Genomic DNA, 220569 nt, shown 5'->3' on the forward strand with positions numbered 1-220569 from the left:
TCGCCGCAACTTGTCGGGATTCAGCGTGATCCAGATGGCGGTGACCGCCGTGCCCGCGGTGCTCACGTTCGCCACCGCAACGGCGCGGCTCGTCCGGTGCAGGAGGAGTCCCGCGCGGCCGTTGACGGACCGGACCGTCACGACGGTGCGGGGCCGCCCGGCCAGCAGGGCCGTCATGAAGTCGGCGACGGCGTCCGCGCCGTGCGTCGGGTGCGCCGGGGCGCGTACCTTGCCGCCACCGTCACTGACCACCATCGCGTCGCCGGCCAGGACGGTCTTCAGCGCCGCGGTGTCGCCGGCGCCGCAGGCGGCGGCGAACCGGCGGACCACACGGTCGTGCCGCGCGAGCAGCGCCTCGTCGGAGCGGTCCCCCTGGGGGTGGCGCCGCAGCCAGGCGGCGACGGGATCGCTCGCGGTCCCCGGCTCGGGCCGGCGGGCCGCGTCCGCGCGCCCCGCCACACCACCGCGGTCGCCACGGCCACCGGCGAGGAGGTCCAAGCAGATGCCGCCCGCCACCCGTGTCAACCACGCCCGGGGCACCGCAATGGCCGCACGCTCGCCGTCGTCGAGCGCGTACCAGCGGCGGTACGTCTCGTGGACGATCCGGTCGGCGGTGTCCGGGCCGAACATCCACTCGGCGATGTCCAGCAGGTGCCGCCGCTCGTCGAGCATCTCCGCCAGCGACACGAAGCCGCCCGGACCGGTCATCCGCACGTTCGCCCCCACTTCGCTCGGGCGCCGGCGAGGACGTCGCCGGCCGAGCCGTCGCCAGTCAAGACAGGACGGCGGCTCCCGTTGTGACCGGCCGCCCGCGCGGCCGGTCAGACACCCCATGTCGTTTGATGTCAAGCGGCATGGAGGTGTGCGTGGTGCGACCAGGCGGTCGCTTCGTCGTAGAGGGTGCGGGTCTTGAGGCATCCGTGGAGGATGCCGACGAGGCGGTTGCCGAGCTGGCGCAGGGCGGGGTTGTAGCCGGTCTCGCGGGCGCGCTGTTTGTCGTAGTAGCGGCGGGCGCCGGGCGAGGCGCGCAGGGCTGAGAACGCCTGGGTCTGCAGCGCGTCGGCGAGGCGGTTGTTGCGGACGTAGCGGGCCTGGACGGTGTGGCTCTTGCCGGAGGCCCGGGTGATGGGGCTGGTGCCGGCGTAGTTCTTGCGGGCTTTGGCGGATGCGTAGCGGGTGGGGTCGTCTCCGAACTCGGCGAGCACCCGGGCGCCGGTGATCTCCGCGATGCCGGGCATCGAGAGGTAGATCTCAGCGTCCGGGTGCGTTCGAAAATGGGCCTTCACCTGCTCCTCCATTGCGGCTATCTGCTCGTTCAGCGCGATGATCAGATGGGCGTGGGCGGTGGCGGTGGCCGCGTAAGCGGCGGTGACCGGCTCGGGCAGGCCGAGCTGCCGTTGGCGCAGCGCGGTCTGGATCGTGGCCGCTTTGGCGTCCCGGTTGCGTCGGCGGGCGCGGGCCAGGACGGCCGTGATCTGGGTGCGGGTCAGCTTCGCCCCGGCTGCCGGGGCGGGCGCCTTGATCAGCAGTTCCAGTGCGTCCGTGCTGGTCAGGGCCAGGTCGGCGTAGGCGTTCAGGGCAGCGGGGAAGTACTCCCGCAGCGTGCTGCGCAGCCGCTGGAAGGCGCGGGTGCGTTCCCAGATCAGGGTCTGGTGGGCGCGGGCGACGACCTTGACGGCCTGGGCCTGGGCGCTGTCCCCGGCCACCGGCCGCAGTTGGGCCCGGTCGATGCGGACCATGTCGGCCAGCGCGTGTGCGTCGCCCTTGTCGCTTTTGGCGCCGGAGGAGGCGTACCGCTCCTTGAACCGGGCCACCTGCCGGGGATTGATCGCATAGACCTGGTAACCGGAGGCGATCAGGGCCTGCACCCATGAGCCGCGGTCGGTCTCGATCCCGACCACGACCTCGGCGGCATCAAGGTCCCCACCGCCGTGCTCGGCGACGAGCTCGTGCAGCTTGGCGATCCCCTCCACGCCCTCGGACAACCTCGCGGCGGCCAGTTTCCGGCCGGTCTCGTCCTGGACCTCGACATCGTGGTGGTCTTCGGCCCAGTCATCGCCGATCAGCAGCACTCGTCCTCCTGGTCAGGTACTTCGCTCCTTGCAGCCTGCGGAAAGCGCGGCACGCGGCCTAATGGATCCAGTGCTCACACCCCACTGGGCGGGCACGCCACCCCATCAGCGGTCTGGCCTCCCGGCCGACCAGCAGGGGCACGGTCTGACCTCAGAAGTCGGACGGCTTCCGGCGGCGGGAGTGCTCACCTGCTGGCGGCTACGGCTACCGAGTCTCTACGACCCGGCAGCTCCCATTAGGCGGCGGCGATCTTGTCCGGGTTCATCATCCACAGGACCCGGCCGATGCCGCGCTCGGAGGCATCGACGGTCAGGACGGCGAAGGTCTCGCCGTCGCGCCGCAGCAGCGCGGCCGCCTGCCCGTTGACGGTGGCCCATTCCACGTCGACGCCCTCCCAGAAGCGGTCCGCGAACGCCCTGACGTACTTGGCGACCCGGACCGCGCCCACCACCGGGAAGCGGGACGCCCGGACCGCGCCGCCGCCATCGGAGTAGCTGACCGCGTCCGCCGCGAGGATTTCCTCCAGGGCGGCGAGGTCGCCGGCGCGGGCGGCGGCGACGAAGGCGGTCAGCAGCCTGCGCTGCTCGGCCCCGGTCACCGGCGCCCGCCGCTCGGAACGCAGGTGCTTGCGGGCCCTGCTGACGAGCTGCCGGGCAGCCGCCTCGCCGACCTGCACGATGGCGGCGATCTGCGGATACGGGTAGTCGAACGCCTCCCGCAGGACGTAGGCGGCGCGCTCGGTGGGCGAGAGCCGCTCCAGCAGCATCAGAACCGCGAGGTTGAGCGCTTCGCCCCGTTCGGCGCCGAGGTGGGGGTCGGCGCCGGTGTCGACGGGTTCGGGCAGCCAGGGGCCGACGTAGGTCTCCCGGCGGACCCGGGCGGACTGCAGGACGTTGATCGCCAGCCGCGTGGTCGTCGTCGCCAGGAACGCCGCGGGGTCGGCCACGGCGGCGCGGTCGTAGGTCTGCCAGCGCAGCCAGACGTCCTGCACCAGATCCTCGGCCTCGGCGACGCTGCCCAGCATCCGGTACGCGATGCCGAACAGGCGCGGCCGCACCCCGGCGAAGACCGCGGCGGCACGGCCGAGATCGTCCGGAGGCTCGGCCCCCGACCCGCTCCCCGAGCCCGGACCGTGCGCCGCCCCCGAGTCGTCCGCCACCATGATCGCCCCCATTCCGGATCGCGGGCCGGTCCGGTCGCCCCCGCCCTCGCACAGCTCGGACAAGCGAGGCCCGTGTCCTGTGACAACCGGCGCCGAAGACCTCGTGCACGCGGTCGAGCGTACGCCGGGCCATGACGGTCCTTCCCGCAAATCCCGCGGCCATGAGGGCGGCCTCCTCGGCGTCGGGACCGGCGCAGAACTGGTGACGGCACTTCTCCTCGTCGCACCGGAACTCGTTGTCGCCGGACGTGACCGGGGAGGCGGCGTCACCCGCCAGGTCGCGCAGCGGGTTGTCGGGTGACGGCGCGGGGTCCGCGACCGTCCAGGCGCCGGATGATGCGGTTCCAGCTTGGGGATTCGGCGAACGCGCCGTGGACCAGGACGACGACGGGCTTCTCGGTGGTCATGTGCTGTGTGCCGCGGGCTCCGGGACATGCTTGCTCATGGCGTCCTTCCCTTTTCCGCCGTCGTGGTGGCACCGGCCGGGCGGGATGCCGGGCCGGCCGCTTCCTCGCGGAAGTCGATCTTGCGGTGGGTCCCGTCGCAGAGCGGCTTGCCGGAGGAGTGCCCGCAACGGCACAGGGTCATGCGGCTGCGGGTCTCCAGGGGCCGCCCGTCGGCGCGGTGGACCGGCACGCCGCCGGTGACCCACAGCGCGCTGGCCAGGCCGTCCTCCTCTTCGAGGACCGAGATGGCGGGCGGGAGGTCGGGCTCGACGGTCTCGCCGCCGCGCCGCAGGGCGTAGCTGTAGGAGCCGGACGGGCAGTGCTCGATCCGCCCCATGACGTTGGAGCGGACGTCGCTGTCGCCGGTCTCGGCGAGCATCTCCGCGATCGGCCGGGTGCGCCCGATGCAGAACGCGGCGTGGATGCACAGCTCGCCCACGCGCTGCGCCGAGATGTCCACCCCGTCGTGCACGTGCTGCAGTTCCTCGTACGGACGGACGTCGGCGTTCTCGGTGCCGTCGAACCCGACCCGGCCGTGCGTCCCGTCGCAGAACGGCTTGGACCCCGAACGGCCGCAGCGGCACAGCGCGTAGGCGGGTTCGGTCGGCAGGGCGTCGCCGGTCTGCCAGGTCAGCGCGTTGCCATCGGCAGAGACGATCTTGCGTTTGCGGCGGAGCGGGACGCCGCCGTGGACGAGGTAGGGGCCGTCGGGGAGCACGGTGATCCGCTGCGGCTCGTCGCCGGCGGTCCATCCGCGCTCCTCCGGCGGGACGTACTCGAACGTGGGGCCGGCCGTGGTGCCGTCGCCGTCGGGCGTCCGCATCAGCGTCTGGGCCTGCGCCCTGAGCTTGTACATCGTGGCGACGGCGACCGCGAGCAGCCGCGGGCTGCCGTTGAACGCCTGCTCCAGCAGGTGCAGGAGAGTGCAGTACGTCCGGTTGAACTCCTCCTGGGCGGTACGGATCGCGCTGCCCGGCGCGTGGTCGGCGATCTTCGGGTTGGGCCGCATCGGCAGGACGCCGGCGAAGTCCACCCCGATCGGCTCGCCGGTCGGCCCGGACCGCGGGGTGTCGCCGCGGCGGTAGCGGCGGCCGGTCCGCAGCTCGTGGAAGCGGTAGTAGTGGGCGACCTCGTCCCGGTCGGGGTGCTGGACGTCGGGGTCGCCGTCCCAGACCGCGCCGCGGGACGTGCCCTCCCCTTCCTCGACGATCTCCTCCAGCGCGGCCAGCGCCGAGGCCAGGTCGGTGACCGCGATCATCCGTCCGGCGGTGTGCCGGAAATGCCCGGCGTGGACCTGGCGAGCGGGATCGCCGGTGAAGACCTCCGCCTCGCCGAGCCGCTCGCACAGTCCGCGCAGCCCGGCCTCGATCGCCTCGTAGAACTGGCCGATCGTCTCGTAACCGTCGCCCTCGGCGGGGGCACCGGGCGGCGCCGGCTTCTCCAGGCGCAGGAACATGCCGAGCGCCTCGTCGCCGAACGGGAGCAGCGACAGCTCCAGCGACGGGTCGGCGTGCGGCAGCCGCCGGGGATGCGGCGGCAGCAGCTCCGGGGCGTCCAGCCGCGGGCTCCCGCCGACGGCGTTGAGCAGGTTCGCGGCCAGCGTCAGGTGCAGCATCTCCTCGACGAAAACGCCCGCCACCGCCTCGACGGCCTCGGGGTTGCGCTCCGGGTCGAGCGAGTAGAGCGCGCACAGGTACGGCGGCAGGGTCGCGTGCTCCAGCTCTATCGCCCACTGCAGGTGCTCGCGGAGATCGTCGATCGCGGCGATCCCGGTCGACGGGTCGGGAACGGGGGCATGCCGCCGCCCGGCCGGGTGGTTCATGGGTGTCTCGCTTCGGATGTCGTGGGGTGGGCAGGGATCAGGCACCTTCGCCGGGACGGTGCCCGCGGGACCGGGGGGCGGCCAGTTCCTCGGCCGCGCCGAGCAGGTTGCGGAGCCCGACCTCCTCGGCCTCGGCTTCGGCCGGGTCGAACAGCCACGCGGAGGCCGGCTGCGCCGCGACCCGCGCCGGGTCGCTCGCCTCGGCCAGGTCCAGTTCGGCCTCGACCTCCGCCTCGAACTCGATCTCGAACCCGTCGCCGGCCGGGATGCTCATCAGTCCTCCACACACGGATCGTTCGGATGGCCCGCCCGGCCGGACGCCTGGTCGCGTGGACCGGCTGCACGGAGATCTGCCCGGAAGCGACCAGGCGGGTGAGACTCTCGCTCTGGCGGACCGCCAGAGCAGGGGCGCGGTCGACCCGGGCCTCGGCTCGGCGGTGCGAACGGCGGTCACCTGACGGGGTTCGCGGCCAGCCAGGCGGCGTACGTGATCTCGCCCAGGGTCGCGGCGCCCTCGTCCGGGACGAGGTCGCGCTCGTGCATCTCGGCGCCGAAGTAGTGCGCGTGCGGGTCGGTGACCACCTCACGCGGGTCGCCCCACGCGGCCAGCGCCTTGCGGAAGAACACGTCCATCCGGGACGCCTCGGGGCCGGCGATCTGGATCCGGCCGTTCAGCGGCGCGCCCGCCGCGGTCCGCGCGACCGTCCGGGACACCTCCTCGCCCGCGATGGGCTGGAACAGCACCGGCGGCATCGGGACCGTGCCGCCGCCGGCGGCGGCCTCGTCGGCGATCCTGCGCCCGAACTCGAAGAACTGCGTCGCGTGCACGAGCGAGAACGGGATCGGCGATTCCCCGATCAGCTTCTCCTGCGCGAGCTTCGCCCGGAAGTAGCCGATGTCGGGCCGCCGGTCGGTGTTCACGATCGTCAGCGCGACGTGGTGGCCCACGCCGGCCTTCTTCTCCGCCTCCAGCAGGTTGCCGGTCGAGGTCGTGAAGAAGTCCAGCACCGCCTCGTCCTCGAAGGACGGGGAGTTGGACACGTCGACCACCGCGGAGGCGCCCTCCAGCACCTCGGCCAGCCCCTCGCCCGTGAGCGCGTTCACGCCCGTGTTCGGCGCGGCCGGCACCGCCTCGTGCCCGTGCTGCCGGAGCATCTCCACGGCCTTCGAACCGATCAGGCCGGTGCCGCCGATGACCACGATCTTCATGAGTACCCTTCCCGTCCGCCGGGCCGTCGGTCACCGCCCGGTCGCCAGCTAAGACAGGCCACCCGTCCGAGCTGTGACAGCCCGGGCGAAAGTTTCCGGGAAGCGGTCGGATCGGGCCCCGCCCGTCACAAACACGAGCGCTGTCCTGTCCTTGCAGCAGGACGAGCCCATGCGACGACGGGAGCGAGACCGTGCCGCCAGCAGACACCGGGTGCCGGATCCGGATCCGGATGACCGCGCGCGCGGTCGACGAGGCGCACCGCGCCTCGAGCCAGCTAGAACTCTTGTTCGACCTCGCCTTCGTGGTCGCGGTCGCCGCCGTCACCACCGAGTTCGCCCATCACATCGCCGACGGACGCGCCCTGTCCGGGCTCGTCCCGTTCCTCCAGGTCTTCTTCGCGGTCTGGTGGGCGTGGATGAACTTCACCTGGTTCGCGTCGTCGTACGACACCGATGACGTGCCCTACCGGCTGCTGACCATGGCGCAGATGGCGGGCGTCCTGGTCCTCGCCGCGGGCGTGCCCGCCGCGGCGGGCCACTCCGACTACCGCGCCGTCGCGATCGGCTACCTCGTCATGCGCGTCGCCCTCGTCGTGCAGTGGCTGCGGGCCGGCGCCGAGGACCCGGCGGGCCGCCGCACCGCGCTGCGCTACGCCCTCGGCATCTCCGTCGCACAAGCCGGCTGGATCCTCTGGCTCGTCGCGGCGGAGGCGGGCGCCCTGCCTTCACCGGCCCAGGTCCCGTGCTTCGTCGCCCTGGCCCTGCTGGAACTCGCGGTGCCGCGGTGGGCGGAGCGGGCCGGCCCCACGAACTGGCACCCGCACCACATCGCCGAACGCTACGGCCTGTTCACGATCATCCTCTTCGGGGAGAGCGTCCTCGCCGTGTCCAGGGCGGTGGCCGGGGCGCTCGACAAAGCCGAGGTCAGCGGCGGGCTCGTCGCCATCGCCGGTTCCGGCCTCGCCCTGCTGTTCGCGCTCTGGTGGCTCTACTTCCTCGTCCCCGTGGGCACGGGCCTCAGCGACCGCCGCCACCTGTCCTACCGGTGGGGCTACGGCCACTACGGCATCTACGCGAGCCTCACCGCGCTCGGCGCCGGCCTCGATGTCGCCGTCGAACAGACCGCACACGACCTCAGGGCGTCACCTCTCGCCGTCTGCTACGCCGTGGCGATCCCGGCCGCGCTGTTCGTCCTGCTGCTTTGGACGGTCCACATGCCCATCCTGGGCGCGCCCGTCCTGCGTCCCACGCTGGTGCTGGGCGGAGCCGCCGCCGTCCTCCTCCTGCCCCCGGCGGAGGCCCGGACCGGAGTGGTCACGGTCGTCGCGTCGATCACGGCCGTCTGCGTCGCGATGACCATCCTCACCCTCATCCAGAACAGGGACACCTCGCCAGAACGGAACACGCTGGTCCCGGATACGCCGTAGCCCCCGACCGCCCACTGCCCACGATGCGGACGGTCATCACGCCCCCTCCACTCGACAGTGGAATGAAGCGTTCCGTTCCGTTAGAGTGAGAGCAGAACGTTCCGTTCCACATAGTTAGGGGTTCGATCATGACCTTCCTCGTCGCAGGTGCCACCGGGACCGTCGGCCGTTTCGTCGTCGAGGAGCTCCGCGCGGCGGGGCAGCCGGTTCGCGCCCTGACCAGGAACCCCGCCAAGGCCGCCGTCCCCGAGGGTGTCGAGGTCGTCGCCGGCGACCTCGCCGACCTCGACTCACTGGCCGGCGTCTTCGACGGCGTCGAGGCCGCGCACCTGATCAACTTCGCGGGTGACGACTACACGCCGCTGCCCGACGGCGCCGGTCTGGTGAAGCTGGCCGCCGAGGCGGGCGTACGGCGGATCACGGTGCTCGGCGGGCGCGCGGACGGTGAGCTGGAGCAGGCTCTGGCCGCCACCGACATCGAGTGGACGCTGCTCGAACCGGTCGAGTTCATGTCCAACACGCTGCGCTGGTGGGCACAGACGATCAGGGCCGAGGGCGTCATCAAGGAGCCGTTCGGCGACCGGCTCAGCGCACTGGTGCACGAGCGCGACATCGCCGCCGTGGCCGCCGCGGTGCTGGTCGAGGGCGGGCATGACGGCGAGACCCTCACCATCACCGGCCCCGAGGTGATCACGCTCAGGGACAAGGTCGCGATCCTGAGCGCGGCCATCGGCGCGGACGTGGGTTTCGTGGAGCTGACCGTGGACCAGGCGCGCGCCAAGTGGCGCGGCGACGGCATGGGCGAGGAGACCATCGAGTTCCTCGTCAACGCGCTGGGGAACACGCCAGAGGTCGGCTACACCGTGGTCCCGACCGTCAAGGAGATCACCGGCCGCGACGCGCGCAGCTTCGCCCAGTGGTCCGCCGAGAACGCCGCCGCGTTCCGCTCCTGATCGGTGACCACCAGGGGAAGGCGGCGGGACGGGCGCGCAGCGTCCGTCCCGCCGCCTTTCGCCCCCCAAGGGCTGGCAGCCTCGGTGCTCACCTCCCGGGCCGCCGCCGGCACCTCGAATTCGTGGATGTCCCGGACACAGGACTCGACCTTGTTGGTCGCGGCCGTGACCCGGCCGCGAAGCTGCGGGTCCGCCGGATACCTCAGCAGGGCGACCGTCCGTACGGAGCGGCCGACCTCGCGGAACACCTTGTGGATGCGGTGAGGTTGTGTTGGGGGCGTTGATCCGTGCCGATCCGGTGGTTCCCGTTATGGTTCTTCGGTGATCGACGACGACGGTGAGTTCCCGGTCGCCCAGGCCGAGTTGGTTGCCGTGACCGCTGTGCCGGTGGTCGATCCGGTCGGCCGTTGGAGCGGCGGCGGCTGGATCGCGTCCGGCGTGGACGGCGAGGTCTTCGTGTTCGACCGCAGCTTGCAGGTGGTGGAGCGGTTTGCGGTGCCGGATGAGTTGCCGTGGCCGTCCCGGGGTGATCTGTTGGCGCCCAGCCGGTACCGCGTCGACGTGAGCCCGGACGCGCGGTGGGCGGTGTTCGCCGGGTTCGACCGCACGGTCGTCGTCGACCCCGCAGGGCGGGTTGCGTGGCGCAACGAACACCCCTCCTTCCGTGACGAGGATGGCGACGAGGTGCTGGCCGCGGCGGTGTTCCGGCCCGACGGGGGTGCGTTGTGGGGCTACGCCCGCTCCACGGAGCCCACGCCGGCCACCACAGACGGTAAGCCGGCCGCCGTGGTGCGGCACGTCGTCAGCACCGGTGACTGGCGGCTCACCGCGACCGTCGCGTCGATTTACCAGGGCCTGCCCACCAATGATCCCCTGGTGCATCCGGGCGGCAACGTTGTCGGGTTCAACAACGATGACGGATGTTGGGTGCACTGCGACGACGATTCCGAGACGGTCCTGCTAACCGGCTCCTGGTATCCACTGGGGTTCTCCCCCGATGCCACGCGGTGGGTGGGCGCCACCGACGGTAGGCCGGTCGTGGGCGACGTGGCCGGCGACTTCAACGGTGCGCTCACCGAGCCCGATTTCGCCCCCTTCCCACTCAGGGAGGACGAGGACGAGGATGACGAAGAGGAAATCGACGCGGCGCACTTCGTCACACCGCGACTCGTAGCGGTCTTAGGAGCCCGGTCCCTGAACCCGCATCATGTGCTCAGCAACGCCACCACACTGGAGCCGGTGGCATGCCTCGCCTTCCTCGACAATGAAGACAACGGGGATAACGGCGACCTGGGCAGCCTGGCCGGCAGCGACGGCGACGGCACGTGGGTCATGTCCAGCGTCGGCTTCGATAGCTCGTGGCGGGTTCGCCCCGGTCGGCTGCGCCGCTGGACTGCGGCACTTTCCTGAACCTGGCCGTAGTCAGCCGGGGCTGACCACGTACCAGGACGGCACCATCCGGCTTTGGGACCTGGACGTGGGCGTCGCCGAGCAGCGGCCCGATCCGCGCCGGGTACCGTCGTCGTCCTGCGCGGCGGCACCAGACGGCTCGTGGCTCGCACGAGGGCGACCGCCCACCGCGACGCCGTCCTGATCTGGGAGGTGGATACCGGCCGGATGCCGCGCTGCGTCGTCGCCCCGGACGCAAGCCGGCTCGCCTGCAGCGGCCTGGACGGCGCGGTCATCCACGATCTGCGCACCGGCACAAACCGGGAAGTCGACGGCTCCAGCCGCCTGCTCGTTGTTCCTCGCGCCCCGGTGTCCTCGTGGGTGAGTTCACCGGGGCGCGAGGAACACTGGAAAACCGGACGTGCCGATGACGAGGATGTGCGTCGTTCGCCGACCACCCATGGCAGCTGCGGTTCCATGGTGACCATGATGCGAAAGAGGTCATCGATCGCCGTCGTCGCCGTTGTTGTCGCTGTCATTTTCGCCGCTCTACCGTCGTGTTCCTCGGATTCTTCGAACGGGTCTCCCGCCACGGGCCGTCCCGCCAGGTCAGGCTCCGGGTCGCCGGCGCCCGAGCCCACGCCGACCGGGCCGTGCGCTGACGGGACGTGTGAAATCAAGGTCGCCGTGGGGGACGTCGTGCCAGTGCCGGGAAAGTACGGCCTCGGCCCGATCGAGGTGACGGCGATCACCGGCCGCTCCGTCGAGATGGTCGCGCCGCTGACGGGGTCGGGCTACAGCATTTCGGGCTGCTCCGGCGGCGGCAGCGTTTCGTCGCAGGGCGGCGGCATCCGGCTGAGCTGCGACAAAGGAACCGCCGCGACCATCAACAACACCATGAGCCTGGAAGTCGTCAAGATCCTCGACACCGCCGCCGTCCTCCGCATCCAACCCGCCCGGTGAACGCTAGAACCAGGTCTGGAACCAGTTCACACCCGATCGACGCAGCCAGATACAACCAGCCACCATGCCCGCACCTATCAGCAGAAACAGCCCCCCGAAACTGCGGACCACCATCGGATCGTTGAACAGGGCCATCCAACAGCCCAGGCCGATGAAGGTGAGGCCGAACGCCAAGCAGGAAAGCGGGCTCATCGGGACGAACATCAACTCAGTATCGCCCTGACGGCCCCGGCCGTCTGCCCGCCTGCTGATCACCCCCGGTTCGGGGAGGTGTTCGAGGTCGGCGAGGGCTGTGCGGAGCGGTGGGACTTGGCGGCGGGTCTCCTGGTCGGCTCGGTCCAGGGTCGAGCCGCGGGTGTTGACCACGGCCTGGATGAGGGCGGCGTTGCTGGCGGGTGGGCGCCGCGTGGGGACGGCGGCCGCGGCGAGGTCGTGCTCGGGGGTGATGCTCCGTGCGGTGAGCTCGTCGGCGAACGCCTCGGCGGGCTCGACGGCTCCGGCGCAGCCACAGACCGCTCATGTCCGAGGGCTCAAGGCCTCGCCCTCGGATGCGCCCTGACCTGCGGTGGCTCCGATTGGACGGCGGGCGGTTTCCCGGACGCCCGTCGACACCCGTGCGGCGGGCGTCCGGAAACGAACGTTTCTCGGACACGCCCACGCCGGACACGTCGCCACCGCCACCACCACCGTCCAGACCACCGACGGCGCCCAGGCTTCCCTAACTGCGGCCTGAACGCCGACCGAAAGAAGCGGCCTCGAGGAGACAGGGCCGCTCGCGTTTCGAAGCCCTGCCGGGCCGGGCAACTAGCCGTGCTGGCGTTCTTGGACCTCCTGGCGGTTAGCCGGGGAGGTAGTCGGCGTGGGAACGCCCGTCCGGGGTGCCCGAAGCTGCGTCGTTCGAGGTCCCGATCATGAGACCCCCTTCAAGGTCCGGGTCGTGTGTGCATGCAGCCAATTGAGAACTGGCCCTCCCCCGAGGGGAAGGGCCAGTGGTGCTAGCGGACCCTCGTCAACTAGCGAGGAGGGCCCGGTGATCAACCGGGAGTCAGCCCTGGGGCGGACGCGGCGGAATCGGATACGGCCGCCCCGGAGCGGGGCCTCGCGGATCCGGCGGTGTCGACTGAAGCATGTCGTCCTTCCTTGGATCTTCTCTGTGACGTCGTACGCAGCCTTGATGCGCACGGCACCAGGTCATCGACCTTGGCAAACCAGACAGTCCTGTCGTGCGTTCGAGACGCATGCCACCTGACCCGCTCCAACGCGAGCTTGGCACCCCGACCGCTCGCGTCCAGCTGCCCACCTGCTGACCGCGACGATCCCTACCTACCTTGCACCTCGCCGGAGCTTCGGGAGTCCTGGGCCGTGTACCGGGACGCCGGCACTGCCCGGCTCCTGCCCCGGATGCTGAAGGGCCGCATCCGCGGGCCGGTGTTCGTCCCCCACCGCCGACCGGGGCCGGGGAAGGTGGTCAGCCCCCGCGACGTGTGCCCGGACACCCATATCCGCGTACCGCGGCGCTCGGTCGGCACGCCTTGGTGGGCATCGCCGCCGCAAGGGCAAGCCCGATGACGAGGGGTATCGGCGTTTCCTCTGCCCGGCCTCGGCCGGCAAGGTCCAGTGCCCCCGCAAACCCACCAGCCTGGGTGCCGACCCAGCACTTCCGCTGATCTCGATCAAGCGCCGCCCCGTCCAGGACCCACCGATCTGCCAGCAGACCTCGATCACCATCGCCCCCGAGCGCGGCGCCAAGCACTGGCAGCCCCACCCCTACGGGAGCGCCGAGTGGCAGCGGATCTACGGACGCCTGAGAAGTTCAGTCGAGGGCATCAACGGCTACGCAAAGCAGGACACCTACGAGGCCATCGAACGAGCCTCAGGACGACGCATCCGCGGCATCGCCGCCCAGACGAGGCCCCTGCAACGAAGAAGACCCCGGAGCTTGCCGCTCCAGGGTCTGTTCCGTCACTGTGGGGATACGACTTCCGTCTGTACCCCGGAGTGGGCGAGGAGGGATTTGAACCCTCACATCCTTTCGGACACACGGACCTGAACCGTGCGCGTCTGCCGTTCCGCCACCCGCCCATGGGTGCCGTCCCGTTTCCGGGTGCCTGAAAAGGCTAGCACGGGGTCGAGGGTGGTTAGGTATCCAGATACGCCGAGCGAACCTTCGCACCGATACGATCGTCTACCAGTGGGGAAGGGAGGTGCCCGTGGGCGTCATTCAGCGCTTCGAGCGACGGCTTGAGGGCATGGTCGAAGGGGCCTTCGCCCGTGCCTTCAAGTCCGAGCTCCAGCCGGTCGAGGTGGCCAGTGCTGTGCAGCGCGAGATGGACGATCGGGCGGCGATCGTGGCACAGGGCCGGACGCTCGTGCCGAACGACTTCGTCGTGGAGATCTCTCAGCAGGACGGGCAGCGGCTGCAGGTGTACGCCGACAGCCTGAGCCAGGAGCTGGCGAACCTCGCGCGCGAGTACGCGAAGGAGCAGGGGTACTCCTTCGTGGGTCCGGTGCGCGTGCGGTTCGAGAACGCGGGGGACCTCGCCACGGGCATGTTCCGCATCAGGTCGGGCGTGATCCGGGGCTCGACGGTCGAGGGCGGGGAGATCCGCCGGCCGGTGAGCGACGTGCCGCAGGGCGGCCGGGGCGGGGTGTTCGGGGGACACCCGCGGCTACTGGTGACCACGGCGGTGGAGGGATCCGACACGACTCAGCGCACCTATGAGATCAACACTCCCGTGACCCTTCTGGGTCGCGGCACCGACTGCGACCTGCGTCTCGTCGATCCCGGGGTATCACGGCACCATGCCGAGATCCGCGTAGAAGGTCCCGAAATCGCTCTCGTGGATCTAGGGTCGACCAACGGCTCGTTCGTGAACGGGCAGCCGATCCGGCGGGTGACGCTGGTCGACGGCTCCCGGGTCACGATGGGCCGCACCACTCTTGTGTTCCGCCGCGATAGGGAGTAACCCCGACTCCGATGTCCCCATTCACCCTCACGCTGATCAAGCTGGCGTTCCTCGCGGTGCTGTGGCTGTTCGTCATCGCGGCCGTCGGCGTGATCAGGGCCGACCTGTTCGGCTCGAAGGCCGCGTCCAAGGCGGCCGCGCGCGCGTCCCAACCCCGTCCCCCCCGGGCGGCGAGGCAGCCGAAGCCGCCGCGGCCGCAGCGCAGCGCCCAGAACGGCGCCCCGACCAAGCTGGTGGTCGTCCAGGGCGAACGGGCCGGCACCGTCATCGACCTCACGGGGGTGCCCATCACCATCGGCCGGGCCAATGACGCCACGCTCGTCGTGACCGACGACTACGCTTCGAGCCGGCATGCCCGACTTTTCGCGCAGGACGGTCAGTGGATCGTGGAAGATCTCGGCTCGACCAATGGGACGTATCTCGGACGCACGAAGGTGAGCCGGCCGATGCCGGTTCCCCCCGGCGTTCCGGTCCGTATCGGCAAGACCGTGATCGAGCTGCGCAAATGACTCTGGGAATCCGCTACGCCGCGCGCTCCGACGTCGGCATGCTGCGCGAGGGCAACGAGGACTCGGCGTACGCGGGCGCGCACCTGCTCGCGGTGGCCGACGGGATGGGCGGGCACGTCGGCGGCGAGATCGCTAGCGCCGCGGCGATCGAGGCGCTCCGTGGGCTCGACAAGGACCTTCCCGCGACCGAGCTGCTGGCCGCGCTGGAGCACACGGTCAAGACGGCCAACGACAACCTGCACCGCATCGTGGAGTCCGACCCCGCCCTTCAGGGCATGGGGACGACGCTGACCGCGATGCTGTGGGCGGGCAACCAGGTCGCGCTGGTGCACATCGGCGACTCGCGCGCCTACCTGCTGCGCGACGGCAGCCTCTTCCAGATCACGCACGACCACACGCTGGTGCAGTCGCTGGTCGACGAGGGCCGGATCAGCCCGGACGAGGCGGCCTCGCACCCGCAGCGCTCGCTGCTGCTGCGGGCGCTGGACGGACGCGGCGAGGTCGACCCCGACCTGTCGCTGCGCGAGGCGAAGGCCGGCGACCGGTACCTGCTCTGCTCCGACGGGCTGTCGGGCGTCGTCACGGCGGAGACGATCTTCCAGGTGCTCACGGACGTCGACGATCCCGAGCAGGCCGTCCGGCAGCTGATCGACCTGGCGAACCGGGGCGGCGGCCCCGACAACATCACCTGCGTCGTCGCCGACGTGGTGGACCTGGAGCGCCAGCCGCCGACGGGCGGCCCGGGCCACGCGGTGGGCGCGGCGGCCAACGCGGCGCCGCCGGAGCCGCCGGGCGGGGGGACCGGACCGAACACGACCGTCGCCGACACCCCGGCGGGGCGGGCCGCGCAGCTGCGCGAGACCAGGCCGCAGCCGCCGGTGGCGGTGGACGAGATGCCGCCGCCTCAGGCTCCGATGCCGATGAGCGACGCGATGGGGCCCCCGCCGGCGCCGGGCGCGATGCCGCAGGCCGGGCAGATGCGGGGGCGGCGGGGCGGAACGCGGCGCTGGACGTGGCTGGTCGTCGTGGCGGGCGTGGTCGTCGTGGGCGTCGTGGCGGGCGGGTTCGTGCTGCTGCAGAACGTCCGGAACGGCTACTACATCGGCGCGAACAAGGCCGGCGAGGTCGTCCTCTACCGGGGGACGACGCAGAAGGTGCCGGGGCTCAGCCTGTCCCGCGAGGCCGCCAAGAAGGAGCAGCCGAAGCAGGCGATCCTGGTGGCCGACCTCCCGCAGGACCTCCAGCAGCAGGTCAAGGACACCTACACCGTCGACGGCCCGAAGGCGCTGAAGCAGCTGGAGAGCGCCGTCTGCAAGTACTCGCTCGTCGGGGAGGGCGGCAAGGTCGTCATGGTGAAGGGCCGGGAGCAGCAGAACTGCCGGCAGTCCTCCGTCAAGAGCAGCGACATCCGGATCGACGAGCTGCCCGCCTCGGACGTGACCGCGGTCGAGAAGGGCAGCCTCGTGTTCATCGGGCAGAAGGCGGCGCAGGCCAAGCTCGACCAGCTCGGCGCGCACCGGGAAGAGTGCAAGCAGCGCACCCCGTCCATCAAGGACTGCCCCTCCAGCGGAGGGAGCTCGTAGATGCAATCGATCGGGGAGCAGATCCGCGCCCACCTCCCGTACCAGCGGCGCAACGCCGCCTCGCTGGCGCTGCTGGCCTTCGCGATGATCCTGACGCTGTCGGCGTTCGCGGAGGTCGGTCTCGCCCGTGACGGGAACATCCCCGGCGGCCTGTTCGTGTACGGCGGCGGCCTGGCCGTGCTGGCGTTCATCGCCTACCTCATCCAGGCGAAGTTCACCCCCTACGCCGACCCGCTGCTGCTGCCGCTCGCCGTGGCGCTGAACGGCATCGGGCTGGCGATGATCTACCGCCTGGACCTCGACACCAGCCACGACCGCAAGGTCGCGGCGGCCGCGGGCAAGAAGCTGCTCCCCGACGCCGCCGACGCGCCCGGCCAGCTGATGTGGACGTTCATCGGCATCGCGCTGTTCGTCGGCGCCGTGATGATCATGCGCGACACCGACAAGCCCGACGCGCCGGTGTCGTTCACGCCGAAGACCGCGCAGCGCTACACGTACCTGATCGGGCTCACCGCGGTCGTCCTGCTGCTGCTGCCGATCGTCCCCGGCATCGGCGCGGAGATCAACGGCGCCCGGGTGTGGATCCATCTGGGCCCGTTCTCGGTGCAGCCGGGCGAGTTCGCGAAGCTGCTGCTGGTGGTCTTCTTCGCCGGGTACCTGGTGAACAAGCGGCAGGCGATGTCGCTGATCGGCAAGAAGGTCGGCCCGATCAGCCTGCCCCGGGCCCGCGACCTCGGCCCGATCATGGTGATCTGGTTCTTCTGCCTCGGCGTCCTGTTCATGCAGAAGGACCTCGGCACCGCGCTGCTGTTCTTCGGCCTGTTCGTCTCGATGCTGTACATCGCGACGCAGCGGGTGTCCTGGGTGGTGATCGGTGTCGGGCTGCTGTCGGTCGGCATCTTCATCGCGACGCTGCTGCCGTTCATGGGGCACGTGAACCAGCGCATCGACATCTGGCAGAACCCCAAGCCGTACTTCGACGGCGGCTGCCTGCTGGAGAGCGGCAAGGTCGTGCCGGTCAACCCCGACACCACCATCTACAAGAAGTACAAGGAGCAGGGCGACGGCTCGCCGGGCTTCTCGGCCTGCGCCGAGCTGGGCGGGGAGTACTCCGACAGCGCGCAGCTGATGAAGGGCCTGTTCGCGCTCGGCCAGGGCGGCGTCCTCGGCACCGGCCTCGGCCAGGGCGAGCCGTGGCGGACGCCGCTGTCCTTCAGCGACTTCATCTTCGACTCGCTCGGCGAGGAGCTCGGGCTGACCGGGTTGATGGTGCTGCTGCTGATATACGCGTTGATCGTGCAACGCGGGATGAAGACGGCCGTGGCGGCGCGGGACCCGTTCCTGAAGCTGTTCGCGGGCGGTGTGTCGTTCGTGCTGGCCCTCCAGGTCTTCGTGATCGTCGGGGGCGTCACGCGGCTCATCCCGCTCACCGGCCTGACGACGCCCTTCCTGTCCCAGGGCGGCTCGTCGCTGATGGCCAACTGGATCCTGATCGCGATCCTGGTGCGGATGAGCCACGACGCGCGCAAGCCGGCACCGCAGGCGATCCAGGACGAGGGCATGACCCAGATCGTGAGCACGAGGTGACTTCCCCCCTATGAACATGGACAAGCCGGTTCGGCGGGTGGCGATCTTCGCGTTGCTGCTGTTCTTCGGACTGATGGCGCAGGTCAACTACGTTCAGGGCAGCCAGGCGGAGGATCTGCGCACCGACGCGCGCAACAGCCGCCAGTACGCGGACGTCTTCAACTCGCCGCGCGGCCAGATCTCGGCGGGCGGCGAGGTGCTGGTCACCTCGAAGGAGACCGGCAAGGACAACCCCAAGTACGGCCGGACCTACAAGGACGGGGCGGTCTTCGCGCCGATCACCGGGTACTTCAACGGCAACGCCACCCAGGTCGAGCGGGCCTACAACTCGCTGCTCGGCGGCAAGGACACGCGGATCACGCAGCAGCGCTGGTTCGACACGTTCATCGGCAAGAAGGCCGAGGGCGCGAACGTCGAGCTGACGATCGACCCGCAGGCGCAGCGCACCGCGTACGAGACGCTGAAGGCGCGGACGGCCGCCGGCCGCCGCGGCGGCGCCGTGGTGATCGACGTGAAGACGGGCGCGGTGAAGGTGGCGGCGTCGTGGCCCTCGTTCGACCCGAACGAGGTCGCGCCGCAGACCGGTGAGAAGGGCGGCAAGCGCCTGGAGGAGCTCGACAAGGGCGACGGCGTCATCAAGCCGCTGGTCGACAACGCGCTCAGCCAGACGTTCCCGCCCGGTTCGTCGTTCAAGGCCGTGGTGTCGGCGATCGGGATGCAGAAGCTCGGCCTCAACAGCTCCTCGACGGTGAACACCGGGCAGCTGATCCTGCCGGAGTCCGGCCGTCCGCTGCCGAACTCGCACGACAGCGGCAGCTGCGCCGGGTCGGCCCCGCTGCGCGGCGCGTTCGCCGAGTCCTGCAACACCTCGTTCGCGAAGATGGCGCTGGACATGGGCATCCAGGAGCTGCACGACGGCTCCACGAAGTTCGGGTTCGGCAAGCACGTCCAGCTGGAGCCGGACATGTACGCGGCGGAGAGCGACGTCCCGGTGTCGATCAAGGACGCCGAGGGCAAGAGCATCGAGACCGGCAAGGACGGCACGGCCCGGTCCGGTATCGGCCAGGAGAACGTGCGCGCCACGCCGCTGCAGATGGCGATGGTCGCCTGCTCGATCGCCAACGGCGGCAAGATCATGAACCCGTACGTGGTGCAGAAAGTCCGCGCGAAGGACCAGAGCGAGCTCTACAACGTCTCCCCGAAGGAGTTCGGCGAGGCGATGACCGGCGACCAGGCCGGCCAGCTGGAGGACATGATGCGCGCGGTGGTCTCCGAGGGCACCGCGAAGAACCTGGCGGGCATGCGGATCGCCGGCAAGACCGGTACCGCCGAGCAGGGCCCCGGCAACCCGAACGCGAACTGGTTCGTCGGGTTCGGCCCGCCCCAGAACCCGCGCTACGCGTTCGCCGTGATGACCGAGGCCCCGGGCTCCGGCGCCGCCAACGCCGGCCCCATCGCCGGGGCGATCATGGCGAAGGTCCTGCAGAAGTGAGTGCGGGCCTCGTCCTGAACGACCGGTACCGGCTGCTGGAGCGGCTGGCGATCGGCGGGATGGGCGAGGTCTGGCGCGCGTCCGACGCGCTGTCGGGGCGGCTGGTGGCGGTGAAGCTGCTGCGCCTGGAACTGGGCTCGGACATGCGGGCCCGCGGCAGGTTCGAGTCGGAGGCGCGCTTCGCGGCGGAGCTGCGGCACCCGGGGATCGCGCGGGCGTTCGACTACGGCGAGCAGGCCGGCCGGACGTTCCTGGTGATGGAGCTGGTGCCGGGCGAGCCGCTGGACGAGATCCTGGCGCGCGACGGCGGGCTGCCGCTGGAGGCGGTGCTCGATCTGATCGTGCAGGCGGCGCGGGCGCTGGTGGTCGCGCACGCGGCCGGCATCGTGCACCGCGACGTCAAGCCGGCGAACCTCATGGTGGCCCCGGACGGCACCCTGAAGATCACCGACTTCGGGATCGCCCGGCGGCTGGCGGCGGCGTCGCAGACCCAGACCGGGATGGTCATGGGGACCGCGCACTACATCTCGCCGGAGCAGGCGCAGGGCCTGGAGCTGTCCCCGGCGGCGGACCTGTACTCGCTGGGCGCCGTGGCCTACGAGTGCCTGACGGGCGCGCCGCCCTTCGACGGGCCGACTCCGGTGGAGGTGGCGCTCAAGCACGTCCGGGACGCCCCGGCGGAGCTGCCGGGGCGGGTGCCCTACGCGGCCCGCGAGCTGGTCATGGAGATGCTCGCGAAGGAGCCGCGGGACCGTCCCGCGGACGCGGACACGGTCGCCGCGCGGGCCCTGGGGATCCGCGCGTCGCTCAGCACGGGCCGGGCGGGCGCGACCCGCGAGGCGGCCCGGCCGGACGCCGCCCGGCGGGGCCCGCGCGGGCCCGCCGCGACCGGCCCCGATCCTCTTCCTGTACGATCGTCTACTTTGTCGGGATTTGACGCTGAGGAGGGGGCGGATAACCTCTCCAGCGGACCTGTGGCCGGGCAACGGCGCTCGGCACTGGCGTACGCGTCCGTCGCGGCCGTCGTGCTGGTCTGCGTGATCGTCGTCGGCTCCCTGTGGAAGGGGCTGGCCTTCGCCGGGCCGGACGAGGACGAGCGGGAACCTCCCGCCGCACCGGCCACCCGGCCCGTCGGGGACGGCAGCGTCGACGATCCGGCGTCCACCGCCCCGGCTCCCCGCACCTCGCCGCGGCACACGGCCCGGAGCACTCCGAGGCCGGCTGTTCCGCCGCGGCGCCGGACGCATAGGATCCGTCCGTCAACGCAGGTGCCGCCCAAGGCGTCCCGCTCGCACAAGTCATCCATGATTCCGCCCCGGGCGACTCCCACCGCCCCTGAGCCCACACCCGCACCGACGGGGAGCACCACGACTCCGTCAACTCCGAGCCCGGATCCCCCGCCGACCCAGACGGGGAAGCTAGGTTCTGGAGACAAGGTGTAGACGTACGAGGGAAAGTGCACATATGAGTCAACCTCGGCTGCTCGGCGGCCGCTACGAGCTCGAAACGGTGATCGGGCGCGGCGGCATGGCCGAGGTCTACCGTGCCCGGGACCGCCGTCTCGATCGCATCGTCGCGGTCAAGACGCTGCGCTCCGACCTGGCCCGTGATCCCACGTTCCAGGCGCGGTTCCGGCGCGAGGCCCAGTCGGCCGCGTCGCTGAACCACCCCTCGGTCATCGCCGTGTACGACACCGGCGAGGACATGATCGGCGACACCCCGATCCCGTACATCGTCATGGAGCACGTCGACGGGAGCACGCTGCGCGACCTGCTGAGGGAGAACCGCGCGCTGCTGCCCGACAAGGCCCTGGAGATCACCGACGGGATCCTGCGGGCGCTGGACTACAGCCACCGCGGCGGCATCGTGCACCGCGACATCAAGCCGGCCAACGTGATGCTCACCCGGCAGCACGAGGTCAAGGTCATGGACTTCGGCATCGCCCGGGCCATGGCCGACACGGCGTCCACGATGACGCAGACCGCCCAGGTGATCGGTACCGCGCAGTACCTGTCGCCCGAGCAGGCGCGCGGCGAGCGGGTGGACGCCCGCAGCGACATCTACTCGACCGGCTGCGTGCTGTACGAGCTGCTCACCGGCAAGCCTCCGTTCACCGGCGACTCCCCGGTCGCGATCGCCTACCAGCACGTGCGGGAGGAGCCGGTGCCGCCGTCGCAGGTGGACCCGCAGATCCCGCAGTGGGCCGACGCGATCGTGCTGAAGGCGATGGCGAAGGAGGCCGACCACCGGTACCAGAACGCGACGGAGTTCCGGCAGGAGATCCAGCGCGTCCTGCAGGGCCAGCCCGTGTCGTCGACGGCCGCGTCCACGATGCTGATGGGCAACCAGCAGCCGCAGGGCACCCAGGTCATGGGCGCCTACGGCGCTCCGGCGCGCACGCAGGTGCGGCCGCAGGACGACGGCTACGGCCTGCCGCCCGCCCACTACGACGACGACGGCGGGCGCGGCGGCGCCGGCAAGAAGGCCGCGCTGTGGGTGGGGCTCGCGGTGCTGTTCATCGGCGGCGCCGCGCTCATCGGCCTGCTGATGAGCAGCGGCGACGACGGCGCCGACCAGGTCGCGGTTCCGAAGAGCATCGTCAACGTCTCGCAGAACGACGCGACGGCGGAGCTCACCAAGCTCGGCTTCAAGGTCGGCGAGCCGAAGACCGACTTCAGCGACGACGTCCGGAAGGGCTACGTGATCAGTTCCGATCCGCAGCCCGGCACGAACGCCGCCAAGGGCGCCACGGTGACGCTGCTGGTCTCCAAGGGCAAGAAGCCGCCCACGGAGATCGAGGTCCCGGACGTGACCGGCAAGCCGTACGCCACGGCGAAGAAGATGCTGGAGGGGCGCGGGTTCGAGGTCGACAAGAGGGTCGACTCCAACGACACCGTGCCGCGGGGCAACGTGATCTCGACCGACCCCTCGGGCGGCTCGAAGGCGGCCAGGAACTCGAACGTGACGGTGACGGTGTCGACCGGCCCGTCGAGCATGAAGGTGCCGAGCCTGTTCAACAACAGCCAGCGGGCCGCCTGCGGCAAGCTGGAGGGCCTCGGCCTGAAGTGCAACGTGCAGAAGGGCGCGCCGCCGCCCGACAAGCAGGTGGCGCCGGGGTTCGTGTACGACCAGCAGCCGGGTGAGGGCGCGACCGTCGCGCCGGGCGAGACGGTGACGATCTTCGTGGCGGAGCAGCCGCAGACGCCGCCGCCCGGACAGACGGGCTCGCCGACGCCGGGCCTGCCCGGGTTCCCCCCGGGCGACGGCCAGGGCTGACCGAATCGCGATCGAGGGCCCCGTCTCCGGCTGGAGGCGGGGCCCTCGGCGTCGCGCGGGCCGTGTCCTGGGGCGGACGGGCCCCGGGCACGAGAGAAGGGCCTCCGCCACTCGGGGGCAATGGCGGAAGCCCTTCGCTAGGTCTTCGTCATGACGTCGTCGGACGTTACGGATTTCAACCGAAATTTTTGGACTCGGGGTGAGATGGGGGCGGTCAGCCTCCGTCCGCGCGGTGGAGGCGCAGGTCATCGCAGGTGGCCAGCCAGTTCCGAAGCAGTCGATGGCCGAAGGTGGAGAGGATCGACTCGGGGTGGAACTGGATCCCCTCGACGGGCCGGCCGCGGCGGCGCAGGCCCATGACGACGCCGTCCTCTGTGCGGGCGGTCACCTCCAGGACGTCCGCCGGGACGGTCTCGGGCAGGACGGCCAGCGAGTGGTAGCGGGTCGCGGCGAACGGGTCCGGCAGGCCGCGCAGGACGCCGGCGCCGTCGTGGCGGATCTCGCTCGTGAAACCGTGGACGATCTCCGGGGCGCGGGCGACCGTCGCCCCGTGCACGTGGGCGATCACCTGGTGGCCGAGGCAGACGCCGAGCAGCGGGGCGCCGCGGCGCTCGGCGTCCCGGACGAGGTCCAGGCAGACCCCGGCGCCCGCCGGATGGCCCGGCCCGGGGCTGAGCAGGACGCCGTCGACGCCGGCGGCGTCCCGGACGGCGACGTCCGACCGGTCCCTGACAACGCACTCGGCGCCGAGTTCCAGCAGGTACTGGACGATGTTGTAGACGAAGCTGTCGTGGTTGTCGACGACGAGGACGCGCGCCATCGGTCAGCCCGGGGTGGCGGAGCCGGACGGCGCCGGGTCCTGGACGACGCCGTGGTCGAACTGGACCTTGGGTTCGACCCACGGGAACACCACGTACCAGAGCAGGACGGCGATCGCGACGAGCAGGCCCAGCGCGGTCGCGGTCTTGGTCTGCCAGGCGCCGGGCAGCCGGCGCCAGATCCAGGCGTACACGGGGCCTCCTACGTCCCGGCGGCCCGGGCCGAGGCCGCGCGCGGCACCGCCTCGGCCAGCTCGCCGAAGATGACCATTCGTTGGGCGGCGGAGTACTTCGGGTGGCAGGTGGTGAGCGTCAGGAGCCGCTCGGTCGGCCGCCGCTTCGGGTGGAACGGGACGGGCGCGGTCACCTCCACCGCCGACGGCTTCACGATCCGCCGGTCGGTGACCTTGTAGACGTACTGCTCGTCCCGGGTGTCGATGAGGATCCTGTCGCCGCGGTCGAGTTCGCCGAGCCGGTTGAACGGCGCGGAGTAGGTCGTCCGGTGCCCGGAGACCACGAAGTTCCCCACCTGGCCGGGCAGCGCGCTTCCCGGGTAGTGGCCGGGGCCCTTGCGCAGGTCGGCGCGGTCGACGCCCTCGATCACGACGAAGCGGTAGTGCTCGCCGAACCGCGGGATGCGGATCACGGCGAGGCCCTTGCCGAGCCTGACCCTCTCGGTGGTGACCTTGGTGGCCCGCCAGTTCTTCAGCATCTCGTCGCCGAGCCGGTTCTGGGCGCCCTTGGTGTACTGGCCGGTGCCCCACAGCTCGTACGTCACGAACAGCATGACGATCAGCCCGGCGGTGATGCACAGCTCGCCCATGCCACGGATCACCGTCCGCACCGCGTCCTCCTCTACCGGGGGGGTTCAGCCGCCTCTGGGCGGTCCAGCCGGCACCGTAGCGTGCTTCATGGTCACGTTGCCGGTGTAGGCCGGCAGCGTGGCGCGTTCCACCGTCCGCACCGCGTAGCCGAGCCCGTAGGCGCGGACGTACTTGCGGTAGATCGCGATCTCGCGGGACGCGCCGAGCGCCGCCCGCAGCCGGACCGGGTCGCCGACGGCGGTGATCCGGAACGGCGGGGAGTACACGACGCCCTGGAGGATCAGGGTATTGCCCACGCACCGCACCGCGCTGGTCGAGATCACCCGCTGGTCCATGATCTGCATGGCGCGGGCGCCGCCCGCCCAGAGCGCGTTGACGACGGACTGGACGTCGCTCTGGTGCACCACCAGGTCGTCCGGGCGGACGCCGTGGGGCAGCTCGCCCGACTCGGGCAACGGCGCGTCGTCCAGCGCGACCCGGACGGCGCGGCCGGCGACGGGGGTGAATCCGGCCTCGGCGGCCAGCCGGTCGGCCTCCGCCTGAGCGTTTTTCACCCGGGCGTCGTGACGTCCGGCCTCCCGGGAGATACCGTCGACCTGGCGGCGCAGCCGCCGGTACTCGGCGCGGTCCTGCCGGCCCCGGCGCTGCTCCGCGGTGATGAGCTCGGTGATCCTGGTCCGGCCCTGCTCGCGCAGGCTCGTGCCGCGGGCCGTGCTCGCGCTCGCCGCGAACAAGGTTCCCGCAAGGAGCGTGAGAACTGGGATGATGGTTCCCCACGCTGGACGCCGTACGCTGCTCACCAGCGACTACGCTAACCGACAAAACACCCATGCGCGGTCCGGCGCTCCGGCCGCCGGACGCCCGAGGAGATCGATCCCACCGTGGCCAAGTCCAAAGTGCGTAAGAAGGCCGTTTACACGCCCCCGCAGAAGTCCAAGGGGCCCGAGGTCAGCCCGCGCTGGCTCGTGCCGACGATGGTCGGTCTGTGGCTCGTCGGCCTGATCTGGATCGCCGTCTTCTACGTGACGGCCAGCACCGGTACGGATGTGCCGTACATGACCGACCTGCACAACTGGAACCTGGGAATCGGCTTCACCGCGATCATCCTGGGCGTGATCCTGTCCACCCGCTGGCGCTGATCGCGAGTTATCCACAGGTTGAGGTCCTCTCACCGCGCCTTTCCCCAGGTTTTCCACAGCGGGTGTCCACAGGCGCCGGAGCGCGGACGCCGCCGCGCGCGGGCCGCGCGGCCCTGCGCGTGCGCGGCGTCCGCGCGCACGGCTACCCCGCCGGGCTCAGCTCGGCGGTCCTGAGCACCACGAGCACCGCGAGCAGCGCCAGCACGGCCAGCGGCGCGCCGAGGTGGAACAACCGGCGCCGCGCGTCCGGCGCGTAGGCGTAGGCCGCGGCCAGCGCCGCGCCCACCGCCAGCCCGCCGACGTGGCCCTGCCAGGAGATCCCCGGCACCGAGAACGTGATCACCAGGTTGATCACCAGCAGCACCACGATGGGGCCGACCGGCCCGCCGAGCCTGCGGCCGATCACGAAGTACGCCCCGAACAGCCCGAAGATGGCCCCGGACGCGCCGACCGCCGAGTCCTGCGGGGAGCCGACCAGGTACAGCAGCACCGAGCCGCCGAGCCCCGACAGCACGTAGAGGGCCAGGTAGCGCCAGCGTCCGAGCACCTGCTCCAGCGCGGGGCCGACGGCCCACAGCGCCCACATGTTGAACAGGATGTGGGTGATGCCGAACGATCCGCCGCGCTGGTGCAGGAACATCGTGGTGAACAGCCGGTACCACTCGCCCTCGGCGACCCCGCCGACCTCGCCGCCGGGCAGCACGCCCCGGCCGAGCATCATGAAGTCCCAGACCACGCGCCAGGACGCCAGTTCGGCGAGGTAGGCCGCCACGCACAAGCCGATGAGCGTGTAGGTGACGACCGGAACCGCGGTCGCCGACCCCCGCGCCCCGAAGACCGTCCGGGGAACCGCCCTGCGGGCCCCCCGGTTGCCCTCGGCGACGCACTCCACGCACTGGTGCCCCACCGCCGCGTCGCGCATGCACTCGGGACAGATGAAGCGGTCGCAGCGGGTGCAGCGCACATACGTCTCGCGGCCCGGATGCCGGTAACAGGTCGGCACCGAGGTCTCGGGGGCGGGACTCTGGTCTGTGCTCATCAGTGGCTCCGTGGGCCGTGCGTACGGTGGGCGCACCCGTGGCGGGGTCTCACCGTGACAACGTCTAACGGCGTTCGATCGTCACCGACACGATGACGACGTCCTGCTTCGGGCGGTCCATCCGGCCAGTCTCGACCTTGCCGATGCGGTCGACGACGTCGGTGCCCTCGATGACCTTGCCGAAGATGGTGTGCCGGCCGGTCAGGTGCTGGGTGTGCGCGACGCTCAGCGTGATGAAGAACTGGGAGCCGTTGGTGCCGGGCCCGGCGTTCGCCATCGCCAGCAGGTACGGGCGGTTGAACTTCAGGTCCGGGTGGAACTCGTCCTTGAACTGGTAGCCGGGACCGCCGGTGCCGGTGCCGAGCGGGTCGCCGCCCTGGAGCATGAACTGGTCGATGACCCGGTGGAAGATCGTCCCGTTGTAGAGCGGCGCGTCCGACTGCTGGCCGGTGTTCGGGTCGGTCCAGGTGCGGGTGCCCTCCGCCAGCTCGACGAAGTTCGCCACCGTCTCGGGCGCGTGCTCCGGGTACAGCTGGATCACGATCTTGCCGAGCGACGTGTTGAGCGTCGCGAAGATCTCGTTGGCCACGCTGGCCGCCTCCTCGTGCGATGGGTTCTGTGACGTCCGGTGCGATGTCCCGGTCGGGCCCGAATCCGTCACCCTGGGTGAAAGGTTCGTCACTTCCGTGGTGTTTACCTTCCGTTCGCTGGGAAGGCTGCCTGACAGGACCTCGCAAACAGGGAGGTTAGCGTGTCCCTAATGATCAGTATCCGCCGGAAGCCGCAGGACGAGGTCGTCAATCGGCTCGGCCGCGTCCAGCAGGCGGCCCGCCAGGGCGCCGACGTGTGCCGGCAGAGCGCCGCCGACGCGGCCGAGCGGATCGGGCCCATCGCGAACGAACGCGTGATGGTCGCCCGTGGCTGGAGCGCACCGAGGCTGCGGCGGGCGGCCCGGTACGTGGAGACCGGGCTCGCCCCGCGGGTGAGCACGTTTCTGAGCGATGTCGCCGGACGGGTGGAACCGCCGAAGTCGGCGGCGAAGTCCGGGCGCGGCGCCCTCATGGCGATGATGGGGGTGGTCGCCGCCGTCGGGGTCGCCGGCGCCGTGGCGACACGGCGCGGCGCCGTCCGTGACATGGCCGCCGGGTCGAGCGAGCACGGCGGCAGCGCGACCTCGGCCGACTCCATGACGGTCAGCGGCGCCGACGCGGACGGTCAGGTGCGTTCACGGCACTGAGCCCCGCGATCGCGCTGAGCGCACAGGTGAAGGGCCCGGCCGCCTGTGGCCGGGCCCTTCGCCGTCCCCGTGCGGCCCCGGGTTACTACCACCCGGTACGGTGAACGCCATGTCGCCGAAACGCCCCCTGCGGCAGGTGCTGGCGGCCCGCGCTGGGCAGCGGGCGCGCCAGGGCGTGCACGCGGCCGTGCACCGCGCCTGGGAATGGATCCAGCGGCACGGGGAGATCACCCCGCACACGCCGGGCCGCCGCAGGTTCGCCTACCTGGGCCAGGGCGCGTGCATCGGCTTCCCGACCGGCGCGATCTACGGCGAGCCGTGGATCTCGATCGGCGACCACACGCTGGTCGGCACGCACGTCACCATCTCCGCCGGGTTCGTGCCCGGCCTCGACCTCGGGCCGGACGTCGTCGTCCGGATCGGCGGGAGCTGCTCGCTCGGCCGCGGCACCCACATCGTCGGCCACCAGTCGATCGACATCGGTGACGACGTCTTCACCGGCCCGAACGTCTACATCACCGACCAGAACCACACCTACGGCGACCTGCACACCCCGATCGGGCGGCAGTGGCCCGAGAACAACCCGGTCGTGATCGGGGACGGCTGCTGGATCGGCACCGGGGCGATCATCCTGCCCGGCACCCGTCTCGGCCGCAACGTCGCGGTGGCGGGGGGCGCCGTCGTCCGCGGCGAGTTCCCCGACCACTCGGTCATCGGCGGCGTCCCGGCCAAGGTCCTGCGCAGCCACGACAAGGAGAACGGCTGGCAGCCGCCCCTGCGCACCGACCCCCTCATGTCCCTGGACGAGCTCGCGGCCCTCTCGGTGGACGGCCTGGAGGGCCTGCAGATCCTCCAGGACAGGCTGCGCGCCGAGTCCGGGGCCCGCGGCGAGCCGGCCTCCCGTGACGAGTCCGCCTCCCGCGACGAGGCCCCCTCCCACGACGGAGACGTCCTCAGCGAGGAGGCGGGCTGACCACCGCCCTCCGTCGTCCGCCGGGCCCGGAACGCGAAGAGCCCCGCCGTCGCCGGCGGGGCTCTTCTGTCGTCGGTCAGCTGGTGCGGGCGGTCCGGCGGTCGCCCCCGTAGGGGGAGGCGCCCCGGCGGTTGCCGTGGGAGCCGCCGCCGGTCCGGGGGCCGCCGCGGCGCTCGCCGGACGAGTAGGACCGGTGCTCGCCGCGCCCGCCCTCGCCGTCGCGGCGGCGGTTGCCGCCCTCGCGGTCGAAGGTGCGGGGGCCGCGGCCACGACCGCGGCCGCCCTGACGGCCCCGGCCGCCCTCGCGGCGCGCCGGCCGCTCGGGGATGATCGGCTCCTCGATCGGGATGCCGGACGGCTGCCGGGCGCCGGTCAGCTTGACCAACTCAGAGTCGCCGGTGGACACCCGGGTCCGGGGCGCGTTGATGCCGGCGCGGCGCGTCATCGCGGACGTCGAGCGCACCTGGTGCGGCAGGACGAGCGTGACGACGGTGCCGCGCTCGCCGGCGCGGGCGGTGCGCCCGGCGCGGTGCATGTAGTCCTTGTGGTCGGCCGGCGGGTCGACGTGCATCACCAGGGAGACGTCGTCGACGTGGATGCCGCGGGCGGCGACGTCCGTGGCGACCAGCACGCTGATGGAGCCCTCGCGGAACTCGGCGAGGGTGCGGGTGCGCAGGCCCTGGCTCTTGCCGCCGTGCAGACCCGCGGCGCGGACCCCGGCCTGGGTGAGCTGCTTGGCGAGCCGGTCGACGCCGTGCTTGGTGCGGGCGAACAGGATCGTCCGGCCCTCGCGGTTGGCGATCTCGGCGGTGATGGCGCTCTTCTCCTTGGGCGCCACGAGCAGCAGGTGGTGGTCCATGGTGGCGACGGGCTCGTCCACCGGACCGATCGCGTGCGTGACCGGCTCGTCCAGGTACCGCCGGACCAGGACGTCGACGTCCTTGTCGAGGGTGGCGGAGAACAGCAGCCGCTGCCCGCCGGGCTTGGCGGCGTCCAGGATGTCGGTGACGTCGGGCAGGAAGCCCATGTCGGCCATGTGGTCGGCCTCGTCGAGCACGGCGATCTCGATGTCGGACAGGTCGCAGGCGCCCTGGCGCATCAGGTCCTTGAGGCGGCCCGGGGTGGCCACGAGCACCTCGACGCCGCGGCGCAGCGCGTCGATCTGCTTGAACATCGAGGTCTGGCCGATGACGGTCTTGAAGCGCAGGCCGAGCCCGCGGCCGAGCGGCTCCAGGTTGTTCTGGACCTGCTGGGCGAGCTCGCGGGTCGGGACGAGGATCAGCGCCAGGGGGCGCTTGGGGGCGGCCTTGCGGCCGGAGAGGCGGGCCAGGAGCGGCAGCCCGAACGCCAGGGTCTTGCCGGAGCCGGTCTTGCCGCGCCCGAGGACGTCGCGCCCCGCCATGACGTCGGGGATCGCGGCGGCCTGGATCGGGAACGGGGCCTCGATGCCCTGGCGGGCCAGGGCGCTCACCAGGACCGGCGGGAGGCCGAGCTCGGCGAAGGAGGGAACCTTCTCCTCGTCCGCGACGGCGGGCGTGGTCGGGTTCTGTGCAGCGGCAGCTGTGGTCACGCATTACCTTCCGAGAGGGGGGCACGTCTCGGGAGGCACCTCGGTGGGTGTGGCCTGCAAGGACGAGCCTGGCGCCGTCGTCGGCGCCGAAGAGTGATTCCTAGAGTCTAACGTCGTCGGGGGACGACCTTATGCCCCGTACCCGAAGGAACATGCGCCACATCGCGCTCAGCAAGCACAGGAAACACCCTGGACGGGGGCCGTGAGCGGGTCCGGTGAACGCCGCGTGACGGCGCCGGCACCGGTCTCCACCGGGTGGCCCTCCCGCGCCCAGTACTCGAACCCGCCGAGCATCTCCTTCACGGCGCGGCCGAGCTTCGCGAACTCCAGCGCCGCCTTCTGGGCGCCGTTGCAGCCCGGCCCCCAGCAGTAGACGACCACGGCCGCGTCCTCGGGGACGAGCGCGGCGGCGCGCTCGGCGATCTCGGCGGTGGGCAGGTGGAGGGCGCCCTGGACGTGGCCCCGCGCCCAACTCTCGGCGCTCCGGGTGTCGACGACCACGATGCCGGGCGTCCCCTCGGCGAGCCGGGCGGCGACGTCGGACGCGTCCGTCTCGAAGGCCAGCCGGGCGGCGAAGTGCCGGAGCGCCTCGTCGGCGGTGGTGGCGGGCATCGGGGGGACGGCGGGCATCGGGGGGACGGCGGGCATCGGGGGGACGGCGGGCATCGCGGGGGCGGGGTTCATCAGCGGGCTCCTTCGGATGGCGGCGGCCGTCTCGTGACCACCTCGATCCTCGACCGCCGGCAGGACGCGCGGAAGTGGCGTGAATGCCGCATATCGCTAAGATCCCGCCATGCGCGTCGCTCCGCCGTCCCGCCGGCACACGGTCTCGGTGCTGGTGTTCGACGGCATGGCGCCCTTCGAGCTCGGCACGGTCGTCGAGGTGTTCGGGCTGCCCCGGCCCGAACTGAACGTCCCCTGGTACGACCTGCGGGTCTGCTCACCGGAGCGCGGACCGATGCGGGCGGTGGGCGGTTTCACGATGACGGCCGAGCACGGGCTGGACGCGTTCGCGTCGGCGGACACCGTGCTGGTCGTCGCCGTCCCCGACGTCCGCCGGGACCCGCCGCCCGAGGTCGTCGCGGCACTCCGGGAGGCGCACGCGCGCGGCGCCCGCGTGGCGTCCATCTGCTCGGGCGCGTTCGCCCTGGCCGCCGCCGGGCTCCTGGACGGACGGGCCGCCACCACGCACTGGCGGTACGCCGACCTCCTGCGCCGCCGCCACCCGGACGTCCACGTGACGCCCGACGTCCTCTACGTGGACGGCGACGACGTCCTCACCGGGGCGGGCAGCGCCGCGGGGCTCGACATGTGCCTGCACCTCGTCCGCAAGGACCACGGCGCCCGGGTGGCCAACGCCGTGGCGCGGCGGCTGGTCGTCCCGCCGCACCGGGACGGCGGGCAGGCGCAGTTCGTGGAGGCGGCGGTGGTCCCGCCGGACGAGGACGACCCGGTCGCGCGGGCCATGGCGTGGGCGCTCGACCACCTCGCCGAGCCGATCACGGTGGCCCGGATGTCGCGGGAGGCGCGCCTCGCCCCCCGCACGTTCCTGCGGCGCTTCCAGCGGCGGACCGGGACGAGCCCCCTGCGCTGGGTGGTCGGCCAGCGGGTCCTGGCCGCGCTGCCGCTCCTGGAGGAGGGCGGCGCGCCGGTCGAGGAGGTCGGCGCGGCGGTCGGCTTCGAGAGCCCGGCGACGTTCCGCCACCACTTCGCCCGGACGATGCGGACCTCTCCGTCCGCCTACCGCCGCACCTTCCGCACCGACGGAACCTGACTCCCCGCGCGTGGCGGGGGCGCCTCAGGCGCGCTGGGGAATCGGCGCCTGGCGGTCGATCTCGCGGCCGAGGACCACCACCATCTCCTCGAACGGACCGGACCCGTAACGCGCGTGGAGCGCGGGGTAGACGTCCTTGCGGGCGGCCTCCCTGAGCATCCAGCTCAGGTCCGTGTGCGGCACCCGGCGGCCGCGGGCCAGTTCGTCGTGCACCTGCCGGGTCGTCCGGAGCAGCTCCGGGTGCCCCGCCGACTCGGAGAGGATCATGCGCGCCGCGTCCTTCAGTTCCATGCCCGGAGTCTAGAGGCGTCCCCCCGCGGAGGGGCGCGGAAGAGCGGGAGGCCGGTGGGGGACACCTCCGTGCGCGGGCGGCGAGCGGGGTCGGGCGTCCGGTTACGGACACAAGCGGAGGGTATCTCCGGAATTTCCTGACCAGCAGAAGTCACCGATGTCAGGGACGGGTTGCGCTTGCGCGGCAGACGGCGGGCGTCCGCCGTGACCGCGAGGGGTGACGAGGTCAGCGCGGTTGTCAGGAGCCGCAGGCCGGGCGCGGGCGCCGATCAGCCCGGACGGCCGCGAGATCACTTCAGACGGGACCGAAACATGCGGCGCCGGGCGGCGAAAGACGGTCGCCGGCACAAAGTTCCAGCTCAATCGTTGATCACCGCGTTAGGCCTTTGTTAATCTGCCCGGCAGCCGAGGGGAAGCGGTCTCTTACTGCCGGTGATAGATCACATCCACTCCGCGACATTTGTTCATCCCACCAACAAATGGAAGCCGTTCTCAGTGACCATGGCCGACACAATCGGCCGCGCACGCCTTCAGCTACACCCGACCCTTGAGTAGTCAGGTGAACGGTACAAGTTAATGACAGTCCAACCGCAGGCGGCTCCTGCCGCCACACACTCCGGCGGCCCCCTCGGAAAGCGGATCCTGGCGTTCGCCGGGCACCCGCTGTTCCGCGGCGACGCCCAGGTCGTCCACGGCCGCAACCCCTACCGCCGCATGCTCGTGCCCGGCTCGCTGGCCGAGTCCGACTTCGACCGTCCGCCGGGCCCCGGCGACTGGGCGGCCCATCGCTCCCTCGCGGCGCACCGGCTGCTCGGCACCTTCTACGAGGCCGAGACCGTACTGCTCCCCGAGCAGGGGCTCGACGGCCTGTACGAGGATTTCGACCTCTTCTACGGCCGTGACCTCAAGGAACTCCGCGAGAGCTCGGTCTCGGAACTGGAACGTTTCGCGTTCGGCTGCCTGGACGAGGCCGTGGACGTCAGCGGCTCCGCGACGCCCGACGTGCTGGAGGCCTACTTCCAGCACGTCGTGGAGGAGGCCGCCGCCGGGCCGTCGCCCGCGCTGACCGCCATCGCGAACGCCCGCGACCGCAAGAGCGCCGCCGACCTGTACCTGGTGCAGCTCGCGCTGGACGGGCTCACCGAGGCCTCCGCCATGTCGCGCAACCTCGCCGGCGCCTACGGCCCCGAGCAGTCCGCCCTGTTCAAGATTTTCATCGACGAATTCGGCTACGGGGTCTACGACGCCAAGCACACCACGATCTTCGCCAAAATGCTGCGCAGCCGCGCGATGGCGACCCACGTGCACGCGTACTGGAACTTCTACCTGGCCGGGCCGCTGGCGACGAACAACTACTATTACTACCTGTCCCGCGACCATGCGAAATTCTTCCGCTACGCGGGCGCGGTCACCTATGCGGAAGCTGTTTTCGCACCCGCCTTCGTAGAAATGATCAAAGTCTTCCGCGACATATTCGGCGAATCCGTCGATCTGCATTACTGCGACGAGCACGCGCACATCGACGAGCACCACGGGCGCATCACGCGCGACCAGGTGCTGCTGGCCCTGGCCGGGCGGCACGGCCCGCGGGTCGTCCCCGAGCTGCTGCGCGGCATCGCGGAGGCGCGCCTGGTCGGCGGCTGGTTCGAGGACGACACCGCGGCGCAGATCCGCTGGTCGGACGACCTCCCCCGGCACCGGGAACTCGCCGGTTCGGCGCGGACCGGGTCCGAGCCGCCGCTGCGGGTCGCGCTGACCGCCGGGAGCCCGTTCGGGACGCGCAGCCATGACGGCGACGTCGTCCTGGAGGTGGAGCGCGGCGAGGCCGACCTCGTCACGACCCCTACCGGACCGCCCGAGCGGCTGGCGCGCGGCGAGGCCGTGCTCATCCCCGGCGGGCGCCTCTACGGGATCCGGCCGGCCACGCCGGAGACCGCCTGCCTGCTCCACGCAGTGACTCCCGCCTGAGACTCCCCGCTCCCCGACGCTCCCGCCGAGACTCCCGTCTCTCCCGCCCCGCCTGACCGCGCCATGCCTTGTGCCGCCCCCGCCCGTCACCGGCCGCGCCCGAAAGACAAGAGGAGCCGATGGCCCGCGTCATCGTGATGGATCTGAGCCGGCACAACACCGTGATGGTCGGCCACGACCGCTACTTCGTCCTGCACGAGGGCGAGCGGTCGCTGCTGGTCCGCGACCACTGCCCGCACCGCGGCGGCCCGCTCAGCCTGGCCCGCCGCACCCCGGACGGGCGGCGGCTCAGCTGCCCGTGGCACGGCACGAAGGTCGGCGTCTCCGCCGTGAAGCGCTCCTGCCTGCCGATGGTGCGCAGCGGGGACGAGGCCGTCGTGGTCCTTCCGGACACCGGCGACCCCGTCTCGGTCATCCGCAAGGAGATCCTCGCCAACCTGCCGCCCGACCCGACCCACGACGAAGGGGCCGAGAGCCGATGAACAGCGCACAGCCGCAGGGCGCGGTCACCGTCATCCGCGACGCAATGGAGCTCGGCGAGTTCCTCAGGTGGGGGCGCGACCTGCACCACCAGGGCCGCTACGAGGACGCCGCCCGGGCCTTCGAACTGATCCTCGGCGTGGACGCCGACAACCAGGAGGCCCTGATCGGCCGGAACCGGGCCGTCCGGCGCTCCGTCCCGCGCTGGCACTGGGAGATGCTGCACGACGAGGAGCGCGCCGAGCTGTACGACCGGGCGATCCGGCAGGCGGTGGCGTCCGCCCCGGACGCGCTGGTGCTCGACATCGGCGCCGGGTCGGGCCTGCTGGCGATGATGGCGGCGCGGGCCGGGGCGCGGGAGGTCGTGGCCTGCGAGGGCCAGCCGTCGGTCGCCGAGACGGCGGCGCGGGTGGTCCGGGTGGCGGGCTACGACGACGCGGTCGGCGTGGTGCCGAAGATGTCCACCCGCATGACGGCGCCCGGGGACCTGCCGAGGCGGGCCGGCCTGCTGGTCACCGAGATCGTCGACTGCGGGCTGCTCGGCGAGGGCATCCTCGGCACGATCGCGCACGCCCGCGAGCACCTCCTCGCCCCGGACGCGACGATCATGCCGTCGCGCGGACGGATCATCGCGCAGCTGGTCGAGAGCGAGCCGCTGCACCGCAAGAACCACGTCGGCAAGCTCTACGGGTTCGACCTCGCGCCCTTCAACCGGCTGTCCACGCTGGAGTACTTCGACTCCCGGCTGCACCGGCACGAGCACCGGACGCTGTCGGAGCCGGTGACGGTGTTCGACTTCGACTTCTACACGGCGGACGCGCGCCCGCAGCGCACCGAGCTGACCGTCCGGCCGACGGCCGCGGGCAGGATGCACGCGATCGCGTTCTGGTTCGAGATGGAGCTGCTGCCGGGGATCGTGGTCGACAACGCGCCCGGCCACGACTCGCACTGGAAGCAGGCGATCCAGTGCCTGCCCGTCCCGCTGCACGTCCAGCCGGACCTGCCGGTGTCGCTGGTCGCCGCCCACGACGGCGAGTGCGTCCGCTTCGAGGTGGAGTCCGAGGAGGTGGTCGCGTGACGACCGCCACGGAGGCGATCGGCGCGGCGGCGCCGGGCGCCGGTAAGACGGGCACCAGAAAGACGGGCACCAGAAAGACGGGCATGGTGACGACGGGGACGGCGCCGACGGCCGCGTCGGCGAGCGCCCTCGCCGCGTACTGCTCGCAGCGGATCTTCCGGCCGGGGCCCGAGGTGCTCATCGAGGGCAACCCGTTCCGGCGGCCGATCGGCCCGCCCGGCGCGGGCGGCCGGGACTTCTCCGTCCCGGCGACGGAGGCGGAGTTCCTCGGCACCGGGCAGCTCGTCGCCGGCCGCGTGCTGTGCAACGCCTACGAGAGCGACATGATCCTGCTGCCCCCGGCCGGGCTGGCCTCGGCGAAGGACGACTTCGAGCTCTTCTACGGCGACGAGGTGCGGGCGCTGCGCGACGCCGTCCGGCCGGGCCTGGAGCGGTACGCGTTCTCCTTCCTGGACGACGCCGTCAGCGTCCCGCCGGTGCGGACGCTGGAGGAGCTCCAGGCGTACTTCCTCGCCGAGGTCGGCGGCGCCGGGGCGCCCGCCGACGCGTCCGGGAGCAACCCGGCGGTGGACCCGGCGGCCGGGGTGAACGGCACCATGAAGCTGATCACCGAGTGCCGGCGGCCGGAGGAGGCCGCGGCGCTGCACCTGGTCCAGCTGGCGCTGGACGCGCTGACCGAGGCGTCGGCGATGGCGCGCAACCTCGGCGGCTCCTACGGCGTCGAGCAGTCCGAGCTCTTCAAGATCTTCAATGACGAGTTCGGGTACGGGGTCTACGGCGCCAAGCACAGCACGATCTTCAAGGAGATGCTGGCCAGCGTCGGCCTGCGCACCGACGTGCACGCCTACTGGAACTTCTACCTGACCAGCTCCCTGGTCGGGGTGAACTACTTCAACTGGCTCACCGAGGACCACCGCGGCATGTTCCGCTACATGGCCGCGGTGACGTACCTGGAGTGGCTGTTCGCGCAGGGGTTCGCCGACACCGGCGCCATGCTCCGCGCCGTCTACGGCGACCGCGTGGACGCCAAGTACTGCGACGAGCACGCGCACATCGACGTCCACCACGGGCGGATGACCTACGAGAACCTGCTGCTCGGCCTGGCCCGCACGCACGGCGAGCTGGTCATCCCCGAGCTGGTGCGCGGCATCGAGGACACCAAGCTCCTGCTGCGCCTCGGCGACGCCGACTTCCGCGCCCAGATCGCCTGGGCCGGCGACCTCGACCGGCACACCGAGGCGGGCGCCGCGCTGGCGTCCCGCGCTGCGGACGACGCCGGGACGAGCACGCTCCGTCCGGACAGCCCGTTCTGTACCGGCGTGTACGACACCGACCGGCTCGTGGAGGTCACGAGCGGCGAGGCCGACGTGTACGCGTGGGCGACCGACCGCCCGCACCGGCTCGGCGCGGGCGACGTGCTGCTGGTGCCGCGCGGCCGCCTGCACGGCCTGAAGGCCGCATCGCCCGAGGCCCGGGTGACCGTTCGAACCGTCGAGAGGACGTCGCGATGACCGAGAACGCACCGCCGGCCGGGCCTCGGACCCCCGTCGGCTCGTACAACGAGTGGGACCCGCTGGAAGAGGTGATCGTCGGCGTCGTCGACGGCGCCGCCGTCCCGCCGTGGCATCCGGCGATCGAGGCGACCGTCCCGCCGGAGGCCTGGGACTTCTACCGGCGCAACGGCGGCGGCTTCCCGGCGGAGCAGGTCGACGCGGCCCGCGAGGAGCTCGACGGGTTCGCGTCGATCCTGGAGGGCGAGGGCGTCACGGTCCGGCGCCCGGACCCGGTCGACCAGTCCCGCCCGTTCGGGACCGCCGACTGGACGTCCACCGGCGGCTCGTCGCACACCTTCCCCCGCGACATCGCGCTGGTCGCGGGCGACCAGATCGTCGAGGCGACGATGGGCTGGCGGTCGTACTACTTCGCCACCCACCCGTTCCGGACGATCTTCAAGGACTACTTCCGGCGCGGCGCGCGCTGGGTCGCGGCGCCGAAGCCGCAGCTCACCGACGCGTCGTTCAACCCCGGCTACGCCGCGGCCAAGCCGGAGACCATGTCCCCGGGGGACCGTGCCTCCGCGGGGGGACGGCCCCCCGCACCCCCCGGCAACGACTGGTTCCCGGACGCCGCCTCGGTCATCACCGAGTTCGAGCCGATCGTGGACGCGGGCGACTTCATGCGGTTCGGCCGCGACATCCTCGTGCAGCGCAGCCACGTCACCAACCGGTTCGGCATCGAGTGGGTGCGGCGGCTGCTCGGCGGCGAGTTCCGGGTGCACGAGGTCGCGTTCGCCGACGACCACCCGATGCACATGAACGCCACGTTCGTCCCGCTGCGCCCCGGCCGGGTGCTGATCAACCCCGAGCGGGTGCCGGAGCTGCCGGAGATGTTCGCCGGCTGGGACGTGCTGGTCTGCCCCGAGCCGGCCATCCCCGCCGACCAGACGATGTACTTCTGCAGCCGGTGGATCGCGATGAACACCCTGATGCTCGACCAGGACCGGATCTTCGTCGAGGCGCAGGAGACCGAGCTGCTGCGGCTGCTGGAGAAGGAGGGGTTCACCCCCATCCCCGTCCCGTTCCGCACGGTCAACACCTTCGGCGGCGGCTTCCACTGCGCCACCCTCGACGTCCGCCGGCGCGGCGGGCCCGAGGACTACTTCTCCTGACTGCGATCGAGGTCCGTATGTCGTATGACCCGCCCGCGGGCGGCGAGCGTCCGCTCCTTCTCCTGGTCGCGAGCAGCTACTGGGTCTACCGGAAGTACATCCTGGAGTCGGTGTCGCGGCGGTACCGGCTCTGGCTGCTCAACCCGGCCCCGGCGAGCTGGGAGGAGCCCTACATCGCCGGGCACACCGTCGTCGACTGCCTCGACCTGGACAAGCTGACGGAGGCGGCCCGCGACGTGGCCCGCGACCACGAGGTCGCCGGGGTGTTCTGCTACGACGAGGTCTACATCGAGACGTCCGCGCACCTCAGCGCGGCGCTCGGGTTCCCCGTCCTCGACCCGGGCGCGGTGGCGCGGTGCCGGGACAAGTCCGCGACGCGGGAGGCGCTGCGGGACGCCGGGTTCCCGCAGCCCGCGTCCCGCGCCGTGGCGTCGCTGGAGGAGGCGCGCGCGTTCGCCGGCGAGATCGGCCACCCGCTCATCGTCAAGCCGCGCAACCTCGGCGGCAGCCTCGGCCTCAGCAAGGTCGAGAAGCCGGGGGACCTCGACGCCGCCTTCGCCCTCACCGACGGGACGCGGATGGGCGGCATCCGCCAGTTCGATGACTACGTGGTCGTGGAGGAGTTCCTCGACGGCCCGGAGATCTCCGTCGAGTGCGTCCTGTTCCAGGGGGAGTGCACGCCGCTGATCGTGGCGCGCAAGGTGCTCGGAGGCAGCGGCGACCTGGCGTTCGAGGAGATCGGTCACGACGTCGACGCGAACGACCCGCTGCTGTTCGACACCGGGTTCCACGACACGCTCACCCGCGTCCACGCCGCGGTCGGGTTCACCGACGGGGTCACGCACATCGAGTTCAAGCTGACCCCGGACGGCGCGAAGCACGTCATCGAGATCAACGTCCGGCTCGGCGGCGGGATGATCCCCTACCTCGGGCTGCTGACCTCCGGCGTCGACGGGCCGCTCGCGGCGGCGGACGTCGCGGTGGGACGCCGCCCCGCCCCCCGGTTCCCGGGGCCGCGCAGGGCCGCGTCCATCCGGTTCGCCTATCCCCCGTTCGACATGGAGGTGACCTCGGCGACGGCGCACCGGGAGCTGATGCGCCCGCCCGTCGCGGAGGTCGAGGTCGGGACGCAGCCCGGCGCACGGGTGCGGCTGCCACCGCACGGCCTGGCCCGCACCGGCTACGTCATCGCGATCGGGGAGACGCTGGAGGAGACCCGCGCCGCCGTCCCGGACGCCGGACGGTACTTCACGTTCGAGGGCGTCCCGCTGGAGCCGGCGCCATGAGCTCCTCCGAACCCGCGGACCCGCCCGAACCCGCGGACTCCCCCGAACACCCGAGCTCACCCGAACACCCGAGCTCACCCGAACACCCGACGATCCTCGCCACGCTGCGGGAGATGAGCGGGACCGTCCGGATCCTCGTCCTCGGCAACCTGATCATCAACCTGGCGGCGTTCCTCAACGCGTTCCTGGTGCTGTTCCTCACGGGCAAGGGCTTCACCGCGTGGGAGAGCGGCGTGGTGCTGACCGCGCTGATGATCGGGCGCATCTCCGGGTCGGCGGCGGGCGGCGCCGCCGCCGACCGGTTCGGCTACCGGCGCGCCATCATCGGCTCGATGGCCGCCACGGCGGTGCTGACCGCGGCGCTCGTGCACGTCCCGAACGTGTGGACCGGCGCGCTGGTCGCCGGGGGAGCGGGCCTGACCGCGCAGGCCTACCGGCCCGCCGCGCTCGCCTGGGTCGTGGAGCTGACGCCGAAGGACCGCCAGGTCATCGTGTTCTCGGTGCTGCGGCTGACGTTCAACGTCGGCACCACGGTCGGCCCGATCGGCGCGGCGCTGCTGCTGGCCTACTCCTCCTACGACGCGCTGTTCTACGTGGACGCGGCGACGTCGCTGGCGTTCGGCGTCCTCGCCTACGTGACGCTGCGCTCCCACCCCGAGCCCGCCGGCAAGGACGCCGCCGCCGGCGACGACGAGCACGCGGGATACGGGCGGGTGTTCGCCGACCGGCGCTTCATGCTGGTCGTCCTCGGCCTCTTCGTCACCGCCGTCGCCTACATCCAGAGCTCCGCCGCGCTGCCGCTGTTCGTCACCGGCTCGGGCCACACCGAGAAGGTGTACGCGGCGCTGCTCTCCGTGAACGGGTTCATGGTGATCGCGTTCGAGGTGCTGCTGTCGAAGTGGACGCAGCGGCTGCCGATCGGGGTGCCGATGGCGCTCGGCATGGCGATGCTCGGCGTCGGCCACCTCGTCTACACCGGGCCGTCCCCCGTCACGGTGCTCGTCCTCGCGACCGTGGTGTGGACGGCCGGAGAGATCATCGCGGCGCCGTCGATGATGGCCTACCCCGGCCTCGTCGCGCCGTCCGCGCTGCGCGCCCGCTACATCGCCGCGGCGACCGTCCCGCAGCAGGTGGGGTACGCGGTCGGCCCCATGATCGGTATCGCCGCCTGGCACGCGTGGGGTTCGGGCGTGTGGGTGCTCACCGGGGCGTGCGGGCTGCTCGCCGGCGTCCTGGTGATCGCGGGCGCGGGGGTGTCGCGGCGGCGCCCCGGCGAGGACGATCCCGCGAAGGACGCCGAGGAGCCGCCCGCCATGGCCGCGAGCCGGCCGGGCGCGCCGGACGAGGCGCGAACGCGGGAGCCGCAGGGCCAACCGACGGATCAACCGACTTGAAGGTGAAGAGCATGAGCAAACCCGTCGTCGCCGTCGTCCGGCCGTTCAGCTCGTCGGCGCTGCTCGCGCCCGCGCTGCGCGAGGCCGGCTTCAGCCCCGTCGCCGTCATGGACTACGACGGGCCGGCGCTGGCCCCGATGCGGGGGGCCTACGACCCCGCCGCCTACGACGCGGTGATCAACCATCACGGCGACGTCGAGGAGACGATCGCGCGGCTGGGCGCGCTCGAACCGGTGGCGATCTTCCACGGCGCGGAGGCCGCGCTGGAACTGGCGCAGCGGTGCACCGACGCGCTCGCGCCCGAGCTGTCCAACGACCCCGCGCTGATGGACGCCCGGCGCCACAAGTACGCGATGCACCAGGCCGTCGCCGTCGCGGGACTGCCCGTCCCCCGGCAGATCTGCGCGTCCGACCCGGCCGAGGTCGCCGCGTGGATCGAGCGGGAGAGGCTGGACGGCGTGGACCTGGTCATCAAGCCGCCGGCCAGCGCGGGCACGGTCGGGGTCGGCCGCGCGCCCGCCGGGCAGGGCTGGCGGGAGCTGTTCGACGCCATGATCGGCACGCACGACAAGCTCGGCGTGCTCGCCGAGGAGGTGCTCGTCCAGGAGCAGATGACCGGCACCGAGTACGCGATCGACACGATCAGCCACCGGGGCCGGCACTCGATCACCGACATGATCAAGTACCGGCGGGTCCCGTTCGGCGAGGGCATCGCGGTGTACGACAGCGTCGAGTGGCTGCCCTACGACCGGGACGCCTACGGCGAGCTGATCGACTACGGCCTCGCCTCCCTGGACGCGGTCGGGCTGCGCAACTGGGCCGCGCACACCGAGATCATGATGACCCCGGACGGGCCCCGGCTGCTGGAGGTCAACGCGCGGCTGTCCGGCGCGGGCAACCCGGCGGTCACCTTCATCGCGTCCGGGGAGAGCCAGGTCACCCGGACGATCGACCTGGTGCGCGGGCGCGGGCCGGAGCTGCCGCCCGGCTACACGCTGCGCCGGGGCGTCATGGCCGTGTTCCTGATGTCGCACTCGACCGGGATCGTGCGCAACGCCGAGATCTACGACCGGGCCCGCGACCTGCCGAGCTACCACTCGCCCGTCGCGGTGGTGCGCACCGGCGACCACGTGGACGCCAGCACCGACATCTTCGCCAGCATGACGATGGGCTACATCATCCTCGCCCACGAGGACCCGGAGCAGATCCACGCCGACCGCGAGGCCATCCGGAAGATCGAGAAAGACCTGGTCGTGGACGTGGAGGAGACCGCCTGATGGTCACCGCGAGGTACATGGAGGCGGCCGGCGAGGGACCCCTGCGCGACGTCGTGGCGAAGGCCGGGTACCCGCCCGTGTTCGCCGAGGCGTGGGGCGGATACCTGGCGACCAGGCCGCTGTTCTCGTCCGCGGCGCGGACCCGTCAGGCGGCGGACGATCTGGCCGGGCTGTTCCGGCTGATGGCGGCCCTCCCGGACCGGCTGTTCGACGGCGACCGCCGCAAGTTCTGCGCCGCGGTCGGCGCCGACGCGCGCCGGACCGACCTCATGACGCGGTTCGACGCGGAGCCGATCCTGTACGGGCGGGCCGATCTCTACGACGACGGCTCGCGGTTCCGGCTGCTGGAGTTCAACATCGGCAGCGAGCTGGGCGGCGTCGACATGAGCGAGGTCAACCGCTGCCTGCTGGCGGACGAGGAGTTCGCCGCGTTCGCCGACGAGAACGGCCTGTCCACCGTCGACACTCCGGCGGCCATCGCGCGGCAGTTCGTCCAGGCCACGCAGAAGGAGGCGCCCGTCGTCGCCACGCTTGAGGCCGTCGACGGGATGGCCGCGTACGCGTCGCTGCACCGCTCCTTCCAGGAGTCGATGAGGCGGTACGGCATCGAGCTGCTCATCGGCGAAGTGGACCAGGTGCGGGAGAAGGACGGGCGGCTGTATCTGCACGACCGTCCGCTCGACCTCGTCCTGCGGTACTTCTCCGCCCACCAGGTGGCGCGGGACCCGCGCAACGACGAGCCCGTCGAGGCCGTCATGCGCGCCCACGAGGAGGGGAGGGTCGTCCTGTGGACTCCCCTGACGGCGTCCATGCTCTCCTACAAGAGCTGCCTGCCCCTCGTCTCCGATCCCGACATGCGCGCGGAGCTGTCACCGGACGAGAACGCCCTGATCGACCGCATCCTGCCCTGGACGCGGACCCTCACCCCCGGCCTGGCCGACCGGGTCCGCGCCGAGCGGGAGGAGCTGATCCTCAAGCCGGTCGCGGGCCTGTCGGGGAGGGGCATCCGCGTGGGCTGGGACCAGACCGACCGCGAGTGGGCCGGAACGGTCGCCGAGTGCCTGAAGGAGGACTACATCGTCCAGCGCCGCGTCGTCCCCGCCGGGGAGCCGATGCTCAACGCGGAGACCGGCGCGGTCGAGGACTGGCTGGGCGTGTGGGGACTCTTCGTCTTCCCGGACGGGTACGGCGGCGCGTTCTGCCGGGCCGTCCCGTCCGGCGGGGCGTCCGTCGTCAACCTCGGCACGAAGGGCGCGAGGGTGACCTCCGCGTTCCATTACTGAGTCCGAGGAGGGACGCCGCGGGTCCGGCTTTGCAATGCCTGCCAGATCCGCGGCGTCCTCCGTTTTCGTCCACTTTCGCCCTTTCTGGACGGCGGTGCCGTGGTTAGCATCACGCTGCCACCCTCACCGGAGAGGACCCCCCGCCATGCACAGACGCATTCTCGGCATGCTCGCCGCGGCGGCCGTCGGCGCCGCGGCGCTGACCGCCTCCGCGGCCCCCGCCTCCGCCGCGCCCGCCCCCGCGCCCGCGCGCCCCGCCCAGGTCAAGGCCGTCGACTTCACCGGGATCGTCGCCCTGAGCAACTGCTCCGGCTCGCTCGTCCGCACCCCGACCGCCGCCGACAGCGACCCGGCGCTCGTGCTCACCAACGGCCACTGCTACGAGGGCGGCATGCCCGGCGCAGGACAGGTGATCACGAACCGGGCGTCCAGCCGCACGTTCAGCCTGCTCAACTCCAGCGGCTCGGGCACGCTCGGCACCCTGCGCGCCAACCGGGTCCTGTACGCCACCATGACCGACACCGACGTGACCCTGTACCGGCTCAGCCAGAGCTACGCGGCCATCCAGCAGGCGTACCGGACGCCGGCGCTCCAACTCTCGCTCGACCACCCCACCGCGGGCGCCGACGTGCGCGTGGTCTCCGGCTACTGGCGCAGGATCTACTCCTGCAACATCGACGGCTTCGCCTACCGCGTCCGGGAAGGGGACTGGACGTGGAAGGACTCGATCCGCTACACCCCCTCCTGCAACGTCATCGGCGGCACCTCGGGCTCCCCGCTGGTCGACGCCTCGACCGGCAAGGTCGTCGGGGCGAACAACACCATCAACGAGGACGGCGGCCGCTGCACGCTGAACAACCCGTGCGAGGTCGACCAGTCCGGCGCCGTCACGGTGCACCCGAACATCGGGTACGCCCAGCAGACCTACACCCTGGCCGCCTGCATCGCCCCCGGCAGCGTCCTCGACTTCAACCGCCCGGGCTGCCTCGTCCCGCGCGCCAGTAGCTGATCCGGCGCTGCGACGTCGCAGCGCGCCAGACCGAACGCAGACCTGCCCTGGACGGGGCGGCGCCCCCCTCGCGCCGCCCCGTCCAGCCGTGTCCGGGAGGGAGTGACCCAACTAACCACCCGGCGTAGTACTACAGCTCGTAGTATTTCTGACAGGATGTAGTACTACAGCTTGTAGTAGATGAGCCGGAGAGGCCTGCGCCCATGGACACCGTCGACATCGCCCGGTGGCAGTTCGGGATCACCACCGTCTACCACTTCCTCTTCGTCCCGCTGACGATCGGGCTCTCCGCGCTGGTCGCGGTGCTCCAGACGGCCTGGCTGCGGACGGGCAGGACGGCGTACCTGCGGGCCACCAAGTTCTGGGGCAAGCTCTTCCTGATCAACTTCGCGATGGGGATCGTCACCGGCATCGTGCAGGAGTTCCAGTTCGGCATGAACTGGAGTGACTACTCCCGGTTCGTCGGCGACATCTTCGGGGCGCCGCTCGCCATCGAGGGCCTGCTCGCCTTCTTCGTCGAGTCGACCTTCCTCGGCCTGTGGATCTTCGGCTGGGACCGGCTGCCCAGGCGGCTGCACCTCGGCTGCATCTGGCTCGTGCACATCGGGACGCTCCTGTCGGCGTACTTCATCCTCGCCGCGAACTCCTGGATGCAGCACCCCGTCGGCTACCGGATCGACCACGAGTCCGGACGGGCCGTCCTCACCGACTTCTGGGCCGTCCTGACCAACTCCACCCAGCTCGTCGCGTTCCCCCACACCATGACGGCGGCGTTCGCCACCGGCGGCATGTTCATGGCCGGCGTCAGCGCCTGGCACCTCGCCCGCCGCAGGAACGTCGAGGTGTTCCGGCCGTCGCTCAAGCTCGCGCTGGCCGTCACCGCGATCGCCTCCATCGGCGTCGCGATCACCGGCGACCTCCAGGGCAAGGTCATGACCGAGCAGCAGCCGATGAAGATGGCCGCCGCGGAGGCCCTGTACGAGACCGAGCGGCCCGCCTCCTTCTCGATCTTCACGGTCGGGACGCTGAACGGCGACGAGGAGGTCTTCGGGATCAAGGTGCCGCGCCTGCTGTCGTTCCTCGCCACCGGCACCCTCGACGGCGAGGTCGAGGGGATCAACGACGTCCAGGCCGCCGAGCAGGCGCGCTACGGGGCCGGCGACTACCGGCCGGCGGTCCCCGTCATCTACTGGAACTTCCGCGTCATGTCCGGCGCCGGGATCGCCATGACGCTGGTCTCGCTGGCCGGGCTGTGGCTGCTGCGCCGCGGCAGGCTCCCCTCCAGCCCCTGGGTGTACCGGATCGGCGTCCTGTCGCTGACCCTGCCGTTCATCGGCAACTCCGCCGGATGGATCTTCACCGAGATGGGGCGGCAGCCCTGGTCGGTGTTCGGCGTGCTGAAGACGTCGTCGAGCGTCTCGCCGGGGGTGTCGGCGTCGTCGATGCTCATCTCGGTCGTGTCGCTGACCGCGCTCTACGGCGTCCTCCTGGTCATCGAGACGGGGCTGATGCTCAAGTACGCCAAGGCCGGGCCGCCTTCGGAGGACGAGGTGCTGCCTCCGCCGTCCGACGGCCCCGGATCCGACTCCGACTCCGAGCGCTCGCTCGCGTTCGCCTACTGAGGGCCGGTCATGGAACTCACCACCGCCTGGTTCGTCATCATCGCCTTCCTGTGGACGAGCTACTTCTTCCTGGAGGGGTTCGACTTCGGCGTCGGCATGCTGCTGCCCGTCCTCGGCCGCGACGACGTCGAGCGGCGCGTCGTCATCAACACCATCGGCCCCGTCTGGGACGGCAACGAGGTGTGGTTCATCGTCGCGGGCGCCGCCACCTTCGCCGCGTTCCCCGAGTGGTACGCCACCCTGTTCAGCGGCTTCTACCTGCCGCTCCTCGCGATCCTGCTCGCTCTGATCATCCGCGGCGTCGCGTTCGAGTACCGCGGCAAGCGCGACGACGCCCGCTGGCGGTCCCGCTGGGACAAGTGCATCTTCTGGGGCAGCCTCGTGCCCGCGTTCATGTGGGGCGTCGCGTTCGCCAACATGGTCCGGGGCGTCCCCCTGGACGCCGACCACGAGTTCGCCGGCGACCTCGGCGACCTGCTCGGCCCCTACGCGCTGCTCGGCGGGCTCACCACCGTGACCCTGTTCCTCCTGCACGGCGCGGTGTTCCTCGCGCTCAAGACGTCCGGGGGCGTCCGGGCGCGGGCCCGCCGGATCGCGGGCCTCGCCGCGGTCGCCGCGATCGCCGCCGGGGGCGGCTTCCTGCTGATCACCCAGCTCCAGTACGGCAAGCCCGTCACCTGGTTCACCGCCGCGGGCGCCGCCGCCGGGCTCCTCGCCGCGGCGGCGGCCAACCGGCGCGGCCGCGAGGGCTGGGCGTTCGTCGGGACCGGCGCCGCCATCGTGCTCGCCGTCGCGACCCTGTTCCTGTCGCTGTTCCCGGACGTCCTGCCGTCCACCCTCGGCACCGGCGGCCTCACCACCGCGAACGCCGCCTCGTCCGGCTACACGCTGAAGATCATGACCTGGGTGGCGGCCGTGTTCACCCCGATCGTGATGATCTACCAGGGCTGGACGTACTGGGTCTTCCGCAAGCGGATCGGCACCTCCCACATCCCCGTGAAGAAGCCCGTCGCATGAAGCCCCTCGACCCCCGGCTGCTGCGCCACGCCCGCACGACGCGCCCGTTCCTCGCGGCGTCGGTGCTGCTCGGCGCCGCCACCGCCGGGCTGATCATCGCCCAGGCGACGCTCCTCGCCGGCATGCTCAGCCGCGCCTTCCTGCACGGCGCCTCGCTCGGCGACCTGCGCACCCCGCTCCTGCTGCTCCTCGCCGCCGTCCTCGGCCGGACGCTCGTCGCGTGGCTCCAGGAGGTCGCCGCGCACCGCTCGTCCGCCGCGGTGAAGTCGCAGCTGCGCGGCCGGCTCCTCGCCCGCGCCCTCGCGCTCGGGCCGGGCTGGCTGTCCGGCGAGCGCAGCGGCGAGCTCGCCACCCTCGCCACCCGCGGGATCGACGCGCTGGACGACTACTTCTCCCGCTACCTGCCGCAGCTCGTCCTCGCGGTGATCGTCCCGGTGGCGGTCGGCGCGCGGATCCTGCTGGGCGACTGGCTCTCCGCCGTGACGATCGCGGCGACGCTGCCGCTCATCCCCGTCTTCGCGATCCTGGTCGGCCTCACCACCCAGCGCAGGATGGACCGGCAGTGGCGGGCGCTCTCCCTGCTCTCCGCCCACTTCCTGGACGTCGTCGCCGGACTCCCCACGCTGAAGATCTTCGGCCGGGCCCGGGCGCAGGCGGACCGGATCCGCGAGATCACCGGCCGGCACCGGCGCGCGACCATGTCCACCCTGCGGATCGCGTTCCTGTCCGCCCTCGTCCTCGAACTGCTGTCCACCCTGTCCGTCGCGCTGGTCGCCGTGTCGATCGGGCTGCGGCTCGTGGAGGGCGGCCTCGGCCTGGAGACCGCGCTGCTCGTCCTGATCCTCGCGCCCGAGGCCTACCTCCCGCTCCGCCAGGTCGGCGCGCAGTACCACGCGAGCGTCGAGGGCCTCACCGCCGCCGCGAGGATCTTCGAGGTCCTCGAAACGCCGCCGCCGCCCGCCGGGACGCGACGGGACGTCCCGGGCCCGGACCGCGCGACGCTCCGGCTGGACGGCGTGACGGTGACATACCCCGGCCGCGGCGCCCCCGCCCTCGGCGACTTCTCGCTGACCGTGCACCCGGGCGAGACGGTCGCCCTGGTCGGCCCGAGCGGCGCGGGCAAGTCGACCGTGCTCGCCGTGCTGCTCGGCTTCGTCCGCCCCGACTCGGGCCGCGTCCTGGTCGACTGGGACGACCTCGCCGACCTCTCCCCTGACGCCTGGCGCGAGCGGATCGCCTGGGTCCCCCAGCGGCCGCACCTGTTCGCGGGCTCCGTCGCCGCCAACATCCGCCTCGGCCGCCCGGACGCGTCCGACGCCGAGGTCCGCAAGGCCGCCCGCGCCGCGAACGCCCTCGGGTTCGTCGACGCCCTCCCCTCGGGCTTCGACACGCCCCTCGGCGACCGCGGCGCGGGCCTGTCCGCCGGCCAGCGCCAGCGCATCGCCCTGGCCCGCGCCTTCCTCCGCGACGCCCCGCTCCTCCTCCTGGACGAACCGACCTCGAACCTGGACACCGAGAGCGAGGCCGCCGTGCTCGACGCCGTCCGCCGCCTGGCGGAGTCCCGCACGGTCGTCCTCGTGGCCCACCGCCCGGCCCTGGCCGCGATGGCCGACCGCACCGTCCCCCTGACCCCGGCCCTGGTGACGGCATGAGCACTTCCCCGCACGCGCCCACCGGTGCGAAGGATTCACGTGAAACCTCCGCGGCCTCGTGGCGCGCCGCGACGATGGAGGCGACGGCATGATCTTCCGGCTTCTCCGGTTCGCCCGTCCCGCGCGGGGACGGCTCGCCCTGGCGGTGCTCTTCGGGGTGCTGGCGCTCGGCAGCGGCGTCGGGCTGATGGCGACGTCGGCGTGGCTGATCTCGCGGGCGGCGCAGCATCCGCCGGTGCTCATGCTGATGGTCGCGATCGTGGCGGTCCGCGCGTTCGGGCTGGGGCGGGGCGTCTTCCGGTACGTCGAGCGCCTCGTCGGGCACGACGCGACGTTCCGGATCCTCGCCGGCCTGCGGGCACGGGTGTACGGGCGGCTGGAAAGGCTCGCGCCCGCCGGGCTCCCGGCCTTCCGCGGCGGCGACCTGCTGAACCGGCTGGTCGCTGACGTCGACGCCGTCCAGGACCTCTTCCTGCGGGTGCTGCTGCCCTGCACCGCGGCGGCGGTCGTCGGCGGCGCCTCCGTCGGGCTGGCCTGGCTCCTGCTTCCCTCGGCGGGCGTCGTCCTCCTGCTGGCCCTGCTGCTCGCCGGGGTCGTCGCCCCCTGGATGTCGGGCGTCCTCTCCCGCCGGGCCGAGCGCCGCACGACCGACCTGCGCGGCGAACTCACCTCCCACGTCGTCGACACCTTGCAGGGCGCGCCGGAGCTCATCGCGTACGGCGCCGCTCCCGAGCAGCTCGCCGAGGCCGCGCGACTCGACCGCGATTTCACGCGCGCCACCGCCCGTTCCGCCACGACCGCCGGGATCGGCGCCGCCGTCTCCGCCCTCGCCGGCGGTCTGGCCGTCTGGGGCAGTCTCGCCGTCGGCGTCCCGGCCGTCCGTTCAGGAGCGCTCGACGGCGTCCTGCTCGCGGTCGTCGTCCTCCTGCCGCTGGCCGCGTTCGAGGTCGTCGCCGGACTGCCCTCGGCCGCGCAGTACCTGGAGCGGGTCCGCCGTTCCGCCGCGCGCATCTTCGCCGTCCTGGACGGTCCGCCCCCGGTCCAGGAGCCCGACGCCCCCGCGGCCCTGCCTGGGGCGCCCTACACGCTTTCGGTCGAGAACCTCCGGGCCCGCTGGACGCCCAGCGCGCCCTACGCCCTCGACGGCGTCTCCCTGGATCTGGCGCCGGGCCGCCGTTGCGCGATCGTCGGCCCGAGCGGATCGGGCAAGACCACCCTGACGGCCGTGCTGCTCCGCTTCCTGGAGCCCGCCGGCGGCCGGACGTCCCTGAACGGCGTGGACCTGCGCGCGCTCTCCGGCGACGACGTCCGCCAGGTCATCGGCCTCTGCGCCCAGGACGCGCACCTGTTCGACTCGACGATCGGCGAGAACGTCCGCCTGGCCCGCCCGTCCGCCGCCGACGAGGAGATCCGCGACGCGCTGCGCCGCGCCCGCCTCCTCGACTGGGTCGAGTCCCTCCCCGACGGCCTCGGCACGCGCGTCGGCGAGCACGGCGCCCAGGTGTCCGGCGGCCAGCGCCAGCGCATCGCCCTGGCCCGCGCCCTGCTCGCCGACTTCCCGATCCTGCTCCTCGACGAGCCCGCCGAGCACCTCGACATCGCTACCGCCGACGAGCTGACCGCCGACCTCCTCACCGCCACCGAGGGCCGGACCACCCTGCTGGTCACCCACCGCCTCGCCGGCCTGGACGCCGTCGACGAGATCATCGTCATGGACGAGGGCCGCGTCGCCGACCGGGGCGCCCACGCCGACCTCGTGAGCCGTCCCGGCCCCTACCGCGCGCTCTGGCGACGCGAGCAGGCCATCGCCCCGGCTCCCCAGCTCACGTGAGCCGTCCACCGGACGGTGCGTTTCGCCCTTTCTGAGACGTTCGGAGAACACTTCCCGGTCCGTCCGCATCACACGGGGTACAGGATCCGTTCGACGGAACGGGGGTTCCACAGATGAAGATCTTGCGCATCACCCTCCGGATCGCGATGGTGCTCCTCGCCCTCGCCACCACGATCGGCGCCCTGAACGCCGCCCGGGCCGACGCGCTCTCCTCGCCGCGTCCCGCGTACTCACGGCCATGAGCTGAGGCCACGCGCCGGGCGGACGCCTCAGTGCGCCTTCACCGCGTCCGTGATGTGCTCGGCGAGCAGCCGGGGAGCGGAGGCATGGGCGAGGTGGCCCTCTCCGGGCAGGCGGACCACCCGTGCTCGCGGCATCGCCCGCTCGAACCGCGCGAACGCGGTCCCGTAAGGCGGCCGCCCCTCGTTGTCCGCGCCGAGGAGCAGGGTGACCGGCGCGACGAGGTCCGCGAAGGCGTCGAAGGCGGGCCGGTGGCCGTCGACGGCGCCGAGCTCGACCGCGAGAGGCTCCGCGAGCGGGCGGAGGACGTCCCACACCGGGCTCCGCCGGAGCTCGGCGACGTACTCGTCCGAGAAGCCGGACACGGCGGTGTTCACGAGCTCCACCGCACGGTCCAGGTCGTTCCGGCCGATCGCCTCGCGCAGCGGCTCCAGCGCCTCCGGCGCGAACGGGCGGGCCACCGGCTCGTACAGGGTGAGCGAGCGCAGGTCGGCGCGGCCGACCGCGGCCTCCAGCGCGATCAGGCCGCCGTAGCTCCAGCCGAACAGGTGCGTCCCGCCGGAGAGACCGAGACCGCCGAGGCCGTCGAGGACGTGGCGCAGATCGTCCACCTCGGTGCGGACCGAGTAGCCGGGCCCGAGCGGCCCGCTCGCGGCCCGCCCGCGGCGGTCGAGCACGAGCACCGGGTTGGGGAGGTCGATGTGCTCGACGACGGGACGCCAGGTCGCGGCGTCCGCCATGACGCCGGGGAGCAGCACCACCGGGGGGCCGTCGCCGTCGCGGACCTGCGCGCCGAGGACGGTTCCGTCACGGGTGAACTGGACGGTACGCAAGGCGAATCCTTCCTTGTGGCCGGTCAGAGGGGAGAAGTGAATCCCGGCAGCAGGCCGAGCAGAGGGACGGCGACGAGCGTGCACACGGCCATCGAGGCCACGTTGCCGATGAACGGATGGAAGTCGGCGGGCAGGCGCCTGGAGATCATCGCGGCCAGGGGCGGCCCGGCGACGGCGCCGCCCACCGCCCCGGCGACGACCGCCTGCACCGTCCCCCCGTAGGTGAGGACGGCCGCCGGCGCGAGCGAGACGACCGGCACGAACGTCGGGTACCAGCCGAGGGCGACCCAGCGCCGGTGGTAGAGCAGGACGCCCAGCGTCCCCGCCAGCACCTGGGCGGTCAGCAGCGCGGGCAGCAGGGTGCTGCCGTACACCGGGGTCAGCGGGTTGAGCAGGTACGCCGCGAGCGTCGCGCCGATCAGGCCCGCGGAGGCCAGCTCGTTGCCGTGGAACGGGGCCTCGGTGAAGTCGGCCAGCACGCGCCTGACCACCCAGCCCCCTCCGAACCCGCCGCGTTCCGTCACGATCGGGTCGGCGGGCTTCGCGGCGGGCAGGGGGCGGGGCATCCACGGCAGGCGGCGGCAGATCAGGAACGCCAGGACGGCGCCTGCCGACATGCCCGCGACGCAGCCGACGACGTTCGGCAGGTGAAGGGGCAGGCAGAAGAGGTTCGTCACGACCAGCGCCGCCGGGGTGGCCAGCGCCGCCCCGAGCACCGCCCCGGTGGCGGCGACGGACCAGCCCGCGCCGTAGACGAGCACGACCGCCGGAGAAACGGACACGAACGGCACGAAGGTGGGCTGCCACCGGCCCGTCGCCGGGATCGTCCATCCCCAGGCGAGGTCGGACAGCAGAAGCCCGAGCACGGCCGAGCCCAGCATCCACGGCCACAGGCCGGTGCCGCAGGCGAGCGGGAACCCGGCCCAGCGGCGGCCGCGCCGGGCGGCCGCGTGCGCGAGCCGGCCGCCCGCGATCATGCCGATACCGCCGGGCGCGGACTTGAAGAACTGCGCCTCGGTGGCGTCCCCGATCCACCAGCGCAGGAACTGCGGAACGCTCGCGTACGCCTCGTCCTGCCAGCGCGCGTACCCGGGCAGGACGTGGGGGAGCCCGTCCGTCACCCGTGTGAGGAGGACGGCGAGGCCGGCGGTCGCCGAGACGAGCGCGGCGCCGGCCAGCCATCGCGCGGCCGCCGGCGGCAGCGCCGGCGCGGGCGAGCCGGCCGCCCGCAGGGTCTGCGCGGTGTCGCTCATGGCGGCCCCCTCAGCGGGGGAACGCGTCGCCGCCGCGATAGCCGAGCAGCGGATCGTACAGATCGGTGCGCCGGTCCCGGACGAGGTCGTTGAGGTCGTTCCAGATCGGCGCCGACCGCGCCGCCGCGAGGTCGAGATCGGCGTAGACGGTCGCCTCGCCCTCGGCGGGGGCCACCGAGCCGATCGGCCAGCCGCCCGTGCCCGTGACGAGGGAGCATCCGAGGAACCGGCCCCCGCGCTCCTCCCCGACCCGGTTCGCCGCGACGATCGGGACGTTGTTGACGTGCGACGCGGTCATCGTCAGGTAGGCGGCCATGCACCGGCCCGCCTCGTCGAAGAGCGGCGGCGGCGTCCACACCCAGTTGTTCACGCTGCAGATCACGTCCGCGCCCTGGGCCGCGAGGAGCCGCGCCACCTCGGGGAACCAGATGTCCCAGCAGATCAGCAGGCCGATGCGGCCGATCCTCGTCCGGAAGACGGGGAAGCCGAGATCGCCGGGCTCGAAGTACAGCTTCTCCCGGTTCCACAGGTGGGTCTTCCGGTAGGTGCCGATCACCCCGTCCGGGCCGATGAGCACCGCCGTGTCGTACAGCCGCACGCCGTCGCGCTCGGCCACGCCGCCGACGATGTGCAGGCCGCGCTCCCGGGCGAGCGCCGCCCACGTCCGGGTCGTGGGCCCGTCCGGGACGGACTCCGCGTGCGCGTACGCCTCCCCGCGGTCGGCGAACCCGTAACCGGTGCCGGCCAGTTCCGGGAGCACGACCAGCGTCGCTCCCCGGTCGGCGGCCTCGTTGATCAGTTCGACGCTTCGCCGGACGTTCCCGTCCTTGTTCTCCAGGCCGACCTGCGGGTCGAACTGCACGGCGGCGGCGGTGACCGGGCTGACGGCGGTCATGGGCTGCTCCTTCACGGCTGCGATGGGGTGGTGGAGGTCGTCTTCGTCAGGCGGCGCGCGGCCGCGAGGAGCAGGCGCTCGGCGCCGGGCCGGGCGATCAGCTGCAGGCCGGCGGGCAACCCGTCGACGAGGCCGGCGGGAAGGCTGACGGCGGGAAGGCCGAGCACGCTCCAGGGGCTCGTGTACGCCAGGAGCGCCGCGCGGACGTCGGCGGGCGTCCCGTTCAGCACCAGGGTCCGGGCGCCCAGCGGCGGGGCGGCGACCGGAACGGTGGGCATGGCGAGGAGATCGAAGCGTCCGAAGAGGGCCGTCACCGCCCCGCGGACCCGTTCCCGCAGCTCGCGGGCCGTGGCGGTGTCCTGTTCGGTGACCCGCCCGGCCGCGCGCAGCCGCGCCAGGACCTCCTCGTCGTAGAGATCCGGCGCGGCGGCCATCCGTCCCGCGTGGAGCCGGTGGACCTCGCCGCTCTGGATCGCCGTGTACGCCCAGCGCAGCCGGGCGATGCCGGGGACGGCGACGTCGCGCGCGGGCAGCGGCTCCAGCATGGCTCTGGCCGCCGCCGCCACGCGCGGGTCGACCGGGTGGACCGCGTCCGGCGCCACCCAGCCGGCGCGGACGGCGGAGACGTCCGGGTCCGGGGCGTCCCCTCCGGCCAGGGCGTTCCACAGCAGCAGGCAGTCATCGGCGGTCCGCGCCATCGGGCCCACGGTGTCCAGCGAGGACGAGACCGGGAAGACCCCGTCGGACGGCACGGCGCCGAGGGTCGGCTTGAGCGCGACGATCCCGCAGCACGCGGCGGGGATGCGCAACGAGCCGCCGGTGTCGGTGCCCACCGCGAGCGGCACGATCCCGGCGGCCACCGCCGCGGCCGACCCGCCGCTGGACCCGCCGGCGAGACGCCCCTCCCCGTAGGGGTTGCGGGTCGCCCCGTTCAGCGAACGGTCGCCGGTCGGCCCGAAGGCGAACTCGTGGGTCGTGGTCTTCCCGACGATGACCGCGCCGGCCGCGCGCAACCGGCGCACGCACTCGGCATCGCGCTCCGGCACCCGGTCGGCGTGGTGGCGGGACCCCATCGTCGTGCGCAGCCCCGCGGTGTCGACGACGTCCTTGACCGCGACGGGGATGCCGTGGAGGGGACCGCGGTCCAGGCCGCCGGCCAGCTCCTGTCCGGCGCGCTCCGCCGCCGCGCGCGCCCCGGTTCCGTCGACGGTGACGAACGCGTTGAGCCCGTGGAGCCGGGACGCCTCGGCCAGCGTCCGCTCCACCAGCTCGGCGGGGGACGTCCGCCCGTCCCGGAGGGCGCCGGCCAGTCCCGCGACCGTGCGCCGGGCGAACCAGCCCGCCTCCGGCGGCAGGGCGATCACGCCGACCGCCTCGCATCGGCCCGTGGTGTCACGGCTTCGCCTCTTTCCCAATCGATTGGGGTGGATCTTCCGCTGACCCAAACGATTGGGTCAAACGTTTGGGTTGTATAAAAGACACCGGACGGTGGCCCTGTCAAGGGGCACGGCGGCAGGAAGGCGGACGCAGTGGCCCGCAACGACCGGCAGCGGCCCGCGACGCTGCGGACCATCGCGGAGGCGGCGGGCGTCGACGTCTCCACCGTCTCCCGGGTGCTCAACGGCTCCCCCGACGACGCCCAGCGCGCCGCGTCCCGCGAGACCGCCGACGAGATCCGGCGCTGGGCCGCCCGGCTGGACTACCGCCCCAACCCCCACGCCACCAGCCTGCGCACGCAGCGCAGCAACCTCGTCGGCGTCCTGGTCCCCCGGCTGTCCGACCTGGTGCTCGCCACCATCTACGAGGGCATCGAGGACGCCGCCGCCCGGCACGGCCTCACCACCTTCGTCATGAACAGCCACGACCGCCCGGAGCAGCAGCGGGCGCGCACCGAACTGGCGCTGTCCCGGCACGTCGACGGCCTGGTCTTCGGCGACGCGCACACCGACGCCGCGTTCCTCGACGGGATCGCCGAGCGGCGCGTCCCGTTCGTCCTGGTCAGCCGGCACGCCGGCGGGCACCCGTCCGTCACCTGCGACGACCGTCTCGGCGGGCGCCTGGTCGCCGACCACCTGCTCGCCCTCGGCCACCGGCGGGTCGGCGTCATCGCGGGCGAGCCCTTCGCCAGCACCGGCGCCGACCGCACCGCCGGCTTCGTCGACCGCTACCGGGAGGCGGGCCTCCCCGTGCCCGGCTCCCACGTCGTCCACTCCGGATTCGACGCCGCCGGCGGCCGCGCCGCCGCCGAGCGCCTCCTGCGCCGCGCCCCCCGGCCCACGGCCCTGTTCGCCGTCAACGACTTCGCGGCCATCGGCGCGCTCGGTGTCCTGCGCGACGAGGGCCTGCGCCCCGGCGAGGACGTCGCCGTCGCCGGCTACAACGACACTCCCCTCGCGGCGGAGCTGCCGATCCCGCTCACCAGCGTCCGCTCGCCCATGCGCGAGATGGGCGCACGGGCCCTCGACCTTCTCGTCGACCTGCTCGCCGGACGGACGCCGGCGTCCGAGCAACTCTCTCCCGCCCTCGTCGTCCGGACGTCCACCGGCCCCGCGAAACCGGCCCGAACGATCGAGAAGCCCTGACCGCTCCGACCGGGCGTCGCCGCGCTCGCTTCGGCGTGAGACTCGTCAACGGGGGCGGGCGCGCCCCCGGACCAGCGGCAGGAAGACCTCCTCCACGATCTCGACCAGAACGCCGTCCGGCACGGCCGGGACGCCCCGCGTCATGTACTCGTTGCGCAGCAGCGCCACCGGCGTGGACGCGACGCGCGGATGCAGCGCCTCGGCCGCGGCCTCGCCACGGGCCACCGCCCGTCCGACCACCGTCAGCCACGCCGCCTCGTAGGCGCCGCCGCCGCCGTCCCGCAGCTCGGCGAGCAGCTCCGGCGCGCCGCCGGCCGCCGCGACCAACCCGCGCAGGATCTCCCCGTACGGCGACGACCAGGTGCTGTTCGCGCGGCGCAGCAGGTCCAGGGCGTCGTCCCGCAGGGAACCGGTGTCCGGCACCGTGATCGCATCGTCGGCCAGCCTCCCGTACGCGGCGACGCCGAGCGCGACGCGGTTCGGCCACCGGCGGTAGATCGCGTTCTTGTTCGTGCCCGCCCGCCGCGCCACCTCGTCCATGGTCAGGCCACCGGCGCCGGACTCCCGCAGCACCTCGGCCGCCGCCCGCAGGATCGCCTCCTCCAGCGCGGCCCCCCGCCGCCGCGAAGCCCCGCCCTCAGCCATGCCGCCCCTTCATCCGTCAGGGTACGAAGCGTACCCCTGGCTCACGCCTGGCAAGCGCAGCCGAGAGGCGCATAAGGTACGGTGCGTACCGTAAATTCGACCACGAAGGAGCGGCCATGCGCGCCCTCGGCATCAACTTCGACACGGGCTTCACGAGCGCGGGCACCACCACCCGCGAACCCTTCGACCCGGCCGTCGTCCGCCGCGAGATGGAGATCATCCGCAGCGACCTGCGCTGCGACGCCGTCCGGATCACCGGCGGCGACCGCGACCGGCTGGAGACGGCCGCCCGCCTCGCCGCCGAGGCCGGACTCGAAGTCTGGTACTGCCCGTTCACCAACGGCCTCACCCAGGACGAGCTGCTCGACTTCGTGGCCGACGGCGCCGCCCGTGCGGAGCGGCTGCGCCGCGACGGCGCCGACGTCGTCTTCCTCACCGGATCGGAGATCTCCATCTGCACCGCCGGGTTCCTCCCCGGCGCCACCCTCCGGGAAAGAGCCGCCGCCCTCTCCGACCCGCGGCAGGCGCGCACCGCGCTGGCCTCCCTGCCCGCCGCGATCAACGCCTTCCTCGCCAAGGCCGTCGCGACCGCGCGGAACGAGTTCGGCGGCCGCATCGGCTACGCCTCGCTGCCCTTCGAGGGCGTCGACTGGACCCTGTTCGACGTGGTCGCCACCGACGCCGGCTATCGCGACACGCAGAACGCCGACCTGCTCCCCGCCGGGCTGCGGGCCCTCACCGCCCACGGCAGGCCCGCGGCGGTCACCGAGTTCGGCTGCGCCTCCTACCGCGGCGCCGCCGCCATCGCGAGCCGGGGAGACGAGGTCATCGAATGGAACGACCAGGCCCGCCCAGCCCACCTCACCCGTCCCGTCGTCCGCGACGAGCAGGAGCAGGCCGACTACCTGCGCGAACTCCTCGACATCTTCGAGAACTCGGGGATCGACGCCGCCTTCGTCTACACCTTCGCCCGCTACGACCTGCCCCACGCCGACACCGGCGCCCACGACTTCGACAGGGCATCCTTCGGCATCGTCAAGGTCCTCCCCGGCAAGGGCACCACCTACCCGGACATGCCCTGGGAGCCCAAGGCGGCCTTCCACGCCCTGGCCCACTACGGTCGCACCCGCACGCGCCCGGCATAGCGCGCCGAGCGCGGAGGATCATCTCTCCGGCCGCTCCGCCGCAAGGGCGAGTACCTCGGCATGCGCCTCCCGGTGCAGCCGATCCAGCTTGGTGACCATGCCGCGCCGTTGGTTCACCGAGAGGAATCTGCGCGTCGTGTACTGGTCGATCTGACGCATCGCACGCTTGTGCACACCGTCCAAGCGCCGCTGGACGTCCACCAGACGAGCTTCGGAAACCGCCTCGCCCAAGCCGGCGAACGCCCCGAGCACCTCCCGGTACTCGCGCTTGGCCTCACTGAGATTCATCGCCCTCACCAGTGCCGGATGGTCGGCGGTCACTCCTTTGATCACTGGAGCGCCTCCGATCATCCAGGTGTGCGACGAGCCTGGCCACTTGCAGATGACGTGCATGATCTGCCAGGTCTCGTGGTGCACAGTGCGTGACAGCCACAACTGCGGCTAGTTCCATCCGGCCCTGGTCCCTGCGCGGGCCGGGGCGGTTGAGCCGCTGATCAACACGCCGGTCCCTCCGCACTGCGCGGAGGGACCGGTTCCATGAACGGCCGGCGGCCGGCCACCTGCGCCTATCGGACGAGCCTGCCGGTGAAGCCCGCCTCGACCAGACGGCGGTAGGCCGCTTCCACCTCCGGCGGCACGTCCTGCGGGATGGCGAATCCTCGGGCCGGGTAGAGCATGATGCGCTGCGTGTCGCCCACGAGCATGGAGATGACCCGCCCCACGTCGCCGATGCTCACGACGTACTCGTCCAACGGGAGCGGTCGGGACGCGCAGTTCACCTCGATTTCCGGCCACAGCTTCTTGGCCGTGGAATAGGCACGGCGCTGCTGGTAGGGCCGAGAGATCAATGTCGCCGAGCGAACCTCGATCCCGTGGTCGGCGAGCAGCCGCCGGGTGAACTCGATGTTCTGGCCGGTATTGGCGGCTTCGGGCTCGACCAGGATCGCCTCATCGGTAACGCCGAGCGCGATGGCATGTTGGCGATAATGGACGGCTTCACCGCGCGGAAACCGCTCGACGGTCGTCGGCGCGTTGGCTCCCGTGAAGACGATGCGGGGAAACAAGCCCTCGCGATAGAGCTCCGCCGCGAAGGTGGCGACACCGAGATCATGGCTGCCGAGCCCGATGGCGACATCGGCGGGCCGAACCGCATGATGCATGTCGTGGTAGTCCCACAGGGTCTCCACGTCACCACGGTAGGCGTCGGGCAACACCGTCTCGGGCACGGAACCTTTCCCCCTCACCCATGCGCGGACGCGCATTCCCGCGCCGGAGGCGATGTCGCGTCACGAGACCCGAATCCAGAACACGCCGGGCGCGGCCGAAGGCGCCCCGGCGGCATCACCGCCGGACCGCCTCAGAAAGATCTCGTGGGCGCGCGCCCGGACCGCTGGTCCGTGGCCGAGCGGCCGGGATCGGCGCCGGTCAGCCGCAGTGAACCTTCTTGCCGGTCAGTTCGCCCTTGTGCGCGCCGTCGGTGTTGATGAAGGCCTTGACGTACAGGCACCGATGCTTGCCGTAGACGTAGAGCGGCCCGGAGTACCAGTGGTTCCTCTTGCTGTAACCGTCGTACTTGCAGTTGCCGTACTTGGTCCTGGCCGCGTTGTAGACGCAGAGCTTGAGCTTGATGCTGTACAGCGACGTCGAGCCCTTGCGGACGGCCAGCGCGCAGTTATAGCCGTTGGAGGAGTTGTAGTAGACCTTGAGATAGCCGCGGACTTTGGAGTTCACGTAAATCGAATGGCTGCTACGCAAGGCGTACCGGGACCCGCAGGACGGGCCCGCCGCACTCGCCGGGGTGCTGGAGGCCAGCACGGTGGTCAGCGTCAATGTGGGAAGCATGACAGCGGCCAGGCGCAGAGCGCGCCCTCCAATTTTGATCACGCGAGGTACCCTACGGCGACCAGGGGTGTTCCGCCAGTGCTGTTCACTTCCTCGTCCAGACGCATTCCCCGAGCGCCCGCCGCCAGAACACAGCGTGCCGGACCCGACACAGATCCTGACTGAAAACGCCTCCGCCGGACCCCGAAGGCAGTGTCCTAGCCGTACTGCCCAGGCAGGTTGCTTGAGGTTGTGACGACACGGTGTGAATGGTGAAGGCAAGGAGGGTGGCGCGGACCTCCTGTGGTGCGCTTCGCCTCGCGCGGCGAACGGTCCTACTAGGTGTGCGTCATGCATGCCAGACCGACAGACCAACGCCATTCGAGGTGATTGCCATGAGCAACCCGACCGTCCCGGCCGGCGACTGGAACGACCCGGCCGTGGACAGGACCCAGACGGCCGACGGGGTCGAGACCCAGACGCCCCCGCCGGCCAGCGACCAGCCCGAGGGGCCGCAGCTTCTCGGGCCCAGCAACTGACCCCAAGTGGTCAGCCACAGGCGGCCCCCGCCGGGGCCGCCATCTTGGGCAAGCCGAGAATCTCGTCCACTGAGCCCTGCCCTGGGCGCCCTCAACACATCACCCCGCAGATGACCGCGAGTCCCCGTCCAGCGCTTCCCACTGCTCTCGACAGCGGTTCAGTGCTCGGCGATGCGCCGTCGCCACCACGGCCGGTCTTCCGGCGCGGACGGATCATGCAGGGTGCGGTCCCGATATTGCTCCGCGAGCGGGGAAACGATCGCCAAGACCTGGCGTCGGGACGGCGGAGGAAGCACCGCGGCTATCTCCTGGAGCGTGTCCAGCGCCTCCCGCGGATCATGACACGGGCACGTGGGGTACACCTCCGCCGTCAGTCTCCGGCCTGGCTGCCGGAGGAACCACGTGAGCGCCGCGAGTGCCGTGGTCATCGACTCGACATCGGGACACCGCCCGGCCCGCGAGGCCTCCGTGATCTCCCGCAGAACCTTGGCGGGCACTCCGTCAGGGACACTCGGAGAGGCCCCGGCGCGCCTGCCGTACCGCGTCGCGCGCAAGCGGCCCGGCGATCGCCGACTCATGCATACCGTTGCGTGATGGCCATCCCAGCATGGTCGCATCAGCTCGAACAGTGCCACCACCCACTGCCCGTCGCGCCCTGCGCCACTCAGGCGATGTCGTCCAGTGCAAGACCAGCCTTCCCCAGGGCTATGCGAGCACGGTGCAAGCATTCCTCAGCACTACCGGCGTCCACCCGTACGGCTCCCTCGGTGAGCGGACCGCCACTGGTGCGAAAGAGCGTGACCACGTCCATGCCGCGCCCGTACTCGCGGGGCGTGCCCCGATGACCGCCGGCAACGGGCGGCTCCGCGGAGGCGTCGCGACACGCGAACCTGAAGGCCAGGGATTCGTATGACCCCACGCTGCCCCGGGCGTGGCGGGCAGAATGTGGTTCGTGAACGTTCTGGAGCGGTACCGATCCTCGTTGTGCGAAGACTTCGGCGAATCCCTCACCGCGCTCATCCTTGACGACCCCACGTTTCCCGGCTTCGTCAGCGAGGTGCACGAACTGGAGGGCGGCGAGTTGGACGGAGTCGCGTGCGAAGTAGCGTTCCACGCGGTGGAGCACGTGTACGACAACCCGGGTGATTCGGCGAACGACGCCTTCGCCGAGATCAGACGACGCATGCGGGAGTGAGTCCTGTACAGGGGGTGAAGGTGGAGCGCCCCACCGGACGAACGACCTTCACGGGTGCGGGATGGGCTTCCCGGAGTCGGAGTGCCCTCGCCGGAGGCGTTGCCTTTGACGGCTTGATCGTGGCAGCGGTGCGCGGTTCGTGGAGAAGCCGCCGCGAGCGTCGCGGATGGCTCTGAGGCGGCGCGGACCCCCGTGACCGCCGGCGGCTGGGCGACAGAGCGGCGGCGGCGCGATGCGCGGCCCGGCGCCAGGCCGCCCCCTCACGCCATCGCACATGCGCTGGTTCGGTGGTCCTGCCTCTGTCCAGCGTTGCAAACCCGTAGAGAAAAGAGTGCGGTCCTTCCGTGTTGGAAGGACCCGCTACTGCAGAAGGCCGCCACAGTGACGCGGCTGGTCTCAGGTGTGGGGTCTACCGGCTCACCGAGTGCGGCGGTCGACCAGCCCAGGTTCGCGGGAAGTAGAAGTAGTCCCAGGCCCGAACCATTTGCGGAGCGGGTCCCTCGGCGCACTTGCTCCCGCAGGTCGGGATGGTCAGGGAGAGTGCGGTCCCGTTCTTGAGCAGCCACGTGATCAGATCGTTCATCAGAACTCCACTGACTAGACGGGACGGCGCAGCAACTGGGCAGCACCGTCCAACTTGATTTGCATAATTCTCAAGCTGAACTGTCCGGCTGAGAGCTGGTGCAGCCACACCCGTCCACGCGCGATGCGCGGTCTCCGCGCTGGGCGACGCCAGCAGTCCGAGCGCCCCGCCCTTGAAACCAGAGACTGATGATCGGGCCTCCCATGTCTCGAGCGGGCAAGCGCATCGTGAGCTTTCCGGCGGGCATCGTCCCGTTGATCCGGGAACACCTGCGGGCACACGTCCCCGGTGATCCATCGGCGCTCGTCTTCGCGGGCCCAACGGCGGAGTACTGCGGCGGGGCAACTTCCGGCGGGCGTCCCGGTGGCCTCTGGCCGTGGAAACGCTCGGGCTCCCGAACCCGCACTTCCATGACCTTCGGCACACGGGCAACACCCTTGCGGCGCAGAGCGGGGCGAATCTGCGTGACCTCATGGACCGGATGGGGCACGACAGCGTCCGAGCAGCGATGATCTACCAGCACGCGACGTCTGAGGTGGGCCGCGCGATCGCCGATGCGCTCAACAACAAGATCAAGGCAGAGCAGGGCGGCGACGATGACGAGGATGACGGCGGCCTCGGTGGCGCGCCCGCCCCGATGACCTAATCGCACGAACGCCCCCGCCCGTGGTCTGGGCGGGGGCGTTTTCGCTGGTGGAGCCTAGGGGATTCGAACCCCTGACACCCGGCTTGCAAAGCCGATCATGAACCCTTCGCCCGACCTGGCGAACCGCTGACCTGGGCCGACTCGGCGATCTCCCCGTAAGTGACCGTGAGTCCCCCTTGATCACCGCCCCATCGGGCACGCAACGGGCCAGTCGTCCCTCGACCGGTGAGCCACATCTTTATCAGTTCGATCATGGCCAAGGTCACTGGCCGGCTTCGCGGTGGTGACCTCATGGTGAGGGTTGATCACGTGTGGCGACGTCTGCTGATGTTGCTGTCACGGCCGCCGCCTGGCCCATGCACGGGACGTTCTACGAACGAATGTGCTCCAACTACACGGCGTTCCCGTTGGGTTCTCAACCGGATAGGCGGACAATCCGGTCTAACATCGCACCATGATCAAATATGCGGCGGCGTGGCCCGGGATACGGCTCCAGGTGGCCTCGATCGTTGCGGGCTGGGCGACGATAACGGCGACGACGTGGTTGGCCAACGTCTGCAACACAGAGCCGGACGCAGATTACCGATACCGGCTCTGGTTTTGGGTAACGCTGGCCGAGGTGCTTGCGCTCGGGGCTCTGTGGGCTCTGGTGGTGATCGATGCTCGACGTACCCGTGGTGTGGACGCCAGGCCCAGCTCGGTTCGCGTTCTCGGCCTGATGCTCGGCACGGGTGCGTGGCTCTTGGGCGGACTCTGGTTCTTCCTGGGGGGTGTCCTGTTCGGTGGGGTCGCGCTCCCACACGGGATTCACTGCAGCTTGCCCGGAGTCCATGGTCAGTCTCACTGTCTTCCGGTGCCCTTGGGCGAAGCCTTAGGCTTGATCATCGGCCTCTCATCGACCCCCGCTCTGGCGGTCTTGATCGCCATTGGGCGCCGTTCGCCTGTAGCCGCATGGCTGTCGCCGGTCTTGATCGTGGGTCTGTTTGTGCTTGCTCGCTTGCTATGGGGCCCCCGGTACGGTTAGCACCTCGCCCGTGCCCTGCCTGGCATCAGGATCCAGCGGGTTGTCGCGTGGTGCCCGGTCCATGTGGTGCCAGGGGCATGCGGCGTAGCCGCTGTTCTTCCCCCACCTTCCTCCCGGCCCCGACGAGACCTGTACTCAGCGACGGGTTCTGGCCGTCGCCATCCTCGACAGATCGGGGTCGGGGGAGCCCCGCGGATTTCCACGCCAACTTGCAACGTCCCTATACCGGGGATGGCTTGTGCCTGCCTGATGCACCATGATCGGCGGCGGCGCGGCCCCCGTGGCGGCCGGACGGGGCGGGCCGGCGGGCGCGTCGCGATGCGCGGCCCGGCGCGGCCGCCCGGTGACCGGCGCCCACGCCGCACGCAACGGGCACGGAAGCGAAAGAAGCGATCGTGAGAGACGAGAGCCCAGGTCAGGACATGGCGTCCGACCTGGGCTTTTTCGTATGTGGAGCCTAGGGGATTCGAACCCCTGACACCCGGCTTGCAAAGCCGGTGCTCTACCAACTGAGCTAAGGCCCCAGGTCTTCGGTTGTTTGACCTGCGGTGACGCGCGGTCGGCGTGACCGGTGACGATGGTACACCGTGGGAGGAGCGCAAGCTTTCGGGCAGGGTGGCCGATGTCCGGCCTGTCTCGACGCTCAGCGGCCGGAGGCGTTGCTGTGGCCGAGGCGGAGGGAGGGACGCCCCCGGTTTCACTCCTGCCACGGGTGACGTCTTGTTGCAGCCGCCGCGTGTGTGAGTTCGTGTGCTGCCTTGGTGTCAGTGCAGTGATCTGGCGAGCGCTCCGGAGTGGTTGGAAAGGTCGCAGCGTGTGGGCGAACGAGTTGGCTGGGGGCTGCGCTGCGCGGGCGCAGCGTAGGGCCAGGGGAGCTTCGCCGTGCGGCGTCGGCTGGCGCTCATTCCTTCGAGGGAATTGTTGTTATCGGCGGCGCTGGAGCGTACCGGACGGCTCTACGACGGGTGGCTGCCCTACCCGCCGGACCCGGCCGACTACCGGACGGGCCTCGCGGCAGTGCGGTCGGCGGCTGCGGGACGCCCGGCGGGCTCGGTCACTCCGGCGCTGTTCGTCACGGTGTTGGTCAGCGATGACGCGGAAGGCGTGGAGCAGCAGCTCGACTCGTACTGCCGATCCACCTACGGCCTGCCGTACGAAGCGGTGCGAACCATTCAGGTGATCGTCGCGGGCCCGGCCGAGCAGGTGGCCGCCACGCTGTCCCGCTGCACGGAGGCCGGCGCGGAGCACCTCGCCTGCCGCATCGCCGTGCCGACCCTCGCTGCTCAGCTTGAGCAGATGGAGCTCATCGCCGAGGCCGTCCGCCCGGCGCTCCGACTCTGAAACTGTCGAAGGTCGTCGACACCCGGGGGGCTCCGATCACTACGGAGATCTCTCATGCGCCCATGGCCTCAGCAGCAACAGGACCGCCAGGCACAGCGCCGCCTGTGGTCCTGCACCACGCCGAGAGGGTGACGCGACGTCTCCCAGACCTGCCGGTGTCACGGCATCGGCCGCTCCTGCCCGCCGATACCCAGAAGAAAGGCACCGACGGCCTGCGCGACCGCTCTGGCCGACCACCCCAGAATCGGCCGAGCTGAATGAGGTACATCGGGGACTGGCCGGCCAAGTCGAATTGCAGCCGCCAGCGGACTCGGCTACCGGGGTTCGTCCTCACCTATATCTGGCCGGGCATGCCGGACGACCAGCGTCGACAGCAATGCGTCCGGCCAGATCAACCCTCTTATGCGGGAGCTTGCCGCCGTCCGAGGTGTCCTGTGACGAATCGGGCGGCGCGTCCTCCGTGGGCGGCGGTCAGCCGTGGTCGGCGTTGGCGGGGGTGCGGAGGAGGATGTCGGGGAGGTCGGCGATCGTGGGGAGGACGTGGGTGGCGCCCGCGGCCACGAGGCGGTCGTGGTCGTGGGCGCCGGTGAGGACGCCGGCGACGATGGACGCGCCGGAGCGGCGCCCGCAGAGCATGTCGCCTGCAGTGTCGCCGCAGACGGCGATGTTGCGGACGTCGTCCACACCGAGGCGCAGGGCCGCGGTCAGGACGAGGTCGGGCCACGGTCGGCCGCGCGGGACGTCCTCGGGGCAGAGCGTCAGGTCGGCGCGGTCCCACCAGCCGAGGGCGTCGAGGACGCGGGCCTGCGTGCCGCGGCCGAAGCCGGTGAGCAGGCACACGCGGACACCGGCGCCGCGCAGGCGCGCGAGGGCGTCGTCGGCACCGGGCACGGGTGCCAGGCCGCGCCGGTCGATGAGGTCGTGGTAGGACCGCTCGAACGCCAGGTGCGCGGCCTGGGCGCGGGGTTCGTCGAAGAGCGAGCGGAAAATGCCGATCTTCGATCCCCCGCGCGCGTCACGGAAGCGGGCGAGGGCACGGCCGTAGGCCGCCGTGCCGGAGACGATCCCCAGGGTGGCGATCGCCTCGGCGAAGGCGGACTCGACGGTGTCGCCGTCCGCGACGGTGGTCCCGGCGAGATCGAGGCAGGCGACGGTGATCGGCTCTGCTTCGTTCACGCCGGGGCCTGTCGCCGGCGGGTCAGTTGTCGGACGACGTGGCCTCGGTCCACAGGTCCAGCTCGGCGCGGTCCTGCTGGAGCTTGCGCCAGACGGCGAAGCCACCGAGTGCGACGACGGCGAGGACGAGCAGCTTCTTCACGGTGGGACCCCTTCACCTTCGACTATCAAGTCAGAACCGGGGAACGGCTCGATCGGTGTCTGCCTCCCCCAGGCTCTCCGCAGCCTAGCAACCGCGGCCGGGCGATCAGCACCGAAGGGCCCCTCATCGGACGGACATTCGAAGAAGCCTCGCATTTCCCCCTCTCGTCGGAACGCCGGAACGGCCGCATAATCCGGGGGGACGACCTTCGGGAGTGGCCGATGGCGGAAGACGACTTCCGGCGCTGGGAGCGCGAACTGGAGCCGGACGTGCCGGACGAACTGCCCTCCAGGGGCCGCGGGCTGGTGCTGGTCGCGGGGCTGACCGCCACGGCGTGCACGGGCGTGATCGCCCTCGGCGACGTGTCGCTCGGCACCGCCGGGCTCGTGCTCGCGTCGATCATCCTGCTGCTGTGGCGGATCGGAATGTGATCCGCCATCATCTCGGCATGGATCTGCGCGGAGCGAACGTCCTGCTGACCGGCGCGACCGGCGGGATCGGCCAGGCGCTGGCGAGGGCGCTGGCCGGCCGCGGAGCCCGGCTGGTGCTGACGGGGCGCCGCGGCGACGTCCTGGAACCGCTGGCCGAGCGGCTCGGCGCCCGCGCCGTCGTCGCCGACCTGGCGGACCGGGAGACGGCCGAGAGCCTCCTGGACGAGGCGGGCCGGGTGGACGTGCTGGTCGCGAACGCGGCGCTGCCGGCGTCCGGGCTGCTCGCGGAGTACTCGATCGGGGAGATCGACCGGGCGCTCGACGTGAACCTGCGGGCGCCGGTCGTGATGGCGAAGCTCGCCGCCGCGCAGATGGCCGATCGTGGCCGCGGCCATCTGGTCTTCGTCTCGTCGCTGTCCGGTAAGACGGCGTCCGGACACGCGTCCCTCTACAACGCGACGAAGTTCGGTATGCGGGGATTCGCCCTGGCCCTGCGCGAGGATCTGCGCCCGCACGGCGTCGGCGTCTCGACGGTCTTCCCCGGCTTCATCCGGGACGCGGGCATGTTCGCGGAGGCCGGCGTGGCCCTGCCGAAGGGGGTCGGGACGCGGTCGCCCCAGGACGTGGCGCGCGCGACCGTCCGGGCCGTCGAGCGCGACATCGCGGAGATCGACGTGGCGCCCCTCGGGCTGAGGATCGGCGCGCTGGTCGGCGGGGTCGCGCCCGTCCTGTCCGCGGCCGTGCAGCGGCGCGCGGGCGGGCGCCGGATCTCGCAGGGCCTCGCGGACGGGCAGCGCGGCAAGCGGTAGCGACAAACAGGATCTTCCGGCGATAATCCGGGCGGACCCGCTTGATCAGCGGGACGAGCCGGCGCAGCGGCCGGGCCTTCATCCCCCTGCCGCGCGCCCCCCGCGCGAGGAGGGTCTGCGCATGTGGACGGGTAGGAAGATCGTGATCGGGACGGCGGCCGCGGCCGTCCTGCCGCTGATGGCGGTGCCGGCGCGGGCGGCCGAACCCACGGGCGCGACCGTGGTCCCGGTGCAGGTCACCGGCGACCCCGCGAAGCGCTTCAACCTGGTGGTGCTGGGCGACGGGTACACGGCGGCGGACATGCCGAAGTTCCGCGCACACCTCGCCAAGCACCTCAACGACCTGTGGACGATCGAGCCGTTCAAGTCGTACCGCAGCTACATCAACGTGTACGCGGTGGAGACGCCGTCCAGCGAGTCCGGTGTGAGCTGCGACCCGGCGCTCTCCTCACCCCGCCGCAAGACGCCGTTGAGCATGGCCTTCTGGAGCGGCTGCAGAGAGGACGGCATTCAGCGTCTTCTCGTCATGGACTCTGCGGCCGCCAAGACGTACGCGGACCTCGTCCAAGGCACGACTGTAGGGAATCGTCAGATCCTCGCTCTGGCCAACAGCGACACGTACGGCGGTGCGGGCGGCGCCTATGCGACGGCGTCCGGCGGGAACGCGATGTCGGCTCTCATCGCTCCGCATGAGCTCGGCCACTCTCTGGGTGGGCTGGACGACGAGTACGACTACTACCAGCGGGGCGTCCCTGGCGGGACGTACTCCGGTCCTGAGCCCGGCTCCATCCACCACACGCTTCTGACCGAGATGGAGATGAAGGCGCAGAAGAAGAAGTGGTGGCGATGGCTCGGCGAACGCAGCGAGGCCGGGGGCATCATTGGACGGTACGAGGGCGGCCTCTACTCGAGTAAGGGCGTGTGGAGGCCGAGCCAGCACTCGATGATGAAAACGCTCGGCTACTACTACGACCAGGTCGCGCGTGAGCGGATGACGCAGCGGATCTCCGGCAAGGTCAACCTCGTCCAGGCGAACACGCCCACGGAATCTCCGGTGGGCGACGACCGTGTGCTGTGGGTCGAAACGATGCATCCGACCGGCCACCCGTTGTCCGTCGCATGGACGGTCGATGGGAAGACCGTCGGACGGGGCTCGAACCTCGACCTGTCCAGGCTGCACCTTAGGAAGGGCACGCACACGGTCAAGGCGACGGTCACCGACCCCACCGGTTTCATCCGGGACCCCGCCATCCGGTCGTCCACCGCACTCACGCAGGTGCGTGCATGGACGGTCGACACCAGCGCGACCACCCCGTCCGAGAACGTGCCCGTCGGCTTCAGTTCTTCCACGCCGAACGACCAGCCCGTGGGAGGGGATTCCGTCGTCTATGTGGAGACGACACACCCCGCACAGAGCGTGCCCAAGGTGAGCTGGGTGCTGGACGGGCGCCGTGTAAGCGGCGGCGACCGGGACATCGACCTCGGACGGTTCCGTTTGGCGAAGGGCACGCACACCCTCGTCGCACGGGTCGGATCCGACACCCGCACATGGACGGTCGACGCGCAGGCGCCGACAGTGACGTTCGAGTTGTCCAAGGCAGCACAGAGCCAGGTTCGGCCTGGGCGTACGCCTGAATACGTCTTCGACGGTCCCTTCACTATGCGGCTCACCGGCGCGGACGACCGTCCAGGCGTGGTCGTCTCCGAGTTCCGCGTGGACGGCGACGGCTGGTTCAACTACTTCGGCTGGCCGACCGACTCGTCCGCCCCCTGGCTGTTCACCGAGAACGGCACGGTCATCGACAGCCTCACCTACGGCAAGCTCGGCAAGGGCCGCCACACCATCGAGTACCGCGCGATCGACCCGGCGGGCAACGTCGGCAAGCCCGGCAAGTTCATCGCCACCCTCCGCTGACCCCAACACCCGGCACCCCCACCCCCATCACCAACCGCGCCGCCCAGCCCCCCTTCCACCCACCCCACCAGCGTCCACTCCGGTGCGCCCCCACTCCGAGACCGATCCCACCGGGCCCGCTCCACCGCGGGCCCGGTCCACTGCGGGCCCACCCTGCTCCAGTCCGATCCGCTTTGAGCCCACCCCCACTGCGGACCCGATTCGTTTGGAGCCTGATTCGCTGCGGGCTGGGTCCGCTGGGGGCCGCGGCCCAATCTGCGTGAAGGCTGTTGGGCCTGTCCTTCTGCGGAGCCCGACCGACCTGCTGCGTGGGCGGAGGGCCGGCCGTCAGCGGTCGGGCGAGGTGACGACAAAGGCAGGGCCCGTCCAGGCGCGGTCTCAGGACGAGGGTGGGCTCAGTGGTCGGGGGCGGGTTCCGGGGCGGGTTTCGCGGCCGGCTCGGGGGCGTGGGCGGTGGCGCCGCCGTCAGGCAGGGGCGCCGGGCCGCCCGCCCGGGACCTGCGCGCGGTGGCGAGGACGGATCCGCCGAGGATCAGCACGAAGGACGCGATGATCGTCCCGGTGAGGGGCTCGCCGAGGAACGCGACGCCGGCCACGACCGCCACGGCCGGGTTCACGTAGGTGAACACCATGCCGCGGGACGTGCCGACCTCCCGGATGAGCTCGAAGAACACGATGAACGCCAATGCGGTGCAGACCAGGCCGAGGGCGATGAGCGCGGCGAGGACGCGTCCGCCGGGCAGGGCGCTCGGCCAGGTCGCGATGGCCGGGCCGGTGTAGGCGAGCGCGGCGACCGCCAGCGAGAACGCGGCCAGGTGCAGGCTCGGAAGGTCCTGGAGGCGCCGGGTGGCGATCATCGGGGCGATCGCGTACCCGACCGCCACCAGCATGACCTCGCCGATCGCCCACGCGCTGCCGCCGCCGAGGTGCGGCCCGGCGAGCACGCCGACACCGGCCAGGCCGACCAGCAGACCCGCCCATCTGAGGGGCCCGAGCCGCTCGGCGTCCCCGGTGAGCCGCGCGAACACCACGCCGATGATCGGGACCGCGGCGATGAGCAGCCCGGTCATGGAGCTGGTCAGCCGGTTCTCGGCGTCCGACAGCAGCGCCCACGGGCCGAGGATCTCCACCGCGGTGAACAGCAGGAGCGGGCGCCAGTGGCGGCGTACCGCGTCCAGTCGCCCGGACCTGACCGCCAGAGGCAGCAGGATGAGCGCGCCGAGCGCGGTGCGGGTGAACACCACCATGGGGACCGAGACGCTCTCGACCGCCACTTTGATCAACAGATAGGGGATGCCCCACAGCACGCTCATCAGCGCGAACAGCATCCAGCCGCGGCGACTCAACCCGACCTCCGTTCTCCACCGCCCCGCCCGGGCCGCCTCCCGCCCGGGTGTCCGGTGGGGCGGGCTCGGTCGCGATCGGCCCAGGGCACCCGGGATCGCCCCGGGATGGACGTTCAGAATGAAGGTCGGCGAGATGTGCTGTCTTGAACGCTGTTGCGGTAAACGCCCGGGGTGACGCCCAGGACGCGCCGGAACCAGCGGGTGAGATGCGCCTGGTCGGCGAACCCGACGAGCGTCGCCGCCTCGGCGGGACGGTGCCCCGCGTCCAGCAGCACCCGAGCGCGGGCAACCCGGTGCTGGGCAAGCCATGCGTACGGCGGCATGCCCATCGCGTCGCGGAAGGCGCGCAGCAGCTGGTAGCGCGAAAGCCCCAGGTCGGTGGCGACTTCGGCGAGCGTCGGCGGGGCGATCAGCTCGTCGGACAGGCGGGTCGCGACCGTTCTCGCGATGCGCCCGGCCTCGGCCCCGCGGTGGGCGGGGACCGCCTTCGGGCCGGACGCCGCATGGCGCCGGACGAGGGCGCCCAGCACGCCGAGCAGCCGCGACTCGCCCTCCAGCGGGTCCGCGCCGAGCCTCAGGGCGTGGTGCGCGAGGCGCAGCGCCTCACCGAGCCCGCGGTCGTCGATGATCGGGTTCGTGAAGTGCGGTTCGGCCGAGGCCGGTCCGGGCTCCGCGATCGTCGCCGCGCCCAGCAGTTCGGCGGCGGGGTAGAGGCACAGGTACGCGAAGCCTTCCGGACGCGCCGGACCGCCGGTGTGCGCCTCGCCCGGCTCGACCACGACGACGCTGCCGGCGGCCGAGTAGATCCTCTCGCCCCGGTAGAGCATCGTCTCCGTGCCGTCGACGGTGACGCCGATGGCGTACTCGTCATGAATGTGCGGCGCGTAGTGCCGGCGGCCGATGCGTGCCGTCAGCAGATCGAGCGGCGCGCCCTGGATGCCTCCCACGCGCGTCCACAGCGTCCGGTCGACCCCCCGGTCGCCGGACGGGGCCTCCCCCTGCGGCGGCCCGTCAGGCCGAGAAGACGTGCCGGAGCCGCCAGCGGTCCTCGTCACGGCCGAGCTCCACGACGGCCACGCCCTCCACGCCGGTGACGCGGAACCGGTAGACCCTGCCCTCCTGGGCCGATCCGTAGGTCTTCAGCACCGCGTCCACCGCGTAGCGCGCCCCCCGCCACTCGTACGCGGTGAGCCGCCCCGCCGGGTCGTGTTCGGCTCGGACCGGCTCGTTCAGCAACTGCCCCATGCGGGGAGGGTAGCACGCGTTCGAACAAATGTTCGCAGGTCGGAGAGGCCTTCCCGTGCCGGTCGGCCGGGCCTGCGAGCCGATCGGGGCGCGAAGAGCACCGTGCCGCCGGGCGTGGCGCGCCGCTCGCCTCCACGGCACCGAGCCGAGTCACACGGTTCATGAACAGACCAACAGAAGTCACCCCCCGACCTCATCCCGACCACACCCCGCCACCCCCGACAAGCGCCACCGCTCCCGGAGCGCCGCCACTCCCAGCAAGCCCGCACTCCCGGCAAGCCTGGTCACTCCCGGCAAGCCTGGTCACTCCCTGGTCACGAATGACCGCAAGACAGGCACCGACTGTGAAACGGTATTGATCATCCGGCGCTCGGAGTCGGCTGCTCGGGGTCTCCCCGGGCCGGTAACGAAAACACCGCGAGGTGAATCATGTCTCCAGACAGGATCGTCGCCGCCCTGACCTTCGTGGTCGTGCTGGCCACGATGCTCATCACCCACAACGTCGCCGACCACTGGGTCCAGACCAGCGTCCAGGACAGGGACAAGGGACTGCACGGCGAGCACATGTGGAAAGGTCGCCTGGCATGCCTGCGGCACGTCGCGTCCTACACCGTCTGCACCTCGCTGGTCGTCGGCATGGTGTGGGCGCTCTTCGACCTGCGGATCTCGCTGTTCAGCTTCACCCTCGGACAACTGATCTCGGCGGTCTCCCACTACTGGGCCGACCGTCGGACCACCCTGCAGCGCCTGGCCGAACTCGTGGACAGGCTCAGGGGCGCCAAGGGAGAGGACGTGGGGTCCTTCTACCGGCTCGGCGCCCAGCGCGCCGGCAAGGACGACAACCTCGTGCTCGGGACGGGGCGGTACGCCCTCGACCAAGCGTGGCACTGGTGGTGGCTCTTCATCGCCTCCATCGTGACGGCAGTCGCCGCGTGAGCACTCACCACCCAGTGGAGCCGTCCACCGGCACCGCTTCTCGACCGGCCCTCGTACCCACACGTGCGAGGGCCTGTTCTTTTCTTGAAGACCTCTTCCAGCGGAAGGTTCTCGGACACTTATCCACAGGTTGTGGGCAGTCATCGCGCACACCTTCCTCGTCGTCGCAGCAGGGCGTTCCGAGGGTGCGTCCACAGGCGGATCCCCAGAACAGCCGGGCTTTCCACGGCCCGGACGGCGTGTCGAGCGCCGCCCTTCCCATCATGACCCCGGCCACCCGTCCGTCCACAGAATCCACAACCTGTGGATAACTGTCGTGCACAACCTGGGTACGGCCGCGCGACTCCGCGTCCACATTCTTCCCCAGCTCGCCCCCAGCTCGCGCGCTCACTTTTCCACGTCGTGGAAAAGCCTCTGACCAGCAGGGAAACCCGCTTCGCGCCGGCATGTTCCACACCCCGTTCACAGCCTGTGGGCGAACCCCCTCCACAGCTCCACCTCACCGGTGGACAGAGTTGCCCACAGCAATCCCCAACCGCGTCCCCAACACGGCCCTCCCATCAGGGATGACACGACGGCGAACGGCACCCGGGCTCCACAGCGGCGGCCGGCCCGCTGATCGAGGCGGGACGATCAACGTCGGGAGGCGCCGAACCGGGGGTCTCACCCGCGCGCAGGCCCGGTCAGCGCGCGTCCCCGGCCGGCGAGGCCGGGCCGTCGGCGGGAACGGCGGCTTCGAGGTCGGCCAGACGGCCGAGGTCGTCGGCCGGCTCGGACGAGTCGGGCAGGTCGATCGCCCGGGCCTCGGCCGCGAGGGCGCGGACGCGAGGCCAATCCTCCAGGTGAGCGGCCGCGTCGGCGCGCAGGACCAGGGCCCTCAGCCGCTCGGCCGCGGACAGCGCCTCACCGGAGCGCAGCAGCCCGTCGAGGATCCGGGCAGCGGCACGGTGATCCCCCTTCGACTCGCCCAGGAGCGCTGCCATGTGGAAGGCCCGGGCCACCTTCTCCTCCGGGATGGGCGCATGGCTCGTGTCGTTCGAGATGGCCTGGCCGACGCGGAGCTGGAGCCCGTCCGGGTCGCTGAGCAGGAACTGCCGGACGCCGTACGACATGTCCCGCAACGCACCCAGCCGGGGCAGCCCCCGCGCCGGCACGCGGCCGAGGGCCTCGCGGAGCCCGCCGCGAAACGCCTCGTAGAGAGCGTCCACGCCCGTCGTGGTGATGTAGCACATGTTCATGGACGCGGCCGGATCGTGCTTCTTCCACCCGTAGAAGTGCAGTTCGACGTCGCCGCGCCGGACCGCGAGGTACGGGTTGGGACGTGTCTGCCAGGTCGTCTGCTCGAAACCGAGCGACCGGTAGAAGTTCCAGGTCAGCTCTATCGACCGGCACGGAAAAATCGGAATCGCCTTCTCACCCATGGTCGGAGCGTAGGAAGAGCGATAAAGTTAGTCAAGTTTGACTAGATGCCGTGGGCGTCATCCGAGCGCGAGCCGCCAATGACGACGCGGCAGGCGGTCACGGATCGACGGAATCGGCCAAGACGCGGACTCGGGGCCGGCGCATCGGCGACAAGGACGCGTCGTTCAAGCGCGCGAGCCGGGGAGGTGGGGGATGATGTGCGTCATCGCGATCATCGACGCCGCGGCCGCCGCACACCGAGGACGATCTTTACTGGGCGCCGGGACGGAAAGGTCCACGAAGATCGGTGCCGCCGGCGGGCGATGCGGCAGCCCGGTGAACGCCGCTCCCGACGGTGGAGACGTTCCATCGCCAGAGTTTTCCACAGGTTGTGGAAAGGGAGGCATCCGTGGATTTCAACGAGCACACTGCAACGCGGGCCGTCCAGGACAGTTTTCGCGACACTCCCGACCCGCGACTCCGTGAGCTGCTGGACGCGCTCACCCGCCACCTCCACGCATTCGTCGGTGAGGTGCGGCCGTCGATCCGCGAATGGGAGCAGGCGGTCGAGTTCCTCACCGCGGTAGGCCAGACCTGCACCGACACGCGCCAGGAGTTCGTCCTGCTGTCGGACGTCCTGGGCGTCTCCATGCTGGTGGAGACGCTGAACGAGGAGGGAGACGGCACGGAGAGCACCGTTCTGGGCCCGTTCCACATGGTCGAGTCGCCCCCGCGCGCGCTTGGCGACAGCATCGACCTGGTCGGCGAGGCACAACCGTGCCTGGTGGCTGGCCGTGTCCTGAGCGGCGATGGAACGCCCCTGCCTGACGCCGAGGTGGACGTCTGGCAGTGCAACGAGAAGGGGTTCTACGACGTCCAGCAACCCGGGGTCCAACCGTCCGGCAACGGGCGCGGTCTTTTCCACACCGACTCCGAAGGGCGGTTCCGGTTCCGGACCGTCCTGCCCAGCCATTACCCGATCCCCACGGACGGCCCGGTCGGACGGTTTCTGGGGGCCGTCAGACGGCACCCCTACCGGCCGGCGCACATCCATTTCATCGTCCGGGCGGACGGCCACACCCCGCTGACCACTCATGTCTTCGTGGCCGGCAGTCCCTACCTGGACTCTGACGCGGTCTTCGCTGTCAAACAAAGCCTCATCGTCGATTTCGCCGAGTCGGACGACGGAGCGACGGCCGCCCGGAACGGCGTCCGAGCTCCGTTCCGGCACGCCGAGTTCGACCTGGTCCTGAGCAGAGAGTCCGGGTGACCCGCCCCGAGGACGTTCCGCCGCGGCGTGCCACGGATCAGCCCTCATGATCGCCACTCCTGCCCGGCATTGTGGCGGGGTTCGACGTGTGCGGCCCCTTCATCGGCATCGCCGGCCGCTCACTTATCCACAACCTGTGGAGAACGGCCCCCATTATCTGGATAACCGGCTCCGGGCCGCGCCGGCGAAGACGCGATCTCAACACCGTCAAGGCCGAGAAGAAGCGAAGAACCCGCAGGCCGCCGCCGTGCCCCCACACCTGGGCAAGCGCAACGAGCAGACGCCTTCCGTCCTCCACGGCCTTGTCCCGCAAGACGGGTGGGCGTCCATGCCGCCCCGCGTATCGCCCATTGCCAAGCCTGCATGACCGGCCTGTCAACCTTCCAGCGAAACCGTTACCCCGCGTCCCCTTCCCCTCCCGCCGGCCGCCGACTCTCTCCTGCCCCCGCCCATGAGCCGCCGGTTTTCGCCAATCAGAACCCACAATTCCTCCCAAATCGGGCCAAGAGGCCATCGCCCACGGTTTGCAGCGGACTGCTCATTGGGGATTTTCAGGGCATCCCGACAGATCATGCGGGTGGTCGGCACGCCGGGAACCGCCGCACACAGCGACCACGAACCTCCTGCGCCCGGCAGCGGGAGGCATAACGGGGGAGACATGAGCGACCTGATCGCCGTCGCCTACGACGACCTGCCGCACGCCGAGCAGGCGCGCGAGAAGCTCGTCCGGCTCCACAAGGAGCACATCATCGAACTGGCCGACATCGTCATCGTCGAGCACAGGAAGAACGGCAAGATCAAGATCCATCAGGCGCGCAACCTCGTCGCGGGCGGCGCGCTCGGCGGCGCCGCGTGGGGCGGGCTCATCGGACTGATCTTCTTGATGCCGCTGCTGGGCATGGCCATCGGCGGAGCCACCGGCGCCGCCATGGGCTCCGCGACCGACACCGGCATCGACGACGACTTCATGCGCAACCTCGGCGACCACCTGCCGCCCGGCGCCGCGGCCGTGTTCGTCCTGGTCGACAAGCGCAATCCCGAGAAGGCCGTCCCGGAGATGGCGCCGCTGGGCGGCAGGCTCATCCAGACGTCGCTGTCCCCCGAGCAGGAGGAGCACCTGCGCGAGGCCGTGAAGGCCGCTCGCGCACCCCAGCCCGCCTGAGGACCCTGCTCCTGGCAGCGACCTGCCCGCTCGTCCCAGAAGGCCAAGGCACGCCGACGACCCAGAGGCCGGTTTCGAGTCCCTCGAAACCGGCCTCTGCCCTGCGGAACCAGATCGACACCGCCCATCCGGACGTGGCGTTCAAGGTCACCGCGCAGAGCGGCGAGCATCTGCGACCCGCAGATCATCCAGAGCCGCGGCGTCACCCACCTGATCTATCGACTCTCCAACCGCGCCTGAGCGGCGTTAGCCTCGTCGCGTGAGTGATGACGTCCAGCAGGTTCAGCCGCTCGACTCCGCGACAGCCGAGGAATGGGTGCGCAGGACGGGAGAGCCGGACCTGCGCGCCGTCTCGGCCTCCAAGCTCCGGGCAGGGCCGGTGTGGAGCGTGAGCGCTTGGGTCATGGAGTTCGTCCGTACCGACCCACTCGAATCCGAATTGCGCCGCCGCATCGAGGAGGCGCTGAGCGCCGTCAGCGGCGTCACCGGTGTCGAGGAGGAAGACCGGGAGGTATGGACGGTGACCGGCACTCCGACAGGTAGGGCATTGGTCGAGGCCGTCGCCCAAGTGGTGGACGACCTGGCCGACGAGACCCGCGAAGCCCTCCAGCCGCGGCCGCGCGGCTAGAGGATCAAGGCGTGAAGCCGGCTTCGCGTCTGGCGGCAGCGATCGGCTCTCCTGCGCGGACCTCGGCGGAGGGTCAGATGGGCATCCGGATCAACGGCATCGTCGTCGACGCCAATGACCTCGATCTTCTGGCCGAGTTCTGGAGTCGGCTGCTCGGTCTGGCGATCACCCGGCGCGAGGACGACTGGATCAGCCTTGGTCCGCACTTCGCCTTGCAGAGGGTTCCGGAAGCCAAGAGTGTGAAGAACCGCGTCCACCTCGACTTGGTGGCTGACGACTTCCCCCAGGCTGTCGCGCTTGCCGTCGAGCTTGGAGCGAGCCCTGTGGACCGGATGCAAGAGGACCTTTGGCAGGTCTGGCGGGATCCGGAAGGCAACGAGTTCTGTATCTGCGTGTCCTGACGGCCGAGCCGGCCACGTTCGGGACTCCGCAAAGCCGAGCTGCCGCTGTCACCGTCACTGCCGTCATCCACAGCCGTGCATATGCCTGTGGATCGGCGTAGCCGCAAAAGACGAACGGACCTGTCCGGAGGGTGCCCCCGCGCGAATGGCGCCTACCCCGTGACAGACGGCTCTGTATTCGTTGGTTTCATCGCCGGCACCAGGTCCCGGCACTGGCCACATCGCTGACCGTCGCGCCAGGGGCGGCCAGCCATCCACCTACGGGGTCTCGGCGAGAACGTCGAGGCCCCTGACCTATGTCGCTGCCGGCTCCGACTGGCCCGGCCCGAACCACCGTCAACCCGACGAGCGGCGTGAGCGCGCCAACGGCGCGTTCCTTGACTACTGGCTTGAACACGTCGTGCGTCCGGCCAAGCGGTGGAACACCTACAAGAAGTACGAGCAGACGGTTCGGCTCTACCTCGAGCCCGATCTCGGCAAGGCGTCCCTCGACCGGATCCGGGTCGCCAAGGTACAGGCGTTCTTCAACGCGCAAATCAGGGCGGGTCACTCCGTGGCCAAGGTCCACGTGATGCGCATGACCCCGGGGTGCCGCGCTGACTCGGGCCATGCGCGAAGAGCTGATCTCGGTGAACGCCGCTCACCTCGCGACGCTGCCGCCGGCCCCCAAACCGCAAGGTCAAGCCATGGACCGCTGATGAGGCTCGGGCCTTCCTGGCTGCGGCAAGGAAGGAACCGCTGTACCCAGGGTTCGCGCTGATGATGACCTACGGGCTTCGGCGTGGTGAGGTTCTCGGCCCGGCCTGGGAAGACCTCGACATGGATGAGCGGGTGATACGCGTGCACTGGCAGTTGCAGCGCATCGACGGCGAGCTTTCCCGGACGCCGGTCAAGACGGACGCCGGGCGGCGGCACCTGCCCATGCTCCCGCCCGGCTGGGAAGGCATGATCGAACTGGCCGAACGGCAGATGTACTCAAAGCGCGCGGCTGGTGAGAACTGGACGGAAACGGGCCTCGTCTTCACGACCCGTTCCGGGCGACCGATCGAGCCTCGGAACCTGACGCGCGTCTTCGAACGGATCTGCACGAACGCTGGGCTTCGCCGTATCCGGCTTCACGACCTGCGGCACACGACGGCGTCACTCCTCAAGAGGATGGGCGTCCCCCCGAGTGACGCGAAAGAGATCCTCGGCCACGCCCGCATCGCGGTGACGCTGGAGATCTTCACCCACGGAGACCACGAGGATCACCGGTCGGGGCTCGGCAGAGTGGCCGGGGAACTGGTCGGCAACTCGGAAAGCTAGGGCCGTTGCCGTCACGGCTGCCGTCAAAAAACCCCCGCCGATACCCGGCGGGGGTCTTTGAACTGGTGGGCCTAGGTGGACTTGAACCACCGGCCTCATCCTTATCAGGGATGCGCTCTAACCGACTGAGCTATAGGCCCGGAGTGTGCCGCCGCCCTGGCGGCGCAACGAGAGGTTACCCCATCTGAGCGGGCAACCGGAAATCGATTGCCGGGCGGCGGCGGCAGGGTTACTCGGCCTCCTTGAGGGTGACCTCCACGCCGCCCACGAGGTCGGCGGCGAGGTTGTAGATCACGGAGCCGACCGTGGAGAGGGCGGTGATGAGCAGGACGTTCAGAGCGCCGACGAGGACGGTGTAGCCGAAGACGCGGATGAAGGAGAACCAGCTTCCGGCGTCGACGCTTCCGGTGGTCTCGCCCTGTTCCTTGGTGAGGCTGTTGACCGTGTCGCTGATCGCGTCGAAGACGCCGAGCCCGGACAGGATCACGTACAGGACGACGACGGCGACCAGCAGGACGACGAAGCAGACCAGCGACATGACGAAGCTGAACTTCATCACCGACCAGGGTTCGAGCCTGGCGAGCTGGAGCTGGGCCTTGCGGGCGGGCTTGCCGGGGGTGTTCTTGGACGAGGAGTTGGCCGGGGCCATGGCGGTGGAGGGGCGGTCCTTCAGAACGGTGCTGGCGAAGCCGCGGCCCCCGCCCGCGCCGGACGAATTGCCGGACGGCCCGCCACTCGAATTGAACGCGTTGCCGGGCTTGTCCGTACGTCCTGTGGAGACCGAACCGGACGGCTCGGCGGGTTTGGCCCAGCCCGCCGAGCCGGGGCCGCCCGTGAGCCCTGAGGGGCCTGCGGGGCCGGACGTGGAACCGGCCGGAGGCGCGGGGGCGGCGGGCTTGGGCTGTTCGGCGGTGTCCTTGACCGGGGCGATCTCCGGCGTGCCGTCGACCTGGGTGAGATCGAACCGCGTCTCGTCGGCGCCCTTGCCGGCGGGGTCGGTCGCACCCGTGTCGATGTCGACGACCGTCTCGTCGCGGCCGGACTTGGCGGAAGCGGCGGCCACCGTCTTGCCCGGCTTCCCCTTGGGCTTGGCGGGGCCGGACTTGGCGCCGGGTTTCCGGTCGCCGCCCTTGCCGGCGCCGGCGGCCCCGTCGTTGTCCTGCCCGGGCTCGGTGCTCACGTGTCCTCCTGGCCTAGCGGCTCGGTGACGATGCAGGATACGTCACTCACCGTCGTCCCCTTCGGCGTCGTCGGAGTCCTCCATGGACTCTACGTTCCTCGCGATGGCCACCACGCTGTCCCCGTCGGCGAGATTCATCAGGCGGACGCCCATGGTCTGCCTGCCGGACTGCTTGATCTCGGCTGCGGTGGTTCGGATCACGCCGCCGTTCGACGTCATCGCGAACACCTCGTCGTCCAGGCCGACCATCAGGGCCCCTACCAACATCCCGCGAGATTCCACGATCTTAGCGGTGAGAACGCCCTTACCCCCACGTCCCTGGAGCGGGTACTGGTCCACCGGGGTGCGCTTGGCGTAGCCGCCCCGGGTGGCCACCAGGACGTCCTGCGCGGTGTCCTGCACGACGAGCATGTTGAGGACCTCCTGGTCCTCCTCGAAACGCATGCCGATGACGCCGGACGTGGCGCGTCCCATCGGGCGCAGCGACTCGTCGTCGGCGCGGAACCGGATCGCCTGCGCGCCGGTGGAGACCATCAGCAGGTCGTCGTCGGACGACACGAGCCGCGCCGCGATCACCTCGTCGTCGTCGACGAGGTTGATGGCGATGATGCCGCCGGTGCGGGGCGAGTCGAAGTCGCGCAGCGCGGTCTTCTTGACGCGGCCCTTCTTCGTGCCGAGCACGAGATAGGGGGCGACCTCGTAGTCACGCAGGTCCATGACCTGGGCGATGTGCTCGTCGGGCTGGAAGGCGAGCAGGTTCGCGACGTGCTGGCCGCGCGAGTCGCGTCCGGAGTCGGGCAGCTCGTAGGCCTTGGCGCGGTAGACGCGGCCCTTGTTGGTGAAGAACAGGATCCAGTGGTGCGTCGTGGTGACGAAGAACTGGTCGACGATGTCGTCCTGCTTCAGCTGCGCGCCGCGGACGCCCTTGCCGCCGCGCCGCTGCGCGCGGTAGTGGTCGGTGCGGGTGCGCTTGGCGTAGCCGCCGCGGGTGATGGTGACGACAACGTCCTCTTCGGCGATGAGGTCCTCGTACGACACGTCCCCGTCAAACGGGATGATCTGCGTGCGCCGCTCGTCGCCGAACTTCTCGACGATCGGGGCGAGCTCGTCGCCGACGATCCGGCGCTGCCGCTCGGGCGAGGCGAGGATCTCGTTGTAGTCGGCGATCTCCGCCATGAGCTTGTCGTACTCGTCGATGATCTGCTGGCGCTCCAGGGCGGCCAGCTTGCGCAGCTGCATGTCGAGGATGGCCTGCGCCTGGATCTCGTCGATCTCCAGCAGGTTCATCAGGCCCTGCTGCGCCTCCGAGGCGGACGGCGAGCGCCGGATCAGGGCGATGACCTCGTCGATGCGGTCGAGGGCCTTGAGCAGGGCGCGCAGGATGTGGGCGCGCTCCTCGGCCTTGCGGAGCAGGAACCGGGTGCGGCGGACGACGACGTCGATCTGGTGCGCGACCCAGTGCCGGACGAACTGGTCGATGCGCAGGGTGCGCGGCACACCGTCCACCAGCGCGAGCATGTTCGCGCCGAACGTCTCCTGCAGCTGCGTGTGCTTGTACAGGTTGTTCAGGACGACCTTGGCGACGGCGTCCCGCTTGAGGACGATGACCAGGCGCTGCCCGGTCCGGCCGGACGTCTCGTCGCGGACGTCGGCGATGCCGTCGAGCTTGCCCTCCTTCACACCGTCGGCGATCTTGAGGGCGAGGTTGTCCGGGTTGACCTGGTAGGGGAGCTCGGTGACGACGAGGCAGGTGCGGCCCTGGATCTCCTCGACCTCCACGACGGCCCGCATGGTGATGGAGCCGCGGCCGGTCCGGTAGGCGTCCTCGATGCCCTTGCGGCCGACGATGAGGCCGGCGGTCGGGAAGTCGGGGCCCTTGACCCGCTCGATCAGCGCTTCGAGCAGGTCCTCGTCGGACGCGCCGTAGTTGTCCAGGTACCACCGGACGCCGTCGGCGACCTCGCGCAGGTTGTGCGGCGGGATGTTCGTCGCCATCCCCACCGCGATGCCGGCGGACCCGTTGACCAGAAGGTTCGGGTACCGGGACGGCAGGACGTCGGGCTCCTGCGAGCGGCCGTCGTAGTTGGGGGAGAAGTCGACGGTCTCCTTGTCGATGTCGCGCAGGAGCTCCATCGCCAGGGGCGCCATGCGGCACTCGGTGTACCGCATGGCCGCGGCGGGGTCGTTGCCGCGCGAGCCGAAGTTGCCGTTCCCGTCGACCAGCGGGTACCGCATCGACCACGGCTGGGCTAGCCGGACGAGCGCGTCGTAGATGGCCGAGTCGCCGTGGGGGTGGTAGTTCCCCATGACGTCGCCGACGACGCGGGCGCACTTGAAGTAGCCGCGGTCGGGCCGGTAGCCGCCGTCGTACATCGCGTACAGGACGCGGCGGTGAACGGGTTTGAGGCCGTCGCGCACCTCGGGCAGCGCGCGCGCGACGATGACCGACATCGCGTAGTCGAGATAGCTCTTCTGCATCTCGACCTGGATGTCGACCGGTTCGATCCGTTCGCCCGGGTGCCCGCCCTCTGTGGTCACGTCCGTCACTCTCAAGACCTCTTCTGCTCGGTGGGAAGGAAGTACGTCCGCCTCTGGGAGTCAGGCCGGGGAGCCGGCCCTGGCGCGTACCTCAGATGTCGAGGAAGCGCACGTCCTTGGCGTTGCGCTGGATGAACTCCCGGCGGGGCTCGACCTCCTCGCCCATGAGCACGCTGAACAGCTCGTCCGCCTGGGCGGCGTCGTCCAGCTGGACCTGCAGCAGGACCCGGTTGTCGGGGTCCATGGTGGTGTCCCACAGCTCGTTGGCGTTCATCTCGCCGAGGCCCTTGAAGCGCTGCACCAGGTCGCGGGGACGGGGGTCGCGCTTGCCCGCGGCGATCCCGGCCTCGATGATCGCGTCCCGCTCGGAGTCGGAGAAGGCGTAGTCGGCCTCGTTGCCCCGCGCGTCCCACTTGATCTTGTAGAGCGGCGGCTGCGACAGGTACACGTGGCCGGCCTCGATCAGCGGCTTCATGAACCGGAACAGCAGCGTCATCAGCAGGGTGTTGATGTGGTGGCCGTCCACGTCGGCGTCCGACATCAGGATGATCTTGTGATAGCGCAGCTTGGAGATGTCGAACTCGTCGTGCACCCCGGTGCCGAGGGCGGTGATGATCGCCTGCACCTCGTTGTTCTTCAGGATCTTGTCGATCCTGGCCTTCTCCACGTTGAGGATCTTGCCGCGGATCGGGAGGATCGCCTGGAAGTGCGGGTTGCGGCCGCCCTTGGCCGAGCCGCCCGCCGAGTCGCCCTCCACGATGTAGAGCTCGGACTTCGCCGGGTCGGTGGACTGGCAGTCCGACAGCTTGCCGGGCAGGGACGTCGACTCCAGCAGGCTCTTGCGCCGGGTCAGGTCGCGCGCCTGCCGCGCCGCGACACGCGCGCGCGCCGCCTGCGACGCCTTACTGATGATCTCCTTGGCCTCGCCCGGGTTCTCCTCGAACCAGTCGCGCAGGTAGACGTTGCAGGCCCGCTGCACGAACGACTTGGCCTCGGTGTTGCCGAGCTTGGTCTTGGTCTGCCCCTCGAACTGGGGGTCCGCCAGCTTGATCGAGATGATCGCGGTGAGGCCCTCGCGGACGTCCTCGCCGGTCAGGTTGTCGTCCTTGTCGCGCAGCAGGCCCTTGTCGCGGGCGTACCGGTTGACGATCGTGGTGAGCGCCGCCCGGAAGCCCTCCTCGTGGGTGCCGCCCTCCGCCGTGTTGATGGTGTTGGCGAAGGTGTGGACCGACTCGGAGTAGGACGAGTTCCACTGCATGGCGATCTCGACCGACATGCCGGTGGTGTCGTCGTTGAAGTAGACGACGGACTCGTGCGCGGCGTCCTTGCGCGCGTTGATGTAGCGGACGAAGTCCTCGATGCCGCCCTCGTAGTGGTACCGGACCACGTGCGGCTCGCCGTTGACGTGGTCGGGGCGCTCGTCCTGCAGCGTGATGGACAGTCCGCGGTTGAGGAACGCCATCTCCTGCATGCGGCGGGAGAGGGTCTCGAAGTTCCACTCAAGGGTCTCGAAGATGGTGGAGTCGGGCCAGAACGTGATGCGGGTCCCGGTCTCGTCGGTCTCCTCGCCCTTCTGGAGCTCGATCTCGGGCCCCTGCCAGGTGTAGGACTGGCGCCACACGTGGCCGTCGGTGCGGACCTCCGCCTCCATCCGGGTGGACAGCGCGTTCACCACGGCCGAGCCCACACCGTGCAGGCCGCCCGAGACGGCGTAGGACTTGCCGTCGAACTTGCCGCCCGCGTGCAACGTGGTCAGCACCAGCTCGATGGCCGGGCGCTTCTCCACGGGGTGCATGCCGACGGGGATCCCGCGGCCGTTGTCGAGGACGCTGACGCCTCCGTCGGCCATGAGCGTGACCACGATGTCGTCGGCGTAGCCGGCCAAGGCCTCGTCGACCGCGTTGTCCACGATCTCGTAGACGAGGTGGTGCAGGCCGCGCTCACCGGTCGAGCCGATGTACATGCCCGGGCGCTTGCGAACCGCCTCAAGCCCTTCAAGGACAGTGATCGAACTAGCGTCGTACGCCAAAGGAGATCCTCCTGCCGGGGATGTCTGCCGCTCCGCGCCCGAGGGAGGCGCGGTGTGCCCCGTAACACACATGGGGGCGCCCGGTCGGTGCTCTGGTCGTGCTGGTCAGAGCCCCGGGCACCCAATGGCGGCGCAGCATCCTGAACCCGCATTCATTCTACCGGGTGACGAGGCGAAAAGTGGCACTCGCGAGCGCTGTGTGCGCGTGTGGCGGCCGAACGGGCCCGGAGACACATCCCCCCATTGGGTCAGGGGGGTTATTTGGCCTACGTGGCGCTCGCCGCTGAACTGGTCGACCCATCACCGAACAGATGTTCCCACCCGCCACCGACACATCGGCGCGGCCGGCGGCCCCGGCTCATCGGGCGCGCCACGCACCGGTCCGGCGCGGCCCCGACGCGGGCCCCACGACCTTCACGCGGCGGACGGTGCCGTGGCCGAGCTCCTCGTTCAGGCGCCGCACGAGCGTGGACGACAGCAGGCGGAGCTGCGTGGCCCACGTCGTCGAGTCGGCGGCGACGGTGAGCTCCCCGTCCTCGAAGTGGTCGGGCCGGGTGTGCTCGGCCAGCTCCGCGCCGACGATGCCGGCCCAGTTGCCGAACACGCCGCCGACGGCGGCGCGCTGCTCCCACCCGCGCGACGCCATCAGGTCGCGGATCGCCGCCCCGAACAGCTTGGGGTCGCCGCCCCGCCCGGGATCCCGCACGCGCCCGCCCCGCCCGGCGCCCCTGCGCTTGCCGCCCTGGCCGGGCATCGTGCCGCGCTTGAGCGCGTCCGCCTTCGCCTGGGCGAGCGCCTCGCGGGCCAGCTCGATCCCCGACTTGGCGGGAGGATCCCCGCCTTCGGAGGACTTGTGCACATCCTGTGGATCGCTCACCCGCCCGCTCCCTCGGAGTCACGAACGACCTGGCCGTCCGAGACGGTATACGAGCCCCCCGTCAGTTCGGCGGGGACGTCGGCGGGGACGGCCGCCGTGATCAGGACCTGCTCGGCCGGCGCCACCATCTCGGCCAGCCGGCTGCGCCGCCCGGTGTCCAGCTCGGCGAACACGTCGTCCAGGATGAGGACGGGGTCGTCGCCGTCCGCGCGGAGCAGGTCGAACGCGCCCAGCCGCAGCCCGAGCGCGAACGACCACGACTCGCCGTGGCTGGCGTAGCCGCGCGCCGGAAGCTCCCCGAGGCGCAGGACGAGTTCGTCCCTGTGCGGGCCGACGAGGCTCACGCCGCGCTCCAGTTCCTGCTTGCGCGACTCGGCGACCGCCTTCAGGATCTGCTCGGCCAGTTGTCCACGGTCTGTGGACAACTCCGCGTCTCCCAGGGAGCTCCTGTAGATCAGGTCGGCCGCGCCGCTGTGCGGGGCCAGCGCCGCGTAGGCCCGCACCACGAGCGGCCGCAGCGCCTCGACGAGGTCGAGCCGTGCCGCCAGCAGCTCCGATCCCATGCGCGCCAGATGCGAGTCCCACACGTCCAAGGTGGCGAGCACCTCCGGGCCGGGGGAGCGCCTGTGCGCGGCCGCCGATTTCAACAGGGCGTTGCGCTGCTTGAGGACGCGGTCATAGTCGGAGCGCACGCCGGCGAACCTCGGCGCCCGGGCGGTCAGCAGCTCGTCCATGAACCGGCGCCGCTCCCCCGGGTCGCCCTTCACGAGCGCGAGGTCCTCCGGGGCGAACAGCACCGTCCGCAGCATCCCCAGGATCTCCCGCGGCCTGGGGACGGGGGACCGGTTGAGCCGCGCCCGGTTCGCCTTGCCCGGGTTGATCTCAAGCTCGATGAGCGCCTTGCGGTCGTCCTTCACCACCCCGGCCCGGACGATCGCCCGCGGCGCCCCGTGCCGGACGAGCGGCGCGTCCGTCGCGGCCCTGTGACTGCCGTGCGAGGCGACGTAGCCGATGGCCTCGACCAGGTTCGTCTTGCCCTGCCCGTTCGGCCCCACGAACGCGGTGACTCCCGGCTCCAGCGCGACCTCGGCGGTCGGATACGAGCGGAAGTCCTGCAGCGAGAGGTGGGCGACGTGCACAACACACGAGCGTAGAGCCTCCCCCACCCCTCACCAGACACCTCGCCCGCACCAGCGGGCCAACACACCCCGCCCAGGGGGGGCCGACCCCACTCCCAGCCTGGAACATGCCGCTGAGAGCCGGGGCCGGAACCCACAACTGTGGATAACTGGGGGGTCAGACCGAGGGAGGGCTGACGTCGGCCCCGGGGGAGTCGGCGCCCTTGGCGGACTCCACGGCGTGGCCGCCGAACTGGTTGCGGAGGGCGGCGACGACGCGCATCGTGGGGGAGTCGTCCTGCCGGGAGGCGAAGCGGGCGAACAGGGACGCCGTGATGGCGGGCAGCGGGACGGAGTGGTCGACGGCCGCCTGGACGGTCCAGCGGCCCTCGCCGGAGTCGTTGGCGTAGCCGCGCAGATCGTCCAGCTCGGGGTCGTTCGCGAGCGCGCGGTTCAGCAGGTCGAGCAGCCAGGAGCGGATGACGGTGCCCTCCTGCCAGCTCAGGAACGTCTCCGGCACCTTGGTGACGATGTCGCTGGCCTCGATCAGCTCGTAGCCCTCGCCGAAGGCCTGCATCATCGCGTACTCGATGCCGTTGTGGACCATCTTCACGAAGTGGCCCGCGCCGACCTTGCCGGAGTGGACGAAGCCGTACTCGCCCTCCGGCTTGAGCGTCTCGAAGATCGGCATCAGCCGCTTCACGTCGTCGTCACCGCCGCCGACCATGAGCGCGTAGCCGTTCTCCAGGCCCCACACACCGCCGCTGACACCGCAGTCGACGAACCCGATGCCCTTGGCCGCCAGCTCCTCGCCGTGCTTCTGGTCATCCACATAGTGTGAATTGCCGCCGTCCACGACGAGGTCGCCCTCCTCCAGGACCTCCCCCAGCCTGTGGATGGTCTCCGCCGTCGGCTTGCCGGCGGGGACCATCACCCAGACGGCGCGCGGCGGGGACAACCGCTCGACCAGCTCCTCGACCGAGCCGACGTCGCTGACCTCCGGGTCGCGGTCGTAGCCGACGACGGTGTGGCCGCCGCGGCGCAGCCGCTCGGCCATGTTGCCGCCCATCTTGCCCAGGCCGATGATGCCCAGCTCCATGAAACGCTCACTCTCCCCTGTGCGTGCCGCCTGTGCGTGCCTGGTCCGCCTCGCCTGCGGGGACGCGGCTTCCCCGCGGACATCGTCACGGTGCCATGCCCCCGAGCATGGCACTTATCCGGACAGACGAACCGGCATGATCAGATAACGGTAGTTCGGGTTCTCCCCGTCCTGCGGCCGCTTTCCGGTGAGGACGGCCGGCTTGGTCGGAGTGGTGAAGGACAGCCGTGCCACGTCCGAGCCGATCGCGGAGAGCCCGTCGAGCAGGAACCCCGGGTTGAACGCGATGTCGATGTCCTCGCCCTCCAGGGACGCCTCCAGGGCCTCCACGGCCTGAGCCTCGTCGCCCGTCCCGGCTTCCAGGACGACCTCGCCCTGGCTGAACGAGAGCCGGACGGGGGTGTTGCGCTCCGCCACCAGGGAGACGCGCTTGACGGCCTCGATGAAGGAGGCGGTCTGGACCTCGGCGAGGCCCGCGTACTCGCTCGGCAGCAGCGAGCGGTACTTGACGAAGTCGCCGTCCAGCAGCCGGGACGTGGTGCGGCGGCCGCCGCCCTCGAAACCGATCATGCCTTCGCCGGTGCCGCCCGTCCCGCCGAGCGCGATCGACACCTCCGCGCCGGCCGTCAGCGACTTGGCGGTGTCGGCCAGCGTGCGGGCCGGAACGAGCGCGACGGCGGAGAAGTCCGGGCGCTCCGGCTTCCAGTGCATCTCGCGGACGGCGAGGCGGTAGCGGTCCGTGGACGCCAGCGTGACGGTCTCACCCTCGATCTCCACACGCACACCGGTCAGCATGGGGATCGTGTCGTCCTTGCCCGCGGCGATCGCGACCTGGGAGACGGCGGCGGCGAACTCGTCGCTGCCGACCGAACCGGCGGCGGGCGGCATCTCCGGCAGCGTCGGGTAGTCCTCCACAGGCATGGTGAGGAGTGTGAACTTCGCACTGCCGCAGCGGAGCATCACCTTCGCGCCGTCCGTCGTCACCTCCACAGGGTGGGGAGGAAGGCTGCGGGAGATCTCGGCGAGGAGCCGCCCGGAGACCAGCGCCGTCCCGGCCTCCTCCACGTCGATGTCGGTCGACACCTGTGCGGAGACCTCGTAGTCGAACGCGGACAGCTTCAGCCGGTCGCCGTTGCCCTCGCCCCCGGCGACGATGTGCATGCCCGCGAGGACCGGCACCGGGGGGCGGACGGGGAGCGTGCGCGCGGTCCAGGCGACGGCGTCGGCCAGGGCGTCTCTGTCGATGCGGAACTTCAAAGGGACCCGCCTCCTGCAGGTGTCGGACAAGGGTGAGCTGATCTCGTCCGGGCCGGGGCGCTCGGTGCGCGTTGTCCCCAGGCCCTGACTTGAGATGGATCTTTTCTTGGATAGAGAAGTAGAGCAGTACTAGTAATAGGGGCGGTGGATAGTGTGGACAGAGGCCGTTTTCGCAGGTGAGAGCGCGTTTCTCTGTCCACCGGTGCTGTGCATGGGCCGTGGACGGCGCGGCGGCGCCTGGGGACGGCGAAATCATCCCCACACGTCATCCTCATGTCATCCCCCGGTTTTCCACGAGTTCTCCACGGGTATACAGCCCGTTCGCCTTCGCTGGGGACGACGGGACCGGTGATCTCCGGGTCCGTCCCCAGGCCGTCCCCAGGCCGTCCACCGGTTTTCCCCAGAAGGCGGGGCGGCGGTGCACACCCGGTCCACACCCGTCCACTGTTCATCCTCAGCTTCTCCAACGGTTGCCCACAGGGTTATCCGCGAAAATCCCCAGAGTTTTCCACAAGTTGTGCGCAGCGCTGCCGATTCTCGGGGGACGCGCGCCTTTTGTCGGTTCTTTGCCTTGAACAGGGTGTGGACGGCGCGGGCGAGGCCCGTCCACAGGCGTGACGCAGGTCTGTCCACAGTGTGTACGAACAGGGGGATCAGCGCTTGCGTGCCTGGTGCTTGATGCGCCCCGTCAGCTCCGTGACCTGGTTGTATATGGCGCGGCGCTCGGCCATCAGCGACCGGATCTTGCGTTCGGCGTGCATGACCGTGGTGTGGTCGCGCCCGCCGAACTGCTGACCGATCTTCGGAAGGGACAACTCGGTCAGCTCCCGGCACAGGTACATCGCGATCTGCCGGGCGGTGACGAGCATCCGCGAGCGGGACGGGCCGCACAGGTCGTCGATCGTGGTCCCGAAGTACTCGACCGTCTGCGCCATGATCATCGCGGCGGTGATCTCGGGGCCGGAGTCGTTGGGGATGAGGTCCTTCAGGACGATCTCGGCGAGCTTCATGTCGACCGACTGCCGGTTCAGGCTCGCGAACGCCGTGACCCGGATCAGCGCGCCCTCCAGCTCGCGGATGTTCGTCGCGATCTGCGAGGCGATGAACTCCAGCACGTCGGGCGGCGCGGCGAGGCCCTCCTGCCGGGCCTTCTTCTGCAGGATCGCGATCCGCGTCTCCAGCTCGGGCGGCTGGACGTCGGTCGTCAGGCCCCACTCGAACCGGTTGCGCAGCCGGTCCTCCAGCGTGACCAGCTCCTTGGGCGGGCGGTCGCTGGAGATCACGATCTGCTTGCTGGCGTTGTGGAGCGTGTTGAACGTGTGGAAGAACTCCTCCTGCGTCTGCTCCTTGCCCTCAAGGAACTGGATGTCGTCGACGAGGAGGATGTCCACATCCCGGTAGCGGCGGCGGAACCCGTCCGCCTTGCCGTCGCGGATCGAGTTGATGAAGTCGTTCGTGAACTCCTCGGAGCTCACGTAGCGGACGCGCGCCCCGTTGAAGAGGCTCTGCGCGTAGTGGCCGATGGCGTGCAGCAGGTGGGTTTTCCCCAGGCCCGAGTCGCCGTAGACGAACAGCGGGTTGTACGCCTTGGCCGGCTGTTCGGCCACCGCGACGGCAGCGGCGTGCGCGAACCTGTTCGACGAGCCGATGACGAACGTCTCGAAGGTGTACTTCGGGTTCAGTCGCGCATGCTCGGACGCACCAGACTGCTGTGCCGGGGCGGGCGCGCGTGGGTCGGACGCAGGGCCGCGGGGATCGGCCCCAGGACCCCTGGAGTCCGAACTCTCCTCGTCCCGGAAGACGCTTTCACCCCTGTAGGACTGCTCACCGCTTGAATAAGGCTGTTCGGCCCCCGGGTAGGGCTGCTCACCGTTCTGGAACTTGTCGTCCGCGTGCCCGAGCGGGGGCTCGTTCCCAGCTCGCTGCTGCTCGCGGCCTTGGGCCTCTGGGCGGCCGCCGGAGCGCAGCGGGCCGAGCGTGCGGTCGTTGAGGTGAGAGTGCGGCGGGCGCCCTGGAGGTTCGCCGCCGTAGCCTTCCTGCCCCCCGTAGCTCGGGTAGCCGCGGCCCTCGTAGGGCGCCGGGCCACGCCCGCCCGGGCCCGCGCCGTACGCCGGCGGACGCGGAGCAGGCGGGTACGATCCACGATCGTCGTCCTGAGCCTGTGGATAACCTCCGGGCGAACCGGGGTTGTGGGTAACTCCCGACTGCGGCCGGTATCCCTGGTCTGTGTACGGCTGTTCCGGATAGGGGCGGTCGGGACGTTCCGCATAGGACGACTGGTCTCCGTACGGCTGCTCCCCGTAGGGCTGCTCCCCGTAGGGCTGCTCCCCGTAGGGCTGCTCCGTATAGGAACGGTCTCGATCCCGGTCGCGCTCGTCGTGCGTCCGCTCCCCGTAGGGCTCCCCATAAGAAGGAGTGGGCTCGTGCATACCGAGCCCTACGCCCGGCCCCGGAATCGGCGCGGAAAGGGGCTCGCCCGCGCTCGGGCGCGCACCGCCTGGCGGCTCGGGCTGGACGGTCACCGCGACGCGGATCTCCCTGCCCAGCTCATGGGAAAGGGCCTGCGTAATGAGGTTGCGCAGGCGTGTTTCCAGGGCGTCCTTCGCGAACTCGTTGGGCGCGGCGAGCAGTGCCGTCCCCTCCACGAGCGCCAGCGGGCGGACCATGGGAAGCCATGCGCGGTAACTCGGCGACAGATCGCTCTCGGACAGCGCGGTGAGGGTGCGGGCCCAGACCGATCCGAGATCCTGACCGTCCATGCGCAAGGTCCCCTCCCCACAACTCCGCCGAACGGAGTACCTGACTGCCCGGCTCTCCCGCGGGATGTCACACGCCTCACAGGACACTGCTGCGACGCGGAAGACTTACTCTCTCACGAGTTGTCCACAGAGTTGTCCACATGCTGTGCATAGGCATGGAGGACCCTGTGTAAAACCCGCGAGGCGGGTGCAGGGATACGCGGTCGACAAGGGGCCGACCTTCATGGAGGCCGGTACGGGATGGTTCTCGAACGGGGGCTTGAGGGCTGAACGCCGACATCGGATTCGACGAAGGAAGTGTCGGCTCGCCACGTCGACCTTAACCCCTGCCGGACGCAGCCGCAACACGGTCACCAACGATCCCGCCCGCCTGCCGGAGCCTCCCGGGCCCACGCGGCGGCCGCCTCCGTTTGACCGGCCCCCTGAATACCCCGTAACGTTCTGAGGTCGAGTCGCATCGACGGAGATTGCGCGTGCCCGCCGGCAGCCCCTCAGGTCAGCTCGGGTGGGCCCCCGCTGCGGGGGACCGGACGCGGCCCTCGGTGCGAGCCTTCGAGCTTCAAGTCCTCAGACGAACCGACCGCAGCACTGGAGCCTCAAGTGAGCAAGCGTACCTTCCAGCCGAACAACCGTCGCCGCCACAAGAAGCACGGCTTCCGGCTGCGCATGCGCACGCGCGCTGGCCGCGCGATCCTGTCGAGCCGGCGCGGCAAGGGCCGCGCCCGCGTCGCGGTCTGAGCCACCCCCCAAGTGCTGCCGTCCGGAAACCGGATGCGGCGGCGGGACGACTTCTCGTTGGCCGTCCGGCGCGGTCGCCGCGCCGGACGGCCTAACGTCGTCGTGCACCTGCTGCGCGCGGAGGAGGACCGGCCAGAGGCGGCGCAGCCCCTGGTCGGGTTCATCGTGGCGCGCACCGTCGGCAACGCCGTGGTCCGCAACACGACCCGGCGCCGGCTCCGCCACCTGGTGCACCCGCACCTCGACCGCCTCCCAGCGGGTAGCCTGCTCGTAGTGCGCGCCAACCCCCGCGCGGGGGTGGCGCGCCCAGACGAACTGGCCGCGGATCTGGAGTCGGCGCTCGACCGGCTGCTGCGGCCCGCGTCCAAGGGGCGGAGATGAGAAGTTCGCAGGGGACCGTGTTCCCCGCGCAGCACAGGACGGGCCGGCCTGGTCCCGTCGCGGCCGTGCTGATCCTTCTCGTCCGCGCCTACCGCCGCTTCTTGAGTCCCCTGCTCGGACAGCAGTGCCGCTTCCACCCCAGCTGCAGCGCGTACGGCCTGGAGGCCCTCCAGGTGCACGGGGCGCCGCGCGGCACGTGGCTGATCATCCGCCGTATCGCGCGGTGCCAGCCCTTCCACCCCGGCGGTCACGACCCGGTACCGCCGAAGAAGACGCCGGGACAGCGCGCGGCGGCTTCCTCGAACTCCGGCCGCGAGGAGAGCGGTCCCGCCCCAGCAGAGCCCAAGGAGCTGCCCGGTGCTTGATTGGTTGTACGAGATCGTCTCTCAGCTCATCGTGTGGATCCACGCGGGGCTCAGTACGGTCGTTCCCAAGGACAGCGGATGGGCGTGGGGTGGATCGATCATCCTCCTCACCGTCCTCCTGCGGCTGCTCCTCGTCCCCCTGTTCGTGAAGCAGATCCACGCTTCGCGCAAGATGCAGGAGCTGAACCCGAAGGTTCAGGCGCTGCGCAAGAAGTACAAGAACGACAAGCAGCGCCTCAACCAGGAGGTCATGAAGCTCTACCAGGAGAACGGCGCCAACCCGCTGTCGGGCTGCCTGCCGCTCCTGGTGCAGATGCCCATCTTCATCGGGCTGTTCCAGACGCTGAAGCGGATCTCGGACGCCAAGCCGGGGCAGAGCGTCTTCGCCGTCTCGTCCGACCTGGTGTCGAGCGCGCAGAACGCGAACATCTTCGGCGCCCACATCCCGGACACGTTCCTGAACGCCTGGGGCACCGACCCCAAGAGCTGGACGGCGATCATCATCACCGGCATCGCCGTGGTGATCAGCTCCGTCACGACGTTCTTCACCGTCCGGGCCAGCATGAAGCGGCAGCCCGTCGCGGACGAGGCCAACCCGATGATGCAGGCCCAGAAGATGATGGTCTTCCTGGCGCCGCTGTTCGGCCTCTTCGGCCTCGGCTTCCCGCTGGGCGTCCTCATGTACTGGGTGACGTCCAACAGCTGGACCCTGGCGCAGCAGCACTACATCTACAAGCGGTACCCACCGCCCGGCACGGACGGCGCCGCGGCGACCGCCGGGGCCAAGACGGGAACCAAGACCGCCGGCTCGAAACCCTCCGACTCCAAGACGGGTGCGTCCAAGAACGGCCAGGCGCCCTCGTCCGGCATCAAGGCCAGACTGAAGAAGGAGCCGGAGCCGGCCCCCGAGCCCGAGGACAAGCCGAAGGTCGTGCGCAACCAGCCGACCCGCAAGTCGCGCAGCAAGCGCAGCGGTACCCAGAAGCGCTAGTTTGGACCCCGAGCACGTGCCGGAGAAGGAGACCCCGTTGAGCCAGACCGACACCACCGAGGTCGACGTCCAGGCGCTCGAACAGGAAGGCGAGATCGCCGCCGACTACATCGAGGGCCTGCTGGACATCGGTGACTACGACGGCGACATCGACATGGACGTCGAGGGCGAGCGCGCCATGGTCGCCGTCGTCGGAGGTTCCCTGGACGAGCTGGTCGGCAAGCGCGGCGAGGTGCTGGAGGCGCTCCAGGAGCTCACCCGGCTCGCCGTCCACCGCCAGACCGGCAACCGCACCCGCCTCATGCTGGACATCGGCGGGTACCGCGAGCGCCGCCGCGCCGAGCTGACCAAGCTCGGGACGGACGTGGCGAACGAGGTCAAGCAGTCCGGTGAGCCGAAGCCCCTCGCCCCGATGACCCCGTTCGAGCGCAAGATCGTCCACGACGCCGTCGCCGCCGCGGGCCTCCGCAGCGAGTCCGAGGGCGAGGAGCCCGACCGCTACGTGGTCGTCTCCTCCGCCTGACCCTGACGGCTTCACACGGCCCCGACCGGATCCCCGGTCGGGGCCGTTGCCTTTCCGGTGCGGGACCGGCGCTCTCCTCGGGCATGAGAGGGCCCCGCGCCCTGGCCGGCGCGGGGCCCTGGGGAGCTCGGTGTGCACCGCCGCCCTGGCACACCGAGCAGGTCCTCGGTGCTACCGCCGTGCGGTCCGGCGCCAGCGGCGGCGCGGGACGCCGTCACCGGCGTCGAGCGACGTGGTGTTCTGCGCTCCCGGGTCCTGGGCGTTCGCGGGGTCCTGCGCGTACGCCGGATCCTGGGGGTGGCTGTGCGTGACCCCTCGATCCGACGGGTGCTCGACCACGCGTTCGACCCGCTCGGCGGGACGGCCGCCGGGCGGCGGCGGGTCCTCGATGATGTGCTCCTCGCGGACCACCGTCCCCGGCTCGTCTCCGTAGGCGGGGTCGGCCCCGGCCACACGTCCGGCGGCGCGGCGCGGCCGGGTGTACCTGAGGGTGAACCCCATGCTGATCAGACCGACCAGGATCAGGATCCATCCGACCATGTGGATGTCGAGGCCGCTGAGGTCGACGCGGATGGCGAAAGCCAGGATCGCCCCGAGGGCGATGAATGCCAGACTGACTCCGATTCCCATGTGTCGGAGCTCCTTCCGGGGGGACGGACGGGCGACACGGCAGCCTGTCCCCGTCCCTCGGCGAATATGCGGCGGGGTCATGTGGTTCTCGCCATAACGCAAGGGTCGTCCCACCCCGGCGTCCCGATGTCCACGGGAACGTTTCGCGTGCACGGGCCCGCCGGGTTTTGTGGAACGATTCGTTCGGTGGGGACTGCACGTGAAGTTTTCGGTGACGCGCTGCCGACCGCGGAGCGCTATGCGGCGTTCCTCGCCGAGGCCGGGGTCGAACGCGGGCTCATCGGGCCGCGCGAGGCCGACCGGCTCTGGGAACGCCATCTGATCAACTGCGCGGTGGTCTCGTCGGCGATACCCAAGGACGCCCAGGTCGTCGACATCGGCTCGGGCGCGGGGCTCCCCGGCGTCGTCCTGGCCATCGTCCGGCCCGACCTGCGGGTCACCCTGCTGGAGCCGTTGCTGCGGCGCACGACGTTCCTGAACGAGTGCGTCGAGCTGCTCGGCCTGCGGAACGTCGAGGTCCGGCGGGCCCGCGCCGAGGACGTGACGGAGGAGTTCGCGGCGGACGTCGCCACGGCACGCGCCGTCGCGCCCCTCGAACGCCTGGCCAGGTGGGCGCTGCCGCTGCTGCGTCCGGGCGGCGAGCTCCTCGCGCTCAAGGGCGAGCGGGCCGCGGTCGAACTGGAGGAGGCGGAGCCGGTCCTGGAGCGCTTCGGGGTGCGCTCGACGGAACTGCTGCAAGTCGGGCGCGGTATGGTCGACCCGCCGACAACACTCGTCCGTGTGGTCGCCGGCCGAGGTGAGGTTGTCGGGCGACGGCAGCGCGCCCCCCGGCGCGCCAAAGGGTCGAGGAAGAGGTCTTCATGAGCACGGGACCAGGACTGGGCAGGCCTGACCGCGCCGACGAATCCCCCGACGAACAGCCGTCCGGCCCGGGCGGGTCCGGCGCGGACGAGGGCGCCCCGGCGCCCGCCTCCGGTGGGACGCGGCCGGACCCGGGAGCATCGGGCGCCGCACCCTCCGGGCACGCGATGTGGGGTAACACGACGTCCGGTACGGCGGAGAACGTCGGCTACGTGCCGACGAACGCCGGGGCGCAGCCGCCGGGCTCGCGCACCGGACCAACTCAGGGGGAGTCAGAACTCGTGCGAGAGGCGCTGCGGGACGCCAAGGTTTCACATGAAACAGCCGTCACCGCGCTCAAGGCGATGGCGGGCCGCAGGGAACGGGAGTGGCCTCGGCCCGACCGGTGCCGGGTCATCACCATCGCCAACCAGAAGGGAGGCGTCGGCAAGACCACCACTTCGGTGAACATCGCCGCCTCCCTCGCCATGCACGGCGCGCAGGTGCTGGTGGTCGACCTCGACCCGCAGGGCAACGCGTCCACCGCCCTCGGCGTCGAGCACCACGCCGAGGTCCCGTCGATCTACGACGTGCTGATCGAGGACATGGCGCTGGCCGACATCATCGTCCCGGCGCCGGACATCCCCAACCTCTTCTGCGCGCCGGCCACGCTCAACCTGGCGGGCGCGGAGATCGAACTCGTCTCGAAGGTGGCCCGCGAGTCGCGTCTCCAGCGCGCGCTGGACGCCTACGACATCGAGAAGTTCGACTACGTCCTGATCGACTGCCCGCCGTCGCTCGGCCTGCTCACCGTGAACGCCCTCGTCGGCGGCGACGAGCTGCTCATCCCGATCCAGTGCGAGTACTACGCGCTGGAGGGCCTCGGCCAGCTCATCCGCACCGTCGACCTCGTGAAGGCGCACCTCAACCAGAAACTCAGGGTGTCGACCATCCTGCTGACGATGTACGACGCCCGAACCCGCCTCGCCGCGCAGGTCGCCGAGGACGTCCGGAGCCACTTCGGCGACGTCGTCCTCAACACGGTGATCCCCCGCAGCGTCCGGGTGTCCGAAGCGCCCAGCTACGGGCAGTCCGTCATGACCTACGACCCCGGTTCGAGCGGCGCTCTCGCCTACAGCGAGGCCGCCTCGGAGATGGCCCACGGAGGAGCTGTCCAGTGAGCCAGCAGCGACGCGGTCTGGGCAGGGGCCTCGGTGCCCTCATTCCCACCGCCCCGCCCCCGCCGACGTCCGCCGAGCCGAACGGCGCGGGAGAGCCGGGCTACCCCGGCGGCCCCGTCTCGGACGGCGCGGCCGCTCCCGCACCGGGGCTCGAACCGGTCGCCGGAGCTCATTTCGCGGAACTGCCCGTCCGCTCCATCACGGTCAACCCGCGCCAGCCGCGGGAGCACTTCGACGACCAGGCCCTGGAGGAGCTCGCCGAGTCCATCGGCATCGTCGGGCTGCTCCAGCCGATCGTCGTCCGTAGGTCCTCCTCGGAGGAGCACGACTACGAACTCATCATGGGCGAGCGCCGCTGGCGCGCGTCCCAGATGGCCGGGCTGGACGTCATCCCGGCGATCGTCCGCGACACCGGCGACAACGACCTGCTCCGTGACGCGCTCATGGAGAACCTCCACCGGCAGCAGCTCAACCCGCTGGAGGAGGCGGCCGCGTACCAGCAGCTGCTGCAGGACTTCGGCGCCACCCACGAGCAGCTCGCCACCCGGATCGGCCGGTCGCGCCCGCACATCACCAACACGCTCCGCCTGCTGAACCTGCCGCCCGCCGTCCAGCGCCGCGTCGCCGCGGGAGTGCTGTCCGCCGGCCACGCCCGCGCCCTGCTCTCCCTCGACAGCGTCGAGGCGCAGGAGCACCTGGCGCAGCGGATCGTCCAGGAGGGCCTCTCCGTCCGCGCGCTGGAAGAGATGATCGCGCTCCGCGAGGTGGAGGACGAGCCGAAGGCGCCGCGCCAGGGCCGCCGTGCGAAGCCGGTGGCTCCCGGCCTCAAGGAACTGGCCGACCGCCTCTCCGACCGCTACGAGACCAGGGTCCGCGTCGACATGGGCCGCAACAAGGGCAAGATCGTCGTCGAGTTCGCCACCCTGGAGGACCTGGACCGCATCATCAAGTCCATGGCCCCCGACGGCAACGGAGCAGACGACTCCTAGACACCCGCCCACTGCAGCGCCCCGGACCCGCAAAAGGCTCCGGGGCGCTTCGCATCTCCGCCCAACGTTTCCCGTGAAACATCCCCGCCAAGAAACCACCCTCAAAAGAAGAGGCGCCGGAACACGCCGCTGCGGCAAGGCCGGAGTCGGTGCCCAGCACCGACTCCGGCACAGGCGCCCTCGGCCGTCTCCGAGCCTCGCTCGCAGATTGCCGGACGCCTCCGAACCGGTCTGGATCCGATGTATCTCCGGCGGGTCTGCCGGGTCGGGGTTGATACCGGCGCAGCCAGCCTTCCCCGCTTGGACGGACGCGGCTGCCACAGCCGCCCGACTTGCCACCAATCCGCCAATCCGCCAATCCGCCGATGCGGCGAGGTGGGGAGTCGGCATCGCGGCCCGGCCGGCATCCACCGATCAAGCCGCGAAGATCCTCAGCCGCCCCGGGCCTCCCCCACGCAGTTGTCTTTGCTTGGACACCCTCTCCCGAGCTGAGAACGAGCCCATCGACGGGCGCCGGCCCCCGTCCGCCGCCTCGCCCCCAAGGGAAGCGGCTCGCACCCGCCTAGGCCGCCCCCCGGGGCGCCGCGCTGCCGACACCACCTACTACGTCAACGGAACTCGGGCCTTCTTCAGCCGTCTCCGGGCCGCTCTGCTGCCCGATCGTCCGCCGTCACGCCAACGGGCTCGGTCCCTTCTAGGTCGCCCAAATGCCGTGATCCAACGGTCAGGTCAGGGGTGGGCGGCCGCGGGTGTACTCCTACCCGATGCGGATGGGGTTCCGTGGCGTCACGTGGTGGGAGGGGCCCCGTCGGCTGAGGGGTTCTTGCCGTTCGCCGAGTACGGGTCGGCCGAGCGTGCGCTGGCTGACCGTGGCCTACCTGACTGCACCGTGCGCTCAGACCCTTGGTAGCACCACGGGAAACGCGACCAGGCCCGCTCGCTCCTCGATGGCTGAACGTCTTTGCGGAACCCGCGCACACAGGTTGCGATGAACCTCGGGCAGGGCCGGCCACGCTGGCATTGACACGGACGGATGCCTCGCCGCGTCCATCTCGCCCGCGCGGTGGTTCCTTTGCCCGACCTTCTCCCGATTGGCCGGGGGCGACTCTGGCGCGGCGACCGCGCCGCCCGGTTGGCACGAGCGACGTGCGGCTGGCCAACTCGTCTCACATGCCTGCTCTCCGCAGAGCCAGCGGTGGTTGCCGCGATCGACCGTCCTGTCGGCCCCGGGGTGAATTCGGGAGGTGGAGCTCAGCGGCGTAGGACGGGCCGCGACGATGACGATCTCTTCCGCGCTGTGATCATTGCGACGCACCGTGGAAACGTCTTCGCCACGCTAGCGCGGGAGGTCGCCCGTCGCGCTGCTGGCTGCGTCATGCGCCACGGTTCGATGGCGAGGAACTGAACTGCCCGTCCCAGAGGCAGCCGTCTCTGGGCAGCGCCCAGACCACCAGACGGACGGTTTCACGGGAAACACGCCTCTACGGAATCCACGTGTGGGGCACCCGCCCGGCCGCTGCGGACAGCCATCGCGCAGACTGCGAGCTCGCCTATGCCATGAACCTCATCCGCCTCGGATCCGATCTCAGGGCCTACCGGACGGCCGGTCGCGTTAGCCACCGGTAGGGCTTCGGTGAGCGAGCACGAGGCGAGTTGACCGGCCTTGCGTCGCTCGTGCCAGCCGGGGTGGCGCGGTCGATCCGCCAGGTTCACCCCCCCGGCTAATCGGTAGGAGGCGGGCAAATGGGGGCCGACGCGTCGGGCGAGGATGGACGCGGTGGGACGACCGCCGGCATCAACGCTGGCGTGGCCGGTCACGCCCGAGGATCGTGGCACCCACTTGTGCGGGGGCTGCGAAGACGTTCAGCCATCGAGGAGTGGGCCCGGAGACGGCTGAAGATGAACGCCCCTGGACTGTCGAGGCGAGGCGCAGGGCAAGTTTCACGTGAAACCGTCAGGAGTGAGCTCCGCGGTTTGGGAGCAGGTCGACGCATGACCTCCCCCGCCGTGATGTGGGAATCGCGTGCGGCCCGCCCGTGGGCGACGAGGAAGTCGGGTAGCCGGGCCTGTCCTTTCCGATCCTGGGCTGCTTGGGAATCGGCGGCGGTCGATGTGAACTTGGGCCCCTGGAAACCCGGGGTCGCCCGCCCTGGGTGAGCGGCACGCCGTCGCCTCAAGGGCGGACCCACCCGGCGCATCAATCACCTCAAAGGCCCACATGCGTCGCGGAGTCTGCCGGGTAAGCAGAGATCGCCGCCCGCGTGGAGCGCGGCACCCCGCCCTCGGGTAGCCCCCGGACGGCCCCAGTTCTGCATCCTGGCGATCAAGACACGGGCATGGCCCTGGACTCGCCTCGACCCGCGCTCGTGCGTCTCCTTGCGTTCGAGCGCCTTATGGAGGCATCGGCGGTCAAGGAATCACCAGAAGCCCCCCAGTGGCCGGTAGGCGGAGGCGTTCACCTCGCGAGTGCGCGGAGCCTTCTTCCCAAGACGCAGCTTCCGCAAGGTTGCGCGGCCGCAGGCAAAGAATCGAATCGAAACCCAAGACGATCCGTCGATCCGCTCTTTACCGCTCGAAGCGCGGACGCGGTCCAGAAGCCCCGTGCAGGGCTCGGCGCCGCGGGCCAGTGAGGACCGTAGACAGCCCCCCGGTTCCGGCCTTCCCTCCTCCGTGACCCCGAACGGGTGCCGCACGGCATTGTCCACACCCGGCGCTCAAGTGCCCCCGCTCGCGGGCTGCCCCGCCCTCGTTTCACGTGAAACAGCGCACCCCTCGCACATACCGGAGCTGCGCCCCCAGCGGAGGTCGGTCAGGGCCAGATTCGGGCCCCAGGGGGAACAACACCGCGCGGGTCAACCAACCCCGACGCACGCACGCCGCAGCATCGGTCGGACTCAACGCTCAATTACTGCGTGGCTTCGCGACAGTTCCCTAATCCGGTGACGATCGCCGGGCTGCTCGGTCAGAACGTCTCCGGGAAGTGGAGCATCGGCATCCTGGCGGCCGCCGCGCATGGTCGGTCCGGTTCGCGGAGGTGGAGCGTGCGATCAGTGGAATCAGCAGGCGCATGCTCGCGCTCAAGTTGGAGTGGGATGGCTTGCTCGTGCGCACCGTCCATACGGGCGTTCTGCCCAGGGCGGAGTACACGGTGACGGAGATGGCCCAGGAACTCCCCAACTCGCTGCTGGAGCTCACCGACTGACGCGAGCGACATGGCGTCGCCGCCCAGGCCCCCACGATCTCGAACACAGAGGCTGACGGTCGCCGCCTCCTGGAAGACGTCGGACGGCGCGAAACGCGGGCCGACGGTGGTGGACGCCCAGCAACGCACCGCGGTTGATCGCGGTGCGTTGCTGTGGCCGGCCGGTGTCAGTGGCCTCGGGGTGCCGTCTCGTGGAAGCGGGCGGGCTGCGAGGAGGTCAGCGGAGGTGGGCCTGGAGGAGGGATTCGCAGACTTCGCCAAGGTCCAGATCGGCGACGCTGACGGCTCGGGGGAGGAGGCTGGTCTCCGTCATGCCGGGGGCGACGTTGACCTCCAGGAAGTGGACCTCGCCGTCGGGGGAGACGATGAGGTCGGTGCGGGAGAGGTCGCGCAGGCCCAGGGCGCGGTGGGCGGTGATGGCGGTCGCGGCGGCGCGGGCGGTCGCCTCGGGGGTGAGGCGGGCGGGGGTGACGAACTCGGTGTCGCCGGCGTCGTAGCGGGCCGTGTAGTCGTACCGGCCGCCGGGGGCGACGATCTCGACGGCGGGCAGGGCGGTCGGGGCGCCGTCGAGATCGATGACGCTGACCGCGACCTCGGTGCCGTCGATGTAGCGCTCGACGAGGGCGGTGTCGCCGTAGGCGAAGCAGCCGACCATGGCGGCCGACAGGTCGGACGCCTCGTGGACGACGGAGGCGCCGAGGGCCGAGCCGCCGCGGGTCGGCTTCACGAACAGGGGGAGGCCGAGACCGCGGACGATCTGGTCGAGGACGGACGCCGCGCCGAGGTCGTGGAAGACCTCCTTGGGCAGGGCGACGGAGTCGGGCGTCCGCAGGCCCGCGCGTCGCACGACGGACTTCGCGGTCGGCTTGTCCCAGACGACGCGACACGCGTCCGGGCGGGCGCCGACGTAGGGGACGCCCAGCAGTTCGAGGACGTCGCGGATGGAGCCGTCCTCCCCCGCCGCGCCGTGCAGGACGGGGAAGACGACGTCCGGCGGGTCGTCGGTCAGGGAGTCCAGGAGCGTCGCGTCGGCGTCGCGGAGTTCGACCGGGATGTCGCGGGCGCGCAGCGCGTCGGCGACGCGCCGGCCGGAGCGGAGCGAGACCTCCCGCTCGTAGGAGAGCCCCCCGGCCAGGACGACGACATGCCCGAGTTCCAAGATGCCCCTCGTTTCACGTGAAACCGTCAGACGATGCCCGGGCCCGGCGTCTGCACGCCGGTGGACGAGCCGCCGGTGGTAGTCCCGAAAGTGTCCCGGAGCCGGATCTCCTGTTCCACCACGCCGGCCAGCCGGCGGACGCCCTCGCGGATCCGGTGCGGCTCGGGGAAGCAGTAGGACAGGCGCATGTGCCGGTGGCCGGTGCCGTCCGCGTAGAAGCCGGTGCCGGGGACGTAGGCGACGCGCTCGGCGATCGCGCGGGGGGCCATCGCCTTCGCGTCGAGGCCCTCGGGGAGGGTGAGCCAGACGAAGAACCCGCCGGCGGGGCGCGTCCACGTGCAGCCGTCGGGCATGAGCTGGTCGAGCGACTCCAGCATCGCGTCGCGGCGCGCCCGGTACAGCTCCCGGAAGTCCTTGATCTGCTCCCGCCACGGCTGCGTCGTGAGGTACTCGCGGACGGCGAGCTGCGAGAAGCTCGACGGGCACAGGATCGCGGACTCGGCGGCCAGCACGAGCTTCGCCCGCACGGCGTGGGGGGCCAGCACCCAGCCGACGCGGAGCCCGGAGGCGATCGTCTTCGAGAACGAGCCGAGGTAGATGACGCGGTCGGCGTCGTCCGCGCGCAGGGCCCGCATTTGCTCGCCGTCGAACCCGAGGAGCCCGTACGGGTTGTCCTCGATGATCAGCACGTCGTACTCGGCGCAGATCTCCAGGATCTGGGCGCGGCGGGCCGTGGTGAGGGTGACGCCCGCGGGGTTCTGGAAGGTCGGGACGGTGTAGAGGAACTTGACCCGGCGCCCCTCGGCGCGGAGGCGGGCGAGGGTCTCGCGCAGCGCGGACGGGACGAGCCCGCCCTCGTCCAGCGGCACGTGGACCACGTCGGCCTGGTAGGCGGCGAACGTGCCGAGCGCCCCCACGTAGGACGGGGCCTCCGCGACGACGACGTCGCCGGGGTCGACGAAGATCTTCGTGATGAGGTCGAGCGCCTGCTGCGCGCCGACGGTGACGACGACGTCCTCCGCGGACGCCTGGACGCCCTCCAGGGACATGACCTCGCAGATCTGCTCGCGGAGCTGCTCGTCGCCCTGGGCGGAGCCGTACTGGAGCGCCTCGGCGCCCTTGCCGGCGACGAGCTCGCCGATCATCCGCCCGACGACGTCGAGGGGGAGCGCCGAGACGTAGGGGGCGCCGCCCGCGAGCGAGACCACCTCGGGGCGGGCGACCATCGCGAACAGGGCCCGGATCTCCGACGGCACCATGCCGGCGGCACGGGCGGCATAGCGGTCGGTATAGGCATCCGTACGCGAGTGCTGTTCCACGAGGCACCTCCGGGGCGAATCGGCTTCCCTGCAAACTACGTCATGGCCGCCGCGGCGGGACCCTTGGGTGTGGCGTGCCGCGACATTGGGGAAACTCCTGTCCGATACGATGCCCGCGGGTCCCGGATGGTTGCCGGGAGCTTCCGCCGCCACGGGTCCAGGCCGGCGGGCGAGGATCGCAGCAGGGGGTGCCGACCCGGTGTCGCGTCGTCTCGTCAACATCACGCTGGACAATCTCGATGATCTGCCGCACCGCTGCCGCGGCTGCGTGTTCTGGGAGCTCGATCCGGTGAGCCGGGACCGCGCCCGGGAGAGCGGCGACGCGGGGCTGGAGAAGGAGGCGTGGATCTCCTCGACCCTCCTGGAGTGGGGCAGCTGCGGCAAGATCGTCTATGTGGACGACGTCCCCGCCGGGTTCGTCCTGTACGCCCCGCCGCTGTACGTGCCGCGTTCGGTGGCGTTCCCGACGAGCCCGGTGAGCGCGGACGCGGTGCTGCTGATGACCGCGCACATCCTGCCGGAGTTCGCGGGCGGCGGCATCGGCCGGATGCTCGTCCAGGGGGTCGCGAAGGACCTGACGCGTCGCGCCGTCAAGGCGATCGAGGCGTTCGGCGACCTGAAGGGCGAGGAGGGCGGGTGCATGGTGCCCGCCGACTACCTGCTGTCGGTCGGGTTCAAGACCGTCCGGCCGCACCACCGGTACCCGCGGCTGCGGCTGGAGCTCAAGTCGGCGCTGTCGTGGCGTGAGGACGTCGAGGTGGCGCTGGAGCGGCTCCTGGGCTCCATGACTCCCGAAGGGGCGCTGCGGCCCGTCTGAGGCGCTCTGAACGGCGCACGGCCCGCACTCCGGGTCGGAGTGCGGGCCGTGCGTTCGCGCTCGCCGCGGGAGGCGGGAGGCGGTCCGTCAGGGCTCAGATGAACTCGGCGAGATCCCTCAGCAGGGCGGCCTTCGGCTTGGCGCCCATGATCTGCTTGACGACCTCTCCGCCCTTGTAGACGTTCATCGTCGGGATCTGCATGACGCCGTACCGCTGCGGGACCTGCGGGTTCTCGTCGATGTTCAGCTTGACGATCTGGATCTTGTCGCCGTGCTCCTTGGAGATCTCCTCCAGGATCGGCGCCACCATCCGGCAGGGGCCGCACCATTCCGCCCAGAAGTCGACGAGGACGGGCTTGTCGCTCTCCAGGACCTCGGACGCGAAGTCGGCGTCGGTCACGGCTTTCATCGATCTCCTTCGGTTCTCACGTGGGACGGGGACGCTCCCCCGCCCGATGCGGCCCACCCGCGACGGCACCGGGCCCGGCGTCCCGCGCAGGGCCGGCGCACGATGGCGAGGTGGGCGGTCAGGCCTGGGGGACGGTCTCGGCGGCGTCCCGGTCCTGCAGCCAGCGCTCGGCGTCGATGGCGGCCGAGCAGCCGCTGCCCGCGGCGGTGATGGCCTGCCGGTAGATGTGGTCGACCACGTCGCCGCAGGCGAACACGCCGGGGATCTTCGTCCGCGTCGTGGGGGCGTCGACCAGGAGGTAGCCGTCGGTGTCGGTCTCCAGCTGCCCGGCGAACAGGTCGCTGCGCGGGTCGTGGCCGATCGCGATGAACAGCCCGGTGATCTCCAGGGCGGACTCCGCGCCGGTCACGGTGTCGCGGACGGTCACGCCGGTCACCCGGTCGTCGCCCTGGATCGCGGCGACCTCGCTGTTCCACAGGAACTTGATCTTCTCGTTGGCGAACGCCCGGTCCTGCATGATCTTGGACGCGCGCAGCTCGCCGCGCCGGTGGACCACGGTCACCGAGCGGGCGAACTTGGTCAGGAAGATCGCCTCCTCCATCGCGGTGTCGCCGCCGCCGACGACGGCGATGTCCTGCTCGCGGAAGAAGAACCCGTCGCAGGTGGCGCACCAGGAGACGCCGCGGCCGGACAGCCGCTTCTCGTCCGGCAGCCCCAGCTCGCGGTACCCGGAGCCGGTCGCGACGATCACGGTCTTGGCGAGGTAGGTCTCGTCGCCGACCTTCACGACCTTGGGGTCGGCGGTCAGGTCGACCTCGGTGACGTCGTCGGTGATGAGCTCGGCGCCGAAGCGCTCGGCCTGCTTGCGCAGGTTGTCCATCAGGTCGGGGCCCATGATCCCGTCGGGGAAGCCGGGGAAGTTCTCCACGTCGGTGGTGTTCATCAGCGCACCGCCGGCCGTCACCGAACCCTCGAACACCAGCGGCTTCAGGTCGCCGCGGGCCGCGTAGACGGCGGCCGTGTAGCCCGCGGGGCCGGAGCCGATGATGATGACGTTACGGACGTCGCTCACAGTTCTTGCCTCTCCTCGTTGGCCGTCGGTGCCGCACGACCCGGCCTCACAGTCGCGTCAACCGATCCTAGGGCCCGCTGATTCCCCGGCACGCGGCGCCGGGCCGTCCACCGGCGGCCGCGGGCCCGGCGGCGCTCTAGGCTGTGGCCCATGGCACGCATTCTCCTCCTCCACTCGATGTACGGGCTGCGGCCCGCGGTGCTCCAGGCGGCCGACCGGCTCCGTGCCGCCGGGCACGAGGTGCACGCCCCCGACCTGTACGACGGGCGCGTCGTCGACGACGCCGAGGCCGGGATCGAGATCAAGGACGAGATCGGGCGGGACGAGCTGCTGCGCCGCGGCGTCGCGGCGGCCGCGCCGCTGGCCGGGGAGGGCGGGCTCGTCTACGCGGGGTTCTCGCTCGGCGGCTCCATCGCCCAGAACCTCGCGTTCGCCGACGACAGGGCGGCCGGGCTGCTGCTGATGCACGGCACGTCCGACATCGCGGACGACGCGTCCACCGACATCCCGGTGCAGCTGCACGTCGCCGACCCCGACACGTGGGAGCCCGTCGACTGGCTCAACGCGTGGTACCTGCGGATGCGGAAGGCGGGCGCCGACGTGGAGGTGTTCCGCTACCGCGGCGCGGGCCACCTGTTCACCGACCCGGACCTGCCCGACCACGACGCCGAAGCGGCCGAGCGCGCCTGGGCGACGGCCCTCGACTTCCTCGCCTCCCTCTGACGGCCCCCGACGGCCGCACCCGCGACGCGGTGCCGCAGTGCGGCGGCGTGGAGGTGTGGAGGTGTGGACGGTGCGGCGGTGTGGCTTCACCGCTGCCGCACCGCCATGGACCACCATGGACCACCGCCGACGCCCCACGAACTTTGCGGAAGAAATGGGCGTCACACAGAGGACAGGACATCTCAGGCGGCCTATGGCGTCTCACGTGAGAGGCCATGGACGGGGTCGGCCGTCCATGGCCTTCATTTGTGCGAGTGCCCTGGTCGGGGCTTGGCGGTCAGGCGTTCTTCAGCTGCTTCAGCAGGCGGTGGGCCTGCGGGGAGCAGTCAGGTCCGACGACCCAGATGTTCCGCTTGCCGGGCTGGTCGCCGTCCACCGCGATGACGATCGCGGGCTGCCCCTCGTACTTCGCCTGGTCGACGAGCAGGAGCGTCCGCTCGCCGGCGACGCTCGTGACGCAGCCGCGGAGCCGGGCGCCGGGCGCGGCGGCCTCGGAGCGCCTCTTCTGCTCGCCGGCCACGACACCGCCGACCTGGTCGCCCAGCGTGCCCGACCGGTAGTCGGTGCCGCTCTGGGAGACCTTGAACGTGGGGTCCGGTTCTCCGGGTGCCACCTTCGGCACATCCGAGCCGGAGCCGGGATCGGTCAGGGAGCGGTGCGGGGCCGGATGCCGGGCCGCGCCGTCGCTGCTGCTCGCGCCGTCCATCGCGATCTTGCCGATCGTCGCTCCGCCGCCGAGGACGACCACGGTCGCCGCGGCCGCCGACAGTATCCGCCAATGCCGCCTTCCGCGCCGTTGTTCCAGGCTCGCCACGGTGGCGGTGTGCATCGACTCCGCCGCGATGGCGGTGTCGATGCGTCCGGCCAGTTCGGCGGGCATGGACGGCACCGGGGCCTCCGCCAGGATCCGGGAGACGTCCGCGAGGTCGGCGGACAGGTCACGGCAATCGGCGCAGGTTTCTAGGTGTGCGTTGACGGAGGCGGCTTCGTCGTCTTCGAGAAGTCCCTCGGCCAGGTCGGCCAAGACGTCGTAGTCAAGGTGCGCGGGGTTCACTTGGGCATGCCACCTCCTTCCACACCTCCGACGTTCCTGGGCTCGCGTCGGTTCCGGTGGTGGACGAGAAGGGGCGCGAGCCGGGCGCGGCCCCGCGCGCACCGGCTCTTGATCGTTCCGGGCGGGACCTCCATGACCTGGGCGGCGTCGTCGACGGAGTAGCCCATCATGTCGACGAGGACGAGGGCGGCCCGCTGCTCGTACGGCAGCTGCTCCAGGGCGGTGCGGACGTCGAGGGAGACGCCGTGCGCGTCGGTCGGGTCGGGCATCTTGGGCGCGACGGCGTCGAACGTCGCGTCGTCGCCCATCGGTGTCGCGGGGCGGACGGACTTGCGCCGGACGCGGTCGAGGCACGCGTTCACCACGATGCGGTGCAGCCAGGTGGTGACGGCGGCGTCGCCGCGGAAGCGCCCGGCGGCGCGGAACGCCGAGAGGCACGCGTCCTGCAGCGCGTCCGCCGCCTCCTCAGGGTCGCCGAGCGTGCGCAGCGCGACCGCCCACATGCGGTCGCGGTGGCGGTGCACGAGTTCGGCGAAGGCGTGGGGATCCCCCTGGGCGTGCCTGGCGAGGAGCTCCTTGTCGGGCACTTCGCCTACGCGACTCATGCTCACCGACGCCATGAGCGACCGCTTTCTCGTTCGGGACGCCCGGTCGGCGCCGGGCATCCGCGGCCGGCTGCTGAGGTGGGCACCACGTGTTCCTGGGGGGCGAGGGGACAAACTGCTCACAGGCACGATACAGACATGCGCCGCTCCTCGTCACAGCTCACATCGGCCCCCTACCGGAACGTGATCAGCCGGCCGCTCCGTAGACGGCGATCTCGCCGAGCCGCCCCTTGAACGGCCCGCTGGGCAGTTTGGTGAACCAGACGACCACGTACCGGCCTGTGGCCTGCGGATTCGCGGTGAAGGCCACCTCGCCGCCGTTGGGGGTCTGCTCCCCGACGCGCTTCAGGTCGGTCGGGGACTGCGAGTCGCCGACGCGGAGCTGAAGCACCCCGCCGCTCACCGGCGCGTAGACCTTCACGTTGGCGACGTTGACGGGCCTGCCCATGTCGAGCATGACGCCGAGGCCCTTGGAGTACCGGCCGAAGTCGGAGTCGGCGTAGCTCTGCGTCTCCCAGCCGCCGCTGGGCTTGCCGTCGACGACGGACGCGAGGTTCTTGCCGATCGTCCCGTCGACGTGACCGCCCATGGGGCGCTCGGCGGGCAGGACGTTCTGCGGGGTGAGCTTCACGACGGACGGCTTGGGCGGCGCGCTCGTCTGGGATTTGTCGGTGGCGCCGCCGCCCTTGGGGCCGTCGTCGCCGCCGGGGCCGGACAGGGCCCAGGCGCCGAGCCCGACGATGACGGTCAGCGCGGCCGCCGCGACGCCGATCAGGGCGCGGTTGGCGGGACGCTTGGGGCCGCCCTGGCTGTGCGCGGGCGTGGTCCGGGTGGAGGTGGCCGGCGGCGGAGGCGGAGGGGCGTGCCGCTGGGCGCGCGTCCGCGGCGGCGGGACGTGCGAGGCCGCGGGCGGTTCGGGCGCGGGCCGCCGGTGTGGCTGCGTCGGCGGTGCCGACTGCGCCGCGGGACGCCTCGGCGGCGTCTGCTGCGGGGACGCCGGCGGGGCGTGGCCGAGCCCGGCGAACAGCGGCAGCGGGGTGCGCGGGACGCCGCGCAGCGCCTTGGCCAGGTCGGCGGGCGACGTGAGCGGTTCGCCGGTGCCGATGCCGAGGCAGCGGCAGACGATCGCGTCGATCGCGTGCGAGATGCCGGCCTGGACCTGGCGGGGAGCGTGCGGGACGCCGTCGGACGCCGGCGCGGCGGGAAGGGCGGAGCCGTCCTCGTCGCCGGGCCAGTGGGCGGTGAGCGAGGCGTACAGCATCCGCCCGAGGCCGCGGACGTCCTCGGCGGCGGAGTCGTCGGACTCGCGGTCGGACAGGACGGCGTCGGTGGCGACACCGAGGATCTTGACGGTGCCGCCGGTCGTCCAGACGAGGTCGCGGGGGGTGAGGCAGAGGTGCGAGAGCCCCGCGGCGTGCGCGGCGGAGATCGCCTCGGACGCCTCGTAGAGCAGCGTCGCGGCGCGGCCCGGCTCCAGCGGGGCCTTGGCGAGCATTCCCTCCAGGGTCTCGCCGGCGACCCACTCGCTGACGATGTAGGCGCTCTCCCCCGAGTCGTCGGCGTCGAACACCTGGGTCAGGCGGGGGTCGTTCAGCCGGCTGGCCGACCGGGCCGACGTGACCGCCTCGGCGATCCGGGGGAATTCGGGGTCGAAGGTGCGGACGGCGACCGCCCGCGCGAGGATCTCGTCGATGGCCTTCCAGAGCGACGAGCCGCCCGAGTCGCTGATGCGCTCCTCAAGCCTGTAGCGGCCGGCGAGACGGGTGCCGGGCTCGATGACTGACGTGCTCACGGCAACGTCCTGCACAGGTGGTCAGATCCCATGTTCGTGGCGTGGCAGCTTACGCCTCCGACCCTCCTCTTTGCGTTCCCCAGGGTGTCGCCCCGCAGGCCGTAGTCCCCCACATGGTAGTGGTTACTCGCGCGAGTGGCCGCCTTATCGCCGCGCGTCCTTTTTTACTTTGCGCGCCCCGGCAGCCGGCGGGCGAACGTGGCGATGGTCGTCTGGATCTCCTCCACGCGCATCAGCTTGGCGAACAGCACGTACAGCAGCCCGCCGCCGACGGACCCGGCGATCATGGTGGCCAGCGCGGGAAGCATCGTGTCGGTGCCGCCCAGCGCGTCCGCGACCGTGTGCGCGGCGTAGGCGAACCCGATCAGCGGCCAGATCGCGACGAGGAGCTTGAGGTGGCCGCCGACGATGCGGCGTCCGTCGATGCCGCCGAGCTTGCGGCGCAGCACCAGCCAGCAGGTGACCGCCCCGACCAGGTTCGTGACGGCGAACCCGCCCGCGATGCCGACCACGATCCACTTGACGTCGAGGACGTTGTAGGCGGTGAACGCCATGATGATGTTGGCGGTGGTGACGACCAGGCCGACCAGCGCGGGCGTCCGGGTGTCGCCGTGGGCGTAGAAGACCCGCAGCATCAGCTGGTAGACCGAGAACGGGACGAGCGCGATGGCGAACATCTGCATGACCCGCGCGATCACCAGGGCGTCGTCGGCCGTGGTGTTGCCGTGCGCGAACAGCACGGTGGTGATCTCAGGTCCGAGCACCAGCATCAGCGCCGCCGCCGGCATGATGATCACCGAGGAGAGCCGCAGCCCGCTGGAGAAGGCGGCGCGCACGTCGGCGGTCTTGCCCTCGGCGGCGAACCGGCTCATCCGCGGCAGCAGCGCGGTGATCACCGATACCCCGACGATCGCGTAGGGGAGCTGGAAGAGCTGGTAGGCGTTGAAGTACGGGGTGTAGCCGTAGCCCTCGCCGAGCCCCTGGTCGAAGGCGAGCTTGCCGGCCCGGTTCGTCAGCGCGGTGACGACCGCGAGCGCGACCTGGGTCGCGACGACGTACACCAGCGTCCAGCCGGCCATCCGCCCGACCTCGCCGAGCTCGCCGCGGCGGAAGTCCAGCCGGGGCCGCCACCGGAAGCCGACGCGCCGCAGCGACGGCCACAGCGCGACCGTCTGCAGGACGATGCCGCCGGTCGTGCCGACGGACAGCAGCATCAGCTGCTGGTCGGAGATGGTGGACGGGTCGACCCGGCCGGTGGTGATCGCGAGGAACGCGCCGCCGACCGCGATCACGACGATGTTGTTCAGGACGGGCGCCCACATCGGCGCGCCGAAGCTGCCGCGCGAGTTGAGCACGGCCCCGGCGAACGCCCCGACGCCGTAGAAGAACAGCTGGGGCAGGAAGAACCGCGCGAACAGGACGGCGACCGCCCGCTGGTCGCCGGTGTAGCTGCCCGCCAGGACGTCGATGAACAGCGGCGCGAGCAGCACCGCGACGACGGTGAGGACGGCGAGCCCGATCACCGCGAGGGTGAACACGCGCTGCTCGTACTGCTCCCCGGCGACCCGGTCGCGCTGCTTGGCCCGCACCAGCAGCGGGACGATGACGCTGGTGAGGATGCCGCCGAGCAGCAGGTCGTAGATCTGGTTGGGGATCGTGTTGGCGGTGTTGTAGGCGTTGGCGACCAGCCCGATGCCGAGCGCCGCGACGATGACGGCGGTACGCAGGAAGCCGGTGACGCGGGACGCGAGGGTGCCCACCGCCATGATCGCGCCGGACTTCAGGATGCCGGACGACCCCTTGCCCTCCTGCGGCGGAGGGGAGTCGGCGACCGTGGTGTCGGCGCCCGGAACGCTCCCGCCGGGGAGGGGGATGTCAACCACCGTCTCCGCGGCGGTGTTCGCCGCGCCCGGCGGCCGGCCCGTCGGCGGGGCCGGGTACTGCTGCGGGGTCCTCGGGCCGGGCGCCTGCGGGCCCGGCCGGCCCTGAGGCATCGGCCCCCGGGGGCGCGGTCCCCGGGGCGGGGGCCCCTGAGGCGGGTACCCCTGGGGGTCGCCCTGTGCCGGGTAGCCCTGTCCCGGGCTCCCCGAAGTGTTCGGCGGAGGGTATCCCGGGCCCTGGGAACCCGGGGCCGGGGAGCCCGCCCCCTGGTTCCCCTGTCCCCGTCGATCCCATTCCGGTCGACCCGTCACCGGCTGCCTCCGCTTTCCGGCGGCGCCTCGCTCTGATGGCCCGCACTCCGACGCCCACGAAGAGTACGGCAAGTCCGCCGCCCGTGATGAGCAGCGCGAGCCGCCCGTATCCGGTAGTGGTGACCGTGATGGTCTCGCCGTCACCGTACGTCCGGCCGCTCGCGCCGGGAATCTGCAGATCGAGCCGGACGCCGAAGTTGCCGTTGCCGGCCGCCTGCGCCGGGATCCACCGCTGGGCCCGCTCCCCGGGCCCGAGCTCGATCACCGCGTCGTCGGGTTCCAGCTCGCCGAGCTTGAGCTTGGCGGTGTTCTCCGACGTCACGACGAGGCGTACCTTCACCGACTGGTCGTGCAGGGTGTTCTCGACCAGGACGGGAAGCTTGCCCGAGCTGCCCCCCATCAGGACGCGCCTGTTCTTCGGGGGGACGACGCGCACCCGGTGCATGTCCGACCTGAGCTCGTCCTCGAGCTCCTTGCGGGCCCGCTTCGCGCGCCCCTGCGACGTCCGCCAGGAGACCGACTCCAGCCGCAGCACGGCGCGCTCGTAGGAGATCTTCGCCGGGCCGGTCATCACGGCGTGGAACGTCGCCGCGCGCTTGGCGATCGCCCTGGTCTGGTCGAGGTGGACGTCGCCCAGCTCGAACTTCTCGTAGTCGTCGGAGTAGCCGTGGAAGGCGCGGTCCTGCGGCTGGGCCGACTCGATCGAGCGCAGCGGCGCCTCGCGCATCCAGGACGCGGCCTTCGTGTAGGTGAGCAGGTTCTTGGCGAGCCCGTCGGCGGGGTCCCACAGCCGGTCGGGGGCGACGACGACGGTGCGCTGGACGCTCGGAGCCTCCGCCGCGATCATCGCGGTCTCGGCGAGGAAGCGCTGCTCGCTCATCAGCGCCCCGGAGGCGGACCGCGACCCGTCGTTCAGGACCTGGGTGACCGTCTGGTCGTAGAGGAGCGCCTTCTTGGGGCCCAGGTGCGTCTGGAGCGCGGTGGTCGCGTTCGGCTGCGCGCCGGTCGCGGGGTTCTCGAACTGCGAGCTGCTCATCAGGAACGACCCGCCGCCCTTCAGGGCGTACTTGGCGAGCTGGTCGAGCGTGCCGGGCCCGCCGACGCCGGACGCCGGCCAGGCGACGTGCGCGTCGGGCTGGCGGCCGAGGATCTGCGCCACGAGGCCGGTGTTGCGCGCGTCGAAGGCGACGCCGATGTCGCGGTTCGTCTTGCGCCGGACCAGGGCCGTGACGTCGGGGTCGCCGTAGGGGAGGACGAAGTAGGGGTCGCCCTTCGCGGCGTTCTTGAGCGCCGCCAGCCACGTCGCCGCGACCTTGCTCTTCTCCTTGCGGACGGCCTTGCCGCCCCCGGGCGGCTTGACGTAGTAGTCGCCCGACGCCATCTGCTGGACGTCGTCCAGCAGCGCCGGGTCGATCGCCCACGTGACCGGCGTGCCGGTGGTGGCGGCGGCCTCCACGAGCCGGTGGAGCCGTCCGCCGGGCGACAGCTCCGCGGTGAGCTCGTCGTCGATGAACATGCGGTCGTTGGCACGGTGCATACGGTCGATCAGCGGCAGGACCCAGCCGACCGCCACCGGCTTGAAGCTCCGCTGCTTCGGCATCAGCGTCAGGAACGTCGTCAGGCCGCCGACGACCTGCTGCGCGGAGTTCAGCACCTCGACGCGCATCGGGTACACGCCCGGCGTCGCGGCGGGGGCGCGCAGTCCCAACTGCTGCGCGCTGGTCCGGAAGCTCCAGCCCTGGGTCACGCCGGGCCTGGTCGCCTGCGCGAGCGACTGCTGCTGCGGGGCGACGTTGGGCAGCGCGGTCTGCTGACCGGACGCGAGCTGGTCGAGCTGGCTCCGGCTGGTCACGGGCTGGGCGCTGTAGCGCAGCCGCAGGGTGAGGCCGGCCACCGCGCGGCCGGAGCGGTTCCGCGCCGCCCCGGAAATCTCGATCTTGGATTTCGCGGTGAGGGTCTTCGGCGTGACCTTCGTGAGCGCGAGCGCCACCTGCGCGCGCGCCTGGGCCGCCGCCGGGGCCCCGGCGGCGGCCTTCGCGGGGGTCTGGGCCCGGACGCCCGCGGGGGACGCCATGGCCGGGGAGGCCGCCATCGCGAGACAGGGCAGCAGCGCGGCCAGCGCCAACGCGCGTCCGACCGCTTTCACGCCGTGTCCGCCCTCACGCCGTGCCCGTCCAGAGCCCGTCCGGCGGCGCGAGGACAGGCCGAGGACGGCGGGCGTCGTTTTCCCGCACCACGGCCCCGATGGTAGTCCGTCGGTGTTCATGGCGTTGCCCGGAGCCACCCCCGTGCGGCGCCGTGCGGGCGGCGGTTCAGGTCGTCACGTGGTCCCGCCCCGGGACGGACGCGGCGCTGAGCGGGGCCAGCAGGTCGACGGGTTTCGGGCCGCAGAGGGAGTACAGGGCGCTGGCCTTGATCCCGAGCGCCGTGGACGCCTCGCCGGTCGCGGTGTAGACGACGCCGTGCGCGTGGAGCCCGTCCACGAGGTCGCGGTCGATCAGCAGCGGCATCGACTCGGGCAGCAGCAGCGGGCAGACGAGGCCGGCGGCGTACTCGGTGACGGCGTTGACCACGTCCGCGTGCGCGGGCCGGACGCCGCGGGCGCCCACACCCAGCCGCACCGCCTCGGCGGACGGCCGCCGCCCCGCCGGGACGATCACCCCGGCCAGGAACGGGCGGCCCCGGTGGGCGCCCTCGCAGGAGTAGACGCGCGTCACCAGGCACCGCTCCGGCGGCAGGCCGAGCGCCCTGGGCAGTTCGTCGGCCCGGGACATCGCGAGGGGCAGCCGCACGATCTCGTGCGCCGTCTCCCAACCGAGAAGCGCGCGGTGGATGGTGAGAGCGTCCTTCATGTTCGGCTCCATCCCGCGGGGACGCGTCCCCGCTCACCCCCCGGAACTGGTTTCCCTACGGCCCCGTGCGTCACCACACTCTGCGGGGGAAGAACCCCACATACCCGGAGCGGCCGGTCTCATCCCTGCCGCGCGGCACGCGAACCCTCGCGACGCGCCTCAACCGCACGTGCGGCGGACCGTGGCCCTTATGGATCCCGCTACCGTTGTCGTACGGGAGGCTCACCGGGTCGCGCAGGTCGTCGTCGGGGTGCCCGAAACGTAACCCGGGGATCGCGGCATGTGAAGAGCCGCGTCCTGCTTCGGCCCCGAAAAGACTCCCGTGCGGACCCCGGCGCTCGCCAGAAAGTCCTTTGTCAGTCCGTCAACCAAGGAAATACGCTCGATGGCCGTGCCTGACCAGAACGTGACCCCAGAGCCCTCGCGGCACACCGCGATCGCCGAGCTGCTGCGCGGGATCGCGCCCGTCGCCGACGAGCTCGGCACCCGCTTCGCGGCGGCCGGTCACGAGCTGGCGCTGGTCGGCGGGCCCGTCCGGGACGCGCTGCTGCGCCGTCCGACCAAGGACGTGGACCTGACCACCGACGCCCCGCCCGAGCGCACCCTGGAGATCATCCGCGGCTGGGCGGACGCGCACTGGACGATCGGCATCGAGTTCGGCACGGTCGGCCTGCGCAAGAACGGCGTCGAGCTGGAGATCACCACCTACCGCAGCGAGTCCTACGACCCGAAGTCCCGCAAGCCGGAGGTGTCCTACGGGACGTCCCTGGTGGAGGACCTGCGCCGCCGCGACTTCGCCGTCAACGCGATGGCGGCGCGGCTGCCCGGGCACGACTTCGTCGACCCGTTCGGCGGCCTGGCCGACCTGCAGCGCAAGGTCCTGCGGACGCCCGGCCGGCCGGAGGACTCCTTCAGCGACGACCCGCTGCGGATGATGCGCGCCGCCCGGTTCGCCTCCCAGCTCGGCTTCACCGTCGCGCCCGACGTCGTCCGCGCGATGAAGGACATGGCGGACCGCATCGAGATCGTGTCGGCCGAACGCGTCCGCGACGAGCTGTCCAAGCTCATCTGCGGCCGGTACCCGAGGGAGGGCCTGGCGCTCCTCGTCGAGACGGGCCTCGCCGCGCACGTGCTGCCCGAGCTGCCGAAGCTGCGGTTGGAGATCGACGAGCACCACCGGCACAAGGACGTCTACGAGCACTCGCTGATCGTCCTGGAGCAGGCGATCGCGCAGGAGGAGGACGGCCCCGACCTCGTCCTGCGGCTCGCGGCGCTGCTGCACGACATCGGCAAGCCCCGGACCCGCCGGTTCGAGGCGGGCGGCCGGGTCTCCTTCCACCACCACGAGGTCGTCGGCGCGAAGATGACCCGCAAGCGGCTGACCGCGCTGCGCTACCCGAAGGACGTCATCTCCAACGTGTCCCGCCTCGTGGAGCTGCACCTGCGCTTCCACGGCTACGGCACCGGCGAGTGGACCGACTCCGCCGTCCGCCGGTACGTCCGCGACGCGGGGCCGCTCCTCACCCGCCTGCACAAGCTGACCCGCGCCGACTGCACCACCCGCAACAAGCGCAAGGCCGACCGGCTGCGCCGCACCTACGACGACCTGGAGGTGCGGATCGAGCGGCTGGCGGAGGAGGAGGAGCTGGCCGCGATCCGCCCGGAGATCGACGGCAACGAGATCCAGGAGATCCTCGGCATCACCCCCGGCCCCCTCGTCGGCCGCGCCTACACGTTCCTCCTCGAACTGCGCCTGGACCGCGGCATGATCGGCAAGGAGGCCGCGGCGGAGGAACTGCGCCGCTGGGCCGCCGCCGAGGGCGTCGGCGCGCCCGCCGACGAGGGGAAGAGCGAGTGATCCCGCTGCAGCTGGGGCGGATGAGCCCCCGCGAGACCGAGCGGATGCTGGAGTTCGACCGGGAGCACGTCTGGCACCCCTACGCGCCGATGCCCGCGACGGCGCAGGCGCTGCCGGTCGTGTCGGCGGACGGGGTGCGGCTGACCCTCGCGGACGGCACCGAGCTGATCGACGGCATGTCCTCCTGGTGGGCGGCCGTGCACGGCTACAACCACCCGAAGCTGAACGCCGCCGTCACCGGGCAGCTCGGCAAGATGGCGCACGTCATGTTCGGCGGGCTCACGCACCCGCCCGCCGTCCGGCTCGCCGAGCGCCTCGTCGAGATCACCCCCGAGCCGCTGACCAAGGTGTTCTTCGCCGACTCCGGGTCCGTCGGGGTCGAGGTCGCGATCAAGATGGCGCTGCAGTTCTGGCGGTCGCAGGGACGTCCGGAACGGCGCCGGCTCCTCACCGTCCGGGGCGGCTACCACGGCGACACGTTCGGCGACATGGCGGTCTGCGACCCGGTGAACGGGATGCACCACATGTTCGCCGACGTCCTCGCCCAGCACGTGTTCGCGTCCCCGCCCCCGCTCGGCTACACGACCGAACCCGACGAGACGTACCTGGACGAGCTGGCGGAACTGGCCGCCGAGCACGCGGGCGAACTCGCCGCGATCATCGCGGAGCCGATCGTCCAGGGCGCCGGCGGCATGCGCTTCTACGCCCCCGAGTACCTGCGCGCCCTCCGCGACATCGCCGACGAGCACGGCCTGCTGCTCGTCCTGGACGAGATCGCCACGGGGTTCGGCCGGACGGGCGAGCTGTGGGGCTGCGACCACGCCGAGGTCGTCCCCGACATCATGTGCCTCGGCAAGGCGCTGACCGGCGGCTACATGACGATGGCGGCGACGCTGTGCACCGACCGCGTCGCCCACGGCATCACCTCCGGTGAGGCGGGCGTCCTGATGCACGGGCCCACCTACATGGCCAGCCCGCTGGCCGCCGCGGTCGCGTCCGCGTCCATCGACCTGCTGCTCGCGCGCGACTGGCGGGACGAGGTCGACGGCATCGAGGCGGTCCTGACCAGCGAGCTCGAAGGGGCCGCGGAGTTCCCCGGGGTGGCGGACGTCCGGGTCCTCGGCGCGATCGGCGTGGTGGAGGCGCGCGAGCCGGTGGACGTCCCGTCCGTCCAGGAGATCGCCATGGCGCACGGCGTCTGGCTGCGCCCCTTCGGCAAGCTCGTCTACACGATGCCGCCGTACGTCTGCACGGAAGACGAGGTGCACCACATCGCCGCCGCCCTCCACGCCATAGCGGAGTCGCTCTAACCCACGGCGGGCGCGGTCCGCCGTATGCGGGAGGCGACCGTCCGGTAGGCGACGGCGCCCGCCGCGTAGGCCGCGACGACCGCCAGGAGGGTGAGGTCGGCGCGCCCGTCCGCGGGCAGCCAGGTCGCGGCAGCGGCGGCGGCAGCGGCGAACGTCGCGTTGAACAGCATGTCGTAGACGGCGAAGACCCGCCCCCGGTAGGCGTCGTCGATCGTCTCCTGCAGCGTCGTGTCGACGCACAGCTTCACGCCCTGCGACACGACGCCGAGCAGGAAGGCGCCGGCCGCCCAGGGACGCTCCGCGAACGGCATCCCGAGGACCAGCAGGCCCAGCGCCGCCCCGCCGAGCTGCCACGCCACCCACGCCTGCTTGCTGATCCGCCGCACCACCGGCGGCGTGATCAGCGCCGCCGCGAAGTACCCGGCGCCGGACACCCCCAGCATCAGCGCGAACGTCTCCAGCCCCCGGTCGGGGTCGCCCGCGAAATGGTTCCGGCACAGCAGCAGCGTCATGATCAGCACGACGCCGTACAGGAACCGGTGAAACGAGATCGCGCCCAGCGCCAGCGCCGCCTGCGGCCGCCGCGCGATATGCCGCCCCCCGTCCACAAGCCCACCCAGAACCCCCCGGATCACCTCGACGATCCGAGGCGTGTCCGACACGTCGTCCGCTGCGGCGCCCTCGTCCGCCCGATGGGGACCGAGCAGCCCCTTCGGCAGCGTCGTCGCGATCAGCCCGGCCAGCAGGAACAGCGCCGCCGCCGCCACGAGGATCAGCGCCGTCCCGTCGTGCCCGGCGCCGAACACGCGCCGGAGCCCGTAACCGGCGCCCGCCCCGGCGAACGCGATGACCGTCCCGGACGTGACGCTGAACGCGTTCGCCGTGACCAACTGGTCACGCCGGACGACGTGCGGGAGCGCCGCCGACAGCGCCGCGAGGAAGAACCGGTTCACGCCCAGCACGACGAGCACGCCGAGAAAGAAGCCGAGCCCGTCCTGCCCGGCGGCCACCAGCCCGGCCACGAGCAGCACGAGCACCGCCCGCAGGACCGGCGTCCACACGAGGATCTGCCGCCGCCGCCACCGGTCGATGAACACCCCGGCGAACGGCCCCAGCGCCGAATAGGGCAGCAGCGTCACCGCGAACGCGGCCGCCGCCTTGGCCGCCGTCGCCTGCCGCTCGGGCGAGAAGAACACGTACCCCGCCAGCGCCACCTGGAACAAGCCGTCCGTCAGCTGCGACGCCAGCCGCGTCCCGTAAAGCCGCCGAAAATCCCGCCCCCGCAGAATCCCCCGCAACACCCCAGCCCGCATCCGATCAGAGTATGTGGTGTTCAAGCGGTTTTTAAGGCAGTGTCCACGGCGCAGACCTCAGCCACCGGCAGGAGGGCCGCGCCGACCTCAGCCGATGGAGCAACCACGCGACGACCTCAATGCCCGCGATCGCGTCCGAAGGCAGATTCAAGCGAAGCAAGAATCTGATCGCGCAGCGAGCCGCAAGGCGAGCCGGAGCGATGCCAGCGATCGCCCGCGTAGTTGTGGGGGGCGGGGCGCCCAGCGCCCCGCCCCCCACAACTACGCAAGAAAAACACGCGTGTAGTCGTAGCCGGCTGTGGTGGGGAGGAAGAAGGCGCCGTGGACTCGGGTGGAGCGGTAGGTGGTCTGGGCGCGGTCGAGGAGGGGGACGATGGCGGCGTCTTCCATGATCTTCTGGTCGGCCTGCTGCCAGTAGCCGGCGGCGTGCTGGGCGTCGGGGGCGGTGAGGGCGGCGTCGATGAGGGCATTGACCTGCGGGTTGTCGTAGCCGCCGTAGTTGGTGGAGTTGGGGCCGTAGGTGCGGCCGTCGAAGAGCGGCTGGATGATCGAGCGGCCGTTGTTGCCGTACCAGTCGGGGACCCAGCCGGGGGCGGCGATGTCCCATTTGCCCTCGCGGGCGCGGGCGGGGCTGGACAGGGTGCTGGAGTAGAAGGAGCCGCCCGAGTCGGGGCTGAGTTCCGTCTTGACGCCGCAGGCGTCGAGGTTCTGGGCGATGGACTGGGCGATCAGTTTGTGGACGCTGTTCGTCCGGTACGGGAACTTGAGCGTGATGCCGGGGCGACCCGCGCCGGCCAGCAGGTCGCGGCATTTGGCGGGGTCGCCGGATTCGCCGGGCGTGGGGTAGTGGGCGAGGGCCGCGTAGCCGGAGTTGCCCGGCGGGATCACCGTGTGCAGCGGCCTGGCCACCGACGGCCCGCCGACGATCTTGATGAGGGCGCTGCGGTCGACGGCGTACTCCAGCGCCTGCCGGACCGCCCGGTCGCCGAGCGCGCCGCGGTTGCGGGGGCTGCGCGTGTTGAAGACCAGGTAGGGGCTGTTGTTGGGGGTCTCCCTGATCGCGAAGCGCGGGTCGTCGCGCAGCCGCGGGATCGCCGACGTCGGGACGGGCTGGTCCCATGCGAGGTCGGCGGTGCCCTGTTCGATCTGCTGCTGGACGGTCTCCGGCGAGTCCTGCCCCAGCGTGATCTGGATCTTGGCGACGTGGCGCTCGCGCAGCGGGTCCGAGCCCGCCTGCCACGCCGGGTTGTGGGTGAGGAGGTAGGAGACGCCCGGTTTGTAGTCGGTGATCTGGTACGGGCCGTCGGAGACGGTGTGCCGGCGGAACTCGGCGCTGTCCGGGACGTACCGGTCGTACTCCTGCGGGGCGGCCGCGGCGACCGGCAGCGACAGCAGGTTGAGGAAGTCGCTGGCGGGGCGCTTCAGCTTGAACACGAGGGTCCGCTCGTCCTTGGCGCGGACGCCCTCGAAGCCGTGGTCGCGCTGGTAGGCGGCGATGGCCTTCGCGTCCTTGGCGTTCACGGAGCCGTAGCCGCGGCAGAACGCGTCCATGCCCTTGAGGGTGGTGACGAAGTAGCCCTTGGCGGCGGACGGGGACGCCGGGTTGCACAGCCGTTCGAAGCCGCGGACGAAGTCCTGGGCGGTGACGGGGCGCGCCGGTTCGGTGTTCCACCGCACGCCGTCGCGCAGCCGGACCGTGTACGTGCGGTGGTTCTTGCCGATGTCGCCGTTCTCGCGCGTCGGGATCCGCTCGGCGACGTCGGGCCGCACGGGGACCGTCTCCTGGAAGTCGTTGGACGCGCGGTTCCCGAACAGCGTCCGGGCGAACGTGCGGACGAGCCCGTACGCGCCGACGCTGGCCACGGACGCGGGGTCGAGGTGCTCGACGTCGGACGAGCCGACGACCCGCAGTGTGCCGCCCTGGCGGGACGCGCCCTCCGCCGAGGCGCCGTCACCGCCTCCGGCGCATGCGGCGAGCCCCATCACGAGGCCCGCCAGCCCCGCCGTCACCTTGATCATTTCGCGTGCCGCCACGGTGTCACCTCACTGACTCAGAGCCTGGCGCGCTAGTCACCGGCGGTGTCACAGTAGGGCCAGAGCGTGACAAAGAGCCGGTACATCACCGTTTCTCTACAGAAGTAAGGACGCCCTGACAGCGGAATGTCCACTGTCAGGGCGTCCTTGGAGAACTTTGTGATCAGGCTCTCAACGGCGGGTGAACCGCGTCCCGGCCGGGATGCGAGGGGCCGACCCCCGGATGGGGGAACGCCGACCCGCGGGCCTGGCCCGCCGGTCTCAGCGCTCGATCTCGCCGCGGATGAACTTCTCCACCGCGTCGTGCGCCTGGTCGTCGTTGTACTGCTCCGGCGGCGACTTCATGAAGTAGGAGCTGGCCGACAGGATCGGGCCGCCGATGCCGCGGTCCTTGGCGATCTTGGCGGCGCGGACGGCGTCGATGATGACGCCGGCGGAGTTCGGGGAGTCCCAGACCTCCAGCTTGTACTCCAGGTTGAGGGGCGTGTCGCCGAAGGAGCGGCCCTCAAGCCGGACGTAGGCCCACTTGCGGTCGTCCAGCCACGGCACGTGGTCGGACGGGCCGATGTGCACGTCGGCCTTGGCCATCTCGTGCGGGATCTGCGAGGTGACCGACTGCGTCTTGGAGATCTTCTTGGACTGGAGCCGCTTGCGCTCCAGCATGTTCATGAAGTCCATGTTGCCGCCGAAGTTGAGCTGGTACGTGCGCAGCAGCTCGACGCCGCGGTCCTCGAAGAGGCGGGCCATGACGCGGTGCGTGATGGTGGCGCCCACCTGCGACTTGATGTCGTCGCCGACGATCGGCACGCCCGCGTCGACGAACTTCTGCGCCCACTCGGGGTCGCTGGCGATGAACACCGGCAGCGCGTTCACGAACGCGACCTTGGCGTCGATCGCGCACTGGGCGTAGAAGCGGTCGGCCTCCTCGGAGCCCACCGGCAGGTACGACACCAGGACGTCGACCTCGGCGTCCTTCAGCGCCTGCACGACGTCGACCGGCTCGGCGTCGGACTCCTCGACCATGTCCAGGTAGTACTCGCCAAGGCCGTCGAAGGTGTGCCCGCGCTGGACGGTCACCCCGGTGGGGGGCACGTCGGCGAACTTGATGGTGTTGTTCTCGCTGGCGTGGATGGCCTCGGACAGGTCCATCCCGACCTTCTTGGCGTCCACGTCGAACGCCGCCACGAACTCGACGTCGCCGACGTGGTACTCGCCGAACTGGACGTGCATCAGGCCGGGGACTCGCATGTCGGGGGCCGCGTCCTTGTAGAACTCGACGCCCTGGACGAGTGAAGAGGCGCAGTTGCCCACACCCACGATGGCTACGCGCACCGAACTCATCCGGTCGCTCCTTCTCTGCTGTTGCGGAACATGTGGTGGAGTCACCCGCCCCCGAAGGCGCCGGGCCACTGCTCAGCGGCCCTCGTCCCGAGGCATGTCCTGGTCAATTCGCTTAGCTGACTGTGCTTGCTGTTCCTGCTCGGCCCGCTCCCGCCCGATGAGCTCGTTGAGCCATCGGACCTCGCGCTCGACGGACTCCAGACCGTGGTTCTGCAGTTCCAGGGTGTAGGAGTCGACTCGCTCGCGGGTTCGCGCCAGGGCGGCGCGAACGCTCTCCAGGCGTTCCTCCAGCCGGCTGCGCCGGCCTTCGAGGATCCGCAGCCGGACGTCGGCGCGGGTGTGCGAGAAGAAGGCGAAGTGCACGCCGAACCCCTCGTCCTCCCACGAAGCCGGGCCGGCCTCGGTGAGGAGCAGTTGCAGGCGCTCCTTGCCGTCGGCGGTGAGCTTGTAGACGATCTTCGATCGGCGGCTCTGCAGCGCCAGCGCCGCGTTCGGCTCCTCCGGCCGGTCCTCCATGATCAGCCCGTTGGCCAGGAGCTGCTTGAGGCACGGGTAGAGCGAGCCGTACGAGAACGCGCGGAACATGCCCAGCAGGGTGTTGAGCCGCTTGCGCAGCTCGTATCCGTGCATCGGGGACTCGTGCAGCAGCCCGAGCACGGCGAGCTCCAGCACGCCCGCGCCCTTCTTGGCCGCCATCCCGGTCCCTCTTCCGCAGAAGCCGATGTCTCGATCCGATGTATCGAGTGAATGTATCGACTCGATACATCGACAAGATACGTAGCCCGGCTCGTCCTGGCAAGTGGCGATCTACCGGGGACGCCCGGGACGTCCCCGCCGGCCCGTATCGCGAATGTGGCGATTTCAGGGTGTATGGGGTGGAAATGTGTCAAAGTTGCGTCCTGGAACCACCTGGTCGCGTCGCACGACCCCGATTCCGGGACAGCCCGGAACGGCAGCCGAGTGAGGAGGAGCCACCGACCCCTCGGGGGCGCGGACCGGCCGGGGCGTCCTTCGCCGAGCACTCGCTCCCCCCGCTCACCAGCCCGCACAGTACTCTTCGGACGGCGCACGAGCCGCAACAAGGGCCGGGAGCCACCCGGCCCTCGGCAACAACCGTTGTCCCCTGTTGATGAGGTCGCGTGAGTAATCCAAGCCAGCCCCGACCGGAACCTGGGTCGCAGAGGCCGGGCGGGCACCAGAACCCCCGTCCCGGTGACTCCGGCGACCCCGCCCTCCCGGGCGCTCACGGTGAGCCCGCAGGAACGAACCCCGCGGGCTCTCCTGGCGTGCCCCCGAACCCCGCCCCGCCGGGTACGGCGGAAGGGCCCGGTTTCCTAGGCGCTTCGGGTACGAGCCCGGGGCCGTTCGGAGGTCCCGCGCCGGCCGCACCCGCTCCGGGAGGCCCGTCGAGCCCCGTTCCGCCGTCCGCCGGCCGCCACGCCGCTCCAAGCGCGCAGGGCGGACCGGCCGCTCCGGGGAACGCGCTCGTTCCGAGTGGCCAGAGCGGACCAGGCGGACCGCCCGGCCAGGGCGGCTTCGGCGGCAACGGCGGTTTCGGACCCAACGGCCCTGGAGGGCCGGGCGGTTTCGGTGGTCCGGGCGGCAACCCTGGGCCAGGGCAGCCGCCCGGCCCAGGCGGTTTCGGTGGGCCCGGTGGCAACGGCGGGCCCGGCATGGGCAACGCGCCCGGCAACACGCCCCCGGGCGGCTACGGCATGCAGGGCGGGCCCGGTATGGGAGGCGGTCGTCCTGGGATGGGCGGTCCTCCCGGCGGCCCTGCGGCGCCGGGAATGGGTGCGCCGGGACGTCCCGGGTTCCCCAACGCGCCCGGCATGGGACCCGCGGGTGGGCCCGGTGCGGGCGGAATGGGACCGCCCGTAGGGTTCGGGACGCCGGGGACGCCCGGCGCGGCCCCGAAGCCCGGCGTGCGCGAGAAGCTCGGAGAGCTCGGGAAGGCCGGGCAGGACCTCGGCGCGAAGGTGACCGCGAAGTTCCGCGGCGGCGGTGTGCGCGCGGCCAACCGCACCGGCGGCCCGGGCGGCCCCGGCGGACCTGCCGGACCCGGTGGACCCGGTGGTCCGGGTGGCCCCGGCGGGCCCGGACGGCACGGGCAGCCCGGCAAGAAGGGCTTCCTCGGGCACCTGCGGTCCCGCGAGACGGGCTGGCGGCGCTTCATCCCGTCCTGGAAGGTCGTGGGCGGTGTCTGCGGGCTCGGCCTCGCGGCGTTCGTCACGCTGATCTGGGTCGCCTACGCCAACACCCCGACCCCGAAGGAACCGACGGTCGCGGGCGTCGAGGACCAGGCGTCGATCTTCTACTACACCGACGGCACCGAGATCGGCCGGATCGGCAAGAAGCGGCAGAGCGTCGAGCTGGCCAAGGTCCCGCCGAACGTCCAGAACGCGGTGCTGGCGGCGGAGAACCGCAGCTTCCGCACCGACCCGGGTTTCTCGATCAAGGGGACGACGCGGGCGGTGTGGGACAACCTGACCGGCGGGTCGGGCGGCGGTTCCACGATCACCCAGCAGCTCGCGAAGAACTACTACTCCGACCCGAACAACCGGACGGTCAGCCGGAAGTTCCAGGAGCTGTTCATCTCGCTGAAGCTGGAGGACGAGCACTCCAAGGACGAGATCCTCAGGCTCTACCTGAACACGATCTACTTCGGCCGCGACACCTACGGCATCCAGGCGGCGTCCCGCGAGTACTTCGGGACGGACGTGTGGAAGCTGCGCCCCGACCAGGCGGCCCTCCTCGGCGGCATCATCCAGAACCCCAACCGGGACCCGGGCGACAAGGGCAGCCAGGCGTGGGCGACCGCCAGGTACCAGTACACGCTCAACGGCATGGTCTCGATGGGCAAGCTCAGCCGGGCCGAGGCCGACAAGTACATCAAGCAGGGCCCGCCCAAGATCCGCAAGGCGGGCACCAGCGACCAGCTCTACGGCGGCCAGCGGGGCTACATGCTGATGCGCGCCAAGCTGGAGCTCGGCCGGCTGGACGTCGACACCAAGGAGCTGACGACCCAGGGCCTGCGGGTCTACACGACGTTCGACCGCAAGAAGATGGCGATGGCCAAGCGTGCGGCCGAGCACACCGTCCCGCAGGTGAACCCGAAGAAGCTCGCGAAGAAGAAGATCCGGGTCGGGCTGGTGTCGGTGAACTCCGCGAACGGCGAGGTCGTCGCGTTCTACGGCGGTCCCGACTACCTGAACCAGTCCTTCGACAACGTGTGGCAGGGCTCGGCGCAGGCCGGGTCGGCGATGAAGCCGTACGTGCTCGCGACGGCGCTGAAGCAGAACTACAGCCTGAAGAGCCTCGTCGAGGGACGGTCGAAGACGCCGATCGGCCCGGACGGCAGCGTGGTGTCCAAGGACGACCCGAACGCCGTGATCGTCCCGAACAGCCACAACGTGGGCCCGGCGATCAACCTGATCACCGCGACGAAGGACTCGGTCAACACCGCGTTCATCCAGCTGATGGGCAAGGTCGGCATCGAGGAGGCGATGAAGACCGAGACGGACGCCGGCATCGCGTCCGACCTGCTGGAACCGCACAAGTGCTGCCTGAACCTCGCGCTGGGCGTCAACAACATCCGGCCGATCGAGCAGGCGGCGGGGTACGCGGTGTTCGCCAACGGCGGGATGTACCACCAGCCGCACGTGATCCGCGTGGTCAAGAAGTCGGACGGCAAGACGGTGCGGCTGCGGCCGAACTACGAGAAGCACCGCGTCTTCAGCCCGAAGGTCGCCGCGGACGCGACGTACGCGATGCAGCAGGTCATCAAGGGCGGCACCGCGACGGCGGCGGCGCTGCCGGACGGGCGCCAGGCCGCGGGCAAGACGGGTACGACGGACCGCAACGTCTCGTCGTGGTTCGTCGGGTACGTCCCGCAGGTCTCGACCGCCGTGACGATCTACAACGACGCGGTGGGGCCGGACGGCAAGAAGAAGTCGGTGATCCTGCCGCAGATCGGCGAGGTGGAGGGCGGCACGATCCCCGCCCGCATCTGGCGGTCCTACATGGCGAACGCGGTGCAGGGCATGGACGCGCAGGCGTTCCCGCCGCCCGCGTGGGCCGGGATCGTGCAGAAGTGGGCCAAGCCGCCTGAGAAGAAGAAAAAGGACGACGAGGGCAAGCCGCCGTGGTGCAACACCCCGGTCGGCAAGTTCGACCCGCGCTGCCAGGACGACGGCGGTGATGGCGGCAACGGCAAGCCGTGCCAGTCCCCCTTCCAGAACGGCAACTGCGACCCGAACAAGCCGCCGAGCAATCCGCCGCCGCGGTGGTGGTGCCAGATGCACCAGGGCGATTCCGCCTGCCGGGGCCGCAGGGGCCGCGGCGCCCAGGCCGAGACCGAGAGCCTGAGGCCGCTGCTGCCACTGGCGAGGCCGCCCGAATGAACCCGCCGGCCACGCGAACCGAACCGTCCACTGGAGATGGGGTGTGACATGGAGCATCCTCGCGCAGTGCCGCATGCCGGCGCCCTTGACCGCATGCGCCCATTCGTCCCGATGAAGGCGAGCCTTGCCTCACCGGCCCCCTGCGCACCGGGGGCACAGTACGCTCGGACGACGCAAAGCCGTACCCCAGTTGATGAGGCCGCGTGAGTAACCCAAGCCGATATGGACCGGATTTCGGAGAGGGCTCTGGCCGGAGGGGCTCCCCCCGCCCCGGCTCCTCCGGCATGCCCTCGGGCGGGCAGCGCGGCGCGCCGGGAGGCTCGCCGACGCCGGGCAGGACGCCCCGCCCCGGTGGCAGGCCAGGCGGACGGGCCGGCGGGCCCTCGCGGGCCGGGGCCCCCGGCGGCACGCGGCGCCGCGGCGCGCCCGCGGCGTCGCGGTCGGGTGCGCCCGGCCGTCCCATGCGAGGAGGCCCCGGAGGTCCCCCCGGCGGACCGGGTGGTCCCGGAGGGCCGGGCGGACCAGGCGGTCCAGGCGGTCCGGGTGGCCCTGGCGGCCGCGGCGGCGGTTCCGGAGGCGGCGGGGACGACGGCTTCTGGGGTGACGAGGGCCGCGGCGGCGGGCGCGGGCGCGGGCGCGGAGGCGGTCGCCGCCGCGAGCGCAAGCCCGCGGACGAGGCGAACAAGAAGACGGGCTGGCGGCGCTACGTCCCGAACTGGAAGATCACTGTCGCCGTCGTCAGCGTGATGATCCTCGGCCTGGCGACGCTGGTCATCGTCGCCTACGCCAACACCCCGATCCCGACGGAGAAGCAGCAGGCCGCGCTCCGCCAGGAATCGGTGATCACCTACGCGGACGGGTCGACGATGGCCCGCATCGGCACGCACCGCGAGGACATCGCGCTGGCCAAGGTGCCGAAGCACGTCCAGAACGCCGTCCTCGCCGCCGAGGACCGCAACTTCTGGCACGAGCCGGGCATCTCGCCGGTCGGCATCGTGGGCGCGCTGTACCGGGCGGGGACCGGCGGCGGCGCCGCCGGCGCCTCGACGATCACCCAGCAGCTGGCCCGCAACTACTGGGCGAACCTCAGCCAGGACCGCACGGCCAGCCGCAAGCTCAAGGAAATCCTCATCTCCGTCCGGATGGGCAAGGAGATGGACAAGACGCGGGTCCTGGAGCTGTACCTGAACACCGTCCCGTTCGGACGGCACGCCTACGGCATCCAGGCGGCGTCCCGCGCCTACTTCCACAAGCCCGTCACCGAGATCAACGAGTCGCAGGCGGCGATGCTCGCGGCCCTGATCCAGCGGCCGGGCTACTTCGCCACCTACGGACCGGCGTCCAACCCGGCCAAGCAGGCGCTGATCAACCGCTGGAACTACGTCCTCGACGGCATGGTCGAGAAGAACTGGCTCGATTCGGGCAAGCGCGCCCAGGCGAAGTTCCCGCAGACGCAGAAGAACTGGAGCGACGTCCCGGACGACCCGAACTCCGGCTACCTCCAGGACCGCGTCATCAACGAGCTGAAGACGCTCGGCATCGACGAGCAGATGCTGGAGACCGGTGGCCTGAAGATCACCACCACCTTCCGCAAGGACCTGCAGGACTACACGAACAAGGCCGTCTCGCAGATCCGCAAGCAGAACGGCCTGAAGAGCGACATCAAGTTCGGGCTCACGGCGATCGACCCGAAGACGGGCGGGGTGGTGGCCGCCTACGGCGGCACGGACTACCGCAAGCAGCAGTTCGACAACTCGTTCCAGGGCAAGGTGCAGCCGGGTTCGTCGTTCAAGCCGATCGTGCTCGCCACGGCGCTCGACCAGGGCATCAGCCTGCGGACGACGATGGACGGCAGCTACAAGCGGACGATCGGCGGCGCGACCTTCACCAACGACAGCCGTTCGGAGAACGGCGTCTACAACCTCAAGCAGATGACCGCCATGTCGATCAACACGGCGTACGTCGACCTGGGGCAGAAGGTCCAGCTGGCCAACGTCGTGGACATGGCCAAGAAGATGGGCATCCCGGAGAACACCGAGAACCTCTCGAACACCATCACCTCGCTGCCGCTGGGCGTCATCGACGCCAGCCCGGTCACGATGGCGTCGGTCTACTCGACGTTCGCGGCGGGGGGCAAGCACCGCGAGGCCCACGTGATCGCCAAGGTCACCGACAACCGCGGCAAGCCCATCATGAACAACAATCACAAGCTCCTGGAGAAGCTGCCCTGGCAGAAGCCCACGACGGCCTTCGACGAGGGTGTCGCGGCGGACGCCACCAACGCGATGCAGGCGGTCGTCACCAGCGGTACGGGTACCCGCGCGAGCCTCGGCGCCCGTCCGGTCGCCGGTAAGACCGGTACCACCGACGAGAACAAGTCGGCCTGGTTCGTCGGCTACACGCCGGAGCTCGTGACGTCGTCGGCGATGTGGCGGGAGGACAAGAACGGCAACCGCAAGTCGCTGATCGGGGTCGGCAACTACAGCCAGGTCTACGGTGGTACGGTCCCGGCCGAGCTGTTCAAGACCTTCATGCTGAAGGCTCTGGAGGGCAAGGACATCACGCAGTTCCCGCCGCCGGTCAACGGCGGCGAGGTCGCCCCGTGGGCGAAGGCGAAGCCGACTCCCACGGTGTCCCCGACCCCGACGCCGACCAACACCCCGACCTGCCAGCCGGGACAACAGCAGCAGCAGAGGCCGCAGCCCGGCTGCCAGACGGAGTCGCCGAAGCCGACGGACACGCCGACCATCACCCCGCCGGGGACGGACGACGTGCCGTGCAACCAGTACAACATGCCCCTCGGCTGCAACCCCGACCTTCCTCCCACCGGCGACAAGACCTGGTGGTGCGCGAAACCCCAGCACAAGAACGATCCGGCCTGCCGGGAGAACGGCGACCCGACCACCAACAACTAGCGGCACGTCCGCGACGCGACGGCCCGGAGCCCCACGGCTCCGGGCCGTTCCGTTCTTGATCGCCCGCTCCCCGGGGCGAATAGGCTGCTGTCCATGTCGTCGTCCACGGAGAGGCTCACGATGTCCGCCGACAGCGACCGGGCGGACGCCCCCGGGCGGCTGAAGCGGCTCGCGCCGGTGCTGGCCGGGCTCACCGCACTGACGTGCCTTCTCGGCTGGCTGCAGAAGCAGCCCTGCGCCTCGGTGCGGTTCGACTTCCTCAAGACGACGGCGAACGCCTGCTACACCGACGTCTACCCGCTGTACTACGTGCGCGGGCTCAGTGACGGGAAGCTGCCGTACTTCGACACGTTCACCGGCTCCGACATCCGGTACGTGGAGTACCCGGTGCTGAGCGGCGGCTTCATGCAGCTGGTCGCGTGGCTGGTCAAGCCGTTCGGGGTGGACGGGCGCGGCCTCGCGTTCTACAACGTGACCGCCCTGCTCCTTGCCGTCCTCGCGGTCGTCGCCGTCCTCGCCACCGCGTACGCGGCCGGACGCCGCTCGCTGCGCACCGGTCTCATGGTGGCGCTGTCCCCCGCGCTGCTCCTCACCGCCTACATCAACTGGGACCTGCTGGCGGTGGCGCTGTCGGCGCTGGCGCTGGCCGCCTGGTCGGCGCGCCGCCCGGCGCTGGCGGGCGCTCTGCTCGGCCTGGCGATCGCGGCGAAGTTCTATCCGCTGCTGTTCCTCGGGCCGCTCGTCCTGCTGTGCGTCCGGGCCGGCCAGTGGCGTCCCATGGGCCGGATGCTCGCCGGCACCGCCGCCGGGTGGCTGGCGGTGAACCTGCCCGTGATGCTCTTCGCGTGGGACGGGTGGAAGGAGTTCTACACCTTCAGCCAGAAGCGCGGCATCGACTGGGGCTCGATCTTCTTCGTCCTGCAGGACCACGGGCTGGAGAAGCCCGCGTCCGACACCGACCTCCTCAACCTGTTCGGCACGGGGACGTTCCTCGTCCTCGCGGCCGGGATCGCCGTCCTCGCCCTGGCGGCTCCGCGCCGCCCGCGGCTGCCGCAGCTGATGTTCCTCGTGCTGGTCGCGTTCATGCTGCCGAACAAGGTCTGGTCGCCGCAGTACGTCCTGTGGCTGCTGCCGCTGGCGGTGCTGGCGCGGCCGAAGCTGCCGGCCTTCGTCGCCTGGCAGATCGGCGAGATCGCCTACTTCTTCGGCATCTGGTGGTTCCTGCTGTCGGTGTCCGCCCAGACGCAGGGCGCCGACCTGTCCGGGACGCTGTCGGCGGTGCTGAGCCTGGACGCCCCGGACGGCGGGATCAGCAAGGACGTCTACACCCTGGCGCTGCTCGCCCGGTTCGTGACCGTCCTCGTCCTGGCGGCGCTGGTGGTGCGGGACATCCTGGTCCCGTCCGCCGACATCGTGCGTTCGGACGGGGACGACGACCCGGCGGGCGGCGTCCTCGACGGCGCGTCCGACGTGGTGGCGCTGGCACGCCGGCGCGGCGACCACCACGCCGGCGTGCCCCTGCCCACCTGAGTCAGCCGCGCAGGCGCAGCGCGTCGACGAACCACTGGAAGAGCGGCGTCAGCGTCGGCGGGACGGGCCACCCGTTGATGAGGGCGATCAGCTGCCAGTACCGCTCGGTGCGCGGGTCGGTGCCGATCTCCAGCCGGTGGAGCAGGTCGCGCCTGAAGGCGGCGTCGTCGGCGGCGCCCCACGCGTCGGCGTAGGCGCGGACCACGTCGTCGACGACGGGACGCGCCGCGTCCGATCCGGGTTCGATTCCGTCCGCGACGGCCTGCTCCGCCTTCTCCCGAGTCAGCTCGGCGAGGCCGGCGAAGTCCTCCGAGGGCGGCGTCCCCTGCGCGACCTCGGCCGCCTGGAACTCGGCCATCCTGCGCACCGAGGCCCGGAAGCCGGGGTCGCCGACGAGTTCGGCCAGCTCGACCCAGGCGTCGACCTGCTCGGGTTCGGGCTCGTCGGGCAGTTCCGGCAGCGCGGCGCGCATCTTCTCCGCGAAGCCGGGGTGCAGGTCGAGCCCGGCGAAGGACTCGTCGATGAAGTCGGTGATGATCCGGCGCCGCTCCTCGTCGGACAGCCGGGCGAGCCTGTGCATGAGTTCGATCTCCTCTGGGGTCGATCCGCGTCTGGCCACCGCCCGCAGCACGGCCCGGCGCAGCCGGAGCGTGCGGATCTGCACGTCCAGCGCGTCCGCGTGCGCCGCCGCGACCTGCCCGAGGTCGACCTCCCGGTCCAGCAGCCGCCGGACGGTGGCGAGGTCGACGCCGAGGTCCCGTAGCGTCCGCACCAGGTCGAGGCGCGCGGCGGCGTCCGCGTCGTACAGCCGGTAGCCGGCATCGGTACGGCGGGTGGGCGGGACGACACCGGCGTCGGAGTAGAACCGGATCGTCCGCACCGTCAGCCCGGTGCGGCGCGCCAGCTCGCCGATCGTGTAGGTGGTGTCGCCGTCCATGCCCCTCACCCTGCTGCCTCCAGCCGGTGGAGACTCAACCCGGAATCGCACGTTCTCACACCGGACGTGGGAGAGGCCCGTCCGGGCGGGGCCGCCGGGACGGGCCTCGGAGCCCGGAGAGCCTGCTCAGCCCTCGTGGGCCGGGTCGGCGACGGTGGGGGTGGCGCCCTCGCGGCGGGCGCGGCGGACGTCCTGGACGAACTCGCGGGAGAACATCGCCGACAGGGTCGCGACGCCGCCGCGGTGGACGCGGATCTCCCCGTGCCGGACCTCGCCGCAGACGCGGATCGCGCGGCCGTCGCCGTTCTCGCCCGTCCAGTCCTTGACCCGGCCGCGGCCGGTGTAGCGCAGGTCCCAGTGGTCGATCCGGGCGTCCTGCGGGACGAGCAGCTTCACCATCGAGTGGTCGAGGTCGAGCTCGATCTCGATGTCGCCGTCGGGGATCCGCGGCGAGCGCAGGTCGAGCACGACCATGCCGCGGCGGGCGCGGACCTTGAAGCGGCGGCCGGTCGTCCAGTGGCCGAGCTTCTTGACGTTCTCGTAGTGGGCCTGGACGCGGGTCGGCGTGCCGGCGGCGGTGGGCGTGGTGTCCATCTCTGTGTTCCTCTCGGAATCGGGCAACTACCTCGCTCCAAGAGTTGCTCGTCTTATGAGCATCTCTCTATTGGAGAGAATAGAAATCGACGGGATGCGTGTCAAGGGATGCCGGTGCGTCGCGGAACGGCTTCGGCCGTCACGGGGGGGCGCCCCGGGTGGTCGGGGGCGCGGTGTGGCAGGAATCTACCGATCTGGGGGGATTGCAGGCGGGTGTGGGGGAACGGAACGCGGCGGGCGACGCCGGTCGCCCCCGCCCCTCGCGGACCCGCGGGGGAGCGGCGACCGCCGGGAGATGACGTGAACGCGGACCGAGCACTGACCGAGCTGCTCGCCGGACGGCTGAGACCGGGCGTCTACCAGTGGCGGACGCCCCCCGGGCCACGCGCCGTCGGCGACACGGACTGGATGGAGCGCGCCGACGAGGCCGGCTGGCGCGGCTTCTACCTCGACGGACGTCGCGCCAGGGACCGGGACTCGTTCCTGCGGCTGTGCGGCGGCGCGTTCGAACTGCCCGAGGGCGCGGGCGCCGACTGGGACGATCTCGGCGCATGCCTGAGGGACCTGTCGTGGACGCCCGCGAAGCACGGCTACCTGGTGCTCTACGAATCGTGGGCGGAGCTGGCCGACGCCGACCCGGCGTCGCTGCGCGCGGTCCTCGACGTGTTCGGGCGCGCGGTGAGGACCTGGCGGGACACCCCCACCCCCATGACGGTGCTGATGTCGAGCGTCGGCGTGGAGATGGCGGGCGTCCCCCGGCTCGCCTGAGGCGGGACTGGGATCAGTAGGTGCTGGTGGAACCGCTGCTCGCCGCGAACATCGCGATGCCGAGGATGTAGAAGAGCAGGATGAGGAGCCAGCCCGCGGAGATCAGGTAGCCGAGGATCAGGCCGGTGACGGCCATGCCGTGACCGCCCTCGCCCGTCCGTTTGATCTGGCCGAGCGAGACATGCCCGAAGATCACCGCGAGGATGGACGTCAGGCCGCAGGCGACGAAGCCGATCAGGCCGCACACCAGTGAGGCGGTCGCCATCCCGTTGGTCGGCCGCATGGCCGGCATCGCCTGCTGCCCGTAGTAGTGGTGCTGCACGGCCGGGGGCTGGGAGTAGGACTGGGCGTAGGGGTCCTGGGCTCCGTAGCCGTACGGGTCGTAGGGGGGCTGTGCCATGTGCTTCCCGATCGATTTCGCGCGCCCGCCGCCGGAGAGCACGCGTGCGCTGAGGGCTGGTTCCGGATTATGCCAGTGTGACGTGACCTTCGAGTTTTGTCGTCAGGCTGGGTCTACGCGCATTTAGATGCCGCATTCGCCACCGCGGTTCCCGGACACGGGCGACGATCCCGACTCTGCTTCCTCAGAGCTTCGAACGCAACCACGAGATGTCGTCGGCCTGGCCGTCCGCGGGCGTCTCCACCACGACCGGGGCGCCCGCCGCCCGCACAACGCCGAGGATGAGCTCCGGGTCGATGCCGCCGCTGCCCAGGTTGGCGTGCCGGTCGGCCCCCGACCCGAAGGAGTCCCGGCTGTCGTTGCAGTGCACCAGGTCGATGCGGCCGGTTATGGCCTTGATCCGGTCGACGGCGTCGACGAGCTCCTCCCCCGCCGCGTGCGCGTGGCAGGTGTCGAGGCAGAAACCGAGCTTGGACTCCAGGCCCGGCACCCCGGAGAGCACCTCCCACAGCCGCGAGATCCGGTCGAACCTGCGCGCCATCGCGTTGCCGCCGCCCGCGGTGTTCTCGATGTAGACCGGGATCGGGCACTCGACCCGCTCGAACACCTTGCGCCAGTTCTCGAAGCCGGTCTCCGGGTCGTCGTCCTTCAGCACGTGCCCGCCGTGCACGATCAGCGCCTTCGCCCCGATCGACGCGGCCGCCTCCAGCTGCTGGGTGAGGTTCTTGCGGCTCGGGATCCGGATCCGGTTGTTGGACGTCGCCACGTTGATCGTGTACGGGGCGTGGACGTACACGTCCACGCCGGAGCCCTCCAGGGCCTCCACGCCCTCGGGCAGGACCGGCTTCTTCCACCCCTGCGGATCGCCGAGGAAGAACTGGACGACGTCGGCGCCGACCGCGCGGGCGTTGTCGAGCGGGTTGTTCTGGTCGACGTGGGCTCCGATGCGCATGCCGACGAGACTAGCCGCGCCCTGCGACAAGACGCGAGGTCACACCGCCCCCGCTGTCAGATCGGGAACGGGTCAGATCGAGAACGCGGTCAGATCGAGAAGCCGCCGTGGCTCAGCGCGAAGCCCGCTCCGACGAACGAGGCGATCATCCCGATCACGTTCAGCCACCGCTCGTTCGTCGTCGCGGAGACCATCTGGGAGTACAGGGCGACCGGCAGGCCGATCACGCCGAGCAGCGTCCCGGCGAAATGGGCCGCGGGGATCCAGCCGAGGATCAGCGCCGCGATCCCGATCGTCACCGCCGCCACCGCCAGCACGTCCTGCCGCCGATGGGGCTCGGCCTCGCTCTGGGCGCGGACGGCGCGCTTCGGTGCGCCGGCGCCGGTCGTCTGCTGGGACATCGGGACCCTCCTCCAGCTCGGACTCCCGCGCCTGGGGCCGCACGGCGGCGCGGGACCGGACGGACCATGCGGGTTAAGCAATTCCCTCCGGAGGCGTTGATCAACCGGGGGCGGCGCGGAATGTCGGCGGCACCCGGTACGGTCGAACACGGATTCGAGAACACCGGCTCGGGTCCGTCCCCCGAGGGGAAGCGGGGGAAGAGCAGGAGGTGCACACCGTGACGAAAGCGGAGTTGGGGCTCATCGGTGACGTGGAACTCGTCGAGGAGCTGTCGATGCTGACCACCCAGGCCGCGCGCATGCGCGCCCGCATGGCGGACATCATGGCCGAACTGGAACGCCGCCGCTGTCCCCGCCCCACCCAACCCCAGGCAAGGCACTAGGCCGTGCTCCGGAGTCCCGGCCGACTCCGTGACCGGGCCTGGGCGAACCCCGCCCACGCCCGGAGACGAGCGGCACAGGCCGATTCGTCCCGCTCCGCGGGCGCTCCGCTGCGGGAACGGACTTGTGCGCCCCTCAGTGTTGGTAGCCTGTATCGGTCTCGCGGCAGGTCCGCCCGGCGATCCGGGTCCGGCGCCGCCGCGACGGACGCAAGAGCCCTCCTGTCACGGAGAGACCGTGACCGCATCAGTCCAGAGGAGGTAGGGACACAGCATGCGTCGTTACGAACTCATGACCATTCTCGACCCCGCCATCGACGAGCGCACCGCGGGCGCGGCGCTCGACCCGTTCCTGAAGGTCGTCAAGGACGGCGGCGGCAGCGTGGAGAAGGTCGACGTCTGGGGCCGCCGGCGCCTGGCGTACGACATCCAGAAGAAGTCCGAAGGCATCTACGCGGTGGTCGACCTGTCGGCTGAGCCTGCCACGGTCAAGGAGCTCGACCGGCAGCTCAACCTGAGCGAGTCGATCCTGCGTACCAAGGTCATCCGCCCCGAGGTCCACTGAGCCGGGCTCAGCCCTCTAAGCAGCCGGAGCGAGCCCCATGGCAGGCGACACCGTAATCACGATCGTCGGGAACCTCGTCGAGGACCCGAATCTGCGCTTCACCCCGAGCGGCCAGGCGGTCGCCTCCTTCCGCATGGCCTCGACCCCGCGGTTCTTCGACCGCCAGTCGGGCGACTGGAAGGACGGCGAAGCGCTCTTCCTGACCTGCAACGTCTGGCGGCAGGCCGCCGAGAACGTGGCCGAGACCCTGCAGCGCGGCATGCGGGTGATCGTGCAGGGACGCCTCAAGCAGCGCTCCTACGAGACCCGCGAGGGTGAGAAGCGCACCGTCTTCGAGGTCGAGGTCGACGAGGTCGGCCCGTCGCTGCGCAGCGCCACCGCCAAGGTCAACAAGACCCAGCGGCAGGGTGGCGGAGGCGGCGGTGGCGGCGGCTTCGGCGGCGGTGGCGGCCAGGGCGGCGGCGGCTTCGGCGGCGGCGGTCAGGGCGGCCAGGGCGGCGGAGGTTTCGGCGGCGGCGGCCAGCAGGGCGGCGGCTTCGGCGGCGGCCAGCAGGGCGGCGCTCCGGCCGACGACCCCTGGGCCACCGGCGGCGGCGGTGGCGGCGGCGGGTTCTCCGACGACCCGCCCTTCTAGCCCGGCCGCTCCGGCGCGACCAAGAGACAACCAGTACACGTCCATTCCCGCGTGAGCGGGGCTCTCCCAAAGGAGCACCACGATGGCGAAGCCACCTCCCCGCAAGCCGAAGAAGAAGGTTTGCGTTTTCTGTCAGGAGAAGATCTCCTACGTCGACTACAAGGACACGGGCCTGCTGCGGAAGTTCATCTCCGACCGCGGCAAGATCCGTGCCCGGCGGGTGACCGGCAACTGCACCCAGCACCAGCGGGACGTCGCCACGGCGATCAAGAACGCCCGCGAGATGGCGCTGCTGCCGTACACCAGCACCGCGCGCTGAGGCAGGGGGTAAAGAACATGAAGCTCATCCTGACCCAGCAGGTCTCCGGGCTCGGCGAGCCCGGTGACGTCATCGACGTCCGTGACGGCTACGGCCGCAACTACCTCGTCCCCCGCGGGTTCGCGATCAAGTGGACCCGGGGCGCCGAGAAGGAAGTCGACTCGATCAAGAAGGCGCGTTCGGCCCGCGAGATCGCGACCGCCGAGCACGCCCGCGAGGTCGCCGACCGGCTCGGCGGGCTGCGCGTGACGCTGCGCACCCGCACCGGCAGCAACGGCCGCCTGTTCGGCGCCGTGACGGCCGCCGACATCGCCGAGGCGGTCCGCGCCGCCGACGGCCCCGACCTGGACCGCCGCCGCATCGAGATCGGGAACCCGATCAAGACCGTCGGCACCCACCGGGTCAGCGTGCGCCTGCACAGCGACGTCGACGCCACGATCGAGGTCAACGTCCTCGAGGCCTGACGCACGACCGACCGACGACCCCCGGACCCGCTCAGGGCCGGGGGTCGTCGGCGTTGTCGCGCACCTGAAATCCGTTTTCGGACCTGGTCGCAGGGGCCGGGGATGCGGGCTGTGTCGACGTTTGTCGGGGCCGCCGATGTTCGGACTTCCCATGAAACGCCCGTGAATCGCCGTGTGTTTGAGTGATCAGCTTTGCGGCGATTACGTTCCGTGATCACAGTGTCGCGGGACGAAGGGGGTGGTGGCGATCGCGCATTCGGGGGAGGGCGCGGACGACCGGCAGCGCACGGGCAGGGCGGTGACACGAAGAGCGGTGACACGGAGGGCGGTGACACGGAGGGCGGTCATCGGCGGCGTCATGGGGGCCGGGCTGCTGGAGATGCTGCCCCTGGGGACGTTCCACCAGAATGAGGCCATGGCGGAGGATCTTGCGGCCGGGCCGTACCACGGGACCGGCGACCGCGTGCTGTTCACGGCCGACGCCCCGCAGGTGTACACGCGGGCGCAGTGGAAGGCGAGAGCGCCCAGGCGCGCCGCCGAGGTGGTCGACCGGCCGCCGGACCACATCATCGTGCACCACACGGCGACGGGGAACGCGCGGGACCGCTCGCTCGCCCACGCGTTCGCCCTGTCGCGGTCCATCCAGAACATCCACATGAACAGGAACGGCTGGGACGACGCCGGCCAGCAGCTCACGATCAGCCGCGGCGGCATCGTGATGGAGGGGCGCAACCGGAGCCTCAAGGCCATCCGGTCGGGCGACCTCGCCATCGGCGCCCAGGTCCTGCACCACAACCAGCACACGATCGGCATCGAGAACGAGGGCACCTACATGTCCGCGGCGGTGCCCGGGGCCCTGTGGAAGTCGCTGACGGAGGTGTGCGTCTGGCTGTGCCAGAAGTACGGCCTCGACCCGTCCGAGGCCATCGTCGGACATCGCGACTACAACAGCACCTCGTGCCCCGGGGACGTCCTCTACGCGCGGCTGCCCCGGCTCCGGCGGTCGGTGGCCGAACGCATGGAGGCCGGGTCGGGCCAGAGTTCCACCGGCGGGGGCGGTTCCGAGGGCGGTTCCGAAGGCGGGTCGATCCTGTCGCCGCTGCTGCCGTCCCTCGACGACCTGGGCTGAGCCGCTACGTCTCGGGCGCCGTGTAGCGGGTGCGCCGCCGGGCGATCTCGGGGTCGATGCCCTCGACGAGCGACCAGATTCCCGCCACCCGTTCGACCAGGGTCTCGGGAGGCAGGCCGGCGAGGCCCTCCGCGGCCAGGTCGTCGATCGCCTGAGTCAGCCGGGCCATCCGCTCGCCGTGTGTGGAACACATGTTCGAATAGTAGCGGGAGTGACCGGCGGTGCGGAGGCGATCCGGGAATCAGCCCTCACCCACCGTGAAGGCGCCGATCACGGTCTGGTCCACCAGGCCGGGGACGGACACGCGGAGGGAGACCTGCCCGGCGGACGGGGCGGGGATCGACGCCGTCCACGCGTGTCCCGGAGCACGGATCGGCCTGGTGGTCCCGGCGTAGGGTGCGAGCATGCTCCGGGTGTCCCAGGGCGAGAGCATCGGGACGGCGAGCGAGGGTTCGGCGGCGGAGGTCGACCAGATGCCGTGCCCTGAGCGACCCTGAGCGCCCCTGAACGGTCCGATGTTCCGGTAGCCGTCCCGCGGGGGCGGCGAGGGCATTCTGCGGGCGGGCGGGCCGAGGATCGGTATGGGCGGTGGCCGAGGCGGTGGCCGCCGTACGAGCGTTTCGGTATCAGCGGACGGCGCCGGTGACCATCCAGCGATCGCCGCGGGCGCGCAGGCTCAGCGTGATCATCCGGGTCAGCATCCACAGGCCGATCGCGACCCAGAGGCCGACCAGTCCGGCGTCCGCCCTGTGGACGACGAGGGCGGCCGGCAGGAAGACGGCCGTGGCGACCAGCGTCGTCACGGCGAGGTAGGCGCCGTCGCCCGCCCCGATCAGGATGCCGTCCAGGACGAACACCACCCCCGCGACCGGCTGCAGCGCCGCCACGAGGAGCAGAGAGGCGAGCAGGAGGTCCCGGACGTCGCCGTCGGAGGTGAACAGGGCGGGCAGCCACGGCCGGACCACGAGGATGGCCAGCCCGAACACGACGCCGCAGCCGACGCCCCACCACACCATCCGGCGCGTGACGGCCCGCGTGGCGGTGATGTCGGACGCGCCCAGGTAGCGCCCGGTGATGGCCTGGCCGGCGATCGCGATCGCGTCGAGCGCGAACGCCAGCAGCGTCCACACCTGGAACCCCACCTGGTACGCGGCGATCTCCGGGTCGCCCATGCGCGCCGCGATCGACGTCCCGACGATGAGGACGACGCGCAGCGCCGCCGTCCGTACCAGCAGCCCGAAACCGGCCGTTGCGGACGTCCGCAACCCGTCCCAGTCGGGACGGACCATGGCGCCGTGGCGCCGGGCCGCGCGCAGCACCACGCCGACGTACACGGCGGCGCTGCCGGTCTGCGCGAGCACCGTGCCCCACGCGGAGCCGGCGATCCCCCATCCCAGCCCCATGACGAACACCACGTTGAGCAGCAGGTTCAGGGAGAAACCGCCGATCGACACGAGCAGGGGCGTGCGCGTGTCCTGGAGGCCGCGCAGCACGCCCGTCCCGGCCAGGACGACCAGCATGGACGGGATCCCGAACAGGCTCACCCGCAGGTACGTCCCGGCGTAGGGCGCCACGCCGGGGGACGCCCCGAACGCGTCCACGATCCAGGGGATGAGCGGCCAGCCCGCCACGATCAGCGCCGCGCCGATGGCGACCGCGAGCCACATGCCGTCGACGCCCTGCCTGATCGCCCCTCGCAGGTCGCCCGCGCCGACCTGGCGGGCCACGCCCGCGGTCGTCCCGTAGGCGAGGAAGACGCAGAGGTAGACGAGCGTGTTGAGGCCCTGGCCGGCGACCCCGAGCCCGCCCAGCTGCGCGGTGCCGAGATGCCCGACGATGGCCGAGTCCGACAGCAGGAAGAGGGGTTCGGCGACGAGCGCGCCGAAGGCCGGCACGGCGAGGCGCAGGATCTCGCGGTCGTGCGCGGTCGCGAGCCGCCGGGGGGTCGTCACCGCGCCGAGGCTACCAGCGTGTAACTTACAAACAAAATAAGAGCCTTACATGGCCCGGGTCGGCCGAGTTTCTTCACCCCACACCCGGTGGACGAGGTCATCGCAGCTCAGCGCGGAGATCCGGGTGGCGCCCAAGAATAATCCACAGAGTTGTCCACAGGTCGTGCACAACTTGTTCCGCGTGTCTGCACAGGTCGTCCACAGGCTTGTCCACAGCTCGCTTTGCCTGCGGCAGCGTGCCGTCGCGAGAATGTCCGACGCGACAGATAGACGTGGGGTGAACGGTCGGCGATGGGCGGACGGGGCCGCCGGCGGGCCAGAACGAAGGGGGTGTGGCGATGAGCGTTGCGGATATCGGGCCGCAGGAGCACGAGTTCGAGCGCACCCCGCCGCACGACATCTCGGCCGAGCAGGGCGTGCTCGGCGGCATGCTGCTCTCCCCGGACGCCATCGCCGAGGTCGTGGAGATGCTGCGCACCCCCGACTTCTACCGCCCCGCCCACCAGATCATCTACGACGTCGTCCTCGACCTCTACGGCCGCGGGGACCCCGCCGACGCGGTCACCGTCGCCGGCGAGCTCACCAAGAACGGCGAGATCGGCCGCATCGGCGGCGCCCCGTACCTGCACACGCTGATCTCTCTGGTGCCCACCGCGGCCAACGCCGGGTACTACGCCAAGATCGTTCACGAGCGCGCGGTCCTGCGCCGCCTGGTGGAGGCCGGCACCCGCATCGTCCAGATGGGCTACGCCGCCGACGGCGCTGACGCCGACGAGGTCCTCGACCGCGCCCAGGCCGAGGTCTTCGCCATCGCCGAGAAGCGCGCCGGCGAGGACTACGTCGCGCTGAGCGAGATCATGCCCGGCGCGCTGGACGAGATCGAGGCGATCGGCAGCCGCGGTGGCCAGATGGTGGGCTGCCCCACCGGCTTCGCCGATCTGGACGCCCTCACCAACGGCCTGCACGCCGGCCAGATGATCGTCGTCGCCGCGAGGCCCGCCATGGGCAAGGCCCTCCACGTCGCCACCCCGCTCCCGACTCCGGGCGGCTGGACGACGATGGGCGAGGTCGCGCCCGGCGACCGTCTGATCGGCGCCGACGGGAGGCCGACCCGCGTGGTCGCGGCGACCGAGGTGATGCACGGCCGCCCCTGCTACGAGATCGAGTTCTCCGACGGCGAGGTCATCGTCGCCGACGCCCAGCACCAGTGGCGCACCACCACCCATGGCCGCGCCCCCCAGGAGGCGACCCGTCTTCCCGGCCCGCGGCCGGCCGCGGGTGAGGCCCGGCAGCCCGTCCTCACGGTCGCCGAAGCCGCCTGTCGCAGCGTTCTCACAGGTCACGGCGACACTCGGCTTCGCGCGAACGCGGGCACGGGCGGCGGGCCCGGGCCGCGCACGCATCGCCTCACCACCGGCGCGCGCCCCGCCACATCGCAGCAGGCGAACACCTCCGCGCAAGACGCTCGACTCGTCCACGCCGCGGGCCACCCCCTGGAGCCCGGCGGCGGAGTTCCCCACCCAGGGGCTGGTACGGGGAACCACGGAACCGCCGCGCCGCACGTGAGCGAGACCGTCCACCGGATCGAGACCACCGAGCAGATCTTCGCGGCCCTGGACGGGGCCCCCCGGCGCGCCGTCGAGTTCGCGTCCGCGTTCGACCTTCCCGAGGCCGACCTGCCGCTCGACCCCTACGTCCTCGGCGCGTGGCTCGGCGCCGGTGACGATGACGAGGCCCGCATCACCTGCCTGGACGGCGCCGTCCCCGCCCAGATCGAAGCCGCCGGCCAGGAGGTCGCCGCCGAGGCCGTCTTCGGATGCCACGTCCTGCCCGGCGTCCGCGAGCGGCTCGCTTCGCTCGGCCTGCTCGGCGGCAAGCACGTCCCGTCCCGGTACCTGAGGGCCTCCGCCGCCCAGCGGCGGGCGCTGCTGGCCGGGCTCCTCGACGTCTGCGGGCACATCTCCCCGGACGGCCGCGTCGACGTCGCCGTCCCGTCCGCGCGCCTCGCGGGCGACATGCGCGAACTGCTCCTCAGCCTCGGCCATGACGCCGCCCTGACCGCCGACCCCGCCGGGGAAGACCTCTTCCAGATCGGCTTCGTCCCCGCCGAGACCGTGTTCCGGCTCCCGCGCAAGGCGGCGCGGCAGCGCGCGGGCGTCCATCCGAAGACGCGGGTGCGGCACATCGTGGACGTGCGGCCCGTCGAGAGCGTGCCGGTGCGGTGCGTCCAGGTCGACAACGACGACCACCTGTACCTGGCGGGACGCTCGTGCGTCCCCACGCACAACTCGACGCTCGCCCTCGACTTCGCCCGCGCCGCGTCCATCAAGCACGGGCTGACCTCGGCGTTCTTCAGCCTGGAGATGGGCCGCAACGAGATCACGATGCGGCTGCTGTCCGCGGAGGCGCGGGTGGCGCTGCACGCGATGCGGTCCGGCACCATGCAGGACGAGGACTGGACGCGCCTCGCCCGGCGCATGAGCGAGGTCGCCGAGGCGCCGCTGTTCATCGACGACTCCCCGAACATGTCGATGATGGAGATCCGCGCGAAGTGCCGCCGCCTCAAGCAGCAGCACGACCTGCGCCTGGTGATCATCGACTACCTGCAGCTGATGACGTCGGGCAAGCGCGTCGAGAGCCGCCAGGTCGAGGTCTCGGAGTTCTCCCGCTCGCTGAAGCTCCTCGCCAAGGAGTTGGGCGTCCCCGTCATCGCGCTCTCCCAGCTCAACCGAGGCCCCGAGCAGCGCACCGACAAGAAGCCCATGGTCTCCGACCTCCGCGAATCGGGATCTATCGAGCAAGATGCGGACATGGTGATCCTGCTGCACCGGGAGGACGCCTACGAGAAGGAGTCGCCGCGCGCCGGCGAGGCCGACCTGATCGTCGCCAAGCACCGCAACGGCCCCACCGCCACCGTCACGGTCGCCTTCCAGGGCCACTACAGCCGCTTCGTCGACATGGCCCAGTAACCACCCGGAACGCCTGCTCGGCGGTGCGGGAGGTATGGCTCACTTTTGAGGGTGCGGGGAGAGCCTGGGCTTGGCGCCGGGGCTCTCCCTGCGGGTCGTTTGGTCGGCCTCGTAGGTGTTTGGGATGGTCAGGGTTTGTGGGGGGTGCGGAACTCCTCGATGAGGACGGGGTACTGCTCGGGTCCGTGGCCGGCGGCGATGGAGCGGTCGGCCATCGCCTTCAGCAGCTTCGGCAGCGCTGTGTCGATGTTCGCCGCCTCGCTCTCCTCGACCAGGTGCGCCATCGCCCGCGCGTCGGTCTCCAGCGCCGACACCTCCGCCGGGTAGGCGCCGCGGTCGATCTGCTCGGCGTAGCCCGGAAGCCATCCCGCCACCTCGGCGGCGATCTGCTGCGCGAACGGCGCGAAGGCCGCGGCGTCGACACCGGCTGTCCCGAGTAGGGCGGTGCCCTGGAGCCAGGCGTTCAGGACGCTCCACATCATGGCCAGGCCGGCCGCGTCGTAGAGGGACGCGAGCCCGGGATCCTCGCCGAGGTGGGTGACGGTGCCGAGCGCGCCGAGCGCCGGCTCGTGCGCGTCGAAGTCCGGTCGCGGCCCGCTGTGGAGGATCAGCGCCTCGGCGGTCCCGATCACCGGTGGGACGGCCATGACGGCGCCGTCCAGGTAGCGGGCGCCGCGCCGCTCCGCCCAGCGGGCGGCTTCCCGGGCCTGGGCCGAAGTGCCCGAGGTGAGATTGACCAGCGTCGTGCCGTCCGGTTCGCTCCCGTCGAGCGCCTCGCGCACGGCCTGGTGGTCGGTGAGGCAGATGACCGTCAGGGAGCCGGCCTTGAGGGCGTCGGCGACCGTCGGCGCCAGGCGTGCGCCTCCGGCCACGAGCTGGGCGGCTTTGGAGGGCGTGCGGTTCCACACGGTCGTGGGGTGTCCGGCCTTCAGGAACGCGTCGGCCAGCGCCCGGCCCATCAGGCCGAGTCCGATGACCGTCACAGGGGTGTCGGTGTTGTTGCTCATGGCAGCATCGTCAGCGTTGATACCGGTCTGAAGGTCAAGTGAGGATGCGATGCACATCGGGGAGTTGAGCCGCCGGACGGGCGTCAGGGCTCATCAGCTGCGCTATTACGAGGCGCAGGGCCTGCTGGAGGCGGATCGCGGCGCGAACGGCTACCGCCGCTACGACGACGCGGCCATCGTGCGGGTGAAGCAGATCAGGCATCTGCTCGGTGCCGGTCTGTCCTCTGAGGACATCGCGTACCTGCTGCCCTGCGCGGTCGGGGAGGCGCCGGAGCTGCTCGGGTGTCCCGAGCTGCTGGCCGCGATGCGGACCCGGTTGGGACGGCTCGACGACGAGATGGAGAGGCTCGCGCGATCCCGCGACGCCCTCGCCGGCTACATCGACGCCGCTGCGCGAACGGACGGCGAGGGACGGTCGGATCTCGTCCGGGCCGGCGTGCCTTGCGGCTAGCGGTAGCCGCGTTTGAGCAGGTACTTGGCTCCCGCCTCGAAGGCCTCGGGGGTGAGCAGGGCGAAGCCGAAGGCGTCGGCGAGGCGGTCGGTGATGTCGAAGGCGGCGCAGACCGCCAGCGCGTCCTTGATCTGCTGGGGTGAGGCGCCGGCGGCCAGCACTTCCCGCATGTCGTCGGCGCCGACCGTTCCTTCGCGTGTCAGCGTGCCGAGCATCCGCAGGGTGGCGCGCAGCGGCTCCTCGACGGGGGCGGATTCCAGGTCGGCCAGCACCGCCGCGACCCGTGCCTCGTCCCCGTAGGCCTGGCTCGCGGTCGCGGTGTGGGCGGCGATGCAGAACCTGGTCTCGTTCACTTTCGACACGTAGGCCGCCATCAGCTCCCGGTCGCCCACCGACCAGTCGGACGGTCCGCGCATCGCCTCGTGGGTGAACGCCTTGGCCCGGGCGCCGTAGAAGTCGGGCCGGTAGAAGACGAGCTTCGCGGCGTCCGGAACCGGATGCCTGGAGAAGAGCCTGATGAGTGAGAACAGCAGCTTGGTTCTGGCGTCGTAGCCGTGGTCGAGGACGTCAAGACGCATGACCGGGCCTCCCCTCGCCCGTCGCTTCGGCCAGGGCCGCCAGCCCGGCCTCGTACAGCCGGTCGGACCGGCCGACCGCGGCGCAGACCACCAGCTCGAAGATCTGGTCCTCGGTGCTGCCCGACGCCTTCGCCGCCGCCAGGTCCGCTTCGGTGACCTGCGCCGGGCTGTCGACCACCTTGCCGACAAGGGCGTCCAGGGGCGGGGAGAGGCCATCGTTGCCGAAGGCGCGCGCCCGCTGTTCGGCCGACGCCCTTCCCTCCCCGTTCAGGAGGCGATCCACCAGTGCTCGGTGCGCCGCTCGCTTGCCGTCCTCGCCCGGCATGGCACCCTCCTTCGTCTGTCCTTGAGAACAAGACGTTCGGCACCCTCCGAACATGACATGCAGCCGGAGACATCCGAACCGGCGGGCGTCGCCGGGGCGCGACGAGTGCCCGGTCAGCCTTTGAGGGGGTGGGTGGCGGTGCGGCGGTCGAGGATGGTCAGCGTCTGCTCGCACCAGCGGAGGTTCTCGCGCTCGAACGCCAGGCCGCGCATGAGGGTCAGGTAGGGGCCGATCCGGTCGGCGGCGGCCAGGTACTCCTCTTCGGCGCGGCCGTTCAGGAAGCGGGCCTGGAGCCGCTCGAAGCGGGCGATCTTGGATTCGGCCCAGGCCCGGCGCTCCCGGAGGGCGGCCATGACGGCCTCGGCGTCCCCCGCGTCCACCGCCTGGACCTGCACCATCAGCTCCTCGCGCATGGCGCCGGGGCGCGGGGGCCTGGCGGTGAACTCGTGCAGGGCGCGGCGGCCGGCCTCGGTGAGGGAGAACAGGCGCTTGTTGGGACGGCGCTCCTGCTGGACGACCCGCGCCTGGATCAGGCCGTCGGCGGCCATCTTGTCCAGCTCCCGGTAGAGCTGCTGGGGTGTGGCCATCCAGAAGTTGGCCACACCGGCGTCGAAGCTCTTGGACAGGTCGTATCCGGACGCCTCGCCCTCCAGAAGCGTGGCCAGGACCGCGTTCCGCAACGACATGGTCCCGAGCGTAGCGGTCCGTGATCGTCGCCACGCCGCCGCCCGGTGGACGGCCCCCCGCGACGCCGCTAGTGTAATTTGCACCTATTCAACAAGTTGGATAATCGGGGAGTGCCGCATGCATCCGTTCAGGCGGGCGGTGGAGGCCGGGGACACGGCGGCGATCGCGGGCCTGCTGGCCGACGACGCCGTGTTCACCAGCCCGGTCGTGTTCAAGCCGTACCGCGGCAAGGCGATCACGGCGGCGATCGTGCGGGCCGCGGCGCGGGTGTTCGAGGACATCCGCTACGTGCGGGAGATCGCCGGCGCGGACGGCCGCGACCACGCGCTCATGTTCCAGGCGACCGTGAACGGCCGCGAGGTGCACGGGTGCGACTTCCTCCACATCGACGAGGACGGCCTGATCGACGAGCTGACGGTCATGGTGCGTCCCCTGTCGGGGGCCACCGCGCTGGCCGAGGCGATGGGCGCGCAGTTCGAGCAGATCGAGCGCGAGGTCCTCAGCTCCTGAACCGCCCCGGAGAGCGGGCGCCGGTCCACCGGCCGACCCGCACGTGATCGCCAGGGAGGACGTCGTGGTCGCCCTGCACCCCGACCGTCCCCTTACCGTCATCCTCGCCGCGGACCCCGAGATCGCCGACCGGGACCCCGTCCGCTTCACCTCCGTCGCCGAGTTCTCCGACCACGGAACGCCGGTGCGGGTCACGCGCCCGTCCGTGTGGGCGGGCGCGCCCGGGAGAGGCGCTCGGGCGCGGTCAGCCGGCGCGGGAGGTCACCGTGAGTTCGGGGGAGGACGCCAGGGTCTGCAGCACGACGCAGTACCGCCCGGCCCGTCTCCAGCGAGCAGGTGACCCCGTCCTCCAGCGTGCCGGAGGCGCTCAGGGTCACCAGGGCCGACCCGGGATCCTCCCGGTAGCGCTCCTTGAGCGGCCTCTGCAACGCGCGAAGCTCCCGGCTCTCCATTCAGGCCCCCATCCGATCGCGGAACGTCTCCCCCGGTGCCTGTCCCGCCGAGCCTGACTCCGCGCGGCGCGGCATTCATCGCCGGGCGGGCGGCCTGGGGCGGTGTCGACCGCATCGCACCACCGTTCGCCGACTGTTCACGCCTCCGTCGTGACCGGCGCGCGCCGACCTCACCTCGGCCTGGTGATCTGTGCCTGTTTGTCACTCACGATGGCCAGGAGGTCGGTTTGATGGTTCCGGCGAGGAAGACACGGCGGACGGCTGCGGTCGTGCTCACGACGGTCGCGGTGGCCGCCGGGCTCGGCTCGGGTCTGGCCGACGCGTCCGGCGGCGACCGGACCCGGGAGATCCGGGGAGCGGTGCAGGGCGGCAAGGCGCGCAACGTCATCCTGCTGATCGGTGACGGCATGGGCGACTCGGAGATCACCGTCGCCCGCAACTACGTCAAGGGCGCCGCCGGGCGGCTCGCCCTGGACACGCTGCCGCTCACCGGTGCGTACACCACGTACTCGGTCGACAAGGACGACCCGCGCCGGATCGATTACGTGACCGACTCGGCGGCCAGCGGGACCGGCTGGGCGACCGGCCACAAGACCTACAACGGCGCCATCTCGGTCACGCCGGACGGCAGGCCGGTCCCGACCGTCCTGGAACTGGCCGGGCGAGCCGGACTGCGCACCGGGGACGTGACCACGGCCGAACTCGGCGACGCCACCCCCGCGGTGCTGGCCGCCCACGTGGCCGACCGCGGCTGCCAGGGACCGGCCGACATGGCCAAGTGCCCGGCGCAGGACAAGGTCAACGGTGGCCCCGGCTCGATCTCCGAGCAGCAGGTGCAGACGGGCGCCGACCTCTACCTGGGCGGCGGCAGGGCGCGCTTCGCGCAGACGGTGAAGGCGGGCCCCTTCGCCGGCAGGACCGTGATCGACCAGGCCAGGGCCGCCGGATACAACGTCGTCACCGACGACGGGGGGCTGAACGCGGCCAAGCCCGGCGGCAAGCTGCTGGGGCTGTTCGCCGACGGCAACATGCCGCAGGAGTGGACCGGTCCGGCGGCCAAGGTCGGCGGAACCGACCCGGCCAGGTGCACGCCGAACGGCTCCTTCGGCGGTCCGCACCTGTCGACCATGGCGTCCAAGGCCATCGGCCTGCTGGACGCGCAGACCAGGCACAGCCCCAAGGGCTTCTTCCTGCAGATCGAGGGCGCCTCCATCGACAAGCGCGACCACGCCGCCGACCCCTGCGGCCAGATCGGTGAGACGGCCGAGTTCGACAAGGCGGTGCGGGCCTCCCTCGACTACGCCCGCCGGAACCCGGGCACCCTCGTCGTCGTGACCGCCGACCACGGCCACACCAGCCAGATCATCCCGCTGGAGGCGCAGAGCCCGGGCCAGACCGCCACACTGATCACCGCCGACGGCGCCCCCATGAAGATCAACTATGCGACCAACGCGCCGGGCCAGTCCCAGGAGCACACCGGTACCCAGGTCCGCATCGCCGCCAAGGGGCCGCAGGCGGCGAGCGTCCTCGGCGTGACCGACCAGACCGACCTGTTCCGCACGCTCACCCGCGCCCTCGGCGTCCGCTGACGCCGAGGACCGGCTCCCGGCCACGCACGGCCGGTCACGTCCCAGCGTGACCGGCCGACCGCTGCGCCATCCGCAGGGCCCGCCCCAGCCTCGCGGGTACCGGCGAGCCCCGGGCTCTTCTCCGCGGTCAGCCGTCGGAGGCCACCAGGGGCCGCCCATCGTGACCGCCTCGCGGACCAGGGCAGACGCGGCGCCGCCCGCCGAGAGGCTTTGCGGCGCCGCCGTCCCGGCCCCTGGCGGGCGGACGACTTCGGCGCACGCACCCGCGTGCCGGATGAACCGATGCCTTCGCGTCCCGTCGTGGCCCGAAAGACCGGGACGGCCCAGCGAGAAGCCGCTGGACGAGGAGGGGCGGATGGAGGAGACCGGCGAGCCGCTCAAAGTCGCCGACCCGCGGTCGCTGGGCGGATTCACGGTGCGCGGTCGCCTGGCCGAGCAGGCGGCGGGCACCGTCTACTCCGGGCGGGACTACGGCGGCCGTCAGGTCGTCCTTGTGGTGCTGGTCCCGCAGGCCGCGTCCGATCCTGCGGTGCGCGACCGGTTCGCCGCGGCGATCGCGGCCATGGAGCAGGAGGCCGGACGGGTCGTGGACGCGGCGCCGGAGGGCCCGCTCTTCTGGGCCGCCCTCGCGTCCCAGGGACCGGAGGGGTTTGCGCGAGGCGACGGAGCTGCTGGAGACCGCGGGCCTGACGACGGGTCAGGCGGAGCCCGGTGACGGGCCCGGCTTCGTCCCGCACTGGTCGCCGACCCCGCACGACTCCGGGCCTGGAAACGCCGGGGCACCACTGGCGCCGGCACCGGCGAGGAGGGGGCCGTCGTCGCCCCGCCACCTCCGGGCCGCCGTCCTCACGCCCCTGGCCGGCGGTCTGGTGATGCTGCTGGTGTACGGGGTCTACTTCGGGTGGCGGGCCTGGGAGGTCAGCCGGCCACCCGACCTGTCCTACACGCCGCCCCCCGCGTCGGCCGGGGCGTCCTCGCCGCCGCCGTCGAGAGCGAGCGGTCCCCGAGGCGGGAAGGGTCCCGTGGCCGGTCCGCGGTACGGCGAGGGCGAGGACACCCGCTACATGACCTTGGAGGGTGCGCCTTTCGGCTTCGACGCGCCCGGCGCCTGGGGGTGCCTGCGCAAGGAGAAGGCGCCGTTCGACGACCGCTGGCTCTGCGTGGACGAGGGCGGCACCTTCCCGCCGAGCGGAAGCGGCGCGGGCGGTTTCGTCGCGTTCCAGGAATGCTCGGCTCCGTGCGGCGACGGTGAGCGCGAGACGCTGTGCGAGCAGTTCACCGTGCCGGAGAAGGACTGGAGGCGGATCGACGCGACCACGCGGTACGCCGGGATCCGGGGCGAACTGCCGGGTGAGAAAGGGCCCCAGGTCAGGGTGGCGCTGAGTCGCGTCTTCGCCTCCAGGCCGGGCGGCCGGCCCGACACGGCGGTCGCGGTGCAGCTCACCGGGCCGCTCGGGGAGCGCACGACCATGCAGAAGCTGATCAACGAGATCCACTACCGCACGCCGTGACGAGGACGGCGGTCACCGCCGGCGCGTGCTCCCGCAGAAGCGGTTCGCCGGCTCGGTGGCCGAGGGCGACTCGCCGTGGAACGGCCGGACCTCCAGCCACTCGTGGATCGGCGCGCCGCCGGGCCCGGGGGCGGCGGACAGCTCCCCGGCCAGCTGGACCGCGCGATCCCAGGACTCCACGTCGACGACGTACCAGCCGGCGATGAGGTCCTTGGTCTCGGCGAACGGGCCGTCGGTGAGCGGTGGGCGCCGCTCGCCGTCGTACCGGACGAACGTCCCCTCGGGCGACAGCGCCTGGACGTCGACGAGCTCGCCCGTCTCCTCCAGGCGGGCCGCGAAGTCGCGCATGAACCGCAGGTGCGCATCGACCTCCTCCGGCGCCCACCGGTCCATCGGCTCGTGGTCGACGGCGGGGGCCGGACCACCTCGGTAGTGCTTCAGCAGCAGGTACTTCATGAGAGCTCTCCTTACCCCGCGGGCGCCTGGTCAGCTGTGCCGGCGGTTCTGCGCGTGGTGGTCGACGACGCGGATCAGCAGGTCGGTGAGCCGGGTGCGTTCGTCCGGTGACAGGGGGGCGAGCAGGTCGTCCTGGATGCGGGTGAGGACCTCGTCCAGTTCCGCGAGGTGGCGGGAGCCCTCCGGGGTGAGCGTGATGACGTTGCGGCGCCGGTCGGACGGGTCGGGGGAGCGGTCGACCAGGTTCTTGGCGGCCAGCTCGTTCAGGGCGGCGACGACGTCGCTGCGGTCGATGCCCGAGCGGCGGCCGAGGTCGGCCTGGCTGGACGGGCCGGACTCGTCGAGGGCGGCGAGCAGCCGGTAGTGGTAGCCGCGGGCCCCGGCCGCGGTGAACCCCTCGGCGACCAGGCGGTGGCTGTGCGCGGAGGCCAGGTTGATCAGCCAGCTCGGGGCGTGCCGGAGCCGCGTGGGCGTCCGGTCGTCGGACGTCGTCATGCGGAACAGTGTAGGGGCTTGTTGGCAGCGCCAACGATCGCATAATGTTGGTTGTGCCAATATTGGCATTGCCAATGAAATGAGGAGTCATGGACGACCGTGCGGAACTCTCCGACCTCGTCAGCCGCATGGGGCTGTGGCTGGACGCCAAGAGCCCCGGCGACGGGCGGGCCGTCTTCACCGAGGACGCCGAGGCGCACACCCCGGGCGGGGGCGCGAAGGGGCTCGACGCCCTCGTCGCGCAGGCGCGCCGCAACCACACGGTGCCGACCCAGCACTTCATCACCGACCCGCTCGTCGACGTGGACGGCGACCGGGCCGCGATCGGCGCCAACCTTCTGGTGGTCTTCGCACGGGAGGACGGCCTGCGCGTGCTCGGCGAGCGCTACGAGCTGCGCGCCGCCCGGACGGCGGACGGATGGCGCGTCACGCGGGTCGAGGTCCGTCCGATCTGGGAGGCCGCGAAGGTCTGAGACCGCGCCGTCCCGCAGGTCAGGGGGACGTGAGCTCCTTCGAGAGGGCCTTCAGGCGGCTGCGGGCGCCGGAGTCGAAGGCATGGGGGTCGGGGCGCGCTTCCTGAAGGCCGTCGAAGAAGCGGCCGGAGACGTCGTCCATGGTGCCCCGCGCGCGCGAGCCGGCCGCACGGCCCGGTGGCCGCGACGTGTGGCCGAGCGGTCTCGTACGCGGCGTTCAGGGGCGGTCGAGGAAGTCCCGGACGATCTTGACGAACGCGTCGGGCCGCTCCGCCATCGCCACGTGGCCGGTGTCCAGCTCGGCGTACTCGCCGCCGCGGATGCCCGCGAACAGCTCCCGGTGGTTCTCGACGGGGATCGTCTGGTCGCGGGTCGCGCCGACGACCAGGGCGGGCGCCGAGATCCGGGGCAGCAGCGGACGGATGTCGAGCCGCCTGACCAGGTCGATCTGCCGGAGCCGGTCGTCGTTCGGGGCCATGAACGCGTGCTGCCGTTCCACCGCGTCGTGCCCGATCCGGTCGAGGAACGCACGGCTGAACGCGGTGAGCGTCGCGAACCGCCCGAAGCTCTCCGGGTCGCCGGAGAGGCCCAGCCAGAGGGTCATGTGCTGCTGGACGTACTCGTCGCCCGCGTGGGACAGACCGGCCACGGGCACCAGCCGCCGGACGAGGCCCGGGCGCAGCGCGGCGGCCGCCGCGGCGGCCGGGGCGCCGAGCGAGAACCCGACCACGTCGGCGGGGCCCGTTCCAGAATCCTCGATCACCGCGTTGACCTGCGCGCCCAGCGCCTCGATGGTGAGCGGGGCGCCGTCGTCCTCGGCCGGGTCGCTGCCGGAGAGGTCGGGCAGGACGACGGTGCGGTGGTCGGTGAACCGGTCGAGCAGCTGATCCCACATGGCGGAGCCGGGGCCGGCGCCGTGCACGAGGACGAGGGCGGGCCCCGAGCCCTCGACCCGGTAGGGGACGGTGGCGTTTCCAACGGTGAGCTTCGGCATGGCGGCCGTCCTTTCCGGCGTCGTTCCTGGACGCCGCCGACGCTGCCAGCGCCCGGCCGCGATGAGGAGTGGACGGCTTTGGCTAGGACAATGGGTCCCAGTCTCAGCTCTACGGACATTCCGGACGGAGCGGAATCATGGGGGCATGGAGATGGACCGCAAGGAGCTCGCCGACTTCCTCCGCCGCTCCCGCGAGCGGCTCCGCCCGCAGGAGGTCGGGCTGACGGCGGGCCCCCGGCGCCGTACGCCGGGGCTGCGCCGCGAGGAGGTGTCGCTGCTCGCCGGGATGTCCGCCGACTACTACATGCGCCTTGAGCAGGCCCGCAGCCCCCAGCCGTCCACCCAGCTCCTCGGCGCGCTGTCCCGCGCGCTGCGGCTCACGATCGACGAGCGCGACCACCTGTACGTCCTCGCCGGGCACCGGCCGCCCGCCGGGCCGTTCGCGGGCGAGCACGTCCGGCCGAGCATGCTGTACCTGCTGGACCGGCTGCACGAGACGCCGGCGCAGATCATCGGCGACCTCGGCGACCTGCTGGCGCAGAACGCGCTGGCCGAGGCGCTTTTCGGATGCGTCTGCACGGTGGAGGAGCCCGACCGCAACATCGTGTGGCGGTGGTTCACCGACCCGTTCGTCCGGGAGGCGTACCCGCGGGAGGAGCACGAGCGGCACAGCCGCCGGCACGTCGCCCAGCTCCGGGCGGCCGTCGCTCGCCGGGGCGACGACGCCGCCGCGTCGGCCCTGGTCGGACGGCTCCACGCGGCCAGCGGCGAGTTCACCCGGGTGTGGGAACGGCACGAGGTCGCCGTCGAGCGCACCAGCCGGATGAAGGTCGTGCACCCCGAGGTCGGCCTGATCGAGTTCGACACCGAGGCGCTGCTGACCCCGGCCGAGGACCAGCGGCTCTTCGTCTTCACGCCGCCGCCCGGCACGGGCAGCATCGAGTCCCTCGACCTGCTGCGCGTCATCGGCCCCGAGACCGCGCACCGCAGCCACCGCTGACCGGCGTCACCCGGCGGTGAGCCGCCACAGGGACGTGGTCTCGGCGGCGCGGGCCGCGTGGAGGGGGTCGCCCGGATCGGCGGCGCGCGGGTGGCGCGGCGCGGTGTCGAGCCGGTCCGCGACCCGCAGACCGGAGGAGGCGATCATCTCCAGGAGTTCGTCCCGCGTCCGGAGGCCCAGGTGCTCGGCCAGGTCGGACAGGATCAGCCAGCCTTCGCCGCCCGGTTCGAGATGGCCGGCGAGACCGGAGAGGAAACCGCGCAGCATCCGGCTGCCCGGATCGTAGACGGCGTGTTCCAGGGGTGTACTGGGCTTGGCCGGAACCCACGGCGGATTGCAGACGGCAAGACCGGCGCGTCCCTCCGGGAAGAGGTCGGCCTGGACGACCTCGACCTCCACGCCAAGCCGCTCGACGTTCTCTTGGGCGCAGGCCAGCGCGCGCATGTCCTGGTCAGTGGCAACGACGTGCTCGATGCCACGGCGGGCCAGTACCGCTGCCAGGACGCCCGTACCGGTTCCTATGTCGAACGCTGTTTTCGTCGGTGGCAGCGGTGCCTCGCCCACCAGGTCCACGTATTCGCCCCGGATCGGTGAGAAGACGCCGTAGTGCGGGTGTACGCGATCGCCGCCCAGCGCGGGGATCGGGACTCCCTTCTCGCGCCACTCGTGGGCGCCGATCAGGCCGAGCAGTTCCCGCAGTGAGGTGATGTAGGGCTGGTCGTCCGGGCCGTAGGCCTCCGTACAGGCGTCTACGACGTCTGGTGCGCGCCGTAGCGGAATCACATGGCCGGGGTCGAACGGTATGAGCAGCGTGCCGAGCGTTCGCGCGCGCTGGGCGCGTGCCTGCCGGTACAGGTGGAAAGCCTGTGCGCGCTCCGGTTCGGGTTTGTGCCTGCGCCGCCGTGGGGGACGGTCGATCCGGCGCGCCATGGCCTTGAGGAGTTGCCGCGCGTTCTGGAAGTCGCCCTGCCACAGCAGCGCGGTGCCCTCGCACGCCTGGCGGTAGGCGTCGTCCGCGCGCGTCTCGTCGTCGGCCACCACGACGCGGCGGGGCGGGGGCGCGCCGCTCTCCGACCGCCAGCGGACGCGATGGTCCCGGCCGCCCTCCTGCCAGGAGATCTCGTCCACAGGGGTACCGTATCGGCGTGCGTCTCCCTGGACCATTGCATGTCCTGAACGAGGGGCTCGCCTTCCTGCTGGAACTCGCCGCCATCGGCGCGCTCGCCTGGTGGGGCTTCACGGCGGGCGGGAACGTGCTGCTCAACGTCGTCCTCGGGCTCGGGGCGCCCGCCGCCGCGATCGTCCTGTGGGGGCTGTTCGCCGCGCCGCGGGCCCGATTCACCATCGCGCTGCCGCTCGTCCTGCTCGTGAAGGCCGTCGTGTTCGGCGCGGGCGCGCTCGCCCTCCACGGCGTCGGCCACCCGGCGGCGGCCGTCGCCTTCGCGGTGATCGCCCTGCTCAACACGGCCCTGGCGACCGCCGACCGCGAGGCCCACTTCCGTGCGTCGGCCGAGGACGGGCCGCGTTAGGCGAGATCGGCGCTGGAGAGGTGCGCCGACGTCTCGGCCAGCCTGTTCAGGGCCGCCTCCGACGGTGATCCCGGTTCGGCCGCGTAGAGCATGAGGCGGCTGAGGTCGGGGTCGCCGGGCAGGTGCAGGGTCTCGAACGGCAGGACGAGCCGTCCCGCCTCGGGGTGGTCGATGCGGGCCTCGCCGTGCGTCAGGTCCGTGACGTGGTGCGCCGACCACAGGCGGCCGAACTCCGGGCTCCGCTCCCGCAGGCAGTCGATGACCGCGCGCAGGTGCGGGTCGTCCGGGTCCTGACCGGAGCGGAACCGCAGGTAGGCGACGTTGCGGCGGGCCACCGTCGGCCAGTTGTCGCCGAGCCTGGCCCGGTAGTCGGCGTTCAGGTGGATCTGGTGCGACCAGGTCCGCTCGTCCGGCGGGACGCTCGCCAGGTCGACGAACACGGCGGAGGTGAGCCGGTTCCACGCCACCACGTTCGTGTGATGACCGACGACGTACGCGGGGGCGTGCGCGAACGAGTCGAGCAGGTGCTGCAGCGGCGCCCGCAGGCGGGGAGGCGCGGTCACGGGCGCGCGGCGCGGCGGGTGGGCGAGCCGGTGCAGGTGGGCGTGCTCGTCGCCGTCCAGCCGCAGCGCCCGGGAGATCGCGTCCAGGACCTCGGCGGACACGCCCTCGGCCGTGCCCTGCTCCAGCCTGATGTAGTACGCGACGCTGACCCCGGCGAGCTGCGCCAGCTCCTCGCGCCGCAGCCCGGGGACGCGGCGCCGCGTCCCGTGGGAGGGCAGGCCGGCTTCCGCGGGACGCAGCCGCGCCCGCCGCGACTTGAGGAACTCGCCCAGTTCGCCGTTGCGCGCCATGCCGCCGAGGCTATCCGGACCGCCCCGCGCGTTACCGCTGTCCCCACCTGCCCTGCGCCGCCGTGCCGCGGGTCAGGCCGTCCTGGTGGTGATGTCGCCGTTGCTGGTGCTGACGTCGAGGCGGTACCTGGCGGACGGGTCGTCGGGGATGCCGAGCCGCCGGTCGCCGTTCCCGGTGTGCGTGCTGACGCGGTAGCGCCCGGCGGGCATGGTGACCGTGACCTCGCCGTTGTCCGTCTTCGCGCGGACGTTCTGCGGTGAGCCGGGCGTCAGGTCGACGTCGCCGTTGTCGGTCTCGGCGTCGACGCCGCCCTTGAGGCCGCTCCCCCGGATCTCGCCGTTGTCCGTTCTGACCTTGATCGGCCCCGTGGCCCCGTCCATGCGGATGGAGCCTGAATCCGTGGACACGTCCACCTTGCCCACCTTGGAGAGGGTGATGGAGCCGTTCGAGGTGCCGCCTGACACGGGGAGCCCGGCCGGTAGCTCGACCGTGTAGCTCACCGAGCAGCGGGAGCCGCAGCCGCGCAGTGTCAGGACACCGTTCTCGATCCGGTGAGTGGGCCCCTCGGGCTTGTCACTGCGGTATTTGACCCTGCGGTGCAGGGACGCCTTGGACGACCCACCGTGCAGAGTCACACTGCCGGATCCGATGTCGTCCAGCCGTACAGCGCTGATTTTGCCCTTCAGCGCGGCGTCGTCCTCGTAGGTGGAAGCGAATGCCACGTCGCACGCGCTGAGTGCGGTCACGCTGACCGCGGCTACAGCGAGGGCGAGAACCTTGCCACGCACGGCAATCCTCCTGGTCGATCTGGCTGAACGCCGTCGAGCCTAAGGAGACGGGTGCCGGAAGGGCGTCACGCCAGGGAGCCAGGTTGCTGCTCCCTCCCAGGTCGCTGAACCTGCTACTCGGAGTGGTACGAACGAGCGGGGACTGGGTAGGCGCGTCCCACGCGGCGAAGGTCTCTTCCATGACCGCACTCACCACCGCCGTGGCCGCTCCCCCAGAGCGCATGTCGTCACGGCACAAGCTGGTTCTGACTCTTCTGCTCGGCGCGCAGTTCATGCTCGCCATCGACTTCTCCATCTTGAACGTGGCGCTGCCGGTCGTCGGCAGAGGACTGGGCTTCGGACTGGACCAACTCCAGTGGATCGCCACGGCGTTCGCCCTGCCCGCCGCAGGATTCACGTTGCTGTTCGGCCGCGTGGCCGATCTGTTCGGACGGCGCCGGATGCTGCTGGCGGGCATGGTGCTCCTGGCCGCGGGGTCGCTGGTCGGCGGGCTGGCGACCTCACCGTCGGTGCTGCTCACGGGACGCGTCCTGCAGGGCCTGGCCACGGCGATCGCCACACCGGCAGCCCTGTCGCTGCTCACCACGTCGTTCCCGGAGGGGCCGCTGCGGACGCGGGCGCTCGGCCTCAGCGGCGCGCTGATGTCGGCCGGGTTCACCGTCGGCGCGATCCTCGGCGGGGTGCTCACCGACCTGCTGAGCTGGCGCTGGGCCTTCCTGGTCAACGTGCCGGTGGCGGTGCTGATCCTCGCGGTCACGCCCGCCGTGGTCGCGGAGAGCCGGTCCCGGGACGGGGCGAGGCTGGACGTTCCCGGCGCGGTGACCGTGACCGGCGGCCTCCTCGCCCTCGTCTACGGGATCACGTCGGCCGGGTCGGCCGGACGGGGTTCCCCGGCCGCGCTCGGCGCACTGGTCGCCGCCGCCGTCCTGCTCACCGCGTTCATCCTGGTCGAGCGCCGGTCGCCGGCCCCGCTCGCGCCGCTCCACGTCCTCACCCGGCGCACCGTCACCTGGGGCAACGTGGGCGGGTTCGTCGCGTTCGCCACGGAGACGTCGCTGGTGTTCCTGATGACGCTCTACCTCCAGAAGGTCCTGGGCTTCTCGCCGCTGGCGACGGGGCTGGCGCTCGGCGTCCTCGGCGCCGGGACGTTCGCCGGAGGCGTCGCCGCACCCCGCGTCATGGGGCGGCTCGGCGGCCGGGCGACCCTCGTGTCCGGGCTCGTCCTGCAGGCCGCGGCCACCGCCGCGCTGCTGGGCCTCGGGGAGTCGCGCGGCGCCCTCGGCCTGCTGCTCGCCGCCACCGCGATCGGGGGATTCGGGAACCTCGTCGCGATCGTCGCCTTCATGGGGATGGCGACGTCCGGGCTGCCGGACGGCGAGCAGGGCCTCGCGACCGGGCTCGCCACGATGACGCAGCAGGTCGCGATCACCCTCGGCATCCCGGTGATGAGCGCGGTGGCCACGGCGAACGCGTCCGTCATCGGCGGCGTCCACACCGCGACGGCCGTGAACGTCGCGATCGTCCTCGCGGGCGCGGCCCTCGCCGGGTCGCTCCTGCGCCGTTCGTAGGGGGAGCGCCATGGACCTCGAACTCGAAGGCAGGGTCTACATCGTGACCGGCGCGTCCGCCGGGATCGGCGAGGCGACCGCCGCCCTCCTGGCCCGCGAGGGCGCCCGGGTCGTCAGGGTGGCGCGCTCACCCGTCGACGTGGCCGCCGACCTCACCCGGCCCGACGCCGCGCAGCACGTCGTGGACGTCGCGCTGGAACGGCACGGACGCCTGGACGGCCTCGTCAACAACGCCGGCGCCCTCGAATCCCGGATCGGATTCCTCGACGTCACCGACGACCAATGGCACGCGACGTTCGAGTTGAACCTGCACGCCGCCGTGCGCATGGCCCGCGCCGCACTGCCCGCGCTCATCGACCAGGGGGCGGGAAGCATCGTGCACGTCTCAAGCGAGGCCGCACGCTTTCCCGACACGCCGCTGGTCGACTATGCGGCGTCCAAGACGGCGCTCCTGTCGGTGTCGAAGACGCTGGCGGGGGAGTTCGGCCGCTGCGGAATCCGCTCGAACGTCGTCACGCCTGGCCCGACCCGTACGCGCCTGTGGGACGAGCCCGGAGGGTTCGCCGACCAACTGGCCGACCAGTACGGCCTACCGGTGGAGGAGGCGATCCAGCGGTTCGTCCAGGAAGAACGGCGGCTCCCCACCGGACGCCTTGGCACACCCCAGGACGTCGCACGGGTCATCGCTTTCCTGCTGTCGCCGTTGGCCGGCCAAGTCACCGGCGCCGAATGGGCCGTGGACGGGGGAGCGCTACGGCAACTGTGAACGCCCCTGGCAACGGTGAACGGGGCGTGCCGGACGTCGCGGGCGTCCGGCACGCCACCCCTCCCCGGGGCACAAGACCGGCACAAGCCCGATCAGGCCGGAACCTTGTCGAGGAACCCGGTCACCCGGTCGAACCGGCCGTCGCCGTCGAACGTCGCCACGTCGAACCCGACCACGATCGCCTCGCCGCCCTCCGGGCCGAGCTCCCAGGTGAAACGGGCCACGTCGTGGTGGGCGTCCACCGTCCCCGCCGCACGGAACACCAGGCCGGGGAACTGCTCCTGCGCGGCGCCGACGAAGGCGTCGATCGCGTCGCGCCCCTCCGCCACGCCGAGCGGGTCGACGTAGACCGGGCTCTCCGTCCACAGCTCGTCGATCGCGGCGCGCCGGGCGGCCGGGTCGGTCTCGTTCCACACGGCCAGGTAGCGCTCGACCCGCTGCTGCACATCGCTCATGTCATGACTCCCATCTGGTTGTTCGGGTTCGTCGCCCCGATGGCCTCTACGGTGCCGGGGCCGCGACGGAAGATCGATTACCTGGGACGTCATGCTGGTGCGCCCGCTGACCTGGGCCGCGACGATGATGTCGGATTCCTGCCAGTGAACACCTCTGACCATCGGTGATGCTGGAGACATGCACGAGGACGTGGAAAGGTGCGTTCGGGCGGTCCAGTCGAAGGACGCCCGCTTCGACGGATGGTTCTTCACCGGGGTCGTGACCACCGGGATCTACTGCCGTCCAAGCTGCCCCGTGGTCCCGCCCAAGCCGGAGAACATGCGCTTCTACCCGAGCGCTGCCGCCGCCCAGCACGCCGGGTTCCGGGCCTGTAAACGGTGCCGACCCGACACCTCCCCAGGCTCTCCCGAGTGGAACCACCGCGCGGACGTCGTGGGCCGGGCCATGCGCCTCGTCGCCGACGGCGTCGTCGACCGGGAGGGTGTCCCCGGTCTCGCGGCACGGCTCGGCTACAGCACGCGGCAGATCGAGCGTCAGCTCAACGCCGAACTAGGCGCGGGCCCGCTCGCCCTGGCGCGGGCCCAGCGCGCGCAGACGGCGAGGCTCCTCATCGAGACGACCGCCATCCCCATGGGCGATGTGGCGTTCGCGGCGGGGTTCGCCAGCATCCGCGCCTTCAACGAAACCGTCCGCGAGGTGTTCGCGCTCACCCCGTCCGCCCTGCGCGACCGCGTCGCCAAGGGACACCCCCCGGCGGGGGCCGGCGCCCTGTCGCTGCGGCTTCCGTTCCGCGCCCCGCTCTGCCCGGACAACCTGTTCGGCCACCTCGCCGCCACCGCCGTCCCCGGCGTCGAGGAGTGGCGGGACGGCGCGCTCCGCCGCGCCATGCGGCTGCCCCACGGGCACGGCATCGCCACCCTGCGGCCCCAACCGGACCACGTCGCCTGCACCCTCAGCCTCAGCGACCTGCGCGACCTCCCCATCGCGATCAGCCGCTGCCGCTGGATGCTCGACCTGGACGCCGATCCCGTCGCCGTGGACGACCTGCTCCGCACCGACCCCGTCCTCGCGCCGCTCGTGGACAAGGCCCCTGGGCGCCGCGTGCCCCGCACCGTGGACGCCCCCGAGTTCGCCGTCCGCGCCGTCCTGGGCCAGCAGGTGTCGACGGCCGCAGCCCGCACGCACGCGGCGCGCCTGGTCACCGCCTACGGCGACCCCATAGACGACCCAGGCGGCGGGCTGACGCACCTCTTCCCGACCTCCGCCGCCCTTGCCGAACTCGACCCGGAGACTCTCGCCTTCCCCAAGACCCGCCGCACCACCCTGACGACCCTTGTCGACGCCCTCGCCAAGGGGGAGATCGACCTCGGCGTAGGGAGCGACTGGGACGAGGCCCGCGCGCGCTTGTCCGCCCTGCCCGGATTCGGTCCCTGGACCGTCGAGACCATCGCGATGCGCGCCCTCGGCGACCCCGACGCGTTCATCCCCGGCGACCTCGGCATCAGAGCAGCCGCCGCGGCGCTCGAACTTCCCGTCACCCCTGCGGCCCTCACCCAACGCGCCGCACAATGGCGCCCATGGCGCGCCTACTCCGTCCAGTACCTGTGGGCCACCCTCGACCACGCCATCAACCTGCTTCCCGCGAACTGAAGGAACCGCTGTGGAAACAACGCACGTCGTCATAGAGAGCGTCGTAGGACCGCTCACCTTGGTCGCCAACGACGGCGCTCTGTCCGGGCTCTACATGGAGATGCAGCGGCACCGCCCCGCCCAGGAGACCTTCGGCGCCCCCGGCGACCCCGAAGACGAACCCTTCGCGACCGTCGCCGAACAACTCACCGCGTACTTCGCAGGCGAACTGACCGAGTTCGACCTGCCGCTCCGCCTCCACGGGACGCCCTTCCAGGAGCGGGTCTGGGCCGCCCTACAGGAGATCCCCTACGGCCAGACCATCACCTACGGCGAACTCGCCGTCGAGATCGGCAGCCCCACCGCGTCCCGCGCGGTCGGCCTCGCCAACGGGCGCAACCCGGTCGGCGTCATCGTCCCCTGCCACCGCGTCGTCGGCTCCACCGGCTCCCTCACCGGCTACGGCGGCGGCCTCGACCGCAAGCGCTACCTCCTCGACCTCGAGCGCAAGATCAGGACCACCGAGAACGCGCTCTTCTGACCCGCGCGGAGGAATGTCGGAGCCCCGGGTTACCGTGCTCGTGATGGCCGTCCAACCGGAGAAGGGCTGATCGAGGTGGAGTTCCGAGTCGAGCGCCAGACGTTCGCCGACGCGGTGGCGTGGGCTGCGCGGACGCTTCCGGCACGTCCCGCGCTCCCCGTCCTCGCGGGCATGCTCATCGAGGTCACCGAGCAGGGCGGGCTCACCCTCGGAGCGTTCGACTACGAGGTGTCCGCGCACGCCACCGACGAGGCGGCCGTGGCGGAGCCGGGCCGCGCCCTGGTCCCCGGGCGGCTGCTGTCCGACATCGTGCGCAACCTCCCGAACCAGCCCGTGGACGTCTTCACCAAGGGCTCCGAGGTCGTCGTCCGCTGCGGCCCCGCCGAGTTCGGTCTCCTGACCCTCCCCGTCGAGGACTACCCCACCCTCCCCGAGCCGCCCGCCCTCGCCGGCACCGTCCCCGGCGACCTGTTCGCCGCCGCGGTCGCGCAGGTCACCCCCGCCGCCGGTCGCGACGACACCCTGCCCATGCTCACCGGCGTCCGGATCGACATCGAGGGCGACACGATGTGGCTCGCCTGCACCGACCGGTACCGCATCGCCGCCCGCGAGCTGACCTGGTCGCCGCAGGAGCCCGGCTTCACCGCCGGGGTCGTCGTCCCCGCCCGCACCCTCGCCGACACCGCCAAGGCGATCAAGCGCGGCGCGGACGTCTCCATCGCCCTCGGCGGCACCGCCGACACCCTCATCGGCATCGCCGGCGGCGGCCGCAGCATGACCAGCCGCCTCCTCGACGACCAGTACATCAACTACCGGTCGCGCCTCACCGGCACCTGGACGTCGGTCGCCGAGATCCGGGTGGCCCCCTTCGTCGAGGCGATCAAGCGCGCCGCCCTCGTGACCGAGCGCGGCACGCCCATCCGGCTGGCCTTCACCGCCGACGAGGTCCGCATCCGCGCCGCCACCGGCGACTCGGCCCGCGCCAACGAGAGCGTCGGCGCCCACCTCGACGGCGACGAGATCGACATCGCGTTCGCCCCCCAGTACCTGCTGGACGGCCTCGCGGGCATCGACACCGAGTACGCCCGCCTCGAATGCACCGGCCCCACCAAGGCCGCCCTCCTCACCGCCATCCCCGACAAGAAGGACGACGAGCCCGCCCCCGAGAACGCCGACACCGGCTACCGCTATCTGGCCATGCCCGTCCGCCTCACCAGCTAGGACTCTGAAGTCCCGGCCCACTTCGCTCGCCCGGCGGCTCGCTACGTGACCGGGCCCTGGGCGAACGCGGCATCGCTTCGCGATCTGCCAGGTTCCGCTCGCCTCCGGCTTCGCTGAACCGGACAGGTCACGCGTTCGCGCGGGGCCGGGGCCACTTCGAGACAGGCCCCAGCACCCCACACCGACGACGCACCGGTAGCCCGACCGACCACGCACCACCCCGATCCACGGTGCGTCACGTGATCTCGGCGGCGGTCCGGCTGCAGATCATCCGCGCGGACGAAGAACGCCTGAAGCGTCACGCGGGGATCTGCCGCGACGACCGCCCGCCTTCGACCGTGGACCTGCAAGAAGCGCAACACCGTCGAACGCCGCCTGGACGAGCTCCGCCGACACCACGTCGTAGGCACCCGCTACGACAAGCGCGGGCTCATCTGCCTGGGCGTCATCGACCTCGTCCCGATCCGGATCTGGCTTCGGGACCCCGTCTCATGATCCGTGAATGCGCCCCATGCGGCTCGGTGAGGTGGAACTCGAGCCGGAGGACGTCGCAGAAGTCGTCAACTTCCTCGCCTCCGACGCGGCCAGATGGATCACCGGCCAAAGCATCACCGTCGACGGCGGCCTGTGCTGGACCCGCCCACCTCGGCCGCGTGTCCTGCGGCCCTCGACCTACCGTGCGTTGCCGACCGACCGCGTGCTGCCCTGGCCCGCGTGATGCGTGCCGACCCACCTGCACGCGCCCGGGAGCCTGATGGCACGCGCCCGGCCCGCGTGTGCCTTGGCCTGAGCAATGTTCCGACGGGCGCGCCGAGGACCGAACCGCACGTCCAGCCTCGGTATGTGTGTTCTGCCGCCCAGGCGTTCGGGGGTTCGGCTGTGGCGCCGGGTGTGTGTCGGTTCTGGTTGGGGTGTGTGCCGGCTTGCCGGCGGTGGGGGTGGTCAGAGGTCGAGGACGGCCAGGACGAAGCGGGTTTCCTTGTTTCCCGCGTTGCCGTAGGAGTGGGGGCGGTCGCCCACGAAGACGGCTGCCGTGCCGGCTTCGACGAGGTCCGTTCGGCCGTCGACGCCGAGGGTGAGGGTGCCCTCCTGGACGTACACGATCTCCTTGGTGCCGGGTACGTGCGCGTCGCTCTCGCGCGTCTCGCCGGGCTGGAGCACCCAGTTCCACAGTTCCAGCGACGGGCGCGGGTCGCTGCCGGCCAGCAGCGTGCCCGTCCCGCCGTGCTCGCCCTGCCACAGCACGACGTGCCGCTCCGGCCGGAACACCCGCACCGGCGGCTCCTCCTCGACCTGCACGAGCCGGGTCAGCGGCACCCCGAGGGCGTCGGAGATCCGTATGAGCGTCCCCAGATTCGGGTTGCCGCGCCCCTGCTCCAGCCCGACCAGCACGCCCTTGCTCACCCCGGCGCGCCCGGCGAGCTCGTCCAGGCTCCACCCGTGCCCGGCGCGCAGCGCCCGCACCGTCCGCGCCACGGCCTCGCCGATCGCCTCCTGACCGCTCAAGCGCCCTCCAGCCGCCTCGGTCCGGTCCGCCGCCCGCCAGTCTTCCGCACTCCCGGGCCCGCCGCGCGCTCCTGCGTCGGCCACACGGAGCGCGGCCGGACCGAGGGACGGCCTCCCCGAGAACATCAAGCACCCGCCGGGACTGGAATCCGGGCGGCCGGACGTTGGCCTCTTGGGACCGTCGCCAACGGTCGGTATGATGATACGTGAATGTCATTAAAGTGACCGTGCGGAGGATGAGGATGAGGATGCTGGAGCGGATCGTGGTGGACGAGGCCGTGCGGGAGCTGCGTCCCGACTTCGCCGTCCTCGTCATGACCGCCGAGGGGCTGGAGAACGGTCCGAGCGACGAGGCCGGCGAGGCATGGCTGGCCGAGGCGGCGCGGGCCGCGGACGCGGACGACCCGCACGTCGAGGCGTGGCGCGAGGCCTACCGGGCGTTCGGGGCCAAGCCGCAGCGCACCCGCCCCTCGGTGGACGCGCTGCTGCGCCGCGCCGACGCGCTCCCGGCCATCAACAGGGTCGTGGACGCCTACAACGCGGTGAGCGTCGAGTACGCGCTGCCCATCGGCGGCGAGGACCTCGACGCCTACCAGGGCCCGGCGCGGCTGGTCAGGGCCACCGGCGACGAGCCGTTCGACGTGATCGCCGGCGGCGAGCCCGCGGTCGAGCACCCGAACCCCGGCGAGGTCGTCTGGCGGGACGACCAGGGCGTCACCTGCCGGCGCTGGAACTGGCGCCAGTGCGTCCGGACGCGGCTGACGGAGACCGCGAAGAACGGCCTGTTCCTCCTCGAACGCCTTGAGCCGTACCCCCTGGACCGGCTGGCCGAGGCCGGCGACCGGCTCGCGGAGCGGCTGCGGACGGTCTCGCCCGGGGTGCGGATCGAGACCAGGCTGATCGGCGGGCGGTGATGGTCACGGTTCTCGCCCTGGCCGCCGCCCTCGCCTACGGCGTCGCCGACTTCCTCGGCGGCACCGTCACCCGCGGGTCGACCGCGATCAGAGCGCTGACCTGGTGCGTTCCGATCGGGCTGGCGGTCGTGCTGGTGTCGGCGCTGCTCACCGGAGGGGACGTGAGCCCCGGACCGATGGCCTGGGGTTTCGTGGCCGGCCTCTGCGGCGGCGGCGGATTGATCGCCTTCTACCGGGCCCTCGCGCGCGGGCCGATGAGCGTGGTGGCCCCGGTGTCGGCGCTGGCCGCCGCCGTGATCCCGGTCGCCGTGGGCGTCGCGCAGGGCGAGCGGCTCGACGCGTCCGTCCTGTTCGGCGTCCTGCTCTGCCTCGTCGCGATCGGCCTGGTCAGCATGGAGGCGAACGGCGAGAAGGAGGCCGCGCCGGGTGCGACCGGGAGGCGGCTCCTGGACTCGGGCCCGGTGATGGCCGGCCTGTCCGGCAGCTGCTTCGGCGTCTTCTTCGTCCTGCTGAAGGAGGCGGGGGACGGCACCGGTCTCTGGCCGATCGTCGGCGCCCGCCTCGGCAACCTCGCCATCGTGGCCGTCGCGCTGCTCTTCCTGGCGGCCCGCGGCGCGAACGCGGGCCCGAGGCTGTCCGGACGGACGCTGATCGTGCTGGCGCTGCTGTCCGGGAGCCTGGACGCGGGGGCGAACGTGCTGTACTTCCTCGCGGTCCACAACGGCATGCTCAGCCTCGCGGCCGTCCTCACGTCCCTCTACCCGGCGATCACCGTCCTGCTGGCGAGAGTCGCCTACAGTGAGCGCCTGCGGGCCGTCCAGCGCGTCGGCATGGCCGTCGCCGTCGCCGGCGTGGCCCTCGTCACGGTCGGCTGACGGTTCCCGCCGCCCGCCGGCCCGTGCGCGCGCAACGCCTTCGCGGTCCGGGGGCTACCGGTTCGGTCGCGATGTGGGGAAGATCGCCGGTAGAAGCGGCTCTCGGCTGCTCGGAAGGAGCCCGCCATGGCCAGGGACAGGATCGCTGAGCTTCGCGACCACCTCCTAGGAGCCGCCGGGGACTTTCCCGGCGCCGTCCGCGTGGGCGTCGTCGAGGAGGAGCCGGGCATGTTCAGCGTCGAGCTGGAAAGCGGGGAGGAGTTGTTCGTGGCCATCGCCGCCGTCGTCGTCTGAAGTCGGGTGGACGCTGTTTCGCCGGGGTATTGCCCGGCCCCGGGGGCGTCCATCCCGAGCTCATTCCCGGCCAGAGAACGGCACGAGGCAATTCACCGCCCGGCCTCACCGTTGAGGAGCGGTTTCTCTTGGTTATGAGGACGCCGGAGTCCGTCGAATTCCCTGAACCGCGCGGCGGTCTGGTTGATCTCTGGAAACGGGGGCGTTCGGCGGTGTATGCATGATCCGTCGCTCGTGGACGGTCAGGGGAGGGCAATGCGTGCCGGGCTGAGACTGGCGGACAGGTACCGGCTCGACTCCCTCCTGGGACGCGGTGGGATGGGCGAGGTGTGGCGCGGCCTGGACGAGCGGCTCGGCCGCTCGGTCGCGGTCAAGATCCTCACGGCGCCCGCGGGGGCGGACGCCCGGCTGATCAGCCGGTTCCGCCGGGAGGCGGAGATCATGGCCCGGCTCCGCGACCCGGGAATCATCGTCGTCCACGACGTCGGTGAGGACGGGCATCAGCTGTTCCTGGTGATGGAGCTCCTCGACGGGGAGGATCTGTCCGCGGTGCTGAAGCGCCACCCGCGGGGCCTGCCGGCCGACCGGGCGAGGCGGCTGGCGGCGGGGATCGCCGAGGCGCTGCACGCGGCTCACCGGCAGGGGGTGGTGCACCGCGACGTCAAGCCCGCCAACGTGATGGTCCGCCCCGGTGACCGGGTGACCGTCATGGACTTCGGAATCGCCCGCTATGCCGACCAGGTCACGGAACTGACCGGCAGCGCGATCCTGGGGACGCCCGCGTACATGGCGCCGGAGCAGTTCGAGAAAGGGCACGAGCCGACGCCGCAGACGGATCTGTACGCGCTGGGCGGGGTGCTGTTCGCCCTGCTCACCGGCCGGAAGCCGTTCAACGAGGACAGTCTGCGCGCGCTGATCCGGGAGATCGTCCTCACCGACCCGCCGAGGCCGCGTGATGTGCGTCCGGACGTCCCCGCGGATCTCGACGAGCTCGCGCACGCGCTGCTCGCCAAGGACCCGCGGGACCGGCCACCGGACGCCCGCGCCGTCGCCGAGCGGCTCCGTGCCACTCCCGCGCCCCAGCGGGCGGCGGCGAGGCCGTCGGCGCCGGGGCGGGAGTCCGTCCCGGAGCCGGCGCCGCCCCCGGCTTCCTCTCCGCCCCCGGGCCGGGAAACGAGGCCGGTCGTGGAGGCCCCGACGGTGCGGGCGTCTTCGGCGATCGCCGGGGATCAGCCTTCCCCGATCTCCCTCAGGGCCTGGCTCCTGACGGCGGCCGGGATTCTCGCCGTGATCACGGGCGGCGGGTTCCTGCTGCAGAACCCCATGGGGCTCTGGGTGGAGGACGGGAAGTTCTCCGCGCTTCCTGCGTGCGGCCGTCTCCCGACGCCCAGCATCCAGGACGCGAAGGTCTCTCTGACGAGAAGTCCGCAGGGCACCAAGGACGCGCTGGAGTGCACCTGGTCGACCCTGCCCAAGGACTTCGCCGACAGGGGGAGCATTTCCGTCGCGTTCAAGCGGTACGGCAAGAAGAACTGGAAGTCGGGAGACGACAACGCGCACGCGGCGTTGATGAGCGCCCGTGGTGGCGACTTCCTCCCCGGGATAGGGGACGAGGGGCACTACATCGCTCCCCCGTCCGACTTCGATGAGCCGCAGTTGATGATCCGCGTCGACAATCTCACGGCTGACATCAGCATCAGCGACAGTGAACAGCAGGACGTCACCGAGAAGAACGAGGCCGCTTATGCCAAACAGCTCGCAGCGGCTCTTCTGAAGAAGTCCGCGCGCTGACCAGAGCGACAGACCTCAGTGGGCCAAGTGGTACCGCACATGAGGGACGCCATCCGTAGCGAGGAACGGCCAGAGACCGGCAGCGGAGACGAGAAAGCGCTGAGGGCGGGACCACGGGTCCCGCCCTCAGCGCGTCTGGCCGGTGGACGGCCATCTGGATGGCGGTGGTGGTGGGATTCGAACCCACGGAAGCTTGCACTTCACACGCTTTCGAGGTCTGCGGCTCCCCGTCCTCCCATGATCGGCGGAGTACTCCGCACTCGCTCATGCGATGGTCAACCCACGCGGAACCGACCACTGTCCGTGGCCAGACGGCCATGAGCGGGCCCGAACGAACCCCGGACAGCGGCCTACTGAGACTGGAAGTGAGACTGATCAACGCCCGCTCCGGCCGGGGTGAGCTAAGCCAACGGATTGACAGTCCCACCGTCGAACGTTTCTGGCCTGGTACTTCTCCCCATGCTGCCGAATCTCGGCGCGCATTCTGCAAGCTCGCCACTACCGAAAGAGGCTGTACGGGGTCTGTCACGGACCGAAGCGTTCGGAGAGGTCGCGCCACGGTGAGCCGGTCCGGCCCCGTCACCAGATCACGTCGAAGAGCTGACGCCGGCCCTGTGGCCTGCGGCCCATCGTGGGCAGGGGCGGCCACCGCTTCCAGTTGCCGCCACTGCCGGTCGGTCAGATCGCCCCGCGCCCACCGCAAGATCGTTCCACGACCCTGGGTAGGCGCATCACCGGCGCGGGGACGGCCGACGGGGCGGCGCACGTGTGTGTCGTCGTCGGGAGTCAGTCCCGCGACCGTAGGTTGGCGGTGTGAGCGAGCAGGAGACCCGGAGTGACCCGCGTGGCAGCGCCACGCACGTGATGGTGCTGTCGGTGCTGCTCGCGGTGCCGGTGCTGAAGCTGGCCCGGACCCTTGGCAGCGGTGACGCCGCCCGGGATGTGGTCGATGTGACGGGCCCGGCGAACTTGCTCGACATCGTCACCGGCACGTTCCTGAACGAGCCGCTGCTGGTAACCGTGCTGGCCGTGGTCGCCTCCCGCGCCACCTACCTCTACTACGCCCGCCGTGGCGGGGCCGCCGCCCGCCAAGGCACCCCGCCGGCCGGGTCTGCCGCGTCCGCCGCGATCGCCCCGGCCGGCCTGGCCGCGGCCATCGGCGCCGCCTACGGCCTGTGGCGGGGCGTGGCCTGCGGTGTCCTTGGCTACCTCATGCGTCTGGGCGTGGTGGTCGAGTTCGCCACAGGCCGACGTCACGCCGTCACCGGCAAACGTTCCGGGACACGGGCCGAGACCTCCGCCCAGCGCGCGGCGGATGCCGTGAGGAACATCGGGATCGTCCTCGGCCGATCGTGCTGCCTGTGCTCGCCTTCACCGCCGCTTTGAACGGAAAGTCCTGGTCCAGCGTGGTGCAGTGCGACGTCAACACTGGCACCGGCCCCCAGCGCGACCGGATGATCGAGCTGCAACGGCAGCCCAGCGGCGTCGTCGGCTGGGACATCGACCGCGACGAAGTGGCCAACGGAACCTACTGCGCCGTCGACCCCGACGACGTGATCCGCGCCCCGTGGCGGCGCAGCTGAACTCCAGCTGACGTATTCCGAACAAGCCTCAGGGCAGATCCGTGTTCGATGGATTTCGGCGAGGGCTACCGGGCACCGGGTCAGGCACGGGGCTCTCCTGAGGCGGCTCCCGCGGTGCGGCCGGACGCGAGGTCGATGATCCGGCGCCAGTTCACGGGCGGGGCGGGAACGGTGACGCCGGGGCGGTCGCGCGGCACCTGGACGCGCAGCGCGCCCGGGCGCAGCGTGCATGCGACCGGCGTCGGCATCCGAAAGGCTTCGCCGTCCACCGCCACGGGGATCTCGTCCGCGTCGGAGGTCACCTCAACCCGGTGCGCGGTCATGACGGTCACCTCCGGGGACCGCGAGCCCCGCAGGGCCAGGTCCGCGGCCTGTGCCGCGTCTTCCACCCGGATCCCGATCACGCCCAGCTCGCCGCCGTCGAGCCGGGCCCGGCGGTCCGCGCCGCCGAGATCGTCGAGCGAGGCATACGGGTTGTTGCTGACCAGCAGTGCCTGCTGGGACAACAGCACCGTGCCGTCGATTCGCGCGTTGAGGCGCTGGCCCCCATCGCTGACCAGCAGGTCCGGCATGAGCCTCAGTGTCGTGCCCGCCTTGTCGTCGCGGTACCCGGGCTGCTGCACGATTTCGGCGTACATCCCGAACGAGACCGTGTTGACGAATGCTCGGCCCGCGACATCGCCGAGGTCGATCCGCAGTTCCTCACCGTCGGTCAGCGCGTCGAGGCAGCGCGCCGGGTCGGTGCGGTCGAGACCCAGGTCCATGGCGAAGTGGTTGCGAGTGCCGGCGGAGACCACGAGGTACGGCAGGTCGTGTTCGGCGGCGACCGCCGCGACCAGCGCCTGGGTGCCGTCGCCGCCCGCCACTCCGAGCAGGTCCGCTCCTTCGGCGACCGCCTCACGGGCCAGCTCGGCGACGTCGGCCGGGGCGGACGGGTCGAGCAGGATCACCCGCGCGCCGAGTTCCTCCGCCCGCTCGACCAGCCCGAACCTGACGACCTTCCCGCCCCCGGACTTCGGATTCATGATCAGGACCGGCCGCTCCGGCCGGGGCGCAGCCGCCACCTGCCGCGCTCGCTCCGGAGCCGACCTGCGCAGCGCCTCCCGGGCGCAGGCCAACGTCAAAGCCCAGCAGCCCCCCAAGAGCAACGCCAGGATCCACAGACCATCGAAGGTGAACAGCGCCAGGACGGCGACGGGCGCTGCGACCGCGACGAGCGCCCCAAGCAGCCGGACCACGCCCCGGTGCGCCAGGAACCACCACACACCGACAGCACAGACGATCAGGCCGAGGAACTCGGCCCCGACGACCACCAGCCCGCCCTCTCCCAGTGCCAGCACCAGCACGACCACGACACCGATCGCCGCCAGCACCGCCAAACGCGCCAACAGTCGCGCGGCCGCGCCTCCTCCCGAGCCCGTCATCCGGACCCCTCCCTTGTCGTCCTGACCCACGCCGCACTTCACCTCCCAGCCCGGCCTACCCACCAACCTTGCCCGCCCAAAGACCCTCAAGACCTGACAGCTCCACCGGCACCCGAGGACCCTTGTGCCCACACACGGTGGAAATGGAGTCCGGCACAACACGTCTCTAGGCACTCGATCAGCCCTGACGCGTCGGATGGCTCCTCACCATCGCATCGATCAGGAAGTCCGGCGGCTGAGGTCAGGTGGGTCGGCCCGGAGAGGCCGCATGCCCGGCCCGGGTGGCCGGGGTCGCCCTTGAACTGGTACCGGAATGTCCTCAGCAGGGCAGGTGTGGGCCGCACTGACCTGGATGGTTAAGGAAGTCACAACGCCTGAGCCGACAAGGGATACTTCTTCACCCATCATGGGGTGGTCGAGCGCCGCCATGGCCAAGCGGTACCAGCACATGAGCGATGTCATCCGAAGCGACCTCGCCGAGCGTGTGGCAGGGCTCCTCTGGGAGCCCGCCGAGGATTACGACGACGCCCCTGAGGGGAGCCATGGGGCGGCCTGAAAGCGGCAACTGAGATGAGAAAGCGCTGAGGGCGGGACCATGGGTCCCGCCCTCAGCGCGTCTGGCCGGTGGACGGCCATCTGGATGGCGGTGGTGGTGGGATTCGAACCCACGGAAGCTTGCACTTCACACGCTTTCGAGGCGTGCGCCCTCGTCCACTAGGCGACACCACCGCGGGAGAGCCTACCCGACTCTGCGGCGGGCGAAGAACTCGATAAGCGGGGCGGCGCACTCGTCGGCCATCACTTCGGCGATCACTTCGGGGCGGTGGTTGAGGCGCCGGTCGCGGACGACGTCCCACAGCGAACCGACCGCGCCCGCCTTCGGGTCGACCGCGCCGTAGACCACGCGGTCCAGCCGGGCCTGGACGGTGGCCCCCGCGCACATCGTGCACGGCTCCAGCGTCACGACGAGCGTGCAGCCGGACAGCCGCCACCCGCCGAGGGCCGCCGCCGCCCGCCGCATCGCGACGATCTCCGCGTGGCCGGTCGGGTCGGCGGTCCGCTCGCGCTCGTTGCGGCCCGTTCCGATGATCTCGCCGGACGCGTCCAGGACGACGGCGCCGACCGGGATCTCGCCGTCCTCGGCCGCCTCGCGGGCCTCGTCGAGGGCCCGGAGCATCGCCGGCCGGTACGTCGCGACGACCGGATCGCGCGCGTCAGTCACGGAGGCGGTCGAACTCCTCGCCGAACCCGGCCTGCTCGGCGACGGTGAGGAGGGCGTCGCCGGGCAGCGCGCGCTCGCCGAGCTCGCCGAGCCGCCCGGCGTCGACCCCGAGGTCCTCCAGCAGGGCCGCGTCGCCCGCGGCGTCGCCGTCGGGCACCTCGCCGACGAGCTGCTGGAACAGCGAGCCGAGCCCGTCCTCGCGGACGGCGGAGATGAAGGGGCGCGGCTCGTCGTCGCGGTCGAGCCGGACGACCGCGAACCAGTCGTCGTCCTGCTCGACCAGCAGCACGACCGGGTCGCCGTAGGACTCGACGGCGGCCTCGCGCATCAGGTCGGCGACGTCGTCGACGCTCTCCGCCTCGTCGAGCACGGCCTCGGTCCCGACCCAGCCCTGGGGGGTCTGCGCGAACACGGCGGCGAAGTAGGACACGTGCTCATTGTGACCCACGCGGTCCGCCCGCTCCCACCCCCCTGTGCGCCGGAATCGGCGGCCGGTGCCCGGAAGCGGTTGTGAACAAACTTCGCGTTCTTGTCCGGTGGCGGACGCCGGGCGTCCTTCCCTCGGTTCACAGGAGTCCGCATACTGCTCAGCGATCGCCATCCCGGGAGGAGTGCCATGGGTGCGGACGAACTGACCAGGCGCGGATTTCTGGCGGGGACGGCGGGCACCGCGGCGATCATCGCGGCGGGCGCCGCCTCCGGATCGTCCACCCAGGCCCACGCGGCGGAGCTGGCCGCCGCCAGGCGCGCCCCCGTCGCCGAGCTGCCCGATCCGGAGGAGTCCGGCATCGACCACATCGTCGTCGTGATGATGGAGAACCGGTCCTTCGACCACTACATGGGCTGGCTGCCCGGCGCCGACGGCCGCCAGGCCGGGCTCACCTTCACCGACGCCGGCGGCAACGCGCACGACACCCACCACCTGAAGGTGCCGTGGGGGTGCGGCTTCAACGACCCCGACCACTCCTACCAGGGCGGGCGAACCGAGTACAACGGCGGCGAGTGCGACGGATGGCTGCGCGCCGGCGACAACGACGTGTTCTCCATCGGCTACTACGAGGGCCCCGACCTCGGCTTCCACGGCCGCGCCGCCCTCGACTGGACGGTCTGCGACCGCTACTTCCCGGCGATCATGTCGTCCACGTTCCCCAACCGGATCTTCCAGCACGCCGGGCAGACCGACCGGACCTCCAACGCGCTGACGATCTCCGAGACGGCCACGATCTGGGACCGGCTCAAAGCCAGGGGAATCTCCTGCCGGTACTACTTCAGCGACGTGCCGTTCACCGCGCTGTGGGGCCTGCGGCACCTCGACATCAGCCGGAACATCGCCGAGTTCCGCGCCGACGCCCGCGCCGGGCGGCTGCCCGCGGTCAGCTTCGTCGAGCCCGGCTTCCTCGGCGAGCTGCTCCTGCCCGGCATGTCCGAGGACGAGCACCCGCTCGCCGACATCCGCTTCGGCCAGGCGTTCCTCAACGAGGTCTACACCGCGCTCGTCACCTCGCCGAACTGGCCCCGCACCCTGTTCGTCATCAACTACGACGAGTGGGGCGGGTTCTTCGACCACGTCCCGCCGCCGGAGGGCCCCGACCCGCGGCCCGACCTCGGCACCGGGCTGCGCGGCTTCCGCGTCCCCTGCCTGCTGATCTCCCCGCGGGCGCGGCGCGGCGCCGTCGCGCACGAGGTGTACGACCACACGTCCGTCCTGAAGGCGATCGAGTGGCGCTGGGGCCTGGAGCCGCTGACCGTGCGGGACGCGGCGGCCCGCAACATCGCCGAGGTCCTGAACTTCACCGACCCGCCCGACACGCGCGCGCCCCGCTACGACGCGAAGCGCCCGATCAGCCTCGGCTGCCTCGACCCGCAGCACAGCCACACCGGAGACGACTGGGCGGGGCTGAGCGACTACGCCCGGCGCAACGGCTTCCCTCGCGGGGCGTGACGGCGGGCATGGCGGCCGGAACGGCGGCGGGCGGATCAGGGGACGGCGTCGAGGGCGCGTTCGAAGGCCGGGGCGAAACCGATGCGGCCGGCGATGCTGAGGAGCATCTCGTCCGGGTAGAGCTCCAGGTCGCCGGAGATCGCCCCGAGCTCCATCTCGTCCAGCCCGAGGTCGGCGAAGATCGACATGTCGCCGACCGGGAGGACCTGGTCGAGTTCCTCCTCGTCCGGGATCGGGATGTCCAGGTACTCCAGCACCTGGCCGGCGAGCGGCCAGTCGACCGAGGCGGTGACGTCCGACAGGAACACCATGACCTCGTCGCCGAGCAGGCGGATCGCGACGAAGAAGTCGTCGCCGACCGAGACCAGCCCGACCGTGCCGCCGAGGCTCGGCTGCTGGCGCAGGGCATGGATCAGCCCCGCGAGGTCCTCGGTCAGCGCGACCGGAAGGATCTCGGCCTCCCAGCGCTCGTCTTCCCGATACACCACAACGGCGAAGTCCGTCGCGTCCACATCCGTCATTTCCACCCCACCGGCACGTCTCCTGCCAGGGCATGGTCGCAGATGCGGCGCGCACTCGCGTGCCCCACCACCAAACTCGCCGCCGCACCCGGAGGTGAAGCCGGGAGTCAGCGCCGATCACGGTGCCCGGCGGCATGAACCTAACCGATCCGGATCAATTGATGCGGAACGTGCGGCGGCGAAGTGCCGCGTGGATCCGCGCGCGGCGGGACCGGTGCGGCGTCACGCGGCGGCGCAGCTCGCGGGCCTCGGCGAGTTCGCGCAGGAAGACCGCCCTGCGGCGCAGGTGCTCGCGCACCTGCTCGGGGGAGATGTCGCCCTGCGGGCCGGGGCTCGGCGGGGCCTGTCCGCCTGTGACTTCGGTCACCGCGGAGTCGGGAGCCGGGGGCTCGGTATCGGGAGCCGAGGCGGGAGCGGGCGGATCGGGCGCGGATTCCCGGGCCCGCGAGCGGCCGCTCGGCTGCTGATCGCTCTCGCTGTTCATAGTGCCATCCTGCCCAGCTCAGCGGCGTCCTATCCTGGCCCCTCGGACCGCCCCGCGGGGTGGGCTACGGTGAGCGCATGCAGACCCTCGCCGTCGATCACCCCCTCGTCGCGCACAAGCTCACCACGCTGCGGGACGTCCGCACCGACTCTCCCACGTTCCGCCGCCTGGCCGACGAGCTGGTCACTCTGCTGGCCTACGAGGCGACCCGCGACGTCAGGGTCGCCGAGGCCACGGTGCGGACGCCCCTCGTCCCGGCGCGGGGCGTCCAGCTCGCGAGCCCGAAGCCGCTCGTCGTGCCGATCCTGCGCGCGGGCCTCGGGATGCTCGACGGGATGACGCGGCTGCTGCCCACCGCCGAGGTCGGCTTCCTCGGGATGATCCGGGACGAGGGCACCCTGCAGGCCCAGACCTACGCGACGCGGCTGCCGGACGACCTGTCCGGGCGGCAGTGCTACGTCCTCGACCCGATGCTCGCGACCGGCGGGACGCTCGCCGCCGCCATCCGCCTGCTGGTCGAGCGCGGCGCCGACGACGTCACGGCGCTCTGCCTCCTCGCCGCGCCCGAGGGGCTGAAGTACCTGGAGCAGGCTTTCTCCGACATCTCGGCGCCCATCAAGGTGGTCACGGCCGCGATCGACTCCCATCTCGACGAGCAGGGCTTCATCATGCCCGGCCTCGGAGACGCGGGGGACCGGCTCTACGGCGTCGTCTGACCCCTCGGGGGGGAGTCCGTTTCCCCGACGTGACCTGCGATGTTCGTTCCGGACGGCAGGGGGTACCACACCTCTACGGAACGCGAGCGCGCGTTCCCCTCCGCCGTCCCGGCACAGGGGACCGTCACGGACCGGGCGGCGCGAGCGAGCTTCGGGGACGGATGATGGCTCACCCAGGGGATGGCGACCTTCCGCGCTACGCCGAGATCGGGGAACGGCTCAGCGAGGAGTTCCACGAGATCCACAGCGCCGACACGGTGGAGCGGTGCGTCTCCGCCGCGCGGTACGGCGCCGAGGAGGTGACCGGATCGGCTCCGCCCGACCTCGTCGAGCGGATCGCGCGACGGCACCTGGAGGTGCTGGCGACGGTCGCGGCCGAGAAGCGCCGCAAGGCGCGCCGCTCCTCGCTGGACAACGCGCCCTGACCAGCAGGGGGGCGCAGCACGCCGTCGCGCTGCTTTGCCGCCCGTGTGGGCTGTGCGAAACTGAATCCGGGGTCCGTGGGTCAACGCTCCGGGAGGCAGCCGTGCCGGCCAAGAAGTACATCACGTGGGCCGCCGCGGCTTTCGTGGCGTTCTACGTCATCACGCAACCGGACGGCGCGGCCAGATCGGTGGAGAGCGCGGCAACGGGCCTCTCCTCCGCCGCCGACTCCATCACCACCTTCGTCAACTCGCTCGCCTGAGGTCGGCATGAGACTCGTCACCCCCGGCGACTCCGCGCCGGCGTCCGTCAACAAGTACCTGCTCCCCCACGAGAACCAGGTCATCACGGTGCGGCGCCACCCGGCCGTGCTGATGGTCCCGGTCGGCCTGCTGCTCGGCGGCCTGATCCTCGCGGGCCTGCTGAGCCAGACGCTCGCCGAGAACGGCGGCTCGGTCTTCAGCTGGGTCTGGTGGGGCTGGCTGATCCTCCTCGCCTGGTTCGTGTGGCGGGTCGCGGAGTGGTCCGTCGACTACTTCGTCATCACCAACCAGCGGATGCTGCTCACCACCGGGCTCATCACCCGCAAGGTCGCGATGATGCCGCTGGCCAAGGTCACCGACATGAGCTTCAAGCGGACGATCGCGGGCCGCATGCTCGGCTACGGCGAGTTCGTGCTGGAGTCCGCGGGCCAGGACCAGGCCCTCACGAACGTGCCCTTCCTGCCCTACCCCGAGCAGCTCTACCTCGAAGTCTGCGAAATGATCTTCCCGAACAAGAACCCGGCTCCCGAGGAGGCGCTGCCCCCGCCCCCGCCTCCGCGCCGGCCCCGCCCGGCGGAGGACGCCCCCGACGCCGACGCGCAGGACGCCCCCACCGCCACGCTGCCCAAGAACGACGATCCCGACGGGGAGATCTAGTTCTGCGACGCTCCTGAACGTCGAGAAGCCGGGCACCCGGAGTGCCCGGCTTCTCCGTTGACGCAGGGGGGCCGCAGAGGGGTCAGCGACCATCTGAGAGCATGCAGAGCGGCCTCGCGCCCCCCGGGACCCGTCACGGCCGCACCGCCGGCACCGGACCCGGCGATCCGCGGGCGGCGCCGGACCGATCCGGCTGGGAGCGATCCGGCTGGGAGCGATCCCAACCCCGCGCCGGGCGTCCGCTACTGGCCGGATCGCGTGATGGTCTGATCAATATCGGCGGTCTCTGCGATCTTGCCTGAAGGGTCGGATACCGTCGGCGAATGACGGATGTCGCGATCGACGGGAAGGAGCCGGCGGCGCGAACCGGCGGATCTCGCCGAAGCGCCGTGCGCGCGGGCCCTCCGGCCGGTCGCTTCTCCTGTCGCTTCCTTGCTCTCGATGTGTGATAACCCGCAATGTGCAATCATGTCGGCACCCCAGCCGCCTGTTTACTTCCGCTAAGTGAGTCCACATGCCGGGTCCAGGCAACGTCGGCGAACGTGTCCGCAACCTGCGGCTGACCAGACGCTTGTCGCAGGCACAGCTCGCCGGTCACGACCTTTCCGACAGCTACATCTCTTTGATCGAGTCGGGCAAGCGCACGCCGACGCCCACTGTTCTGCGGATGCTGGCCGAGCGTCTCGGCTGCACTCCCGAATACCTCGCCGAGGGCGTCGAGCCCGAGCAGCGCGCCCACCTCGAGGTGCGGGAGCGCCACGCCCATCTGGCGCTCCTGCGCGGCGACCCCGCCACGGCCGAGGCCGGATTCGACGAGGTGATCGCCCGCAGCGACGACCCCGACCTCACGGCCCGCGCCCGGCTGGGCCGCGCCCGCGCCCTTGAGGAACTGGGCCGCACCGACCGCGCGATCGCGCTGTTCGAGGAGCTGCGCGAGCAGGCCGAACGCGACCCGGGCCGGGCGAGCTGGCTGCCTCCGGTGATCGCGCTGGCCCGGTCGTACCACACCGTCGGCGACCTGGGGCAGGCCGTCGCGCTCGGCGAGCGCGCCCTCGCACGGCTGGAGCGGCTCGGCCTGCACGCAGGCCACGAGTACACCGAGGCCGGACGCATCCTGCTGCTCGCCTATGTGGATCGCTCCGATCCCGTCCGCGCGCACGAGCTCGGGCGGCGCCTCCTGCACCTTGGAGGGTCCGCGGACGCCGAGCCGCTGAGCGCCCACTACCAGCGGGCCAGCATGCGCGCGCTGGACGAGGGGGCGGTCGGCGACTCCCTGTACTTCGCCGACCAGGCCCTCGCCGCCCGTACGGACGCGACCCCGACGCAGGCCCACGCACGCCTCGCCCTCGCCGGAGCCAAAGCGCTGCTCAGGGGCGTCGAGCCGTTCTCCGCCGTCGCCCCGCCCGGCGCGGTGCCGTCAGGCGAGTACGGGTTCGAGCGCCCGCGCCAGGAAGGGTCCCGTGAGGCGGCCCAGGAGGCGCTGACCCTGCTCCAGGACGCGACCGGCCTCGACGACGCCGAGTCCACCGAAAGCACCATCGCCAAGGCCCGCGCGCTCGTCCTCGTCGGCGAGCTGGACGAGGCGATCGCCGCGCTCGAACAGTTCCTCGACACCGGTATGGCCCTCTCCGCCCCCGCGAACGGGCAGGGCATGGCGCCCCAGCCCGCCAACGAGCATGGCGTCCGCACCCAGAAGACCGTTCTGGCGCGCCTGGTCCTGGCTCGCGCAAGGGTGGCCCAGGGCAACACCACGGCCGCCCAGGTCGTCCTTCGCGCCGCCTCGGAACAACTGGCGACCCTTCCCGAGGGACGTCCCGCGGCGCACCTCTACAGGGAGCTCGGCGAACTGTACGAACTCATCGAATCCCCCGACAGCGCCGCCACCGCCTACCGCCAGGCCCTGGAAGCGGCAGGCCTGTCGGTCTTCAACCGCGTCCCCCTGAGCACCCGGCACTAGACCGCTCGTCCCTCGGCGGACGAGGTCGTCGCGATCACGTGGCCGCCTCGTCTCCGGTCGCGTGTGTACCGTCACATTCGATCGCCGACCTGGGCTGTGACCTGCGGTGTCGGTGCCGCCCGGACGCCTCCGCGGGCCGCGGCCCGAGGGGCGGAATAGATCAGGGGTCGCGGATGTCGTACTCTTCAGACATGGGATGACTGGTTGACTGGAGGTTCGGGTGACTCTGCGGACGGCGCGGCGGTCGTCGCTGGTCGACCAGGTGATCGACCAGCTCCGGGAGGAGATCACCGGGGGCGGGTGGCCGGTGGGCGCCAAGATCCCGCCGGAGCCGGTGCTGTCGGAGACGCTCGGGGTCGGGCGCAACACCGTCCGCGAGGCGGTGCGGGCGCTGACCCACGCGGGGCTCCTGGAGAGCCGCCAGGGCGACGGGACGTACGTGCGCGCCACGAGCGAGCTGTCCGGAGCCGTCCGGCGGCGGCTGGAGACCGCGGAACTCGTCGAGATCCTGGAGGTCCGGCGGGGGTTCGAGGTGGAGGCCGCCAGGCTCGCCGCCACCCGGCGCACGGACGCCGACACCGCCGCCATCGCGGTCGCCCTCGCGCGCCGGGACGCGGCATGGGCGGCGGGCGAGCACTCGGCGTTCGTCGAGGCCGACCTCGAGTTCCACACCGCCGTCGTCGAGGCCACCCACAACCGCGTCCTGACCGACCTCTACCGCGACTTCAGCGCGGCGCTCCGGGCCAGCATCGGCGCGGCCGGGAGCCTGCTCGAACACGCCGACGTCCCGCACGGCCCCATCGCCGCGGCCATCGAGGCGGGGGACGCCGACGCCGCCACCCAGGCGACCCACGCGTGTCTCGACCAGATCCTGGCCTCGACCGTCCCCCTGTCCGGGACGGCTCCGCAGGAGACCTAGCGCGGCGAGTGCAAGCCCGCACCATGACCGGGGGCGTGACCCGCCCACCCCATGGGCGGCCGTCGTGGTGCCCGGCGACCGGGCGCCGGAACGCGGCGGAACCGGCTTGAGGCAGCAGAACCTGCGCCCGAAAGCGACCGAAGAACAGCGAAGGTGACATGAAGAGCTCTACGACTCCGGGTTCCCGGGCGGCGGCCGTGTGGTCGCTCGCCGGCCTGGTCCTGCTGACGATCAACCTGCGCGCCGCGATCACGGGGATCTCGCCGGTGCTCGGCGACCTGCGGGACGCGTTCGGGCTGTCGGGGGCGGAGGCCGGCGTCCTCACCACGCTGCCGGTGCTGTGCCTGGGCGTGTTCGCGGCCGTCGCGCCGGTCGTGGCGCGGCGGTTCGGCACCGAGACCGCGATCGCCGGCTCCCTCGTCATGATCACGGCGGGGATCGTGCTGCGGGTGGTGCAGTCCCCGGTCTCGCTGTTCTTTGGAACGGTCCTTGCAGGGGCGGGAATCGCGATGGGCAACGTCCTCATGCCGGCCGTGATCAAGCGCGCGTTCCCGTCCCGCCTGGGCTCGCTGACCGGGCTCGCGATGATGCTGATGGCGGCCAGCGGCGCGGTCGCCGCCGGGCTCGCGGTGCCGCTGGAGGCGGCTGGCGGCTGGCGGCTCGCGCTCGCCGTCTGGGCCGTCCCGTCGCTGGTCGCCGCGCTCGTGTGGGGCCCGCTCGCGCTGCGGGGCCGCCGCGCCCCGACGCCGCCGGTCACCGCCCCGCGCGGCGGAGGCTCCCTGCTGCGCTCCCCGACGGCCTGGTTCGTCGCCGCGTTCATGGGCCTGGCGTCGCTGATGTTCTACGTGCTGCTGTCGTGGCTGCCGGAGATCATGCGCGACGCCGGCCACCCGGCCGCCACCGCCGGGATGATGGTCTCCACCATGATGATCGTCGGGATCCCGCTGGGCTTCCTGGTGCCGGTGTTCGCCGCCCGCCTGCGCGACCAGCGCCCCCTCGTGGCCGCCGTCGCGGTGGTCATGGTCGTCGGCCTGGTCGGGCTGCTGCTCGCCCCGTCCGCCGGATGGACGTGGGTCGTGATCCTCGGTGTCGGCACCGGCAGCGCGTTCCCGCTGGCCTTCACGCTGCTCAGCCTCCGCTCGCCGAGCCCGTCCACGGCCGCGAGCCTGTCGGGGATGGCGCAGACGGGCGGCTACCTCCTCGCCGCGGCCGGTCCGCTCGCGGTCGGCGTGCTCCACGAGGCCACGAGCGGCTGGAACGTGCCACTGGCCCTGCTGCTCGTCCTGGTGGTCCCGGAGGCCGTGGTCGGGCTGCTGGCCGCGCGCCCCGGGTTCGTCCGCCCGGCCGCGCCGGCGCCGCTGGTCGAGCCGAAGGCCCTCCCGGCGCCGGAGCCCGCCCGCGCCCGCTGATCAGGAGAAGTCGAACGCGTCCAGGTCGAGCACGCGCGCGTGCAGGACGAGCCGCTGGTGCAGCGCGGCCCGGAGCGCCCTGTGCAGGCCGTCCTCCAGGTAGAGCTCGCCATGCCACTGGACCACGTGGGGGAACAGATCGCCGTAGAACGTGGAGTCCTTCGACAGCAGCGACTGGAGATCCATCTCCCGTTTGGTGCTGACGAGCTGGTCGAGGCGGACCTGGCGAGGCGGGATCTTGGCCCAGTCCCGGGACGAGAGACCGTGCTCTGGATAGGGCCTTCCTTCACCCACCGCCTTGAAGATCACCCTTCGAGTCTACGGGCTCGCCAGTGCGCGGAGAAGGCGCTCAACAACTCGCGTCACTCTGCTTTCCACGTCCGGTAAACCAGTTACCGCCCAGCTCAACCCGTCCGTGACTTAGCACCGGACGGGCGGCGTGCGGCCGTTCACGACTGGTGCTCGGACCAGATGTAGGCGCCGGGAAGCAGCTCGGCCACGGGCACGACGCGCAGACCGCCGCCCATGTCGACGATGACGCGGATGGACGGGAAGTAGTCGAGGAGGACCTGCCGGCACCGCCCGCAGGGAGACATCACCCCGCGGTCGCCGCTCCCGACCGCGACGACCGTGTCCAGCTGGTGCGCGCCCTGGGCGGCGGCCGCGCCGATCACGGCCAGCTCCGCGCACGGGCCCCCGGTGAAGTGGTAGACGTTCATGGCCGTGACGATCCGCCCGTCGCGTGCGCGAGCGGCGGCCGCCACCGTGTGCTCGTCGCCTCGGTTGCACTCCGCGGCGACCCGTCCGGCCACGTCTACGAGTTCCTGGTCGACCGTCATGTCGGGTGAGGCTACTCATGGGCAGGTGAGCGCGCGATGATCCGGCGCCACCTGCTCGGTGCGATGCGTCCACCGCCGCGGCGGCAGGTGCACCTGCCGCCGGTGATGGAGATCAGGCGGTGGCCGGCAGGACGATGACCTTGCCCGGGAGGGTGCCCGCGGCGGCCCTGGCGTGGACCGACGGCAGCTCCTCCAGCGGGACGCGCTCGGCGACGTCGACGGCCAGCTCGCCGCGGTCCACGCGCGCGACGAGTTCCGACAGCTGCCCGGCGTCGCTGCGGACGTACAGGTCGACGCCTCGCACGCCGCGCTCCTCGTCGGCCGGGGCGGGCATCCACACGGTGGTGCTGACCACGACGCCTCCGTCGCGGACCAGCCCGGCCAGCGCCGCGAACGCGGCGGGGTCGATCGGCGCGAGATTGAGCAGGACGTCGACCGGCTCGGTCACCGCGGCGGTCACCTCGGTGGCGGTGTGGTCGATGACCTCGTCGCCGCCAGCCGCCCTGACGCGCTCGGCGCTGCGGGGGCTGCCGGTCGCGATCACGTGGGCGCCGGCCGCCTTGGCCAGCTGCACCGCGTAGCCGCCCACGGCCCCGCCGGCGCCGTTGATCAGGATCCGCTGCCCGGCCTTCAGCCCGGCGTGCTCGTGGAGCGCCTGCCATGCGGTGAGACCGACCAGGGGCAGTGCGGCCGCGTCGGCGAGCGGGATGCTCACCGGAGCCGCGGCCAGGCTCTCGGCGGGGGCGAGGACGTAGTCAGCCGCCGCGCCGTCGTCGACGAACGGCAGGAAGCCGACGACCTGGTCGCCGGTTTCAAGGCCGCTCACGCCCTCGCCGAGTGCGTCGACCGTCCCCGCGACGTCCAGGCCGGGGACGTGCGGCAGGGTCAGCGGCATCGGGCCCTGCATGAAGCCCGCGCGGATGTTGCCGTCGACGCCGTTGAAGGTCGTCGCGGCGACGCGCACCCGCACCTGCCCGCCGCCCGGCACCGGCCGGTCGACGTCCTCGTAGCGGAGGACGTCGGGCTCGCCGTACTCGTGGAATCGAACCGCCTTCATCCGGGTTCCCTCGCTCTCGATCCGTAAAGTGCTTCGAATCCGAAGCACTGCGGTCACCGTAACAGTGCTTTGAATCCGAAGCAAGTGCTTCGAAGATGAAGCAAGCGGTAGGATGGCGCCATGCCCGACACGCCGCCGCCCCCCGACGCCGTCCAGCTGGGCGCGTACTTCGCCCTCATGGAGGTGGCGGGCCTGCTCCGGCACGCGGTCGAGCAGCAGCTGCGCGAGGCCGGAGATCTCAGCTACGTCCAGTTCCAGCTGCTGGCGCACCTCGGGCTCGACTCGCCGAGCGGCAGCAAGCGCATGACCGACCTGGCCGACGGCGTCGTGTACAGCCGCAGCGGACTGACCTATCAGGCCGGCCTGCTCGAGAAGGCGGGCCTGGTCGCGCGCACGCGCTCCGCGGACGACGACCGGGGCGTCACGGTCACGATCACCGATGCCGGGCGGGCGCTGCTCGCCAAGGTGCTCCCCGGCCACACCGAGGTCCTCAACCGGCAGCTCTTCCAGCCGCTGTCGCGCCAGGACACCGAGGCCCTGGCCGGCCTGCTGTCGCCGGTGCGCGACCACATGCGCTCGGCGCCGCCCCGCTCGGCGGCGCCCCGCCGTCAGAAGTAGCGCCGGGCGGGGGTCAGTCCTCGATCACCTGCGGGGTTCTCGGGAGGCCGGTCACCGAGGTCACCGCCGAGTACAGGCCGGTCGTCGCGGTGATGAACAGGCGGTTGCTCTTCGCGCCGCCGAAGGTGATGTTGGAGACGGGCTCGGGGACGCGGATGCGCCCGATGAGGGTGCCGTCAGGGGCGTAGGGGCCGCCGAACCCGTCCGCGACGAGGCGGACCTCGCCGGTCGCCGGGTCGGCACGGTAGACGTTGCAGGCGCCGATCTCGCTCTCGGCGCGGTGCCCCTCGTAGTCGCTGGTGATGCCGAAGTCGGGGTCGGAGAACCAGATCGACCCGTCGGTGCGCACGACCGCGTCCTTCGGGCTGTTGAGGCGCCGGCCCCGTAGCGGTCGGCGATGACGGTGACGGCGCCGTTCGGCTCGGTCCTGGTCACCCGCCGGTCGCCCTGCTCGCAGGTGACCAGCTTGCCCCGCCCGTCGAGGGTGTCGCCGTTGCTGTGCCCGGCCGGAGCGCGGAACGCCGAGACGGCGCCGGTCGCCTCGTCCCAGCGCAGCATGCGGTCGCTGGGGATGTCGCTCCAGATCAGCTGCCGCCGCGCGGGGAGGTAGAGGGGGCCCTCGGCCCAGTGCGCGTCCGAGTGGAGGTGTTCGAGGTGCTGGTCGCCGTGGCAGCAGCGTCCGGTGCGGAAGCGCTCGTCCAGAACCTCGTCCATCCCGTCGTCGGCTTCCTTGGGCACGGTTCTCTCCCAGGCCGATGTGACTGAAGCTTGTTCAAAGCAAGTTCGGGATGATCGTACGCGATACAGTCATCTTGTGAGGAACCTGGATGACATCGATCGTCAGCTGCTGGAACTCCTCCAGCAGGACGCCACCCGGTCCTACGCGGCGCTCGGCACGGCGGTGGGCCTGTCGGCCGGAGCCGTCCACGAGCGGGTCCGGAAGATGCGCGAGCGGGGCGTCATCCGGCGGACCAGAGTGGACGTGGAGCCGGCCGCGCTCGGCCAGGGCGTGCTGGCCTTCGCTCTGATCGACTCCTCGGTCTGGATGGGCGACCGCGCCGCCGAGTTCGCGGCCATTCCGGAGGTGCAGGAGGCCCACGTCGTCGCGGGCAGCGCGTCCGTGCTCGTCAAGGTGCGGACGTCGACGACCGCGCGGCTCCAGGACGTCCTGCGGCGCCTCTACGACATCCAGGGCGTCAGCGGCACGAAGGCGACGGTCGTCCTGGAGACGTTCTTCGAACGCCCCATCTCCCCGATCGGCCAGTGACACCGCCGCCGACCGCGGCCGGAACCGGTGTGACCACTTCGGGGTCGAAGCCGAGATCGCGCTGGACCAGATCCGCGAAGCCCGCGCGGAGTTGGCCGACGAAGCCGGTCAAGCCGACGAAGAGGGCTAGGAGCAGGGGCGCGAGAGAGCCGGCGCGGCTGGAGGCACTGAAAAGGGCGGCACCCACGGGTGCCGCCCTCAAAGAGTTCCGCCTGGTCAAGCAAGCGGAGGATGCGAGATTCGAACTCGCGAGCGCTTGCACGCAACACGCTTTCCAAGCGTGCGCCCTAGGCCACTAGGCGAATCCTCCACGGCGAAGCCTACCGGTTCCCGGGCAGTGACCTGACATCAATAACGGCGCCGACCGGGATCGGTCCGTAGACGTGGGGGAACAGTTCGTCCCCGGCGGGCTCGTAGCGAACGGGCGCGTCGAGGCGGGAGACGTCGATGACCAGCAGGACCAGGTCGTCGCGGCGGACGCCTCCGTAGAAGCGGCCCAGGACGCCCTCCACCTGGGCGATGTCGGACGAGCAGTGGATGAAGCCCTCCTCGTCCAGGGTCCGGCCCAGCGTGGACATGGTGTACGCCACGCCGGTGCTCCGGGCGGATTCCCAGTGGGGTCGTTCGGCGATGTGCAGGAGCGTGTCCTGGGGAGAGGCGGGCATGGGCGGAGACTACGCCGGAAAGCGTGGCGATCCTGGGCCGGGGATGCCATAGACTCGGGGCAGACCCCTCGCACGGCGTCACCCTGTGAACCTCCCCAGGGCCGGAAGGCAGCAAGGATAAGCAGGCTCTGGCGGGTGTGCGGGGGGTCCCTTGGTTTGACGGCGACCGGTCCGCGACGACCGGTCCACGGCGACACGGCGCTTCTGACGCTCTGCTTCTCGAGGGAGGGCGGACCCCCGATGAGTCTGGCTCTGTACCGCAAGTACCGGCCAGCGACGTTCGCCGAGCTGAAGGGGCAGGAACACGTCGCCGAGCCCCTCCAGCAGGCGCTGCGCAACGGCCGGATCAACCACGCGTACCTGTTCAGCGGGCCGCGCGGCTGCGGCAAGACGTCCAGCGCCAGGATCCTCGCCCGCTCGCTGAACTGCGAGCAGGGGCCGACCCCCGACCCGTGCGGCAAGTGCGACTCGTGCGTCGCGCTCGGACCGTCCGGGACCGGGCACATCGACGTGATCGAGATCGACGCCGCGTCCCACGGTGGTGTGGACGACGCCCGCGACCTGCGGGAACGGGCCTTCTTCGCCCCGGTCGCGGCGCGCTTCAAGGTGTACATCATCGACGAGGCGCACATGGTCACCCGCGAGGGCTTCAACGCGCTGCTGAAGCTCGTCGAGGAGCCGCCGCCGCACCTGAAGTTCGTGTTCGCGACCACCGAGCCGGAGAAGGTCATCGGGACGATCCGGTCCCGGACCCACCACTACCCGTTCCGGCTGATCCCGCCGGGCGTCCTCCAGGATCTCGTCGAGGAGATCCTGGAGAGCGAGGACGTCCCGTACGAGGCGTCCGCCCTGCCGCTGGCCGTCCGGGCCGGGGCCGGCTCCGCGCGCGACACGCTGTCGATCCTGGACCAGCTCCTCGCCGGGTCGGACGAGAAGGGCATCACGTACGCGCGGGCCGTGTCGCTGCTCGGCTACACCGACTCCGCGCTGCTGGACGAGGTCGTCGCGGCCTTCGCGTCCCGGAACGGCGCCGCCGTGTTCGCCGCCGTCGACCGCGTGATCGAGAGCGGCCAGGACCCGCGCCGCTTCACCGCCGACCTGCTGGAACGCGTCCGCGACCTGGTGATCCTCTCGAACGTCCCGGAGGCCGCGGGGTCGGGGCTGCTGAACTTCCCGCCGGACGAGCTGGAGCAGATCCGGCGCCAGGCGTCCTCGATGGGGCCCGGGGAGCTGACGCGTGCCGCCGACCTGCTGCACACCGGGCTCACCGAGATGCGGGGCGCGACGTCCCCGCGGCTGCTGCTGGAGCTGATCTGCGCCCGGATCCTGCTGCCGGCCGCTTACGAGGACGAGGCGTCCATGTTCGCCCGCCTCGACCGTCTGGAGCGCCAGGCCGGGCAGGGCGGCCTCGGCGGTGGACAGGCCGGGTTCGGCGGCGGGCCGGGCGGCGATCCTCTGGCGCAGGCCTTCGCGTCCGCGGCGCCGGCTCCCGTCCAGGGCGGCCCGGACCAGGGGGCGCCGGGGCGGCCGGGGGCGGCAGCGCCCCGCGACGGGGGTTCCCCAACGCCCGGAACAACGCCCGGTACCCAGTCCCCTCCCGCCCGGGGGGCCGACCCCACTTCCAGTGTCAACCCCGCCCCCGGTACGGCACCCGCAGAACCTGGTTCTGTGGATAACCGCGGAGCCGCCCCCGCCGCGCCCGCGCCGTCGTCGCCTGCCCAGTCTCCGGCAGCGCAGGCCCCGCCCGCCCAAGCCCCGCCCGCGCAGGCCCCGGCCCCACAGTCTTCAGTTGCGCAATCCCCGCCCACGCAATCCCCGCCCACGCAGTCCTCGCCTGCGCAGTCCCCGGCCGCACAATCTCCGGCCGCGGCGGCCGACGCGCGGCCCGCGCCTTCCAGTGCTCCGTCCGCACCCTCCGGCGCACGGCCGGCGCCCGCCGCGCCCGCCGCGCCCGGTGGAGGGGGTGGAGGGGCCGACCTCGCCACCATCCAGCGCCTCTGGCCGGACGTCGTCGAGGCCGTCAAGCAGAAGAGCCGCGCCACCTGGATGGTCATCATGGCGGGGGTGCAGCCGGTCTCCCTCGACGGCAGGGTCCTCACTCTCGGCTTCGACGCGGAGGGGCGCCGCCTCGGCTTCGTCAACGGCGGCCGCGACGCCGTCCTGCGCGAGGTCTTCAAGGAGCGGATGGGCGTCGACTGGCGGATAGAGACCGTCGTGGGCGGAGCGCCCGGCGGGTCCCCACCGGGGGGAAGGCCGGGCCCTAGCGCGGGGTTCGGTGGGGCGGCCACACCGAACCCGGCACCGCAGCCGCGGCCGCTCGTCCAGCCGTCCGCGCAACCGTCCGCGCCGAGGGCGGACCGGGCCCCGGAACCGCCTCCGCCGCCGCCGGACGAGCCCCCGCCGCCGCCCGAACCCCCGCCCGTGGACGAGAGCGACGAGGTCGACCCGGAGGGCGACGCCGACGCCGACGGCACCGAGGCCGAGATGAGCGGGATGGCGCTCATCCAGCGCGAACTCGGCGGCCAGATCATCCGCGAGATCGACAACTCGGCTTCCTGAGCCGCCTGGTCGGGGGGCGAATCCCGGATGTGCTTCCGAAATGGCGCGCTGAGGTCCTCGCGTACCGAAACGGCCTGGGAACCCGTAGTCTCGTGGGACGGACGTCCGGTGGCTGGCGGAGCGCCAGAGAGAAGGCCCTCGGGGGCCGGAAGAGGGAGTGCACCGTGGAACCCGGTGGTCAGCTGAACATGCAGGAACTCCTCCAGCAGGCGCAGGCCATGCAGGAGCAGCTCTTCAACGCCCAGCGCGAACTCGCGGAGACCGAGGTGACGGGGACCGCCGGCGGCGGGCTCGTGACCGCGACGGTCAACGGGCAGGGCGAGGTCACGGGGCTGTCGATCGACCCGAAGGCGATCGACGCCGACGACCCGGCCGACACGGCGGAGACGGTCGCCGACCTGGTGCTGGCCGCGATCCGCGACGCCGCCCGCGAGGCGCAGGAGCTCCAGCAGGAGAAGATGGGCCCGCTCGCCCAGGGGCTCGGCGGCGGCGGGGGCATCCCCGGCGGCTTCCCCGGCCTCGGCGGCGCCTGAACAGGCGCGCGGGCAGAAGACGACCAGTAAAGGAGGGGTCCGTTGTACGAAGGGGTGGTTCAGAACCTCATCGACGAGCTGGGCAGGCTGCCCGGCGTCGGCCCCAAGAGCGCGCAGCGGATCGCCTTCCACCTCCTCGCCGCCGATCCGGCCGATGTCGAGCGTCTCGGCAAGGCGCTCAAAGAGGTCAAGGACAAGGTCCGCTTCTGCAAAACATGCGGGAATGTCGCAGAAGAAGAGGAATGCCGGATCTGCCGTGACGCGCGCCGCGATCCCCACATCATCTGCGTGGTGGAGGAGTCCAAGGACGTCGTCGCGATCGAGAAGACCCGCGAGTTCCGCGGCCGCTACCACGTACTCGGCGGCGCGATCAGTCCGATCGAGGGCGTCGGGCCGGACGACCTGCGCATCCGCGAGCTGATGCAGCGGCTGGCGGACGGGGCGGTGACCGAGCTGATCCTCGCCACCGACCCCAACCTGGAGGGCGAGGCGACCGCGACCTACCTCGCCCGGCTGGTCAAGCCCATGGACATCACCGTCACCCGACTGGCCAGCGGCCTTCCGGTGGGTGGCGACCTCGAGTACGCCGACGAGGTCACGCTGGGCCGCGCATTCGAAGGACGGAGGCTGCTCGATGTCTGACGCCAACAGCCCGCAGGACTGGAACGCCCTCGCCGAGCGCGTGGCGTGCCACGTCGACAACTACCTGAACGGCCTGGAGGCGGTCGCCCGCGGCGACGGCGGGACGCACACCATCCCGCTCCTCCTGCTGGAGGTGTCGCAGGTCATCCTGGCGGGGGCGCAGCTCGGCGCCAGCGCCGACGTGATCCTCCCGGACAACTGGGAGCCCGAGGTGGGCGACGACCCCGACCTCGACTCGATCCGGCAGGGCCTGGCCGAGCGCCTCCAGACCATGGACGAGTACGTCGAGGTCTTCGACCCGTACAAGGACACCGAACCGACCTCCTACCGCCTGTCGGACGACCTCGTCGACGTCGCCAGCGACCTCGTCCACGGGCTCCGCCACTACAACCAGGACCGTCCCCTGGAGGCTCTCTGGTGGTGGCAGTACTCGTACTTCAACCACTGGGGCAACCACGCCGGCGCCGCTCTGCGGGCCCTGCACGCCTTCGTCTCCAACGCCCGTCTGAGCGTCGCCACGGAAGTGGCCACGGAAGCCGCCCCCGCGTAGCCCGCCGCCGCCCGGCCTAGCCGGACGCGGTGGGGCCGGTCCGTGCGCCGAGCGCCCACGCGATCAGCTCGGCCGCCTTCTCGACGTCCGCGCCGATCTGGCCGCTCCCCCCGGACCGCCACGCGAACTGTTCGCGGTCGTCGTCCCAGGCGATCCGGGCCTCCTGCCCCCGGTAGGAGACGTGCAGCAGACCTCCGCCACCGTCCGGCCGCGCCGCCGCCACCTGCGGCGCCCTCCGCCGCAGCGCCGCGTAGAGGGACGGCAGCGGCCCCCGGCGAACCCTCGGCAACTCGTCGAACCCGCCCATCAGCTCTCCCATCAGCTCGATCACCGCCGCACCCGCCCCCCACCAGGCCGTGGCACGGACGCAGCGGATCCCCGGTGGACGTGGTGAACCACGGCACCCGCCGACGCCTGCCTTCACATAGACGCTTGACCCCCCGTCCAGGTGGTCAGCAAACATGATCGGAACGGTGCCGGGAAGGTCTCATCCCGCTGACGGCACGGCAACCCTCGTGTCACTTACGCCTCAAGGGGGCCGTCCGGTGTCCCATCGCCGAGCAGGTCGTCTCGTTCACCGCCAGGATGACCAACGTCGCGACGCTGGGCAGCCCCGTGCTGCGCGGGATGCGCAACACCCTGCTGCGCACCCTCGACTGGATTCCCGCCGTCCACCGCACGATGGAGATGAACCTCTCCGAGCTGTCCACCGACCCCGCCCGCCGCAGAACCGGGTTGCCGTGAGCGTCCGTGTCGGCGCAGCATGCGGGGATGCGCTACTCGATCAATATCCCGAACTTCGGTGACTTCGCCGACCCGCGGACCGTCGCGCGGGTCGCGGAGGCGGCGGAGCGGGCCGGGTGGGACGGGCTGTTCGTGTGGGACCACGTCGTCCACGTGAGGAGCGATCGCAAGTCCTTCGGGGATCCCTGGATGCTGCTGACGGCGGCGGCGCTGGCGACCCGCCGGATCAGGCTCGGCACGCTGGTCACGCCGGTCCCGCGGCGGCGCCCGCAGCAGCTGGCCCGCCAGGTCGCCACGCTGGACGTCCTCAGCGGCGGACGGGTGGTCTTCGCGGCGGGCCTCGGCGGCCCGGTCGCCGACGAGTACGGGGCCTTCGGCGAGCCCACCGACCCCGCCCTGCTCGCCGAGCGCCTGGACGAGGGCCTCGGCCTGCTCGAACGCTACTGGTCCGGCGAACCGGTCACCCACCACGGGCGCCACTACCGGGCCGAGGACGTGGCGCTGCTGCCCGCCACGGCGCAGCGGCCGCGGCCGCCGGTGTGGATCGCGGGGTTCTGGCCGAACCGCAGGCCGATGCGGCGGGCCGCCCGCTGGGACGGCGCCGTCCCGCTGTTCGGCCCCGGCTCGCACGGCCGCGCGCCCGCCGTCGAGGACGTCCGCGACCTGGCCGCGTTCGTCCGGCGGCACCGGCGGGGCGACGGGCCGTTCGAGATCGTCGTCGGCGGCGCCAGCCCCGCCGACGCCCGCGACCTGGTGGGCCCGCTGGCCGACGCCGGCGCGACCTGGTGGGACGAGCGCCGGATGATCGGCACCGAGGAGAACGAGCGCCTCGAACCCGTCCTGCGCCGCATCGAACAGGGCCCGCCGGCGCTCTAGCGCCGCCGCCCCGAGCAGGTTTCCCGTGAAACCGGCCGGGTGATCCTCGCGGTCAGCGGCGGTGGGCGAGCACGTCGCGGGCCACGGCGTCGCGTTCGGCGGCCTCCTGCTCGGCCGCCCGCCGCTCGGCTTCGGCGCGGGCGTCGTAGGCGGTCCGGGCGGCGGCGATCGCGCCCTGGTGCTCCTCCGTCCACACGACGAGCGACCGGATCGTCTCGTGCAGGGTCGCGCCCATCGACGTGAGCGCGTAGTCGACGCGCGGCGGGACGGTCGGGTGGACGGTCCGGCTGACGAGCCCGTCCCGTTCGAGGTGCCGGAGCGTCCGGGCGAGCATCCGCTGGCTGATCCCGTCGATCCGGCGGCGCAGTTCGGTGAAGCGCAGGGAGCGCTGGTCGAGCAGCGCGATGACGAGCAGGGACCACTTGTCGGCGATGCGGTCGAGGATCTGCCGGACCTCGCAGTCGTTGCGGGTGTGCCACTGCAGAACGTCCTCGTCGGCGGCGGTGACTCCGCAGTAACCGGGGGACGCGAAAGTTCCGTCTTCCATGCTTCTCGATGGTGTCGGACGATGCTGCCGGTAACAAGAGGGAACCGGCATCCATCAGGGGAACCGGTGCCTCGGAGGAGAGGAGCCGGGTCATGTCCACATCCGCGTCCCGCATGGACGGCCGCGCCTGGGCGTCGCTGCTGGTGCTGTGCGGTGCGGTCTTCCTGGAGGGGATCGACGTGGCGATGCTCAACGTCGCGCTCCCGTCGATCCGGGCGGACCTGGGGTTGTCGACCGGGATGCTGAGCGGCGTCATCAGCGCCTACGTGCTCGGCTACGGCGGGTTCATGCTGCTCGGCGGGCGTGCCGCCGACCTGCTCGGGCGGCGCCGCGTGTTCCTGTTCTGGATGGCGGTCTTCCTGGCCTTCTCCGGTCTCGGCGGCCTGGCCACCGAGGGCTGGATGCTGCTGGTCGCGCGGTTCGTCACCGGGGTCGCGTCGGCGTTCATGGCCCCGGCGGGGCTCGCGCTGGTGACCACCGCGTTCCCGGCAGGGCCGGCGCGCACCCGGGCGCTCGGCGTCTACGCCGGGACGGCCGCGGGCGGCTTCTCGCTCGGCCTCGTCGCGGGCGGTCTGCTGACGTCGCTCGGCTGGCGCTGGGTGTTCTTCGCGCCGGTCATCCTGTCGGCGCTGCTGCTGGCGGCGGCCGTGCCGCTGGTCGCCGACCCGCACTCCGCCGGGCAGGGGAGGGGGACGCGGGGCTTCGACCTGCCGGGCGCCTTCACCATCACGGGAGCCATGCTGCTCCTCGTCTACGGGGTCGTCCGGCTGGAGCGCCCCGGGCACGGCGCCGCGCTCACCGCGGGCGTCCTCGCCGGAGGGCTGCTCCTCCTCGCCGTGTTCACCGTGGTCGAGCGCCGGTCGCCGAGCCCGCTCGTCCGCCTCGGCGTCCTGCGGTCGGCCGCCCTCGTCCGGACGGACGCGAGCGCGCTGCTCTTCATCGGCGCCTTCGCGGGTTTCCAGTTCCTGATGACCCTGTACCTGCAGGAACTCCGGGGCTGGACGAGCTGGCAGACCGGTCTCGGCATGCTCGTCGTCGGCCTGGACACCGTGCTCGCGCCGACCCTGACGCCGCGCCTGGTGAACCGCTTCGGCAACCTGCGCGTGCTGCTGGGCGGCATCGTCCTCGCCTCCGTCGCCTACGGGCTGTTCCTGCCGGTCGGGCTCGACTGGGCCTACGCCGCCATGTTCCCGATCCTCGCGCTGCTCGGCCTGGCGTTCGCCCTGGCCTACGGCCCGCTGACGATGGCCGCCACGGACGGCGTCGACGAGCGCGAGCACGGCCTGGCGGGCGGCCTGCTCTACACGGCGATCCAGTTCGGCACGGCCCTCGGCCTCTCCGCCGTGACGGCCGTCCAGGTCGCGGCGCTCGGCGGTGACGGCTCCCCGGAGGCGCGCCTCGACGCGCTCCGGACGGCCCTGGCCGTCCCCTTCGCCGCGGCGGTCCTCGCCGCCCTGATCACGGCGTTCGGCCTCCGCACCCGTCCCGCGAGGCCTACCGAACCGGCGCCGGACCCCGTCAGGACCGCCGTCTAGGACCGGACGAGAGGAACCGACGGCGGGCGGAGTTACCTGGTCGTGATCCACCGGATACGGCTCTGTAGACTCGACGACCAGAAACGCCTGACCCCGATCCGAGGAGCGCCCACTCGTGGCTCTTGTCGTGCAGAAGTACGGTGGCTCCTCCGTCGCCGACGCCGAAGGCGTCAAGCGGGTCGCCCAGCGCATCGTCGCAACGAAGAAGGCGGGCAACGACGTGGTCGTCGTGGTCTCCGCCATGGGCGACACGACGGATGACCTCATCGACATGGCCAAGCAGGTCAGCCCCCTGCCGCCCGCCCGTGAGCTGGACATGCTGCTCACCGCCGGCGAGCGGATCTCGATGGCGCTGCTGGCCATGGCCATCGCGAACCTGGGCCACGAGGCCCGCTCGTTCACCGGTTCCCAGGCCGGTGTGATCACTGACGGCTCGCACGGCAAAGCCAAGATCATTGATGTGACGCCGGGACGGATCCGGACCGCGCTGGACGGCGGCTCGATCTGCATCGTGGCCGGGTTCCAGGGCGTCTCGCAGGGGACCAAGGACATCACGACGCTCGGCCGCGGCGGGTCCGACACCACGGCCGTCGCGCTCGCGGCGGCCCTGGACGCCGACGCCTGCGAGATCTACTCCGACGTCGACGGCGTCTTCACCGCCGACCCGCGCATCGTGCACGCCGCCCGCAAGATCCCGAAGATCTCCTACGAGGAGATGCTGGAGATGGCGGCCAGCGGGGCGAAGATCCTGCATCTGCGCTGCGTGGAGTACGCGCGCCGCTACAACATCCCGATCCACGTGCGGTCCTCGTTCAGCCAGAAGGTGGGCACGTGGGTCGTCGACAGCAGCGAGATCGAAGGACAGGACATGGAGCAGGCGATCATCTCCGGCGTCGCGCACGACCGGAGCGAGGCCAAGATCACGGTGGTGGGGGTGCCCGACAAGGTCGGTGAGGCCGCCACGATCTTCACGGTGCTGTCCGAGGCCGAGATCAACATCGACATGATCGTGCAGAACGTCTCGGCGGCGTCCACCGGGCGCACCGACATCTCGTTCACGCTGCCGTCCACCGACGGGCAGAGCGCGCTCACCGCGCTGAACAAGCTGAAGGAGAAGATCGGCTTCGAGTCGCTGCGCTACGACGACCGCATCGGCAAGGTGTCGCTGATCGGCGCCGGGATGCGCTCGCACCCGGGCGTCACCGCGTCGCTGTTCGGCGCGATCGCCGAGGCCGGGGTGAACATCGAGATGATCTCCACCTCGGAGATCCGGATCTCGGTCGTCGTCGCGCAGGACGACATCGACACCGCGGTCGCCGCCGCGCACCGCGCGTTCGACCTCGACGCCGAGCAGGTCGAGGCCGTCGTCTACGGCGGCACCGGCCGCTGACCGCACGACGGAGCGGGCCGCACGGATTCCGTGCGGCCCGCTTCGTCGTGCCCGTCCTGTGCCGCGTGACGCTGACGCCGCCCGCCCGCGGTGGCAGGGTCGTAGGGGGAACCGGCCGCACGCGGCGGGAGTTGGACGTGCGGACGACTCGACGGCGAGAGGGTGACGCGACCATGGCCCTGAATGCCCGGCCGGCCGGCGCGAGGACCAGGGGGACGGGCGGGCCGACGCTCGCCGTCGTCGGAGCCACGGGGGCCGTCGGGGCCGTGATGATCGACCTGCTGTCCACCCGCCGCGACGTCTACGGGGAGATCCGGCTGGTCGCCTCGCCCCGGTCGGCGGGGCGGTCGCTGGCGCTGCGCGGCGCGGACGTCGAGGTGGCGCCGCTGGCGCCCGAGGTGTTCGACGGCGTCGACATCGCGATGTTCGGCGTGCCGGACGCGGTGGCCGCGCGGTGGGTGCCGGTCGCGACGGAACGCGGCGCCGTGGCGGTCGACAACTCCGGGGCGTTCCGGATGGCGGCGGACGTGCCGCTCGTCGTCCCGGAGGTGAACCCGGAGCGGGTGCGCCGGCGCCCGCGCGGGATCGTCGCGAGCCCCAGCTGCACCACGCTGTCGATGATCATGGTGATCGGGGCGCTGCACCGCCGCTACGGGCTGCGCGAGCTCGTCGTCTCGTCCTACCAGGCGGCGTCGGGCGTCGGGCTGGAGGGCGTCGACACCCTGTACGAGCAGATGGAGAAGGTCGGCGGCGACCGCGCGCTCGGCAACCGCGCGGGCGACCTGCGCGGCGCGGTGGGCGAGTTCGGGCCGTTCCCGGCGCCGCTCGCGATGAACGTGGTGCCGTGGGCGGGCGAGGTGCGCGGCGGCGGCTGGAGCTCGGAGGAGCTCAAGATCCGGGAGGAGTCGAGGAAGGTGCTCGGCCTGCGCGACCTGCGGGTGACGGCGACCTGCGTCCGCGTCCCGGTGGTGACGGCGCACTCGCTGTCGGTCCACGCGGTGTTCGAGGGCCGGGTCGACCAGCGGGAGGCGCAGGCGGTGCTCGCGGGGTCGCCCGGCGTCGTGCTCTGCGACAACCCGGAGACGCAGGAGTTCCCGACGCCCGCGGACGTCGTCGGTACCGATCCGGCCTGGGTGGGGCGGGTGCGGCGCTCGCTGGACGACCCGAACGCGCTCGACCTGTTCCTCTGCGGCGACAACCTGCGCAACGGCGCGGCGCTCAACACCGCCCAGATCGCCGAGCTGGTCGCCGCCGAGCTCACTCCCTGAGCGCCGCGAGGACCGCGGAGGTGTCCAGGTAGAACGGGCGGAACTCGCTGACCAGGCCGTCCCGGACCGTGATCCACTGCAGGACGGAGGTGTCCACCTCCCGCCCGGTCGCGCGGGCCCGGAACACGCAGTCGTTGCGGACCGCGACGACTGCGTGTCCCAGGCCCGCGCCGTCGACCGCGTAGTGCTGCTCGCGGAACGTCAGCTCCGACCACATCTCGCTCATCACGGCCATGAACCGCTCCATGCCGTCGTGGCCGCGCCACGTCCCGCCATAGGGGAGGCAGGGCGCCTGGTACATCACGACGTCGGGGGTGAGATGGGCGGCCATCACGGAGAAGTCCCCCTTGCCGGGGCCGCCGGCGGCGAGGTAGGCCGCTTCGGCGGCGTAGAAGCGCTGGAGGGCTTTCAGGGCATCGGTCATGCTCGGTCAACACCGCGGCCGGGCGCCCGGTTGCGCCGCGCGGCGGACGGCCGGGCCGCGCGGCGCAGGACGCCACGAGCGGGAGGCCGTACGCGGGCTCTAGGGTGGCATGCGTGACCGAGACGAAGGCCGTGAAGTCCGAGCAGACGCGCGCCCTGATCGTCGAGACGGCGCTGCGGCTGTTCCGGGAGCGCGGATACGAGCAGACGACCATGCGGGCGATCGCCAAGGAGGCGGGTGTCTCGGTCGGCAACGCCTACTACTACTTCGGGTCCAAGGAAGAGCTGATCCAGGCCTACTACGACGAGCTGCAGGACGAGCACGTCGCCGCCTGCCGGGCGGTCCTGGACGCCGAGCGCGAGTTCGCGCCCCGGCTGCTGGGCGTCCTGAAGGCCAGGGTCGACACGATGATCCCCTACCACGAGTTCGCCGGGAAGTTCTTCAAGTTCGCCGCCGAGCCCACCAGCCCGCTCAACCCGTTCAGCGCCGAGTCCGGGCCCGCCCGCGACTCGGCGGTCGCGATCTACCGCGAGGTCGTCGAGGGCTCCGACCTGAAGATCGACAAGGAGTTCCGGGCGGAGCTGCCCGAGCTGCTGTGGATCTACTCGATGGGCATCGTGCTGTACTGGGTGCACGACAGCTCGCCCGGCTGCCGCAAGACCTACCTCCTCGTCGAGCGGACGGTTCCGCTGGTCAACCGCATGGTCGCGATGTCGCGCATCCCCGGCTTCAAGTCGGTGACGCGCGAGCTGGTGGGCATCATCCGCGAGGTCCGGGCCTGACCGTGATGTCCCAGTGGTCCTTCTCGCGGGCGAAGACGACGCCCTCGGGCGACCGGTGCAGGCGCGCGCCGTCGCCCCGCACGCCGGTGAACGGGTAGCGGCGCACCGCCTCGTCGACGCAGGCCCCGGTCGCGATGTCGATCTTGTAGCCGTTCCCGTGGCTGTAGGCGCCGCCCGCGTGGCCGTGCTCGGTGCCGCCCGTGACGGTGACCTCGCAGCCGCTCGACTCCGCGAAGTCGATCAGGCTTCTGACCGTCCCCCACCGGATGCCCTCGAACGAGGTGCAGGTCCGGACCGTCCGGTCGGAGCAGCGCCCGGTGGAGCGCCAGCCGATGCCGCTCGCCCGCAACGCGTACTCGACGAACTGCTGGTCGAGGCGCTGCGAGCTCGGCAGGTCCGGCGGGACGTCCCGCGGCGGCACGGTCCGCGCGGCCGGCCGTCCGGCCTCGGGACCGGCGCCGGGCGCCGGGACGAGCGGGCGCCGGCCCGGGGACGCAGGCTCGGCGCCGGGCGCGGTCCGCGTGCCGGCGGAGGGCGCGCGGCGGCGGACGCGGCGGGCGAGGCGAGCGCGAACACGGCGGCGGCCAGGGCGAGGGCGGTCACCGCGGCGGCCGGCCGGAAGGCCGGGTGCTGGGCGATGCCGGGCGCCCGCCGGCACTCGGACGGCGTGGCGCCATGGACGCTGCACGGCCGTGGCATGGGCGATCCCCCCGATCGGTGACGTCCGGGGGGCGAGAGCCGGTCCTCGCGGGACCGGCGGTGCGTGCGGCCGATCGGAGGGATGCCCGAAGGGTCGATCTTGTAAACCCGGGACGGGCGAGGCGGCCCGCCCGTCCCGGGGAAAGATCACGACATGCCGAGATGTTTCCGGGCGAAGCCGATCTCGGCGGCCATCTGGGTGATGCGCTCCTCGACCACGAGGGAGCCGTGGCCCGCGTCGTACCGGTACACCTCGTGCGGGCGCCCCAGCTCGGCGAGCCGCGCCAGGTAGTTGTCGATCTGCCGGATGGGGCAGCGCGGGTCGTTCTCCCCCGCCAGGACCAGCACCGGCGCCGTGACCCGCTCGACGTAGGTGATGGGGGACGACTCGCGGTACCGCTCCGGGACCTCCTCCGGCGAACCGCCGAACAGGGACCGGTCGAACGCCTGGAGGCCCTCCATCTCGTCCTCGAACGCGGCGACGTAGTCGGCCACGGGGACGGCCGCGACCGCGACGCTCCAGTCGTCCGGCCGCGTGCCGATGCCGAGCAGGGTGAGGAACCCGCCCCACGATCCGCCGGTCAGCACGAGCCGCGCCGGGTCGGCGAGGCCCGACTCGACCGCCCAGTCGCGGACGGCCTTGATGTCCTCCAGCTCGGTGATGCCGACGCGGCCCTCGATGGCGTCGCGCCACTCGGAGCCGTACCCGGTCGAGCCCCGGTAGTTGACGCGGACGACCGCGAACCCGTGGTCGACCCACGCGGCGGCGGCGGGCGTGAACGAGTCGTCGTCCTGCGCCGTCGGCCCGCCGTGGACGTCGAAGACGGTCGGGTAGGGGCGGTCGCCCTCCGGCTTGCTGACCAGCGCGTGGATGCGGCCGCCGGGGCCGTCCACCCACACGTCCTCGACCGGGACGGACGGCGGCGCCGCGGGCCCGGGCGGGGTGAGCACGACCGCGCCGGACGTGGAGCGGATCACCGGCGGCTCGGCCGCGGACGACCAGGAGAACTCGACCGTCCCGTCCGGCCGGACGTCCGCCCCGCCGATCACCCCGCGCGGGGTGTCGATCCTGGTCAGCGCCCCGTCGGCGAGGTCGTAGCGGTAGAGCTCGTCGCGCGCGTCGTGGGAGTGGGAGATCAGCAGCGCGGCGCCGTCCGGGTACCAGCTCGCGCCGATCTCGCCGGGCAGGTCGAGGACGATCTCCTGTTCGGTGCCCGCGACCGGATCCCAGATGAGCGTCTCGTCCCGCCCGCGCCGCTCGTGGTTGACCAGCAGCCGCGCATCGCCGTCGACCGGAGCGAACCCGGCGCCGTAGACGCCCTTGCCCGGCCCGTCCCACAGGTCGGCGACAGGGGAGCCGTCCTGCCGCACGACGCGCAGCGCCATGTGGCGGCTGTCGCCGTGCTCGCTGTGCCCGATCGCGATCAGTGACTCGTCCCGCGAGACGGCGGCGACGTGGGCGTCCTCCGCGTGGCGGTAGAGCACCTCCGGCGCGGCGCCCGCCCGGCACAGGTGGACGGTGTTGCCCTCCTCCGTCGTCCGCCCGATCACGGCGAGGCCGCTGCGGCCGAGGGCCAGCCCCGACGGGTACGACGGCTCCAGCTCCGGAACGGCCGGAACGCTCTCGGTCTCCCCGAACGGGACGCGCTTCCACACGCCGAACTCGTCGCCGTCGGTGTCGGCGAACCACCACACCCATGCGCCGGACGGGTCGACGGTGCCGTGCCACGTCCCGTTGGGGCGGTCGGTCGCCTGGCGCTGCTCACCCGTCTCGCGGTCCCACGTGTAGATCTCCCAAGTGCCGCTCACGTTGGAGCGGTAGATGCTGCGGCTCGGGGCGTCGCGCGCCCATCGGGGCAGGCTGATCCGCGCGGCCCGGAAACGCGCCTTCCAGCGCTCGTCGTCGACCATCCCCCCAGTATCGCCGAGCCCCACGAGAGGATCATGGGGATGCGGCTCTTCGTCCCGTGCCGGACAGGGGTCAGGCGGGGTCGCCGGCGGGTGCGAGGATGAAGGTCGTCCCCTCGTCCTCGGGGGTCTTCACCAGCAGTTCCGTCGCCGCGAGGGCCGCGGCGATCTCGTCCCGGTCGCCCGCCCAGCCGAGGTGCAGCTCGTCGGCCAGGTCGCCTCGGGTGTCGAAGGCGCTCTCGTGGCTCTGGGTGTTCCAGAAGACGGCCTTGGGCGCCTCCGCGTCCTGGGTCATCTCGGCGACGCGCTGCCAGCATCCCGATGTGGTGGGCCAGAGGGCGGGCTCGGCGACGTAGCCCTTCGCGGCCAGGTCGTCGAACGCCCGCACGATCCGGCACAGATCGGAGGTCTCCCCGGGGACCTGGCAGGTCACCGTTCCCTCGCCCGGCCCCTGGGTGTCGTGGACCGCCGCCATGAGCCGCTCCATCGCGGCCTCGTAGTCGTCCTCGTCCTCCGGTTCCTCCTCGGGAACGCCGACCACCAGCCCCTCCCGGGCGAAGACCGACTGGATCTCCGACGGGAGGCCGCCCCGCCAGCGGACGTCGACGTCCCGCAGCAGGGCGCCGTCGGCGGAGAACGCGTCCGAGAAGTCCTCCGGCAGGGTCAGCAGCCCGTACTCGTCGGCCGCGGACGCGAACTCCTTGCCCGTGACCTGCCGCCACCCCTTCTCCTCCAGCCGGTCGAGCGCCCGGTCGAAGGACTCGCTGTGCGACGCGGCGGGCGCATGCGCCCGCTCCCGCCGGGCGACCTCCCGCCGGAGCCGCGCGACCGCCATCGCCCACCAGCAGTGCGGATGGGCGAACGACTCGGGATCGAGCTCTTCGAGGCCTGCGGCGATCTCGGCGAGGCGCGCCTTGTCGTCCGCGGGCCGCTCCGCCCAGGGCGAGTACACGTACGCGCCCAGGCGGCGGACGAACTCGGTGAAGGACCGCAGCGAGGTGTTCACGATCTCGAACTGGGCCTCCTCGTCGCCCTCTCCCGGGGAGAAGAGCACGACGACGCCCTCGTTCACGTCGAGGAAGTACAGCATGTCGCCGTCGGGTCCGGTTCCGCCGAGGACCAGGGCCCGGTTGTCCTCGTTCAGCGGGAGGACGGCGAACAGCCCGAGCGGTCCGTCGGGGATGTCCGTGCAGAAGTAGCCGCCCGCGTCCCTGAGCAGCCCGGTCTCGGTGAGCAGCCGGAGGTCGGCCTCGGGGAGCCCGAGCTCGCTCCCCTGCGCGACGTCCAGGGTGACGGAGTCCTCCTCGCCTGCGGCCACGGCGTCTCCTCCAGAGAGTTGGGTTTGCGGCTTGGAAGGGACCGTAGTGACCCGCCCCCGCCGTGTCCCCGGATCGCCGACATTGATGATCTTGCGGGCCGTCAGGGGGCGGGGGCGCCGGCGACGAAGGTGCGTTCCTGCGGGGACGCCACCAGCTCCACCGTCGTGCCGGGGCGGAGGTCCTCGCCGAGGACGGCGGTGACCGCGTCGGTGAGGGCGGCGGCCAGGCCCGCGGTGATCTCGGCGGCGTCGGGGCGGTCGAAGGCGGCGGCGCGGACGCCCATGACCAGCGAGACGTTCGTGTCCACGGCCTTGCCGCCCTGGGCGAGGCGGCCGGCGGGGACGCCGGACAGGCGGATGCCCGCCAGCTCGCGGGCCCATTCGCCGTAGACGCCGACGATCGCCTCGGTCAGCGCGCCGACGAGCTCGGATTCGTGGCCGGCGAGCCTGTCTTCTGGCAGGTGGACGGTCAGATGCGGCACAGTGGTCCCCGTTCTCTTTGACCTAAAAGGCTTTAACTTCAAAGGCTTTAACTTCAAAGGTACTTGTGGAGGGTGCCGATGTCCACCGGATCGGGCGGTCCGGCCGTCGACGAGGCCGTTCGCACCCTGCTGCTGCTCATGCCGCGGATCGTCGGCCGCGCCAAGCGCCTGCCCGTCCCCCCGGCACTCCAGGGCCTCGACCTGGCGCCGCGCCATCTCGCGCTGCTGGCCCACCTGGAGTACGGCGGCCCGGCCGGTGTCAACGAACTCGCCGCGCGGCTGGAGGTCGCCCCGACGACCGTCAGCCTCATGGTGAGCGAGCTGTCGCGGCCCGGCGTCCTGGAACGCACCGCCGACCCCGCCGACCGCCGCCGCCGCATCGTCGCCATCGCCCCCGCCTTCGCGGCGCCGATCGCCGAATGGCTCTCCGGCAGCGCCTCCGCCTGGGAGCGCGTCATGCGCGGTCTCGCCCCCGCCGACCGCGCCACGGTCATCGGTGCGCTGCGCGCCTACGAGGCCGCCTTGGAACAGGCCCCCGCCGAGCGCCGGTAGCGGCTTCCCCGGCCGGCGTCAGGCGAGAGAGCGGCCGGACGGCTTGGGGCGCTTCGTCCCGGCCAGGCCGCGGTGGACGGTGCGGGCCACGCGTTCGATGGTCTCGATCCCGTAGGCCATGGACGGGGTGTCCCGCGTGAGGACCGCGATCATGTAGTCCTCGCCGTGCCCGTCGAAGCTGCCGATGCTGTGGACGCGCCAGCGCCGGTCCGGGCGCGGCAGCCAGCCGTTCTTCACGTGCCAGGTGACGCCGGCGGGACGCCCGGCGGGGGTCCCCCACCGCTGCGCCGGGACGACCTCGTGCATCAGCCTCAGCGCGTAAGCGCGGGCCCTGGCGGGCAGGAGCGCGTTCGGCGTGGTGAGCCGTTCCAGCAGTTCGATCTCGTCGTGCGCGGTGATCCGGGTGAGCCCCCAGTGGCCGCCGGGGTCCAGCCGGGTCTGCGTCATCCCGGCCTCGCCGAGGAAGCCCGCGACGCGGGCGCGCCCCACCGAGCGCCACAGCGCGGACGTCGCGCGGTTGTCCGAGCGAGTGATCATCCTGCGGGCCCGGACCCGCTCGGTCGCCGTCAGCGGGCGGCCCTCGTCGGCGGCCTGGCGCAGCAGCGCGCCGAGGACCGTGACCTTGACGACGCTCGCCGAGTCGTACCGCCGCCCGGCCCCGACCGCGCAGCGGATGCCGCGCCGTCGGTCGTACACGGCGACCGACTCGGTCCCGGCGCGGCCGCGCAGCGCCTGCCTGATCCGCGCGCCGAGCCGGTCGGCGGCCTTCGGGTGCCGCGACGACGAGCAGGGGCCGTCCGGAGCCGCGGCCCGGGCGGGCGCGGCGGCCGCCAGCAGCGCGGCGGCCAGCGCGAGCGCGGCGAGGGATCGTGCCATCCCGCCACGCTAATGATCACGAATGCCGGGGCGGGGCGTCCGATCGCCGTGCTTCGGTAAAGGACGGATCAGGGAGTGGCCAGGCGGCCGAGGAGCTCGTCGATCGCGGCGCGGATCTGCCGGTCCATGGCCCGCGCGAAGCCGGCCTCGACCGTGACCTCGGCCCCCGGGCGGAGCCGGGCGATGGTCTCGGTGAGGGCCCCGAGGTCCCGGTCGTCGACGGCCTCGTCCAGCCGCCCGACGACGTGCGTCGTGATCAGCCGGACGAACATCGCGGCGAGGCCGTCCATGCTGCGCTGGAGGTCCTGGCCGGCGGCGAGCACGGCGTCCAGCGGCACCCCGGCCCGCACCAGGGCCACCGTCGCGTCGAGCTGGCGGCGGCTCCAGTGGGTGACGCGGTCGCCGTCCACCTCGATGTGGCCGAGCGCGACGGCCCGCTCCACGGCCTCGGGGCCGACCTCGCCGGGGAACAGCGCGGCGAGCTCCTCCAGCGTCATCGTCACCGGGACCTCGTTCGACCACGGGGTCGTGACCGCCTTCTCGACGCCGAGGACGGCGCCGATGCCGCGGCCCTGCTCCCACGCGGCCAGCAGCTCGCGGATGCCCTCCAGCGTGTGCCCGCGGTCCAGCAGGTTCCCGATCATGCGGAGCCGGGCCAGGTGGTCCTCGGAGTACAGGCCGATGCGCCCCTCGCGGCGGGGCGGCGGCAGCAGCTTGCGCTCCTGGTAGTACCTCAGCGTCCGTACCGGGACCCCTGCGGCCGTGGCGAGTTCGCCGATGCGGTACTCGCGGGTCCCGTCGCCGGGACGGCCGCCCTGCTCCTGCGTCGGCTCATCGCTCACGGCGGCCAGCATAGTTCGCGGCCGGTCCCGGCCACGTCCCGTCCCGTCCCTCCAGGCCACGGAACGCAGGCGCGCCCGCGCACGTCAGATCACCCGGCGTCACCGACGCCCCCTGCAGAGAGGCGAAAGATGGTGAAGACCCGTTCCGCGGCCCTCGCGCTCGTTGGTCTGGTCGCCGCGTTCGGGCTGACCGCCTGCGGTCAGGACCGGTGGTGCGAGCACGACGCGACCGACACGAAGGTGAGCGACCGCTTCTGCAAGAACAACACTCCCGGTTACGAGTGGGAGTCGGGCGGCAAGAGCCACAAGAAGAAGTCGTCGAAACACAAGACGATCAAAAAGACCCGCCACTGAGCCGCCGTGCCCCGGCCGGCCGATCCGGCCGGGGCAAGCCGCCGAACGCGGGCGCTCTGCGTAACCGAAGCCCGGATGCCCGCGCTACTTGTGACGCACGCAGACCTTGAACTTGCCGGTCGGCCAGGTGTCGGACTTGGCTCCCCGCCAGATCGTCGCCGTGGTGCTGGCGCTCAGGCACAGGGGATACCATTCGCCCTTGGTCTTGTAGGGGTTCCAAAGCCAGGCGGCGCTGGAACTGTCCCACTTCACTTTCGTGGAACTGTTGTACTGGGTGTAGGTGTCGTCCCTTCCGTATCCCGTTGACCGTGACGCGGTCTTCACCTCACCGCAGTTGAAGGCCACGGCGAAGGCCACCGACCATGGAACGCCGCCCCCGATGGACGGCTCGGCCTTGCAGGACGAATCCCACCAGCGCTGCCTGATCTTGGCCTTGTCGACATTGACGTCCCGTCCCTCCGCGCCGCACTTCGTCCGCACCGTCAACCGCATCGTCGGCTGCTTGATCGACCGGTCGGTGTAGTCGCTCCACCGGGAGTTGCGGTCGGAGATCTTGTAGGTGACGGTGCCCCACAGCGTGACGATCATGCAGCGCTTGAGGGGCTTGGACCAGAACTTCTGCACCTGCGTGTAGGGACGCTCGTAGGTGGTTCCCGCCTTCGCGGAGGACCCCGCGGAGAGGACGGTCGACCTTGGCGGTTCGCCGGACGCGGTCGCCACCACCCCGCCCGCCACGCCGGCCGCCGCCAGCGCCATCGCTGAGAACTGGACACGCTTGCGCATGCCGACCACCTTTGATCTAGGGATGTCCGGCGCGCGGAGAAGCGCGCCTTGGAGGAGGGCCGTGGGTGAGGCCGCGGGCGTCAGCCGGGGCAGTGGAGTCGTGCTTTCCCGCTCTTCTCCTGGTGCCGGCCCCAGCTTTGAAGGACATTGCCGGCGACCTCGGTCCGGTAGGTCTCCCGGCCCGGGGACCCGTCGCACGGGATCGTCGCCTTGACCTGGATATGCGCCCCCCCACTTCCGGAGGACGTACGAACTCGGGTCAGTGGCGCAGGGCCCAGTCGCCGAGCGGTCTGCGCTTGCAGAGCGCCACTCCCAAGGTGAGGTATCCGGGCTCGTCGCAGATGATGCTGCCGTAGCCGACGACCTTGGCGGCTTGGGGCCGGGAGGGCGGTGTGCCCTGGACGTCCGAGGCGCGGTTCGCCACTCCCACGTGTCCCTGGAAGCCAGAGAGGAACGACAGGGCGGCCGTCATGGCGTTGAACGTCGCGCCGCTTGCGGCGATATCCACAACTCGTCGCCTCATCGAGCCCCGCCCCTTCACTCGTTCTTCCAGGTGAGAACACGCTAGAAAAGTCGCGTCCCGCATTTCAGGGCCCTTGGGCCCCGTCCAGGGGCGAGCCGGGCCTCAATACGAGGACCGGATCTCGGCGGGTCCGCGGGCGCGGGCGGCGGACCGGGCCGTTCGTGCGGCGGGGTCAGCACGAGTCGGTGCGGGTCCGCCGGGCGTTGATCATCATGGCGTCGGCGTCTGGGACATCGGTGCCGGCGATCGCCCGCCTGGTCGCGGCGCATGAGGACACCGTCCGGGACGAGATCCATGCCTTCAATGAGAAGGGCTTGGCCGCGCTGGGCCCTCGGTGGGCGGGAGGCCGTCCCCGCCTGATCAGTGAGGCCGACATCGAGTTCATCGCCGCGACGGCCACCGCGCGCCCGGTCACGCTCGGGCGCCCGTTCACGCACTGGAGCGTGCGCAGGCTCGCCGACCACCTGGCCGACAACACCGTCCGCCGGGTGAAGATCGGCAGGGAACGGTTGTTCGCCCCTGGGCGATGACCAGTTGTGGGGTGTGGTCCGCCGCCGTAAGGGCGGTGACCACACCCTCGCCCCTGGGCCAATCCGATCGAGGCCCAGTTCGGGCCACTACGCACCTTCGTGATGGGCAACTCCGACCACGAAGGCCACCCCGCTCTGGCCCTGCGGCTCCAGGCTTACCTGCGCTGGCGCAACGCCAACGCCCGCCACCCCGACGTCCTGGCCGCCCAACGCCGCGAACGCGCCCGCATCCGCAGCCAACGCCGGCAACGCTGGGGCCGCCCACGAGCACCGTGATCAAACCCGGCCGGCGTCCGTAGTCAGCGCACGAGCCGTTGGAGGGCCGCGCTTACTTTCGCACGCGGAAGCGGAGCGTCGTGACGGCACCCGACTGGGTGTTGCTGAAAGGTTCCAGGTCGATCCTGTCGATGCTTGGGGGCGAGAAGCGGACGCCGTCGCCGAGCAGCACCGGTAGGACGTACACCAGGATCTCGTCGACGAGCCCGCGCTGCAGGCACTGCGCGGCCACGTCGGCACCGAGGATCTCCAGGTTCTTGCCGCCCGCGGCGCTGCGTGCCGTGGCAACGGCTTCCTCAAGTCCACAGGTGAGGAACGTGACGGTAGATTCCGGCTCGGCGGGAGGCTTGTGGGTGAGAACGAACTGTGGTCCCCCGTCGTAGGCGGTGCCCTGGTCGGCCATCCGCTTGGCGACCTCGTACGTGCCCCGGCCGACGAGCATGGCGCCCGTGGCCGCCATGACCTCCGGGACGGCGTCGGCAGTCAGGTAATCGCCGATCCAGTCCATCGCGTGGCCAGGACCGGCGATGAAGCCGTCCAGCGACATCGCCCTGTTCACGACCACTTTGCCGGTGCCGAAGCCCACATCACTCATGCGTTTTCTCCACGGATTCTGGAAGCTCGAGATCGAATGCTAGTTCGACTGGAGAGGGTGAGGGCAGGAGTTACGCATCTGTGATGGCATGACGCGAACAAGGGGCACCCGGATGTGCAGGCCACCCAGCGTCGGGAACGTGCCCGGGAACGGAGTGAACGACACCGCCGGTGGGGTCGTCCTCAGTCCCGGGCTGAGTGACCAGCCCGGTGATCGTTTGTGGTCACCGCACTAGGTGACGCGCCGGGTGGTCATGGCGCGGCGCGTCCGGCGGCGGGGCGCCCGGTCCTCGTCGCGGGACGCCTCGGCGGCGAGCAGGTCGGCGAGCGTGCGGGGGAGGATGTCCTCGCGGCGGTCGGCGAACGGTGAACGCATGATCCCTCCCGGGTCAGGCGGCGGTCGTCAGGTCGGGGTAGGCCGCGCATACGGTGGTGAGCGCCCAGCGCATCCGGGCCGGGAAGGTCTCCGGGTGGTCGCCGGCCTCCTGGGCGACGGCGGCCACCCACGCGGAGATGTCTCCGCCGCAGGCCCCGAAGCGGTCGCTGATCGCGGTGCGGACCTGCTCGGCGGAGGGGCGGTCGGACTCCTGCAGCGGGGAGGCGAACAGGATCTCCGCGAGGTCGGACGCGTTCATCGAGGTGAAGCTCGGCATGGTCGACATCGGAGTGCCTTCTTCCTGCGGGAGACTTCCTCGTCACCCTTCTGCTGCTTACGACTCTGCCCCCACGGCGAATTCATCGCCATAGGGGAAAACCCCGATTCACGGTGGAGTTCACCCCCCTGGCCATCCCTGACCCGGACCCTGGGACCGGTGCGAGAAGGCGTCAGCGAGGGCTTCGCGGAAGGCGCGCACGGCCGGGTGTGAGCCGCCGCCCCGGCGGGACGCTGTGAACCGGCGCCGTGTGCGGTGCCCTCCGGCTCCATCACCCACGCGCTCTCCGCCAGATCGCGCAGGGCCGCGTCCGGCGTTCGCGGCGGCAGCGCGAGGCGGAGCTCGTCCGTGCCGAGCTCCGCGTGGTCGACGCCCGCCGCCCGCTCCTCGCGCCCGGGCACGCGGAAACGGTCGTCCTTCTGATCACGGAGGGCCGGGCCGCCAACCCCGCTTCATGACATTTCGGAAAAAGGGGGCAGCGCATCCGACCTACGCGCCGGTAACATAGCCCCATCCGCATCCGACCGGATCGGTGTGCTCTCGGCCGACGCTCCCGGTCCCGCCCGGGGACGAGCAACGAGAGGGGACGCGCGATGCAGCCCACTCTGGACCAGTTCCTCACCGACCGCCTCGACGAGATCACCGCGGAGGTCGCCGGTGAGATCGCCGAGCGCGTCCCCGCCTACACGCACCTGAGGGCGCGGGAGATCCTCGCCCTCGTCCGGGACGCGCTCTCCGCCTACACCGGCGCCCGCGAGACCGGCGCCGTGCTCGACGCGTTCCGCGCCCTCGGCGCCAGCGAGGCCCGCGCGGGGCAGGACGTCCGGCACTTCGAGTCCGCGCTGCGCACCGGCGCGCGCGTCCTCATCCGCCGGACGGCCGGCGCCGCCGCCCGCCTCTACCCGCCCACGGCCGAGTACATCACGGTCATGGAGCAGGCGTTCAGCGCCGAGGGCCGGATCGTCCAGGCCGCCGTCGAGGGCTACCGCGGCGCCGGGCGGCGCCACGGAACGCGCCGCCTCTCCACCCTCGTCTCCGACAACTAGCGCCGCCGGACGGCCCCTGTTCGCGTCGGCGAACCCGCGAGCGGCGCATCATCACCTGTCCACTGGAAGCCGTCATGCGCAAGGCCTGCCCGACAAGCCGCCGAACGCTTGCCGCCGACGCCGGGCAGGGTGAGGACGTCTGCGATGATCCCGATCTACACGACCGACACGGTGCCCATCGACGGGCAGCCGCCGGTCACGAACGCCTGGCCCGTGTGGTCGAGGGCGCCCGACATCGGGCAGGCGCTGGACGCCCTGGCCAGAATGGCGAGCGGCCGCGGCGCGCACGCCGTCATCGGCCTCCGGCCCACGGCGGTGGAGCCCGACAACCCCTACGCCGAGCGCTTCGTGCTCATGGGCGCCGCCGTCGTCCTGGGCGGTTGACCAGGTCATCCGGGGAGGGCGGCGGCGAGGTCGTCCAGGTGGCGGGAGACCGGGCCCAGGGTGAGCAGCCCGCTCTGCGCGCCGGCCGACTCGCCCGCGGCGGGGACGAGTTCGTCGTGCGCGCGCCGCATCACCGCGTGGTCGCCCACGGCGATGGCGGCCTGCGCGGTGAGGCACCACAGGGCCTCGAACAGCAGATCCCGCGGCGGCTCCGGGACGTCCCGCAGCGCCGCGGCGGCCTCGCCGGGACGTCCGCGCGCCAGCAGCACCAGGGGACGGGCCCAGGGCAGGTACGGCCCCCAGGCGGCGGGCTCGGTCTGAGCGGGCCGCCGGTGCTGGACACGCAGGCAGAGCAAGGCGAGCGGCAGCAGGCCACCCTCCAGACCGGGCATGCCGCACCCCTCCATGCGCGCGGCGGCATCCCGGTAGGCGTCCTCGGCCTCCTCGAACGACGCCTCGCCTGACGCGGCGAACCGCAGAGCCCGGTACCACGTCGTGAACACGCCGACCAGCGGACGCTCGTGCCGCTCGGCCAGGCGGTCGGCGGCGGCCGCGTGCCGGTCGGCCCCGCCGAAGTCGCCGAGCGCGCTGCGGGCCTGGAGTCGGATGAGCCGCCCGAGCACCGCGTAGTTCGACAGGTCGCTCCGCGCCGAGAGATCCACCAGCTCCGCGCCTATCCCGTCCCGGCGCGGCGCGAGGCCCGCCCGGTCGAACGCCTGCATGAACGCGCCGTTCAGCGCGAACGCCAGGAGCGCCGGATCGTCCAGCTCGCGGGCCGTCCGGACCGCCGCCCGCGCCGCCTCGCGCCCGCGGTCGCCGCGGGCACCGCGCGACTCCAGCGCGATCGTGGCCAGCAGGCGGGCCCGCGCGGCCTCGTGCCCGTTCGGCGGCAGCCCGGCGAGGGCGCGCTCCGCCGCCGCGACGACCCCGGCCGCCTGGCGCGGATCGTCCGACCGGGTCCAGATCGCCGGGACGTCGAACGCGCCGATCACCCGGGCGGTCAGCTCCGCGTCGCCCAGCTCCTCGGCCGCCGTGATCGCCGCCAGCCGCTGCTCGCGAGCCGCCTCCAGCCCTTCGGCGCCGGTCACCGCGAGGCTCCGCAGGAGGCCGACCGTCGACTCCAGCCGGGCCCGCGCGCCGGACGCCACCGTCCGGTCGTAGGCCTCGGCCGCCTGGGCCCACACACGCGACGCCGCGTCCCGTGATGGTTCCAGGCGGTCGGCTTGGCGGAGGATGTCCTCCTCTAGGCGGCGCAAGGCCGGACCGGGGTCCAACCCCAGTTCCTCGACCAGAAGACCGCGCGCCCTATGGAGGACGGCCAGTGCGTCCCCCTGGCGGCCGCTTCGGTAGAGGGCAAGGGCCAGCAGACGCCAGGCGTCCTCCCGCCAGGGATGGTCGGCGACATGCGCGTCCAGGTCCGGAACCGCCTCGGCGGCCAGGCCCTGCGCCAGCCGCGCCTCGGCCTTCCGCTCGACCGCGCGCAGCCGCAGCTCGGCCAGCCGGGACTGCTCCGCCCGCGCCCACGGCTCGTCGCCGAACTCGGCGTAGGCGGGGCCGCGCCACCAGCCCAGCGCCTCGTCCAGCGCGCCGGCCAGCTCGGCGGGCGGACGCTCCGCGGCCACGACCCGCTCGAAACGCCAGGCGTCCACGGCCTCGGGCCCGGCGCGCAGCGCGTATCCCGGGCCTTCGGTGACCAGCAGCCGGGGCGGCGTCCTCGGCGGACGGTCCGGTTCGAGGACGCGCCGCAGGGCCGCCACGAAGGTGCGGACGGCCCCGACCGCGTCCGACGGCGGATCGGCCCACAGGTCGTCGACGATCCGGGACACCGGCACCACCCGCCCGCGCGCGACGATCAGGCGGGCCAGGACGGCGCGGTGCCGCGGCCCCCTCAGGGCGATCGCGCTCCCGGACCCGTCCCAGGCGGTCACCGGCCCCAGCACCCCGAACAGGACCTCCACGCCACCACGGTATAGCGCGCTCATCGGATGCTCATCCGCGCCCGGCAGCCTGGGACGCATGCCAGCGATCAGCGATTTCGACTACCAGCGCGTCCCCGTCGCCGAGGGCGTGTCCCTCAACGCGGCGGTCGGCGGATCGGGCTCCCCGATCGTCCTGCTGCACGGATTCCCGCAGACCCACCTGATGTGGCGCCACGTCGCCCGCGACCTCGCCGCCGACCACACGGTCATCGTCCCCGACCTGCGCGGATACGGCGAGAGCGACAAACCGTCCGACGGCTACTCCAAGCGGACCATGGCCGCCGACACCGTCGCCCTCGCCCGCGCCCTCGGCCACGACCGCTTCGCCCTCGCCGGCCACGACCGCGGCGCGCTCGTCGCGTTCCGCGCCGGCCTCGACCACCCCGGCACGATCACCCACCTCGCCTGCCTCGACGTCCTGCCGACCCTGGACATGTGGGACGTCATGCACGGCGCGTCGGCCGCCGTCGGCTTCCACCTGTACCTGATGGCGCAGCCGCCCGGCCTCCCCGAGCAGCTGATCGCCGGGGCCTCCGACGCCTTCTTCGGCCATTTTCTCGACGGGTGGACGAACGACCCGTCCGCGATCCCGCCCGACGTCCGCGCCGCCTACCTGGACGCCTGCCGCGCCGCGATCCCCTCGATCGTCGCGGACTACCGCGCGTCCGCCGGCGTCGACGTCGAGCACGACAAGGCCGACCGGGACGCGGGCGCCCGCCTGCGGATGCCCGTCACCGTCCTCCAGCAGGACTGGGGCGCCGCCCTGGGCTACGACGCCGTCGCGCTGTGGGGCGCCTGGGCCGCCGACCTTCAGCACCAGACCGTCACGTGCGGCCACTTCATGGCCGAGGAGGCGCCCGCGGAGGTGGCGAAGTCCCTCCGGGCGCTCCTGGACCGATAGGCGAGACGCACGGGCGGCCCGCGCCTACCAGAAGGGAGGGCCGCCCTGCGTCGCCGCCCACACCCACAGGTAGATGATGAAGCCGGTCGCGACCAGCCCCATCAGGAGTTCCCAGTTGGGCGGCGACGCGCTCCGTCCACGCCTGCGGCTCATGGCGATCGTCCGTTCGTCCGGTGTGCCTCGTTGTGACTGACCTAGCCCGAGGCATCCCGAACAATCCCAGCAACGGGCAAACGTGTATTTGCCCGCCCCTCGTCCGACCGGCCGATCAGGTGACGCGCAGCGAACGGATCAAACTGTTGACGTCCGGCCAGAGCCGCTTGCGGGTCAGGGCCTTTGCACGCTCCCATGAGGTCGCTGCGCACCAGCTCGACCCCCGCTCGGGCAGAGCCGCCAAGGCCCCCTGCGTCACCTCGGCGCCCGCGGCTTCCCGGAGTGCGCCGGACCCCGCTGATCAGGACTTCGTGATTCAGCCGCGTCGTACGGCGGGTCCGGCGGTGAACGGGGAGGGCGAGGCGAACTCAGCGGAGGTACTTCTCGAAGCCCCTCGCCAGGGACTCGGCCATGACCTGCCGGAACGCGGCACTGGACATCCTGGCCGCATCCCCCGCGTTCTTCATGTTCCCGCATTCGATGAACACGGCCGGGACGGTGGACATGTTCAGCCCGCCGAGGTCATCACGCCGGTCGAGGCCGTCCTCGCCGAGGTAGTCGGCGTAGGGGAGGGCCGTCCCCGACCGGTAGGCGTCGCGGATCGCCGTTCCCAGCCGGGCGGACGGCGCCACGATCCCGGCGTTGCCGCCGACGGGCAGCGGCAGGATGACGTGGAACCCGTGCCTGGACGCGGCCGCCCCGTCACCGTGGATCGACAGGGCCGCGTCGGCGCGCGCGCGGTTCCCGATCGCCGCCCGCTCCGTGACGCACGGCCCCACCCCCGTGTCGCTGCCGCGCGTCAGCTTCACCGTGGCGCCCCTGGCCCGCAGCGCCTTCGCCAGCCGGTTCGAGACGTCCCAGGTGAACGCGTGCTCGGCGTAGCCGTCCGCGGTGGCGGTGCCGGCCGTGTTGCAGGCCTTGCGGCCGTTCCCGACCCACACCGGCTTGCCGATCACCTCGGGATGGGACGCGTTCCCGCCGTTGTGCCCGGGATCGATCACGATCACCTTCCCGCCGAGCCGTCCCGCCGCGGGGGAGCGGCCGCTCTCCGCGGCCGGCGGCTCGCTGCCCGTGGCGGGCCGGGCATGACAGGCGACCAGGCCCAGGCAGGCGAGACCGGCGGCCACGGGCTTCCTCACACGCTTCTCCATGGGCCGCCTCCCCCTCGACACCGGCCTCCCACCCGGATTTTTGCGCCGGCCCCCTGGCGCTAAACGGAACGGGCGGGAGGTCGTCCCTCCCGCCCGTTCCGTCCAGCGCCCGGCTCGGCTCTTCGTGAACTGGGCGATCGCGCCGAGGACCGCCGTGTCGGTGAGGTAGCCGATGTGGGTCTGGCAGGCGACGTTGTGGTTGTTCGCGCCGTCCAGCCGCGTGCTGGTGTAGGGGATGATGATGCCGTCGCATGCCGAGTACCAGGTGGCGTACTGCGTGCTGCCGGGTGTCTCGTCCCCCGCGGTGATCTGCTGGATGAACGTCGACCCGGGCAGCATCTGCCGGCACGTCTCGTAGATCGTGCAGGCACTGGCGTACGTCGTCCCGTGGTTGGCGCCCGCGATCGACGCCAGGTGCGCGACGCTCGGGTTCCCGTTCAGCACCTTCAGGTAGTACTGGCTGACCAGGCCGCCCATGGAGTGGTTGACGATGTCGACCTGGGAGGCGCCGGTCCGCGACTTCACCTGGTTCACGTACGTCGCGAGCCCCGCCGCGTTCTGCTTGTTGTCGCCGTAGGAGTTGTACTCGTAGGCGAACAACTGGTCGCCGCTGTAGCCCGCGGCGCGGAACACCGACATCGCGGTGACCCAGTTGGACGCGCTTCCGGTGTACCCGTGCATGAACACCACGGGCCGCGGCCCGGCCGCCTGCGCCGGCGCGAGACCGACTCCGAACGCCGCCAGCGCCGCGAGCGACGCGACGAGGGAACCGAGAACCCTTCTCATGGAACCTCCAGGGGTGGGACAGCCAACGACCGGAGTCTGACCCCCGCCGCCCCGGCGGGCATCGGCGAAATCACCGGCCTTCTCCGGGCCATCGTCCGGGCCTTCGCCGGGCGCCCGCCGGCCCGGCGCGCCGGGCCGCGGTCATTGCCCGCCGCTGCGCCGGAGCTGTCTCCGCGAGGTGATGCCGAGCTTCCCGAACGTCTTGCGCAGGTGCCACTCGACGGTGCGCGGGCTGATGAACAGCCGCGCCCCGCGCGAAGGCGTCCATCCCCATCTCGGTGAACGACCCGTAGGCCGTCCTGAGCTGCTCGCGGGCGGTCCGCCGGTGCCGCTCGCGGCGCAGCCACCCGCCGTACAGGAGATGGGCACGGGCCAGCTCGCCGTGGACACCCGCCCGCCCCAGGAGGTCGATCGCCTCGCGGTAGTGGCCCTCCGCCGCCGAGCCGGTGCTCAGAAGGGCCTGCGAGCGCGCGTGGACGCCCAGCGCCCAGTCCGTCCCGGCCGGAACCGTCACCTCGCTGAGCCGCCGAAGGGCCGCTGCCGCGCCCCGGCGCACCGCTCCGGGATGACGCCTCGATGTACTCCACCAGCGCCCACGGAGCGGAACCCACATCCGCCGGACGATCCTCCCCGGCGTCCGGCACGGCGGCCAGCGCCTCGGCGTCCGCCGGCTCCCCCGCGAACACGTCCACGGCGACCCGCTGGGTCAGCGCGAGCGGCAGCGCCGTGGCCTGCCCGGACTCCCGGGCGAGCCGGACATGCCGGGCGGCCGGCACGTCCCACGTCCCGAGGTCCCACAGCGCGGCGGCCATCACCCCGGCGGGCCAGAGCCAGCGCAGCCCGTCCTCGTCCGGCAGGCCGGGGCCGCGGAAGACGCGCGTCGCCTCCTCCGGGACCGGCGCGCTCGCGGCGAGGCCCTCGGTGATCCGCAACGCCATCCCGTCCAGGAGGACGTCGGCCGGCCGGCCCTCACCCTCCGGCGCGGACCGCGCGGCCCGGGCCGCCTCGGCCTCCCCGGCGCCCTCCGCCAGCGGACCCGCGAACAGCGCCGCGCTGATCGCCTCCAGGGACGTCTCGCGCTCCGGCGCCGCGTCCAGCGGGGCCAGCCGCCGGGCGGCGTCGAGCAGCAGGCGGGGAGCGCCGCGGCCCCGGTCCACGGTGAAGGCGATCTGGGCGCGCGGCAGTTGGACCTGACTCCGCCGCGCCTGATCGAGCGGGACGGCCTCCGCGACCGACAGCAACCGCAGCGCCGAATCCGGGTCCCCGGCCTGGTGGGTCGCCCGCGCGGCGGCCAGTCCGCCCCGCGCCCGCGCGAGCCGGCCGAACGCTCCAGCTCCGCCGCGATCCCCTCGTCCGGCGCCCGCGCGCCCTGCGCCGGTCTCCGAGAGCAGACCGAGAACGGCCAGACCGACGAGGAACCGATCGGGAGGAGGCCCCGAGCTCAGCCCCAGCGCCGTGTGCAGCGCCCCGCGCTGGGGATCGGGGAGCGTGCCGAGCCCCGTCCGACAGCGGTGTGCAGAGCTGGTGCAGCCCCGCGAAGGCCAACTCCGTCTCGGACGGGACACCCGTGATCCGGACCGTCCGCAGCTTGGGCGCCCGCTCGACCAGATACTCCAGCAGCGCCGTCTTCCCCACACCGGGCTCACCGTGCAGCACCAGCGCCCGGCTCTCACCGCCGCGCACGCCGTCCAGCAGCGCGTCCAGCTCCGCACACCCACCGCGTCGACCTCGAAGCACCCGGCACCCATCCGATCGGTTCCGCCCCTCCTGTCAGACCTGGTCGGACGGCCTAACGGGAGAGGCAAGATCTCTCGCTCCCGGGGCCTCCCTTTGCCGTCTTCGGGGAACCCCCAGGGACCGGGCCAGTGGCACACCCTGGTCCCCTCCAGGTCCGGTCCGGCGAGAGCGGACGTGGAGTCGAGCGGAGCCGAGCGGAGGAAACGCCCATGAGCCGACACATCCTGGAACCGGCGGCGCAGGAGTTCGCCGACGCGGCCGCCAAGCCGCCGCTGCTGCACGAGCGGGGCGTGGAGGGCGCCCGCAGGCTCCTGGACGACGTCCAGGCCGCCCCGGTCGAGATGCCCGGGATCGCGGACAAGTGGATCAACGTCCCGGCCGCGGCGGGCGACGTGCGCGTCCGCCTGGTCAGACCGCCCGGCACACCCGGCGCGCTGCCGGTCGTCCTCTACGTCCACGGCGGCGGATGGATCCTGGGCAACGCCGGCACCCACGACCGCCTCGTCCGCGAACTGTCGACCGGCGCCCGCGCCGCCGTGGCGTTCGTGGAGTACGACCGCTCACCCGAGGCCCGCTACCCGGTGGCGATCGAACAGGCCTACGCCACCGCACAGTGGATCACCGGCAACGGCCGGGCCGAAGGGCTCGACACCTCCCGGATGGCGGTCGCGGGGGACTCGGTGGGCGGCAACATGGCCGCCGCCCTGGCCATCCTGGCCAAACGACGCGGCGACGTGTCCTTCGCGCACCAGTCGCTGTACTACCCGGTCACCGACGCCGCCCAGAACACCGCCAGCTACCGCGAGTTCGCCGACGGCCCGCACCTGACCGCCAAGGCCATGGCCTGGTTCTGGGACGCCTACACCACCTCTCCCGAAGAACGCGCCGAAATCACCGCCTCACCCCTGCGCGCCACCCTGGAAGACCTGGCCGGCCTCCCGCCCGCCCTGGTCATCGTCGACGAGAACGACGTCCTGCGCGACGAAGGCGAGGCCTACGCCCGCCGCCTCACCGAAGCAGGCGTCCCCACCACCAGCGTCCGCTACAACGGCACGCTCCACGACTTCATGATGCTCAACCCCGTCCGCGACACCCACGCCACCCGGGCGG

Annotated in this window: 220 protein-coding genes, 5 tRNA genes, 1 other RNA gene and 6 pseudogenes (2 of these 232 only partly in view); 120 read left to right on the forward strand and 112 right to left on the reverse strand. The window is 71.6% G+C overall.

From position 1 onward, the window contains the following. From ACQEU6_RS28870 to ACQEU6_RS28895, 6 genes are all read right to left on the reverse strand, one after another. On the reverse strand, positions 1-714 hold the 5' portion of the coding sequence (locus ACQEU6_RS28870) for a nuclear transport factor 2 family protein (protein ID WP_499336200.1). It extends 27 nt beyond the left edge of the window; the window shows 714 of its 741 coding nt (coding positions 1-714); its start codon is at positions 712-714; its stop codon lies beyond the left edge, outside the window. A 131-nt stretch (positions 715-845) separates the two neighbouring features. Further along, on the reverse strand, positions 846-2072 hold the full coding sequence (locus ACQEU6_RS28875) for an IS110 family RNA-guided transposase (protein ID WP_499329217.1): 1227 nt from the start codon (positions 2070-2072) through the stop codon (positions 846-848). Between the two features lie 236 nt (positions 2073-2308). Continuing rightward, a complete protein-coding gene (locus ACQEU6_RS28880) occupies positions 2309-3235 on the reverse strand; it encodes an RNA polymerase sigma-70 factor (protein WP_499336201.1) in 927 nt (308 codons plus the stop codon). Positions 3236-3676: 441 nt separating this feature from the next. Continuing rightward, complete coding sequence (locus ACQEU6_RS28885; RefSeq protein ID WP_499336202.1) at positions 3677-5503, reverse strand: ferritin-like domain-containing protein; 1827 nt, start codon at positions 5501-5503, stop codon at positions 3677-3679. Positions 5504-5540: 37 nt separating this feature from the next. After that, positions 5541-5777, reverse strand: a complete 237-nt coding sequence (locus tag ACQEU6_RS28890) for a hypothetical protein (protein WP_499336203.1) — start codon at positions 5775-5777, stop codon at positions 5541-5543. 176 nt (positions 5778-5953) lie between these two features. Continuing rightward, entirely contained in the window at positions 5954-6712 is a 759-nt protein-coding gene (locus ACQEU6_RS28895; protein WP_499336204.1) for an SDR family oxidoreductase, read from the reverse strand. Between the two features lie 230 nt (positions 6713-6942). On the opposite strand from ACQEU6_RS28895, the gene ACQEU6_RS28900 reads away from it, so the two are divergent. Both ACQEU6_RS28900 and ACQEU6_RS28905 read left to right on the forward strand, forming a co-directional pair. Beyond that, positions 6943-8139, forward strand: coding sequence for a low temperature requirement protein A (locus tag ACQEU6_RS28900; protein ID WP_499336205.1), 1197 nt, complete (start codon positions 6943-6945; stop codon positions 8137-8139). A gap of 128 nt (positions 8140-8267) precedes the next feature. Continuing rightward, entirely contained in the window at positions 8268-9092 is an 825-nt protein-coding gene (locus ACQEU6_RS28905; RefSeq protein WP_499336206.1) for an NmrA family NAD(P)-binding protein, read from the forward strand. A 140-nt stretch (positions 9093-9232) separates the two neighbouring features. Here ACQEU6_RS28905 and ACQEU6_RS28910 read toward each other — a convergent pair. Further along, positions 9233-9352 (reverse strand): annotated as a pseudogene (locus tag ACQEU6_RS28910) (Tn3 family transposase); the annotation flags it as partial. A 61-nt stretch (positions 9353-9413) separates the two neighbouring features. On the opposite strand from ACQEU6_RS28910, the gene ACQEU6_RS28915 reads away from it, so the two are divergent. Further along, complete coding sequence (locus ACQEU6_RS28915; protein ID WP_499336207.1) at positions 9414-10502, forward strand: hypothetical protein; 1089 nt, start codon at positions 9414-9416, stop codon at positions 10500-10502. Positions 10503-10643: 141 nt separating this feature from the next. Next, on the forward strand, positions 10644-11444 hold the full coding sequence (locus ACQEU6_RS28920) for a hypothetical protein (protein WP_499336208.1): 801 nt from the start codon (positions 10644-10646) through the stop codon (positions 11442-11444). Positions 11445-11447: 3 nt separating this feature from the next. Here the strand turns inward: ACQEU6_RS28920 and ACQEU6_RS28925 are convergent, their stop codons facing one another. Both ACQEU6_RS28925 and ACQEU6_RS28930 read right to left on the reverse strand, forming a co-directional pair. Further along, the gene (locus ACQEU6_RS28925) at positions 11448-11810 is read right to left on the reverse strand and encodes a hypothetical protein (protein ID WP_499336209.1); all 363 of its coding nucleotides are present in this window, start codon (positions 11808-11810) and stop codon (positions 11448-11450) included. Positions 11811-13443: 1633 nt separating this feature from the next. Next, positions 13444-13526, reverse strand: a tRNA-Leu gene (locus ACQEU6_RS28930). Between the two features lie 128 nt (positions 13527-13654). Here ACQEU6_RS28930 and ACQEU6_RS28935 point away from each other — a divergent pair. From ACQEU6_RS28935 to pknB, 7 genes are read left to right on the forward strand one after another with little or no spacing between them, the layout of a single operon-like run. Next, a complete protein-coding gene (locus ACQEU6_RS28935; RefSeq protein ID WP_067627928.1) occupies positions 13655-14410 on the forward strand; it encodes an FHA domain-containing protein in 756 nt (251 codons plus the stop codon). An 11-nt stretch (positions 14411-14421) separates the two neighbouring features. After that, the gene (locus ACQEU6_RS28940; protein WP_396078012.1) at positions 14422-14919 is read left to right on the forward strand and encodes an FHA domain-containing protein FhaB/FipA; all 498 of its coding nucleotides are present in this window, start codon (positions 14422-14424) and stop codon (positions 14917-14919) included. Continuing rightward, complete coding sequence (locus ACQEU6_RS28945) at positions 14916-16502, forward strand: Stp1/IreP family PP2C-type Ser/Thr phosphatase (RefSeq protein WP_499336210.1); 1587 nt, start codon at positions 14916-14918, stop codon at positions 16500-16502. Before ACQEU6_RS28940 ends, ACQEU6_RS28945 begins: the two co-directional genes overlap by 4 nt. Beyond that, positions 16503-18089, forward strand: coding sequence for an FtsW/RodA/SpoVE family cell cycle protein (locus tag ACQEU6_RS28950; protein ID WP_499336211.1), 1587 nt, complete (start codon positions 16503-16505; stop codon positions 18087-18089). A 16-nt stretch (positions 18090-18105) separates the two neighbouring features. Next, complete coding sequence (locus ACQEU6_RS28955; protein ID WP_499336212.1) at positions 18106-19581, forward strand: peptidoglycan D,D-transpeptidase FtsI family protein; 1476 nt, start codon at positions 18106-18108, stop codon at positions 19579-19581. Further along, positions 19578-21023: a serine/threonine-protein kinase gene (locus tag ACQEU6_RS28960; RefSeq protein WP_499336213.1), complete on the forward strand. Its 1446-nt coding sequence runs from the start codon at positions 19578-19580 to the stop codon at positions 21021-21023. The genes ACQEU6_RS28955 and ACQEU6_RS28960 overlap by 4 nt, the downstream gene beginning before the upstream one ends. 22 nt (positions 21024-21045) lie before the next feature. Beyond that, on the forward strand, positions 21046-22857 hold the full coding sequence (gene pknB / locus ACQEU6_RS28965) for a Stk1 family PASTA domain-containing Ser/Thr kinase (protein ID WP_499336214.1): 1812 nt from the start codon (positions 21046-21048) through the stop codon (positions 22855-22857). Between the two features lie 214 nt (positions 22858-23071). On the opposite strand, the gene ACQEU6_RS28970 is transcribed toward pknB, so the two are convergent. The 4 genes from ACQEU6_RS28970 to ACQEU6_RS28985 are packed head-to-tail and all read right to left on the reverse strand — an operon-like array spanning position 23072 to position 25233. Further along, positions 23072-23677: an anthranilate synthase component II gene (locus ACQEU6_RS28970; protein ID WP_499336215.1), complete on the reverse strand. Its 606-nt coding sequence runs from the start codon at positions 23675-23677 to the stop codon at positions 23072-23074. 3 nt (positions 23678-23680) lie between these two features. Beyond that, positions 23681-23869 (reverse strand): hypothetical protein, encoded by a 189-nt coding sequence (locus tag ACQEU6_RS28975; protein ID WP_089310865.1) that lies wholly within the window; start codon positions 23867-23869, stop codon positions 23681-23683. A gap of 8 nt (positions 23870-23877) precedes the next feature. Continuing rightward, positions 23878-24519: a class E sortase gene (locus ACQEU6_RS28980; protein ID WP_499336216.1), complete on the reverse strand. Its 642-nt coding sequence runs from the start codon at positions 24517-24519 to the stop codon at positions 23878-23880. A gap of 24 nt (positions 24520-24543) precedes the next feature. Continuing rightward, positions 24544-25233: a DUF881 domain-containing protein gene (locus ACQEU6_RS28985; protein WP_499336217.1), complete on the reverse strand. Its 690-nt coding sequence runs from the start codon at positions 25231-25233 to the stop codon at positions 24544-24546. A gap of 147 nt (positions 25234-25380) precedes the next feature. On the opposite strand from ACQEU6_RS28985, the gene ACQEU6_RS28990 reads away from it, so the two are divergent. After that, complete coding sequence (locus ACQEU6_RS28990) at positions 25381-25638, forward strand: cell division protein CrgA (protein WP_499336218.1); 258 nt, start codon at positions 25381-25383, stop codon at positions 25636-25638. A gap of 142 nt (positions 25639-25780) precedes the next feature. Here the strand turns inward: ACQEU6_RS28990 and ACQEU6_RS28995 are convergent, their stop codons facing one another. Both ACQEU6_RS28995 and ACQEU6_RS29000 read right to left on the reverse strand, forming a co-directional pair. Beyond that, the gene (locus ACQEU6_RS28995) at positions 25781-26677 is read right to left on the reverse strand and encodes a rhomboid family intramembrane serine protease (protein ID WP_499336219.1); all 897 of its coding nucleotides are present in this window, start codon (positions 26675-26677) and stop codon (positions 25781-25783) included. A gap of 64 nt (positions 26678-26741) precedes the next feature. Next, positions 26742-27266: a peptidylprolyl isomerase gene (locus ACQEU6_RS29000; protein WP_499336220.1), complete on the reverse strand. Its 525-nt coding sequence runs from the start codon at positions 27264-27266 to the stop codon at positions 26742-26744. Positions 27267-27437: 171 nt separating this feature from the next. Between ACQEU6_RS29000 and ACQEU6_RS29005 the strand changes: the two genes are divergently transcribed. Both ACQEU6_RS29005 and ACQEU6_RS29010 read left to right on the forward strand, forming a co-directional pair. Next, complete coding sequence (locus ACQEU6_RS29005) at positions 27438-27914, forward strand: hypothetical protein (RefSeq protein WP_499336221.1); 477 nt, start codon at positions 27438-27440, stop codon at positions 27912-27914. 109 nt (positions 27915-28023) lie between these two features. Continuing rightward, on the forward strand, positions 28024-28887 hold the full coding sequence (locus ACQEU6_RS29010) for an acyltransferase (RefSeq protein ID WP_499336222.1): 864 nt from the start codon (positions 28024-28026) through the stop codon (positions 28885-28887). 76 nt (positions 28888-28963) lie between these two features. Here the strand turns inward: ACQEU6_RS29010 and ACQEU6_RS29015 are convergent, their stop codons facing one another. Next, complete coding sequence (locus tag ACQEU6_RS29015) at positions 28964-30457, reverse strand: DEAD/DEAH box helicase (protein ID WP_499336223.1); 1494 nt, start codon at positions 30455-30457, stop codon at positions 28964-28966. 168 nt (positions 30458-30625) lie between these two features. Next, the gene (locus ACQEU6_RS29020) at positions 30626-31141 is read right to left on the reverse strand and encodes a rhodanese-like domain-containing protein (protein ID WP_499336224.1); all 516 of its coding nucleotides are present in this window, start codon (positions 31139-31141) and stop codon (positions 30626-30628) included. A 109-nt stretch (positions 31142-31250) separates the two neighbouring features. Here ACQEU6_RS29020 and ACQEU6_RS29025 point away from each other — a divergent pair, with 109 nt between their 5' ends. Then, positions 31251-32231 carry a helix-turn-helix domain-containing protein gene (locus tag ACQEU6_RS29025; protein ID WP_499336225.1) on the forward strand — a complete coding sequence of 327 codons (981 nt, stop codon included), beginning with the start codon at positions 31251-31253 and terminating at the stop codon, positions 32229-32231. Between the two features lie 24 nt (positions 32232-32255). Here the strand turns inward: ACQEU6_RS29025 and ACQEU6_RS29030 are convergent, their stop codons facing one another. Then, entirely contained in the window at positions 32256-32522 is a 267-nt protein-coding gene (locus tag ACQEU6_RS29030; RefSeq protein ID WP_499336226.1) for a hypothetical protein, read from the reverse strand. 576 nt (positions 32523-33098) lie between these two features. On the opposite strand from ACQEU6_RS29030, the gene ACQEU6_RS29035 reads away from it, so the two are divergent. From ACQEU6_RS29035 to ACQEU6_RS29105, 15 genes are all read left to right on the forward strand, one after another. After that, positions 33099-34490: an iron-containing redox enzyme family protein gene (locus ACQEU6_RS29035; protein WP_499336227.1), complete on the forward strand. Its 1392-nt coding sequence runs from the start codon at positions 33099-33101 to the stop codon at positions 34488-34490. Positions 34491-34609: 119 nt separating this feature from the next. Beyond that, a complete protein-coding gene (locus ACQEU6_RS29040) occupies positions 34610-34972 on the forward strand; it encodes a Rieske 2Fe-2S domain-containing protein (RefSeq protein ID WP_499336228.1) in 363 nt (120 codons plus the stop codon). Next, a complete protein-coding gene (locus ACQEU6_RS29045) occupies positions 34969-36048 on the forward strand; it encodes a 50S ribosomal protein L11 methyltransferase (RefSeq protein ID WP_499336229.1) in 1080 nt (359 codons plus the stop codon). The genes ACQEU6_RS29040 and ACQEU6_RS29045 overlap by 4 nt, the downstream gene beginning before the upstream one ends. Further along, on the forward strand, positions 36045-37559 hold the full coding sequence (locus ACQEU6_RS29050) for an iron-containing redox enzyme family protein (protein WP_499336230.1): 1515 nt from the start codon (positions 36045-36047) through the stop codon (positions 37557-37559). The genes ACQEU6_RS29045 and ACQEU6_RS29050 overlap by 4 nt, the downstream gene beginning before the upstream one ends. After that, entirely contained in the window at positions 37556-38716 is a 1161-nt protein-coding gene (locus ACQEU6_RS29055) for a hypothetical protein (protein ID WP_499336231.1), read from the forward strand. The genes ACQEU6_RS29050 and ACQEU6_RS29055 overlap by 4 nt, the downstream gene beginning before the upstream one ends. 17 nt (positions 38717-38733) lie before the next feature. Further along, positions 38734-40002: an ATP-grasp domain-containing protein gene (locus ACQEU6_RS29060; protein WP_499336232.1), complete on the forward strand. Its 1269-nt coding sequence runs from the start codon at positions 38734-38736 to the stop codon at positions 40000-40002. Then, positions 39999-41396, forward strand: a complete 1398-nt coding sequence (locus ACQEU6_RS29065; RefSeq protein ID WP_499336233.1) for an MFS transporter — start codon at positions 39999-40001, stop codon at positions 41394-41396. Before ACQEU6_RS29060 ends, ACQEU6_RS29065 begins: the two co-directional genes overlap by 4 nt. An 11-nt stretch (positions 41397-41407) precedes the next feature. Continuing rightward, positions 41408-42673 (forward strand): ATP-grasp domain-containing protein, encoded by a 1266-nt coding sequence (locus ACQEU6_RS29070; protein ID WP_499336234.1) that lies wholly within the window; start codon positions 41408-41410, stop codon positions 42671-42673. Then, entirely contained in the window at positions 42673-43956 is a 1284-nt protein-coding gene (locus ACQEU6_RS29075) for a hypothetical protein (RefSeq protein WP_499336235.1), read from the forward strand. Before ACQEU6_RS29070 ends, ACQEU6_RS29075 begins: the two co-directional genes overlap by 1 nt. A gap of 145 nt (positions 43957-44101) precedes the next feature. Beyond that, a complete protein-coding gene (locus tag ACQEU6_RS29080) occupies positions 44102-44965 on the forward strand; it encodes a S1 family peptidase (protein WP_499336236.1) in 864 nt (287 codons plus the stop codon). 203 nt (positions 44966-45168) lie between these two features. Continuing rightward, complete coding sequence (locus ACQEU6_RS29085) at positions 45169-46587, forward strand: cytochrome ubiquinol oxidase subunit I (RefSeq protein ID WP_499336237.1); 1419 nt, start codon at positions 45169-45171, stop codon at positions 46585-46587. A 9-nt stretch (positions 46588-46596) separates the two neighbouring features. Next, a complete protein-coding gene (cydB, locus tag ACQEU6_RS29090) occupies positions 46597-47604 on the forward strand; it encodes a cytochrome d ubiquinol oxidase subunit II (protein ID WP_499336238.1) in 1008 nt (335 codons plus the stop codon). Next, the gene (gene cydD / locus ACQEU6_RS29095) at positions 47601-49256 is read left to right on the forward strand and encodes a thiol reductant ABC exporter subunit CydD (RefSeq protein WP_499336239.1); all 1656 of its coding nucleotides are present in this window, start codon (positions 47601-47603) and stop codon (positions 49254-49256) included. The genes cydB and cydD overlap by 4 nt, the downstream gene beginning before the upstream one ends. An 88-nt stretch (positions 49257-49344) precedes the next feature. Then, entirely contained in the window at positions 49345-51087 is a 1743-nt protein-coding gene (cydC, locus tag ACQEU6_RS29100) for a thiol reductant ABC exporter subunit CydC (protein WP_499336240.1), read from the forward strand. A 113-nt stretch (positions 51088-51200) separates the two neighbouring features. Further along, entirely contained in the window at positions 51201-51329 is a 129-nt protein-coding gene (locus ACQEU6_RS29105; RefSeq protein ID WP_499336241.1) for a hypothetical protein, read from the forward strand. Between the two features lie 27 nt (positions 51330-51356). On the opposite strand, the gene ACQEU6_RS29110 is transcribed toward ACQEU6_RS29105, so the two are convergent. From ACQEU6_RS29110 to ACQEU6_RS29125, 4 genes are read right to left on the reverse strand one after another with little or no spacing between them, the layout of a single operon-like run. Then, positions 51357-52160: an alpha/beta fold hydrolase gene (locus ACQEU6_RS29110; RefSeq protein WP_499336242.1), complete on the reverse strand. Its 804-nt coding sequence runs from the start codon at positions 52158-52160 to the stop codon at positions 51357-51359. A 23-nt stretch (positions 52161-52183) separates the two neighbouring features. Beyond that, positions 52184-53413 carry a hypothetical protein gene (locus ACQEU6_RS29115; protein WP_499336243.1) on the reverse strand — a complete coding sequence of 410 codons (1230 nt, stop codon included), beginning with the start codon at positions 53411-53413 and terminating at the stop codon, positions 52184-52186. 10 nt (positions 53414-53423) lie between these two features. Beyond that, entirely contained in the window at positions 53424-54308 is an 885-nt protein-coding gene (locus tag ACQEU6_RS29120) for a nitrilase family protein (protein ID WP_499336244.1), read from the reverse strand. Positions 54309-54319: 11 nt separating this feature from the next. Next, on the reverse strand, positions 54320-55672 hold the full coding sequence (locus ACQEU6_RS29125) for an amidase (RefSeq protein ID WP_499336245.1): 1353 nt from the start codon (positions 55670-55672) through the stop codon (positions 54320-54322). A gap of 165 nt (positions 55673-55837) precedes the next feature. Here ACQEU6_RS29125 and ACQEU6_RS29130 point away from each other — a divergent pair, with 165 nt between their 5' ends. Beyond that, complete coding sequence (locus ACQEU6_RS29130) at positions 55838-56890, forward strand: LacI family DNA-binding transcriptional regulator (RefSeq protein WP_499336246.1); 1053 nt, start codon at positions 55838-55840, stop codon at positions 56888-56890. A gap of 45 nt (positions 56891-56935) precedes the next feature. On the opposite strand, the gene ACQEU6_RS29135 is transcribed toward ACQEU6_RS29130, so the two are convergent. Beyond that, entirely contained in the window at positions 56936-57535 is a 600-nt protein-coding gene (locus tag ACQEU6_RS29135; protein WP_499336247.1) for a TetR/AcrR family transcriptional regulator, read from the reverse strand. Positions 57536-57651: 116 nt separating this feature from the next. Between ACQEU6_RS29135 and ACQEU6_RS29140 the strand changes: the two genes are divergently transcribed. Next, positions 57652-58680 carry a hypothetical protein gene (locus ACQEU6_RS29140; RefSeq protein ID WP_499336248.1) on the forward strand — a complete coding sequence of 343 codons (1029 nt, stop codon included), beginning with the start codon at positions 57652-57654 and terminating at the stop codon, positions 58678-58680. A gap of 18 nt (positions 58681-58698) precedes the next feature. Here the strand turns inward: ACQEU6_RS29140 and ACQEU6_RS29145 are convergent, their stop codons facing one another. The 3 genes from ACQEU6_RS29145 to ACQEU6_RS29155 form a co-directional block, all read right to left on the reverse strand. Then, positions 58699-59013, reverse strand: coding sequence for a hypothetical protein (locus ACQEU6_RS29145; protein ID WP_499336249.1), 315 nt, complete (start codon positions 59011-59013; stop codon positions 58699-58701). A 233-nt stretch (positions 59014-59246) separates the two neighbouring features. Beyond that, positions 59247-59906 (reverse strand): YdcF family protein, encoded by a 660-nt coding sequence (locus ACQEU6_RS29150; RefSeq protein WP_499336250.1) that lies wholly within the window; start codon positions 59904-59906, stop codon positions 59247-59249. Positions 59907-60105: 199 nt separating this feature from the next. Beyond that, positions 60106-60411: a hypothetical protein gene (locus ACQEU6_RS29155; RefSeq protein WP_499336251.1), complete on the reverse strand. Its 306-nt coding sequence runs from the start codon at positions 60409-60411 to the stop codon at positions 60106-60108. Between the two features lie 485 nt (positions 60412-60896). On the opposite strand from ACQEU6_RS29155, the gene ACQEU6_RS29160 reads away from it, so the two are divergent. Next, complete coding sequence (locus ACQEU6_RS29160) at positions 60897-61040, forward strand: hypothetical protein (RefSeq protein WP_499336252.1); 144 nt, start codon at positions 60897-60899, stop codon at positions 61038-61040. A 952-nt stretch (positions 61041-61992) separates the two neighbouring features. Beyond that, positions 61993-62235, forward strand: coding sequence for a hypothetical protein (locus ACQEU6_RS29165; protein WP_499336253.1), 243 nt, complete (start codon positions 61993-61995; stop codon positions 62233-62235). Positions 62236-62644: 409 nt separating this feature from the next. Here the strand turns inward: ACQEU6_RS29165 and ACQEU6_RS29170 are convergent, their stop codons facing one another. Then, complete coding sequence (locus ACQEU6_RS29170; RefSeq protein ID WP_499336254.1) at positions 62645-62818, reverse strand: hypothetical protein; 174 nt, start codon at positions 62816-62818, stop codon at positions 62645-62647. Positions 62819-63194: 376 nt separating this feature from the next. On the opposite strand from ACQEU6_RS29170, the gene ACQEU6_RS29175 reads away from it, so the two are divergent. Both ACQEU6_RS29175 and ACQEU6_RS29180 read left to right on the forward strand, forming a co-directional pair. Then, a complete protein-coding gene (locus ACQEU6_RS29175; RefSeq protein ID WP_499336255.1) occupies positions 63195-63464 on the forward strand; it encodes a tyrosine-type recombinase/integrase in 270 nt (89 codons plus the stop codon). 454 nt (positions 63465-63918) lie between these two features. Beyond that, complete coding sequence (locus tag ACQEU6_RS29180; protein WP_499336256.1) at positions 63919-64488, forward strand: hypothetical protein; 570 nt, start codon at positions 63919-63921, stop codon at positions 64486-64488. 451 nt (positions 64489-64939) lie between these two features. Here the strand turns inward: ACQEU6_RS29180 and ACQEU6_RS29185 are convergent. Further along, positions 64940-65012: transfer RNA gene (locus ACQEU6_RS29185), tRNA-Ala, on the reverse strand. A gap of 358 nt (positions 65013-65370) precedes the next feature. On the opposite strand from ACQEU6_RS29185, the gene ACQEU6_RS29190 reads away from it, so the two are divergent. Beyond that, entirely contained in the window at positions 65371-65829 is a 459-nt protein-coding gene (locus tag ACQEU6_RS29190) for an LLM class flavin-dependent oxidoreductase (RefSeq protein ID WP_499336257.1), read from the forward strand. Positions 65830-66300: 471 nt separating this feature from the next. On the opposite strand, the gene ACQEU6_RS29195 is transcribed toward ACQEU6_RS29190, so the two are convergent. After that, entirely contained in the window at positions 66301-67005 is a 705-nt protein-coding gene (locus ACQEU6_RS29195; RefSeq protein WP_499336258.1) for an HAD-IA family hydrolase, read from the reverse strand. Positions 67006-67027: 22 nt separating this feature from the next. Continuing rightward, entirely contained in the window at positions 67028-67147 is a 120-nt protein-coding gene (locus ACQEU6_RS29200) for a DLW-39 family protein (RefSeq protein ID WP_021592723.1), read from the reverse strand. Positions 67148-67368: 221 nt separating this feature from the next. Between ACQEU6_RS29200 and ACQEU6_RS29205 the strand changes: the two genes are divergently transcribed. The 3 genes from ACQEU6_RS29205 to ACQEU6_RS29215 all read left to right on the forward strand — a co-directional run bounded on the left by ACQEU6_RS29205 (position 67369) and on the right by ACQEU6_RS29215 (position 70302). Continuing rightward, positions 67369-67578, forward strand: a complete 210-nt coding sequence (locus tag ACQEU6_RS29205; protein ID WP_499336259.1) for a hypothetical protein — start codon at positions 67369-67371, stop codon at positions 67576-67578. Positions 67579-67595: 17 nt separating this feature from the next. After that, a complete protein-coding gene (locus tag ACQEU6_RS29210) occupies positions 67596-68387 on the forward strand; it encodes an SDR family NAD(P)-dependent oxidoreductase (protein WP_499336260.1) in 792 nt (263 codons plus the stop codon). 121 nt (positions 68388-68508) lie between these two features. Next, positions 68509-70302: a M64 family metallopeptidase gene (locus ACQEU6_RS29215; RefSeq protein ID WP_499336261.1), complete on the forward strand. Its 1794-nt coding sequence runs from the start codon at positions 68509-68511 to the stop codon at positions 70300-70302. A gap of 395 nt (positions 70303-70697) precedes the next feature. Here ACQEU6_RS29215 and ACQEU6_RS29220 read toward each other — a convergent pair whose 3' ends face one another. From ACQEU6_RS29220 to ACQEU6_RS29230, 3 genes are all read right to left on the reverse strand, one after another. Next, positions 70698-71648 carry a DMT family transporter gene (locus ACQEU6_RS29220; protein ID WP_499336262.1) on the reverse strand — a complete coding sequence of 317 codons (951 nt, stop codon included), beginning with the start codon at positions 71646-71648 and terminating at the stop codon, positions 70698-70700. A gap of 113 nt (positions 71649-71761) precedes the next feature. Beyond that, positions 71762-72703, reverse strand: a complete 942-nt coding sequence (locus tag ACQEU6_RS29225) for a helix-turn-helix transcriptional regulator (RefSeq protein WP_499336263.1) — start codon at positions 72701-72703, stop codon at positions 71762-71764. Then, positions 72660-72893, reverse strand: a complete 234-nt coding sequence (locus ACQEU6_RS29230; protein ID WP_499336264.1) for a hypothetical protein — start codon at positions 72891-72893, stop codon at positions 72660-72662. Before ACQEU6_RS29230 ends, ACQEU6_RS29225 begins: the two co-directional genes overlap by 44 nt. A 429-nt stretch (positions 72894-73322) precedes the next feature. On the opposite strand from ACQEU6_RS29230, the gene ACQEU6_RS29235 reads away from it, so the two are divergent. Beyond that, positions 73323-73829 carry a transcriptional regulator gene (locus ACQEU6_RS29235; RefSeq protein ID WP_499336265.1) on the forward strand — a complete coding sequence of 169 codons (507 nt, stop codon included), beginning with the start codon at positions 73323-73325 and terminating at the stop codon, positions 73827-73829. Between the two features lie 683 nt (positions 73830-74512). Here ACQEU6_RS29235 and ACQEU6_RS29240 read toward each other — a convergent pair. Beyond that, positions 74513-75250, reverse strand: a complete 738-nt coding sequence (locus ACQEU6_RS29240) for a bleomycin resistance protein (RefSeq protein ID WP_499336266.1) — start codon at positions 75248-75250, stop codon at positions 74513-74515. 389 nt (positions 75251-75639) lie between these two features. Between ACQEU6_RS29240 and ACQEU6_RS29245 the strand changes: the two genes are divergently transcribed. From ACQEU6_RS29245 to ACQEU6_RS29270, 6 genes and pseudogenes are all read left to right on the forward strand, one after another. Continuing rightward, positions 75640-76500 (forward strand): dioxygenase family protein, encoded by an 861-nt coding sequence (locus ACQEU6_RS29245; protein WP_499336267.1) that lies wholly within the window; start codon positions 75640-75642, stop codon positions 76498-76500. Between the two features lie 658 nt (positions 76501-77158). Beyond that, positions 77159-77662: a DUF1269 domain-containing protein gene (locus ACQEU6_RS29250; RefSeq protein WP_499336268.1), complete on the forward strand. Its 504-nt coding sequence runs from the start codon at positions 77159-77161 to the stop codon at positions 77660-77662. A gap of 259 nt (positions 77663-77921) precedes the next feature. Continuing rightward, positions 77922-78290, forward strand: a complete 369-nt coding sequence (locus ACQEU6_RS29255; RefSeq protein ID WP_499336269.1) for a hypothetical protein — start codon at positions 77922-77924, stop codon at positions 78288-78290. Positions 78291-78301: 11 nt separating this feature from the next. Next, positions 78302-78691 carry a VOC family protein gene (locus ACQEU6_RS29260; protein WP_499336270.1) on the forward strand — a complete coding sequence of 130 codons (390 nt, stop codon included), beginning with the start codon at positions 78302-78304 and terminating at the stop codon, positions 78689-78691. Between the two features lie 181 nt (positions 78692-78872). Continuing rightward, a pseudogene (locus ACQEU6_RS29265) lies at positions 78873-79208 on the forward strand (tyrosine-type recombinase/integrase); the annotation flags it as partial. Between the two features lie 221 nt (positions 79209-79429). Then, the gene (locus ACQEU6_RS29270) at positions 79430-79996 is read left to right on the forward strand and encodes a site-specific integrase (protein WP_499340374.1); all 567 of its coding nucleotides are present in this window, start codon (positions 79430-79432) and stop codon (positions 79994-79996) included. Positions 79997-80059: 63 nt separating this feature from the next. On the opposite strand, the gene ACQEU6_RS29275 is transcribed toward ACQEU6_RS29270, so the two are convergent. The 9 genes from ACQEU6_RS29275 to dnaA all read right to left on the reverse strand — a co-directional run bounded on the left by ACQEU6_RS29275 (position 80060) and on the right by dnaA (position 92853). Further along, a tRNA-Ile gene (locus tag ACQEU6_RS29275) sits at positions 80060-80136 on the reverse strand. Positions 80137-80225: 89 nt separating this feature from the next. After that, the gene (locus ACQEU6_RS29280; RefSeq protein ID WP_499336271.1) at positions 80226-81176 is read right to left on the reverse strand and encodes a DUF3566 domain-containing protein; all 951 of its coding nucleotides are present in this window, start codon (positions 81174-81176) and stop codon (positions 80226-80228) included. Positions 81177-81218: 42 nt separating this feature from the next. Further along, positions 81219-83723: a DNA gyrase subunit A gene (gene gyrA, locus ACQEU6_RS29285; protein WP_499336272.1), complete on the reverse strand. Its 2505-nt coding sequence runs from the start codon at positions 83721-83723 to the stop codon at positions 81219-81221. An 82-nt stretch (positions 83724-83805) separates the two neighbouring features. Next, positions 83806-85743 carry a DNA topoisomerase (ATP-hydrolyzing) subunit B gene (gyrB, locus tag ACQEU6_RS29290; protein ID WP_499336273.1) on the reverse strand — a complete coding sequence of 646 codons (1938 nt, stop codon included), beginning with the start codon at positions 85741-85743 and terminating at the stop codon, positions 83806-83808. 358 nt (positions 85744-86101) lie between these two features. Further along, a complete protein-coding gene (locus tag ACQEU6_RS29295; protein WP_499336274.1) occupies positions 86102-86620 on the reverse strand; it encodes a DciA family protein in 519 nt (172 codons plus the stop codon). After that, positions 86617-87759: a DNA replication/repair protein RecF gene (gene recF, locus ACQEU6_RS29300; protein ID WP_499336275.1), complete on the reverse strand. Its 1143-nt coding sequence runs from the start codon at positions 87757-87759 to the stop codon at positions 86617-86619. Before recF ends, ACQEU6_RS29295 begins: the two co-directional genes overlap by 4 nt. 157 nt (positions 87760-87916) lie before the next feature. Next, a complete protein-coding gene (gnd, locus tag ACQEU6_RS29305) occupies positions 87917-88951 on the reverse strand; it encodes a phosphogluconate dehydrogenase (NAD(+)-dependent, decarboxylating) (RefSeq protein WP_499336276.1) in 1035 nt (344 codons plus the stop codon). Continuing rightward, positions 88952-90094 (reverse strand): DNA polymerase III subunit beta, encoded by a 1143-nt coding sequence (gene dnaN / locus ACQEU6_RS29310; protein ID WP_499336277.1) that lies wholly within the window; start codon positions 90092-90094, stop codon positions 88952-88954. It abuts the gene before it with no gap. Positions 90095-90747: 653 nt separating this feature from the next. Continuing rightward, entirely contained in the window at positions 90748-92853 is a 2106-nt protein-coding gene (dnaA, locus tag ACQEU6_RS29315; RefSeq protein ID WP_499336278.1) for a chromosomal replication initiator protein DnaA, read from the reverse strand. 600 nt (positions 92854-93453) lie between these two features. On the opposite strand from dnaA, the gene rpmH reads away from it, so the two are divergent. The 5 genes from rpmH to ACQEU6_RS29340 are packed head-to-tail and all read left to right on the forward strand — an operon-like array spanning position 93454 to position 95851. Further along, on the forward strand, positions 93454-93591 hold the full coding sequence (gene rpmH / locus ACQEU6_RS29320; protein ID WP_151542862.1) for a 50S ribosomal protein L34: 138 nt from the start codon (positions 93454-93456) through the stop codon (positions 93589-93591). A 12-nt stretch (positions 93592-93603) separates the two neighbouring features. Further along, complete coding sequence (gene rnpA / locus ACQEU6_RS29325; RefSeq protein WP_499336279.1) at positions 93604-93972, forward strand: ribonuclease P protein component; 369 nt, start codon at positions 93604-93606, stop codon at positions 93970-93972. After that, complete coding sequence (yidD, locus tag ACQEU6_RS29330; protein WP_499336280.1) at positions 93969-94337, forward strand: membrane protein insertion efficiency factor YidD; 369 nt, start codon at positions 93969-93971, stop codon at positions 94335-94337. Before rnpA ends, yidD begins: the two co-directional genes overlap by 4 nt. Then, positions 94330-95328, forward strand: coding sequence for a membrane protein insertase YidC (gene yidC / locus ACQEU6_RS29335; protein WP_499336281.1), 999 nt, complete (start codon positions 94330-94332; stop codon positions 95326-95328). Before yidD ends, yidC begins: the two co-directional genes overlap by 8 nt. 37 nt (positions 95329-95365) lie before the next feature. Continuing rightward, positions 95366-95851: a Jag family protein gene (locus ACQEU6_RS29340; protein ID WP_499336282.1), complete on the forward strand. Its 486-nt coding sequence runs from the start codon at positions 95366-95368 to the stop codon at positions 95849-95851. A 171-nt stretch (positions 95852-96022) separates the two neighbouring features. Here the strand turns inward: ACQEU6_RS29340 and ACQEU6_RS29345 are convergent, their stop codons facing one another. Then, on the reverse strand, positions 96023-96481 hold the full coding sequence (locus ACQEU6_RS29345; RefSeq protein ID WP_499336283.1) for a DUF6458 family protein: 459 nt from the start codon (positions 96479-96481) through the stop codon (positions 96023-96025). A 186-nt stretch (positions 96482-96667) separates the two neighbouring features. On the opposite strand from ACQEU6_RS29345, the gene rsmG reads away from it, so the two are divergent. From rsmG to ACQEU6_RS29365, 4 genes are all read left to right on the forward strand, one after another. After that, on the forward strand, positions 96668-97345 hold the full coding sequence (gene rsmG / locus ACQEU6_RS29350) for a 16S rRNA (guanine(527)-N(7))-methyltransferase RsmG (RefSeq protein ID WP_499336284.1): 678 nt from the start codon (positions 96668-96670) through the stop codon (positions 97343-97345). 341 nt (positions 97346-97686) lie between these two features. Continuing rightward, a complete protein-coding gene (locus ACQEU6_RS29355; protein ID WP_499340376.1) occupies positions 97687-98502 on the forward strand; it encodes a ParA family protein in 816 nt (271 codons plus the stop codon). Further along, entirely contained in the window at positions 98499-99491 is a 993-nt protein-coding gene (locus ACQEU6_RS29360) for a ParB/RepB/Spo0J family partition protein (RefSeq protein ID WP_499336285.1), read from the forward strand. The genes ACQEU6_RS29355 and ACQEU6_RS29360 overlap by 4 nt, the downstream gene beginning before the upstream one ends. Before the next feature lie 2980 nt (positions 99492-102471). Next, positions 102472-102693 carry a winged helix-turn-helix transcriptional regulator gene (locus tag ACQEU6_RS29365; RefSeq protein WP_499336286.1) on the forward strand — a complete coding sequence of 74 codons (222 nt, stop codon included), beginning with the start codon at positions 102472-102474 and terminating at the stop codon, positions 102691-102693. A 217-nt stretch (positions 102694-102910) separates the two neighbouring features. Here ACQEU6_RS29365 and ACQEU6_RS29370 read toward each other — a convergent pair whose 3' ends face one another. Both ACQEU6_RS29370 and ACQEU6_RS29375 read right to left on the reverse strand, forming a co-directional pair. After that, complete coding sequence (locus ACQEU6_RS29370; protein WP_499340378.1) at positions 102911-103855, reverse strand: D-alanine--D-alanine ligase family protein; 945 nt, start codon at positions 103853-103855, stop codon at positions 102911-102913. Between the two features lie 23 nt (positions 103856-103878). Continuing rightward, positions 103879-105111, reverse strand: coding sequence for an aminotransferase-like domain-containing protein (locus ACQEU6_RS29375; RefSeq protein WP_499336287.1), 1233 nt, complete (start codon positions 105109-105111; stop codon positions 103879-103881). A 259-nt stretch (positions 105112-105370) separates the two neighbouring features. Here ACQEU6_RS29375 and ACQEU6_RS29380 point away from each other — a divergent pair, with 259 nt between their 5' ends. Next, positions 105371-105988 carry a GNAT family N-acetyltransferase gene (locus ACQEU6_RS29380; protein ID WP_499336288.1) on the forward strand — a complete coding sequence of 206 codons (618 nt, stop codon included), beginning with the start codon at positions 105371-105373 and terminating at the stop codon, positions 105986-105988. Between the two features lie 94 nt (positions 105989-106082). On the opposite strand, the gene trxA is transcribed toward ACQEU6_RS29380, so the two are convergent. Both trxA and trxB read right to left on the reverse strand, forming a co-directional pair. Next, the gene (gene trxA, locus ACQEU6_RS29385; protein ID WP_499336289.1) at positions 106083-106397 is read right to left on the reverse strand and encodes a thioredoxin; all 315 of its coding nucleotides are present in this window, start codon (positions 106395-106397) and stop codon (positions 106083-106085) included. Between the two features lie 118 nt (positions 106398-106515). Further along, entirely contained in the window at positions 106516-107469 is a 954-nt protein-coding gene (gene trxB, locus ACQEU6_RS29390; protein ID WP_499336290.1) for a thioredoxin-disulfide reductase, read from the reverse strand. A gap of 150 nt (positions 107470-107619) precedes the next feature. On the opposite strand from trxB, the gene ACQEU6_RS29395 reads away from it, so the two are divergent. Then, entirely contained in the window at positions 107620-108192 is a 573-nt protein-coding gene (locus ACQEU6_RS29395) for a dienelactone hydrolase family protein (protein ID WP_499336291.1), read from the forward strand. A 277-nt stretch (positions 108193-108469) separates the two neighbouring features. Here ACQEU6_RS29395 and ACQEU6_RS29400 read toward each other — a convergent pair whose 3' ends face one another. The 6 genes from ACQEU6_RS29400 to ACQEU6_RS29425 all read right to left on the reverse strand — a co-directional run bounded on the left by ACQEU6_RS29400 (position 108470) and on the right by ACQEU6_RS29425 (position 116687). Next, the gene (locus ACQEU6_RS29400) at positions 108470-109246 is read right to left on the reverse strand and encodes an anti-sigma factor family protein (protein ID WP_499336292.1); all 777 of its coding nucleotides are present in this window, start codon (positions 109244-109246) and stop codon (positions 108470-108472) included. After that, on the reverse strand, positions 109243-109851 hold the full coding sequence (gene sigM, locus ACQEU6_RS29405) for an RNA polymerase sigma factor SigM (protein WP_230298620.1): 609 nt from the start codon (positions 109849-109851) through the stop codon (positions 109243-109245). Before sigM ends, ACQEU6_RS29400 begins: the two co-directional genes overlap by 4 nt. Before the next feature lie 187 nt (positions 109852-110038). Further along, on the reverse strand, positions 110039-111643 hold the full coding sequence (locus tag ACQEU6_RS29410; protein WP_499336293.1) for a protein kinase family protein: 1605 nt from the start codon (positions 111641-111643) through the stop codon (positions 110039-110041). Between the two features lie 164 nt (positions 111644-111807). Next, positions 111808-113526 (reverse strand): murein biosynthesis integral membrane protein MurJ, encoded by a 1719-nt coding sequence (murJ, locus tag ACQEU6_RS29415; RefSeq protein ID WP_499336294.1) that lies wholly within the window; start codon positions 113524-113526, stop codon positions 111808-111810. Further along, positions 113519-115981, reverse strand: a complete 2463-nt coding sequence (locus tag ACQEU6_RS29420) for a DUF6049 family protein (RefSeq protein ID WP_499336295.1) — start codon at positions 115979-115981, stop codon at positions 113519-113521. The genes murJ and ACQEU6_RS29420 overlap by 8 nt, the downstream gene beginning before the upstream one ends. Positions 115982-116147: 166 nt before the next feature. Beyond that, a complete protein-coding gene (locus tag ACQEU6_RS29425) occupies positions 116148-116687 on the reverse strand; it encodes an aminoacyl-tRNA deacylase (protein WP_499336296.1) in 540 nt (179 codons plus the stop codon). Positions 116688-117072: 385 nt separating this feature from the next. Between ACQEU6_RS29425 and ACQEU6_RS29430 the strand changes: the two genes are divergently transcribed. Beyond that, positions 117073-118545: a CCA tRNA nucleotidyltransferase gene (locus tag ACQEU6_RS29430; protein ID WP_499336297.1), complete on the forward strand. Its 1473-nt coding sequence runs from the start codon at positions 117073-117075 to the stop codon at positions 118543-118545. Then, positions 118542-119855, forward strand: a complete 1314-nt coding sequence (locus ACQEU6_RS29435) for an adenosylmethionine--8-amino-7-oxononanoate transaminase (RefSeq protein WP_499336298.1) — start codon at positions 118542-118544, stop codon at positions 119853-119855. The genes ACQEU6_RS29430 and ACQEU6_RS29435 overlap by 4 nt, the downstream gene beginning before the upstream one ends. Here the strand turns inward: ACQEU6_RS29435 and ACQEU6_RS29440 are convergent. From ACQEU6_RS29440 to ACQEU6_RS29455, 4 genes are all read right to left on the reverse strand, one after another. Continuing rightward, entirely contained in the window at positions 119852-121168 is a 1317-nt protein-coding gene (locus ACQEU6_RS29440; protein ID WP_499336299.1) for an MFS transporter, read from the reverse strand. The two genes, ACQEU6_RS29435 and ACQEU6_RS29440, sit on opposite strands and share 4 nt — an antisense overlap. 261 nt (positions 121169-121429) lie before the next feature. Then, complete coding sequence (locus ACQEU6_RS29445; protein WP_499336300.1) at positions 121430-123202, reverse strand: ABC transporter substrate-binding protein; 1773 nt, start codon at positions 123200-123202, stop codon at positions 121430-121432. 261 nt (positions 123203-123463) lie between these two features. Then, a complete protein-coding gene (locus ACQEU6_RS29450) occupies positions 123464-124543 on the reverse strand; it encodes an inositol-3-phosphate synthase (protein ID WP_499336301.1) in 1080 nt (359 codons plus the stop codon). A gap of 72 nt (positions 124544-124615) precedes the next feature. Then, positions 124616-125239, reverse strand: a complete 624-nt coding sequence (locus ACQEU6_RS29455) for a PadR family transcriptional regulator (protein ID WP_364415111.1) — start codon at positions 125237-125239, stop codon at positions 124616-124618. Positions 125240-126408: 1169 nt separating this feature from the next. On the opposite strand from ACQEU6_RS29455, the gene ACQEU6_RS29460 reads away from it, so the two are divergent. The 3 genes from ACQEU6_RS29460 (at position 126409) to ACQEU6_RS29470 (ending at position 133391) form a co-directional block, all read left to right on the forward strand. Further along, a complete protein-coding gene (locus tag ACQEU6_RS29460; RefSeq protein WP_499336302.1) occupies positions 126409-128946 on the forward strand; it encodes a transglycosylase domain-containing protein in 2538 nt (845 codons plus the stop codon). 746 nt (positions 128947-129692) lie between these two features. Next, complete coding sequence (locus ACQEU6_RS29465; protein ID WP_499336303.1) at positions 129693-131861, forward strand: transglycosylase domain-containing protein; 2169 nt, start codon at positions 129693-129695, stop codon at positions 131859-131861. 93 nt (positions 131862-131954) lie between these two features. Beyond that, complete coding sequence (locus ACQEU6_RS29470) at positions 131955-133391, forward strand: glycosyltransferase family 87 protein (RefSeq protein ID WP_499336304.1); 1437 nt, start codon at positions 131955-131957, stop codon at positions 133389-133391. Between the two features lies 1 nt (position 133392). Here ACQEU6_RS29470 and ACQEU6_RS29475 read toward each other — a convergent pair whose 3' ends face one another. Both ACQEU6_RS29475 and ACQEU6_RS29480 read right to left on the reverse strand, forming a co-directional pair. Next, complete coding sequence (locus ACQEU6_RS29475) at positions 133393-134328, reverse strand: MerR family transcriptional regulator (RefSeq protein WP_499336305.1); 936 nt, start codon at positions 134326-134328, stop codon at positions 133393-133395. A 126-nt stretch (positions 134329-134454) separates the two neighbouring features. Next, entirely contained in the window at positions 134455-134922 is a 468-nt protein-coding gene (locus ACQEU6_RS29480; RefSeq protein ID WP_499336306.1) for a hypothetical protein, read from the reverse strand. Between the two features lie 300 nt (positions 134923-135222). Between ACQEU6_RS29480 and ACQEU6_RS29485 the strand changes: the two genes are divergently transcribed. Next, positions 135223-135690 carry a barstar family protein gene (locus ACQEU6_RS29485; RefSeq protein ID WP_499336307.1) on the forward strand — a complete coding sequence of 156 codons (468 nt, stop codon included), beginning with the start codon at positions 135223-135225 and terminating at the stop codon, positions 135688-135690. 13 nt (positions 135691-135703) lie between these two features. On the opposite strand, the gene ACQEU6_RS29490 is transcribed toward ACQEU6_RS29485, so the two are convergent. The 3 genes from ACQEU6_RS29490 to ACQEU6_RS29500 form a co-directional block, all read right to left on the reverse strand. Next, a complete protein-coding gene (locus ACQEU6_RS29490) occupies positions 135704-136090 on the reverse strand; it encodes a DUF4190 domain-containing protein (RefSeq protein ID WP_499336308.1) in 387 nt (128 codons plus the stop codon). A gap of 184 nt (positions 136091-136274) precedes the next feature. Next, the gene (locus ACQEU6_RS29495) at positions 136275-137042 is read right to left on the reverse strand and encodes a deoxyribonuclease IV (protein WP_499336309.1); all 768 of its coding nucleotides are present in this window, start codon (positions 137040-137042) and stop codon (positions 136275-136277) included. 89 nt (positions 137043-137131) lie between these two features. After that, positions 137132-137443 carry a hypothetical protein gene (locus ACQEU6_RS29500; protein ID WP_499336310.1) on the reverse strand — a complete coding sequence of 104 codons (312 nt, stop codon included), beginning with the start codon at positions 137441-137443 and terminating at the stop codon, positions 137132-137134. A gap of 218 nt (positions 137444-137661) precedes the next feature. On the opposite strand from ACQEU6_RS29500, the gene ACQEU6_RS29505 reads away from it, so the two are divergent. From ACQEU6_RS29505 to ACQEU6_RS29530, 6 genes are all read left to right on the forward strand, one after another. Beyond that, complete coding sequence (locus ACQEU6_RS29505; protein WP_499336311.1) at positions 137662-137826, forward strand: hypothetical protein; 165 nt, start codon at positions 137662-137664, stop codon at positions 137824-137826. A gap of 271 nt (positions 137827-138097) precedes the next feature. Further along, on the forward strand, positions 138098-138388 hold the full coding sequence (rpsF, locus tag ACQEU6_RS29510; RefSeq protein ID WP_131877633.1) for a 30S ribosomal protein S6: 291 nt from the start codon (positions 138098-138100) through the stop codon (positions 138386-138388). Between the two features lie 37 nt (positions 138389-138425). After that, complete coding sequence (locus ACQEU6_RS29515) at positions 138426-139022, forward strand: single-stranded DNA-binding protein (RefSeq protein ID WP_499336312.1); 597 nt, start codon at positions 138426-138428, stop codon at positions 139020-139022. An 82-nt stretch (positions 139023-139104) separates the two neighbouring features. After that, the gene (gene rpsR / locus ACQEU6_RS29520) at positions 139105-139341 is read left to right on the forward strand and encodes a 30S ribosomal protein S18 (RefSeq protein WP_019631633.1); all 237 of its coding nucleotides are present in this window, start codon (positions 139105-139107) and stop codon (positions 139339-139341) included. Positions 139342-139358: 17 nt separating this feature from the next. Beyond that, entirely contained in the window at positions 139359-139805 is a 447-nt protein-coding gene (gene rplI / locus ACQEU6_RS29525; RefSeq protein WP_499336313.1) for a 50S ribosomal protein L9, read from the forward strand. Positions 139806-140133: 328 nt separating this feature from the next. Continuing rightward, positions 140134-140934: a peptidoglycan recognition protein family protein gene (locus ACQEU6_RS29530; protein ID WP_499336314.1), complete on the forward strand. Its 801-nt coding sequence runs from the start codon at positions 140134-140136 to the stop codon at positions 140932-140934. Positions 140935-140938: 4 nt separating this feature from the next. Here the strand turns inward: ACQEU6_RS29530 and ACQEU6_RS29535 are convergent, their stop codons facing one another. The 3 genes from ACQEU6_RS29535 to ACQEU6_RS29545 form a co-directional block, all read right to left on the reverse strand. Further along, on the reverse strand, positions 140939-141127 hold the full coding sequence (locus tag ACQEU6_RS29535) for a hypothetical protein (protein ID WP_499336315.1): 189 nt from the start codon (positions 141125-141127) through the stop codon (positions 140939-140941). 48 nt (positions 141128-141175) lie between these two features. Continuing rightward, positions 141176-141340 (reverse strand): hypothetical protein, encoded by a 165-nt coding sequence (locus ACQEU6_RS29540; protein ID WP_499336316.1) that lies wholly within the window; start codon positions 141338-141340, stop codon positions 141176-141178. A gap of 220 nt (positions 141341-141560) precedes the next feature. After that, positions 141561-142886: an MATE family efflux transporter gene (locus tag ACQEU6_RS29545; RefSeq protein ID WP_499336317.1), complete on the reverse strand. Its 1326-nt coding sequence runs from the start codon at positions 142884-142886 to the stop codon at positions 141561-141563. A 338-nt stretch (positions 142887-143224) separates the two neighbouring features. Between ACQEU6_RS29545 and dnaB the strand changes: the two genes are divergently transcribed. After that, entirely contained in the window at positions 143225-145855 is a 2631-nt protein-coding gene (gene dnaB / locus ACQEU6_RS29550) for a replicative DNA helicase (protein WP_499336318.1), read from the forward strand. Positions 145856-145983: 128 nt separating this feature from the next. Here the strand turns inward: dnaB and ACQEU6_RS29555 are convergent, their stop codons facing one another. Further along, entirely contained in the window at positions 145984-146862 is an 879-nt protein-coding gene (locus ACQEU6_RS29555; protein WP_499336319.1) for an NAD(P)-dependent oxidoreductase, read from the reverse strand. A gap of 49 nt (positions 146863-146911) precedes the next feature. Here ACQEU6_RS29555 and ACQEU6_RS29560 point away from each other — a divergent pair, with 49 nt between their 5' ends. Then, positions 146912-147313: a MerR family transcriptional regulator gene (locus ACQEU6_RS29560; RefSeq protein ID WP_499336320.1), complete on the forward strand. Its 402-nt coding sequence runs from the start codon at positions 146912-146914 to the stop codon at positions 147311-147313. Here the strand turns inward: ACQEU6_RS29560 and ACQEU6_RS29565 are convergent. The 3 genes from ACQEU6_RS29565 to ACQEU6_RS29575 all read right to left on the reverse strand — a co-directional run bounded on the left by ACQEU6_RS29565 (position 147310) and on the right by ACQEU6_RS29575 (position 148902). Next, a complete protein-coding gene (locus ACQEU6_RS29565; protein WP_499336321.1) occupies positions 147310-147891 on the reverse strand; it encodes a carboxymuconolactone decarboxylase family protein in 582 nt (193 codons plus the stop codon). The genes ACQEU6_RS29560 and ACQEU6_RS29565 overlap by 4 nt on opposite strands. Continuing rightward, positions 147881-148216, reverse strand: coding sequence for a hypothetical protein (locus ACQEU6_RS29570; protein ID WP_499336322.1), 336 nt, complete (start codon positions 148214-148216; stop codon positions 147881-147883). The genes ACQEU6_RS29565 and ACQEU6_RS29570 overlap by 11 nt, the downstream gene beginning before the upstream one ends. Before the next feature lie 113 nt (positions 148217-148329). Then, positions 148330-148902: a PadR family transcriptional regulator gene (locus tag ACQEU6_RS29575; protein WP_499336323.1), complete on the reverse strand. Its 573-nt coding sequence runs from the start codon at positions 148900-148902 to the stop codon at positions 148330-148332. A gap of 118 nt (positions 148903-149020) precedes the next feature. On the opposite strand from ACQEU6_RS29575, the gene ACQEU6_RS29580 reads away from it, so the two are divergent. Beyond that, positions 149021-149413, forward strand: a complete 393-nt coding sequence (locus ACQEU6_RS29580) for a nuclear transport factor 2 family protein (protein WP_499336324.1) — start codon at positions 149021-149023, stop codon at positions 149411-149413. Between the two features lie 191 nt (positions 149414-149604). Here the strand turns inward: ACQEU6_RS29580 and ACQEU6_RS29585 are convergent, their stop codons facing one another. Continuing rightward, on the reverse strand, positions 149605-149865 hold the full coding sequence (locus tag ACQEU6_RS29585) for a hypothetical protein (protein WP_499336325.1): 261 nt from the start codon (positions 149863-149865) through the stop codon (positions 149605-149607). A gap of 230 nt (positions 149866-150095) precedes the next feature. Here ACQEU6_RS29585 and phoA point away from each other — a divergent pair, with 230 nt between their 5' ends. From phoA to ACQEU6_RS29600, 3 genes are all read left to right on the forward strand, one after another. Next, on the forward strand, positions 150096-151454 hold the full coding sequence (phoA, locus tag ACQEU6_RS29590) for an alkaline phosphatase (protein ID WP_499336326.1): 1359 nt from the start codon (positions 150096-150098) through the stop codon (positions 151452-151454). A gap of 355 nt (positions 151455-151809) precedes the next feature. Continuing rightward, positions 151810-152169, forward strand: a complete 360-nt coding sequence (locus ACQEU6_RS29595) for a hypothetical protein (protein WP_499336327.1) — start codon at positions 151810-151812, stop codon at positions 152167-152169. Next, positions 152105-152965: a hypothetical protein gene (locus tag ACQEU6_RS29600; protein ID WP_499336328.1), complete on the forward strand. Its 861-nt coding sequence runs from the start codon at positions 152105-152107 to the stop codon at positions 152963-152965. The genes ACQEU6_RS29595 and ACQEU6_RS29600 overlap by 65 nt, the downstream gene beginning before the upstream one ends. Before the next feature lie 12 nt (positions 152966-152977). Here ACQEU6_RS29600 and ACQEU6_RS29605 read toward each other — a convergent pair whose 3' ends face one another. Further along, positions 152978-153421, reverse strand: a complete 444-nt coding sequence (locus tag ACQEU6_RS29605; protein WP_499336329.1) for a YciI family protein — start codon at positions 153419-153421, stop codon at positions 152978-152980. A gap of 30 nt (positions 153422-153451) precedes the next feature. Then, on the reverse strand, positions 153452-153916 hold the full coding sequence (locus ACQEU6_RS29610; RefSeq protein WP_499336330.1) for a MarR family winged helix-turn-helix transcriptional regulator: 465 nt from the start codon (positions 153914-153916) through the stop codon (positions 153452-153454). Between the two features lie 89 nt (positions 153917-154005). Here ACQEU6_RS29610 and ACQEU6_RS29615 point away from each other — a divergent pair, with 89 nt between their 5' ends. After that, positions 154006-154389, forward strand: coding sequence for a nuclear transport factor 2 family protein (locus ACQEU6_RS29615; RefSeq protein WP_499336331.1), 384 nt, complete (start codon positions 154006-154008; stop codon positions 154387-154389). A 19-nt stretch (positions 154390-154408) separates the two neighbouring features. On the opposite strand, the gene ACQEU6_RS29620 is transcribed toward ACQEU6_RS29615, so the two are convergent. Next, entirely contained in the window at positions 154409-154531 is a 123-nt protein-coding gene (locus ACQEU6_RS29620) for a hypothetical protein (RefSeq protein WP_499336332.1), read from the reverse strand. Between the two features lie 75 nt (positions 154532-154606). Continuing rightward, complete coding sequence (locus ACQEU6_RS29625) at positions 154607-155383, reverse strand: alpha/beta fold hydrolase (protein WP_499336333.1); 777 nt, start codon at positions 155381-155383, stop codon at positions 154607-154609. A gap of 145 nt (positions 155384-155528) precedes the next feature. Between ACQEU6_RS29625 and ACQEU6_RS29630 the strand changes: the two genes are divergently transcribed. Beyond that, positions 155529-156383 (forward strand): helix-turn-helix transcriptional regulator, encoded by an 855-nt coding sequence (locus ACQEU6_RS29630; protein WP_499336334.1) that lies wholly within the window; start codon positions 155529-155531, stop codon positions 156381-156383. 6 nt (positions 156384-156389) lie between these two features. Here the strand turns inward: ACQEU6_RS29630 and ACQEU6_RS29635 are convergent, their stop codons facing one another. Then, positions 156390-157511 carry a methyltransferase gene (locus ACQEU6_RS29635; RefSeq protein ID WP_499336335.1) on the reverse strand — a complete coding sequence of 374 codons (1122 nt, stop codon included), beginning with the start codon at positions 157509-157511 and terminating at the stop codon, positions 156390-156392. A 17-nt stretch (positions 157512-157528) separates the two neighbouring features. Here ACQEU6_RS29635 and ACQEU6_RS29640 point away from each other — a divergent pair, with 17 nt between their 5' ends. After that, on the forward strand, positions 157529-157912 hold the full coding sequence (locus ACQEU6_RS29640; RefSeq protein ID WP_499336336.1) for a YrdB family protein: 384 nt from the start codon (positions 157529-157531) through the stop codon (positions 157910-157912). On the opposite strand, the gene ACQEU6_RS29645 is transcribed toward ACQEU6_RS29640, so the two are convergent. Both ACQEU6_RS29645 and ACQEU6_RS29650 read right to left on the reverse strand, forming a co-directional pair. Beyond that, entirely contained in the window at positions 157909-158766 is an 858-nt protein-coding gene (locus tag ACQEU6_RS29645) for a helix-turn-helix domain-containing protein (RefSeq protein WP_499336337.1), read from the reverse strand. The genes ACQEU6_RS29640 and ACQEU6_RS29645 overlap by 4 nt on opposite strands. A gap of 72 nt (positions 158767-158838) precedes the next feature. Further along, positions 158839-159555: a DUF4097 family beta strand repeat-containing protein gene (locus ACQEU6_RS29650; protein WP_499336338.1), complete on the reverse strand. Its 717-nt coding sequence runs from the start codon at positions 159553-159555 to the stop codon at positions 158839-158841. A gap of 179 nt (positions 159556-159734) precedes the next feature. Here ACQEU6_RS29650 and ACQEU6_RS29655 point away from each other — a divergent pair, with 179 nt between their 5' ends. After that, on the forward strand, positions 159735-161123 hold the full coding sequence (locus tag ACQEU6_RS29655; protein ID WP_499336339.1) for an MFS transporter: 1389 nt from the start codon (positions 159735-159737) through the stop codon (positions 161121-161123). A 10-nt stretch (positions 161124-161133) separates the two neighbouring features. After that, positions 161134-161889, forward strand: a complete 756-nt coding sequence (locus ACQEU6_RS29660) for an SDR family NAD(P)-dependent oxidoreductase (protein WP_499336340.1) — start codon at positions 161134-161136, stop codon at positions 161887-161889. Between the two features lie 92 nt (positions 161890-161981). On the opposite strand, the gene ACQEU6_RS29665 is transcribed toward ACQEU6_RS29660, so the two are convergent. After that, a complete protein-coding gene (locus ACQEU6_RS29665; protein WP_499336341.1) occupies positions 161982-162344 on the reverse strand; it encodes a nuclear transport factor 2 family protein in 363 nt (120 codons plus the stop codon). Positions 162345-162522: 178 nt separating this feature from the next. Between ACQEU6_RS29665 and ACQEU6_RS29670 the strand changes: the two genes are divergently transcribed. The 4 genes from ACQEU6_RS29670 to ACQEU6_RS29685 all read left to right on the forward strand — a co-directional run bounded on the left by ACQEU6_RS29670 (position 162523) and on the right by ACQEU6_RS29685 (position 166454). Then, a complete protein-coding gene (locus tag ACQEU6_RS29670; RefSeq protein ID WP_499336342.1) occupies positions 162523-163995 on the forward strand; it encodes an AlkA N-terminal domain-containing protein in 1473 nt (490 codons plus the stop codon). A 10-nt stretch (positions 163996-164005) separates the two neighbouring features. Continuing rightward, positions 164006-164515: a methylated-DNA--[protein]-cysteine S-methyltransferase gene (locus ACQEU6_RS29675; RefSeq protein ID WP_499336343.1), complete on the forward strand. Its 510-nt coding sequence runs from the start codon at positions 164006-164008 to the stop codon at positions 164513-164515. Between the two features lie 75 nt (positions 164516-164590). Next, positions 164591-165736, forward strand: a complete 1146-nt coding sequence (gene dnaN, locus ACQEU6_RS29680; protein WP_499336344.1) for a DNA polymerase III subunit beta — start codon at positions 164591-164593, stop codon at positions 165734-165736. A 511-nt stretch (positions 165737-166247) separates the two neighbouring features. After that, complete coding sequence (locus tag ACQEU6_RS29685) at positions 166248-166454, forward strand: SDR family oxidoreductase (protein WP_499336345.1); 207 nt, start codon at positions 166248-166250, stop codon at positions 166452-166454. A gap of 224 nt (positions 166455-166678) precedes the next feature. Here the strand turns inward: ACQEU6_RS29685 and ACQEU6_RS29690 are convergent, their stop codons facing one another. After that, on the reverse strand, positions 166679-167242 hold the full coding sequence (locus ACQEU6_RS29690) for a helix-turn-helix domain-containing protein (protein ID WP_499336346.1): 564 nt from the start codon (positions 167240-167242) through the stop codon (positions 166679-166681). A gap of 236 nt (positions 167243-167478) precedes the next feature. Between ACQEU6_RS29690 and ACQEU6_RS29695 the strand changes: the two genes are divergently transcribed. The 6 genes from ACQEU6_RS29695 to ACQEU6_RS29720 all read left to right on the forward strand — a co-directional run bounded on the left by ACQEU6_RS29695 (position 167479) and on the right by ACQEU6_RS29720 (position 172699). Continuing rightward, positions 167479-168156: a B3/B4 domain-containing protein gene (locus ACQEU6_RS29695; RefSeq protein ID WP_499336347.1), complete on the forward strand. Its 678-nt coding sequence runs from the start codon at positions 167479-167481 to the stop codon at positions 168154-168156. After that, positions 168156-169031, forward strand: a complete 876-nt coding sequence (locus tag ACQEU6_RS29700; protein WP_499340380.1) for an EamA family transporter — start codon at positions 168156-168158, stop codon at positions 169029-169031. Before ACQEU6_RS29695 ends, ACQEU6_RS29700 begins: the two co-directional genes overlap by 1 nt. Positions 169032-169157: 126 nt before the next feature. After that, positions 169158-169325 (forward strand): hypothetical protein, encoded by a 168-nt coding sequence (locus tag ACQEU6_RS29705; protein WP_499336348.1) that lies wholly within the window; start codon positions 169158-169160, stop codon positions 169323-169325. 255 nt (positions 169326-169580) lie between these two features. Next, positions 169581-171116 (forward strand): serine/threonine-protein kinase, encoded by a 1536-nt coding sequence (locus ACQEU6_RS29710; protein ID WP_499336349.1) that lies wholly within the window; start codon positions 169581-169583, stop codon positions 171114-171116. Between the two features lie 813 nt (positions 171117-171929). After that, complete coding sequence (locus tag ACQEU6_RS29715; protein WP_499336350.1) at positions 171930-172502, forward strand: hypothetical protein; 573 nt, start codon at positions 171930-171932, stop codon at positions 172500-172502. Then, entirely contained in the window at positions 172478-172699 is a 222-nt protein-coding gene (locus ACQEU6_RS29720; RefSeq protein ID WP_499336351.1) for a hypothetical protein, read from the forward strand. Before ACQEU6_RS29715 ends, ACQEU6_RS29720 begins: the two co-directional genes overlap by 25 nt. Before the next feature lie 80 nt (positions 172700-172779). Here the strand turns inward: ACQEU6_RS29720 and ACQEU6_RS29725 are convergent, their stop codons facing one another. The 4 genes from ACQEU6_RS29725 to ACQEU6_RS29740 all read right to left on the reverse strand — a co-directional run bounded on the left by ACQEU6_RS29725 (position 172780) and on the right by ACQEU6_RS29740 (position 175775). After that, positions 172780-174123 carry a diacylglycerol/lipid kinase family protein gene (locus ACQEU6_RS29725; RefSeq protein ID WP_499336352.1) on the reverse strand — a complete coding sequence of 448 codons (1344 nt, stop codon included), beginning with the start codon at positions 174121-174123 and terminating at the stop codon, positions 172780-172782. A 641-nt stretch (positions 174124-174764) separates the two neighbouring features. After that, positions 174765-174852: transfer RNA gene (locus ACQEU6_RS29730), tRNA-Ser, on the reverse strand. Positions 174853-174862: 10 nt separating this feature from the next. Further along, a complete protein-coding gene (gene tadA, locus ACQEU6_RS29735; protein ID WP_499340382.1) occupies positions 174863-175300 on the reverse strand; it encodes a tRNA adenosine(34) deaminase TadA in 438 nt (145 codons plus the stop codon). A gap of 37 nt (positions 175301-175337) precedes the next feature. Next, positions 175338-175775 (reverse strand): tRNA adenosine deaminase-associated protein, encoded by a 438-nt coding sequence (locus ACQEU6_RS29740; RefSeq protein WP_499336353.1) that lies wholly within the window; start codon positions 175773-175775, stop codon positions 175338-175340. 186 nt (positions 175776-175961) lie between these two features. Here ACQEU6_RS29740 and ACQEU6_RS29745 point away from each other — a divergent pair, with 186 nt between their 5' ends. Continuing rightward, complete coding sequence (locus tag ACQEU6_RS29745; RefSeq protein WP_499336354.1) at positions 175962-177287, forward strand: alkaline phosphatase family protein; 1326 nt, start codon at positions 175962-175964, stop codon at positions 177285-177287. Between the two features lie 35 nt (positions 177288-177322). Here ACQEU6_RS29745 and ACQEU6_RS29750 read toward each other — a convergent pair whose 3' ends face one another. Together ACQEU6_RS29750 and ACQEU6_RS29755 are read right to left on the reverse strand one after the other, a co-directional pair. Further along, the gene (locus ACQEU6_RS29750; protein ID WP_499336355.1) at positions 177323-177808 is read right to left on the reverse strand and encodes a tRNA adenosine deaminase-associated protein; all 486 of its coding nucleotides are present in this window, start codon (positions 177806-177808) and stop codon (positions 177323-177325) included. Between the two features lie 154 nt (positions 177809-177962). Next, positions 177963-178175 carry a hypothetical protein gene (locus ACQEU6_RS29755; RefSeq protein WP_499336356.1) on the reverse strand — a complete coding sequence of 71 codons (213 nt, stop codon included), beginning with the start codon at positions 178173-178175 and terminating at the stop codon, positions 177963-177965. A gap of 194 nt (positions 178176-178369) precedes the next feature. Here ACQEU6_RS29755 and upp point away from each other — a divergent pair, with 194 nt between their 5' ends. The 7 genes and pseudogenes from upp to ACQEU6_RS29790 all read left to right on the forward strand — a co-directional run bounded on the left by upp (position 178370) and on the right by ACQEU6_RS29790 (position 184636). Further along, positions 178370-179008 (forward strand): uracil phosphoribosyltransferase, encoded by a 639-nt coding sequence (gene upp / locus ACQEU6_RS29760; protein ID WP_499336357.1) that lies wholly within the window; start codon positions 178370-178372, stop codon positions 179006-179008. Between the two features lie 164 nt (positions 179009-179172). Beyond that, positions 179173-179433 (forward strand): hypothetical protein, encoded by a 261-nt coding sequence (locus ACQEU6_RS29765; protein WP_499336358.1) that lies wholly within the window; start codon positions 179173-179175, stop codon positions 179431-179433. Between the two features lie 101 nt (positions 179434-179534). Beyond that, on the forward strand, positions 179535-179693 hold the full coding sequence (locus ACQEU6_RS29770) for a hypothetical protein (protein WP_499336359.1): 159 nt from the start codon (positions 179535-179537) through the stop codon (positions 179691-179693). A 7-nt stretch (positions 179694-179700) separates the two neighbouring features. Next, a pseudogene (locus tag ACQEU6_RS29775) lies at positions 179701-180210 on the forward strand (PH domain-containing protein); the annotation flags it as partial. A gap of 655 nt (positions 180211-180865) precedes the next feature. Next, on the forward strand, positions 180866-182308 hold the full coding sequence (locus tag ACQEU6_RS29780) for a helix-turn-helix domain-containing protein (protein ID WP_499336360.1): 1443 nt from the start codon (positions 180866-180868) through the stop codon (positions 182306-182308). Positions 182309-182528: 220 nt separating this feature from the next. Beyond that, positions 182529-183227 carry a FadR/GntR family transcriptional regulator gene (locus ACQEU6_RS29785; RefSeq protein WP_499336361.1) on the forward strand — a complete coding sequence of 233 codons (699 nt, stop codon included), beginning with the start codon at positions 182529-182531 and terminating at the stop codon, positions 183225-183227. A gap of 158 nt (positions 183228-183385) precedes the next feature. Further along, complete coding sequence (locus tag ACQEU6_RS29790; protein ID WP_499336362.1) at positions 183386-184636, forward strand: CynX/NimT family MFS transporter; 1251 nt, start codon at positions 183386-183388, stop codon at positions 184634-184636. On the opposite strand, the gene ACQEU6_RS29795 is transcribed toward ACQEU6_RS29790, so the two are convergent. From ACQEU6_RS29795 to ACQEU6_RS29805, 3 genes are all read right to left on the reverse strand, one after another. Next, complete coding sequence (locus ACQEU6_RS29795; protein WP_499336363.1) at positions 184637-184945, reverse strand: type II toxin-antitoxin system VapB family antitoxin; 309 nt, start codon at positions 184943-184945, stop codon at positions 184637-184639. Positions 184946-185085: 140 nt separating this feature from the next. Continuing rightward, positions 185086-185475 carry a cytidine/deoxycytidylate deaminase family protein gene (locus ACQEU6_RS29800; protein WP_499336364.1) on the reverse strand — a complete coding sequence of 130 codons (390 nt, stop codon included), beginning with the start codon at positions 185473-185475 and terminating at the stop codon, positions 185086-185088. Between the two features lie 112 nt (positions 185476-185587). Beyond that, positions 185588-186532, reverse strand: a complete 945-nt coding sequence (locus ACQEU6_RS29805) for an NADP-dependent oxidoreductase (protein WP_499336365.1) — start codon at positions 186530-186532, stop codon at positions 185588-185590. A gap of 120 nt (positions 186533-186652) precedes the next feature. Here ACQEU6_RS29805 and ACQEU6_RS29810 point away from each other — a divergent pair, with 120 nt between their 5' ends. After that, on the forward strand, positions 186653-187150 hold the full coding sequence (locus tag ACQEU6_RS29810) for a MarR family winged helix-turn-helix transcriptional regulator (protein ID WP_499336366.1): 498 nt from the start codon (positions 186653-186655) through the stop codon (positions 187148-187150). Between the two features lie 13 nt (positions 187151-187163). On the opposite strand, the gene ACQEU6_RS29815 is transcribed toward ACQEU6_RS29810, so the two are convergent. Beyond that, complete coding sequence (locus ACQEU6_RS29815) at positions 187164-187499, reverse strand: SMP-30/gluconolactonase/LRE family protein (RefSeq protein ID WP_499340609.1); 336 nt, start codon at positions 187497-187499, stop codon at positions 187164-187166. Between the two features lie 92 nt (positions 187500-187591). Beyond that, positions 187592-187864: pseudogene (locus ACQEU6_RS29820) on the reverse strand (SMP-30/gluconolactonase/LRE family protein); the annotation flags it as partial. Positions 187865-187964: 100 nt separating this feature from the next. On the opposite strand from ACQEU6_RS29820, the gene ACQEU6_RS29825 reads away from it, so the two are divergent. Next, the gene (locus ACQEU6_RS29825; RefSeq protein ID WP_499336367.1) at positions 187965-188417 is read left to right on the forward strand and encodes an Lrp/AsnC family transcriptional regulator; all 453 of its coding nucleotides are present in this window, start codon (positions 187965-187967) and stop codon (positions 188415-188417) included. A gap of 225 nt (positions 188418-188642) precedes the next feature. On the opposite strand, the gene ACQEU6_RS29830 is transcribed toward ACQEU6_RS29825, so the two are convergent. After that, positions 188643-188727: transfer RNA gene (locus ACQEU6_RS29830), tRNA-Ser, on the reverse strand. A gap of 10 nt (positions 188728-188737) precedes the next feature. Next, on the reverse strand, positions 188738-189082 hold the full coding sequence (locus ACQEU6_RS29835; protein WP_499336368.1) for a DUF952 domain-containing protein: 345 nt from the start codon (positions 189080-189082) through the stop codon (positions 188738-188740). Between the two features lie 59 nt (positions 189083-189141). Here ACQEU6_RS29835 and ffs point away from each other — a divergent pair. The 5 genes from ffs to ACQEU6_RS29860 all read left to right on the forward strand — a co-directional run bounded on the left by ffs (position 189142) and on the right by ACQEU6_RS29860 (position 193366). Beyond that, an RNA gene (gene ffs / locus ACQEU6_RS29840) (signal recognition particle sRNA small type) lies at positions 189142-189237 on the forward strand. Positions 189238-189322: 85 nt separating this feature from the next. Further along, a complete protein-coding gene (locus ACQEU6_RS29845) occupies positions 189323-191641 on the forward strand; it encodes a DNA polymerase III subunit gamma and tau (RefSeq protein ID WP_499336369.1) in 2319 nt (772 codons plus the stop codon). 164 nt (positions 191642-191805) lie between these two features. Further along, positions 191806-192174, forward strand: a complete 369-nt coding sequence (locus ACQEU6_RS29850; RefSeq protein ID WP_089310737.1) for a YbaB/EbfC family nucleoid-associated protein — start codon at positions 191806-191808, stop codon at positions 192172-192174. 42 nt (positions 192175-192216) lie between these two features. Continuing rightward, positions 192217-192816, forward strand: a complete 600-nt coding sequence (gene recR, locus ACQEU6_RS29855; RefSeq protein WP_089310736.1) for a recombination mediator RecR — start codon at positions 192217-192219, stop codon at positions 192814-192816. After that, positions 192809-193366, forward strand: coding sequence for a DUF5063 domain-containing protein (locus tag ACQEU6_RS29860; RefSeq protein WP_499336370.1), 558 nt, complete (start codon positions 192809-192811; stop codon positions 193364-193366). The genes recR and ACQEU6_RS29860 overlap by 8 nt, the downstream gene beginning before the upstream one ends. Positions 193367-193382: 16 nt before the next feature. Here the strand turns inward: ACQEU6_RS29860 and ACQEU6_RS29865 are convergent, their stop codons facing one another. Further along, positions 193383-193697, reverse strand: a complete 315-nt coding sequence (locus ACQEU6_RS29865; protein WP_499336371.1) for a hypothetical protein — start codon at positions 193695-193697, stop codon at positions 193383-193385. 254 nt (positions 193698-193951) lie between these two features. On the opposite strand from ACQEU6_RS29865, the gene ACQEU6_RS29870 reads away from it, so the two are divergent. Next, positions 193952-194110 (forward strand): hypothetical protein, encoded by a 159-nt coding sequence (locus tag ACQEU6_RS29870; protein WP_499336372.1) that lies wholly within the window; start codon positions 193952-193954, stop codon positions 194108-194110. Between the two features lie 27 nt (positions 194111-194137). Further along, entirely contained in the window at positions 194138-194986 is an 849-nt protein-coding gene (locus ACQEU6_RS29875) for an LLM class flavin-dependent oxidoreductase (RefSeq protein WP_499336373.1), read from the forward strand. 52 nt (positions 194987-195038) lie between these two features. Here ACQEU6_RS29875 and ACQEU6_RS29880 read toward each other — a convergent pair whose 3' ends face one another. After that, positions 195039-195533 (reverse strand): winged helix-turn-helix transcriptional regulator, encoded by a 495-nt coding sequence (locus ACQEU6_RS29880; RefSeq protein WP_499336374.1) that lies wholly within the window; start codon positions 195531-195533, stop codon positions 195039-195041. Between the two features lie 92 nt (positions 195534-195625). Between ACQEU6_RS29880 and ACQEU6_RS29885 the strand changes: the two genes are divergently transcribed. The 3 genes from ACQEU6_RS29885 to ACQEU6_RS29895 all read left to right on the forward strand — a co-directional run bounded on the left by ACQEU6_RS29885 (position 195626) and on the right by ACQEU6_RS29895 (position 199726). Then, complete coding sequence (locus tag ACQEU6_RS29885; protein ID WP_499336375.1) at positions 195626-197068, forward strand: MFS transporter; 1443 nt, start codon at positions 195626-195628, stop codon at positions 197066-197068. A gap of 115 nt (positions 197069-197183) precedes the next feature. Further along, entirely contained in the window at positions 197184-198458 is a 1275-nt protein-coding gene (locus ACQEU6_RS29890) for an aspartate kinase (protein WP_499336376.1), read from the forward strand. Positions 198459-198631: 173 nt separating this feature from the next. After that, positions 198632-199726 carry an aspartate-semialdehyde dehydrogenase gene (locus tag ACQEU6_RS29895; protein WP_499336377.1) on the forward strand — a complete coding sequence of 365 codons (1095 nt, stop codon included), beginning with the start codon at positions 198632-198634 and terminating at the stop codon, positions 199724-199726. Here the strand turns inward: ACQEU6_RS29895 and ACQEU6_RS29900 are convergent. Beyond that, positions 199716-200150, reverse strand: coding sequence for a nuclear transport factor 2 family protein (locus ACQEU6_RS29900; protein ID WP_499336378.1), 435 nt, complete (start codon positions 200148-200150; stop codon positions 199716-199718). The genes ACQEU6_RS29895 and ACQEU6_RS29900 overlap by 11 nt on opposite strands. A gap of 113 nt (positions 200151-200263) precedes the next feature. Between ACQEU6_RS29900 and ACQEU6_RS29905 the strand changes: the two genes are divergently transcribed. After that, the gene (locus tag ACQEU6_RS29905; protein ID WP_258942012.1) at positions 200264-200932 is read left to right on the forward strand and encodes a TetR/AcrR family transcriptional regulator; all 669 of its coding nucleotides are present in this window, start codon (positions 200264-200266) and stop codon (positions 200930-200932) included. Here the strand turns inward: ACQEU6_RS29905 and ACQEU6_RS29910 are convergent. The 4 genes from ACQEU6_RS29910 to ACQEU6_RS29925 form a co-directional block, all read right to left on the reverse strand. Continuing rightward, complete coding sequence (locus ACQEU6_RS29910) at positions 200910-201353, reverse strand: hypothetical protein (protein WP_499336379.1); 444 nt, start codon at positions 201351-201353, stop codon at positions 200910-200912. The genes ACQEU6_RS29905 and ACQEU6_RS29910 overlap by 23 nt on opposite strands. A gap of 425 nt (positions 201354-201778) precedes the next feature. After that, on the reverse strand, positions 201779-203542 hold the full coding sequence (locus ACQEU6_RS29915; RefSeq protein ID WP_499336380.1) for a S9 family peptidase: 1764 nt from the start codon (positions 203540-203542) through the stop codon (positions 201779-201781). A 70-nt stretch (positions 203543-203612) separates the two neighbouring features. Next, the gene (locus ACQEU6_RS29920; RefSeq protein WP_499336381.1) at positions 203613-204857 is read right to left on the reverse strand and encodes an SUKH-4 family immunity protein; all 1245 of its coding nucleotides are present in this window, start codon (positions 204855-204857) and stop codon (positions 203613-203615) included. Between the two features lie 101 nt (positions 204858-204958). Next, a complete protein-coding gene (locus ACQEU6_RS29925; RefSeq protein ID WP_499336382.1) occupies positions 204959-205339 on the reverse strand; it encodes a hypothetical protein in 381 nt (126 codons plus the stop codon). 78 nt (positions 205340-205417) lie between these two features. Between ACQEU6_RS29925 and ACQEU6_RS29930 the strand changes: the two genes are divergently transcribed. Further along, positions 205418-205891, forward strand: coding sequence for a MarR family winged helix-turn-helix transcriptional regulator (locus ACQEU6_RS29930; RefSeq protein WP_499336383.1), 474 nt, complete (start codon positions 205418-205420; stop codon positions 205889-205891). Between the two features lie 18 nt (positions 205892-205909). Here the strand turns inward: ACQEU6_RS29930 and ACQEU6_RS29935 are convergent, their stop codons facing one another. Beyond that, a complete protein-coding gene (locus tag ACQEU6_RS29935) occupies positions 205910-206767 on the reverse strand; it encodes a serine hydrolase (RefSeq protein WP_499336384.1) in 858 nt (285 codons plus the stop codon). Positions 206768-206835: 68 nt separating this feature from the next. Further along, complete coding sequence (locus ACQEU6_RS29940; RefSeq protein ID WP_499336385.1) at positions 206836-207609, reverse strand: MerR family transcriptional regulator; 774 nt, start codon at positions 207607-207609, stop codon at positions 206836-206838. Positions 207610-207738: 129 nt separating this feature from the next. On the opposite strand from ACQEU6_RS29940, the gene ACQEU6_RS29945 reads away from it, so the two are divergent. After that, the gene (locus ACQEU6_RS29945; protein ID WP_499336386.1) at positions 207739-207963 is read left to right on the forward strand and encodes a hypothetical protein; all 225 of its coding nucleotides are present in this window, start codon (positions 207739-207741) and stop codon (positions 207961-207963) included. 84 nt (positions 207964-208047) lie between these two features. Here the strand turns inward: ACQEU6_RS29945 and ACQEU6_RS29950 are convergent, their stop codons facing one another. Both ACQEU6_RS29950 and ACQEU6_RS29955 read right to left on the reverse strand, forming a co-directional pair. Further along, the gene (locus ACQEU6_RS29950; protein ID WP_499336387.1) at positions 208048-208746 is read right to left on the reverse strand and encodes a hypothetical protein; all 699 of its coding nucleotides are present in this window, start codon (positions 208744-208746) and stop codon (positions 208048-208050) included. Between the two features lie 259 nt (positions 208747-209005). Next, positions 209006-209254 (reverse strand): hypothetical protein, encoded by a 249-nt coding sequence (locus tag ACQEU6_RS29955; protein ID WP_499336388.1) that lies wholly within the window; start codon positions 209252-209254, stop codon positions 209006-209008. 176 nt (positions 209255-209430) lie between these two features. Here ACQEU6_RS29955 and ACQEU6_RS29960 point away from each other — a divergent pair. Then, a pseudogene (locus ACQEU6_RS29960) lies at positions 209431-210075 on the forward strand (helix-turn-helix domain-containing protein). A 52-nt stretch (positions 210076-210127) separates the two neighbouring features. Here the strand turns inward: ACQEU6_RS29960 and ACQEU6_RS29965 are convergent. The 3 genes from ACQEU6_RS29965 to ACQEU6_RS29975 form a co-directional block, all read right to left on the reverse strand. Further along, the gene (locus ACQEU6_RS29965) at positions 210128-210670 is read right to left on the reverse strand and encodes a dihydrofolate reductase family protein (RefSeq protein ID WP_499336389.1); all 543 of its coding nucleotides are present in this window, start codon (positions 210668-210670) and stop codon (positions 210128-210130) included. Between the two features lie 231 nt (positions 210671-210901). Beyond that, positions 210902-211045 carry a hypothetical protein gene (locus ACQEU6_RS29970; RefSeq protein ID WP_499336390.1) on the reverse strand — a complete coding sequence of 48 codons (144 nt, stop codon included), beginning with the start codon at positions 211043-211045 and terminating at the stop codon, positions 210902-210904. A gap of 13 nt (positions 211046-211058) precedes the next feature. After that, a complete protein-coding gene (locus ACQEU6_RS29975; RefSeq protein WP_499336391.1) occupies positions 211059-211331 on the reverse strand; it encodes a hypothetical protein in 273 nt (90 codons plus the stop codon). Positions 211332-211915: 584 nt separating this feature from the next. On the opposite strand from ACQEU6_RS29975, the gene ACQEU6_RS29980 reads away from it, so the two are divergent. Both ACQEU6_RS29980 and ACQEU6_RS29985 read left to right on the forward strand, forming a co-directional pair. Beyond that, positions 211916-212368, forward strand: a complete 453-nt coding sequence (locus ACQEU6_RS29980) for an RsbRD N-terminal domain-containing protein (RefSeq protein WP_499336392.1) — start codon at positions 211916-211918, stop codon at positions 212366-212368. Positions 212369-212512: 144 nt separating this feature from the next. Further along, the gene (locus ACQEU6_RS29985; protein ID WP_499336393.1) at positions 212513-212752 is read left to right on the forward strand and encodes a hypothetical protein; all 240 of its coding nucleotides are present in this window, start codon (positions 212513-212515) and stop codon (positions 212750-212752) included. Positions 212753-212757: 5 nt separating this feature from the next. On the opposite strand, the gene ACQEU6_RS29990 is transcribed toward ACQEU6_RS29985, so the two are convergent. After that, positions 212758-214734 (reverse strand): AfsR/SARP family transcriptional regulator, encoded by a 1977-nt coding sequence (locus ACQEU6_RS29990; protein ID WP_499336394.1) that lies wholly within the window; start codon positions 214732-214734, stop codon positions 212758-212760. A gap of 34 nt (positions 214735-214768) precedes the next feature. Between ACQEU6_RS29990 and ACQEU6_RS29995 the strand changes: the two genes are divergently transcribed. Continuing rightward, a complete protein-coding gene (locus ACQEU6_RS29995) occupies positions 214769-215632 on the forward strand; it encodes an alpha/beta fold hydrolase (protein ID WP_499336395.1) in 864 nt (287 codons plus the stop codon). Positions 215633-215656: 24 nt separating this feature from the next. Here ACQEU6_RS29995 and ACQEU6_RS30000 read toward each other — a convergent pair whose 3' ends face one another. The 3 genes from ACQEU6_RS30000 to ACQEU6_RS30010 form a co-directional block, all read right to left on the reverse strand. After that, positions 215657-215785 (reverse strand): hypothetical protein, encoded by a 129-nt coding sequence (locus ACQEU6_RS30000; protein ID WP_499336396.1) that lies wholly within the window; start codon positions 215783-215785, stop codon positions 215657-215659. 368 nt (positions 215786-216153) lie between these two features. Further along, complete coding sequence (locus ACQEU6_RS30005) at positions 216154-217722, reverse strand: alpha/beta fold hydrolase (protein WP_499336397.1); 1569 nt, start codon at positions 217720-217722, stop codon at positions 216154-216156. A 70-nt stretch (positions 217723-217792) separates the two neighbouring features. Further along, on the reverse strand, positions 217793-218236 hold the full coding sequence (locus ACQEU6_RS30010; protein ID WP_499336398.1) for a hypothetical protein: 444 nt from the start codon (positions 218234-218236) through the stop codon (positions 217793-217795). A 62-nt stretch (positions 218237-218298) separates the two neighbouring features. Here ACQEU6_RS30010 and ACQEU6_RS30015 point away from each other — a divergent pair, with 62 nt between their 5' ends. Continuing rightward, entirely contained in the window at positions 218299-218916 is a 618-nt protein-coding gene (locus ACQEU6_RS30015; RefSeq protein WP_499340611.1) for a hypothetical protein, read from the forward strand. Between the two features lie 222 nt (positions 218917-219138). Here ACQEU6_RS30015 and ACQEU6_RS30020 read toward each other — a convergent pair. Next, positions 219139-219459 (reverse strand): annotated as a pseudogene (locus ACQEU6_RS30020) (ATP-binding protein); the annotation flags it as partial. A 209-nt stretch (positions 219460-219668) separates the two neighbouring features. Between ACQEU6_RS30020 and ACQEU6_RS30025 the strand changes: the two are divergent. Continuing rightward, on the forward strand, positions 219669-220569 hold the 5' portion of the coding sequence (locus ACQEU6_RS30025) for an alpha/beta hydrolase (protein WP_499336399.1). Its footprint extends 50 nt past the window's final position; the window shows 901 of its 951 coding nt (coding positions 1-901); the start codon lies at positions 219669-219671; its stop codon lies off the right edge, out of view.

This window comes from Spirillospora sp. CA-108201 (assembly GCF_050936235.1).
In the GTDB taxonomy this organism is placed as follows: Bacteria; Actinomycetota; Actinomycetes; order Streptosporangiales; family Streptosporangiaceae; genus Spirillospora.

What these genes read in the sequence shown, in the direction of transcription:
- ACQEU6_RS28880 (WP_499336201.1), bottom strand. Translation starts at nt 3,235, where the DNA reads ATGGTGGCGGACGACTCGGGGGCGGCGCACGGTCCGGGCTCGGGGAGC.
- ACQEU6_RS28885 (WP_499336202.1), bottom strand. Translation starts at nt 5,503, where the DNA reads ATGAACCACCCGGCCGGGCGGCGGCATGCCCCCGTTCCCGACCCGTCG.
- ACQEU6_RS28890 (WP_499336203.1), bottom strand. Translation starts at nt 5,777, where the DNA reads ATGAGCATCCCGGCCGGCGACGGGTTCGAGATCGAGTTCGAGGCGGAG.
- ACQEU6_RS28895 (WP_499336204.1), bottom strand. Translation starts at nt 6,712, where the DNA reads ATGAAGATCGTGGTCATCGGCGGCACCGGCCTGATCGGTTCGAAGGCC.
- ACQEU6_RS28900 (WP_499336205.1), top strand. Translation starts at nt 6,943, where the DNA reads ATGACCGCGCGCGCGGTCGACGAGGCGCACCGCGCCTCGAGCCAGCTA.
- ACQEU6_RS28905 (WP_499336206.1), top strand. Translation starts at nt 8,268, where the DNA reads ATGACCTTCCTCGTCGCAGGTGCCACCGGGACCGTCGGCCGTTTCGTC.
- ACQEU6_RS28940 (WP_396078012.1), top strand. Translation starts at nt 14,422, where the DNA reads ATGTCCCCATTCACCCTCACGCTGATCAAGCTGGCGTTCCTCGCGGTG.
- ACQEU6_RS28945 (WP_499336210.1), top strand. Translation starts at nt 14,916, where the DNA reads ATGACTCTGGGAATCCGCTACGCCGCGCGCTCCGACGTCGGCATGCTG.
- ACQEU6_RS28950 (WP_499336211.1), top strand. Translation starts at nt 16,503, where the DNA reads ATGCAATCGATCGGGGAGCAGATCCGCGCCCACCTCCCGTACCAGCGG.
- ACQEU6_RS28955 (WP_499336212.1), top strand. Translation starts at nt 18,106, where the DNA reads ATGGACAAGCCGGTTCGGCGGGTGGCGATCTTCGCGTTGCTGCTGTTC.
- pknB (WP_499336214.1), top strand. Translation starts at nt 21,046, where the DNA reads ATGAGTCAACCTCGGCTGCTCGGCGGCCGCTACGAGCTCGAAACGGTG.
- ACQEU6_RS28970 (WP_499336215.1), bottom strand. Translation starts at nt 23,677, where the DNA reads ATGGCGCGCGTCCTCGTCGTCGACAACCACGACAGCTTCGTCTACAAC.
- ACQEU6_RS28995 (WP_499336219.1), bottom strand. Translation starts at nt 26,677, where the DNA reads ATGAGCACAGACCAGAGTCCCGCCCCCGAGACCTCGGTGCCGACCTGT.
- ACQEU6_RS29005 (WP_499336221.1), top strand. Translation starts at nt 27,438, where the DNA reads ATGATCAGTATCCGCCGGAAGCCGCAGGACGAGGTCGTCAATCGGCTC.
- ACQEU6_RS29010 (WP_499336222.1), top strand. Translation starts at nt 28,024, where the DNA reads ATGTCGCCGAAACGCCCCCTGCGGCAGGTGCTGGCGGCCCGCGCTGGG.
- ACQEU6_RS29020 (WP_499336224.1), bottom strand. Translation starts at nt 31,141, where the DNA reads ATGAACCCCGCCCCCGCGATGCCCGCCGTCCCCCCGATGCCCGCCGTC.
- ACQEU6_RS29025 (WP_499336225.1), top strand. Translation starts at nt 31,251, where the DNA reads ATGCGCGTCGCTCCGCCGTCCCGCCGGCACACGGTCTCGGTGCTGGTG.
- ACQEU6_RS29030 (WP_499336226.1), bottom strand. Translation starts at nt 32,522, where the DNA reads ATGGAACTGAAGGACGCGGCGCGCATGATCCTCTCCGAGTCGGCGGGG.
- ACQEU6_RS29035 (WP_499336227.1), top strand. Translation starts at nt 33,099, where the DNA reads ATGACAGTCCAACCGCAGGCGGCTCCTGCCGCCACACACTCCGGCGGC.
- ACQEU6_RS29040 (WP_499336228.1), top strand. Translation starts at nt 34,610, where the DNA reads ATGGCCCGCGTCATCGTGATGGATCTGAGCCGGCACAACACCGTGATG.
- ACQEU6_RS29045 (WP_499336229.1), top strand. Translation starts at nt 34,969, where the DNA reads ATGAACAGCGCACAGCCGCAGGGCGCGGTCACCGTCATCCGCGACGCA.
- ACQEU6_RS29055 (WP_499336231.1), top strand. Translation starts at nt 37,556, where the DNA reads ATGACCGAGAACGCACCGCCGGCCGGGCCTCGGACCCCCGTCGGCTCG.
- ACQEU6_RS29060 (WP_499336232.1), top strand. Translation starts at nt 38,734, where the DNA reads ATGTCGTATGACCCGCCCGCGGGCGGCGAGCGTCCGCTCCTTCTCCTG.
- ACQEU6_RS29065 (WP_499336233.1), top strand. Translation starts at nt 39,999, where the DNA reads ATGAGCTCCTCCGAACCCGCGGACCCGCCCGAACCCGCGGACTCCCCC.
- ACQEU6_RS29070 (WP_499336234.1), top strand. Translation starts at nt 41,408, where the DNA reads ATGAGCAAACCCGTCGTCGCCGTCGTCCGGCCGTTCAGCTCGTCGGCG.
- ACQEU6_RS29075 (WP_499336235.1), top strand. Translation starts at nt 42,673, where the DNA reads ATGGTCACCGCGAGGTACATGGAGGCGGCCGGCGAGGGACCCCTGCGC.
- ACQEU6_RS29080 (WP_499336236.1), top strand. Translation starts at nt 44,102, where the DNA reads ATGCACAGACGCATTCTCGGCATGCTCGCCGCGGCGGCCGTCGGCGCC.
- ACQEU6_RS29085 (WP_499336237.1), top strand. Translation starts at nt 45,169, where the DNA reads ATGGACACCGTCGACATCGCCCGGTGGCAGTTCGGGATCACCACCGTC.
- cydB (WP_499336238.1), top strand. Translation starts at nt 46,597, where the DNA reads ATGGAACTCACCACCGCCTGGTTCGTCATCATCGCCTTCCTGTGGACG.
- cydD (WP_499336239.1), top strand. Translation starts at nt 47,601, where the DNA reads ATGAAGCCCCTCGACCCCCGGCTGCTGCGCCACGCCCGCACGACGCGC.
- cydC (WP_499336240.1), top strand. Translation starts at nt 49,345, where the DNA reads ATGATCTTCCGGCTTCTCCGGTTCGCCCGTCCCGCGCGGGGACGGCTC.
- ACQEU6_RS29105 (WP_499336241.1), top strand. Translation starts at nt 51,201, where the DNA reads ATGAAGATCTTGCGCATCACCCTCCGGATCGCGATGGTGCTCCTCGCC.
- ACQEU6_RS29115 (WP_499336243.1), bottom strand. Translation starts at nt 53,413, where the DNA reads ATGAGCGACACCGCGCAGACCCTGCGGGCGGCCGGCTCGCCCGCGCCG.
- ACQEU6_RS29120 (WP_499336244.1), bottom strand. Translation starts at nt 54,308, where the DNA reads ATGACCGCCGTCAGCCCGGTCACCGCCGCCGCCGTGCAGTTCGACCCG.
- ACQEU6_RS29135 (WP_499336247.1), bottom strand. Translation starts at nt 57,535, where the DNA reads ATGGCTGAGGGCGGGGCTTCGCGGCGGCGGGGGGCCGCGCTGGAGGAG.
- ACQEU6_RS29140 (WP_499336248.1), top strand. Translation starts at nt 57,652, where the DNA reads ATGCGCGCCCTCGGCATCAACTTCGACACGGGCTTCACGAGCGCGGGC.
- ACQEU6_RS29160 (WP_499336252.1), top strand. Translation starts at nt 60,897, where the DNA reads ATGAGCAACCCGACCGTCCCGGCCGGCGACTGGAACGACCCGGCCGTG.
- ACQEU6_RS29170 (WP_499336254.1), bottom strand. Translation starts at nt 62,818, where the DNA reads ATGAACGATCTGATCACGTGGCTGCTCAAGAACGGGACCGCACTCTCC.
- ACQEU6_RS29180 (WP_499336256.1), top strand. Translation starts at nt 63,919, where the DNA reads ATGATCAAATATGCGGCGGCGTGGCCCGGGATACGGCTCCAGGTGGCC.
- ACQEU6_RS29205 (WP_499336259.1), top strand. Translation starts at nt 67,369, where the DNA reads ATGGCGGAAGACGACTTCCGGCGCTGGGAGCGCGAACTGGAGCCGGAC.
- ACQEU6_RS29210 (WP_499336260.1), top strand. Translation starts at nt 67,596, where the DNA reads ATGGATCTGCGCGGAGCGAACGTCCTGCTGACCGGCGCGACCGGCGGG.
- ACQEU6_RS29215 (WP_499336261.1), top strand. Translation starts at nt 68,509, where the DNA reads ATGTGGACGGGTAGGAAGATCGTGATCGGGACGGCGGCCGCGGCCGTC.
- ACQEU6_RS29230 (WP_499336264.1), bottom strand. Translation starts at nt 72,893, where the DNA reads ATGGGGCAGTTGCTGAACGAGCCGGTCCGAGCCGAACACGACCCGGCG.
- ACQEU6_RS29235 (WP_499336265.1), top strand. Translation starts at nt 73,323, where the DNA reads ATGTCTCCAGACAGGATCGTCGCCGCCCTGACCTTCGTGGTCGTGCTG.
- ACQEU6_RS29240 (WP_499336266.1), bottom strand. Translation starts at nt 75,250, where the DNA reads ATGGGTGAGAAGGCGATTCCGATTTTTCCGTGCCGGTCGATAGAGCTG.
- ACQEU6_RS29250 (WP_499336268.1), top strand. Translation starts at nt 77,159, where the DNA reads ATGAGCGACCTGATCGCCGTCGCCTACGACGACCTGCCGCACGCCGAG.
- dnaA (WP_499336278.1), bottom strand. Translation starts at nt 92,853, where the DNA reads ATGGACGGTCAGGATCTCGGATCGGTCTGGGCCCGCACCCTCACCGCG.
- yidD (WP_499336280.1), top strand. Translation starts at nt 93,969, where the DNA reads ATGAGAAGTTCGCAGGGGACCGTGTTCCCCGCGCAGCACAGGACGGGC.
- ACQEU6_RS29345 (WP_499336283.1), bottom strand. Translation starts at nt 96,481, where the DNA reads ATGGGAATCGGAGTCAGTCTGGCATTCATCGCCCTCGGGGCGATCCTG.
- ACQEU6_RS29355 (WP_499340376.1), top strand. Translation starts at nt 97,687, where the DNA reads ATGGCGGGCCGCAGGGAACGGGAGTGGCCTCGGCCCGACCGGTGCCGG.
- ACQEU6_RS29375 (WP_499336287.1), bottom strand. Translation starts at nt 105,111, where the DNA reads ATGGTGCCGTCGGAGATCCGGGCCCTGTTCGCGATGGTCGCCCGCCCC.
- trxA (WP_499336289.1), bottom strand. Translation starts at nt 106,397, where the DNA reads ATGAAAGCCGTGACCGACGCCGACTTCGCGTCCGAGGTCCTGGAGAGC.
- ACQEU6_RS29395 (WP_499336291.1), top strand. Translation starts at nt 107,620, where the DNA reads ATGGCACGCATTCTCCTCCTCCACTCGATGTACGGGCTGCGGCCCGCG.
- sigM (WP_230298620.1), bottom strand. Translation starts at nt 109,851, where the DNA reads ATGAGTCGCGTAGGCGAAGTGCCCGACAAGGAGCTCCTCGCCAGGCAC.
- ACQEU6_RS29425 (WP_499336296.1), bottom strand. Translation starts at nt 116,687, where the DNA reads ATGAAGGACGCTCTCACCATCCACCGCGCGCTTCTCGGTTGGGAGACG.
- ACQEU6_RS29430 (WP_499336297.1), top strand. Translation starts at nt 117,073, where the DNA reads ATGGCCGTGCCTGACCAGAACGTGACCCCAGAGCCCTCGCGGCACACC.
- ACQEU6_RS29440 (WP_499336299.1), bottom strand. Translation starts at nt 121,168, where the DNA reads ATGCGGGCTGGGGTGTTGCGGGGGATTCTGCGGGGGCGGGATTTTCGG.
- ACQEU6_RS29450 (WP_499336301.1), bottom strand. Translation starts at nt 124,543, where the DNA reads ATGAGTTCGGTGCGCGTAGCCATCGTGGGTGTGGGCAACTGCGCCTCT.
- ACQEU6_RS29455 (WP_364415111.1), bottom strand. Translation starts at nt 125,239, where the DNA reads ATGGCGGCCAAGAAGGGCGCGGGCGTGCTGGAGCTCGCCGTGCTCGGG.
- ACQEU6_RS29460 (WP_499336302.1), top strand. Translation starts at nt 126,409, where the DNA reads ATGGGACCGCCCGTAGGGTTCGGGACGCCGGGGACGCCCGGCGCGGCC.
- ACQEU6_RS29465 (WP_499336303.1), top strand. Translation starts at nt 129,693, where the DNA reads ATGATCCTCGGCCTGGCGACGCTGGTCATCGTCGCCTACGCCAACACC.
- ACQEU6_RS29470 (WP_499336304.1), top strand. Translation starts at nt 131,955, where the DNA reads ATGTCGTCGTCCACGGAGAGGCTCACGATGTCCGCCGACAGCGACCGG.
- ACQEU6_RS29475 (WP_499336305.1), bottom strand. Translation starts at nt 134,328, where the DNA reads ATGGACGGCGACACCACCTACACGATCGGCGAGCTGGCGCGCCGCACC.
- ACQEU6_RS29480 (WP_499336306.1), bottom strand. Translation starts at nt 134,922, where the DNA reads ATGGACACCACGCCCACCGCCGCCGGCACGCCGACCCGCGTCCAGGCC.
- ACQEU6_RS29490 (WP_499336308.1), bottom strand. Translation starts at nt 136,090, where the DNA reads ATGGCACAGCCCCCCTACGACCCGTACGGCTACGGAGCCCAGGACCCC.
- ACQEU6_RS29495 (WP_499336309.1), bottom strand. Translation starts at nt 137,042, where the DNA reads ATGCGCATCGGAGCCCACGTCGACCAGAACAACCCGCTCGACAACGCC.
- ACQEU6_RS29500 (WP_499336310.1), bottom strand. Translation starts at nt 137,443, where the DNA reads ATGTCCCAGCAGACGACCGGCGCCGGCGCACCGAAGCGCGCCGTCCGC.
- rpsF (WP_131877633.1), top strand. Translation starts at nt 138,098, where the DNA reads ATGCGTCGTTACGAACTCATGACCATTCTCGACCCCGCCATCGACGAG.
- ACQEU6_RS29515 (WP_499336312.1), top strand. Translation starts at nt 138,426, where the DNA reads ATGGCAGGCGACACCGTAATCACGATCGTCGGGAACCTCGTCGAGGAC.
- rpsR (WP_019631633.1), top strand. Translation starts at nt 139,105, where the DNA reads ATGGCGAAGCCACCTCCCCGCAAGCCGAAGAAGAAGGTTTGCGTTTTC.
- rplI (WP_499336313.1), top strand. Translation starts at nt 139,359, where the DNA reads ATGAAGCTCATCCTGACCCAGCAGGTCTCCGGGCTCGGCGAGCCCGGT.
- ACQEU6_RS29535 (WP_499336315.1), bottom strand. Translation starts at nt 141,127, where the DNA reads ATGTGTTCCACACACGGCGAGCGGATGGCCCGGCTGACTCAGGCGATC.
- ACQEU6_RS29540 (WP_499336316.1), bottom strand. Translation starts at nt 141,340, where the DNA reads ATGCTCGCACCCTACGCCGGGACCACCAGGCCGATCCGTGCTCCGGGA.
- dnaB (WP_499336318.1), top strand. Translation starts at nt 143,225, where the DNA reads ATGAGCGTTGCGGATATCGGGCCGCAGGAGCACGAGTTCGAGCGCACC.
- ACQEU6_RS29555 (WP_499336319.1), bottom strand. Translation starts at nt 146,862, where the DNA reads ATGAGCAACAACACCGACACCCCTGTGACGGTCATCGGACTCGGCCTG.
- ACQEU6_RS29560 (WP_499336320.1), top strand. Translation starts at nt 146,912, where the DNA reads ATGCACATCGGGGAGTTGAGCCGCCGGACGGGCGTCAGGGCTCATCAG.
- ACQEU6_RS29565 (WP_499336321.1), bottom strand. Translation starts at nt 147,891, where the DNA reads ATGCGTCTTGACGTCCTCGACCACGGCTACGACGCCAGAACCAAGCTG.
- ACQEU6_RS29570 (WP_499336322.1), bottom strand. Translation starts at nt 148,216, where the DNA reads ATGCCGGGCGAGGACGGCAAGCGAGCGGCGCACCGAGCACTGGTGGAT.
- ACQEU6_RS29575 (WP_499336323.1), bottom strand. Translation starts at nt 148,902, where the DNA reads ATGTCGTTGCGGAACGCGGTCCTGGCCACGCTTCTGGAGGGCGAGGCG.
- ACQEU6_RS29580 (WP_499336324.1), top strand. Translation starts at nt 149,021, where the DNA reads ATGCATCCGTTCAGGCGGGCGGTGGAGGCCGGGGACACGGCGGCGATC.
- ACQEU6_RS29585 (WP_499336325.1), bottom strand. Translation starts at nt 149,865, where the DNA reads ATGGAGAGCCGGGAGCTTCGCGCGTTGCAGAGGCCGCTCAAGGAGCGC.
- phoA (WP_499336326.1), top strand. Translation starts at nt 150,096, where the DNA reads ATGGTTCCGGCGAGGAAGACACGGCGGACGGCTGCGGTCGTGCTCACG.
- ACQEU6_RS29595 (WP_499336327.1), top strand. Translation starts at nt 151,810, where the DNA reads ATGGAGGAGACCGGCGAGCCGCTCAAAGTCGCCGACCCGCGGTCGCTG.
- ACQEU6_RS29605 (WP_499336329.1), bottom strand. Translation starts at nt 153,421, where the DNA reads ATGAAGTACCTGCTGCTGAAGCACTACCGAGGTGGTCCGGCCCCCGCC.
- ACQEU6_RS29610 (WP_499336330.1), bottom strand. Translation starts at nt 153,916, where the DNA reads ATGACGACGTCCGACGACCGGACGCCCACGCGGCTCCGGCACGCCCCG.
- ACQEU6_RS29615 (WP_499336331.1), top strand. Translation starts at nt 154,006, where the DNA reads ATGGACGACCGTGCGGAACTCTCCGACCTCGTCAGCCGCATGGGGCTG.
- ACQEU6_RS29620 (WP_499336332.1), bottom strand. Translation starts at nt 154,531, where the DNA reads ATGGACGACGTCTCCGGCCGCTTCTTCGACGGCCTTCAGGAAGCGCGC.
- ACQEU6_RS29625 (WP_499336333.1), bottom strand. Translation starts at nt 155,383, where the DNA reads ATGCCGAAGCTCACCGTTGGAAACGCCACCGTCCCCTACCGGGTCGAG.
- ACQEU6_RS29630 (WP_499336334.1), top strand. Translation starts at nt 155,529, where the DNA reads ATGGAGATGGACCGCAAGGAGCTCGCCGACTTCCTCCGCCGCTCCCGC.
- ACQEU6_RS29645 (WP_499336337.1), bottom strand. Translation starts at nt 158,766, where the DNA reads ATGGCGCGCAACGGCGAACTGGGCGAGTTCCTCAAGTCGCGGCGGGCG.
- ACQEU6_RS29655 (WP_499336339.1), top strand. Translation starts at nt 159,735, where the DNA reads ATGACCGCACTCACCACCGCCGTGGCCGCTCCCCCAGAGCGCATGTCG.
- ACQEU6_RS29660 (WP_499336340.1), top strand. Translation starts at nt 161,134, where the DNA reads ATGGACCTCGAACTCGAAGGCAGGGTCTACATCGTGACCGGCGCGTCC.
- ACQEU6_RS29665 (WP_499336341.1), bottom strand. Translation starts at nt 162,344, where the DNA reads ATGAGCGATGTGCAGCAGCGGGTCGAGCGCTACCTGGCCGTGTGGAAC.
- ACQEU6_RS29670 (WP_499336342.1), top strand. Translation starts at nt 162,523, where the DNA reads ATGCACGAGGACGTGGAAAGGTGCGTTCGGGCGGTCCAGTCGAAGGAC.
- ACQEU6_RS29685 (WP_499336345.1), top strand. Translation starts at nt 166,248, where the DNA reads ATGCGGCTCGGTGAGGTGGAACTCGAGCCGGAGGACGTCGCAGAAGTC.
- ACQEU6_RS29695 (WP_499336347.1), top strand. Translation starts at nt 167,479, where the DNA reads ATGAGGATGAGGATGCTGGAGCGGATCGTGGTGGACGAGGCCGTGCGG.
- ACQEU6_RS29700 (WP_499340380.1), top strand. Translation starts at nt 168,156, where the DNA reads ATGGTCACGGTTCTCGCCCTGGCCGCCGCCCTCGCCTACGGCGTCGCC.
- ACQEU6_RS29705 (WP_499336348.1), top strand. Translation starts at nt 169,158, where the DNA reads ATGGCCAGGGACAGGATCGCTGAGCTTCGCGACCACCTCCTAGGAGCC.
- ACQEU6_RS29710 (WP_499336349.1), top strand. Translation starts at nt 169,581, where the DNA reads ATGCGTGCCGGGCTGAGACTGGCGGACAGGTACCGGCTCGACTCCCTC.
- ACQEU6_RS29725 (WP_499336352.1), bottom strand. Translation starts at nt 174,123, where the DNA reads ATGACGGGCTCGGGAGGAGGCGCGGCCGCGCGACTGTTGGCGCGTTTG.
- tadA (WP_499340382.1), bottom strand. Translation starts at nt 175,300, where the DNA reads ATGCTCCGGGCCCTCGACGAGGCCCGCGAGGCGGCCGAGGACGGCGAG.
- ACQEU6_RS29745 (WP_499336354.1), top strand. Translation starts at nt 175,962, where the DNA reads ATGGGTGCGGACGAACTGACCAGGCGCGGATTTCTGGCGGGGACGGCG.
- ACQEU6_RS29750 (WP_499336355.1), bottom strand. Translation starts at nt 177,808, where the DNA reads ATGACGGATGTGGACGCGACGGACTTCGCCGTTGTGGTGTATCGGGAA.
- upp (WP_499336357.1), top strand. Translation starts at nt 178,370, where the DNA reads ATGCAGACCCTCGCCGTCGATCACCCCCTCGTCGCGCACAAGCTCACC.
- ACQEU6_RS29765 (WP_499336358.1), top strand. Translation starts at nt 179,173, where the DNA reads ATGGCTCACCCAGGGGATGGCGACCTTCCGCGCTACGCCGAGATCGGG.
- ACQEU6_RS29780 (WP_499336360.1), top strand. Translation starts at nt 180,866, where the DNA reads ATGCCGGGTCCAGGCAACGTCGGCGAACGTGTCCGCAACCTGCGGCTG.
- ACQEU6_RS29790 (WP_499336362.1), top strand. Translation starts at nt 183,386, where the DNA reads ATGAAGAGCTCTACGACTCCGGGTTCCCGGGCGGCGGCCGTGTGGTCG.
- ACQEU6_RS29800 (WP_499336364.1), bottom strand. Translation starts at nt 185,475, where the DNA reads ATGACGGTCGACCAGGAACTCGTAGACGTGGCCGGACGGGTCGCCGCG.
- ACQEU6_RS29805 (WP_499336365.1), bottom strand. Translation starts at nt 186,532, where the DNA reads ATGAAGGCGGTTCGATTCCACGAGTACGGCGAGCCCGACGTCCTCCGC.
- ACQEU6_RS29810 (WP_499336366.1), top strand. Translation starts at nt 186,653, where the DNA reads ATGCCCGACACGCCGCCGCCCCCCGACGCCGTCCAGCTGGGCGCGTAC.
- ACQEU6_RS29835 (WP_499336368.1), bottom strand. Translation starts at nt 189,082, where the DNA reads ATGCCCGCCTCTCCCCAGGACACGCTCCTGCACATCGCCGAACGACCC.
- ACQEU6_RS29845 (WP_499336369.1), top strand. Translation starts at nt 189,323, where the DNA reads ATGAGTCTGGCTCTGTACCGCAAGTACCGGCCAGCGACGTTCGCCGAG.
- ACQEU6_RS29860 (WP_499336370.1), top strand. Translation starts at nt 192,809, where the DNA reads ATGTCTGACGCCAACAGCCCGCAGGACTGGAACGCCCTCGCCGAGCGC.
- ACQEU6_RS29870 (WP_499336372.1), top strand. Translation starts at nt 193,952, where the DNA reads ATGACCAACGTCGCGACGCTGGGCAGCCCCGTGCTGCGCGGGATGCGC.
- ACQEU6_RS29875 (WP_499336373.1), top strand. Translation starts at nt 194,138, where the DNA reads ATGCGCTACTCGATCAATATCCCGAACTTCGGTGACTTCGCCGACCCG.
- ACQEU6_RS29880 (WP_499336374.1), bottom strand. Translation starts at nt 195,533, where the DNA reads ATGGAAGACGGAACTTTCGCGTCCCCCGGTTACTGCGGAGTCACCGCC.
- ACQEU6_RS29885 (WP_499336375.1), top strand. Translation starts at nt 195,626, where the DNA reads ATGTCCACATCCGCGTCCCGCATGGACGGCCGCGCCTGGGCGTCGCTG.
- ACQEU6_RS29895 (WP_499336377.1), top strand. Translation starts at nt 198,632, where the DNA reads ATGGCCCTGAATGCCCGGCCGGCCGGCGCGAGGACCAGGGGGACGGGC.
- ACQEU6_RS29900 (WP_499336378.1), bottom strand. Translation starts at nt 200,150, where the DNA reads ATGACCGATGCCCTGAAAGCCCTCCAGCGCTTCTACGCCGCCGAAGCG.
- ACQEU6_RS29915 (WP_499336380.1), bottom strand. Translation starts at nt 203,542, where the DNA reads ATGGTCGACGACGAGCGCTGGAAGGCGCGTTTCCGGGCCGCGCGGATC.
- ACQEU6_RS29930 (WP_499336383.1), top strand. Translation starts at nt 205,418, where the DNA reads ATGTCCACCGGATCGGGCGGTCCGGCCGTCGACGAGGCCGTTCGCACC.
- ACQEU6_RS29935 (WP_499336384.1), bottom strand. Translation starts at nt 206,767, where the DNA reads ATGGCACGATCCCTCGCCGCGCTCGCGCTGGCCGCCGCGCTGCTGGCG.
- ACQEU6_RS29945 (WP_499336386.1), top strand. Translation starts at nt 207,739, where the DNA reads ATGGTGAAGACCCGTTCCGCGGCCCTCGCGCTCGTTGGTCTGGTCGCC.
- ACQEU6_RS29950 (WP_499336387.1), bottom strand. Translation starts at nt 208,746, where the DNA reads ATGCGCAAGCGTGTCCAGTTCTCAGCGATGGCGCTGGCGGCGGCCGGC.
- ACQEU6_RS29965 (WP_499336389.1), bottom strand. Translation starts at nt 210,670, where the DNA reads ATGAGTGATGTGGGCTTCGGCACCGGCAAAGTGGTCGTGAACAGGGCG.
- ACQEU6_RS29970 (WP_499336390.1), bottom strand. Translation starts at nt 211,045, where the DNA reads ATGCGTTCACCGTTCGCCGACCGCCGCGAGGACATCCTCCCCCGCACG.
- ACQEU6_RS29975 (WP_499336391.1), bottom strand. Translation starts at nt 211,331, where the DNA reads ATGTCGACCATGCCGAGCTTCACCTCGATGAACGCGTCCGACCTCGCG.
- ACQEU6_RS29980 (WP_499336392.1), top strand. Translation starts at nt 211,916, where the DNA reads ATGCAGCCCACTCTGGACCAGTTCCTCACCGACCGCCTCGACGAGATC.
- ACQEU6_RS29985 (WP_499336393.1), top strand. Translation starts at nt 212,513, where the DNA reads ATGATCCCGATCTACACGACCGACACGGTGCCCATCGACGGGCAGCCG.
- ACQEU6_RS29990 (WP_499336394.1), bottom strand. Translation starts at nt 214,734, where the DNA reads ATGAGCGCGCTATACCGTGGTGGCGTGGAGGTCCTGTTCGGGGTGCTG.
- ACQEU6_RS29995 (WP_499336395.1), top strand. Translation starts at nt 214,769, where the DNA reads ATGCCAGCGATCAGCGATTTCGACTACCAGCGCGTCCCCGTCGCCGAG.
- ACQEU6_RS30000 (WP_499336396.1), bottom strand. Translation starts at nt 215,785, where the DNA reads ATGAGCCGCAGGCGTGGACGGAGCGCGTCGCCGCCCAACTGGGAACTC.
- ACQEU6_RS30005 (WP_499336397.1), bottom strand. Translation starts at nt 217,722, where the DNA reads ATGAGAAGGGTTCTCGGTTCCCTCGTCGCGTCGCTCGCGGCGCTGGCG.
- ACQEU6_RS30015 (WP_499340611.1), top strand. Translation starts at nt 218,299, where the DNA reads ATGTACTCCACCAGCGCCCACGGAGCGGAACCCACATCCGCCGGACGA.